The sequence below is a fragment of the Streptomyces sp. NPDC014891 genome, from assembly GCF_043081085.1.
Classification (GTDB): domain Bacteria; phylum Actinomycetota; class Actinomycetes; order Streptomycetales; family Streptomycetaceae; genus Streptomyces.
In genome coordinates, this window is record NZ_JBIBWF010000004.1 from 168028 (window position 1) to 392872 (window position 224845).

Annotated in this window: 208 protein-coding genes, 1 tRNA gene, 5 pseudogenes and 1 riboswitch (2 of these 215 running past the window's edge); of the genes and pseudogenes, 115 read left to right on the forward strand and 99 right to left on the reverse strand. The window is 72.8% G+C overall.

Annotation, left to right across the window (positions count from 1 at the left end; genetic code table 11):
- From ACF09E_RS12650 to ACF09E_RS12660, 3 genes are all read right to left on the reverse strand, one after another.
- A protein-coding gene (locus tag ACF09E_RS12650) for an efflux RND transporter periplasmic adaptor subunit (RefSeq protein WP_392205171.1) crosses the window boundary here: on the reverse strand, positions 1–648 show its 5' portion. It extends 456 nt beyond the left edge of the window; 648 of the gene's 1104 nt are visible here — the first part of the coding sequence; the start codon lies at positions 646–648; its stop codon lies off the left edge, out of view.
- Positions 649–926: 278 nt separating this feature from the next.
- Complete coding sequence (locus ACF09E_RS12655; RefSeq protein WP_392205172.1) at positions 927–1316, reverse strand: VOC family protein; 390 nt, start codon at positions 1314–1316, stop codon at positions 927–929.
- A gap of 206 nt (positions 1317–1522) precedes the next feature.
- The gene (locus tag ACF09E_RS12660; protein WP_392205173.1) at positions 1523–2071 is read right to left on the reverse strand and encodes a hypothetical protein; all 549 of its coding nucleotides are present in this window, start codon (positions 2069–2071) and stop codon (positions 1523–1525) included.
- 1101 nt (positions 2072–3172) lie between these two features.
- Between ACF09E_RS12660 and ACF09E_RS12665 the strand changes: the two genes are divergently transcribed.
- Positions 3173–3598, forward strand: coding sequence for a contact-dependent growth inhibition system immunity protein (locus ACF09E_RS12665; RefSeq protein ID WP_392205174.1), 426 nt, complete (start codon positions 3173–3175; stop codon positions 3596–3598).
- A gap of 234 nt (positions 3599–3832) precedes the next feature.
- On the opposite strand, the gene ACF09E_RS12670 is transcribed toward ACF09E_RS12665, so the two are convergent.
- Positions 3833–4690, reverse strand: coding sequence for a phosphotransferase family protein (locus ACF09E_RS12670; RefSeq protein ID WP_392205175.1), 858 nt, complete (start codon positions 4688–4690; stop codon positions 3833–3835).
- A gap of 675 nt (positions 4691–5365) precedes the next feature.
- On the opposite strand from ACF09E_RS12670, the gene ACF09E_RS12675 reads away from it, so the two are divergent.
- On the forward strand, positions 5366–5494 hold the full coding sequence (locus ACF09E_RS12675; RefSeq protein WP_392205176.1) for a hypothetical protein: 129 nt from the start codon (positions 5366–5368) through the stop codon (positions 5492–5494).
- A 121-nt stretch (positions 5495–5615) separates the two neighbouring features.
- On the opposite strand, the gene ACF09E_RS12680 is transcribed toward ACF09E_RS12675, so the two are convergent.
- Positions 5616–6767, reverse strand: a complete 1152-nt coding sequence (locus ACF09E_RS12680) for a hypothetical protein (protein WP_392205177.1) — start codon at positions 6765–6767, stop codon at positions 5616–5618.
- Positions 6768–7157: 390 nt separating this feature from the next.
- Entirely contained in the window at positions 7158–8048 is an 891-nt protein-coding gene (locus tag ACF09E_RS12685) for a hypothetical protein (protein ID WP_392205178.1), read from the reverse strand.
- A gap of 566 nt (positions 8049–8614) precedes the next feature.
- Here ACF09E_RS12685 and ACF09E_RS12690 point away from each other — a divergent pair.
- Both ACF09E_RS12690 and ACF09E_RS12695 read left to right on the forward strand, forming a co-directional pair.
- Positions 8615–10012, forward strand: a complete 1398-nt coding sequence (locus ACF09E_RS12690; RefSeq protein WP_392205179.1) for a sulfatase — start codon at positions 8615–8617, stop codon at positions 10010–10012.
- Between the two features lie 298 nt (positions 10013–10310).
- Complete coding sequence (locus ACF09E_RS12695) at positions 10311–11120, forward strand: formylglycine-generating enzyme family protein (protein WP_392205180.1); 810 nt, start codon at positions 10311–10313, stop codon at positions 11118–11120.
- 48 nt (positions 11121–11168) lie between these two features.
- On the opposite strand, the gene ACF09E_RS12700 is transcribed toward ACF09E_RS12695, so the two are convergent.
- Entirely contained in the window at positions 11169–11588 is a 420-nt protein-coding gene (locus ACF09E_RS12700; protein ID WP_392205181.1) for an MmcQ/YjbR family DNA-binding protein, read from the reverse strand.
- A 549-nt stretch (positions 11589–12137) separates the two neighbouring features.
- Between ACF09E_RS12700 and ACF09E_RS12705 the strand changes: the two genes are divergently transcribed.
- The 8 genes from ACF09E_RS12705 (at position 12138) to ACF09E_RS12740 (ending at position 21162) form a co-directional block, all read left to right on the forward strand.
- Positions 12138–13580 carry a Gfo/Idh/MocA family protein gene (locus ACF09E_RS12705; RefSeq protein WP_392205182.1) on the forward strand — a complete coding sequence of 481 codons (1443 nt, stop codon included), beginning with the start codon at positions 12138–12140 and terminating at the stop codon, positions 13578–13580.
- 38 nt (positions 13581–13618) lie between these two features.
- Positions 13619–14608, forward strand: a complete 990-nt coding sequence (locus tag ACF09E_RS12710; protein WP_392205183.1) for an NEW3 domain-containing protein — start codon at positions 13619–13621, stop codon at positions 14606–14608.
- Between the two features lie 374 nt (positions 14609–14982).
- On the forward strand, positions 14983–15276 hold the full coding sequence (locus ACF09E_RS12715; RefSeq protein ID WP_392205642.1) for a UBP-type zinc finger domain-containing protein: 294 nt from the start codon (positions 14983–14985) through the stop codon (positions 15274–15276).
- A 792-nt stretch (positions 15277–16068) separates the two neighbouring features.
- Positions 16069–16232: riboswitch (cobalamin riboswitch) on the forward strand.
- Between the two features lie 85 nt (positions 16233–16317).
- Complete coding sequence (locus ACF09E_RS12720; RefSeq protein ID WP_392205184.1) at positions 16318–17358, forward strand: ABC transporter substrate-binding protein; 1041 nt, start codon at positions 16318–16320, stop codon at positions 17356–17358.
- Between the two features lie 74 nt (positions 17359–17432).
- Positions 17433–18467, forward strand: coding sequence for a FecCD family ABC transporter permease (locus tag ACF09E_RS12725; RefSeq protein WP_392205643.1), 1035 nt, complete (start codon positions 17433–17435; stop codon positions 18465–18467).
- A complete protein-coding gene (locus ACF09E_RS12730; protein ID WP_392205185.1) occupies positions 18464–19273 on the forward strand; it encodes an ABC transporter ATP-binding protein in 810 nt (269 codons plus the stop codon). The genes ACF09E_RS12725 and ACF09E_RS12730 overlap by 4 nt, the downstream gene beginning before the upstream one ends.
- 160 nt (positions 19274–19433) lie before the next feature.
- Complete coding sequence (locus ACF09E_RS12735; RefSeq protein WP_392205186.1) at positions 19434–20270, forward strand: SDR family NAD(P)-dependent oxidoreductase; 837 nt, start codon at positions 19434–19436, stop codon at positions 20268–20270.
- Between the two features lie 196 nt (positions 20271–20466).
- Positions 20467–21162, forward strand: a complete 696-nt coding sequence (locus ACF09E_RS12740) for a hypothetical protein (protein ID WP_392205187.1) — start codon at positions 20467–20469, stop codon at positions 21160–21162.
- Between the two features lie 123 nt (positions 21163–21285).
- Here ACF09E_RS12740 and ACF09E_RS12745 read toward each other — a convergent pair whose 3' ends face one another.
- On the reverse strand, positions 21286–22203 hold the full coding sequence (locus ACF09E_RS12745) for a TetR/AcrR family transcriptional regulator (RefSeq protein ID WP_392205188.1): 918 nt from the start codon (positions 22201–22203) through the stop codon (positions 21286–21288).
- 181 nt (positions 22204–22384) lie between these two features.
- On the opposite strand from ACF09E_RS12745, the gene ACF09E_RS12750 reads away from it, so the two are divergent.
- Positions 22385–24121 (forward strand): amidase, encoded by a 1737-nt coding sequence (locus tag ACF09E_RS12750; protein ID WP_392205189.1) that lies wholly within the window; start codon positions 22385–22387, stop codon positions 24119–24121.
- A 106-nt stretch (positions 24122–24227) separates the two neighbouring features.
- Here ACF09E_RS12750 and ACF09E_RS12755 read toward each other — a convergent pair whose 3' ends face one another.
- Positions 24228–24815 carry a GNAT family N-acetyltransferase gene (locus ACF09E_RS12755; RefSeq protein WP_392205190.1) on the reverse strand — a complete coding sequence of 196 codons (588 nt, stop codon included), beginning with the start codon at positions 24813–24815 and terminating at the stop codon, positions 24228–24230.
- A gap of 155 nt (positions 24816–24970) precedes the next feature.
- Entirely contained in the window at positions 24971–26518 is a 1548-nt protein-coding gene (locus ACF09E_RS12760) for a flavin-containing monooxygenase (protein ID WP_392205191.1), read from the reverse strand.
- An 87-nt stretch (positions 26519–26605) separates the two neighbouring features.
- Here ACF09E_RS12760 and ACF09E_RS12765 point away from each other — a divergent pair, with 87 nt between their 5' ends.
- A complete protein-coding gene (locus ACF09E_RS12765; RefSeq protein ID WP_392205192.1) occupies positions 26606–27823 on the forward strand; it encodes a PucR family transcriptional regulator in 1218 nt (405 codons plus the stop codon).
- A 37-nt stretch (positions 27824–27860) separates the two neighbouring features.
- Here the strand turns inward: ACF09E_RS12765 and ACF09E_RS12770 are convergent, their stop codons facing one another.
- The 3 genes from ACF09E_RS12770 to ACF09E_RS12780 form a co-directional block, all read right to left on the reverse strand.
- Positions 27861–28442, reverse strand: a complete 582-nt coding sequence (locus ACF09E_RS12770) for a hypothetical protein (RefSeq protein ID WP_392205193.1) — start codon at positions 28440–28442, stop codon at positions 27861–27863.
- Between the two features lie 348 nt (positions 28443–28790).
- Entirely contained in the window at positions 28791–29339 is a 549-nt protein-coding gene (locus ACF09E_RS12775; RefSeq protein WP_392205194.1) for a GNAT family N-acetyltransferase, read from the reverse strand.
- Between the two features lie 73 nt (positions 29340–29412).
- Positions 29413–29946, reverse strand: coding sequence for a hypothetical protein (locus tag ACF09E_RS12780; RefSeq protein ID WP_392205195.1), 534 nt, complete (start codon positions 29944–29946; stop codon positions 29413–29415).
- A gap of 343 nt (positions 29947–30289) precedes the next feature.
- On the opposite strand from ACF09E_RS12780, the gene ACF09E_RS12785 reads away from it, so the two are divergent.
- The 4 genes from ACF09E_RS12785 (at position 30290) to ACF09E_RS12800 (ending at position 32221) form a co-directional block, all read left to right on the forward strand.
- On the forward strand, positions 30290–30706 hold the full coding sequence (locus ACF09E_RS12785; protein WP_392205196.1) for a phage holin family protein: 417 nt from the start codon (positions 30290–30292) through the stop codon (positions 30704–30706).
- A complete protein-coding gene (locus ACF09E_RS12790) occupies positions 30703–31170 on the forward strand; it encodes a DUF3618 domain-containing protein (RefSeq protein WP_392205197.1) in 468 nt (155 codons plus the stop codon). The genes ACF09E_RS12785 and ACF09E_RS12790 overlap by 4 nt, the downstream gene beginning before the upstream one ends.
- Entirely contained in the window at positions 31167–31433 is a 267-nt protein-coding gene (locus tag ACF09E_RS12795) for a DUF4235 domain-containing protein (RefSeq protein WP_392205198.1), read from the forward strand. Before ACF09E_RS12790 ends, ACF09E_RS12795 begins: the two co-directional genes overlap by 4 nt.
- Before the next feature lie 251 nt (positions 31434–31684).
- Complete coding sequence (locus ACF09E_RS12800) at positions 31685–32221, forward strand: hypothetical protein (protein ID WP_392205199.1); 537 nt, start codon at positions 31685–31687, stop codon at positions 32219–32221.
- A gap of 62 nt (positions 32222–32283) precedes the next feature.
- On the opposite strand, the gene ACF09E_RS12805 is transcribed toward ACF09E_RS12800, so the two are convergent.
- Positions 32284–33150 (reverse strand): CPBP family intramembrane glutamic endopeptidase, encoded by an 867-nt coding sequence (locus ACF09E_RS12805; protein WP_392205200.1) that lies wholly within the window; start codon positions 33148–33150, stop codon positions 32284–32286.
- A 527-nt stretch (positions 33151–33677) separates the two neighbouring features.
- Positions 33678–35042 (reverse strand): glutamate decarboxylase, encoded by a 1365-nt coding sequence (locus ACF09E_RS12810; protein WP_392205201.1) that lies wholly within the window; start codon positions 35040–35042, stop codon positions 33678–33680.
- 257 nt (positions 35043–35299) lie between these two features.
- On the opposite strand from ACF09E_RS12810, the gene ACF09E_RS12815 reads away from it, so the two are divergent.
- On the forward strand, positions 35300–37192 hold the full coding sequence (locus tag ACF09E_RS12815) for an N-acetylmuramoyl-L-alanine amidase (protein WP_392205202.1): 1893 nt from the start codon (positions 35300–35302) through the stop codon (positions 37190–37192).
- Positions 37193–37417: 225 nt separating this feature from the next.
- On the forward strand, positions 37418–38752 hold the full coding sequence (locus ACF09E_RS12820; RefSeq protein WP_392205203.1) for a cytochrome P450: 1335 nt from the start codon (positions 37418–37420) through the stop codon (positions 38750–38752).
- Positions 38753–38758: 6 nt separating this feature from the next.
- Here ACF09E_RS12820 and ACF09E_RS12825 read toward each other — a convergent pair whose 3' ends face one another.
- Together ACF09E_RS12825 and ACF09E_RS12830 are read right to left on the reverse strand one after the other, a co-directional pair.
- Positions 38759–39178: a hypothetical protein gene (locus tag ACF09E_RS12825; RefSeq protein ID WP_392205204.1), complete on the reverse strand. Its 420-nt coding sequence runs from the start codon at positions 39176–39178 to the stop codon at positions 38759–38761.
- A gap of 80 nt (positions 39179–39258) precedes the next feature.
- Positions 39259–40869 (reverse strand): FAD-binding oxidoreductase, encoded by a 1611-nt coding sequence (locus ACF09E_RS12830; RefSeq protein WP_392205205.1) that lies wholly within the window; start codon positions 40867–40869, stop codon positions 39259–39261.
- Between the two features lie 65 nt (positions 40870–40934).
- On the opposite strand from ACF09E_RS12830, the gene ACF09E_RS12835 reads away from it, so the two are divergent.
- Positions 40935–41564, forward strand: a complete 630-nt coding sequence (locus ACF09E_RS12835; protein ID WP_392205206.1) for a TetR/AcrR family transcriptional regulator — start codon at positions 40935–40937, stop codon at positions 41562–41564.
- A gap of 111 nt (positions 41565–41675) precedes the next feature.
- Here the strand turns inward: ACF09E_RS12835 and ACF09E_RS12840 are convergent, their stop codons facing one another.
- Both ACF09E_RS12840 and ACF09E_RS12845 read right to left on the reverse strand, forming a co-directional pair.
- Complete coding sequence (locus tag ACF09E_RS12840; RefSeq protein ID WP_392205207.1) at positions 41676–42113, reverse strand: glutaredoxin domain-containing protein; 438 nt, start codon at positions 42111–42113, stop codon at positions 41676–41678.
- Between the two features lie 219 nt (positions 42114–42332).
- Positions 42333–42935, reverse strand: a complete 603-nt coding sequence (locus ACF09E_RS12845) for a gamma carbonic anhydrase family protein (protein WP_392205208.1) — start codon at positions 42933–42935, stop codon at positions 42333–42335.
- Positions 42936–43201: 266 nt separating this feature from the next.
- On the opposite strand from ACF09E_RS12845, the gene ACF09E_RS12850 reads away from it, so the two are divergent.
- From ACF09E_RS12850 to ACF09E_RS12860, 3 genes are read left to right on the forward strand one after another with little or no spacing between them, the layout of a single operon-like run.
- Positions 43202–43597 carry a BatC protein gene (locus ACF09E_RS12850; protein WP_392205209.1) on the forward strand — a complete coding sequence of 132 codons (396 nt, stop codon included), beginning with the start codon at positions 43202–43204 and terminating at the stop codon, positions 43595–43597.
- Positions 43594–44799 (forward strand): cupin domain-containing protein, encoded by a 1206-nt coding sequence (locus ACF09E_RS12855; RefSeq protein WP_392205210.1) that lies wholly within the window; start codon positions 43594–43596, stop codon positions 44797–44799. Before ACF09E_RS12850 ends, ACF09E_RS12855 begins: the two co-directional genes overlap by 4 nt.
- Before the next feature lie 10 nt (positions 44800–44809).
- Complete coding sequence (locus tag ACF09E_RS12860; RefSeq protein WP_392205211.1) at positions 44810–45706, forward strand: sucrase ferredoxin; 897 nt, start codon at positions 44810–44812, stop codon at positions 45704–45706.
- On the opposite strand, the gene ACF09E_RS12865 is transcribed toward ACF09E_RS12860, so the two are convergent.
- Positions 45676–46764, reverse strand: coding sequence for a YihY/virulence factor BrkB family protein (locus ACF09E_RS12865; protein ID WP_392205212.1), 1089 nt, complete (start codon positions 46762–46764; stop codon positions 45676–45678). The two genes, ACF09E_RS12860 and ACF09E_RS12865, sit on opposite strands and share 31 nt — an antisense overlap.
- A 35-nt stretch (positions 46765–46799) precedes the next feature.
- On the opposite strand from ACF09E_RS12865, the pseudogene ACF09E_RS12870 reads away from it, so the two are divergent.
- Positions 46800–47138, forward strand: a pseudogene (locus ACF09E_RS12870) (SpoIIE family protein phosphatase); the annotation flags it as partial.
- 210 nt (positions 47139–47348) lie between these two features.
- Here the strand turns inward: ACF09E_RS12870 and ACF09E_RS12875 are convergent.
- Both ACF09E_RS12875 and ACF09E_RS12880 read right to left on the reverse strand, forming a co-directional pair.
- Positions 47349–47972 carry a class F sortase gene (locus tag ACF09E_RS12875; protein ID WP_392205213.1) on the reverse strand — a complete coding sequence of 208 codons (624 nt, stop codon included), beginning with the start codon at positions 47970–47972 and terminating at the stop codon, positions 47349–47351.
- Positions 47973–48027: 55 nt separating this feature from the next.
- On the reverse strand, positions 48028–48744 hold the full coding sequence (locus ACF09E_RS12880) for a hypothetical protein (protein WP_392205214.1): 717 nt from the start codon (positions 48742–48744) through the stop codon (positions 48028–48030).
- Between the two features lie 395 nt (positions 48745–49139).
- On the opposite strand from ACF09E_RS12880, the gene ACF09E_RS12885 reads away from it, so the two are divergent.
- From ACF09E_RS12885 to ACF09E_RS12910, 6 genes are all read left to right on the forward strand, one after another.
- Positions 49140–50336 carry a S8 family peptidase gene (locus ACF09E_RS12885; RefSeq protein ID WP_392205215.1) on the forward strand — a complete coding sequence of 399 codons (1197 nt, stop codon included), beginning with the start codon at positions 49140–49142 and terminating at the stop codon, positions 50334–50336.
- 179 nt (positions 50337–50515) lie between these two features.
- Positions 50516–50860, forward strand: coding sequence for a hypothetical protein (locus ACF09E_RS12890; protein ID WP_392205216.1), 345 nt, complete (start codon positions 50516–50518; stop codon positions 50858–50860).
- A 117-nt stretch (positions 50861–50977) separates the two neighbouring features.
- Positions 50978–51208 (forward strand): DUF2945 domain-containing protein, encoded by a 231-nt coding sequence (locus ACF09E_RS12895; RefSeq protein WP_392205217.1) that lies wholly within the window; start codon positions 50978–50980, stop codon positions 51206–51208.
- A 185-nt stretch (positions 51209–51393) separates the two neighbouring features.
- Complete coding sequence (locus tag ACF09E_RS12900) at positions 51394–51747, forward strand: hypothetical protein (protein WP_392205218.1); 354 nt, start codon at positions 51394–51396, stop codon at positions 51745–51747.
- A 100-nt stretch (positions 51748–51847) separates the two neighbouring features.
- The gene (locus ACF09E_RS12905) at positions 51848–52756 is read left to right on the forward strand and encodes a S41 family peptidase (RefSeq protein WP_392205219.1); all 909 of its coding nucleotides are present in this window, start codon (positions 51848–51850) and stop codon (positions 52754–52756) included.
- Between the two features lie 148 nt (positions 52757–52904).
- Positions 52905–54098, forward strand: a complete 1194-nt coding sequence (locus ACF09E_RS12910) for a hypothetical protein (protein ID WP_392205220.1) — start codon at positions 52905–52907, stop codon at positions 54096–54098.
- A gap of 192 nt (positions 54099–54290) precedes the next feature.
- Here ACF09E_RS12910 and ACF09E_RS12915 read toward each other — a convergent pair whose 3' ends face one another.
- From ACF09E_RS12915 to ACF09E_RS12935, 5 genes are all read right to left on the reverse strand, one after another.
- The gene (locus ACF09E_RS12915; protein ID WP_392205221.1) at positions 54291–54767 is read right to left on the reverse strand and encodes a hypothetical protein; all 477 of its coding nucleotides are present in this window, start codon (positions 54765–54767) and stop codon (positions 54291–54293) included.
- Positions 54768–54809: 42 nt separating this feature from the next.
- Complete coding sequence (locus ACF09E_RS12920; RefSeq protein ID WP_392205222.1) at positions 54810–55370, reverse strand: flavoprotein; 561 nt, start codon at positions 55368–55370, stop codon at positions 54810–54812.
- Between the two features lie 12 nt (positions 55371–55382).
- Positions 55383–57272, reverse strand: a complete 1890-nt coding sequence (locus tag ACF09E_RS12925; RefSeq protein ID WP_392205223.1) for an NAD-binding lipoprotein — start codon at positions 57270–57272, stop codon at positions 55383–55385.
- A 190-nt stretch (positions 57273–57462) separates the two neighbouring features.
- A complete protein-coding gene (locus ACF09E_RS12930; protein WP_392205224.1) occupies positions 57463–58671 on the reverse strand; it encodes a low temperature requirement protein A in 1209 nt (402 codons plus the stop codon).
- Between the two features lie 117 nt (positions 58672–58788).
- Positions 58789–59598, reverse strand: a complete 810-nt coding sequence (locus ACF09E_RS12935) for a class I SAM-dependent methyltransferase (protein ID WP_392205225.1) — start codon at positions 59596–59598, stop codon at positions 58789–58791.
- Positions 59599–60496: 898 nt separating this feature from the next.
- Between ACF09E_RS12935 and ACF09E_RS12940 the strand changes: the two genes are divergently transcribed.
- On the forward strand, positions 60497–60916 hold the full coding sequence (locus tag ACF09E_RS12940) for a molybdopterin-binding protein (RefSeq protein WP_388800504.1): 420 nt from the start codon (positions 60497–60499) through the stop codon (positions 60914–60916).
- 114 nt (positions 60917–61030) lie between these two features.
- Here the strand turns inward: ACF09E_RS12940 and ACF09E_RS12945 are convergent, their stop codons facing one another.
- The 4 genes from ACF09E_RS12945 to ACF09E_RS12960 form a co-directional block, all read right to left on the reverse strand.
- Complete coding sequence (locus ACF09E_RS12945) at positions 61031–61699, reverse strand: pyridoxal 5'-phosphate synthase (protein WP_392205226.1); 669 nt, start codon at positions 61697–61699, stop codon at positions 61031–61033.
- 219 nt (positions 61700–61918) lie between these two features.
- On the reverse strand, positions 61919–62728 hold the full coding sequence (modA, locus tag ACF09E_RS12950) for a molybdate ABC transporter substrate-binding protein (RefSeq protein ID WP_392205227.1): 810 nt from the start codon (positions 62726–62728) through the stop codon (positions 61919–61921).
- 93 nt (positions 62729–62821) lie between these two features.
- Entirely contained in the window at positions 62822–63055 is a 234-nt protein-coding gene (locus ACF09E_RS12955) for a hypothetical protein (RefSeq protein ID WP_392205228.1), read from the reverse strand.
- 314 nt (positions 63056–63369) lie between these two features.
- Positions 63370–63768 (reverse strand): helix-turn-helix transcriptional regulator, encoded by a 399-nt coding sequence (locus ACF09E_RS12960; RefSeq protein WP_361848862.1) that lies wholly within the window; start codon positions 63766–63768, stop codon positions 63370–63372.
- Positions 63769–64159: 391 nt separating this feature from the next.
- Here ACF09E_RS12960 and ACF09E_RS12965 point away from each other — a divergent pair, with 391 nt between their 5' ends.
- Positions 64160–64858 (forward strand): M24 family metallopeptidase, encoded by a 699-nt coding sequence (locus ACF09E_RS12965; protein WP_392205229.1) that lies wholly within the window; start codon positions 64160–64162, stop codon positions 64856–64858.
- 179 nt (positions 64859–65037) lie between these two features.
- Here the strand turns inward: ACF09E_RS12965 and ACF09E_RS12970 are convergent, their stop codons facing one another.
- Together ACF09E_RS12970 and ACF09E_RS12975 are read right to left on the reverse strand one after the other, a co-directional pair.
- A complete protein-coding gene (locus ACF09E_RS12970) occupies positions 65038–66639 on the reverse strand; it encodes a prepilin-type N-terminal cleavage/methylation domain-containing protein (RefSeq protein ID WP_392205230.1) in 1602 nt (533 codons plus the stop codon).
- Between the two features lie 68 nt (positions 66640–66707).
- Positions 66708–67352: a hypothetical protein gene (locus tag ACF09E_RS12975; RefSeq protein WP_392205231.1), complete on the reverse strand. Its 645-nt coding sequence runs from the start codon at positions 67350–67352 to the stop codon at positions 66708–66710.
- 285 nt (positions 67353–67637) lie between these two features.
- On the opposite strand from ACF09E_RS12975, the gene ACF09E_RS12980 reads away from it, so the two are divergent.
- On the forward strand, positions 67638–68864 hold the full coding sequence (locus ACF09E_RS12980; RefSeq protein WP_392205232.1) for a hypothetical protein: 1227 nt from the start codon (positions 67638–67640) through the stop codon (positions 68862–68864).
- Positions 68865–69259: 395 nt separating this feature from the next.
- On the opposite strand, the gene ACF09E_RS12985 is transcribed toward ACF09E_RS12980, so the two are convergent.
- The 3 genes from ACF09E_RS12985 to ACF09E_RS12995 form a co-directional block, all read right to left on the reverse strand.
- On the reverse strand, positions 69260–69808 hold the full coding sequence (locus ACF09E_RS12985) for a PadR family transcriptional regulator (protein ID WP_392205233.1): 549 nt from the start codon (positions 69806–69808) through the stop codon (positions 69260–69262).
- Positions 69809–69996: 188 nt separating this feature from the next.
- Positions 69997–70824, reverse strand: a complete 828-nt coding sequence (locus ACF09E_RS12990; RefSeq protein WP_392205234.1) for a prepilin peptidase — start codon at positions 70822–70824, stop codon at positions 69997–69999.
- Between the two features lie 161 nt (positions 70825–70985).
- On the reverse strand, positions 70986–71336 hold the full coding sequence (locus ACF09E_RS12995) for a competence type IV pilus major pilin ComGC (RefSeq protein WP_392205235.1): 351 nt from the start codon (positions 71334–71336) through the stop codon (positions 70986–70988).
- A gap of 528 nt (positions 71337–71864) precedes the next feature.
- Here ACF09E_RS12995 and ACF09E_RS13000 point away from each other — a divergent pair.
- The 6 genes from ACF09E_RS13000 (at position 71865) to ACF09E_RS13025 (ending at position 80817) form a co-directional block, all read left to right on the forward strand.
- Positions 71865–73511 carry a GspE/PulE family protein gene (locus ACF09E_RS13000; protein WP_392205236.1) on the forward strand — a complete coding sequence of 549 codons (1647 nt, stop codon included), beginning with the start codon at positions 71865–71867 and terminating at the stop codon, positions 73509–73511.
- Positions 73512–73666: 155 nt separating this feature from the next.
- A complete protein-coding gene (locus ACF09E_RS13005) occupies positions 73667–74878 on the forward strand; it encodes a type II secretion system F family protein (RefSeq protein ID WP_392205237.1) in 1212 nt (403 codons plus the stop codon).
- The gene (locus ACF09E_RS13010) at positions 74875–75309 is read left to right on the forward strand and encodes a type II secretion system protein (RefSeq protein WP_392205238.1); all 435 of its coding nucleotides are present in this window, start codon (positions 74875–74877) and stop codon (positions 75307–75309) included. Before ACF09E_RS13005 ends, ACF09E_RS13010 begins: the two co-directional genes overlap by 4 nt.
- Positions 75306–75830: a type II secretion system protein gene (locus ACF09E_RS13015; protein ID WP_392205239.1), complete on the forward strand. Its 525-nt coding sequence runs from the start codon at positions 75306–75308 to the stop codon at positions 75828–75830. The genes ACF09E_RS13010 and ACF09E_RS13015 overlap by 4 nt, the downstream gene beginning before the upstream one ends.
- Positions 75827–79708: a hypothetical protein gene (locus ACF09E_RS13020; RefSeq protein WP_392205240.1), complete on the forward strand. Its 3882-nt coding sequence runs from the start codon at positions 75827–75829 to the stop codon at positions 79706–79708. Before ACF09E_RS13015 ends, ACF09E_RS13020 begins: the two co-directional genes overlap by 4 nt.
- Positions 79705–80817, forward strand: coding sequence for a type IV pilus twitching motility protein PilT (locus ACF09E_RS13025; RefSeq protein ID WP_392205241.1), 1113 nt, complete (start codon positions 79705–79707; stop codon positions 80815–80817). Before ACF09E_RS13020 ends, ACF09E_RS13025 begins: the two co-directional genes overlap by 4 nt.
- A gap of 43 nt (positions 80818–80860) precedes the next feature.
- Here the strand turns inward: ACF09E_RS13025 and ACF09E_RS13030 are convergent, their stop codons facing one another.
- From ACF09E_RS13030 to ACF09E_RS13055, 6 genes and pseudogenes are all read right to left on the reverse strand, one after another.
- Positions 80861–81562, reverse strand: coding sequence for a lysoplasmalogenase (locus tag ACF09E_RS13030; protein WP_392205242.1), 702 nt, complete (start codon positions 81560–81562; stop codon positions 80861–80863).
- Position 81563: 1 nt separating this feature from the next.
- Complete coding sequence (locus tag ACF09E_RS13035; protein ID WP_392205243.1) at positions 81564–82382, reverse strand: sterol desaturase family protein; 819 nt, start codon at positions 82380–82382, stop codon at positions 81564–81566.
- An 11-nt stretch (positions 82383–82393) separates the two neighbouring features.
- The gene (locus ACF09E_RS13040) at positions 82394–83113 is read right to left on the reverse strand and encodes a FadR/GntR family transcriptional regulator (RefSeq protein WP_388800446.1); all 720 of its coding nucleotides are present in this window, start codon (positions 83111–83113) and stop codon (positions 82394–82396) included.
- 231 nt (positions 83114–83344) lie between these two features.
- A complete protein-coding gene (locus tag ACF09E_RS13045; protein ID WP_392205644.1) occupies positions 83345–83854 on the reverse strand; it encodes an AbfB domain-containing protein in 510 nt (169 codons plus the stop codon).
- Positions 83843–86176, reverse strand: a pseudogene (locus tag ACF09E_RS13050) (AbfB domain-containing protein); the annotation flags it as partial. The pseudogene ACF09E_RS13050 and the gene ACF09E_RS13045, both read right to left, overlap by 12 nt.
- A gap of 645 nt (positions 86177–86821) precedes the next feature.
- Positions 86822–87457 (reverse strand): TetR/AcrR family transcriptional regulator, encoded by a 636-nt coding sequence (locus tag ACF09E_RS13055; RefSeq protein WP_392205244.1) that lies wholly within the window; start codon positions 87455–87457, stop codon positions 86822–86824.
- Between the two features lie 61 nt (positions 87458–87518).
- Here ACF09E_RS13055 and ACF09E_RS13060 point away from each other — a divergent pair, with 61 nt between their 5' ends.
- The 3 genes from ACF09E_RS13060 to ACF09E_RS13070 all read left to right on the forward strand — a co-directional run bounded on the left by ACF09E_RS13060 (position 87519) and on the right by ACF09E_RS13070 (position 90545).
- On the forward strand, positions 87519–88352 hold the full coding sequence (locus tag ACF09E_RS13060) for a class I SAM-dependent methyltransferase (protein WP_392205245.1): 834 nt from the start codon (positions 87519–87521) through the stop codon (positions 88350–88352).
- Positions 88353–88436: 84 nt separating this feature from the next.
- Positions 88437–89018 (forward strand): hypothetical protein, encoded by a 582-nt coding sequence (locus ACF09E_RS13065; RefSeq protein ID WP_392205246.1) that lies wholly within the window; start codon positions 88437–88439, stop codon positions 89016–89018.
- Between the two features lie 453 nt (positions 89019–89471).
- Positions 89472–90545 (forward strand): sugar ABC transporter substrate-binding protein, encoded by a 1074-nt coding sequence (locus ACF09E_RS13070; protein ID WP_392205247.1) that lies wholly within the window; start codon positions 89472–89474, stop codon positions 90543–90545.
- Positions 90546–90930: 385 nt separating this feature from the next.
- Here ACF09E_RS13070 and ACF09E_RS13075 read toward each other — a convergent pair whose 3' ends face one another.
- A complete protein-coding gene (locus tag ACF09E_RS13075; RefSeq protein WP_392205248.1) occupies positions 90931–93465 on the reverse strand; it encodes a glycoside hydrolase family 9 protein in 2535 nt (844 codons plus the stop codon).
- A 709-nt stretch (positions 93466–94174) separates the two neighbouring features.
- On the opposite strand from ACF09E_RS13075, the gene ACF09E_RS13080 reads away from it, so the two are divergent.
- Both ACF09E_RS13080 and ACF09E_RS13085 read left to right on the forward strand, forming a co-directional pair.
- The gene (locus tag ACF09E_RS13080) at positions 94175–96223 is read left to right on the forward strand and encodes an RICIN domain-containing protein (protein ID WP_392205249.1); all 2049 of its coding nucleotides are present in this window, start codon (positions 94175–94177) and stop codon (positions 96221–96223) included.
- 128 nt (positions 96224–96351) lie between these two features.
- Entirely contained in the window at positions 96352–97029 is a 678-nt protein-coding gene (locus ACF09E_RS13085) for a hypothetical protein (RefSeq protein ID WP_392205250.1), read from the forward strand.
- Between the two features lie 24 nt (positions 97030–97053).
- Here the strand turns inward: ACF09E_RS13085 and ACF09E_RS13090 are convergent, their stop codons facing one another.
- Positions 97054–97659: a hypothetical protein gene (locus ACF09E_RS13090; protein WP_392205251.1), complete on the reverse strand. Its 606-nt coding sequence runs from the start codon at positions 97657–97659 to the stop codon at positions 97054–97056.
- Positions 97660–98052: 393 nt separating this feature from the next.
- On the opposite strand from ACF09E_RS13090, the gene ACF09E_RS13095 reads away from it, so the two are divergent.
- Both ACF09E_RS13095 and ACF09E_RS13100 read left to right on the forward strand, forming a co-directional pair.
- A complete protein-coding gene (locus ACF09E_RS13095; RefSeq protein WP_392205252.1) occupies positions 98053–99654 on the forward strand; it encodes an FAD-dependent oxidoreductase in 1602 nt (533 codons plus the stop codon).
- A 272-nt stretch (positions 99655–99926) separates the two neighbouring features.
- Complete coding sequence (locus tag ACF09E_RS13100) at positions 99927–100850, forward strand: serine hydrolase (protein ID WP_392205253.1); 924 nt, start codon at positions 99927–99929, stop codon at positions 100848–100850.
- Between the two features lie 102 nt (positions 100851–100952).
- Here the strand turns inward: ACF09E_RS13100 and ACF09E_RS13105 are convergent.
- The 4 genes and pseudogenes from ACF09E_RS13105 to ACF09E_RS13120 all read right to left on the reverse strand — a co-directional run.
- Positions 100953–102053 (reverse strand): annotated as a pseudogene (locus tag ACF09E_RS13105) (SpoIIE family protein phosphatase); the annotation flags it as partial.
- 222 nt (positions 102054–102275) lie between these two features.
- Positions 102276–102986: pseudogene (locus tag ACF09E_RS13110) on the reverse strand (ATP-binding cassette domain-containing protein); the annotation flags it as partial.
- 36 nt (positions 102987–103022) lie between these two features.
- A complete protein-coding gene (locus ACF09E_RS13115; protein WP_392205254.1) occupies positions 103023–103577 on the reverse strand; it encodes a hypothetical protein in 555 nt (184 codons plus the stop codon).
- A gap of 236 nt (positions 103578–103813) precedes the next feature.
- Complete coding sequence (locus ACF09E_RS13120) at positions 103814–105739, reverse strand: serine hydrolase domain-containing protein (protein WP_392205255.1); 1926 nt, start codon at positions 105737–105739, stop codon at positions 103814–103816.
- A gap of 250 nt (positions 105740–105989) precedes the next feature.
- Between ACF09E_RS13120 and ACF09E_RS13125 the strand changes: the two genes are divergently transcribed.
- Positions 105990–107759 carry a sensor histidine kinase gene (locus ACF09E_RS13125; protein WP_392205256.1) on the forward strand — a complete coding sequence of 590 codons (1770 nt, stop codon included), beginning with the start codon at positions 105990–105992 and terminating at the stop codon, positions 107757–107759.
- Positions 107760–107768: 9 nt separating this feature from the next.
- On the opposite strand, the gene ACF09E_RS13130 is transcribed toward ACF09E_RS13125, so the two are convergent.
- The 4 genes from ACF09E_RS13130 to ACF09E_RS13145 all read right to left on the reverse strand — a co-directional run bounded on the left by ACF09E_RS13130 (position 107769) and on the right by ACF09E_RS13145 (position 110041).
- Entirely contained in the window at positions 107769–108377 is a 609-nt protein-coding gene (locus tag ACF09E_RS13130; protein WP_392205257.1) for a DNA-binding response regulator, read from the reverse strand.
- Between the two features lie 58 nt (positions 108378–108435).
- Complete coding sequence (locus tag ACF09E_RS13135; RefSeq protein WP_392205645.1) at positions 108436–108699, reverse strand: YdeI/OmpD-associated family protein; 264 nt, start codon at positions 108697–108699, stop codon at positions 108436–108438.
- Entirely contained in the window at positions 108660–109319 is a 660-nt protein-coding gene (locus tag ACF09E_RS13140; protein ID WP_392205258.1) for a glyoxalase, read from the reverse strand. Before ACF09E_RS13140 ends, ACF09E_RS13135 begins: the two co-directional genes overlap by 40 nt.
- Positions 109320–109504: 185 nt before the next feature.
- Positions 109505–110041: a DM13 domain-containing protein gene (locus ACF09E_RS13145; protein ID WP_392205259.1), complete on the reverse strand. Its 537-nt coding sequence runs from the start codon at positions 110039–110041 to the stop codon at positions 109505–109507.
- Positions 110042–110435: 394 nt separating this feature from the next.
- Between ACF09E_RS13145 and ACF09E_RS13150 the strand changes: the two genes are divergently transcribed.
- Both ACF09E_RS13150 and ACF09E_RS13155 read left to right on the forward strand, forming a co-directional pair.
- Positions 110436–111692: an extracellular solute-binding protein gene (locus ACF09E_RS13150; protein ID WP_392205260.1), complete on the forward strand. Its 1257-nt coding sequence runs from the start codon at positions 110436–110438 to the stop codon at positions 111690–111692.
- Between the two features lie 185 nt (positions 111693–111877).
- Positions 111878–112429: a DinB family protein gene (locus tag ACF09E_RS13155; protein WP_392205261.1), complete on the forward strand. Its 552-nt coding sequence runs from the start codon at positions 111878–111880 to the stop codon at positions 112427–112429.
- A gap of 59 nt (positions 112430–112488) precedes the next feature.
- On the opposite strand, the gene ACF09E_RS13160 is transcribed toward ACF09E_RS13155, so the two are convergent.
- Together ACF09E_RS13160 and ACF09E_RS13165 are read right to left on the reverse strand one after the other, a co-directional pair.
- On the reverse strand, positions 112489–113508 hold the full coding sequence (locus ACF09E_RS13160; protein WP_392205262.1) for a hemolysin family protein: 1020 nt from the start codon (positions 113506–113508) through the stop codon (positions 112489–112491).
- A complete protein-coding gene (locus ACF09E_RS13165) occupies positions 113505–114821 on the reverse strand; it encodes a hemolysin family protein (RefSeq protein ID WP_392205263.1) in 1317 nt (438 codons plus the stop codon). Before ACF09E_RS13165 ends, ACF09E_RS13160 begins: the two co-directional genes overlap by 4 nt.
- 903 nt (positions 114822–115724) lie before the next feature.
- On the opposite strand from ACF09E_RS13165, the gene ACF09E_RS13170 reads away from it, so the two are divergent.
- From ACF09E_RS13170 to ACF09E_RS13180, 3 genes are all read left to right on the forward strand, one after another.
- A complete protein-coding gene (locus tag ACF09E_RS13170; RefSeq protein ID WP_392205264.1) occupies positions 115725–116732 on the forward strand; it encodes a sporulation protein in 1008 nt (335 codons plus the stop codon).
- A 141-nt stretch (positions 116733–116873) separates the two neighbouring features.
- On the forward strand, positions 116874–117449 hold the full coding sequence (locus ACF09E_RS13175; protein ID WP_392205265.1) for a TerD family protein: 576 nt from the start codon (positions 116874–116876) through the stop codon (positions 117447–117449).
- Positions 117450–117519: 70 nt separating this feature from the next.
- Complete coding sequence (locus ACF09E_RS13180) at positions 117520–117771, forward strand: twin-arginine translocase TatA/TatE family subunit (protein ID WP_392205266.1); 252 nt, start codon at positions 117520–117522, stop codon at positions 117769–117771.
- A 111-nt stretch (positions 117772–117882) separates the two neighbouring features.
- Here the strand turns inward: ACF09E_RS13180 and ACF09E_RS13185 are convergent, their stop codons facing one another.
- A complete protein-coding gene (locus ACF09E_RS13185) occupies positions 117883–119007 on the reverse strand; it encodes a phosphatidylserine/phosphatidylglycerophosphate/cardiolipin synthase family protein (protein ID WP_392205267.1) in 1125 nt (374 codons plus the stop codon).
- Between the two features lie 695 nt (positions 119008–119702).
- Positions 119703–120311 carry a DUF2867 domain-containing protein gene (locus ACF09E_RS13190; RefSeq protein WP_392205268.1) on the reverse strand — a complete coding sequence of 203 codons (609 nt, stop codon included), beginning with the start codon at positions 120309–120311 and terminating at the stop codon, positions 119703–119705.
- A 98-nt stretch (positions 120312–120409) separates the two neighbouring features.
- On the opposite strand from ACF09E_RS13190, the gene ACF09E_RS13195 reads away from it, so the two are divergent.
- A complete protein-coding gene (locus ACF09E_RS13195; RefSeq protein WP_392205269.1) occupies positions 120410–120967 on the forward strand; it encodes a TetR/AcrR family transcriptional regulator in 558 nt (185 codons plus the stop codon).
- Between the two features lie 114 nt (positions 120968–121081).
- Here ACF09E_RS13195 and ACF09E_RS13200 read toward each other — a convergent pair whose 3' ends face one another.
- Positions 121082–122194 (reverse strand): hypothetical protein, encoded by a 1113-nt coding sequence (locus ACF09E_RS13200; protein WP_392205270.1) that lies wholly within the window; start codon positions 122192–122194, stop codon positions 121082–121084.
- An 873-nt stretch (positions 122195–123067) separates the two neighbouring features.
- Here ACF09E_RS13200 and ACF09E_RS13205 point away from each other — a divergent pair.
- Positions 123068–123718 carry a fasciclin domain-containing protein gene (locus ACF09E_RS13205; RefSeq protein ID WP_392205646.1) on the forward strand — a complete coding sequence of 217 codons (651 nt, stop codon included), beginning with the start codon at positions 123068–123070 and terminating at the stop codon, positions 123716–123718.
- A gap of 395 nt (positions 123719–124113) precedes the next feature.
- Here the strand turns inward: ACF09E_RS13205 and ACF09E_RS13210 are convergent, their stop codons facing one another.
- On the reverse strand, positions 124114–124434 hold the full coding sequence (locus ACF09E_RS13210; RefSeq protein ID WP_392205271.1) for a hypothetical protein: 321 nt from the start codon (positions 124432–124434) through the stop codon (positions 124114–124116).
- A 192-nt stretch (positions 124435–124626) separates the two neighbouring features.
- Between ACF09E_RS13210 and ACF09E_RS13215 the strand changes: the two genes are divergently transcribed.
- The 5 genes from ACF09E_RS13215 (at position 124627) to ACF09E_RS13235 (ending at position 128387) form a co-directional block, all read left to right on the forward strand.
- On the forward strand, positions 124627–124995 hold the full coding sequence (locus tag ACF09E_RS13215; protein WP_392205272.1) for a hypothetical protein: 369 nt from the start codon (positions 124627–124629) through the stop codon (positions 124993–124995).
- Between the two features lie 238 nt (positions 124996–125233).
- Positions 125234–125803, forward strand: a complete 570-nt coding sequence (locus ACF09E_RS13220; RefSeq protein ID WP_392205647.1) for a GNAT family N-acetyltransferase — start codon at positions 125234–125236, stop codon at positions 125801–125803.
- A 224-nt stretch (positions 125804–126027) separates the two neighbouring features.
- Entirely contained in the window at positions 126028–126759 is a 732-nt protein-coding gene (locus tag ACF09E_RS13225; RefSeq protein ID WP_392205648.1) for an ATP-grasp domain-containing protein, read from the forward strand.
- Positions 126760–126934: 175 nt separating this feature from the next.
- Positions 126935–127717, forward strand: coding sequence for an SAM-dependent methyltransferase (locus ACF09E_RS13230; protein ID WP_392205273.1), 783 nt, complete (start codon positions 126935–126937; stop codon positions 127715–127717).
- A 130-nt stretch (positions 127718–127847) separates the two neighbouring features.
- Positions 127848–128387, forward strand: coding sequence for an RICIN domain-containing protein (locus tag ACF09E_RS13235; protein ID WP_392205274.1), 540 nt, complete (start codon positions 127848–127850; stop codon positions 128385–128387).
- A gap of 186 nt (positions 128388–128573) precedes the next feature.
- Here the strand turns inward: ACF09E_RS13235 and ACF09E_RS13240 are convergent, their stop codons facing one another.
- Entirely contained in the window at positions 128574–129248 is a 675-nt protein-coding gene (locus ACF09E_RS13240) for an SDR family NAD(P)-dependent oxidoreductase (RefSeq protein ID WP_392205275.1), read from the reverse strand.
- A gap of 185 nt (positions 129249–129433) precedes the next feature.
- On the opposite strand from ACF09E_RS13240, the gene ACF09E_RS13245 reads away from it, so the two are divergent.
- Positions 129434–129510: transfer RNA gene (locus ACF09E_RS13245), tRNA-Trp, on the forward strand.
- A 73-nt stretch (positions 129511–129583) separates the two neighbouring features.
- Here the strand turns inward: ACF09E_RS13245 and ACF09E_RS13250 are convergent.
- Positions 129584–131011, reverse strand: coding sequence for a tetratricopeptide repeat protein (locus ACF09E_RS13250; protein WP_392205276.1), 1428 nt, complete (start codon positions 131009–131011; stop codon positions 129584–129586).
- Between the two features lie 305 nt (positions 131012–131316).
- Between ACF09E_RS13250 and ACF09E_RS13255 the strand changes: the two genes are divergently transcribed.
- On the forward strand, positions 131317–132381 hold the full coding sequence (locus tag ACF09E_RS13255; protein ID WP_392205277.1) for a hypothetical protein: 1065 nt from the start codon (positions 131317–131319) through the stop codon (positions 132379–132381).
- 151 nt (positions 132382–132532) lie between these two features.
- On the forward strand, positions 132533–133147 hold the full coding sequence (locus ACF09E_RS13260) for a histidine phosphatase family protein (protein ID WP_392205278.1): 615 nt from the start codon (positions 132533–132535) through the stop codon (positions 133145–133147).
- 121 nt (positions 133148–133268) lie between these two features.
- Here ACF09E_RS13260 and zwf read toward each other — a convergent pair whose 3' ends face one another.
- From zwf to ACF09E_RS13275, 3 genes are all read right to left on the reverse strand, one after another.
- Positions 133269–134720 (reverse strand): glucose-6-phosphate dehydrogenase, encoded by a 1452-nt coding sequence (gene zwf / locus ACF09E_RS13265; protein ID WP_392205279.1) that lies wholly within the window; start codon positions 134718–134720, stop codon positions 133269–133271.
- A 1-nt stretch (position 134721) separates the two neighbouring features.
- Positions 134722–134847, reverse strand: coding sequence for a hypothetical protein (locus ACF09E_RS13270; protein WP_392205280.1), 126 nt, complete (start codon positions 134845–134847; stop codon positions 134722–134724).
- 122 nt (positions 134848–134969) lie between these two features.
- Positions 134970–135407, reverse strand: coding sequence for a MarR family winged helix-turn-helix transcriptional regulator (locus ACF09E_RS13275; RefSeq protein ID WP_392205281.1), 438 nt, complete (start codon positions 135405–135407; stop codon positions 134970–134972).
- A gap of 119 nt (positions 135408–135526) precedes the next feature.
- On the opposite strand from ACF09E_RS13275, the gene ACF09E_RS13280 reads away from it, so the two are divergent.
- Positions 135527–136654: an NADH:flavin oxidoreductase gene (locus tag ACF09E_RS13280; RefSeq protein WP_392205282.1), complete on the forward strand. Its 1128-nt coding sequence runs from the start codon at positions 135527–135529 to the stop codon at positions 136652–136654.
- Positions 136655–136937: 283 nt separating this feature from the next.
- Here the strand turns inward: ACF09E_RS13280 and ACF09E_RS13285 are convergent, their stop codons facing one another.
- The 3 genes from ACF09E_RS13285 to ACF09E_RS13295 form a co-directional block, all read right to left on the reverse strand.
- The gene (locus ACF09E_RS13285; RefSeq protein WP_392205283.1) at positions 136938–140144 is read right to left on the reverse strand and encodes a tetratricopeptide repeat protein; all 3207 of its coding nucleotides are present in this window, start codon (positions 140142–140144) and stop codon (positions 136938–136940) included.
- Positions 140145–142007, reverse strand: coding sequence for an HSP90 family protein (locus ACF09E_RS13290; protein ID WP_392205284.1), 1863 nt, complete (start codon positions 142005–142007; stop codon positions 140145–140147).
- Positions 142008–142288: 281 nt separating this feature from the next.
- Positions 142289–143266: a hypothetical protein gene (locus tag ACF09E_RS13295; protein ID WP_392205285.1), complete on the reverse strand. Its 978-nt coding sequence runs from the start codon at positions 143264–143266 to the stop codon at positions 142289–142291.
- Positions 143267–143567: 301 nt separating this feature from the next.
- Between ACF09E_RS13295 and ACF09E_RS13300 the strand changes: the two genes are divergently transcribed.
- The 3 genes from ACF09E_RS13300 (at position 143568) to ACF09E_RS13310 (ending at position 144834) form a co-directional block, all read left to right on the forward strand.
- Complete coding sequence (locus tag ACF09E_RS13300; RefSeq protein ID WP_392205286.1) at positions 143568–144119, forward strand: hypothetical protein; 552 nt, start codon at positions 143568–143570, stop codon at positions 144117–144119.
- 102 nt (positions 144120–144221) lie between these two features.
- Positions 144222–144449, forward strand: coding sequence for a hypothetical protein (locus ACF09E_RS13305; RefSeq protein ID WP_388800317.1), 228 nt, complete (start codon positions 144222–144224; stop codon positions 144447–144449).
- Positions 144450–144462: 13 nt separating this feature from the next.
- Complete coding sequence (locus ACF09E_RS13310; protein ID WP_361855070.1) at positions 144463–144834, forward strand: fic family toxin-antitoxin system, toxin component; 372 nt, start codon at positions 144463–144465, stop codon at positions 144832–144834.
- Positions 144835–144846: 12 nt separating this feature from the next.
- Here ACF09E_RS13310 and ACF09E_RS13315 read toward each other — a convergent pair whose 3' ends face one another.
- The 6 genes from ACF09E_RS13315 to ACF09E_RS13340 form a co-directional block, all read right to left on the reverse strand.
- Positions 144847–147015, reverse strand: coding sequence for a tetratricopeptide repeat protein (locus ACF09E_RS13315; RefSeq protein WP_392205287.1), 2169 nt, complete (start codon positions 147013–147015; stop codon positions 144847–144849).
- A complete protein-coding gene (locus ACF09E_RS13320; RefSeq protein ID WP_392205288.1) occupies positions 147012–147329 on the reverse strand; it encodes a hypothetical protein in 318 nt (105 codons plus the stop codon). Before ACF09E_RS13320 ends, ACF09E_RS13315 begins: the two co-directional genes overlap by 4 nt.
- A 419-nt stretch (positions 147330–147748) precedes the next feature.
- Positions 147749–147922, reverse strand: a complete 174-nt coding sequence (locus ACF09E_RS13325) for a hypothetical protein (RefSeq protein ID WP_392205289.1) — start codon at positions 147920–147922, stop codon at positions 147749–147751.
- A gap of 79 nt (positions 147923–148001) precedes the next feature.
- The gene (locus ACF09E_RS13330) at positions 148002–148430 is read right to left on the reverse strand and encodes a protein-tyrosine phosphatase family protein (protein WP_392205290.1); all 429 of its coding nucleotides are present in this window, start codon (positions 148428–148430) and stop codon (positions 148002–148004) included.
- A 63-nt stretch (positions 148431–148493) separates the two neighbouring features.
- A complete protein-coding gene (locus tag ACF09E_RS13335; protein ID WP_392205291.1) occupies positions 148494–148760 on the reverse strand; it encodes a helix-turn-helix domain-containing protein in 267 nt (88 codons plus the stop codon).
- Positions 148760–149251, reverse strand: coding sequence for a DUF2975 domain-containing protein (locus tag ACF09E_RS13340; RefSeq protein ID WP_392205292.1), 492 nt, complete (start codon positions 149249–149251; stop codon positions 148760–148762). The genes ACF09E_RS13335 and ACF09E_RS13340 overlap by 1 nt, the downstream gene beginning before the upstream one ends.
- A gap of 455 nt (positions 149252–149706) precedes the next feature.
- On the opposite strand from ACF09E_RS13340, the gene ACF09E_RS13345 reads away from it, so the two are divergent.
- From ACF09E_RS13345 to ACF09E_RS13375, 7 genes are all read left to right on the forward strand, one after another.
- Positions 149707–150117, forward strand: coding sequence for an ATP-binding protein (locus ACF09E_RS13345; RefSeq protein ID WP_392205293.1), 411 nt, complete (start codon positions 149707–149709; stop codon positions 150115–150117).
- A 240-nt stretch (positions 150118–150357) separates the two neighbouring features.
- Positions 150358–151617, forward strand: a complete 1260-nt coding sequence (locus ACF09E_RS13350; RefSeq protein ID WP_392205294.1) for an NAD(P)/FAD-dependent oxidoreductase — start codon at positions 150358–150360, stop codon at positions 151615–151617.
- Positions 151614–152393 carry a DUF1365 domain-containing protein gene (locus tag ACF09E_RS13355; protein ID WP_392205295.1) on the forward strand — a complete coding sequence of 260 codons (780 nt, stop codon included), beginning with the start codon at positions 151614–151616 and terminating at the stop codon, positions 152391–152393. The genes ACF09E_RS13350 and ACF09E_RS13355 overlap by 4 nt, the downstream gene beginning before the upstream one ends.
- Positions 152390–153781, forward strand: a complete 1392-nt coding sequence (locus tag ACF09E_RS13360) for a class I SAM-dependent methyltransferase (RefSeq protein ID WP_392205296.1) — start codon at positions 152390–152392, stop codon at positions 153779–153781. Before ACF09E_RS13355 ends, ACF09E_RS13360 begins: the two co-directional genes overlap by 4 nt.
- A complete protein-coding gene (locus tag ACF09E_RS13365) occupies positions 153778–155064 on the forward strand; it encodes a class I SAM-dependent methyltransferase (RefSeq protein WP_392205297.1) in 1287 nt (428 codons plus the stop codon). Before ACF09E_RS13360 ends, ACF09E_RS13365 begins: the two co-directional genes overlap by 4 nt.
- Positions 155061–155876 carry a DUF1295 domain-containing protein gene (locus ACF09E_RS13370; protein ID WP_392205298.1) on the forward strand — a complete coding sequence of 272 codons (816 nt, stop codon included), beginning with the start codon at positions 155061–155063 and terminating at the stop codon, positions 155874–155876. The genes ACF09E_RS13365 and ACF09E_RS13370 overlap by 4 nt, the downstream gene beginning before the upstream one ends.
- Before the next feature lie 220 nt (positions 155877–156096).
- Positions 156097–156846 carry an alpha/beta fold hydrolase gene (locus ACF09E_RS13375; RefSeq protein ID WP_392205299.1) on the forward strand — a complete coding sequence of 250 codons (750 nt, stop codon included), beginning with the start codon at positions 156097–156099 and terminating at the stop codon, positions 156844–156846.
- A 67-nt stretch (positions 156847–156913) separates the two neighbouring features.
- Here ACF09E_RS13375 and ACF09E_RS13380 read toward each other — a convergent pair whose 3' ends face one another.
- On the reverse strand, positions 156914–157264 hold the full coding sequence (locus tag ACF09E_RS13380; protein WP_392205300.1) for a winged helix-turn-helix transcriptional regulator: 351 nt from the start codon (positions 157262–157264) through the stop codon (positions 156914–156916).
- Positions 157265–157340: 76 nt separating this feature from the next.
- Here ACF09E_RS13380 and ACF09E_RS13385 point away from each other — a divergent pair, with 76 nt between their 5' ends.
- A complete protein-coding gene (locus ACF09E_RS13385) occupies positions 157341–158000 on the forward strand; it encodes an NADPH-dependent F420 reductase (protein WP_392205301.1) in 660 nt (219 codons plus the stop codon).
- A 30-nt stretch (positions 158001–158030) separates the two neighbouring features.
- Here the strand turns inward: ACF09E_RS13385 and ACF09E_RS13390 are convergent, their stop codons facing one another.
- Positions 158031–158795, reverse strand: coding sequence for a maleylpyruvate isomerase family mycothiol-dependent enzyme (locus tag ACF09E_RS13390; RefSeq protein WP_392205302.1), 765 nt, complete (start codon positions 158793–158795; stop codon positions 158031–158033).
- Positions 158796–158881: 86 nt separating this feature from the next.
- Between ACF09E_RS13390 and ACF09E_RS13395 the strand changes: the two genes are divergently transcribed.
- The gene (locus ACF09E_RS13395; protein WP_392205303.1) at positions 158882–159430 is read left to right on the forward strand and encodes a hypothetical protein; all 549 of its coding nucleotides are present in this window, start codon (positions 158882–158884) and stop codon (positions 159428–159430) included.
- Between the two features lie 184 nt (positions 159431–159614).
- Here ACF09E_RS13395 and ACF09E_RS13400 read toward each other — a convergent pair whose 3' ends face one another.
- From ACF09E_RS13400 to ACF09E_RS13415, 4 genes are all read right to left on the reverse strand, one after another.
- Positions 159615–160097, reverse strand: coding sequence for a DedA family protein (locus ACF09E_RS13400; RefSeq protein WP_392205304.1), 483 nt, complete (start codon positions 160095–160097; stop codon positions 159615–159617).
- A gap of 295 nt (positions 160098–160392) precedes the next feature.
- A complete protein-coding gene (locus tag ACF09E_RS13405; RefSeq protein ID WP_392205305.1) occupies positions 160393–161034 on the reverse strand; it encodes an HAD-IA family hydrolase in 642 nt (213 codons plus the stop codon).
- Between the two features lie 252 nt (positions 161035–161286).
- Positions 161287–161667 carry a hypothetical protein gene (locus ACF09E_RS13410; RefSeq protein WP_392205306.1) on the reverse strand — a complete coding sequence of 127 codons (381 nt, stop codon included), beginning with the start codon at positions 161665–161667 and terminating at the stop codon, positions 161287–161289.
- A gap of 198 nt (positions 161668–161865) precedes the next feature.
- A complete protein-coding gene (locus ACF09E_RS13415) occupies positions 161866–162267 on the reverse strand; it encodes a DUF4440 domain-containing protein (RefSeq protein WP_392205307.1) in 402 nt (133 codons plus the stop codon).
- A gap of 363 nt (positions 162268–162630) precedes the next feature.
- On the opposite strand from ACF09E_RS13415, the gene ACF09E_RS13420 reads away from it, so the two are divergent.
- A complete protein-coding gene (locus tag ACF09E_RS13420; protein WP_392205308.1) occupies positions 162631–163236 on the forward strand; it encodes a hypothetical protein in 606 nt (201 codons plus the stop codon).
- A gap of 224 nt (positions 163237–163460) precedes the next feature.
- On the forward strand, positions 163461–163670 hold the full coding sequence (locus tag ACF09E_RS13425) for a hypothetical protein (protein ID WP_392205309.1): 210 nt from the start codon (positions 163461–163463) through the stop codon (positions 163668–163670).
- A 95-nt stretch (positions 163671–163765) separates the two neighbouring features.
- Here the strand turns inward: ACF09E_RS13425 and ACF09E_RS13430 are convergent, their stop codons facing one another.
- Entirely contained in the window at positions 163766–164113 is a 348-nt protein-coding gene (locus tag ACF09E_RS13430) for a hypothetical protein (protein ID WP_392205310.1), read from the reverse strand.
- A 534-nt stretch (positions 164114–164647) separates the two neighbouring features.
- Between ACF09E_RS13430 and ACF09E_RS13435 the strand changes: the two are divergent.
- Both ACF09E_RS13435 and ACF09E_RS13440 read left to right on the forward strand, forming a co-directional pair.
- A pseudogene (locus ACF09E_RS13435) lies at positions 164648–164809 on the forward strand (hypothetical protein); the annotation flags it as partial.
- Between the two features lie 237 nt (positions 164810–165046).
- On the forward strand, positions 165047–165193 hold the full coding sequence (locus ACF09E_RS13440) for a hypothetical protein (RefSeq protein WP_392205668.1): 147 nt from the start codon (positions 165047–165049) through the stop codon (positions 165191–165193).
- A gap of 78 nt (positions 165194–165271) precedes the next feature.
- On the opposite strand, the gene ACF09E_RS13445 is transcribed toward ACF09E_RS13440, so the two are convergent.
- From ACF09E_RS13445 to ACF09E_RS13455, 3 genes are read right to left on the reverse strand one after another with little or no spacing between them, the layout of a single operon-like run.
- The gene (locus tag ACF09E_RS13445; RefSeq protein ID WP_392205311.1) at positions 165272–165631 is read right to left on the reverse strand and encodes a hypothetical protein; all 360 of its coding nucleotides are present in this window, start codon (positions 165629–165631) and stop codon (positions 165272–165274) included.
- Positions 165632–165633: 2 nt separating this feature from the next.
- Entirely contained in the window at positions 165634–166233 is a 600-nt protein-coding gene (locus ACF09E_RS13450) for an Asp23/Gls24 family envelope stress response protein (RefSeq protein ID WP_392205312.1), read from the reverse strand.
- Positions 166230–166754 (reverse strand): RNA polymerase sigma factor, encoded by a 525-nt coding sequence (locus tag ACF09E_RS13455; RefSeq protein WP_392205649.1) that lies wholly within the window; start codon positions 166752–166754, stop codon positions 166230–166232. The genes ACF09E_RS13450 and ACF09E_RS13455 overlap by 4 nt, the downstream gene beginning before the upstream one ends.
- A gap of 348 nt (positions 166755–167102) precedes the next feature.
- Here ACF09E_RS13455 and ACF09E_RS13460 point away from each other — a divergent pair, with 348 nt between their 5' ends.
- From ACF09E_RS13460 to ACF09E_RS13475, 4 genes are all read left to right on the forward strand, one after another.
- Positions 167103–167615, forward strand: coding sequence for an Asp23/Gls24 family envelope stress response protein (locus ACF09E_RS13460; protein ID WP_392205313.1), 513 nt, complete (start codon positions 167103–167105; stop codon positions 167613–167615).
- Between the two features lie 56 nt (positions 167616–167671).
- Positions 167672–167857, forward strand: a complete 186-nt coding sequence (locus ACF09E_RS13465) for a hypothetical protein (protein WP_392205314.1) — start codon at positions 167672–167674, stop codon at positions 167855–167857.
- A gap of 383 nt (positions 167858–168240) precedes the next feature.
- A complete protein-coding gene (locus ACF09E_RS13470) occupies positions 168241–168966 on the forward strand; it encodes a DUF6286 domain-containing protein (protein WP_392205315.1) in 726 nt (241 codons plus the stop codon).
- On the forward strand, positions 168963–169556 hold the full coding sequence (locus ACF09E_RS13475) for a hypothetical protein (RefSeq protein WP_392205316.1): 594 nt from the start codon (positions 168963–168965) through the stop codon (positions 169554–169556). The genes ACF09E_RS13470 and ACF09E_RS13475 overlap by 4 nt, the downstream gene beginning before the upstream one ends.
- A gap of 87 nt (positions 169557–169643) precedes the next feature.
- On the opposite strand, the gene ACF09E_RS13480 is transcribed toward ACF09E_RS13475, so the two are convergent.
- The 4 genes from ACF09E_RS13480 to ACF09E_RS13495 form a co-directional block, all read right to left on the reverse strand.
- Complete coding sequence (locus tag ACF09E_RS13480; protein ID WP_392205317.1) at positions 169644–171653, reverse strand: ATP-binding protein; 2010 nt, start codon at positions 171651–171653, stop codon at positions 169644–169646.
- A gap of 134 nt (positions 171654–171787) precedes the next feature.
- Positions 171788–172432, reverse strand: coding sequence for an L-threonylcarbamoyladenylate synthase (locus ACF09E_RS13485; RefSeq protein ID WP_392205318.1), 645 nt, complete (start codon positions 172430–172432; stop codon positions 171788–171790).
- Complete coding sequence (locus ACF09E_RS13490) at positions 172429–173082, reverse strand: carbonic anhydrase (RefSeq protein WP_392205319.1); 654 nt, start codon at positions 173080–173082, stop codon at positions 172429–172431. Before ACF09E_RS13490 ends, ACF09E_RS13485 begins: the two co-directional genes overlap by 4 nt.
- A 263-nt stretch (positions 173083–173345) precedes the next feature.
- Positions 173346–174026, reverse strand: coding sequence for a class I SAM-dependent methyltransferase (locus tag ACF09E_RS13495; protein WP_392205320.1), 681 nt, complete (start codon positions 174024–174026; stop codon positions 173346–173348).
- Between the two features lie 326 nt (positions 174027–174352).
- Here ACF09E_RS13495 and ACF09E_RS13500 point away from each other — a divergent pair, with 326 nt between their 5' ends.
- The 8 genes from ACF09E_RS13500 (at position 174353) to ACF09E_RS13535 (ending at position 184557) form a co-directional block, all read left to right on the forward strand.
- Positions 174353–175798, forward strand: a complete 1446-nt coding sequence (locus tag ACF09E_RS13500) for a purine-cytosine permease family protein (RefSeq protein WP_392205321.1) — start codon at positions 174353–174355, stop codon at positions 175796–175798.
- Between the two features lie 249 nt (positions 175799–176047).
- Positions 176048–176140: a putative leader peptide gene (locus tag ACF09E_RS13505; protein WP_388800212.1), complete on the forward strand. Its 93-nt coding sequence runs from the start codon at positions 176048–176050 to the stop codon at positions 176138–176140.
- Positions 176141–176240: 100 nt separating this feature from the next.
- On the forward strand, positions 176241–177644 hold the full coding sequence (locus ACF09E_RS13510) for a sulfatase (RefSeq protein ID WP_392205322.1): 1404 nt from the start codon (positions 176241–176243) through the stop codon (positions 177642–177644).
- 223 nt (positions 177645–177867) lie between these two features.
- Positions 177868–178662 (forward strand): SDR family NAD(P)-dependent oxidoreductase, encoded by a 795-nt coding sequence (locus ACF09E_RS13515; RefSeq protein ID WP_392205323.1) that lies wholly within the window; start codon positions 177868–177870, stop codon positions 178660–178662.
- A gap of 606 nt (positions 178663–179268) precedes the next feature.
- Positions 179269–182055 carry a class IV lanthionine synthetase LanL gene (gene lanL, locus ACF09E_RS13520; RefSeq protein WP_392205324.1) on the forward strand — a complete coding sequence of 929 codons (2787 nt, stop codon included), beginning with the start codon at positions 179269–179271 and terminating at the stop codon, positions 182053–182055.
- Positions 182056–182100: 45 nt separating this feature from the next.
- The gene (locus tag ACF09E_RS13525) at positions 182101–182256 is read left to right on the forward strand and encodes a VenA family class IV lanthipeptide (RefSeq protein ID WP_266972807.1); all 156 of its coding nucleotides are present in this window, start codon (positions 182101–182103) and stop codon (positions 182254–182256) included.
- Positions 182257–182521: 265 nt separating this feature from the next.
- On the forward strand, positions 182522–183634 hold the full coding sequence (locus tag ACF09E_RS13530) for an ATP-binding cassette domain-containing protein (protein ID WP_392205325.1): 1113 nt from the start codon (positions 182522–182524) through the stop codon (positions 183632–183634).
- Positions 183631–184557: an ABC transporter permease gene (locus ACF09E_RS13535; protein WP_392205326.1), complete on the forward strand. Its 927-nt coding sequence runs from the start codon at positions 183631–183633 to the stop codon at positions 184555–184557. The genes ACF09E_RS13530 and ACF09E_RS13535 overlap by 4 nt, the downstream gene beginning before the upstream one ends.
- A 48-nt stretch (positions 184558–184605) precedes the next feature.
- Here the strand turns inward: ACF09E_RS13535 and ACF09E_RS13540 are convergent, their stop codons facing one another.
- Both ACF09E_RS13540 and ACF09E_RS13545 read right to left on the reverse strand, forming a co-directional pair.
- Positions 184606–185460, reverse strand: coding sequence for a DMT family transporter (locus ACF09E_RS13540; RefSeq protein ID WP_392205327.1), 855 nt, complete (start codon positions 185458–185460; stop codon positions 184606–184608).
- Between the two features lie 176 nt (positions 185461–185636).
- The gene (locus ACF09E_RS13545) at positions 185637–186389 is read right to left on the reverse strand and encodes a hypothetical protein (RefSeq protein WP_392205328.1); all 753 of its coding nucleotides are present in this window, start codon (positions 186387–186389) and stop codon (positions 185637–185639) included.
- A gap of 93 nt (positions 186390–186482) precedes the next feature.
- Between ACF09E_RS13545 and ACF09E_RS13550 the strand changes: the two genes are divergently transcribed.
- Together ACF09E_RS13550 and ACF09E_RS13555 are read left to right on the forward strand one after the other, a co-directional pair.
- Positions 186483–188174: a serine/threonine-protein kinase gene (locus ACF09E_RS13550; protein WP_392205329.1), complete on the forward strand. Its 1692-nt coding sequence runs from the start codon at positions 186483–186485 to the stop codon at positions 188172–188174.
- On the forward strand, positions 188171–188776 hold the full coding sequence (locus ACF09E_RS13555; protein WP_392205330.1) for a hypothetical protein: 606 nt from the start codon (positions 188171–188173) through the stop codon (positions 188774–188776). The genes ACF09E_RS13550 and ACF09E_RS13555 overlap by 4 nt, the downstream gene beginning before the upstream one ends.
- Before the next feature lie 16 nt (positions 188777–188792).
- Here ACF09E_RS13555 and ACF09E_RS13560 read toward each other — a convergent pair whose 3' ends face one another.
- Both ACF09E_RS13560 and ACF09E_RS13565 read right to left on the reverse strand, forming a co-directional pair.
- Entirely contained in the window at positions 188793–190025 is a 1233-nt protein-coding gene (locus ACF09E_RS13560; RefSeq protein ID WP_392205331.1) for a hypothetical protein, read from the reverse strand.
- Positions 190026–190173: 148 nt separating this feature from the next.
- On the reverse strand, positions 190174–190899 hold the full coding sequence (locus tag ACF09E_RS13565; protein WP_392205332.1) for a dienelactone hydrolase family protein: 726 nt from the start codon (positions 190897–190899) through the stop codon (positions 190174–190176).
- Between the two features lie 269 nt (positions 190900–191168).
- Here ACF09E_RS13565 and ACF09E_RS13570 point away from each other — a divergent pair, with 269 nt between their 5' ends.
- A complete protein-coding gene (locus ACF09E_RS13570; RefSeq protein WP_392205333.1) occupies positions 191169–191612 on the forward strand; it encodes a DUF6325 family protein in 444 nt (147 codons plus the stop codon).
- Positions 191613–191652: 40 nt separating this feature from the next.
- Complete coding sequence (locus ACF09E_RS13575; RefSeq protein WP_392205334.1) at positions 191653–191940, forward strand: SHOCT domain-containing protein; 288 nt, start codon at positions 191653–191655, stop codon at positions 191938–191940.
- Between the two features lie 222 nt (positions 191941–192162).
- Here the strand turns inward: ACF09E_RS13575 and ACF09E_RS13580 are convergent, their stop codons facing one another.
- Together ACF09E_RS13580 and ACF09E_RS13585 are read right to left on the reverse strand one after the other, a co-directional pair.
- Positions 192163–192879, reverse strand: coding sequence for an esterase/lipase family protein (locus tag ACF09E_RS13580; RefSeq protein WP_392205335.1), 717 nt, complete (start codon positions 192877–192879; stop codon positions 192163–192165).
- Between the two features lie 210 nt (positions 192880–193089).
- Positions 193090–193626 (reverse strand): CGNR zinc finger domain-containing protein, encoded by a 537-nt coding sequence (locus tag ACF09E_RS13585; RefSeq protein ID WP_392205336.1) that lies wholly within the window; start codon positions 193624–193626, stop codon positions 193090–193092.
- Between the two features lie 133 nt (positions 193627–193759).
- Between ACF09E_RS13585 and ACF09E_RS13590 the strand changes: the two genes are divergently transcribed.
- Entirely contained in the window at positions 193760–195079 is a 1320-nt protein-coding gene (locus tag ACF09E_RS13590; protein WP_392205337.1) for an MFS transporter, read from the forward strand.
- Here ACF09E_RS13590 and ACF09E_RS13595 read toward each other — a convergent pair.
- Both ACF09E_RS13595 and ligA read right to left on the reverse strand, forming a co-directional pair.
- On the reverse strand, positions 195062–195664 hold the full coding sequence (locus ACF09E_RS13595; protein ID WP_392205338.1) for a TIGR03086 family metal-binding protein: 603 nt from the start codon (positions 195662–195664) through the stop codon (positions 195062–195064). The genes ACF09E_RS13590 and ACF09E_RS13595 overlap by 18 nt on opposite strands.
- Positions 195665–195861: 197 nt before the next feature.
- The gene (ligA, locus tag ACF09E_RS13600) at positions 195862–197937 is read right to left on the reverse strand and encodes an NAD-dependent DNA ligase LigA (RefSeq protein WP_392205339.1); all 2076 of its coding nucleotides are present in this window, start codon (positions 197935–197937) and stop codon (positions 195862–195864) included.
- A gap of 405 nt (positions 197938–198342) precedes the next feature.
- Here ligA and ACF09E_RS13605 point away from each other — a divergent pair, with 405 nt between their 5' ends.
- The 6 genes from ACF09E_RS13605 to ACF09E_RS13630 all read left to right on the forward strand — a co-directional run bounded on the left by ACF09E_RS13605 (position 198343) and on the right by ACF09E_RS13630 (position 206374).
- Positions 198343–199500 (forward strand): CapA family protein, encoded by a 1158-nt coding sequence (locus ACF09E_RS13605; protein WP_392205340.1) that lies wholly within the window; start codon positions 198343–198345, stop codon positions 199498–199500.
- A 213-nt stretch (positions 199501–199713) separates the two neighbouring features.
- On the forward strand, positions 199714–201993 hold the full coding sequence (locus tag ACF09E_RS13610; RefSeq protein WP_392205650.1) for a HAMP domain-containing protein: 2280 nt from the start codon (positions 199714–199716) through the stop codon (positions 201991–201993).
- 7 nt (positions 201994–202000) lie between these two features.
- Entirely contained in the window at positions 202001–203659 is a 1659-nt protein-coding gene (pgsB, locus tag ACF09E_RS13615; RefSeq protein ID WP_392205341.1) for a poly-gamma-glutamate synthase PgsB, read from the forward strand.
- A gap of 86 nt (positions 203660–203745) precedes the next feature.
- Positions 203746–204228, forward strand: coding sequence for a poly-gamma-glutamate biosynthesis protein PgsC/CapC (locus tag ACF09E_RS13620; protein WP_341622305.1), 483 nt, complete (start codon positions 203746–203748; stop codon positions 204226–204228).
- A gap of 16 nt (positions 204229–204244) precedes the next feature.
- A complete protein-coding gene (locus ACF09E_RS13625) occupies positions 204245–205324 on the forward strand; it encodes a C40 family peptidase (RefSeq protein ID WP_392205342.1) in 1080 nt (359 codons plus the stop codon).
- A gap of 297 nt (positions 205325–205621) precedes the next feature.
- Complete coding sequence (locus ACF09E_RS13630; protein ID WP_392205343.1) at positions 205622–206374, forward strand: D-Ala-D-Ala carboxypeptidase family metallohydrolase; 753 nt, start codon at positions 205622–205624, stop codon at positions 206372–206374.
- Between the two features lie 184 nt (positions 206375–206558).
- Here the strand turns inward: ACF09E_RS13630 and ACF09E_RS13635 are convergent, their stop codons facing one another.
- Together ACF09E_RS13635 and ACF09E_RS13640 are read right to left on the reverse strand one after the other, a co-directional pair.
- Positions 206559–207782: an ATP-binding protein gene (locus ACF09E_RS13635; protein WP_392205344.1), complete on the reverse strand. Its 1224-nt coding sequence runs from the start codon at positions 207780–207782 to the stop codon at positions 206559–206561.
- The gene (locus ACF09E_RS13640) at positions 207779–208438 is read right to left on the reverse strand and encodes a response regulator transcription factor (RefSeq protein ID WP_392205345.1); all 660 of its coding nucleotides are present in this window, start codon (positions 208436–208438) and stop codon (positions 207779–207781) included. The genes ACF09E_RS13635 and ACF09E_RS13640 overlap by 4 nt, the downstream gene beginning before the upstream one ends.
- An 89-nt stretch (positions 208439–208527) precedes the next feature.
- Between ACF09E_RS13640 and ACF09E_RS13645 the strand changes: the two genes are divergently transcribed.
- From ACF09E_RS13645 to ACF09E_RS13670, 6 genes are all read left to right on the forward strand, one after another.
- Positions 208528–209043 carry a hypothetical protein gene (locus ACF09E_RS13645; protein WP_392205346.1) on the forward strand — a complete coding sequence of 172 codons (516 nt, stop codon included), beginning with the start codon at positions 208528–208530 and terminating at the stop codon, positions 209041–209043.
- 17 nt (positions 209044–209060) lie between these two features.
- On the forward strand, positions 209061–210131 hold the full coding sequence (locus tag ACF09E_RS13650) for a peptidoglycan-binding protein (protein WP_392205651.1): 1071 nt from the start codon (positions 209061–209063) through the stop codon (positions 210129–210131).
- On the forward strand, positions 210128–210976 hold the full coding sequence (locus ACF09E_RS13655; RefSeq protein WP_392205347.1) for an ABC transporter ATP-binding protein: 849 nt from the start codon (positions 210128–210130) through the stop codon (positions 210974–210976). Before ACF09E_RS13650 ends, ACF09E_RS13655 begins: the two co-directional genes overlap by 4 nt.
- The gene (locus ACF09E_RS13660) at positions 210976–212178 is read left to right on the forward strand and encodes an ABC transporter permease (protein WP_392205348.1); all 1203 of its coding nucleotides are present in this window, start codon (positions 210976–210978) and stop codon (positions 212176–212178) included. The genes ACF09E_RS13655 and ACF09E_RS13660 overlap by 1 nt, the downstream gene beginning before the upstream one ends.
- Positions 212179–212321: 143 nt before the next feature.
- The gene (locus ACF09E_RS13665) at positions 212322–213245 is read left to right on the forward strand and encodes an ADP-ribosylglycohydrolase family protein (protein ID WP_392205349.1); all 924 of its coding nucleotides are present in this window, start codon (positions 212322–212324) and stop codon (positions 213243–213245) included.
- Between the two features lie 195 nt (positions 213246–213440).
- Positions 213441–213638 carry a hypothetical protein gene (locus tag ACF09E_RS13670; protein ID WP_361849830.1) on the forward strand — a complete coding sequence of 66 codons (198 nt, stop codon included), beginning with the start codon at positions 213441–213443 and terminating at the stop codon, positions 213636–213638.
- 7 nt (positions 213639–213645) lie between these two features.
- On the opposite strand, the gene ACF09E_RS13675 is transcribed toward ACF09E_RS13670, so the two are convergent.
- Positions 213646–214410 (reverse strand): GntR family transcriptional regulator, encoded by a 765-nt coding sequence (locus ACF09E_RS13675; RefSeq protein WP_392205350.1) that lies wholly within the window; start codon positions 214408–214410, stop codon positions 213646–213648.
- Positions 214411–214445: 35 nt separating this feature from the next.
- Positions 214446–215213: a GntR family transcriptional regulator gene (locus ACF09E_RS13680; protein WP_361849834.1), complete on the reverse strand. Its 768-nt coding sequence runs from the start codon at positions 215211–215213 to the stop codon at positions 214446–214448.
- 179 nt (positions 215214–215392) lie between these two features.
- Here ACF09E_RS13680 and ACF09E_RS13685 point away from each other — a divergent pair, with 179 nt between their 5' ends.
- The 6 genes from ACF09E_RS13685 to ACF09E_RS13710 all read left to right on the forward strand — a co-directional run bounded on the left by ACF09E_RS13685 (position 215393) and on the right by ACF09E_RS13710 (position 223935).
- Complete coding sequence (locus tag ACF09E_RS13685) at positions 215393–216652, forward strand: extracellular solute-binding protein (RefSeq protein ID WP_392205351.1); 1260 nt, start codon at positions 215393–215395, stop codon at positions 216650–216652.
- Between the two features lie 206 nt (positions 216653–216858).
- Positions 216859–217719 (forward strand): carbohydrate ABC transporter permease, encoded by an 861-nt coding sequence (locus ACF09E_RS13690; protein WP_392205652.1) that lies wholly within the window; start codon positions 216859–216861, stop codon positions 217717–217719.
- Positions 217716–218549 carry a carbohydrate ABC transporter permease gene (locus ACF09E_RS13695; protein ID WP_392205352.1) on the forward strand — a complete coding sequence of 278 codons (834 nt, stop codon included), beginning with the start codon at positions 217716–217718 and terminating at the stop codon, positions 218547–218549. Before ACF09E_RS13690 ends, ACF09E_RS13695 begins: the two co-directional genes overlap by 4 nt.
- A gap of 9 nt (positions 218550–218558) precedes the next feature.
- Complete coding sequence (locus tag ACF09E_RS13700) at positions 218559–220067, forward strand: beta-N-acetylhexosaminidase (RefSeq protein WP_392205353.1); 1509 nt, start codon at positions 218559–218561, stop codon at positions 220065–220067.
- A 155-nt stretch (positions 220068–220222) separates the two neighbouring features.
- Positions 220223–221659, forward strand: a complete 1437-nt coding sequence (locus tag ACF09E_RS13705; protein ID WP_392205354.1) for a cellulose binding domain-containing protein — start codon at positions 220223–220225, stop codon at positions 221657–221659.
- A gap of 119 nt (positions 221660–221778) precedes the next feature.
- Entirely contained in the window at positions 221779–223935 is a 2157-nt protein-coding gene (locus ACF09E_RS13710; protein ID WP_392205355.1) for an FUSC family protein, read from the forward strand.
- A gap of 106 nt (positions 223936–224041) precedes the next feature.
- On the opposite strand, the gene ACF09E_RS13715 is transcribed toward ACF09E_RS13710, so the two are convergent.
- Positions 224042–224845, reverse strand: the 3' portion of a protein-coding gene (locus ACF09E_RS13715) for an oxidoreductase (protein ID WP_392205356.1). It continues 171 nt past the right edge of the window; 804 of the gene's 975 nt are visible here — the last part of the coding sequence; the start codon falls outside the window, past its right edge — the gene reads right to left on this strand; the stop codon is at positions 224042–224044.

A 224845-nucleotide genomic window follows, 5' to 3' on the forward strand; every position in this document is an offset into this window, starting at 1 on the left:
CTTGAGGCGAGTGGCGTCCGCCTCGGTGAAGTCACCCGTGACCTGCACCTTCCCGGGGTCGGCCAGCTCGATGAAGCCGCTCGACGAAGACGAGGAGGAGTCCGTCGAACCGGAGGAACCCCAGGCTCCGGACGACCCGGATGCGGAGTCTCCGACGGCGCCGTTCACCGCGGTGACGGTCCCGGCGAACGGCGCGTAGAGCACCGTCCCGTCGAGCGTCCGCTGCGCGGTGCTCACGGCGTTCTTCGCCTGTACGTAGCTCGCGTAGCCCTGCGAGGTGCTGGTGTCGGCCTCGGCGGCGACGGCCAACTCCGCCTTCGCCGAGTCGAGTTCCTCCTGCGCCTCGGTCCGGTCCAGCTCGGCCAGCTTCTGCCCCTTCTTCACCGTGGCACCGACCGTGACGTGGACCTTGGTCACGGTTCCCGAGCCGGCGAAGGCGAGCGCCCGCTTCGTGGCGGTCTCCACCGCACCGGACGCCGACACCGAGGCGGTCAGGTCGCCGCGCATCACCGTCGTGGTCCTGGTGGTGGCTGAGGCGGTCGCCTCTTCGTCGCCGAGCGACACATACGCGAGGCCGACGCCTCCGGCCAGCAGCACGGCCAGCGTGCCGTTGACCAGGACGGCCCGGCCTCTGATCACAGATCCCATGGGCCGATACGCTGCGCTGCCCGACTGTGATCACCTTAGCGTTTACATATGAGTTGCATATGAAGTCGCGGGCGCGACGGGCGGACCGCGACGAAGGGGCTTCGAGCGGCTCAGCGCAGCTCAGGACGGTTCAGGTCGGCTCAGGTCGGCTCAGACGGCTCAGGTCGGGGGTGCCGTGACTGTCGGCGATCGCCGTGCTCTTGGTTCTCTCAGCGCTGTTGCTGGTCTTGGCACTGCCGGTGAGGCGCAGACCGCCGAAGACCGAGGTCGGGGGGCCGTCAGGCGAGATAGTCCGCGCGCCCCTCGTCGTCGAGCTCGAAGGGGCCTTCGGGGATGACGCAGAACTCGTTGCCCTCGGGGTCGGCCATCACCAGGAACCCGCCGGCGTCGTACTCCTCCAGTCGGCGACCGCCGAGCGCCTCGACACGCCTCTGCTCGGCGGCCGGGTCGGGTGAGGTGACGTCGAAGTGCATCCGGTTCTTGCCCTGCTTGGACTCGTTCGTCCGCTGAAAGCCCAGGCCCAAGCCGTTCTCTCGTTGCAGCCACACGTAGGGTCCCATCCGGCCCACAACGGGCCTGCCGAGCAGTTCGGACCTGAAGGCGGCCAGCCGCTCGGGATCGCGGGCGTCGATGATGAGGGCGTTGATCTGCATGGTTGCGTGGGCCATACGCCGATCCTCTCAGAGCACCCGGTACGTTGAAGGGCTTCCTGCCCCGATGGCCGCAGGGCCACGTGAGGTCGCGCACACCGTCGCTCCCCGGTCATGGCTCTGCTGTTACAGACCGCGGCGCAGGACGCACTACCCCGGTCACATGCCGAGCGGTGACCCCTGCCTCGCGCGGCAGGGCCGGGGTCCTCGACGCGCCCGGCGGCTCAGGCTTCGATCCGTGTCCAGGTGTCGCCACCGCGGATCCAGAGGACACCCTCGCGGCCCTGAACACACCGGCTGGTCACCGGTTCGCTCAGCCGTAGATGTTCGTGCGAGGTGACCGCCCAGGCGTCGCCGGCGAGTTCGAGGCGCGCCAGTTCGACGCCGGGGCGGTCATGGAAGGCATGGCTGAGGAGCATGCGGGTGCCACGGACGGCGATGCCGTCGATGTCTTTCTGAGGGAGGCGATAGCTGGTGGTCTCGCCGAGGGCAGGGTCGACCCTGGAGACGAAGGCGCCCTCGGGGCTGGACCAGCCGAGCCAGGCTACGCCGCCCTCGGTGGCGCCGCCGATGGCACCGAGGGGCGACGCCGGGAGTCGTTGCTCTCCCAGGGGGCCCCAGGTCTGTGCGCCGTCGGTGTCCCAGCGGGCCAGGCCCTCGGATGAGGCAGGGTGGAGTCCGTAGACGCCCTCATCGCCGTACGAGGTCCAGATGCCGCCCTCACGGTCGGTGAGTACGTCCTCGATGTCGTCGCCGATGCAGAGGTGGCTCATGGGGTATCCCCCGGGGGAGTACACGATCGCGTTCCGAGTCCAGGTCCCCTTGTCGTCTCGCCTGGTACGGGACGAGACCAGCAGGAACCGTGACCAGGAGAGAAGGGCCAGGTGGCTCGTGCCGGCGTCTATGCCGGTCACCGGGATGCGCTGTTCCCGCCCGTCCGAGACCACCACCAACACTCCGTCGCACGGGGCCACCACACGCCATCCGACCCATCCCCGGGTGTGGGGAGCGCGGTGGAGGTTGCGTTCGTGGACCAGCATCACTCCGAGTGCGTTGCTCGGCCCGACCGTCCACCACAGGGCTCGCCAACCGGCTCGAGCGTCCTCGGTCGGGAGACTCCACACGACGGGCAGCTCGCCAGGCGTCATCGACACACCTTCAGAACTCCAGGCCCAGACGGCGCCCGAAGGGATCTAGCTTACAGACGGCCGGAAGGGCGGCGCCCCGTCACGTGCCACGCGCTCAGCCGTCCGCCGCGCCATCGACCGGCGGATCCGGCGCGAAGCCCTTCTGTTCACGCGCGGACCGCCACGCATGAGGGCAGCAAGGAGGAGACCGGCTTGGAGGCCGCCGCACAACGGCGGGGCAGTTCCCCGTCTCCTCAGCGCTGTCAGTCGGCAGAGGTGAATCCGACCCGATCAGCAGACCGGGCGGTCCGTTCGATGGCCCCCGCGCGCCCCTCGCCCACGGGGCGCCGCCACTCCACCCCCGCGCTCTACTTCGCCGCCATGCAACACAGTTCGAGATGGCCGAGACTCAGGAAACAGCGGTCGGCCTTGGACACCTTCCCCGGCCGGACTTGCCGGGCGCTCGTCCGCTCCACCAACATGCCGGCCGAGTTCCGGGGCCATCCACGGGCGAGTCAAGGCGCACAATTCGGCAGCACCCTCCCTTCATGATGGCGCCTGACGTGCACTCAGCCCTTCGGAACAAAGACGCCAGGGCGCGGAAAGGGTTTAGATTCGCAGGCCCGCACCACGTCAAGGGCGTGAGCTCCCCGGGTCTCACCTCTTCCGGTGCTCCGCGGCCGAGGTGGGGGTGGGCGCGTCCCGGACGCGAACCGCCGCCGCCCGGCGCTCGGCGACAATGACCGCATGGACCGTCTCCTGCACCTCGACCGCACCCTCGACGCGCTCGATCCGCCCGCCTGGGCCCCTCCCGGCGCGGACGCGACTCCGTTGGTGCGCACGGTGCACGGCCTGCGGCAGGTTCCCCTCCGCGCGCTCAGGCCGGCGGATCTCCGCACGCTCGTCTCCCAGCAGGTGGCTCTCCCGTACGTACTGCCGCTCGCCGTCGGCCTGCTGCTCGACGAGCCGATGCTCGATGCGTACTTCTACGAGGGTGACCTGCTGCTCTCCGCGGTGGACGCCCCGACTTCGGCCTGGGCCCTGTTCCCTGACCTCAGGGAACAGCTGTGCAAGGTGATCACGAGCTTGCCGGACTCAGCGGTGTCCGGCCTCCCCCGAGGTTCCGCCGACAACCTCGCCCGCTTCGTCACCCACCCCGAACCCCTTCCCTGACGCATCGCGGTCCCGCGGGGACGACCCCGGCTCCCGCCGCCAGGAGGCCCTTCCGCAAAAAGGCCCTCGGCGTGTGGCTGAGCATGCTGTATCGACCTTTCACGATCTTCATCTGGAGATCGTGAAGGCAGAGGATCACGCGAGGGCCGGAGGGTTGAACAGCGGGTATTCGCCCACCGTGGCGATCGGATTCAGCCGCCGGCCGCCGTTCTCGCGTCGAGCGGTTCCGCTCGCTCACATCCGAGATCGCAGTACGTCGACCTCGCAGCCGGGCGCGAAGGGGTCGAAGCCGTGCTCGCTCAGCCAGCGCACTGCCATCAGGCTGCGCAACGACCACCATCCGCGGATCACGTCGAGGTCAGGGTCGGGGGCGAGGCCCATCCCGGTGCCGGTGCCGGTGCCGGTGCGCGCGTCGTGGCCGGTTTCGGTGGCGCAGCCGGCCTCGGTGCCATGGCTGATACCGGTGCCGTGGCCGGCGCCGTAGTAGCCGGAGAGGACGTCGTCCAGGCGGTCCTCGTGTCCGAGGGTGAAGGTCGCCAGGTCGTACAAGGCATCACCCTGGCCGGCTTCGGACCAGTCGATGATGCCCGTCACCTCGTCCTCGGCGACGAAGACGTGCGCGATCTGGAGATCTCCGTGCGTGAACACCGGAGTCCACGGCCTGAGTGCGGCCTGGGCGACCTGTCGGTTGCGATGCACCAGGTCGGTGGGAAGGAGGCCGTCCGCCACGAGCCGCTCGCACTCTTCGTCGAGTTCCGCCGTGAGGGCGACGACGCTCCGGCCGGCCCCGCCCCGGCGGTCCGGAAGCGGCGCGTCGTGGAGCTTCCGGATGGCGGCGCCGGCCGCGGCCCACGCCGCCGACGATCCGGTCGGCGGCCCGCCGAGGCGCCCGAGGGTCGCCCCGGAAACCGCGGCGATCGCGAGCACAGGCGGTCGTCGCCACAGAATCTCCGGGGTCGGGACCGGCGCGACGGACATCGCCTCGACCTCGGCGTCGATACGCGCCTGATCGGAGTCCACCTTGAGAAACACGTCGCCGACGCGCAAGGTGGCGCGCTCGGAATGGGCTACGACGACCTTGACCTCATCCATGGGAACCCACTATCCCGGAGCTGAAGTCGGTCCTGATGACGACAGCGTCGAACATGTCGCGTCCGACGACTTCACGCAGCACTCGCTCAAGACCCTCCGGCATCGTCATGCCCAGGACCCTCCCGCGCCGCACCGACAACCAGCTCCCTCGGGGGTGATCCAGAGGAAACGGCCTAATGCCAGCCGGTGTACCCGTCCGGTAGACCTCCTCCGCCGTCTCCGCGCTTGAGTCCAATCAGGAACAGAACCGCCACGATCAACACGAGCAACCACAGCCAGAAGCGGTCCTCCATTCCTGGACTACTGCCTCGCGGGCGATCGTCGCTCCGGTTCTCCGTGTCGTCTTCCTCGCTACTCACCTCACACCACCTCCACTCCCCTCCATGACGCCGAAGGCATCGGGCTGACGTCAAGTGCTGTGCTTTGCACGCCCCTTGATGAGCCCCTCCGAGATGCTCGGCCACCGCCTCCGTCGAGGTCGCACTCGGAGACGCCCCAAGCCGGGACGACGGTTCCCGGGTGCATCCGGTGAGGGTGGGAGGACTTTATGATCATGTTGATCACGAAGAGTTCCTGCCAGAGATCGGATACGCCTTGCCCGAGTCGCCCCCCTCAGGATTCCTGCGTGCCGTCCTGAAAGCCGACTCCTTCGCCACGTCCTCGACGGGGACGGTCGTGGTGCTCTCAGTGCTCCTCGCACTCGTCTTCACCGATACCGTCGCCGGTTTCGTCGCGGCGATCGCCCTCTTCGGCGCTTGGGTGGCCGTCGGCTGGACGGGCCGCAGGCATCAGCGGCTCGGCTAGGACCTGTCCGGCCGATCTTCACCACGTCGCACGGCTGTGTGCGGTCCCGTGGACTCTGATGGCTCCTCGCGAGACGACCGCGCACCTTCTGTGCCGGCGGCCCCGACGGTGACGGTGGCGCTCAGAGGGCGATGAGCTCTCGCAGGAACTCACGGCCCTGGTCGAGGGGAACGGTTGGGCTGTAACCGCTCGCGAGCACCTGATGGAACGGGCCCGAGAGCTGGGTGACCCCACGTGACCCCCGGCCCGACCAGTGGTGCTGGATCCTCGTCGCCGCGAGAAGGGACCTTTCGAGGACCGGAATCAGGACGGCGCGGACATCGTGGCCGACCACGTCGATGCCGATCACGAGGACTGCGGCGACGGTGTCGGGCTTCGCGAGGAATCGCAGCATCTTGTTGACGTTGTACGCCTTCGGCGCGGAAGCGCGGTCCAGCAGCTTGGTCTTGATGTCGATGGAGAGCAGAACGTCGGCATACCGACGCTCGAGATCGTCGAGTCGGTGCGCGGAGCCGTCTCCGGTGACGAGTCGCTCGATCTCGTTGCCGCGAAGGTTGACGTTGTCGAGCGCGGCGAGCCTGAGGATGGCCTGGCGATGGTGCTTCACCGTGGTGACGAGCTCTTGCCCGATGGCAGCGAAGTCCTCAGAGGCCAAAGCCGCTGCGGCACGGTCCGGGGCCGCCAGAATCACTGCCTGGTCGCCGGTACTGGGATGGAAGCGGACGTCCCGCGGGACGATGGCGTTGGTTGCCTCGACGAGGCGCTCGACGTTGTCATCCCAGGAGAACGCGGCGTGGAGTGCGAACAGTGCGCCGAAGTTGGCCGGGGTGTTGGCCAGTTCGTCGTACTCCCGGACGATGTCGCTGCCGTTGAAGCTCCCGCGAACGCGGCCGATCCTAAGCTCCCGCGAGCTGTGGCTCACCTTCTTCAGCATCGTCGAGTTGGCAAGCAGGAAGTCCAGTCGATCTCCACGAACGACGACGACGACGAACGGAGCCTGGTCGTGCTGCTGCAACGCCGAAAGGGACAAGACCGTGTTCGAGAAGGAACCCGCCTGCGCTTCCGCAAACCGGAGTGCATAGCCGTCACCGACGAACACGCTCCGAACGCGCCTCGGTTCGAAGGCGCCCATGAACGCTGCTTGCAGTTCCTGCTTGCGGGCACTCGGGTTGGCCCTCTTGAACGTGACGAGGAAGTCCAGCGCCTCGTACACATGGCCGTCACGCCCGTGCGGGTCGTGATCGCTGTCCGGCCCTTCTCCGCCTGTCACCACGTCTGGGAGTAGTCGCGGATCGTCGCAGCCGTGCGCTTTCCGTTCGACCGGGAGATTTCGACCGGGAGATTCTGTCCGCGGTGCGGGGGCATGGCTGCGGCGTCGCTCACCGCCACATTGTCACTGGACACACCGACACGGCGCCAGCACCACACCAGTCGGCACGATCTGGTGCCACCCATATCCCCTCTTCCGCAGGCGAAGGCACCCTTCGATACGACGTCTGCGACAAGTCGCCGTAGGGGCCGTGCCGTGGTCGACTGCGGTGTCCGAGGCCGCATTCGACCGGCGACGGCCACGCCCTCAGGTGCCAGGCCGCAGCAGAGCCTGTGGCGTGTGGGTGCGAGTCGCCGGCCGGTGCGGATGTTCAGCCGCGCGGAGGGAAGGACTTCACGGGGTGAAGACCTTCACCGAGTCGGCCGCCCCATCGTTTCGGTTGACGCTGATGAAGAAGTCGCTGCCCACGTGGGTGATGTCTTCGATCTCGTCGATCAGGTCGTTCCCAGGAATACCGATGTCGCTCTCCACCTCACCTCCGGACCAGTTGTACTGGTAGACCCAGTTCCACCCGGTCACGGGCGTCGAGGTGTTGATGGACTTGGTGTTCCAGATGTAGTTCTCAGAGCAGTCGATGCCCTGGTCGGAACGATTGTCGTGGCTTGTCAGGTTGCTCTTCACCAGCGTCCATCCGCTGGTGAGCGAACCGGAACCAGGATGGGTCCACAGGTTGCCCGCGCGGCGGGCGGCGTATTTGCCGGCCCCTCCGGCCGCCGTCGCGCTGTAACAGAGGCCGCTGATGTTGCCGATGGGCAGATGTACGACCTCGCTCGCGCCTATCGCTCCCGAGGAATCCAGATGGACGATCGCCACATCGTCGCTCGGAAAGGCCGACTGACTTCCCTGCGTCGCGATCAAGGCAGGGCCCTGCCCCTGGTAGTTCGGGTGGTAGGCGAGGTCGTTGCCGTGGCCGAGTGCGGGAATGGAGGTCGGCGCCCCGGCGCAGGTCCAACTGCTCCCGTCCCAGGTCGAGCCGTCGCGCAACCACCTGGAGAGGACCGGCTCCTCCCCACCCGCCTTGGTGAACACGATGTAGAGCTGGCCGCCCGACCCCGCGACCATGCCCTGCATGACGGTGCGGCCCGCCCTGCACGCGCTGCTGGTCGGGATGCTGAGCCGTTCCTCGCCGCTCCTGTCCGTAGCGGCGTGGGCCGTCGACGTCGAAGTAATCGCGATTCCGGTCATGACGGCCAGCGCGGACGCGAAACTCAGTAGCCTCTTCACGTGATACCCCCCTGGTAGGTGGGATGAGGCTAGCACTATGGGTGTACCTTGCATCCGCAGGGACGGCGACCACTCATCTCCTCTGCGTTGTCCCTCAACTCGGCACAGGGGAGCAGCACATCACCGGCATTCATTCGCCTTGTCCGGTTCTGCACTGACTTGCGGTCACAACGGACGGCTATTCAAGTCGGCCGCAGATTGCTCACTTTGATGCAATTCCTCTTATGGATGCGATGTTGCGGGCTCTGCCGACCCGCGTAGAGACATTCACGGGAGTCCGGATCGACCGGTTCGCGAGGCTGGGGGCGATCCGCTGAGCGACTCCGGCCCCACCTGTTCCCTCCCCCCGGCGAGTATCCGTCACCCCTCCCCGGCCTCCTCCACAGAGCCCCGGACAGCCGCTGACCACCCACCTCCCCACCGAACGCCCGGCCCCTCGGCCGCCCCGCAACACCCCGGCAACGAACCCTTAGTACCGCATGCATGGAATGCGCTCCGGCACCCCCATAGCCTCCATTCCCGAGCCCTCCGCCCACCTCACCCCCGCAGACGAGAGGTTCTTTGTCATGAGCGCATCCGGATCGTCCGGCCCCAGTCGTCGTGGAGTCCTGGGCACCGCCGCCGCCGTGGCCGCCGGTGCCGCCCTGCCCGCGGTGGCCGCCGCCCCCGCCCGCGCCGCCGAGGCCGCGCGGCCCAACGTGCTGCTGATCGTCACCGACGACCAGCCCAAGCACACCGAGTGGGCCACGCCCAAGACCGTCGCCTGGCTGGCCGGGCAGGGTGTGCGCTTCACCAACGGGCACGTCACCACCCCGCTGTGCGCCCCCTCGCGCTCCTCCGTCTTCTCCGGGCGCTTCGCCCACAACCACGGCGTCCGCAACAACAGCGCCTCCCACTCACTGGATCAGCGCACCACGCTCCAGCGGTACCTGAAGCAGGCCGGCTACCGCACGGGGCTCTTCGGCAAGTACCTCAACGCCTGGGACATCGCCGACAACCCGCCGCACTTCGAGGACTTCGCGCTCCTGCGGCCCTCGTACACGGACGGCACGTTCAACGTCAACGGAACCGTGCAGACCATCTCGGGCTACACGACCAACGTGATCAAGAACCGTGCCCTCGCCTTCATCGACAAGTCCCGGACCGACACCCGCCCCTGGTTCGCCTACGTCACTCCGTACGCCTCCCACGGTCCGTTCACCCCGGAGCCCAAGTACGCCGGCACCGACGTGCCCGCCTGGAACGGACGCCCCTCCGTCCCCGAGGGGGACCGCAGCGACAAGCCCGCGTACGTCCGGAACGGCACGCAGACGCTCGAGGACGGCCGCACGGTACGCGCGAAGCAGCTGCGGACCCTCCGCTCGGTCGACGACGCCGTCCAGGCCCTGCGGGACAAGCTGGCGGCCCTGGGGCAGCTCGACAACACCCTGGTGATCTACATCGGCGACAACGGCTTCAACTGGGCGGACCACGGCCTGACCGGCAAGGCCGTCCCCTACCGTCCGGCCCACGAGGTGCCGTTCTACCTGTCCTGGCCCGGCGGCGGCCTCGGCGGCGGCACGACCGACGACCGCATCGTCGCGAACATCGACATCGCCCCCACCGTCCTGGACGCCGCCGGAATCACCCCGGACACCCCGCACGACGGCCGCTCGCTCCTCGGCTCCCACTCCCGCGACCACCTGCTGATCGAATGGTGGAAGCAGGGCACCGGGGCGGATCCCAAGGACACGTGGTCCTCGTACGTGACCAAGGACCGCCAGTACACGGAGTACTACGACCTCCACACCGACGCCGCCGGCACCGTGAGCGGCACCGGGCAGGTGAGGTTCCGCGAGTACTACGACCTCCAGGCGGACCCGTACCAGCTGCGGAACAGCCTCCACCAGGCCACTCCCGCAGAAGAGCAGGCTCTCGGAATCCCGGGGCTCGCGGCCGCGCTCGCCGCCGACCGCACCGCCTGACCACCGCTCCGAAGAGCGCCGCAGAGACCCGAGGAGAGAGACACCGATGAGCCGCGAATGCTGCGCCCCCGGCCGACCCACCGGACGCGACCGGAACGTCCTCCCCCTGCTCGACGAGGGGGCCGCGGCGCGGTGCGGCGGCGAAGTCTCCGCGTCGGGCGGGGCGCGGTGCGGCAGCGATCTCCCTTCGTTGGCCGGGGCGCGGTGCGGCAGCGATGTCCCCGCGTCGGCCGGGGCGCAGGGCGGCGATGTCGTCCTCGGGACGTCCCGGACGCAGGGTGGCGGCGATGCCCCTGAGGTGGGACAGGTCTCCGCCTTCGCTCCTCTGCTGTCCCTGTCCGGTGGTGGGTTCCGGATGGGGACGGCGGACGAGGACGTGTACCCCGAAGACGGCGAGGGTCCCGTCCGGACGGTGGTGGTGGCGCCGTTCCGGATCGCCGCCACGGCCGTCAGCCACCACGAGTTCCGCACCTTCGTCCGGGCCACCGGCTACCGTACGGACGCCGAACGCTTCGGCTACTCGTTCGTCTTCCGCGGCTCCGTCGGCGCGGAGGCGCGGGAGCGCGCCGAGCCGGTGCCCGGCGCGGACTGGTGGCTGGCGGTGCCGGGCGCCTGGCACGGGGAGCCGGAGGGGCCCGGCTCCCGTTCCGACGACCGGCTCGACCACCCCGTCACCCACGTCTCCTGGAACGACGCCCAGGCCTACTGCGCCTGGTCCGGCAGCCGTCTGCCTTCCGAGGCGGAGTGGGAGTACGCCGCCCGCGGCGGCCTCGACCAGGCGCGCCACCCCTGGGGCGACGAGCCGCCGACTCCGGACCGTGCCGTGATCTTCCGCGGGGAGTTCCCGGACCGCCCCGAGGCGAAGGTCGGCACGGCACCCGTACGGTCGCTCGCGCCCAACGGCCACGGCCTGCACCACGCCGTCGGCAACGTCTGGGAGTGGACGGCCGAACCCTTCGCGGCCGGCTCCCCCTCCAGGGCCCTCCGGGGCGGTTCGCACCTGTGCCACGCCTCCTACTGCAACCGCTACCGCTGCTCGGCCAGGACCGCCAACACTCCGGAATCGTCGACGGGCCACATCGGCTTCCGGGTGGCGGCGGACGCGTAGGCCGGTGTCGGCCCGCGACGGGAACCCGCCCGAGTCCGCGACGCGGGGTCAGTCGAGCGGGGGCGGGTTCGGGACGCGGGCGGCGAGGAACTTCGGGGCCATGCCGCAATAGCTGTCGGTGACGAGTTCGGCGATCTCGGTCCAGTCGGTGTGGTCGCCGAGGACGGCGACGACGACGTTCGGACCCCAGTCGGCGCGGAAGTACGGGAATCCCGGTGCGGTCAGGCCGAGGAGGTCGTCGTCGGGCACCCGAAAGGTCATCACGACCGGCTCCCGCCCGTCGGTGGCGTACGGCGCGTAGACCGGGGAACGCTCCACGTCCGGCGCGTAGACGTGCGCGAACGTCCTGGCCCGGATCCGCCAGCGCACCCCGATCCACGCCGGCTCCTCGTGGGACTCGGGCAGCTGCCGGCAGATGGACCGGAGCCTGTTCAGGATCTCCGGCGGCACGTCTCCAGGACTCGACATACGGCGACCCTAGCGGCCCCTCGCCCGCCCCGTGCCGGGCGGTGGTGGAGCAACGAGGGCTCGCATCAGCGGCCTCGGGGCGCAGGTGGACGCATCGGCGGATCTCGGTGCCCGGCCCTCGCGTCCCGGTGGCCGAGCAGGCGCGGGGCGCGAAGCTTGACCCCCCGCCCTCGCGTCCCGGCGGCCGAGCGGGCGCGGGGCGCGAAGGTCTGTGCAGGACCCGGGGTCCGCTCGACCCCGCCGTCGCTCTCTCCTTCTTCCTCCCCGCGGCCACCCCTCCCACCCCTTCCTCGTCGGTTCCCGGCGCCCTGCCGCAAGCTCTTCGCCGCCGCGCCCGCCGCCCGCGCCACCTGCTCGTTCGTCCCCGCCGACGTGCCCGGGCGGACGGGTTCCTTGCGGACGGCTGCACCCGCGCGCGGCCTTGATGCTCGTTCTTGTTCGTAATGAGGCCCTAACGAGCATCTATTGACATGCCCGCGTTACCCCCGCCAGAGTCTTGGGCGTCAGTGATGCCGATCACTCACCGATACGGACGAGGAGCGTCTCCGCATGCCTCACATCCCCGCAGTCTCACGCCGCTTGGTCCTGGGAGGAGCTCTGGCGACCGGGGCGGTCGCAGCCGGTGTCGGGGGCGCCCAGGCCTCCCCGGTGACGCAGGCGGCCGGCGCCGTGCCGGCCGCCGTGCCCAAGCGCAGGCCCGGGCAGAAGTCCATGATCGATGTGCCGTACGAGGCGCACCGGACCGTCCGCGTCGGCGTCATCGGCCTCGGCAACCGGGGGTCGGGCATGGCCGAGGGCTGGTCCGTCGTCCCCGGTTGTACGGTCACCGCCGTCTGCGACATCAGGGCCGATCGCGCCAAGCGCACCGCGGACCGGCTCGTCGCGACCGGCAAGCCGCGCCCCGCGGAGTACGGGGGTTCGGACGAGTCCTTCGCCCAGATGCTGAAGCGCGACGACATCGACCTCGTCTACATCGCCACCCCGTGGGAGTTCCACTACCGGCAGGGCAAGGCCGCGATGTCGGCGGGCAAGCACGTCATCGTGGAACTGCCCATCGCCACCGAGCTCGACGAGTTGTGGGACCTGGTCGACACCTCGGAGCGCACGCGCCGCCATCTCATGCTGGCCGAGAACTGCAGCTACGGCCGCAACGAGCTCGCGATGCTCAAGATGGCGCACGAGGGCCTGTTCGGCGACATCACGAACGGCCACGGCGGCTATCTCCACGACCTGCGTGAGCTGCTCTTCTCGGACACGTACTACACCGACTCCTGGCGCCGCCTCTGGCACACCCGCAGCACCGCGTCCTTCTACGCCATGCACGGGCTGGCTCCGATCGCCGCCGCCATGGACATCAACCGCGGCGACCGGATGACGGTGCTGCGGGCCACCGCCACCGAGCCGAGGGGCCTCGCCGACTACCGCGAGCGCTTCGTCCCCCGTTCCCACCCGTCGTGGCGGGAGACGTACGTCAACGGCGACCTCGTCACCTGCCTGATCGACACCGCCAAGGGCCGGGTCATCCGCGCCGAGCACGACGTCAGCTCGCCGCGCCCCTACAGCCGCATCAACACCCTCGCGGGCAGCCGCGGCATCTTCGAGGACTACGCGGGCGTCATGGCGACGAGCGGCGGGCGCATCTACGTCGAACCCGACCACGGCGGTCACTCCTGGCGTGCCGCCGACGCCTACCGCAAGGAGTTCGACCACTGGCTGTGGAAGAAGATCGGTGACGACGCGGCCAACAACGGCGGTCACGGCGGCATGGACTACGTGCTGCAGTGGCGCACCGTGCAGCTGATGCGGGCCGGGCTCGTCCCGGACATCGACGTCTACGACTCGGCCGCCTGGTGCTCCCCCGTGCCGCTGAGCGTCAAGTCCCTGGCCGCGGGCGGCCGTCCGGTCGAGATCCCCGACTTCACCCGGGGCTCCTGGGTCAACCTGCGGATGGGCCTGGACTCGCGCGCCTCCGACATGCCCCCGGTCGGCTGACCATCCCGCTTCCCGCACTCTCGCGAAGGAGACAGACCGTGCGACCAGTCCGAGTGATCAGCCTGCTCAGAGCCGGGGCCGCCGCGGCGGCGATACTTCTCGTCCCCACGCCGGTCCTCGCGGCCGCACCGGCGCCCGCCGCCGCGAGGACGGAGGTGGCCATCTCCCCGGTCGACCTCCAGGGGCCCGCGATCTCGGTGGTGAAGGTGACCGTCAAGAACGCGGGGCCCGACCGCATGCGCTCCCTGAAGGTGTCCTTCGCCGGGCCGGTGGGCTGGGCGGTGCAGCCGGCCGAACGCACCGTGAGCGGCGCCCTGTCCGCCGGCCAGTCCGTCGTCACCGAGTTCAGGATCCAGGTTCCGGAGCAGCGACCGGGGTTCGCGATCCGTACGTTCACCGCTGCCGCGACGTACAAGGGCGGTGACGGTGCCGGCTCCGCCACCGGCACGCTGTCCCAGCGCACGGGCGAGCCGCTGGCCGATCTCAAGGCCGCCTACAACGGGGTCGCCGTCACCGACGAGTCCGACACCGCGCCCGGCGACTACGACGGCGAGGGCAACAGCTTCTCCGCCCAGAAGCTCGCGGCCGTCGGCCTGACCCGCGGCGCGTCCGTGAGCGCGCTGGGCGCGAAGCTGACCTGGCCGGACGTGCCGAGCGGCACGAAGGACAACGTGGCGAGTGCCGGACAGGCGGTCACGCTGAGCGGGCAGGGCAGCCGGCTCGTCTTCCTCGGGTCGGGCGTCGGAAGCGGTGCGGCGGGAACGGCCACCGTCTACTACCGGGACGGGACCTCCGCCAAGGGTTCCTTCGGCTTCCCCAACTGGTCCTTCTCCCCCGCCGATGCGCACGGCGCGACGCTGGTCGCGTCGTCCGACGGCCGGAACCGCCCGAGCGGGTACGGGAACGCCGGTATCGCCTACCGCGTGTTCGCCCACTCCATCCCCCTCGACGCGGCGAAGCAGGTCGACTTCGTCGTCCTGCCGGACAACAGCGGCATCCATGTCTTCGACATGGCCATCGCCCCCTGATGTCCCTCGCGTGACCACGCTCCGCTCGGCCGCCCCCGTGCCTTTCGGTCCGGGGGCGGCCGACGTCCGGCGGACGGCCCTCCGGCACCACCGATGTCGGTGCGCGTCTCCAGGGGCCTCACTGCGACGTAGATGCAGGCGGTTGCGCCGTACGGGCCGTCGTCGTGAAGCGAACGAACCCCGGATCCCCTTCCAGCGCCCGCCGACCGTCTCACCGCCTTCCGAACGACCGTGTACCGCGGTGGGCGGACCCTGGGGCCGGGGGGCTCGGCAGGGCTTCTTTCTCTCGGGTGCGGGAGAATCGGGCGATGGACCGATCCGACGATGACGCACGGCCCGACCGGCCTCTCGACGCGCCTCGGCCTTCGTGGGCCGTGGCGTACGACGGGGGCCGACCGGAGGGCGGGCGCGCCTGCGACCATGTCGCGGCTCTCCCTCTAGCGCCGGATGCGCCGGCCGAGGCATGCGCCGATTGCCTGTCCTCGGGTGGGAGTTGGCGGCGGCTGCTCTGGTGCGCGACGTGCGGACACGTCGGTTGCTGTGACAGCTCGCCTGGGCGGCACGCGTACCGGCATCACGAAAGGACCGGGCATCCGGTCGCGCTGACGCTGTCCGCGGACGAGGACTGGGCCTGGTGTTACGAGGACGAGGTCTACCTCGTGCGTTGAACCGCCCGCGGACGGGCGACCCGGCGGGCGTACGCGGCGCCCTCGCACGGTCGTACCGCCCCGCGTACGCCCGGGCGTGCCCGGGGCCGCCCCGGCGCGATGCCGTTCGCCGAGGCGGCGTGAGCCGTCAGAAAGCCGGGCCCGGTGCCGGTACGGGCCCGGGCAGGGGCCCGGGGTGCGGGCCGGGCTCCGGGCGCGGATCGCCCGGCTGGGGGTCCGGACCGGGCTGCGGCGGAGTCGGGGGTACCGGGTCGGGCCCGCCGGGCGTGGGCACCGGGCCGGGGACCGGCCCCGGCTGCGGGCCGGGACCAGGGCCGGGGACCGGGGTGGGGCTCGGAGGCACCGGATCGGGCGGCGGTGTGCCCAGTTCCGTCGTCCCCGCGTGCCAGGGCTCGCGACCGGGCTCCGGCGGTGGCCCCGTCGGGCCGGGAGGGACAGGACGCGTGGGGGGCGCCAGTTCCGGATCCGACGGGTCCGGCAGATTCGGACGGCCGGTCCGTACGTCGCTTCCCATGATCACACCGCCTTACCGGGTAGGGAGGGATGCTGTTCTCCTCCCCCACTCGGCTGCCCGGAGAGATCCTTCTCATGCGCCCACGAGGGCAGGTGCACCCGGGCGGCGGCACGGGCGTGCGGAGGTACGCGCTTCCGTTCTGCGGCTGCCGGGTCGCGATCCACCGGCCGGCCGTTCGCAGGCGAGAGCGGCGACCAGACGGCCCTCACCTGGGATTCCTTCCGGCGGGCGGCCCTCCGGGCCCAAGATCGCCCTGTGGTAGTTTGCCCGGGCCAGTCGTACCCCTGTACGTATCGACACGATATGTGCGCGGGTCAGGGAATCCGGTGGGAATCCGGAGCTGACGCGCAGCGGTGAGGGTGACGGGCGGAGCAGCGGCCACTGGGTCCCGACGGGCCCGGGAAGGCGTTCCGTCCGGACGACCCCGAGTCCGAAGACCTGCTGGCGCCCCGGACGGCGTGCCGTCGTCCGGGAAGCACCGTACGACAGGCTCCGCGCATGAGCCCTGACGCAGAAGGACTCCTCCTGTGCCCCTCGCCCCCCGTTTCCGTGCCGCCGTGCTGCTCGTGGCCGCCGCCGCCCTCGTCTCCGGCTGCGGCGGCACCACCAGGGCGGACGCGCCCGAGGCGAAGCAGGCGGGCCCCGGCCATCCCGTCCGTCTGGACAACTGCGGACAGCGGGTCGAGATCGACCACGTCCCCCGCCGGGCTGTCGCCCTGGACCAGGGATCGGCCGAGATCCTGCTCTCCCTCGGCCTCGCCGACCGCATGGTGGGCACCGCCACCTGGACCGATCCGGTCCTCGGCGGGCTGGAGAAGGCGAACGCGACCGTGCCCCGGCTCGCCGACCGCTACCCGTCCTTCGAGAAGGTCCTCGACGTCGAACCGGACTTCGTCAGCGCGTCCTTCCTGTACACCCTCGGCAAGGGCGGCGTGGCCCCGCGGGAGCGGTTCACGAAGCTCGGCGTGCCCACCTACCTCTCCCCCGGCGACTGCGTCGGCAAGGACAACGGCGGCGGTGGCGACGGTGTGCGGACGAGTCCACTGACCATGGACACCGTGTACGGGGAGATCAGGGACCTCGCCCGCGTCTTCGGTGTGCCGGAGCGCGGGGAGAAGCTCGTGGGCGAGCTCCGGGCCCGGGTCGGGAAGGCCACGGCCGGCGCGGACTTCGGCGACGCGTCCGTCCTCTACTGGTTCTCCGACTCGCAGGGACCGTACATGGCCGGCTGCTGCGGCGCTCCCGGCATCGTCAGCGGGGCGCTCGGTGTGAAGAACGTCTTCGACGACACGAAGGAGGAGTGGCCGCAGATCAACTGGGAGACCGTCGCCGACCGCGATCCCGACGTGCTGGTGATCGCCGATCTGACCCGCCGGGCGCAGTCGGCGGAGAGCGCCGCGAAGAAGATCGAGTTCCTGGAGTCGCACGCGGTCACCCGGAACATGACGGCGGTGCGGAACAGGCGGTACGTGATCCTCAGCGGTCAGGCCATGAACCCCACCATCCGCACGGTCGAGGGCATCGAGAAGGTCTCCGCCGCGCTCAAGACGTACGGTCTCGCGAAGTGACCCGGCCGGGGCTGGAGACGGCGGACCCGCCGGACCGGGATCAGGCAGACCGGCCCGTCGCGGTGGGCCGGCCGGTGCGTGCCTCCGCCCGCTCGTCCCGGGCCCTCGCGCCGGTGGCCGCGGTCGGCGGGGTCGTCCTGCTGTGCGCATCGGTCGCCGTCGCCCTCACGATCGGTCCGGCCGACATCCGCGTCTCGGACTCCTGGTCCGTCGTGGCCGCCCGCCTCGGCGGGAGCCCGTCCGGGCTGAGCGCGATCCGCGACGGCATCGTCTGGGAGCTGAGGCTGCCGCGTACCCTCCTCGCGGCCGTGTGCGGCGCCGGACTCGCGGTCTGCGGCGCGGTCCTCCAGTCGCTGCTGCGCAACCCGCTCGCCGACCCGTTCGTCCTCGGCGTCTCCTCCGGGGCCTCGACCGGTGCGGTGGCCGTCATCGTCCTCGGCGCCGGCGGGGGCCTGCTCTCCGTGACCGGGGGCGCGTTCCTCGGCGCGCTCTGCTCCTTCGCCCTGGTGCTTGTCCTCAGCCACACGCTGGGCGGGTCGACCGACCGCGTCGTGCTGGCCGGGGTGGCGGCGATGCAGCTCTTCTCCGCCCTCACCTCGTTCGTCGTGATGACCGCAGCCGACGCCGAAACCACCCGCGGGGTCCTGTTCTGGCTGCTCGGCTCCCTCGCCGGGGCGGACTGGACGGACGTCGGTGTGTGTGCCGCCGTCCTCGCCGTCGGACTCGTCGTCTGCGGCGGACACGCCCGTACGCTGGACGCCTTCGCGTTCGGCGAGGACGCGGCGGCGACGCTCGGCGTCGGGGTCGCGCGGACCCGTCTCGTCCTGCTCTCGGTCACCGCCCTGCTGACGGCGGTCCTGGTCTCGTCCGCCGGCGCGATCGGCTTCGTCGGTCTGGTCCTGCCACATGCGATCCGTGCCCTGGTGGGCCCCGGTCACGCCCGGCTGCTGCCCCTGACCGCACTGGCCGGGTCGGTCTTCCTGGTGTGGGCCGACACCCTCGCGCGTACGGTGCTCGACCCGCAGGAGGTGCCGGTGGGCGTGGTGACCTCCCTGGTCGGCGTCCCCGCGTTCGTCCTCGTCCTGTACCGCACCAGGAGCACCCCATGACCGACTCGGCGACGCACGTCGGCTCCTCGGGGCTGTACGCCGCACGCGTCTCCCGTACCGCCGGCGGCGCTCTCGTCCTGGACGGCGTGACCGTCGCGCCGCGCCCCGGCACGCTCACCGGGCTTCTGGGGCCGAACGGTTCGGGGAAGTCGACCCTCCTGAGGGTGCTGGCCGGGGTGCTCGCCCCGGACAGCGGGCTCGTGACCCTGGACGGCGATCCGCTGAGCACGGTTCCGCGCCGGGTGCTCGCACGGCGACTCGCGGTCGTCGAGCAGCACGCCGACACACAGGTCGACCTCACCGTGGCCGACGTCGTACGCCTCGGTCGCATTCCGCACCGCCGCGCCTGGTCGCCGACGACGGCCGCCGACGAGGAGGCGGTGCGGACCGCGCTCGCCCGCACGGGGCTGACCGACCGGGCGCACCGCACCTGGCGCACCCTCTCCGGCGGCGAGCGCCAGCGGGTGCAGATCGCCCGTGCGCTCGCCCAGGATCCGCGCGATCTCCTCCTCGACGAACCGACGAACCACCTCGACATCCAGCATCAACTGGACCTCCTGGGCCTGGTGTCGAGTCTGCGCCTGACCTGCGTCATGGCGCTGCACGACCTCAACCTGGCGGCGATGTACTGCGATCACGTGGTGGTGCTGCACGAGGGCCGGGTGGTGGCGGCCGGGCCGGTCGCGGACGTCCTCACGGAGCGACTCGTTCAGGAGGTCTACGGGGTCCGGGCGGTCGTGTCCTTCCCGGGCCCCGGCGACCGCCCCCACGTCCGCTTCCTCGGCACGGCGTCCTCGGGTTCGTGAACGGGTGACGGCAGCCCGGCGAGGCCCCGGCCGGTGAGGGCCTCGGGGCTGTCGGAACGGCGGTTCGGTGGAGAGACCCGTCAGCGTCCGGGCCCGGCGGCGCTTCCCTGAGATGATCTTCACGGGGCAAGGGCTGACGAGGCGTGGAGAGGCGACGTTCATGGCGGACGAGCGGGTGTACGTGGTGACCGGGGGCGGCACGGGGATCGGGGCCGCGACCGCGCGGGCCCTGACCCGGGCGGGACACAAGGTGGTCGTGTCGGGACGGCGGCCCGAGCCGCTGCGGCTGGTCGCCGAGGACACCGGAGCGCTGGCCGTCCCGTCGGACATCGGCGACCCCTCCGCGGTCGCCTCGCTCGTCGAGACCGCCGTCGACACGTACGGGCGGCTCGACGGTCTGGTCCTCAACGCCGGCATCGGACGGGGCGGCGGGGTGGGCGAGGTGGCCCTGGACGACTGGGACGAGGTGATGCGGACCAACCTCACCGGCCCGTTCCTGCTGCTGCGCGCCGCACTCCCCCACCTGCTCGAAGCCCGCGGCGCGGTCGTCGCGGTGGCCTCGGTCTCCGCCCTGCTCAGCGGGGCGGGGAGCGCGGCCTACGCCACCTCCAAGGCGGCGCTGCTCCAGCTGTGCCGCTCCCTCACCGTCGACTACGCGGGCGCCGGGCTGCGCGCCAACACCGTGTGCCCCAGCTGGATCCGCAGCGAGATGGCCGACCGTCGCATGACGCGGTTCGCCCACGAAGCAGACCTGGGAGACCCGGGCACGGACGGTGCGGACGGCGTGGAAGCGGCGTACGAGGAGGTCACCCGGGCTCTGCCCGCCGGCCGGCCCGGCAGACCCGAAGAGGTCGCGGAGGCGGTCTGCTGGCTCCTCTCGCCCGCCGCCTCCTTCGTCAACGGCGCCGTGCTCACCGTCGACGGCGGCGCCACCACACTCGACCCCGGGACACTCGGCTTCGGATTCCAGTTGCAGCCGCGGACTTCGCGGGGCTGAGCCGCCGTCATCGTCGAGGGATTCGCGGACCGCGATCTCGGCTCCGAGGAGCGGCCCCGAGGGGCCGTTCCCGGACTCGGCGGGCATCCGACGGCGATATTCCGTCGCAGGTCAGAGCGGATCTCTGTTAATTTCCCCGTCGTATCGGATCCGGCGAACGGGCAGCCGATCTCAGCCGTCGCGTCTCGGGGAAGCAATGAAACTGGCCCTCACCGTCCACCGGGCACGCCTCGGATCCACCGAGTTCAAAGTCATCAGACCTGCCCGCCCGCTCGCGCATGCGGTGCTCATCGACCGTGACCGATGGCTCGACGCCTACCTCGACCAGGATGCCGCTCAGCGCATCGGCGCACTGTGGGCAGTGGCGGCCTCGTCCCCGCGCTCGCTGGTCCACCTCTCGATGCGGCGGAACCACGCCCCGGTCGGCCGGGAGGGCGGCGACAGCCGGCGGCAGCTCGACCTCGTGATGATGCACCACTCGCTCCAGTTCTCGCCTTCACGCTGGAAGGAGCTCCGCAACCGGCTCGACCGCGGACGGCCGCGGACCGTGACCCTGCCGTGGGCCGAGGTCCCCGATGGTGACGGGATCGACTACCAGGCACGGCACCACCGGGAGAACCGGGACCTGTTCCACCAGCACCTCCACGCGGAGACCCTGTTCATGACCGGCAGCGCCCCGGTGTTCAGGGACACCGTCCGGCACTTCCTCGATGTCGCTCAGAACGGCCCCGGGCACGCGCTCTCTCATCCGGGCGATTCCCACTACTGCTCCAGGTTCCACGGCAACGACGGCACCCTCGGGAACGCACGCGAGCTGCACATCCAGTACTGCGACGACTGGGACTCCGCATCCGACGGGCCGCCCCGCGCCACCGACGTCGCAGCCGACTGACGGGCGCGCTCGCCCACACCGTCTAGGACTACGGGCCGTCGCCGCCCCGGACCAGCAAGCGGGTCGTAGGCACCAAGGCGGCCGAGGCCGCGGGGGGCAGGATGTGCGTCGGGCCCGTCGCGTTCAGTCCTTCTCGGCGGGGCGGAGCTCGCGCAGCAGGGCGGTGAGGGCGAAGGCGTGGGCGGAGGTGTGCTCCCAGCGGGAGCGGCCGAACATGACGTCCTCCGCGAGGCCGCTCAGCATGGCCACGGCCCTGATCGTGAACTCGGGGAGGTCCACGGCGACGAAATCTCCCCGTTCCCGGCCCTCGCGGAGGATCACGTCGAGGCGCTCGTCCCAGCCGTCCAGGAGCTCGGTGAGGATCTTCCGCCCCGCCTCGTCGTGGCGCTGGGCCAGCACCTGGGTCCACAGGGCGTACCGGTCGTCGCCCGAGTGGCGGGGCAGGTAGAAGCGGATGAACAGGTCGAGCTTGTCGGCCGGCGTTTCTGCCTGGTCGGCCGCCTCCTGGTAGCCGGCCCAGAGGTCTGCCTGGCTCCACGCGAGGACTTCGAGGAGGAGCCGGTCCTTCTTGCCGAAGTGGTAGAGGATGTGGCCGGTGCTCATGCCGGCTCGTGCGGCGATGTCCGACATCCGCAGGGCCGCGGTGCCCTTCTCGGCGATGACGCTGACGGCGGCGCGCATGGCCCGCTCGCGTGCCTCGTCACCGCTCGGCTGCCGCTTGCGGGCGAACGGGGCCCGACCGGCGGATCGCGGGGAGCCGCCGGCGGCGCGGTCCGCCGGGCCGGTCGCCGGTTCCCGGTGGGGCGTGGTCGTGCGGTCCGTCGCCTCCGCCGCGCCCTCCGTCCGCCCGGTCTCGCCGTGCGTCGCCTCCGCCGCACCCTCCGTCCGCCCGGTCACGCCGTCCCTCGCTTCCGTCGCGCCTTCGACCGGCCCGGTCGCGCCCCCTGCCGGTTCATGCGTCTCGGTGCCGGAGAGCCCGGGCGCGTTCTGCGGCGAGGGGAGGTCGTCGGGCCGTGCAGGCCCGGTCTGGGGCGTCGGCATGGGCTCACTTTCGGTTCCGGCTGTTCGGGTCCCCAGTGTAGGTTCCGGAATTCTAGACCCCTAGTCTAGACTGAAAATCTAGTTAACATGAGAGTGCTGCGGCGGCCGCCAGTCCCGGGCCGCCCCGGCGCCTCCGCGGCCGACGGCCCGCGCGCCCTGCTCACCACCGGGAGACACCCACATGCCACGCGGATTCGATGTCGTGGAGACCAGCATCGCCGACCTGCGCGCAGCGCTGCAGAAGGGCGAGACGACCGCGGTCGAGCTGCTCGACGCCTACCTGGCGCGGATCGACGCCTACGACCGGCCGGGCACGGCCACCGCCCTGAACGCGATGGTCGTCATGAACCCGGACGCCCGGGCGGAGGCGGAGGCCTCCGACGCGCGCCGCGCCGCCGGCCGGACCCTGGGGCCGCTGGACGGCATCCCGTACACGGCCAAGGACAGCTACCTCGCCAAGGGGCTCACCGCCGCGTCGGGCTCCCCCGCGTTCGAGCACCTCGTCGCCCAGAAGGACGCCTTCGCCATCGAGCGGCTACGTGCCGGCGGCGCGGTCCTCATCGGCCTGACCAACATGCCGCCCATGGCGAACGGCGGCATGCAGCGCGGTGTGTACGGCCGCGCCGAGAGCCCCTACAACGCCGACTGGCTCACCAGCGCCTACGGCTCCGGCTCCTCCAACGGCTCCGGCACCGCGACGGCAGCGTCCTTCGGAGCCTTCGGCCTCGGCGAGGAGACCTGGTCCTCGGGCCGCGCGCCCGCCTCCAACAACGCGCTCTGCGCCTACACCCCCAGCCGCGGCGTGATCTCCGTCCGCGGCAACTGGCCCCTCGTACCGACCATGGACGTCGTCGTCCCCCACACCCGCACGATGGCGGACCTGCTCGAACTGCTCGACGTCCTCGTCGCGGACGACGCCGAGACCCGCGGAGACCTCTGGCGCGCCCAGCCCTGGGTCGAGCTGCCCTCGCCCTCGCAGGTGCGCCCCGCCTCCTACCCTGCCCTCGCGCCCGCCGACGCCCAGGCGGCCGCCGGCGCCCTCGCCGGCAAGCGCGTCGGCGTCCCCCGGATGTACATCAACGCCGACCCCGAGGCCGGCACCAACCCCGACGGCGGCATCGGCGGCCAGACCGGGCAGCGCGTCGACACCCGTCCGTCGGTGATCGACCTGTGGGAGGCAGCGCGTCGCGACCTGGAGGCCGCCGGAGCGGAGGTCGTCGCCGTCGACTTCCCCGTCGTCTCGAACTACGAGTCGGACCGCCCCGGGGCACCCTCGCTGTTCACCCGCGGCCTCGTCAGCCGCCCGTACCTCACCTTCGAGATCGAGGACCTGTCCGCCTGGTCCTGGGACGACTTCCTCCGCGCCAACGGCGACCCCGCGCTCCCCACCCTGGCCGACGTCGACAGCGACCTCATCTGGCCCAAGCAGGAGGGCGAACTCCCCGACCGCTACGACGGCTTCGACGACACCATCGGCGACTACCCCCGCCTCGTCCGCGAACGCCCCTACGCCTCCCTGGCCGACATGCCCCTCCTGGAGCAGGGCCTGCGCGGCCTGGAGGAGACCCGCCGCGTCGACCTGGAGCAGTGGATGGACGAACTCGGCCTGGACGCGGTGGTCTTCCCCGCGGTCGCCGACGTGGGCCCCGCGGACATGGACACCGACACCGCGTCCGCGGACCTCGGCTGGCGCAACGGCGTCTGGGTCGCCAACGGCAACCTCGTCCCGCGCCACCTGGGCATCCCCACCGTCACCGTGCCCATGGGCACCATGGCCGACACCCGCATGCCCGTGGGCCTCACCTTCGCGGGTCGCGCGTACGACGACAACGAACTGCTCGCCCTCGCGGCGGCCTTCGAGGCGACCGGCGACCGGCGCACGGTGCCGCCGCGCACCCCTCGCCTGGCGGCGGAGTAGGACGACCCGGTGGACGACAGGTGTCGACCTGTCGTCCACCGGTGTCTCCCGGCATCAGGGACTCGGGGCGGTCACCGTCGCACGTGCGCGACGGGTCCCCGCCTCGTCACGCCCGGCGCACGGCGTCGCCCCGGGTCCCACCGGCCGTCCCCTGCCACTCGCGACGGAGGAGACCGAACACCCAGGAGTCGGAGACGTCGCCGTTGACGACGCAGTCCTCCCGGAGGGTCCCCTCCCGGACGAACCCGAGCTTCTCCAGCACGCGGGCGGACGCCAGGTTGCGGGTGTCGGTCTCGGACTGGACGCGGTTCAGGTCCAGGGAGTCGAAGGCCCAGTCCAGCACGGCCCGCGCGGTCTCCGTCGCGTAGCCGTGGCCCCACGCGGCGGCCTCGAAGGCGTAGCCGAGGGACGCACTGCGGAAGTCGGGGTTCCAGCCGGTCAGGCCGCACCAGCCGATGAACGTGCCGTCGGAGGCCCGCTCGACGGCTACCCGCGCGCCTCCGCCCTCCCTCTCGATCGCCCGGCAGGTCGCCAGGAAGCGCTCGGCGTCGGCCCGTTCGGTCCACGGCGGCGAGTCCCAGTAGCGCAGCACGTGGGCGTCGCTCTGCAGCGCGTACAGCGGGGCGGCATCGGCGTCGGTGAAAGGCCGCAGGCGCAGGCGGTCGGTGCGCAGTTCGGGGGTGGGTAGCGTCATGCGGAGCATCCTGCCGCGCACGCTCCGCCCCCGACCATCGGTTTTCCGCGGCGCACCGGGACGGGCGACCGGTCGTGGCCCGGCGTGCGATCCGCCTCGGCCTCTGCGGCCGTCCCGTTCGCGCGGCAGCGGGCGGACCGGGTGGTCCGCCTGGCTCAGGCCGTCGCCTTCGTACGGGCTCCGGCCCTGGCTCGGGAGAAGCGGAGCTCCGGGTCGGCGATGGAGCCGGAGCGCAGCAGCTTGACGTCGTCGCGGTAGTCCATGGAGGTCAGCCACGGCATCCGGTCCCCCTGGCGGGGCAGCGCGTCGACGGCCCGTCGGATGTAGCCGGCGCCGAAGTCCAGGAGCGGGCGGGTGGGCATTCCCGGGTCCGAGGGCTCGGGCCGGCAGCTGTCGTGGCCGTGGGCGTCCATGTGGGCCAGGAGCCGGCAGAAGTGCTCGCAGAGCAGGCCGATCTTCAGGGTCCAGGAGGAGTTGGTGTAGCCGATGGCGAAGGCGAAGTTCGGGACGCCGGAGAGCATCATGCCCTTGTAGGCGAGGGTGTCCGGCAGCCGCACCTCGTGGCCGTCGACGGTGAGCCGCATGCCGCCGAAGGCCTGTACGTTCAGGCCCGTGGCGGTGACGACCAGGTCGGCCTCCAGCTCGCGGCCGGACTCCAGCAGGACTCCCCGCTCGGTGAAGCGGGCGATCCGGTCGGTGACCACCGAGGCCCGGCCCTCCCGGATCGAACGGAAGAGGTCGCCGTCGGGGACGGCGCACAGCCTCTGGTCCCAGGGGTCGTACGGTGGGTTGAAGTGCTCGTCGACGGGATAACCGGGCGGCAGCAGACGGGCGTTGATCCATCGGATCATTCGCCGCGCCGTCTTCGGGAACCGCTGGCAGAAGCGCCAGACCAGGCGCTGCTGCGCGATGTTCTTGCGTCGGGACAGCGCGTAGCCGCGCCGCTCGCCGAGCCACTTCCTGAACGTGTTGGCGAGCAGGTCCGCGCGCGGGACGGGGACGACGTAGGTCGGCGTGCGCTGGAGCATGGTCACGTGGGCGGCGGACGCCGCCATCGCCGGCACGAGGGTGACGGCCGTGGCGCCGCTGCCGATCACCACGACGCGTCGGCCCGCGTGGTCCAGGTCCGCCGGCCAGTGCTGCGGGTGGACGACGGGTCCGGGAAAGCGGTCCAGGCCCTCGAAGTGGGGGGTGAAGCCCTCGTCGTAGCGGTAGTAGCCGCCGGCGCAGAAGAGCCAGCCGCAGGTCAGCGTGGTGCGCTCGCCGGTGTCGGTGCGCTCGACCTCGACGGTCCAGCGCGCCTCGTCGGACGACCAGGACGCGCCGAGCACCTTGCGGTGGTAGCGGATGTGGGCGTCGATGCCGTTCTCTGCGGCGGCCTGCCGCAGGTAGGCGAGGATGCGCGGGGCGTCGGCGATGGACTGCTCGTCGCGCCAGGGCTTGAACTCGTAGCCGAAGGTGTGCAGATCGGAGTCGGACCGGATGCCCGGGTAGCGGAACAGGTCCCAGGTCCCGCCGGACGCCTGGCGGGCTTCGAGGATCGCGAAGCTCTTCGCGGGCAGGTCGGTCTTCAGGTAGCGCGCGGCGCCGATGCCCGAGATCCCGGCTCCGACGATGAGGACGTCGAGGTGCTCGGCGGCGGGCCTGGCAGAGGACGGGGACACGGGCGGCTCCGGGCGGTGTCGAGGGACGGCTGCGTCCATGCTGCTGACGTCGCGGATCCGGGACAACGTGCAAAGTGCACCACGAGAGGGGGGCGGAGTGACGATCTGCACCGTTACGATGACCGGATGCCGTGGCCGTCGCCCTCCCCGCGCATCCGGGAACTGATCCGTCGGGGTGCCGAGATCGCACTCACCCCTTCCCCCGACTGGCTCGCCGAGCTCGACGCGGCGACCCTGTCCGGCGCGGCCAGGGGGCAGATCGCGGCCGATCCCGTCCTGGCGGCGGGGACCCGTCTCACCAACCGCTCCAACCTGCTGTTCTGGGCCGCGTCCAACGTCCGCGCGCCGGGCGAGCCGGTCCCGGCCAACGACACGGACGAGCCGCTGGCCGTCGCCCGGGACATGATCCGCCGCGGGCTGGACGAGTCGGCCCTGGACGCCTACCGGGTCGGCGAGAGCGTCGCCGTGCGGATGTGGACGCAGATCGCCTGCACGCTCACCAGTGATCCGGAGGAACTGCGCGAACTGCTCGACGTGTCGCTGCGCTCCATCGCGGCCTTCGTCGACGACACCGTGCGCACGGTCTCGGCGCGGATGAGCGCCGAGCGGGACGAGCTCACCCGGGGCACCCACGCCGAACGGCGCGAGACCGTCACGCTCCTGCTGGAGGGGGCGCCGATCACGCGGCAGCGGGCGGAGAGCCGGCTGGGCTACCGGCTGCAGCCGACGCACACCGCCGCGATCGTCTGGACGGACGTGCCCGACGCCGATCTGGGCCAACTCGACCGCGCGGCCGACGCCCTGGCCGAGGCGGCCGGTCAGCTGCGGCCCCTCAGCGTCATCGCCGGTGCCGCCACGCGCTGGCTGTGGGTCCACGGCCGGCCCGACGGAGACGCGGCGCGCGCCGCACTGGACCACCTGCCGGACGTACGCGTCGCGCTCGGCTCCACCTCCGCGGGGGTGGACGGCTTCCGCCGCAGCCATCTTGACGCCCTGACCACCCAGCAGATGCTGGCGCGTCTGACCTCGCCCACCCGGCTGGCCTTCCACCACGAGGTGGAGCTCGTCGCCCTGCTCACCAGCGACCCCGAGCGCGCCGACCGCTTCGTGGCGCGGACGCTCGGCGGGTTGGAGTCCGCGGCCCCGGAACTCGTCGACACGCTCCGCGTCTTCATCGAGGAGCAGTGCAACGCCACCCGCGCCGCCGCCCGCCTCTTCACGCACCGCAACACGCTCCTCCGGCGTCTCGCCCGCGCGGACCGGCTTCTGCCGCGGCCCCTCGCCGAGCACACGATCGAGGTGGGCGCCGCGCTCAAGGTCCTTCAGTGGCGCGGCCGCCCCTGAGGACGGCGGGCCGGACGCCGTCGGAGCGGGGTCGCACTCACCTGCAGATCATGGGGCAGCCACGCCGGATGGAGTGCTGGGCCGCGCGCAGGAAGAGCGCGACGTAGAAGGCCGCGTCCAGGTCCTCGCTCCACGGGCCCGGCCGCGTGCCGGCCAGGGTGGCCGCGTGCCGATCGAACCATGTGCTGAGGTCGAGGTTGTCGCAGGTCGCCGGGACTTCGGGAGGCAGAGCGACGGCCTCCGCCAGTTTCTCGGCGATCGCCCTTACCTGAGGGGCGCCGGCGATCATGGAGTCGAAGTCGGTGGATTCGACGGGCATCCGGATCTCCTCGTCGAGCGAGACGGGCACGAGGACGGACCAGCCGCAGAGGGTCTCCCACTCCTCCGGCGTCAACCGCCCCTCGCCCAGGGCGGTGAACCCGTGCATGGGCCGGGCGAGCTTCTCCTCGAAGGTCAGCCCGGATCCGCGCACGAAGCGCGTCGCCGGGGGCACGTCCTCGTACGGCGGCAGGCCTCGCCGTACGAGCTCGGCGTCGAGAGCCGAGGCGACCTCGGCCCACCCGTCCTCCCCGGTGCCGAACCAGTCCTCGGCACCGAGACTCACCATGTACACACCCATGAGGGAACGCTATCGCGCCTGACGGGGAGGGCGGTCATCGTGGTGCCGGCGGTCCCGGCGGTCGCCCGAGCGTCACCTTTCGCAGCCCGCCCGAGGCCGCTCGCCGAGGTGGGCAAGACGGACCCGGGCGTGACGACCCCCCGGGGGCACGAAGGGTCTGGCATCGCCAGCCATACGAATTTCGCCACTCATCTATCCCATGGCTGGATTCAGGTGCATGCTGTCCGCACGGCCTCCCCGCCACCCCCGTCGGGGGATCCGCTACGGCCCCGCCTGCTGCTGCGCTGCAGGCGGGGCCGCGTCCTGCTGCGGGGAGCGTGTCGGGCGTCCAGCCCCGGGGGGACGCCTCTACGCGGCCGGTGCGGTGGGGGCGCGGACGCCGAACCACTGGTCGGCTCCGTACTCCTCGAACCGCTCGACCTCGGTGAAGCCCAGGCGCGCTGCGAGCCGCATCGCCGGGACGTTGGCGCTCTGGGTGGACAGCACCACGGGCTCGCCGGGACGCGCGCGGGTGAACCAGTCGAGGACCGCCGTGCACGCCTCGAAGGCGAAACCGCGATTCCACGCCTCCGGCAGGAACAGATAACCGAGTTCGGCCTCGCCCGCCTCGGGGCGCACGTGCCCACGACGCTCGGCACCGCGCGGGTCGAGCGTGATCATGCCGACCATCGCTCCGGCGTGTTCGACCACGAAACAGCCGGTGCGCCGACCGGGAACCTCGGGCATGGAGCGCTCGAGACGGTGGCGTGGCTGGGCGCCCCCGAGGTAGGCGCCCACCTCCGGCGACGCGAACAACTCGACGAAGGCCGGACGGTCCCGGTCCTCGCTCTCGCGGAGCACGAGCCGCTCGGTGGACATCGGGGCGGGCGGCCAGGCGGAGCTTCCGGGTGCGGTCATGGCCCGGAACCTACCGCGGGCCGCGCCGGACCACCGGGGCGGGAGCCCGGCTCCGCCGCGCAGCACGCTCGCTTCAGGAGGAGAAGGAGAAGTAGAGCGCCTCGCTGTAGAAGGAGCCGAAGTGCCGCTCCCAGTCGGCCCGGAGCGACACCAGCCACGCGTCGTTCTCGCCGGAGACGGCCGCCTCCGCCTGGGCGACGGCGTGCGGGATGTCGACGGAGACCAGCTCGCGCACCTCGGCCACCGGGTCGTCCCCGGTCATCGAGACGATCTCCCCGGTCTCCAGGACGAAGTACCGCGCCTGCTGCTTCTCCAGGTGGGCCGTGGTCCGGGCGACGCACGCGGCGAACTCCGCGTCGTCCTCCAGGCCCTTGCCCACGGCGTGCAGGAGATCGCGGAGCAGGGCAGCGCCCTCGGCGTAGTCCCCGGCGATGCCGATCGGAGGGTTCCAGATCATGGACGGAACCACGGTCGTGCCGCGTCCCACCATCAGCTTGTGCGCGAGGGGGACGTCCCCGTTGTGCTCGGATATGCAGCGGATCTGCCGGGGGACCTCGGTCCCGGTCGGCAGCGTGTCTGCGGAGTAGAGGTACGAACGGTCAGCCATGGTCGCGACGCTAACACCGAGCACCGACAACGGCCGATCCGCGGGACCTTCGACAGCCGGCATCAGGCGGAACTCCGCGTCGTGTGCCGACGCGGTCCGCGACGGTCCGCAGCCGGGTGGGTGGTCCGCCTCTCATGGGGTAGGCGCGCCTTGACGGCAGCTGCGAACTCGCCGAAGGGGCCGCCATGGCCGCTCGACTCGTGGTGCGGACCACCCTCGTCCGTCCACCGCGTCGCGGTCCACCGGCCCCCGCCCACCCGGCGCGGCACGGCAACGGCGGACGGGACGGCGGTACGCGCAGCCGGCGCGCACGTCGCAGGAGCGGGAAGCAAGGAGAGCAAGCATGAGCACTGTGGGACATTCCCCGGGCCGCGCCACCGATGAACCGGTCGGCGACCTCGTGGCCCGGGCCTCGGAGCAGATGTCCACCCTGGTCCGCGAGGAGATGGAGCTGGCCCGGGCGGAGATGGTCCAGAAGGGCAAACGGATCGGCATGGGCGGCGGGCTGTTCGGCGGGGCGGGGCTGGTCGGCATCCTCGCCGCCCAGGCCGCGGTCGCCGCCGTCATCGCCGCCCTCGCCCTGCTCCTGCCGCTCTGGGCGTCCGCCCTGATCACCGCCGCCCTGCTCGCGGCCGTCGCGGCCGCGATGGCCGCGGCCGGCCGGAGCCAGATCGCCAAGGCGGGCAAGCCCGCGCCGGAGCAGACGATCGACAGCGTCAAGGCCGACGTGGCCGAGATCAAGGAGGCAGCACACCGATGAACACCCCCTCACACGGCGACCAGCACCCCTCGCCCACTCCCGAGAACCTCCGCAGGCAGGTCGAGCACACCCGCGAGGAACTGGGTCGGACGGTCGAGGCCCTGGCCGCCAAGGCGGACGTGAAGGCCCAGGCGAAGGAGAAGGCGGCCGCCCTCCAGGAGCAGGCCGCCGAGAAGGCGGCGGTCGTGACCGACCGGCTGCGGGAGAAGGCCTCGCAGGCCGGCCGGCTGGTCAAGGACAGCACGCCCGATCCGGTCCTCGACAAGGCCGCACACGCCGCTGCGCAGGTACGGCACTCCGCCGCCCGGGCCGGGCAGCTCGCGGCCGACAAGACACCGGACCAGGTCCGCGAGAAGGCCGATCAGGCCGTCGTCGTGGCGCGCGCCAACCGCACCCCGCTGGTCGCCGCGGCAGCCGCGCTCGTCGTCTTCCTGCTCCTGCGTCGCACCCGGCGGCGCCGATGAAGGCGTCGAAGATCGCCTACAAGCCCGTCGGCCTGGCGCTCGGCGCCGGGAGCGGCCTGATCGCGGGTGCGGCCTTCAAGCAGGCGTGGAAGCTGATCGGTCACCAGGACGACGCGCCCAACGCGACCGACGAGCACCGCACCTGGAAGGAGGTCCTGATAGCGGCGGCTCTCCAGGGAGCGATCTTCGCCGTGGTCAAGGCCGCCGTCGACCGGGCGGGAGCGGCGACGACCCGGCGTCTCACCGGCACCTGGCCCGGCTGAGCCGCCGGAACCGACGCCGGCGCTCGGCGCGGCATCGCGTGAAGAGCACCGCCCACGTCCGCACCGGCGCCACCGTTCGTGACCGTGCCGGCCCCACGTCCCCCGGGGTCGGCACGGTCGCGTCCGCAGGCCCGCATCCCGTACCCGCCGTCAGGGCCCGCGCGGCCGCTCCCAGGGCAGGCTGAGGGGTGGGCACCCTTCCGCGGCATCCCGGCGCGGGTATCCGTCCGCGGCCGGGGCACACGGGAGTCATGCACGGACAACACGCGCGTCCCGCCGGCAGCGGCCTGTTCGGTTCCGCCTCCCCCGTGACGACCCAGCCGTCCGGTGGCACCGGAGCCAAGCACTCGCGCCGCGGGCGCCTCACCGGCCGCCTCCACCGTCGGATCCTCGCCTACCGCGCCATCGACTTCCTGTCCACGCACGTCCCGCACGATCCCGATCCCGCCCCCGGCCCCGACCTCGGCGAGGAGCGCCTGCTCCTCGTCCACATCCGCCAGGTCGTCGGCGAGGTCCAGTACCGGATCTGCGTCCCCTGCGCCCAGGGGGTCATCACCGACCTCGTCATCCACGACCGCTTCCGCAGCACCGGTCTCGGCACACGTGCGCTGTCGCACCTGCGTTCCCGCCACCCCGGGCTGGCGTGGCACAGCACGCTCCACCAGCGCGGCACCCGGGACCTCCTGCGACGGATGCGGATTCCCGCGCTGACGCAGGCCGCCCGCTGCCCCCATGTCGGACCGGCACTCGACCGGTCGAGTGCCGGCGTCGCCCCAACGGCGGGATGAACGCGGCGGCCGCCGCATCGGGCCCGGCGTCCGCGTCCACTCGCCGGGGACGGCGCACCGCGTCAGCCCTGGTGCTTCCCGTCGACCGCGGGCGCGCTCTCTCCGGCGGGGAGGCCCGGTGTCCGTGCGGGGATGCCGCGCCGCGCGGCGAGTCGGGCGGCCAGCAGACAGAACACCGGAGCGAACACCAGCTCGCTGACCAGGGCCTCCCAGGGCGCGTCGGCCGCGGTGCTGTCGTCGGACAGCTCCCCGAAGACGGCGGAGAGCGAGAAGGCGATCAGGTTGTTTACCGTGTGCACCGCGATGACCGCCTCCAGTCCCCCGGTACGCACCGTCAGCCAGGCCCACCAGGCAGCCGAGTAGCACAGGAGCAGGAACCCCGAGAGCTGTCCGTACCCGTGGGCGAGGGCGAACAGCACGGAGGAGACGGCGATGCCCGGCCAGGGGGTGCGGAGGATTCCGCCGGCGAACTGGACCAGCCAGCCGCGGAAGACGAACTCCTCGGCGGCGGCCTGGAACGGCACGAGCGCCCACAGCACGAGCAGGCTCAGAGCGAGTTCGGCCCAACCGGGGGTCTTGCCCGTCACCGCCTCCGAACCGTCCGCGTACAGACTCCAGGCGACCAGCAGGAGGTTCTGGACGACGAGGACCACCGCGGCCAGGCCCAGGCACCGTCCCAGCCATCCCCACCGGAGGCGTCCGGCGACGGACGCGAGCGTTCCGGCGGGCCGCTTCCCGCACACGCGCACGCCGACCAGCACGGCGGGAATCCAGAGGGCCAGGCTCACCAGCAGGACCGCGTTGTCGAGCAGCGGATCGGCGAAGATCTCGTCGCTGTCGGCGGGCGCCCATCGGAGCCCCGCCACGGCGCCGACGACGGCCGCCACGACGAACACGCCGATCATCGCGGCCACCATCAGCGCGAGCACCAGGCAGAACTCCCCGACCCGCGCCCAGGCGCGCTGTCGTCCGTTGCGTGCCTGCTCGTGGTACGCGCTCCCCGGCGGCGCCGCGACCGGCCCGGGCGCTCGCGGCGGCGGAGCCGGAGGGCCCCAGCCGGGCGGCGGACCGGGCCAGGGGTGCGGGACCTGCGCGGGGGGCGGCCACGGCCGATGGGCGTGGTGGGGAGGTCCTGGTATCGGGTCGGACATCGTCTGCTTTCCGGGGTCTTGCCGTGCGGTGGTGCGGTCGTCCCCGCCACGGCGGGGCGGTGCGCCGAGCTCGTCGGCGGCCGGCCCGAGCGGGGCGTCCGGGCCTCCCGCGCGGGAGCGGACCCGTCGCACCGTGGACCGTTCACGCTGCCGAGCCCGGTGGGTGCACGGGGTGCAAGCCTTTCACAGGCGGACCCCGGGGAGACGCCCGGTCCCGTCGGACCGTGCCGGCGCGGGCGCGGCATCCCGCCCTCGGCGCCCGGTCGTTCCCGGCTCGACCCGCGCGGAGGGCGGCCGAGGGCCTGTCAGTATCCGGTGCCGCGCTTGACCTGGGCTCGCTCCGCCTCGTGGGCCGCGCCCTTCTCGTCCAGGGTGCGGCAGGCGTCGGCGATGTCCTGGCTCAGCCGGTCGACCTGCTCGCGGCTGAGGGTCTCCTTGACCAGGGCCCGCAGGATCTTCACGCGCTCGGCGTCAGGAGGGAGCGTGTACGCCGGGACCATCCAGCCGCGTTCGGCGGAGAGCTGCCAGGCGATGTCGGACTCGTCGTACGCGTGCCGGCCGGAGAGCCGGAAGGCCACGAGGGGCAACTGTTCGAGATCGGCTCCGATGACCTCGAAGCGTCCGCCGGCTCGCAGGTTGTCCGCCAGGACGCGCGCGTTCTCCTGCATCACCTTCATGACGTAGGTGTAGCCCTGGCGGCCGAGCCGTACGAAGTTGTAGTACTGCGCGAGCACCATCGACGCCCCCGTGGAGAAGTTCAGGGTGAACGTCGAGTCGGTCTTTCCCAGGTAGTTCTCGTAGAACACGAGGTCCTTGGAGAGGTCCGTCTCCTCACGGAAGATCAGCCAGCCGATGCCGGGGTAGACCAGGCCGTACTTATGGCCCGAGACGTTGATCGAGCGGACCTGTTCGAGGCGGAAGTCCCACGGGGAATCCGGGTAGAGGAACGGCCACACGAAGGCACCGCTGGCGCCGTCCACGTGGATGGGAATGTCGAGGTCCCGCTTCTCCCGGACGCCCCGGAGGAGTTCGTCGATCCCGACGACATCGTCCTTGTGGCCCGTGAAGGTGGTGCCGAGCACGGCGACGACGCCGATCGTGTTCTCGTCGAGACGGGGTTCGACGTCCTCGGGACCGATCGTGTACTTGCCCTCGGCGAGCGGCACGATCCGCGGTTCGACGTCGAAGTAGCGGCAGAACTTCTCCCAGACGACGTGGACGTCACCGCCGAAGACCAGATTGGGCCGGTCGGTCGGCCGGTTCGCCGCCTGGCGGCGCTCACGCCACTTCCACTTGAGCGACAGCCCTCCGAGCATGATCGCCTCGGACGAGCCCTGGGTACGGCAGCCGGTGGTGGCGCCCGGCGCGTGGAAGAGATCGGCGAGCATGCGCACGCAGCGCTGCTCGATCTCGGCGGAGATGGGGTACTCGGCATGGTCGATGAAGTTGCGGTGGAGGTTCTCGGCGATGAGCCGCTGCGCTTCCGGCTCCATCCACGTCGTGACGAAGGTGGCGAGATTGCGTTGCGGATCGCCCTCCATGGCGAGGTCGACGTCCACGAGCCGCATCGCGTCCGTCGCGGACATTCCCTCGGCGGGGAAGGTCTCCGAGGGGGCGGGCACGGTCAGGAACCGGTTACCGAACAGAGCCTCGTCGTCACGCTTGGTCATGCCGGGATTCAAACAGTCCTCGGACAGGCCGACCCGAGGGACACGCCGAGGCCGAGTCGCCGGGCGCCGCCCGCCGCGTCCGCGCCGCCCGCGGACGCCTCCCGAGCCCCCTGCACGGGATCGCTGCGCCGGTGCGGTGACGGGGCGGGGCGGGACGGGCGTGTCGGGGGGAGCTGGGGGCCGTCGTCACGAAGGGTCGTCATGGCCGCTCGCCGGCCGTACCCGTACCCGTACCCCCACGGCGGATTGGACATGGTGTGACCAGGAGACTCAGGCCGCGCCGGAGCGCCGGCGCCGCGAGCGTCGCGGCGGCCCTCGTGTGGGGGTGTGCCACCGCCGGGACCGCCCAGCCCTCCGGCACGACGACGGGGCGTTTCGAGCGGGCGGCGGAGCAGGCCGCGGCGGAGTTCGGGGTACCGGAGGCGGTACTGCTCGGCGTCAGCCACGAGTCCTCGTGGTGGGAGCACCACGACGGCCGGCCGAGCACCAAGGGGGGCTACGGTCCGATGCATCTGACCGACACGACGTCGGGGCACGGGTACGCGCATCGTCCGGGCGAAGGGCCGGTGGATTCCACGGGCACCGACGACCCCTCGGAGCACACGGTGCAGGCCGCCGCGGCGCTGATCGGCGTCGCGCCCGCCACCCTCAAGCGGGACGAGCGGCAGAACCTCCGCGGAGGCGCCGCTCTGCTCGCCTCGTACCAGCGGCGGGTCACCGCTACCGCGTCGGCCGACCCCGGCGACTGGTACGGGGCCGTGGCGCACTACAGCCAGGCGGCCGACACGGCCACGGCCGAACGGTTCGCCGACGGAGTGTTCGCGGTGATCCGCGAGGGGAAGGAGCGGGTGCGCGCGGACGGCCAGAAGGTGTCTCTCGCGAAGTCCCCGTCGGTGCGTCCGGCCAGGTCGCAGCTCGCGTCGCTCGGCCTGCGGACGTCGGACGCGGCGGTGTCGGAGTGCCCTCGCACGCTGAACTGCCGTTTCGTACCCGCCGCCGCCTCGAACTACCAGGTGTCGAGGCGGAACTCGAACGGTCTGGACGTCGACTTCATCGTCATCCACGACCTCGAAGGGTCCTACGACGGCGGAGTCAGCTGGTTCCAGGATCCCGCCAGCGGGGCGTCCGCCCACTATGTGCTGAAGGCGGACGGCAGCGCGGCCACACAGATGGTCGCCACCAAGGACATCGCCTTCCACGCCGGCAACTACTGGACCAACCTGCACGGGATCGGCATCGAGCTGGAGGGGTACGCCGCCCAGGGGCCCACCTGGTTCACCCCGGCCCAGTACGAGGCGACGGCCGAGCTGGTCGTCTACCTGGCGCAGCGGTTCGGGGTTCCGCTCGACCGGCAGCACGTCATCGGGCACGACAACGTCATGCCGCCGAGGCCGTCCCGCGCGCCGGACGCGCACTGGGACCCGGGCCCCTACTGGGACTGGGAGAGGTTCATGTCCCTCCTCCACGCCGGTACCCCTCGGGAGCGCGCGGCCGAGCGTACGGGTACGGCCGGTCCCCTCGTCGTGGGCCAGGCGGTCGCCATCGCCCCGGCCTACGCCGAGAACGCGCAGACGGTGACGGTGTGTGCCCCGACCTGCCGGACCCGTACGCAGCCGTCGAACTTCGTCTACGTGCGCACCGAGCCGCGCGTCGGCGCTCCGCTCGTCCCCGACCTCGCTCTGCGCCCGGACGGGTCGGCGGGAAGCGACCGGATCGACGACTGGGGTTCCACCGCGATGTGGGGGCAGGAGTTCGTGGTCGCCGAGGTGCGCGGGGACTGGACGGCGATCTGGTTCGGCGGGCGGAAGGGCTGGATCCACAACCCGGGGGGAGTGAACACCCGTCCGGCTCCGCAGGCCCGGATCGTCCGTCCCGGGGGCGCGGCGACGTCGGTCTCCGTGTACACCACGGCCTACCCGCGTGCCGCGGAGTACCCGCGGGGTCTGCCCGCGTCGGAGCAGACGCCGTTCTCCATGTACGCGTTCCCCCGGGGGCAGGCGTACGTGGCCGCCGCCGCGCCGGTGAGGGCGGACGACTTCTTCCCGGCCACGCCCTCACGGCCCGAAGCCGTGGTCACCGGCGCCCAGACGTATGAAGTGATCCAGTACAACCGCCGCCTGGCGACCGTGAGCACGGCGCAGACGGACTGAGGGAGCGGGCGGATCGGGCATCGGGGCGGCGGGGCGGCGGGCCGCGCGGTGCGACGCCGTCGAGGCGGACGGCGACGCGCGAGCGCCTCGGCGGCTACGGCTACGGCTACGGCTACGGCTACGGCTACCCGACATCGGGTCCGCGTCCCGCACGACGCCGGTGTCGGGTGACGCGGAGCACAGGCCGACCGGTACGTACCCGTTCGCGTGCTAGCGTCCGCCACCGTGACCACCGCCTCCCGCGCCGCCACGGCCCCTCGGGGCACGGTCGGCACCTGCCCCTCCGCTCACGCGGCGCCGCCGTCCGGCCCGGAGGATCCGCTGGAGCTGCTCGACCTGTTCGGCGAGGGCTTCGTCCAGGACCCGTACCCCTGGCTGGACCGCCTGCGGTCCGAAGCCCCGGTGTACCGGGACGCCGCCACCGGGCTCTGGCTCGTGAGCCGGTACGAGGACATCCGGCGGGTCCTGCTCGAGCCGGCGGCGTTCCTCCCCGACAACGCCCAGCACGCGGTCACGCCGCTCGGCGTGCCGGCGTTGCGCCGCCTCGCGCGAGCGGGCTTCCGGCTGGGTCCCGCCCTCGCCAACAACGCGACCGACACTCATCCCGGGCTTCGCCGCGCCGTCACGCGGTTCTTCAACGCCCGCCGGGTGGAGGCCGCGGTCCCGGTGATCGAGCGGATCGCCGACGAGCTGCTCGGCACGGTCCGGGCGGAGCTCGACGCCACCGGGACGAGCGACCTCTTCCGGGCGTTCGCGCACACCCTGCCCTGTCGGGTGATGATGGAGCTTCTCGGCGTCGAAGGGCTTGACGCGGACACTCTGGTCCGGTGGAGCGACGCCTCGCTCGAACTCTTCTGGGGGCGCCCCTCGGCGGATCGTCAGCTCGAACTGGCCGATCTCGTGGCGGAGTTCCACACCTGGCTCACGGAACTCGTCGGCGACGGGTCCACATCCGCGGATGGTTTCGTCGGGGCGCTGGCCCGCCACCGCCTGCCCGACGGCGGTCTGCTCGACCCGCGGACGGCGGTCAGCGCGTGCTTCTTCGTCTTCGTCGCCGGGCAGTCCACCACCGGCCAGCTCATCTCCACCGTCCTGCGCCGCGCCCTTGCCGAACCGGGACTGTGGCCGCGGGCGGCCGGGCAGGCGGGCCTGGCCGAGGAGTGGGTCGAGGAGGTCCTGCGGAGGGAGCCGCCGGTCACCTCGTGGCGCCGGGTCACCGCCCGCCCCGTGGAGCTCGGCGGGGTCGCGCTCCCCGCCGGTGCCGGTCTCCTGCTGATGCTCATGGGCAGCGGATCCGATCCCGACGTCTTCACCGACCCCGGTCGGATGATCCCCGGCCGGGCCGACGTCCGCCACCACCTCGCCTTCGGTGTGGGGCGCCACCGCTGCCCGGGGGCCTCCCTGGCGCGCACGGAGGCGGCCGTGGCCCTCCGGGCGGCCGCCCGCCACCTCCCGTCCGTCCGGCTCGCGCACGACGCGGCCCACGCGCCGCCCCTGGGGCTGCTCTCGTTCCGCGCGCCGCTGCGCGTCCCGGTCGTGGCGCCGCGGCGGCCGTCCTGAAGCGGTTCAGAGTCCCGTCGGGTCGGTGTCGCAGCTCGCGCGGCGGCGGCCGATGGTGACCAGCGCGTCCCAGAGGGCGTCGGTCTCCCCGCGGCGGATCTCGTGGATCGCTCCGTCGACGGGCTCGGCTCCCGGTCCCAGCGGGCGGTCGGGTTCGCCGGCGTCCCGGCGCAGGACGATCCCGGTGGGCGGGTCGAAGGCGCGCAGGTCCCGCAGGAGGCGGTAGCGGGCGAGGTCGGCCTCGGGACGGGGCAGGTGCCGGGTGATCACCGCGATGTCGGGCAGCAGCACACGGGCCTGTGCCAACGCGACGTGGGGTTCGAAGGCGTGCGCGACGATGCGGAAGTGCGGGCTGGAGTGGACCCGGGCACGCACCGTCTCCAGCTCGTCGCCCTCGGGCAGGCCTGCGATCAGCACAGTCATCATCAGGGCCATTGTCCCCCGGACCGGCCGCCGGCGCCTCGTGGGGGCGGGGCGGTGCCGGTACGCGGGGCGAGGGCCGCGCCTCAGTCCACCAGCACCCCCGGGTTCAGGATGCCGTGCGGGTCGAGCGCCCCCTTCGCGGCGCGCAGGGCCAGGGCGAACGGTTCCGGGCGCTGGCGGTCGTAGCCGGGCCGGTGGTCGCGGCCGACGGCGTGGTGGTGGGTGATGGTGGCCCGGTGCCGCCGGAGCACCTCGCCCGCCACGGTCTTCAGCTCGTCCCAGAACGCGACCTCGTCCCCGGGGCGCCCCGCGGCGAGCACGGTGAAGTAGGGCGCCGCCCCGTCGGGGTACACGTGCGTGAGGCGGCAGTTGACGGTGGCCGGGTGTCCCGAGATCTTGAGCGCCGCCTCGCCGACCGTCCTGCGGACGTCCTCGACGAGGGCGGGGACGCGGTCCCAGGTGGCGGCCGTCTCGAAGGTTTCGGCGACGGCTCCCATCCGTGCGAGGCCGTCCCGCAGGTAGGGCATGCGCAGGAACGCCGACCGCCAGGCGCTCACCGCCTCGTCTCCGCGGGCGCCTTCTCCTCGGGCCGCGGGCGGCTCGTGCCGCCCGCCGTGGGAGCGGGCCAGGTCGACGGCCTGGGCGAGCCGGGAGTCGACCGGGGCGTCGGCGGACTCGAAGCCCAGGACGAGGACGGACGAGCCGTCCTTCGCGGCGCCCGCGAGCGCGGCCTCGCCGGAGTCGAGGAGCCGGCAGTTGGCGGGGGCGAGATCGGACTGCGCCAGGGCGCGTACGGCCTCCAGCGCGGCGCCGAAGTCGGTGAAGGCGAGCGAGGCGGACGCCTTGTGGACCGGGCGGGCCTGGAGTCGTACCCAGGCCTCGGTGATGATGCCGAGCGTGCCCTCGGAGCCGAGGAACAGGCGGTCCGGCGAGGGGCCCGCGCCCGAGGCGGGCAGCCGCCAGGACTCCGAGGTGCCGGCGGGGGTGACGACCCGCATCGACTGGACGAAGTCGTCGATGTGCGTACGGCCGGTGGCGTAGTGGCCTCCGGCCCGGGTCGCGAGCCAGCCGCCGAGGGTGGAGAACTCGAAGCTCTGCGGGAAGTGCCGGAGCGTCAGGCCGTGCGGCCGCAGCTGGTCCTCCAGGCCGGGTCCGAGCGTGCCCGCCTGGATGCGGGCGGCCCTGCCTTCGGAGTCGACCTCCAGCACCCGGTTCATCCTCGTCAGGTCGAGGGAGAGCACCGCGCGGTGGCGGTCGCCGCGGTACTCGACGCCGCCGACCACGGAGGATCCCCCGCCGAAGGGCACGACGGCCACTCCGTGCTCGCCGGCCCAGTGCAGGAGGTCGGTCACCTCCCGGTCCCGGGTGGGGAACGCGACGAGGTCGGGGATGCGGCCGGGGCGGCCGCGCAGGGCGCGCGCGACGTCCCGGTAGGCCTTGCCCATGGCGTGAGCCGCGCGCCGGGCCGGGTCGGTGCCGATCAGCCGCTCCAGGCTCGCGGGGGGTCGGACGGCGGGGGCCCCGATGCCCAGATCGGCGACGCGGGGAACGGGCAGCGGACGGGCGAGGGTCCCGGGCAGCAGGGCGCCCATCGCCGTGCACTCGGCGTCGTCCGGGTGGGCACCCTCCCATCCCCAGCCCCACCAGGAGCGGACGGGGGCGGAGGGGGTCGACTGCGTCGTCGTGCCGGGCATGGGGCGCTCCAGGGGCCGCGAGTGAATTTACCAACGGGTAAATTACTTACTGATAATATCCGCGCATGGCAACCCCTCGATCGAAGGCGGGCACCAAGGGCGTCCCCCGGCACCTGCGTCGGCAGCAGATGCTGGAGGCCGCCACGCAGGAGTTCGCGCACCGCGGTTTCGCCGCGGCCTCCCTGGCCGTCGTCGCGGAACGCGTCGGCGTCACCAAGACGCTGCTGCACCAGTACTTCGGCACCAAGGAGGACCTGTACGTCGCCTGCCTGACGCCGATCGGCGACGAGCTCCTCGACACGATGCGTACGGCGATCGGCGAGGCGGCCGCGACCCCCGGCACACCCCTGCGGGTGCTCCGCGCGCTCTTCACCGCGCTGGAAGGATGCCGGGAGGCCTGGTTCGTGCTCTACGACCGCACCCTGCCGCCCGGCGGGGAGGCCGCCCGGGCGGCGGGCGCCTACTGGGCCGCCGTCGACGCCCTCGCGGCCGACGGCACCGCCGAGCTGCTGCGCGCCTCCGGCTCCACCGACCCCCTGGACGCGGACGCGCTCCGGCACGTCTGGACGGATCTCGTGGGCACCCTCGTCCGCTGGTGGGTCAAGCACCCCGAGGAGACGCCGGAGGCCATGACCCGGCGCTGCACGCGCCTCTTCGCCGTGGCCGCGGCCCTCTCGGCCGAGCCCACGACCTGACCCGGACATCGACGGCACCGGATCGCGGGGAGTACGTCCAAGGCCGGTGTCACGCCGACGTCCACCTCACGCATGTCCTCCACGGTCGCGGCGGCACGGTGGCGCGGCCGGTCAGCGGGAACGACCGAGCTGGTCCCGTACCCAGGCGGGGTCGGGATTGGTGTAGGGCCGACCGCCGATGACGACGGTCGGCACCGTCTCGTTGCCGTCGTTGGCCGCCCGCACCTCCGCCGCGCCCGCCGCGTCACGCCAGATGTTCACCCAGTGCATCTTCCGGGCGCTGCGCCCCAACCGCATGCGCAGCCGCATGCAGAACGCGCAGCCCGGCCTCCAGTAGACGATCGGCCGGCCGTCCTCCGCGCTGCGGCGCCGCGCCTCCGGGGCGGTGAGCGACCTCGGGAAGAACACGGGAGAGTTCGTCGCGGCCAGCAGCAGGAACACCACGAGCAGCGCGACCGCCTCGCCCGGACGCTCCTTGCGCAGGAGCCCGGTCGCCACGGCCGAACCACAGAGCACGAGCAGTACCGGCACAGCCCACACACGCATCATGCGACGCAGGCTATCGGCCCGCCGGGGTCCACCGGCCCGCGGTGTCGTCGTCCGCCGGTCGATCGCCGTCCCAGACAGCCAGGTTGCAGCTCACGTACGGAGGCTCTCACACGGCTCCCACAAGGGGACGGCCCCGGATTCGAGGGGCCTGGCACGAGGCCGCGCCGGGCGAAGTGTCCGACGTCCAGTGCAGGTTGCAGCTGCGCGTGCCGGTCGTGATCAGACCGGTTCGTCGTCACGGTGGCGGGCCAGGCCGCGGCCGAAGCGGTCGGCGATGCCCGGCATGAGGCTCTCGCCGGCGGGCGGGCGCTCCAGGCCGAAGACGTAGCCGGGGAAGTCCAGTTCCTTCTGCACCGACCAGATCTCGTCGTGCTCCCCCGGCGGGAGGATGCGCGCCGGATCGCCGACGGCGACCCAGCCGATCGGGACCAGGGAGTCGGCGGGCAGGACGGTGCGCAGATGCACGATGCCGTTGATCCGCACCTCGGAGCGGACACCGATCCGGGCCCCGTTGAAGACACGGCTTCCGGTGGCCAGGAACACCTCGTCCTCGACCCGGCAGCCGCTCAGGTAGGACGTGGGGCCCACCAGGACCTGGCGTCCCACGGTCAGCGGATCGCGCCGGGTCCCGCGCAGGACCGCGTTCTCCATGACGATGCTGCACCCCCCCAGCTCCACCGGTCCCCCCTCGGCGGTCAGCACCGCGCCGAACAGCACCCGGCAGCCCGCCCCCACGCGCACGTCTCCGCACAGCGTGGCGGTCGGAGCGACGTAGGCCGTGGGGTGGACGGACGGGGAGCGACCCTCATGAGCGATCAGCATGCCCGCGATCATGCCGCAACCCGAGGGCCGGCGTCTGCCTGTCGTGGGCAGGAGCGGCCACCGCTCGGCGCGCGCACGGCGGCTCGCCGCGGCTTCGGTGGCCCTGCGCACGCCGTCGGCGGCCCTCACCACGTCTCCGCCGCCCGCCGCCCGGGTCGCCCGGACGGCCGCTCCGGTTGCCGCTCCCACCTGGGTGGGTGAGCGTGGACAGAGGGTCCGGATCCGGACCCGCCCCTCACCGATCGTCCCCTTCCTCAGGAGGAACCATGGCGCACGCCGAGCAGGACCCGAACCAGCAGGAAGGTCCGGCGGACGGCGGCGCCGTCGGTACGCCCGGCGTCCACGACGGGGGCGCCGACGGAGGTGCCGACGGCGGCGCGGACAGCGGCGCCGAAGGTCCGGCGGACGGCGGCGCGGCCGGCAAGCCCGGCGTGCACGACGGCGGAGCCGACGGAGGCGCGGACAGCGGGGCCGACGGCGGCGCTGACGGAGGAGCCGACGGAGGAGCCGACAGCGGCGCCGAAGGGCCGGCGGACGGCGGCGCGGCCGGCAAGCCCGGTGTCCACGACGGCGGGGCCGACGGTGGAGCCGACGGAGGTGGCGACGGCGGCGCCGACGGAGGAGCCGACGGCGGTGCCGGCAGGACCGGCGGCGGCGTTTGAGCACCGTCCCCACGACGCTTCGGGACACGACCGCGGATTCCGGCGGGCGTGTCCTGGAGTCGCGTCTGATCGGCATCGGGCGCGAGGAGTTCGCCCGGGACGTCTGGGGGCGCACTCCCCTGCTGACCCGAAGAGCCGGTGACTTCTCGGATCTGTTCTCGGCCGCCGCCGTGGACGAGCTGGTGTCCCGGCGCGGGCTGCGCACCCCGTTCCTCCGTGTCGCCAAGGGCGGCACGACGGCCCCCGAGTCGTCGTACACGTCCCCGGGAGGCGTCGGCGCGTCCGTTGCGGACCAGCTGGACGACACGGCCCTCTGGCGGAGCTTCGCCGACGGCAGCACGCTGGTCCTCCAGGCACTGCAGCGGACCTGGCAGCCGGTCACGGAGTTCGCCTCCCGGCTCGGTACGGAGCTGGGCCACCCCGTGCAGGCCAACGCCTACGTCACGCCTCCGCAGAACCGCGGCTTCGACGACCACTACGACGTCCACGACGTGTTCGTCCTCCAGGTGACCGGCGGCAAGCGGTGGATCGTCCACGAACCGGTGCACCCCGATCCGCTGCGGGACCAGCCGTGGACCGCCCATCGCGCCGCGGTCGCCGAGGCCGCGCTCGGAGAGGCGTATCTCGACACGGTGCTCGAACCCGGTGACGTCCTCTACCTGCCGCGCGGCTGGCTGCACGCCGCCGAAGCGCTGGGTGAGGTGTCCATCCATCTGACGCTCGGCGTCCACACGTGGACGCGGCACGCGCTGGCGGAGCAACTCGCTCAGGCCGCACTGGCGTTGTTGCGGGAGGACCCGGAGATGCGCGGCTCCCTTCCGCTGGGCGTGGAAGGCCCGGGCGAGGCGCTGTCCTTCGTACGGCGACGTCTCGCCGCGGCGCTCGACGAGGCCGACCCCACTCCCCTGTTCCACGCGACCCGTCGCGGCCAGGCGCGCCCGGCCCCCCTGGGACCGCTGGCGCAGCTCGGTGCTCTCCAGGGTCTCGCGCCCGACACCCCGGTGCGGCTGCGTGCGGCGCTGGACGCCAGGCTGCTGGGTCGGCGTCTCGCCACCCGGGTCGGGTGGCTCGACTTCCCGGAGCGGGACCTCGCATCGGTGCTCCGGATACTCGACGGCGGCACCCACCGTGCCGGCGCCCTCGGTCTCCCCTTCGCCGAGCGGCTGCTCCGCGCGGGCGTGCTGGTGCCCGCCGCCTCATGAGACGGGCCCGATGACGACGCCGGCCCGGTTCTTCTGCGCCGACGCCGCCCGCCTGCGGGGCGACCCGATGGCGGGCACGGCGCCGTACGGTTCGGCCTGGGTCCTCATCGAGTACCGGGCGGGCTGGCCGCCGAACGGTTTCGACGGCCTCGGCATCGAGCCCGAGGTGAAGGCGCGGGTGTTCGCGGCGGCGCGGGCGGAGCGCGCCCGTGTGCTGCTGATCAGGCGTCACGGGCGCAGCCGGCCGGACGTGCCCCCGCGGTGGGCGGTCCTCCGGTACGACGGTGCGGGCGCGCACCGGCAGGCGTGGGGCACCTGGCACCACGACCGGGACCTGGGGGACGTGGTCACCGCGCTGGGAGGGCCGGGCGATCCGGGCCATCCTCCCGTCGTCCTCGTCTGCACCCACGGCCCCCACGATCCGTGCTGCGCCGTCCGTGGCCGTCCGGTGGCGGGTGCGTTGAGCGAGGTCTGGCCGCAGTCGGTGTGGGAGTGCACGCACGTGGGGGGCGACCGGTTCGCCGCGAACGTCCTCGTCGCGCCCGACGGCGTCTACTACGGCGGTCTCGACGCCCGTTCGGCGGTCACGGTGGTCGAGGAACACCTGATGGACCGCATCCGCCCCGACCATCTGCGCGGATACACCGACCTGGTCCCGCCCCAGCAGGCCGCCCTGTCCGCGGTGCTCCACCACACGGGTCCGTCGGGACGGCACGACTACGTGATCGAGGAGACGGTCCGCGACGAGAACCGCTGGCGCATCCACGTCGCGGGCCGGCTCGCCGGGCTGTCCGCCTTCGAGGTCGAGATCCGGGCGCATCGCGCACCGCCGCACCGGCTGACCTGCCGCGGCGTCTCCCCCGGCTCGGCGGTCTTCTACGAGGTCACGTCGCTCCGCCCCGGCTGACCCGTCCCGTCCCCAGCCGTCCGCTCCGGGTCGGGGCAGTCCTCGTCCGTCCACGCCCGGGTGTCCCTGGGTGCGACGTAGGGCTCCTCGTCACGGGGGTGGCCGCCCGCGATGGCGCGCTGGCGACTCATCTCGGCGTCGAACTCCAGGCCCAGGAGAACGGCCAGGTTGGTGATCCACAGCCAGACGAGGAAGACGATCACGCCGGCCACGGCGCCGTACGTCTTGTTGTACGAGCCGAAGTTCGCGACGTAGAAGGCGAAGCCCGCGGAGGCGATCATCCAGAGGACGAGCGCGAGGAGGCTACCGGGGCTGATCCACTGGAAGCCGCGGCCCTTCGTGTTCGGTGCGGCCCAGTACAGCAGGGCGATCATCGCGGTGACGAGGAGCACCAGCACCGGCCACTTCGCGATCGACCACACCGTCATCGTGGTGGCGCCGATCCCGAGGGAGTCGCCCGCCTGCTGCGCCAGACCGCCGGTGAAGACGACGATGAGCGCGCTGGCGACGAGCAGGAGCATGAGCGCCACCGTCAGGCCGAGGCGCAGCGGGAGGACCTTCCACACCGGTCGGCCCTCCGGCATGTCGTAGACGGCGTTCGACGCCCGGATGAACGCGCCGATGTACCCCGAGGCGGACCAGACGGCGAGGACCAGTCCGACGAGCGCCGTGACCGAGCCCAGGCCGCTGTTCCCCTGAAGCTGCTCCACCGCGTCCGTGATCACATCGCGCGCGGGGCCGGGTGCGAGCCTCCGGAGGTTGTCGAGCACCTCCCGGGTGGCCGACTCCCCGGCGATGCCCAGGAGGCTCACGAGGGCGAGGAGGGCGGGGAAGATCGCCAGGATGCCGTAGTAGGTGAGCGCCGCCGCGCGGTCGGTCAGCTCGTCCTTCCCGAACTCCCTGACGACGCCCCGCAGTACGGCCTTCCAGGAGTCCCCCGCCAGCTGGGAGGGCCTGTCGGGCGCCCGCTCCGCGACCTGGTCGGACGGCCCCGCGGTGGCGCAGTCTCCGTCGGCGGGCCGCGGGTGCCCCGGCTCGGGCTTCGTCGTTGCCTTCATGGACTGCGACTTACCGCCGGAGGTCGTTCCATGCCGCCCGGACGGGCGCGGGTACGCGCGCTCCGTGTGGACGGCACGGCACCGTCGAGTTCCTCGACCGGGCCACCGACCCTCCGCTCGGCGCCCGCCCCGAGCACGTCCCCCGGCCCGAGTCCTCCGCCGCGTTCGCCGAGGGCGACACGCTCGTCCTCTACACCGACGGTCTGATCGAGCGCCGCCGCGAGGACATCGACGTCGGTCTCGGCCGTCTGGCCGACGCCCTCACCCGGCACCGGGCGGCGGATCCCGAACGTCTCGCCGACGCCCTGCTGCTGGAACTGCTCCCGGCGGGCGGCGCCACCGACGACACCGCGCTGGTCATCCTGCGCCTCTGACCCGCCGCGGCGGAGCCGGGGGACGCGTGACCGGGCCGCGGGTGATCCGAGGAGTACGAGACCGGGAGCACGGCCCGGAGGTCGCAGGCACCCACCAGCCGCCCGAACGCGGTTCAGCCCCACCCGGTGGTGTCCCCACCGACACACGTCGGGGACGGAATCCGGGAGGGGCTGCTCCGCGCTCCGCCGGGAGCGCGGGACACATCTTGCTCAGGTGGCCCGACTCTGCACCGCGGTCAGGTGGGCGAAGACGATGACGTTGGCGGCGTAGCCGTGGCGCTTGTCGAAGCGGCCGCCGCACGTGATGAGCCGGAGTTCCGGACGGCCGGTGGATCCGTACACCTTGCGGTCGGGGAAGGCCTCTTTGGCATACGTGTTCACCTCGTCCACGGTGAACTCGGCGGCCCGGTGGTCGGCGCGGGTGATCCTCACCGTGTCGCCCCGACGCAGCGCCTTGAGGTTGAGGAAGAGCGCGGGTCCGGTGAGGGTGTCACGATGTCCGACGAGGACGGCCGTTCCGGCTTCGCCGGGAGACGGTCCCGTCTGGTGCCAGCCCGCCGTCATCGGCTTGCTCAGCGGTGGTGCGCCCAGCCGGCCCTGCCCGTCGAGGCGGAGGCCCGTGACGGGTGCCTCGATGAACAGGGCGGGAACGGCGACCTTGACCGGCTTCGAGCGCGGCAGCGGCTCGTGCACGGCCGGCCGGGCCGGCGGTTTGCCGCCGCCCGCGGCATCGTCCGCGCGGACGGCGACGGCCGGGGGGCCGAGTTCCTCGGTCGGGTCCGAGCAGGCCGACACGAGGCCCGCCAGCGACGCGAACGTCACCGAGAGGGTCATCGTGAGCCGGCACGCTCGACTCGGCCCCCGCCGCCGTGTGCGTCGGCGGTACTGACTAGGCCTTGTCGCGGGCACGGCGGACCGCGGACCGGCGGGCCACGACCAGCGCCGCGACACCCACGGCGCCGGCGGTCAGCGCGGCGGCCGTGCCGAAGGACGAGTCCTCCTCGGCGCTGAGCGTCTCCAGGTCCGGGACACCGCCGCCGCCGGCCGGGACGGCGCCCGACGGCTGCTGGTAGCCGGAACCGGAGTTGCTGCCGGATCCGTTGTCGCTGCCGGATCCGGCGTTGATCTCCGCGGCGGGGCTGCCGCTCGGGCGGGCCGGGCGGTTCGGACCGCCCTGACCCGCGGCGCGGCCGTCACAGTCGATCTTGAAGGTCCTGTTCTTGGGGCCGGACGGGACCGTCCAGACGAGCTGGTACGTGCCCTCCGGAAGGAGGTAACGCTCGCTGCGGGCGGCGCCGTTCACGAGGGGCAGCGTGCTGACGAGCGTGTCGCCGGGCGGCACGGTCGGCGGCTGCTCGGTGATCGTCCAGGGCACCGCCGGGAAGGACTCGAAGTTGCTCGCGACGAGGGTGAAGGCACAGACCTCGACACCGTCCTGGCCGCGCGAATGCCAGCCCGCGGAACGAACGTTGAGGTCGCCGCTGTCGCCGGGGGCGGCGTAGGCGGCCGGGGCGCCGACGAGGGCGACGCCGGCGATGGCGGTCGCCGCGGCCGCGGTGGCACCGGCGCGGATGCCGGTCTGACGGAGGGTGCTGGACAGAGTCACGAGGAACTCCTTCTAGGCGAGATGATTGTCATACTGGTGAGACGCCGCTCATCAGATGGCACCGAACGGCGAATTCACGGGAGGCCGCCGCGCGAATCGCGGGGGAACCACCTGACTGGCTCACAAGAGGTCGCAACCGGCCCCCGCTCCGAGGATTCGGGCGGCCTGTTCGGGGGGGGCGAGCAGGTGGCCGTGGCGAGATCCGAGCAGGTGACGCGCCTGCGCCGCGATCCGACTGCCCGTCAGGTCGGGCGGTCGGATCCCGCCGCCCCGGCCCCGTTCGGGTCCCCCGCCACCGCTTCGGCGGACGGCATTGCGGTGACGCTTCCGGCATCCGCCTGAATCGCGGCGAAAGTCCTAGCCACTGATCGTTCGCGCGTGATGCGCTCGACGACGTGAACACACGTACCAGACTCGCTTTCGCGAGCGCCTTCGTGACCGCCCTGGCCCTCGCCGCCCCGACGGCGACGGCGGCCCCGTCCCCCGCGGCCCCCGACCCGACCCCCGCGCCGCTGACCACCGCCGCGAACGCGGTGCCCGGCCAGTACATCGTGACGCTCGACACGACCGTGGACGCGGCGGACGCCGCGAAGAAGCTGGGCCTGGCGCCCACGTTCGTCTACGACAAGGCCATCAACGGGTTCGCGGCGCCGCTCACCGCGGTGCAGCTCGACACGGTCAGGAAGACGCCGGGTGTGGCGTCGGTCGAAGAGGACGCCGTCGTCCTCACGCCGCCCCGTCCGACCGCGTCGACCGCCCCCCGCAGCCCGGCCGCCAGCTGGGGCCTGGACCGCATCGACCAGTGGAACCTGCCCCTCGACAACGACTTCACCACACGGGGCAACGGTGCCGGTGTGACCGCCTACATCCTCGACACCGGCATCGACTACGCCCACGACGAGTTCGGCGGCCGGGCCGCCTTCGGCTTCGACGCGATGGGCGACGGCCGCGCCGGCCAGGACTGCAACGGCCACGGCACCCATGTCGCGGGAACCGTCGCCGGAAACACCTACGGGGTCGCCCGCAAGGCCGGTCTGGTCAGCGTCCGCGTGCTCGGCTGCGACGGCCGCGGCGCCTACTCGGGCATGATCGCCGGACTCGACTGGGTCGCCAAGAACGCCCGCCACCCGGCCGTCCTGAACGGCTCGCTGGGCGGGGACAGGTCCACGGCCCTCAACAACGCCGCCACCGCCCTCGCCGCGGCCGGGGTCCTGCCCGTCATCGCCGCGGGCAACGACGCCAAGGACGCCTGCAACGTCTCGCCCGCCTCGGCGACGGGCGTGGTCACCGTCGCGGCCTCCAACCGGTGGGACGAGGAGACGTCCTTCTCCAACCACGGCCGGTGCGTCGAGATCTTCGCACCCGGCCAGGACATCGTGTCGGCGAGGCTGGGCGGCGGGTCCGTCGCTCTGAACGGCACCTCCATGGCGGCCCCGCACGTCGCCGGTGTCGTCGCCCTCTACAAGGCGGAGCACCCGACGGCCGGCCCCGCAGAGGTCGCGCAGTGGCTCGACAGCAACTCCACCAAGGGCCTTCTGAACAACCTCAGCACCAACACGCCCAACAAGCTCCTCTACACCGGCGGCCTGTAGCCCCGGCCCCCGCAGGGATCGGCACATCCACCGCGACGGCGCCCGGACCCCGGTCACCACCAGGGGTACGGGCGCCGTCGCCGCAGCACGAGGACGGACGCGCCACTCCCCCGCCGCGCCACTCCCCCGCCGCGGCGCCGCCGCCTCGCGCGGCGGCGTCCGTCTGCCAGGCTGGAACGGTGACCGCCGACAAGCCGCCCCCCGCCCTGACCCCTGACGGACGGTGGGTCGTCGTCAAGGGCCGACGCTGGCGGGCCACGGACCCCGCGATCCCGGAAGACGTCGCCGCCCGGCTCCGCTCCCACCTCATGACCGCGCGTCGCGGCGTGGGCGCGGCCTTGCGCGCCCAGGACTCCGAGGCCGAACGCGCCGCCCGGGACCGGGTGCACACGGCGAAGGTCGCTCTCGGCGAACGTGGCACGCCCTGGTGGGACCAGTCCGCCGAGGCCCGCCGCACCCGCTGGACCCGAGGCCTGGAGACCCTCGACGGGGCTTCGGACCAGGACGACACGAGCGAGGAATGAGCGCGCAGCACCCTCGCCCCTCACTGCCGTGACGCCGACGTGCGGGCCCGATCCGGGGAGGGGACAGTGGCGAGGCGGGCACCGAAAGCCGGAGCCGACGCGACGGAAGCAGCGGTGATGACGAAGAAGAAGCTGTCCCCCGGAGACGATGTCACCTGGTCGAGCCACGGCCAGAGGGTCGAAGGCACGGTGAAGAAGAAGATCGACGAACGCACGAAGGCCGCCGGCCGCACGGTGGACGCCTCCACCGAGGATCCGCAGTACGAGGTGGAGAGCGACAAGACCGGCAAGACCGCGGTCCACAAGCCGGAATCCCTCCGCAGGAAGGGGCGCGGCGGCAGTCGCTGAGCGTCTCGCCCGTTCCGGCCGGGCACGGCCGGAACGGGCCCACTGGCCGCACCTCCACCGACCCGGGCCCGTCACCTCGGAAGACGCCGAAATCCCGTGGCTGCCCCGCCCGCGCTGCCGGTATCGTCCGGTCTCTCCCACCGGACCGCCGACCCGCGGTCCACGTCCCGAAAGTGATGCAGACGATGACCGGCCTGAAAGCGACGACGACCCTGTGGCGCCCGACCGGGCCCGAGGAGCTGGAGCTGGTTCGCGGGCTGAACTGGCGTGCCTGGCCGCCCCGTCTGCCCGAGCAGCCGATCTTCTACCCCGTCCTGAACGAGGACTACGCGATCAGGATCGCGCGGGACTGGAACGTGAAGCACAGCGGCGCCGGCTTCGTCACCCGTTTCGAGGTCGAGTCGGACTTTCTGAGCAGGTACCCCGTCCAGCAGGCCGGCGGGCGGACGATCCTGGAGCTGTGGGTTCCGGCCGAGGAGCTGGACGACTTCAACGCCCACCTCGTCGGCGAGATCCAGGTGACCCACGAGTTCCACTGAGGCATGACGGCCGGTCACGGAGGACGACGGACGATCATGCGCGCCGGGTGTCTCGAAAGTCGTTGACCAGCCCGGGAGGGCGGTGCTCTACTCCCTTCCCGTGACTACCTCGACAGCACTCTCACCGGCGCCGGTCATCGACGAGACGGCCAGGCTGGTGGCCGAGCACTACGTCTTCCCCGAGACAGCCGATCAGGTCGCCGACCTCCTGCGCCGGCGCCTCGCGGCAGGCGCCTACGACGCCGAGGGGGCCGAGGAACTCGCCCGTCTGGTGACCGCGGACCTGCAGTCCGTCAACGGCGACCGGCACCTGCGGCTCAAGCACCACGCGGAGCCGGTGTCCCCGGAGCAGGGCGCGGCCACGCTGGCCGCCATGCGCCGGGACTTCGACGCGTCGCTGGGCGGCGCGCCCCGGGTGCAGCTGCTCGACGGAGGGGTGGCCGTACTGGAACTGGGGCCGATGCTGTTCCCCCTGGACTGGGCGGCCGAGCCGCTGGCCGCGGCGCTCACCCTGGTGTCCCGCGCCCCGTCGCTGGTCATCGACCTCCGCGGCAACCGCGGCGGGGACCCCGACTCGGTCGCCTTCGTCTGCAGCTACCTCCTGGACCGCCGCACCCACCTCAACACCATGCGCTGGCGGCACAGGGAGGGCGGTGAGCAGTCCTGGAGCCTGCCGCACGTCCCCGGCGCGCGCTTCGGCGGAAGCAAGCCGCTGTACGTACTGACGAGCGGCAGCACCTTCTCCGCCGCCGAGGAACTCGCGTACGACCTCCAGCAGCTCGGCCGCGCCACGATCGTCGGCGAGCCCACCCTCGGCGGTGCACACCCGTGCAAGGGCTGGACGGTGCACCCGCACCTGGAGGCCACCATCCCGACGGGTCGCGCCGTCAACCCCGTCTCGCAGGCGAACTGGGAGGGCACCGGCGTACAGCCGGACGTCCCGTGCGCCGCCACCGACGCCCTCGAAACGGCGCACGCGCTGGCGCGCGCCGCGACGACGCAGGCGTAGCCCCACGCCGACCGGCCTTCGGCGGCGGGCCGGGGACCGGGCCCCGTCGGTCCCGTGGGTGATCGGCGTCGGATCGACGGGGCACCCCTTCCCTCGCTCGGGTCACGGACCATACTGGTCGGGCCCTGATCGCCCACCGAACGGTTCCATGGACAAGAACAGCACTTCATCGACCACCGTCCCCGACACCGCCTGGCTCGGGCGTGGGCGTCACCTCGGGCCGGAGCCCGAGCGGGACGTCCGGCGCAACCTGCTCGCCCTCAAGGCGGCCCGGGTGATCGACGACTTCCTGGACCTCGATCCCGTCGAGGCGGCACGGTCCACCGACCTGTACCCCCGGGACGAGACCGCCGATCCCGGTCCGTCGGCGCGTCGGGTCTTCGAGGCCCGATGGCGTGTCGCCGACGACGTCACCGTGCGCGCACAGCTGACCACGTTCGATCCGGAGTCGCGCCGCGCGAAGGGCGAGGGCGTCGGCTGGGTTCTCGCCGCCGAGGCCGAGCGGCCGTGGGAGCCGGGCTGGCCCTCGCCGGCCACCGTGTTCTGGCCCGACAGCGACCAGGTCCCCTGGGACCACGAGACACTGCCGGACGTGCGCCTGCGGACGGCGAACCACCTGCCGAAGGACGACGACGACCTGCGTCGTCTGCTGCGGGCCTGCACCCGGCAGAGCTGGGCCGTCCACGTGGTGATCCACGAGGCGATGACGCCGGACGCCCTGGGGCGCCGGCCGATCACGGCGTTCCTGCCGCCCAGCCTGCGGCACCGGGTGGTCGAGCACCGGGCCACGCCGGACCAGGCGCTCATCGCCGACTTCGTGATGAAGCGTGAGCTGGGTGTGGGGATTCCGCGCGGCGGCGCCGTCGTCCTGCCGCCGACACCGCGGCTGTTCGACTACGACGGGGAGCACTTCACGGTCCCCAACGTCTTCCTGGACGGCACGGAGCCCACCGCGCTCCTGGCCAGGATCCAGGAGTTCGCGGCGCTCCCCCGGCCTCTGCCGGCCGAGGCCGAGCAGGCTCTGACGCGGTTGCGCCAGGGCTGGCACCTCCTCACGCCCGACGAGGAGCTCGCCCACGCCCGGGCCATGGTCACCCAGTACGCCAAGGCCCTCGAAGCCATGACGGCCTCCTGCGACCTGTACCGCGAAGCCGCCGAGTCGGCGCTGGAAGCCCTCGCCGACGCGTCCCGCGGTGGCGGCGCCCCCCGGCCCGCGTCGCCGGCGACGTCCAAGGACGACCCGTCGCCGTGGAAGGCCCTCACGAAGTCGCTCTCCCGCTTCCGCGGCCCGGCCCCCGCGGAGCCGGAACCGGAGGCCCCGCAGCGTCCGCACGGAGAGTGAGAGCGAGGGGTCTCCCTCCCTGCCTCAGGTGCGGGGCGCTTCCTCGGCCGTGACACCGGGGCTGCCCGCGACGCCCGGCGTGCGCCTTCCCCCCGTGGGGGGCGCCGCCGGGCCGCGTTCCCGGGCGCCCGTCCGGGCGGCCCACCGCGAGGGGGCCGGGTCACTGGGCGGGCCGGGTCACGACCGGCCGGGTCAGGAGGGCCACGCGACAGCCCCGTCACGCGCGACCAGCGGTTCCGCCCGGCTCGACTCGTGGAACCGGATCCATCCCAGCTCGACACCGCCGTCGGGGCCCCGGTGGCCGTCGGCGGCCCTCTCCGCGAGCCAGCCGAGCAGCTCGCCGGTGAGGTCGAACTCGTCCGGGTGGATCTCCTGTCGGCTCGTCAGAGCCCACGTCCCCGCTCCCGTCCGTTCCCGGCGGAGGAGGCCGGAGACGAGCGGGCCCCGCACCTTGTACCCCGCGCCGTGATATCCGAGCAGGGGCTGGGGGTCGTCCTCGACGACCGGAACGCCGTCGTCGCCTGCGTGGACGTACGGAAACGCGGTCACGATGCCGAGGGTCTCCGGCCGGGGGCCGAGCCCGAGGTGCCATCGGAGCTCGGCGAGCTCGTCCTCGGACAACTCGTCGCGCAGATCCAGCGTGATCATGAGTTCGAAGATGTCAGCCATGGTCGTACACGCTAGCGCCGACGGTGCCTGTCGGGTCGGCCGTCACCTGGCCCGGTCGCCGCGGTCCGGGTCGTACGCCTCCGCCGTGACGACGCGGAGCGCCGTCTCCCAGGGGAAGACCACGGGGGAACCCGGCTGGTTCGGCAGGAACCCGCCCTCGCCGTAGAGGACGGTCACTCCGGCCTCGCGGAGGGTCTCCACCGATCGCTCGAAGGCCGGGTGCTGTACGTAGTCGGAGTTCGCGCACGGCATGGTCACGAGGGGGATCCGCCGCCCCAGGCTCTCGGACAGGACGCCGACGACGAACTTCTCGGTGAGGCCCAGCGCCCACTGGTTGATCGTGTTGAAGGTGGCCGGCGCGAGGAGGACGGCGTCCGCCTGGGGCCATACGTCGGGCCGGCCGGGCAACTCGTAGTCCCAGCGGACGGGATGGCCGGTCAGCACGGCGAGGCCGTCGAGGGAGGCGCCGAGCCAGCGGGCGGCGGTGGGGGTGAGACCGAGGCAGACGTCCCAGCCGTCGGCCTGCGCGTCCTCGATGGCGTGCGCGATGTCGAAGACGGGCGGGGCGGCGGAGCTGAACAGGTACAAGGTCCGATTACGCATGCTCACATCCGATCACATGCGATCACCTCTTGTGGGCTGGAGGGTTGCTGCCGCGGTGACGACGATGAGGACGTCCTCGGGCGTCCAGCACCGCACGGCCGTCTTCGGCGGGTTCAGGAGCGGGATCCGGGAGTCGCCGGGGAGGTACCCGAGGGCCGTGGCGCCCTGGAGTCCGGCCGCCTCGACGAGTGCCGCGAACGACGTCTCGGTCCCGGCCGGGACGTAGTCGGTGGCGGGCCGGAGCCGGACCGCGTTGCCCGCCGGGGAGAAGAGTTCGTCGAACGCCGCCGCGAGTTCCGCCGTCTGCGAGACCTGGGACATCAGCAGACCGACGAGCCTCCCCCCGACCACGAGGTCCGTGTGCGGGCCGGCCGGGGCGAGGGGCTGGTGCCGGGCGTCGGTGAGTTCGGCGACCGTCGGGCTCCGGTAACCCGACTCCCGTTCCGCGGCGCGGAGCCGGAGGAGGGTGACCAGGGTGTACTCGTCGGGGTCGAGGTGACCGTCGGGACCGCCGAGGACGAGCAGGCGACGGGACGGGTCGGGGGCGGGGAACGCCGTCTGGCGCACCGCCTCCCAGCCGTTGCGCGCGAGACCGTCGACGACGTCGGGGCCCAGCCGGTTCCAGCCGAGGACGAGGACACGGCGGACAGGGGTGCGGTCGTCGGGTGAGGGCGCGGGCGGTGCGCACGAGGGTCGTGGGAGGGGGGTCGCCGTGGGTGTGGTCCAGGTCGGTGGTGTGTCGTCCTGGGCGAGGACGACGACGGCGTCTCCGGGGCCGAGCGCCGTGCGCGGCGGCGGGTTGAGGAGCGGCGAGCCGTCCGGACGCACCACGCCCACGACGCAGGCGTCCGCGCAGGCCGCCCTCAGCTCGGCGAAGGTCCGGCCGACGAGCCCGGGAACCCGGTGGACGTGCAGCTCGGCGCCGGCGAAGTCGAGCAGGTCCTCCAGGACCCGGGACAGTCCGGGCTCGACGAGGCACTGGACGAGGATCCGGGCCGTGATGCCGTCGACGTCGAGGACGACGGCGCCGGGTCCCGCGGCGAGCCGGGCCGTGGCGACGTGCCGGGTCTGCCGGACGGCGGCCACGACCCGTACGGCGCGGGCGTCGCCGACCACGGCCCGCAGCGCGAGCAGGGTCTTGACGACCTGGGTGTCGGCCTCGGGGGTGTCCGGCGGCAGCACCACGACCGCCGCGGCGGCCGCCGGGCTGACCCGGGCGAGGGCCGCCGGGTCGGCGGGGCGGCCACGTCGGCAGAGCAGCCGGACGCGTCGGCCTCCGGCGGCGGCGAGCAGGGGTCTCAACTCCCTTTCCATGTCGAGCTTGTCGCGGTCGGCGAGGACGACGACCGCGCTGCTGCGCCGCTGTGCGTGGGCGGCGAGCAGCTCGGCGACGAGCGTCGGGGTCTGTTCCGACCAGCCGAGGACCAGCGAGTGACCGCGCTCGACGACCGTCGACTGCCCGCGCTGGAGCTCGGTCAGCCGGTCGGTGATCGCCGTGGTGACGAGGCCGACGAGGGTGGAGACGTAGAGGAGGGAGACGAGGGCCAGCAGGACGGAGAGGACGATCCGCAGCGGCGGGCCGACCTCGCCGCCGAGTCGGAGGGTCTGGCCGACCGTCCGCCAGACCGTCTCCACTTTCCCCTGGAGGGTGTCGGGCGAGCGGCTGTCGGTCCAGACGAGGAGGGCGCTCGCGGGTGCGACCACGGCCAGGCAGGCCAGCGCGAGCCAGCCCGCGACGGCGGTCATGCCCTTCACGACGGTCCGGTCGACCCAGTACCGGGTGCGGTCCCGCAGCAGGGGCGCGGCCCGGTGACCGGTCAGGACCGGGGCGGGTGGGACGGGGGCCTCCGCTCCGGGGGACGGCCGCTGGGACGGGACCCTGTGGTCGAGCTCTTTGCGCACGTCAGCAGGGTGACGGCGGCGGCGGGGAGAAACGCCGTCAACGGGTGCTGTTCATCCTTTCGGGCAGGCGGCCGGGAGTCAGGCGTTCGACGCGCGGGCTCCGTCGCGTTCCCCGCACGCCCGGTGCCCGGCGGGCGTACGGGTGCGCCCCTCGTCCCGGCGGCAGCGCTGCCTTCGACGCGGATTCCGCTCAGATGTCCGGGTCCGAGACCGGAGCGTGTGCGATGCGTTTGTCGTAGAACCAGGGCCAGCGGGCCACCACCACCAGGATCCACACGAGCGCACCCGGATGTCCGTCGCTCGTGGCGGCGGCCAGGACGACCGGTGCGAGGACGATGGGGACGCCGACCGCCAGGACCCACCGAAGGCCGCGCCCCGACAGAGCCCCGGCGAGGAGGCCGACCGCCAGGAACACGGCGATGCTGCCGCACATCAGCCAGCGCACCTTCGCCGGCAGCGGTCCCTCGGAGTGTTCCATGGCTCCGCCGAGGGACGCGGCCAGCGCGGCGAGCGCGCCGGTGGCCACGCAGTGGAGCGGGAGCGCGAAGCGCGGGGCGAGCACCCCGAATCCGAGCAGGGGCACACCGCACGAGCGGCGGACCGCGAGCGCCCAGAGGGCGAGGAGAAGGACGAAGGAGCCCACGGCCAGGGTGCCCAGCCGGCCGTCCCATTCGGCCTCCGAGGCGGCCTCGACCGCCAGGGCGACGCTCTCGCCGATGACGATGAGGGTGAACAGCCCGAGCCGCTCGTCGAGGTGCCTCGGGTCGAAGCGGGCGGCCACGGGGCGCGTCCGCGGCGGGCGCTCGCGGCTCCCGTGCCGGTCCTGCCACTCCTCCGTGGCCCGGTTCAGGAGCCGGTTGCGCGACAGGACGAAGGTGAGTCCCAGGTCGATGGCGAGTCCGGCCGCCCACAACCAGTAGCGGGTCGGGGTCTCCGCCCACAGGGAGACGAGCCAGGGCAGGACGCCCACCGTGAGTTGCGCGGTCGGCCAGTCGACGACGACCTCGCCGCGGGCCTGCCAGACCCGTGAGGCGAGGAAGCGCACCAGGACGTAGGCGAGCGCGAAGGCCCGTCCGTGGTCGGACTCGATCCCGGGCACGGCCGCGGCCATGACGGCCAGCCCGAACATGCCGAGGAGGATGGTCCGGGTGTGCGCCTTGCTCGCGGCGACGTTCCCGTAGGTGGTGAAGCACATCCAGGCGGTCCAGAACGCCAGGAACAGCAGGCAGTAGAGCCCCAGGTCGCCCCGGTCCGGATCGTCGTGCAGGAGGTGGGCCAGCTGGGCGATGCCGGCGACGGCGACCAGGTCGAAGAACAGCTCGAGCCAGGAGGCGTGGCGCTCCGACTCGGCGGTGGTCTCGGCGGGCGTCGCGGCGGAGCCCTCGGGATCGGAAGACATACTCGTGTGATCGGCCGGAGAGGGGACTTCCTCCAGGCCGGATCGCGACCGCGTGCCACGGGGCCGTCCGCGGCCGTGGCGGTCTCCTCGGACGCCCGGAGGGGAGTGGACCCGCGGTTACCCTTCCGGAGTCGACCCGATGACGACGAGGGAGCCCTGGTACGTCGGGCGGTCGCGCAGATGGCCGTGGCGTTCGTCCCAGGCGCCCGAGGCCAGGTCGCGGCGGAGGGTGCGGTCGAAGTGCTCGCGGGCCGTGTCGTCGACGAAGCTCCAGGCGGAGCACGCCTGCCGGGCGACGGGGTCGAGGAGCATCTCGGGGCGACCGTAGTACGCCTCGTCGAAGTCGTCGGTGCAGTCGAGCGGGATCGGGACGGCCTCGACGGTGACGGTTCCGCCGAGGGCGGCCGCGATGCGGTCGACGGCCGGGTACCTGCGGGCCTCGGTGTCGAGGACGGCGGGTGCGTACGCGTACAGCCAGAAGTCGCGGACGAGGGCGGGATCGCAGGTGAGGACGACGACGGGGCCGCTGGTCACGCGGCGCATCTCCCGCAGGCCGGCCGTGACGTCGCTCCACTGGTGGACGCTGAAGAGCGTCATGGCGGCGTCGAAGGTGCCGTCCGCGAAGGGGAGCTCCTCGGCGACGGCGTTCACGGCCGGTGCCCGCCCGTCCGGGCGCCGGGCCCGCATGGCGGCCGACGGCTCGACGGCGGTGACGATGCCGCCGATGTTCTCGTAGGAGCCGGTACCGGCGCCGACGTTGAGGACGGTTCGGGCGTCGCCCAGGGTTCGGGCGACGAACCGGGCGATGCGCCCGTCCGGGCGGCGGCGGGCGCCGGACCGACCGAGAACCCCGGAGTGGTCCAAGTGGCCGGAGTCGGGGGCGCCATGGCCGGGGCCGACGGCGCCGTGGTCGGTGTCGACGGCCATACTGTCGTCGGTACGTGTCGTCATCTGTCCGGCCTCGCCTCGTGAGCAGGAGTAACGGATACGGCGGGAGGCACGGCAAGCCGCCCCGAGCGGTGCGTTCGGGGTCGCCCGGGACACCGCCCCCGCTGCTCCATCTTGCAGCTGCGAGGTTATTCGCACAACGCATTCACAGATGCCTGGATGATCACCCGTACAGGACCGCATCTGTGGGTCGGAGGTGTCGACGTCTCACGCATAGGACCCGGGTCGTACGAGGAGCTCGACGGGGCCGGAGACACGGAGGGGACACTCGCGGGCGTCGCGGGCCGCCCGGCCCGGTCGCATGGCGCCGATGCGGGACGGGCCCGCCGGTCAAAGGGCCCCTGCGTGCAGAACACCGCGAACAACACGCAGGGCCCTTCCGGTCGATCAGCGAGCGCGGCGAGAGCCACTCCTCCGCCTCGGCGGCGACGCGACACAGTCAAGCAGCCACCGCGCGGTGAGGGCGATTGGATCCGGCCACAGAATTCAGCCCTCCCGGCCGGGATCCTCACGGTCGATCATCCAACCGGTCCCTGCGGCACGTTCGACCCCGAATCCTTGCAGCTGCGGCGGAATTCGGAGGCGTGGCCGCGCAGCTGATCCAACAGATAGGGCGAGCAGGGGAGATCGACTCACGAGCAATCGTCGGAGAATCCGGAATGCGCGCCGAGTCGACGACGTATCCGCAGGTCAGTCAATCCTCCCGGGCCGCTTTCACAGCTCTTGCAGATCTGCCGAATCAGCAAGCCGAATACGCCCGTTCGACTGGTGGATGAGACGTGGCAAACCGCGCTCCATTCCCCTTCCGGTAGCGTCGGCGACGAAGCAGGTCACAGAAGTGACTTCTGCGATTCTCCAGTTCTGTGAGGCGTGTTCCATGACCCTGTCCATCCGTAACCAGCTCCCCGGCACCGTCACCTCCGTCACCACCGGGGAGGCCATGGCCTCGGTGAAGGTGCGTCTGGCCGGTGGTCAGGACATCACCGCCGCGATCACCGCGGACGCCGTCAAGGACCTGGGGCTGGCCGAGGGCACCGCCGTGAAGGCCCTGGTGAAGTCGACCGAGGTCGCCCTGGCGACGGGGCCGGTCGAGGGCCTGTCGATCCGCAACCAGCTCGCGGGCTCCGTCACCGAGGTGGCCACCGGTGCCGCCATGGGCTCGGTGAAGGTCTCCGTCGAGGGCGGCGAGCTGACCGCCGCGATCACCAAGGACGCCGTCGAGGACCTCGGCCTGGCGGCCGGCACCTCCGTCGTGGCGCTGATCAAGTCCACGGAGATCTCGCTCTCCGCCGCCTGATCGGCGCCCCACGTACGCCTCACCGACGCGCATCGGCTCGCACCGGCGCGCCGATGACGCATCACCGGTGAGGACGCGGCAGCCGGCGCCCTGCGGGTGGGACCGCGGGACGGTTCACGACCAGAGGCGTCGCCGCTGCCAGCCGGTGGACTCCCGCTCGTACCGGAGGCGGACGTGGACGCGACTGGCGGCCGCCTGCCAGAACTCCACCGTGTCCGGCACGACGGTGTACAGGGTCCAGGCGGGGTCGACGAGTTCCGGCTCGGCTTCGACCCGGGCCAGGCTCCTCTCCAGGGCACGCTCGCGCGCTTCGGGGTCTACGAGGTAGCGGCTCTGGCCGGCCAGGAGCGCTTCGGCCCGCGCGATCGGCCCGCGGGCGAGGAAGTCGGCGGCCGAGCGCTCCGGTGTGTCGGGGACGACCCTGCCGCGGACCCGGACCTGACGCCCGAACTCCGCCCAGTAGAAGGTGAGTGCGGCCCGCGGAACGGCCGCGAGCTGCACGCCCTTGGGGCTGGCGGCGTGCGCGGCGAACTGGAAGCCCGAAGAGTCCGCGTTCTTGAGGATCAGGACGCGGGCGTCGGGGTCCCCGGCCTCGTCGACCGTGGCCAGGGTCATGGCGTGCGGGTCGGGGACGCCGGCGTCCACCGCCTCGGTGAGCCAGGTCAGGAACAGCCCGGAGGGCTCGGCCGGCGCCTTCTCCGGCTCGAACACGGGCAGCGGGCGGGCGAAGACCTCGATGCCGCGCAGCCAGTCGCGCACGGTCGAGGGGCTGGTCTCCGGCATGGGCGGTTCTCCCTCAGGGGCGGAGCGGACGTTCGTGGTCCCGGTGACAGAGGCAGGCGGGGGGGGACAGTATGCGACACGGTGGCGCGGATCGCCGCCGGCCTTGCGCCCACCCTGGGCAGGGAGCGGCCGCGGGTGTCGCACCGTCCCATGACGACGTGGAGGGGCTGCCCGGTCCCCCGGGCCGGGCAGCCCCTCCACGTGCGCGCACCCCGAGGGTTACGGCTTCTGGAAGCCGGCGTCCTGCAGGATCCTCTGCCCCTCGGGCGAGGACAGCCAGGCCACGAACGCCTCCGCGGCCTCGGCGTTCTTCGAGTCCTTCAAGGTGGCGGCCGGGTACTTCGCGACGGCGTTCTGGTCGTCGGGGATCTCGACGGCGTCGACCTTGTCGGCGGCGCTGGCGGCGTCCGTCTTGTAGACGAGGCCCGCGTCGGCCTCGCCGAGCTCGACCTTGCTCAGGACGGCGCGCACGTTGGGCTCCTGGGAGACCGGCTTCACCGTGATGCTCTGCTTGTCGAGGATCTGCTTGCTGTACTTGCCGGCCGGCACCTCGGGGGCGGCGAGGACGACCTTCAGCTTGGTGTCGGCGAGGTCCTTGAGGTCGTCGACCTTGAAGGGGTTGCCCTCGCCGGTGGCGATCACGAGCCGGTTCGTGGCGATGATCGCCGGGGTGCTCGTGTCGGCCTTCACCTTGTCCAAGCTCTTGGTGTCGGCGGTGACCAGGACGTCGGCGGGAGAGCCCTGCGAGACCTGGGCGACCAGCTCCTGCGAGCCGGCGAAGGAGAACGTCAGCTTGGTGCCGGGGTGGGCCTTCTCGTACGCGGCGCCCGCGGTCTTGAAGACGTCGGTGAGGGACGCGGCGGCGAGGACCGTCAGGTTCGCGGCGGGCGCGGCGCCGGCGGAGCCGGAGGCGGTCGAGCCGTTGGCGTCCTTCTTCGTGTCGCCGTTGCCGCAGGCGGCGAGCGGGACGAGGAGGGCGGCGGTCAGTACGGCGGCAGCGGTCCGGCGTCTGGTCGGGGTGAGGGTCATGAGGGTCGGGACTCCTTGGAGTGGAAGGGGGAACGGGTGAACAGACCGGCCGCGCCGACGGCCGAGGTGTGGTGCGTACTGCGTGAGGGGTGGTCAGGTGCGTTCGTGGTGCACGCTGGTCGACTTCACGCGGGCGGTGGCCTGCATGCCGACTTCCAGTCCCAGCTCCTCCCTGGCCGGGATCGCCGTGAACGACGTCCCGTCGCTCACGCGCCGACCGCTCTCGCCGCGGTGGTTCGCGACGCGGCCGACGCCGACCGGGCGTCGCGCCGTGTCCGGCCCGATGCCGGGAAGGAGGGCGGCCCGCCCGATCGTGTGGGACTGCATATGCGACACCGTAGGCGGCTTTGGATCTCACTTGCAACAACGTCGTGGGACCCTCCATCGCGGATGCGAGATCACTCAGAGGAACCGACAAGAGGGGCGGACGGCGCGTTCGTCGCCCGGGCGGGTCGGAGGCATGACGGACGTCGGCGTCGGCCCGGGGTCACCGCACGTGCGCGCGTGGTGATCGTCTCTGCGCACGGCGGGCACGTTCACGGGGGCTGCGGGCTGCCGCTCCCGGACGGCCGGGAAGGCCCGCGTACGTCACGCCTCGGCGGTGGGGAACCGCTCGGGCCGCGTGTCCGGGTCGGGTCGGGTCAGGGCAGGTCGATGTGCACGCTGGTCGACTTCACCCGGGCCGTCACCGTGACCCCGACGTCGAGCGCGAGATCCTCGACCGCCTCGCGGGTCACCAGCGAGACCAGCCGGTGCGGCCCCGCCTGCACCTCGACCTGGGCCGCCACGTCGTCGACCCGCACGCCGGTCACGATGCCCACGAAGGAGTTCCGCACCGACGTGGGGACGTCGCCCTCCGGCACGGCGTGCAGCCCAGCGCCGCGCTCCTGCGCGAAGCGGGCGAGGGCCACGCCTTCGATCACCCGCCGGCCGGCACCGTCCCGCTCCATGCCGAGCTTGCCGCCGTCCGCCCATCGGCGGACGGTCTCCGAACTCACTCCGAGCAACCGCGCGGCCTGCCCGATGCTGTACGACGCCACACCCGCACTCTAGGCCACACCCGTGCTCTCACGTCACGGCGTACGCCCCCCAGGCCTCGCCGCCGGAGGGCGACTCGTGGCACCCGCGGAGAGCACGGGGCGCCTCACCTCCCGCGCCCCGCTCCGGACAACGCCCTACCGTGCGTCCTCGTACGACCACCCAGCGCAGCGCCCCGCCCCGGGCCGAGTACTGGATGATCCACCGGTGATGCCGCGCCGGGGCCCGCTGTTAGGTTCGGCCGCGTGCTCAGGGCTCCCCCTTCGCGCCGGTCTCACTCTCCTCGCGCCTCGGGCCCGCCCCGCCGCGCCGTGACCGGTGCGGACGGCCCCCGGGCGTCGACGGGCCCGGCGACAGAGCGGCACGGGCATGGGCTGACTGCGAGGACGCACGATGACGACGTTGGACCGCATGGACATGGGGCTGCGGGCCCTGCACCTGCTGGAAGGCCAGCGCATGGCGCAGCACCTGTACCGCGAGGTGATCGCCACCCAGGTGATCAGGCCCGGACGCAGCGAGGAGGAGGTCGACAACCGGATCGCCCTGATCGCCCGGGAGCTCTTCGGCGTGCGGGCGGGCCTCGTCGGCCGCAGGTTCGTCCGCTCGGGCCCGAACACCGTGGTCGGCGGGGGATGGCCGGGGTGGGTCATCGGCCCGCAGGACCTGGTCGTGCTGGACTTCGAGCCGCTGCTGGCGCCGTACGAGACGGGTTTCGCCCGGACCGTGGCCCTCGGCGACGGCCTCGCGGGCCGGCGCCTCCTGGACGATCTGGCTGTCGTGGCCGCCGGCGCCCGTGCCGCGTTCCGGGCCGACGGCTCCCTCACCGGTCGCGAGCTCCACGCGCGGGTACGCGACCTGGCGGCCCGGGCCGGACGGCGGACGGGCTCGTGGCACTGCGGTCGGCTGACCGGTACGGCGCCGGCCGGGTACGCGGAGGCGATGCGGGAGTCCTTCATCGGCCCCGACAACGGCCTGCCCCTGCGCCGCACGCTGGAGGAGGGGTGGCGGGCCCACTGGATCCTCCAGGTCTCCCTGGTCGACGAGTGCGGCGGCCAGGCGGCCGTCCACGCGGAACTCCTCGACCTCGCCTGAACCGACCGAACACGGCCGGCCCGAGGAACCTCGGGCCGGCCGTGGTGTTTCCGCCGTCGCCACATCGCCACGACTTCACGCCGTCACGTCGCCTTCGGCGTGTCGGCGTACGCGTCGTTGCTCCCAGCCGGTCGGTCACCCGCCCCTGCGGGAGGGTGACCGACCGGTCCGGTACGGCCCTAGTCGGAACTCGTCCGGAACACGGCGACCGACCCGTTGGCCTGATCGACCGCGTACACCTTCGCCTTCGCGTTGTTCACGGCCAGCATGCCGAACTGACGTGATCCGAGCGGCGGTTGGGTCAGCAGCGTGGTGCCGTCGGCCACGCCGAGCCCGCCCGGAGAGCTCACGCCGCCCGGTGTGTCGGTCTTGAGCTGGGCGACGAAGATCCTGTTGAGGTTCCTCGCGACGGCCATCTTGCGCGCCGCGTTCCCGCCGCCCGACACCTGACAGACCGGCGCCAGCCGGGTGGCCTCCGTACCGACGACGCGACTGATGCGCCCTGCGGAGGTACCGCACTGGGGGTTCCCGCCTCCCACGCTGGAGAAGACGTAGACGGCCCCTGCCGCGGCGTTGTAGACGGCGGAGACGGGAGAGCTCGCGACGCCTCCCGGGTCGTCGATCGGGGTGGAGCTGCCGTCGCGGGGGTCGATGACGATGGTCGTGGCCACGGACTTCCACGATCCCGTGGGGTTCTGCGGGTCCGGGACGCACCGCCTGGCGAGGAGGTAGACGAGGTTCCTGTTCGGATCGACGACGGCACTCCCGCGGACGGAGGTGTTCACGAGGACGTCGCCGGCGTTGGTGCCGCAGCCCGACTTCGTCGGGAAACGCGACACGAGCCGGGCCTGGTGGGTCTGCGACGAGATGGCGAAGAGTCCGATGCTCGCGTCGAGGCCCTCCCCCGTACCCAGGTTGCTCTTGGCGAGGTACACCGCGTGGCGCGCGGGGTCGAAGGAGAAGTCCATGCCGTTGCCCGCGCTCACGAGCCCCGCCGCGGGCAGGGGTATCGCCGTCGCCGTGGTGCCGCCCGCCGGGATGTAGGCGACGACCGGACTGACCAGCGAGCCGCCGCCGACGTAGACGTCGCCGTTCTCCGGGGAGACCGCCAGACCGTTGACGCCCGCGTCGAATCCGCCGACCTCGGTGACGAGGTTGCCCTTGGCGGTGTCGATGACCGCGACGCCGCCGGTCCCTCCGACGTAGACCTTCCCGGTGGCCGGGGAGACCGCGATCCGGGTCGGGCTCGTCACCGCGCTGGAGACGTCGATCGGGGAGCCGACGGGTTCGTCGGTCCTGCCGTCGATCACGGTCACGGTCCCGGTGGTGCTGCCGCCGGAGGCCACGTACACGCGGTCGGCCTTCTCGTCGACCGCGAGGTCGGTCGGGTTCGCGGCCACCGGGATCGCGTCCTTGCCGGTCTTCGTCGGCGCCGTGTCGTACAGGGTGAACGACGACTTCGCGCCGCGACCGCACTTGTTCTCCTCGCCGACGGCGATCGCGTTGTAGACCGGATCGCCGGAGATCAGTCCGTCGCCCTTGAGGTCGTCGACGGTCCCGTAGTGCCCGTGGCGGGCGCAGTAGGACTCCTGCGCCGTGCGCAGGGTGGCCGCGTCGGCGGCGACCGCGCTGCTCCGGCCCTTGTCCCCGATGCCCCTGACGGAGAACACCACGATGGCGGCGAGGATGCCCAGGATCACGATGACCACGAGCAACTCGACGAGAGTGAATCCGTCCTCGCGTCTCACGCGCGAGGAGAGCGGGCGATGGTCCGATGTCATGGGAGTCGGGGCTTCTTCCGTTCGATGGGTCAGGTTCCGCCCGTGCACACGCGCGAGCCCTCGCCGCCTCACGGCGCCGCCCGCCGCACGGGCTTGACGTCCTTGGGTCCCGGCAGGTCCGGGCAGGCGACGCCGTTGCCGTCGGAGTCGAGGCGGTTCGGGTCGGCCGGCGCGAAGCGGAGGACGGCCTGCGCGTCCGCCTGTCGGGCGAAGTCGGCGCAGTCGTACGCGTCGTTGGCGTACCGCAGGAAGTACCGGGCGTCGAACTCCCGCCGCGGTTGCGGGCAGAGCGCGCTGCGGCTGTCGTCCGGGCCGCAGGTGAACCGCTGGGCGATGCGGGCGACCGGTTCGGTGTCGCGCGGCTCCGGCAGTCCGCGGCACGCGACGCCGCCTCCGTCGTCGAGGTGGTTCGGGTCGCGCGGGTCGGTCCGCAGCACCGCCTGGGCGTCCGCCTGGCTGGCGAAGACGGCGCACTCGAAGGCGTCGCCGTGGGCGGCGTACTCCTTCGCGTCGAACACCTCGTTGTCCGGGCAGAGCACGGTACGCGGGGTGCCCGGCGTGCACCATTCCCTTCCGGGGCCCCGGGCCTGGGCGCCCGGGTCCGAGCCGCCCCGGGCGAACACCGCGACGGCGACCGCCACCGCGACCACCACGAGGGCCGCCGCGGCCCACCTGACCGCGCGCGGGCGCGACGGTCCCTTCACCTCTGCCATGACACGCCTCTACTCATCGTGCTGCCAGCCCCTTCCGTGCGTGCTGCCGCGGACCGACGGCACACGCCCGCCGGCCCTCGGCAGGCTGGATGCGTGCATTACATCCGCGCCCCTTTCGGTTGTCAACCGTTGACTACCGGGCCGTCAGGTGAGCATCATCAGCGCAAGTGCGGCACCGCCATGCCGGAAACCTGGCAGATGCCCGGCTGTTGTCCGGCTTTGCCTCACCCCGCCGGCAGCACGTGCGGCAGCCGCCGACCCTTCAGATCCACGAGGAGCAGCAGAATGCACAGATGGTTCAGGAGCGCTCACAGCGCTCCGCAGTCCGGCCGCACCGCGACGCGTCGCCTGCGGAACGCCTTCACGGTGGCCGCCCTCGCGACGGCGCTCGTCGCCGCCGCGCCGACGGCCTTCGCCACCACCGACTCCGAGGTCGGCATCGCGAACAACATGTATCCGGCCGTGAAGGACATGAAGGGCCAGATCGCGTCGCTCCAGTCGTTCACCCCGTTCAGCGCGAACAACGCGTCGCAGGTCGGCGGGTTCTGGAACAAGCCGGCGATCGACACGTCGACGATGCGCGGGATCACGTCGGGGAGCCTGCGCCAGCAGCTGAAGAGCGCCGGGCCCTACACCACGTGCAACCCGTCCACCTCGAACAACTGCGTCGACGGGCCGCTGCACATCGACGCGTTCCTGTCGGCGGACGAGACGAACGTGGACGCCGTCATCCCGACCTCGGACGGCGGGACGTGCACGGCGAGCGGAACCGTCGAGTGCAACGGCGACTACACGAGCAAGCACCTCGTGGCCATCGGACGGCTAGCGATCTACAGCTGCAGCGGCAGCTGGGCGGGCTCGACCAAGGGTGACGACCCGTCCAACGCCGCGAGCCCGCCGCTGGCCCTCGGCGCGGACGCCAACGGCAGCGGCAACGGCAAGGCCCAGTCGCCCCGGTGCGACGCGTCGCCCGTGTCCGGCGGCGCGCCCACGACCATCCCGGACGTGGTGACCTGGCTCGGGACGAGCGGGAACCGGATCGCGGTCGCCGACCCGGCCTCCGCGCCGTTCGGCGCGGCGTCCAAGCAGGCGCTCACCCAGAACGGCTTCTCCTGGGTCGACAGCGGAGCCGGCCAGAACGTCTTCCGCGGCAGCGCGTGCGACAGCGCGGGTACCGCGTGCAAGGTGCGCCTGGAGTCGGGCATCAGCCAGGTGCGGGGCGCGGTGACGGCCAACGCCGGCGGCAACACCCAGCTGGGTCTCGTCGCGAAGTCGAACGTCGTGAACGTGAGCTGGACGTCGAGCTCGCTCAACGGCACCACGGCGAACGACCCCAACACGTGGACCGAGGTCGACCCGAGCACGTACTCCGGCTACGGGGACATCGAGCAGTACGGCGTCGCCCTGACCGGCGGCAACCCCGGAGCGGCGACCGCCTGGGGCGACCTGTTCAACAACACGTGGGACACGGACACCACCATCCAGTCGACGCTGGCCGCCTACGGCTACTGAGCACCCTTCGGGGCGAGGGCAGGGAGCAGGGGACCGTCGGTCGGGCACGGGTGTCGCCCGCCGGCGGTCCCGGCACGCCGACTCGCGTCGGCGTCCCCCTCGGCACTCCCCTGACGGCATGACGGCCGCCCGACGGAATGTCGGGGGCCCTCCGGGGACGCGCGTCCCGGGAGGGCCCCCGACTCTCATACGGGGGCCGTCTGTCGTCGCTCCCCGTGACTCACCGGGGCGGCGGTCGCGACCGTGACGATCGGCGTGCCCCAGAGGCGTCACCCACGGACCTCCGCTGAAGTGCGGCGCGGGCCCGGCGATCACTCCCACGTGATCGCCGGGCCCGTCCCGCTGCCGGACCCGCGAGGTCCCGCGAGGTCGGGACGGAGGGGACGCGCGGCCCGTCAGCCCTTGACGGCCGGCCGCGGGCTCTCGACGTCCACGGCGTCGAGGAACCCGCGCGCGGCGCGGACGTGCTCCTGGCGCAGCGCGTAACTCGCGCGGGCGATGTGGTCGCCCGCGGCGTCCTCCTTGGCGCGCAGCGACTCCTCGATCTCGTCGAGGACGAGCCGCTGGCGCTCGACCAGTCGCGCCGGGCTGGCGTCGCGGCGCTGGATCAGCAGCAGCTTGCACGTGAGCTCGGCTCGGACGTCGAACAGTTCGCTGACGGGTTCGTCGAGCCACGTGCCGACCGTCGCCTCCGCCGAGGGCGTGGCGGCGTAGATCATGCGCTGCGGCCCCCGGTTGCCCTCCTCGGCGCCGACCGCCGTGATCAGTCCGCGTTCGACGAGCCGCGTGAGGGACCGGTAGACCATGGGCCGCGAGACGTACCAGAACTCACCGATGTCCGCCCCCTCCGCCGTCAGGGTCGAGATGGCGAAGCCGTGGCTGGGTCGCTCGGCCACGAGTGCGAGCACGATCCACTCGGCCAGGGGCAGGTCAGGTGCGTTCATGGTGACCAGGGTAAGGATCGGCGGTGGTGATGGCGATCCCCTGCGCCCGGCCCGTGGGACCGGGGGGTACGCGCGGGGCGCGAATCGCCGGAAGCCGGACCGATCGCCCAGATGGGCCTGCCGGACCGGTCGGTCCGGCAGGCCCATCCGGGGACGACCAGGGGCGGAGCGGCGGCGACCGGTGGCGGTCACGGCCAGGGGTGGACGGGGACGTGCGGCGGCGCACCCGTCGCGGAGGGGTCGATCACGCCCTCGTACCAGTGGACGACGGGCTCTCCCACGAGGAGGGCGGCGACGGCGCCGGCGGCGAGGTACAGGCCGAAGGGGAGGCGGGTCCGGCGGGTGGCGCGCCCCGTCGCCATGAGCCCGACGCCCACCAGCAACCCGGCGGCGCTGCCGGAGAGCACCGCGAAGAGGAGGTGCAGGGGACCGAACCAGCCGAGGCCTGCGCCGAGCAGACCCGCCAGACGGACGTCGCCGAAGCCGAGCCAGCCCGCCCGCGCCCGGTGGAGGGCGAAGAACACGGCGAACGCGCCGACTCCGCACGCGGCGGCCGACCCGAGCCGCTGCCACTGGACGGTGGCGGCCGCGGCGCCGAGCAGGCAGGCGGCGGTGAGCGCGAGGGTCGGGTAGAGCAGCCGCCTCGGGAGCAGGAGGTGTTCGGCGTCGCACGCGGCGAGGGCCACGAGCCCGGCGGTGAGGACCAGTGCGGCGGGCAGTGCCTCGGACGGCCCGAAGCGCAGGGCCTCGGCGGCGAACAGGACGGCGGTGAGCGCCTCGACGAGGGGGTAGCGCACGGGGATCGGGACCCGGCACGCGCGGCAGCGGCGGCCCAGCAGGATCCAGGACACGAGGGGGATGTTGTCCCGGGCCGCGATCGGGGCGGCGCACCGCGGGCAGGCGGAGCGGGGCCGCAGGACCGAGCGGCCGGCGGGGACCCGGGAGACGGCGACGTTGAGGAACGACCCGACCGCGAGTCCCAGCAGCCCTGTGAGGATGACGAATACGGAAGGCATCTCGGCAATCGTGTGGTGCGTGTCGGGTGGGCGGCGGGCTGTTCGAGGTGTCGGGGTGGGGCGGTGCACCGCGGGCCGCGTGCCACGACCCGCGGTCCGCGGGCGGCCGGGGAACGCGGCGGCGCCCGACGGCCGGCGGCGTCGGGCGCGGGCTGCGCGCGTCAGGCCTTGCAGGGGTTCGGGCGACCGTCCTCGAGCTTGTCGAGGGGGGTGATGACGTACGTGTCGCCGCTCGGCTCGGCGTCGTACCAGCGGGAGACCTCGGACAGGAACCCCTCATCCGCCAGCTGCTTCATGGTCCCGTACGCGTTCCGGCCGTCGCTGGCGAAGTACGCCTCCTCAGCGGTCCGGATCGTGGACTTGTCGGTGTCGCACGCCGTGCCCTGGCCCTTGTCGTTGAGGCCGCGGACGGAGAAGACGACGATGGCGGACAGGATGCCCAGGATCACGATGACGACGAGAAGCTCGATCAGGGTGAAGCCGGCTTCCGAGGTCTCGTTCAGCGCGCGCACACGCCGACGCGCCTTGCCTTGCAGGTACGTGAACATCTCTCTCCATCCACGGCGGGCCGCGAGCGCGTCCCGCATTGGTCACTGATTGAGTAATCAGCCGTAGACTATGTATCTCGCGACGACACGCACAAGGGGCGACCCTCGCGGGCACCTCGCCACCGGCGACCGCGGGGCGCTCGCGACATGAAGTAGTATCCCGCTGACTAATCAACGGCTGACAAGTCGCCGTTCCTGGTGCGTTCATTCGATCGGGGCGCGAGCGGCCGTTGTTCCGGCTGCACGATAGGGGTGGGTTCCTTGGCGAATCGCCGGCTTCTCCGTCGCCGCGCGGCGACGACAGACCCTGCGGGCGAGGGCGGCACCACCCCGCCCGAGGAAACACGGACCTGCACGGCTTCCGCCGTCCCCGCGGCGTCCTCCCCGACGGGAGGACCGAACACGCCAGGCACCGCTCCCGCGGACACGGCCTCCGCCGGCGGGCCGTCGTCGCCCGCGGACCACGACCGACCGCGCATCGGCGCACTCCTCGTGACACGCGGGCTGCTCACCCCGGCGCAGGTCGACGAGGCCCTCCTCCAGCAGTCGGCCTCCGGCAAGCGGCTCGGCGCCCTGCTCGTCGAGCTCGGCATGGTCGACGAGCGGTCGCTCGTCGAGGCGCTCGCCGTCCAGCTCGACGTCCCCGTGGCGGACCTGGGCCAGAGCGAACCCGACCCCGAGGCCGCGGCCCGGGTACCGGAGGCGATGGCCCGTTCGCTGGGCGTCGTCGCGGTGGAGCGGACCGACGGCACCCTGCTCGTCGCGGCCGGAGACCCGGGCGACCCGCGCCTGCTCGGCGAACTCGGCCGTGCCGTGGCGCCCGACCGGGTGCGGCTCGCGATCGCGGCCCCCTCGGACATCCGGCGCTCGATCGACAGCGCCTACCGGGCGCTGGCCGGGGTCGGCAGCCTGGTCGAGGCCTTCGAGGCGACCGAGTCCGGCCGTGACGCGGCCTCCGGCAGGAGGGTCGTGAGCGAGGACGCGCCGGTCGTCCACCTGGTCAACCTGATGCTCACGCAGGGCCTGCGCGACCGGGCCTCGGACATCCACGTCGAGCCCCACGGCGACCGCGTCCGGGTGCGGTACCGCATCGACGGTGCGCTGCACGACGTGCTGAGCCTGCCGGAGACCATGGGCCCGTCCGTGGTCAGCCGGATCAAGATCATGGCGAACATGAACATCGTCGACCGGCGGCGCCCGCAGGACGGCCAGATCGCCACCGAGATCGACGGCCGGTCGGTCGACATCCGGGTCGCGACGACCCCCACCATCTGGGGGGAGAAGGCGGTCCTCCGACTCCTCGACAGCAACCGCACCCTGCTGCGGCTCGGCCAGCTCGGCATGCCCGCCGCGACCTACGAGCGGTTCGCGTCGCTGCTCCGCTCCCCGTACGGAATGGTCGCCTGCGGGGGGCCGACCGGAAGCGGGAAGACGACCACGCTCTACGCCACGCTCGGCGAGCTGAACCAGAGCGAGCGCAACATCACCACCATCGAGGACCCGGTGGAGTACGTCGTCCCCTCGGTGAACCAGATCCAGATCAACGACCAGGCGGGCATCACGTTCGCGACCGGGCTTCGCTCGATCCTCCGGCAGGACCCCGACGTGATCCTGGTCGGCGAGATCCGGGACGCCGAGACGGCACGGATCGCGGTCGAGTCCGCGCTCACCGGGCACTTCGTCCTGTCGTCCATCCACGCGGCGGACGCCTGCTCGGCGCTGCACCGGTTCACCGACATGGGCATCGAACCGTTCCTGATCACCTCCACCGTCGCCGGGGTGGTCAGTCAGCGACTCGTCCGGCGGATCTGCGACCAGTGCCGTGAGCCCTACCGGCCCGGCGTGGACGAACTGGCCTTCTTCACCGGGGCCGGCGGATCCGCCGACACGGAGTTCTGGCAGGGCCGCGGCTGCAACTTCTGCTCCCGGACCGGATACCAGGAACGGATCGGCGTCTTCGAACTGCTCGTCATGAGCGACGCGGTCACACGCCTCCTCGTCGAGAAGGCTCCGATCGACGCCCTGCGCAGGGCAGCCCGGGAGCAGCGCATGGAGAGCCTCCTCGACGGCGGCGTCCGCCTGGTCGAGGAGGGCACCACGACCGTCGCCGAGATCATGTCGAGCGTGTACGTCGTCTAGGACCGGCCCCGCGTCCGGCTGCGCGCAAACCCGGGCCGCCGGTCCGCGGCCGGGCGCGGCTCCTCCCCTGCCGTGCCTCGTCCCCGTACCGCCGGTCTCCCACCCCCGTATCGACACCACCCACCACCGACCCCGGAAAGCAGGAGAGCATCGGCATGGCCGCGTTCACGTACGTCGCGATCGGCCCGGACGGAAAGCGCGCCACCGGCGCAGTCAAGGGCTCCAGTGTCGACGGCGTGACCGACAGCCTGGTCCGGCAGGGGTACACCGTCCAGTCGGTGAAGGCGGCGGGCCGCGGCCTGCTCCAGTTCGAGATCACCGCCAAGAAGGTCGATCCCGTCGAACTGAGCAACTTCTCCCGCCAGACGGCCACTTTCGTGAAGGCCGGTGTGCCCCTTCTCGACGCGCTGGAGATCATCCGCGCCGAGACGAAGGACCGGAAGCTGCGCGAGGTGATCGGCGACGTCATGGACTCGCTCCGCTTCGGCGAGAGCTTCGCCGGGGCGATGGCCGCGCACGGCAGGGCGCTCCCGCCGTTCTACGTCTCCGTCCTGCGCTCCGCGGAGGCGACGGGTGAACTCGACGTGGTGATGGCCCAGTTGTCCCGCTACATCGACCGTGACGTCGAGGGCCGACGCACCGTCCGCTCCGCGCTGACCTATCCGAGTCTGGTGATGGGCCTGGCGCTGACCGTGGTCCTGGTCCTCGTCGTCTTCGTACTGCCCCGGTTCAAGGCGTTCTTCGAGTCCTTCGACGCGGAACTGCCCCTGCCGACGCGGATCCTGCTCGGCTTCACCGACTTCGTCACGGCCTGGTACCCGGTCCTGCTGGGGGTGCTCGCCGCGGTCGTCGTGGGACTGACCGCCGGTCTGCGGACCGAACGCGGACGGCTCCTGCGGGACCGGTTCCTGCTGGCGACGCCGGTGATCGGCGACGTCGTCCGCTTCATGGTGATCGAACGGTTCTGCCGCATCCTCACCTCGATGATCAAGACCGGTGTTCCCGTCCCGGAGGCCCTGACCCTGTCGGGCGCGGGGGCGAACAACCTGGTGTACGAGCGGTCCATCGACCGGGCCCGTACGGAGATGCTCGAAGGCGGCGGCATCTCCCGGCCCATCGCCCGCACCGGGCTCTTCCCCGGCGCGGTCACCCAGATGATGCGCGTGGGCGAGGAGACCGGAACCCTCGACGACCAGCTGGAGAACGTGTCGGAGTTCTACGAGAAGGAACTCCAGCACAAACTCAAGCGGCTGACCAGCCTGTTCGAACCGACCGTGGTCATCCTGGTCGGAGTCGTCGTCGGATTCGTGGCCGTCGCCCTCCTCTCGGCGATCTACGGCGTCTACAGCCAGGTGGACGTTCCGTGACCGGCCGTACGCGCCGCCTGCCGCGCCGCCGCGGCGAGGAGGGCGAGACGCTGGTCGAGGCTCTCGTCACCGTGGTGCTCCTGGGCACCGCCTTCGTGGCGGTGCTCGGCGGACTCGGCACGGCGATCATGAGCTCGGTGCGGCAGCAGAAGCTCACCACCGCCGACTCGCTCGTCCGCAGCGCCGCCGAGAACGTCCTCGGCGCCCCGTACGTCTCCTGCGCCGGCGGCTACGCGACCCCGAAGCCGCCGCCCGGGTACACCGTGACCGTCGAGGTCGCGTACTGGGACGGGGTGGGCGCGTTCGGGCCCTCGTGCCCGACGCCCGACACCGGGGTGCAGAAGGTCACCGTCACCGTACGGACGACCGGCCCGCGCCCGGTGAGGGACGCGGCGCTCGACGTGGTCAAGCGGGAGTCGATGCCGTCATGACGACACCACATCCCACCGGACGGCCGGAATCGGGGTTCACCCTGACGGAGCTGCTGGTCACGATCGTCATCGTCGGCCTCGTCGGCACGCTCCTGTCCAAGGCGATGATCCTCGGGCTCCGGTTCACCGCGGGCACCCAGACGCGGGTGGCCTCCACCAGTGCGGCGGCCACCCTCAACCGCTACTTCTACGGCGACGTCCACAGCGCCGAGGGCGTCACGACCGGCCCCGCGTGCGGCCTCACCGACGTGATCGTCCGCCTGAGCCGCGCCGGCACCGACGTCGTCTACGCCTACGACCGCCCGACCGGCGCCCTCGACCGGGTGACGTGCACCGGCGGGGACGTCGTCACCACTCCCCTCGGCCGGTTCGACCCCGCCGCGTCGCCCCGCCCGGTGACGCTGCACTGCGGTGCCGAGACCTCGTGCCCCTCACCCATGGAGGTAACGCTGACCGTGCAGAGCGACCCCGCCACTCCCCCGACGGCCCTCACCGCCGTCCGACGATCGAGCCCGTCATGACCGGCCGGCACCCGAAGCGGCCTCTTCCGCGCGGCGACGAACAGGGCGCGACTCTGATCCTGGCACTCGCCTTCCTGGTGGTCTTCGGCCTGGTCACCGTGACCGTCCTGTCCTTCGCCGCCACCGCGCTGAAGGCGACGGGCACCTTCGCCGGCCAGGGCGAGCGGGCCTACAGCGCGGACGGCGCCACGCAGCTGGCGATCGAGGACTTCTCGCGGGGCAATCCGTGCGCCACCTACACCGCCCCGCCGCTCAACGGCCACCGGATGAGCGTCCATTGCGACCCGCTCCACGCGACTCCCGCGAACGCCCGCGCGACCCAGCCCCAGGACGCGCTCCGCACCCTGGGGGAGGCGGCGGGGGACGGCATCCACGTGACCGCCCCGGGCCTGCGGGTGCAGGGCGCCGTCTTCTCCCGCTCGGACATCACCACCGGTGCCGGCGGCTCCATGGTCGTGTCGGGCGACGTGTCCGCCGTCGGCGACTGCTCGCCCGCCGTGTCACAGCCCCGACTGCCACAGGGCCAGCCGCCGTACGCGAGGAGCTGCGCCGACGACACGCCGCCGGCACCCGCCGACGAGACCGTGGGCGCGGACCCGGACCACGCGCCGCCCGCCACGGCCGTCCCGGTGCTGCGCACGGTGCCCGCGTGCCCCGCCCCCGGACGCTGGCTGGTGCGGCTGCAGCCCGGGTACTACGACGACGCCCGCGCCCTGAGCGGCCTCACCGGCGGCGGCTGTCCGAACGTCGTCGTCTGGCTGCAACCGGGCCTCTTCTCCTTCGACTTCACCTTCACCGGAGGCACCGCCGTCTGGACCGTCGACGATCCCACGGTCAGCGTGGTGGGCGGCACGCCGACGGGCTGGGACCCCGAGGCGGCCGCGCGGCCCACCGTCCCCGCTCCGGGTGGTTGCGACACGACACAGCCCGCAGGCGTCGAGCTCATGATGGGCGGCGGCAGCAGGTTCCAGGTCGACCGCGGACACGCCGAACTGTGCGCCCCGGTGACCCCGGGCGCCCAGCGCGTGGCGGTGTACGGGGTCCAGCCGCCGAAACCGTCGCACACGCTGCGGCCGACGGAGGTGCGGACGAACAACGGCTTCGCCGACCCCGTCCACGCCCTGACCGGTGGCGAACGACCGGCCCTCCCCGGCTGTCCACGGCCGACGGGCACCGCGGGCTGCACGGCCGACGCCGCCCTCGACCGGGCGAAGGGCAGGACCGCCTCCCTCCAACTGGCGGGCTTCGCCCCGCGGGTGCCGGCCGGCTCGGTCGTCACCGCCGCGACGTTGCACGTGCGGCACCAGGAGGAGGGGGACCTGGCGGCACCCGGCGCGCTCGAGGTCACCACCGCCGTCGGCGGGGACACCTGCCGCACCGAGGCGCTGCCGCGCCGCACGCGCCTGGCCACGGCGGCGCCGATCGACCTGCTGGGCCCGTGCGGACTCGCCGACCCGTCCCGGTTCACCGGCCTGGCGGTGACCTACACCGCCGCCCTCGACACCGACGGCGCCGCCGCCGTGGCCCGTCTGGACGGCATCTGGATCGAGGTCGCCTACCGCACCCCGACCACGTACAAGCCGACCGCCGTGACCGCGTCGACCGGCTTCATCGCCGCCGGCACCGACCCCCGCGACGCCCTGGAGATCGGCGAGCAGCCGACCCCGTCCGTGGCCGGCGCCGAGCTGACCCGGGCCGCCCCGACGGCGTCGATCACCCTGGCCGGCTTCGGCCGACCGCCCCTGCCCGGTGACGCGAGGATCCGCTCCGCCGTGCTGCGGGTCGTCCACCGGGAGAACGGAGACGCGGCGGCACCCGCCCTCGACGTCACCCCCGCCGGTGGTGGCGGCGGCTGCAACGGGCTGCCGCTCACCGCACGGGCCGAGACGGGCGAGGACCGCGTCGACCTCATGGCCTGCGGCGTCACCGACCCCGCCCGGTTGGCCGGCCTGACCGCGACCTACGCGGTCGGGCTGGCAGCAGGCGGCGCCACGGGCGCCGGCTCCCTGGACGGCATCTGGCTCGAAGTCGTCCACGACCCGCCGCCGCCCCGGCCGGCGACGACCGCCGAGTCGACGACGTTCGACCCGGCGGCGGACGCCCGGGAGATCGACGGCGCCCGGGCGGCACGCGCGGTACTCGACCCGGACACCACGCCGACCGCCGCCATCTCCCTCGGCGGCTTCGACTCCCCCGCGGTGGCGCCCGGCTCGGTCCTGGACGGCGCCGTACTGCGTATCGCACACCGCGAGGAGCCCGGGGCGGCGGGAGGACCACCGCCGACGGCGACGGTCACCCTGACGGGACCCGGACTCCCCCGCTCCTGCACCGTCCCGCGGAGACTGGCCCCGCGTCAGGACGCACCGGTCACCGACACCCTTGACCTGGTGGCCGGCTGCGGGCTGACCGACCCCGCTCAACTGACGGGGCTGGTCGTGACCCACACCGCCACGCTCGGCGACGGCAGCGCCGGCGCCACCGCACACCTCGACGGCATCACCCTGGAACTGGCCCACCGCCCGCCGCTCCCCGTACCGCCCACCGAGGCGACCAGCACCGCGGCACCCGACTCGGCGCACTTCCCCGCCCCGCAGCACGCCCGAGCGATCGACGGCACCACGGCCGACGCGAGCCTCACCGAGGCCGCGCGCTCGGCATCGATCCGGCTGGACGCGTTCGAGCGGCTGCCGCTGCCGGCGGGAGCCGTGATCGACAGGGCCGTCCTGCGCGTCTCGCACCAGGGCGACGACACCAGCCCGGCACCGCCCCCGCCGACGGAGCCCCCCGCCCCACCGGAGCCCCCGACGCCGACGGACCCGCCCACCCCGGCTGAGCCGCCCACGGCGGCGCTGGCCGTCCGCGGCACCGGAACCGCCTGCGACACCGACCACGAGCTGACCGAGCGTCCGCGGACGCTCGGCGTCGACATCGTCGACCTCGGCGCCTGCGGGGTCACGAAGGAGGCCCAGCTGTCCGCCCTCGCGGTCGACTTCGCGGCCCGGCTCGGCACAGGGAGCACCGGCGCCGCCGTCCGCCTCGACGGCGTCGTCCTCGACCTCGTCTTCCGGGCCCCATCCGTGCGAGCCCTGTCCGGCTGCCTCACCACGGGCGGCGACTGCCCCGTCCTGAAGTCCACCGACGACGCCGACACGACCACGCGGCACAGCCGCCTCGTGGTCAACGGCACCGTCTACGCACCGACCGGCGCCGTCGACCTCTCGATGAGCCGGGTCGCCTCCCAGGTCGTCACCCGGGGCATCGTCGCCCGGACCATCGCCCTCGGCATCCGCCCCGCTCCCGGACACCTCCGCCCGGTGGTCGGCATCCCACCGGAACCCGTGCTGTTCACGACGTACCCGGCAGCGAGCGCGAAACCGGCCTCGGTCACCGACCTCAGCGGATTCACCCCGCCGGCCCCCGGCGCCCCGGTCGACGTCACGGACGCCGCCGTCCCCGGCGACGGACGGGCCTCCCTCACCCTCGGCGGCTACGCACAGCGGGCACCGGCCACGACCGCCCCGCTCGACCATGCCGTCCTCCAGGTGGCGCACCACGAGGACGGTGACGTCGAGTCGGTCCGGCTGTCGGTGGACTTCCCCGGCAGCACCTGCACCGGCACCGGTTCTCCGGACCTGCCCGTCCGCCTCGGCACCGGCGGGCCGGTGACCGACCAGGTCGACCTGACGCGATGCGGCCTGACCCGGACCTCGCAGCTGACCGGGCTGACCGTGACCCACACCGTCACCGCCGGGGGCGGCGGAGCGGGCGCGCACCTCGGCGGTGCGCGGATCGATCTGCTGTCCGGCCCCCTCGTCCGGGCCTCGGTGTCCTTCGACGGCCACACGGGCACCGTCACGCGGTGGACGGTCCTGCCATGAGTACGCACACCCCTGGGGAGACCAGCATGTCCGGCCCGAGCTCCACGATGATCGACCATCTCCTCGGCGAGCTCTGGGAGCGGGGTGGCAGCGACCTGCTGCTCACCGCGGGCTCGGCGCCGTTCCTCCGTGTCGACGGCGCCCTGCGCCCGGTCGAGGGGGCCGCGCTGACGGAGCCGGAGGCCGACCGCCTGGTGACGGGGGTACTGGGCCGCGACCTCACAGAGCGGTTCCGCCGGGAGAGGCAGGTCGACTTCGCGTTCAGCTGGGGTGAGCGGGCCCGGCTCCGCGGTAACGCGTACGTGCAGCGCGGTGCCTCCGCCCTGGCGCTGCGGATCATCCCGTTCGACGTGCCGTCGTCCGAACAGCTCGGCCTCCCGCCGGTCGTCGTCGGGTGGGCGCGCGTACCGCGCGGGTTCGTGCTGGTCACCGGACCGACCGGGTCGGGCAAGTCGACGAGCCTCGCGGCGCTCGTCGACCACGTCAACACGCACAGGTCGGTGCACATCCTGACCATCGAGGACCCGATCGAGTACCTGCACCGGCACAAGCGCTCCGCGGTCAGCCAGCGGGAGGTCGGCACCGACACCGACTCGTTCCCCGCCGCGCTCCGCTCGGCGCTGCGGGAGGACCCCGATGTCGTGCTCCTCGGCGAGATGCGCGACCCGGAGAGCATCTCCGCGGCGCTGACGATCGCGGAGACCGGGCACCTGGTGTTCGCGACGCTGCACACCAACGACACCGCGCAGACGCTGGACCGCATCGTCGACGTGTTCCCGGCCGAGCAGCAGCCGCAGGTGCGGCTGCAGTTGGCGCACACGCTGGTCGGCATCCTCAACCAGACGCTCGTCCCCCGGATCGGCGGCGGCCGCGCGGCCGCGTTCGAGGTGCTGGTGGGCACGCCGGCGATCCGGAACCTGATCCGCGAGGGGAAGACCCGTCAGATCCGGAACATGATCGCGACCGGCCACCGGGACGGCATGCAGACGCTGGAGGCCGGCATCGACGCCCTCGTGACGGCGGGAGCGGTCGCGTACGAGGAGGCCGTGCTGTGCACGGCCCACCCCGAGGACATCCGGCGGCCCCCCGTCCCGGCCGGGCGCACCTGACCGCCCGCGCCGGGCGGCCGGGTGCGGCGGCGCGGACGGGTGGTCAGGGCTCGGCCCCGACCCGTGCCCCGGGTTCGGGGCTCGGGCTGCCGGACGCCCGCTCCCGGTGGTCGGTCTCGGCCGCCGTGCGGGCGTCGGCGGTGAACGCGGTCACGAGGAGCACCAGGGCGACCGTGTAGGTGGGCATCACCAGCATGGTGCGGCCGGCGAAGTCGATCCCGGCCGCGCCGAGTCCGATGAGCATGTCGGAGACGAGGAACACGGCGCCGCCCCATGCCGCCCTCGGGCCCTTCACGTGTGCCGTGCCCGCCATGACCACCAGGGCCAGGCTGTACAGCGACAGGGCGACGGCCATCGCCGCGTCGAGGGAGGGGGTGAGCAGGACGACGGCGGCGGTCCACACGGCGAGATAGCCGACGCAGAGCGCCCGCCTCGGGCGCAGGTGCGCCACCGCGCCCGCCCGCACGAAGGCGGTCGTCCAGCAGATCTGGGCACCGAGGAAGCAGGCGAGGCCGATCCCGAACGCGGTGGCTCCGGGGACGAGCAGCGCCACGTCCCCGGCCGTCGCGAAGCCGAGTCCGGCGAGTACGGGGCGGTGGCGCCGGCCGGTGACGCGCCACAGGTGCAGGGCGAGTACGGGGGCGAGCAGGGGTTTGGCGATCCATTCCAGGACCGGCAGGCCGATCACCACGCCGGTGATGTCGACGGCGGCGAGGGCGGCGAAGACCGCGATCAGCAGGGGCACGTCACACCTCGGCCTTAGGGGACCAGCCGGGCGGTCCGAAGAGGTGGCCGGCCCGGTCCCGCCAGCGGCGCGCGGTGCGGACGTCGCGCCAGGTCGCCGCGTACTCGTGGAAGGCGACCCGCACCGGGTTGTACGTGGTGATGTTCTTGGTGAGGCCGTAGACGACCCGTTCGCCCTCCGGCTCGAACGTGCCGAACAGCCGGTCCCAGACGATGAGGATGCCGCCGTAGTTGCGGTCCAGGTACACGTTGTTGGAGCCGTGGTGGACGCGGTGGTGGGACGGTGTGTTGAAGACGTACTCGACGGGTCGCCACAGCTTGTCGACCCGCTCGGTGTGCAGGAAGAACTGGTAGACGAGGCTGAACGACTGCTGGAGCAGGATCATCCACGGCGGGATGCCCAGCAGGGCGAGCGGCAGCCAGAACGGGAGGGTCGTCATCGGCGTCCAGCTCTGCCGCAGGGCGGTGGAGAGGTTGAAGCGGACGCTGGAGTGGTGGACCACGTGGCTCGCCCAGAGGACGCGCACCCGGTGGTGGGCGCGGTGGAACACGTAGTAGGCGAGGTCGTCGGCGAAGAAGAGCAGGACCCACGTCCAGACCGACGACGGCGACCACTCCCAGGGCGAGACGGAGTACAGGGCCGCGTAGGCGAGGACGGCGACGGCCTTCCACGGGAGTCCGACGACCTGGCTTCCGGCGCCCATGGACATGCTGGTCACCGTGTCGCGGACCTCGTAGCCCCGCTCGTCGTCGTCGGGGAGGAACCGGTAGGACAGAGCCTCGACGGCCACCAGCAGGACGAACGCCGGTATCGCGTACATCACGGCGGGTATCACGTCGGCTCACCCGCCCTCTCGACGGCGGCCGGGACGCTGCGGGACAGCAGGTCGCGGGCCAGGCGTTCGGCCTGTTCGGGTTCGCGGGCCGCGATGTGCGCGGCCAGCCGGAGGTGCGCGTCGATGTCGAGGAGTTCGGCGGCCCTCAGGTCGATGGGCCCGTCGGCGACTTCGAGGGTGCCGCCGACCAGGCTGTTGAAGGCCAGGAGGTAGGCGAGGTTTCCCGACCCCTCGACGATCAGCCGCCACCAGGCGATGTCCGCCGCTCCCAGGACGGCCAGGTCGGGTCCGGTCGAGGCGTAGCGGCCCGCTGCCTCCACCACGGCTTCGGCCTGCCGGCGCGAGCAGCGGGCGGCGCACAGCCGGGCGGCGTCGGCGCCGATGCAGGCGCGCATCTCCAGGGCGTCGCGGGCGAGGCCGGGCAGGCCGAGTCCGTCGCCGGCCCGGGCGATGCCGACGGCGAGGTCGAGCCCGGCGGTGTGCCGCCAGTCCAGGACGACGGTCCTGCCGCCGTGGCTGACCTCGATGAGGCGGGCCTGCTGCAGCCGCTTGACCGCCTCGCGTACGGCGTGGCGGTTCACGCCGAATTCGGCGGCCAGGTCGCGCTCGGCGGTCAGGGGGGAGCCGGTGGGCAGGGAGCCGTCGAGGATCTGGTCGCGCAGGACGGCGTAGAGCTGATCGGATACCGACTCGCGCCGGATGGATCGCTGATGCATGGCGAACAGAATCAGTCACGGAAAGCCAGTGGTCAACTGGTTGGACCACTCTGATTCGACGGAGTTCTGGAAGGAGGTTCCGCGGTTGCGGCGGCCGCCGGGGGCGGGGCGGCGCGTTCGCCGCACGGGGGATACGGCCGAGGGGCTGCCGGTCTCCGCCGACGGATTCTGCGGCCGCCCCTCGGCCGACGCGCCGCGCGCACCCGTCGGCGCGCGCGGTGGCTCAGCCGGTCACGGCGCCCACGGGGCTGCTACGGCCCAGCTGCTGTCCGCGGACAGGGTCTGGGGCCGGTTGTACTGGTCGCCGGCACCGTTCCCCGAGGCGATGAACACCTGGGACGCGTAGTGGCGCAGGTACGAGCCCGGGATGTTGATCGATTCGAAGGTGACGCCGGTCCCGCCGAGTCCGGGCCTGGCGCAGAAGGTGGCGTCAGCCCGGAACAGCGCGGAGCCGTCGTCGGGCGCGTTGCGCACCCGGCTGTCGGCGTGGTGGAGGTACTGCCCCGGGTAGTTCACCGACTCGAAGGAGTAGCAGGAGGAGTCGGCGAGGCCGCGCCGCAGGGTGTAGGTCGCGTCCTGCCTGAGCAGACCGCTGCTGCCCGCGTCGACGATCTCCGTGAACGCCAGGCTGTCGGCGTGGCGCAGGTACCGGTCGGTGTGGCCCCACGTGGTCACGCGCAGCGACTGCCGCCGGTCGGTGGGCAGCAGCACGGAGCTGCGCCAGAGCGCCGGCTGGTCCACGGCCCAGGTCGCGTCGGCGGCGAAGGACGTGGCGGTGTCCCAGGCGTTGGGACCGCCGCTGCGGGCGAGGTACACGTGGTCGGCGTAGTGCCGGAGGTACTGGCCGGGATGGTTGAGCGACTCGAACGACGCGCCGCCGGCGGCGAGGCCGGTCCGGGCGCACCAGGTCGCGTCCGCGGCGAACGGGCCGCCGGTGTCCGCGTCGATGCGTACGCGGCTGGAGGCGTGGCGGAGGAAACGGCCCGGCTGGTCGACCGATTCGAACGAGTGGCAGCGCGGATCGGCCAGTCCCGGCACGGTGCGGAAGGAGGCGTCCTGCCGGGCGCCGTCGGCGGATGAGGGGCTCAGCACGTCGGTGCGGGCGAGGGAGTCGGCGTGCCGCAGGTAGCGGTCGGTGTGGCCGGGGGTGGTCACCTTGAACGAGCGGACGTGGCCCGGCGTGAGCGGCACGGCGGAGTTGAGGTTGCGCGAGGCGGCGATGAGGGCGGAGTGCGCCTGGCGCAGTTGTCCGGTGTCGACCTTCTGCACCTGGCGGTCGTAGCTCAGCAGGCCGTTGTACTCGCCCTCCACGTCGGTGATCTCGGTGTAGACGGAGGCGGAGAGGCCCTTGGTGGTCATCAGCTGCTGCACGTCCCGGACCATGCCGGTGTAGCGGTCGTTCAGCTGCTCGCGGCTGAAGACCTGCTCGTAGGCGAAGAACCGGCCGTCGGGGCTGTACTCGTGACCGGGTGTGCGGAGTCCGATGCCGCCGAACTCGCCGAGGACGGAGACGCGGGTGTCGGAGGGTCGTGGGGCGTCGGGGCCGGTGTAGACGTGCCAGTCGATGATGTCACCGGTGCCCGGATCGCCCTTCGAGGCACAGCAGTTGTACCCGCTGTGCGCGTTCATCAGACGGGTCGGGTCGTGGTTCTCCAGGTCGGTGGTGATCCGGCGGGTGGCCGCGAGGTCCCATTCGCCCCAGCCCTCGTTGAACGGCACGTAGGTGACGACGGCCGGTGAGAAGCGGTGCTCGTCGATGATCTCCCGCGCCTCGGTCTCCAGTTGGGCGATCTGGGCGGGGGTGCGGTCGGCGTCGAACGCCGGTGTGGACGGGATGTCCTGCCACACCAGGAGTCCGAGCCGGTCGGCGTGGTAGTACCAGCGGGCGGGTTCCACCTTGATGTGCTTGCGCACCATGTTGAAGCCCAGGTCCTTGTGCTTCTGCAGGTCGAAGGCGAGGGCCGCGTCGGTGGGCGCGGTGTAGAGGCCGTCCGGCCAGAACCCCTGGTCGAGGGTACCCACCTGGAACACGAACTCGCCGTTCAGGGTGGGGCGCATGACCCCGTTGACGAGCTTCTTGCCGATCTCGCGCATGCCGAAGTAGCTGGTGACGCTGTCGACGGCGGCGCCGGAGGCGTTGCGCAGGGTGACCCGCAGGTCGTACAGGAAGGGGTCGTCCGGGGACCATCGGCGGGCGTCGGGCACCGGGACGGAGAACTCGGTGAAGGCACCGGTGGCGCGGCCGACCACGGTGGATCCGGAGACCGCCTCGGCGAGCACGGTGTGGCCGGAGACGTCGCCGCGGGTGAAGACGCGGACCCGTGCGGCGCCGGCCGCCAGGTCGGGCTTGATGTCGACGGAGTAGACGGAGGACGTGGGGGTGGGCTCCATCCAGACGGTCTGCCAGATTCCCGAGGTGGGGGTGTAGAAGATTCCGCTGGGGTTGTTGACCTGCTTGCCGACGGGCTGCTTCTCACCGCGTCCGTCGGTGGGGTCGTAGACGCGGACGATCAGTTCGTTCGTACCGCCGTTGAGCTGTGGCGTGATGTCGACCTCGAACCGGTCGTAGCCGCCCTTGTGGCTGGTGACCCGGGTGCCGTTGACCCAGACGGTGGCCTCGTAATCGACGGCTCCGAAGTGCAGTTGCACCCGCTTGCCGTTCCAGTTCTGCGGCACGGTGAAGGTGCGCTTGTAGAACATGAGGTCGCGGTTGTCGTTGCGCATGATGCCCGACAGCGCGGACTCCACCGGGTAGGGCACGAGGATGCGTTCCGGCAGGGTCTGTCCGACGGGCGGCGCGGCGTTGCGGTCGACGTTGCCCGAGGCGTCGGTCGGCGGGTTGAGGAACTGCCACTCCCCGTTGAGGGACTGCCAGTCCGGCCGGGTCATCTGCGGGCGGGGGTACTCGGGAAGGGGGGCGGTCGTGGACACCTGGCTGGTCCAGGGTGTGGTCAGGGGCGGTGTCTTGGGGGTGACGGCGGCGGCCGTGCCGGTGAGACCGGCGAGGAGAAGCCCTCCGGCCAGCAGGCACAGCACCGCGAGGAGGGAGGTGATGCGTCGCATGGAACTCCTTCGTGCAGGACGACGCGCGGAGTCCGGTGCACCGCGCGGCCGTTCGGGCAGGGCGGTGGTGGGAGTCCGAGCGGTGGGCGAGCGAAGGGGACGCGGGCTGTGGACCCCGCTCGACGACGCCGGCACAGGGCCCCGGAGCCGAAGTGCGGGGAACGTAGCACGAAACAGATACCAACGGAAACACTCAAGAACACTCAACTGCCCTGACAAGCAGTCGACTTGAGGTGACGCCGGAGACCACTCGGCCGGTGGCGGCACATGCCGGGCACGGCGCACGGAGAGCGCGCGGACGGAGTGCGGGTGGGATGCGGGTCGCGTTCGCGGACCGGACCACCCGCCCTGACGTGGGCAGTCACGGTCGCACGACCACGCCCCACGCAGGGCTCGACCCGAACACGGGGGCCTGCGTCCCGAGCACGGAGCCCCGCCCCCTGTGCGCGGAGTCTGGACAGGCGGCGGAGGCCGTGCTGTCATTCGCTGACGGAGGCTTTCCAACGTTGAAAGGAGCGTCAGACACCGGGCTTCGGACCGCGGCGGACGACACGACCGCCACCTGTGGACGGTCCGACGCCCCACTCATCCCTACGAGCAAGGGGCAGCGTCACGACAGGACCGGACAGCCCCGACGACCACTGATCAGAGCGCGTCGTCGACCACGAGCTGCGCACGAAGGGTGCCGTACGCCCACTGCTCCCACTTCGCCGGCGGCCACGCGCGGTCACGGGTGAAGACGAGGAAGAGCTCGGGGCTGAGGACCGCGTAGAGGATGTCCGCCGCTTCGCTGACAGGCAGGCCACGGCGGGCTCCGGGCTTCTCCATCAGGGAGCGGGCCGCCGTCGAGATCACCGTGTACCGCGGGTCGGCCCGGTCGGGCCACAGTGCGCGGATCTCCGGGTTGGTCGCCGTCGCCGCCCGGACCATCTCGTTGACGGCCGCGACGCGTTCGAGCGTCCTGCGGGTCTCCGCGGTCAGCGCGACGAGGGCCGCATCCGCGGTGGACGCGGCCATGACCTCCGCGAACCAGGGCCGGTCCATCGTCGGCACGGGCTCGTCGTCGCCCGCGATCGCCACGTCGACGAGCGCCTTGAGCAGCGAGGGCTTGTTACGGAAGACGAAGTAGATCGTCTGCACGGCCACGCCCGCCCGGTCGGCGATCTCCTGCAGCTTGGTGGCACCGTACCCCTGCTCGACGAAGAGCTCCCCGGCCGCCTCGATGATCCGCCGCCGCGTCTCCTGAGCCCTGCCGCCCCGCTTCCCCTTGCCTTCACCCATGACGGGAGCCTATATCTAGAGGTGAACTCTAGAGACCGACTCTAGTTACGGGAGGCGATCCGTGCAGACGTACGCGAACCGTCAGCAGGCCGCGGCATGGAACGACTGGGAGGGCGCCCTCTGGGCCGAGCACCCCGCGCGCTACGACGGGATGATGGGCGGCTTCAACGCACCTCTGTTCGCCGCCGCCGGCATCGCGGCTACGGACCGGGTCCTCGACGTGGGCTGCGGCACCGGGCAGACCACCCGCCTGGCCGCGCGCCGGGCACGGGACGGCCACGCCGTGGGGATCGACCTGTCCGCGCCGATGCTGGCACGGGCCCGGCGGGACGCCGAGACGGAAGGGCTGGCGAACGTCACCTTCGAGCAGGGCGACGCACAGGTGCACCCGCTCCCCGACGGAGGCTTCGACGTCCTCATCAGCCGCGGCGGCGTCATGTTCTTCGGCGACCACGTCGCCGCCTTCACCCATCTCCGGCGCGCGCTCGCGCCCGCCGGGCGCCTCGCCTTCCTCTGCCCGCACCCCGCGGACCCGGACGGCGCCTACGCCCGCGCGACGGCCGCGCTCTCGCCGTACCTTCGCGAGGCGTCCCCGGCCTCCACGGGCATGGGATCGCTCCTCGATCCCGAGCGCATCCGCCACGTGCTCGCCGACAGCGGATTCGGCGACGTGGAGGTGGCACCCCACGAAGCGCCCATGGCCTTCGGCGCCGACGCGGAGGACGCCGCCGACTTCCTCTTCTCCATGGGACCGACCCGCCACAACCTCCGCGACGTCGCCCCGGAGACCGTCACCCGCATCCGCGCCGAAGTACAGGATGCGCTGCGGGAGTTCGAGTCGCCGGACGGCGTTCGCATCGGCGGAGCCGTCTGGATGGTCACGGCGACGGCTTGAACCCTCCCGCACGCTCCTTACCGAGGGCACATCCCGTCCCGTGCACCATGACCAGAGAGTGGTCACCTGTCATCAAGGAGCAACGTGCGCAGCCCTGTTCGCCTCGGAAGCCGGCACTCGAACGTCCCCCCGGATGCGGTGGGGCCGTCGGAGACGTCGGAGAAGGGCCCGGTCGGCCGTTCCTCCGAACGCCGGGACACTCCCCCGCGGCGGTCCCGGCTTCCGGTCCGGCTCCGCCTCACCATGCTGTACGGCGGGACGTTGTTCCTCGTCGGCGGTCTCCTGCTGGCGATCGTCTCCACGCTCAGCGCGCAGACGATCCGAGAGGGCGGCGACCCGCCGTTCTCGCTCGGCCCGGGCAGCACCGTGCAGCTGACCGGCCCCCCGTGTCCCGGTCAGGACGCGGCACGGTCCGGACCGCCGGCCGCCGACCCGGTGGACACGTGCGCGTCCCGGAGCCGGGAGCCGGTCCTGGACGGCCTCCGCCGCACGTCCGCCGTCGCCCTGCTCGGCCTGGCCGTCCTCGCCTCGGCCTTCGGGTACGTCATGGCGGGCCGGGTGCTCGCTCCGGTCGGCCGGATCACCGGGGCCGCGCGCCGACGGGCCCACCTCCACGACCCCCACCCGGTCTCCTCCGCCCCGGAGACTCCCGCACGCCGACCGTGACGGCCGAGACCGACGGCAGATGACGGTGACCGGGGCCTCGTGCGACGGGCAGGACCGCAAGGTCGCACTCGGGGCGGGCCTCGTCGCCACCGCGGGCCCCGCCGCCCGGCTCTCCGCCCGGTAGCGACCGAGCGGGCTTCCTGGGCCGGTGGGCCTGCCGTGATCCGAGCCGGTATCTCAGGATGGCGGAAAAGGTTCGGGGGAGCTCCGGTCCAGCCACCCGCCGACCCCGTCCTCCCGGGTGGCACGGCCCCCGCGGACCGCGCCCCGCAGTGTCCTCGTCCGGCGGTGGGCGCCCTAGCATACGCACCCCCCTTGCATTCACCCACATAATGGTGAACACCGTTGCCATCTCGTTAAACGTTTACTTCTTGACGCCAATATGTCGGCCGAGCTTGACTTCGTGCCACCTCGGCCGCAATGTCGCGGCCTCGTCAGGGAGGCAACCCTCAGATGAACGCAATGACGCGTCACGCCGTCGTCGCCGCGGCCGCGGCCTCGATGGCGCTCTCGCTCGCCGCCTGCGGCGGCGACGCAGGCAGTGACGAGAGCGCCGACAAGGGCAGCTCGACCAAGATCGGTCTGCTCCTTCCGGAGAACAAGACCTCGCGGTACGAGGCGCTGGACAGACCGAAGTTCGAGGAGGCCGTCAGAGGCACGTGCCTCGACTGCGAGATCGTCTACAACAACGCGGTCTCCGACGTCGTCAAGCAGAAGCAGCAGTTCGACCAGCTGATCGCAGGCGGCGTGCGGGTCATCGCGCTCGACCCGGTCGACGCGACCAAGGCCGCCGGCTGGGTCAAGGAAGCCAAGGGCAAGAACAAGAGCCTCAAGATCGTCGCGTACGACCGCGCGATCGCGGGCGCCGACGCCTACGTCAGCCACGACAACACCAAGGTGGGCGAGCTCCAGGGCGAGGCGCTCCTCGCCGCCCTCGGCGACAAGGCGTCCGAGGCCGACGTCGTGATGATCAACGGCGACGAGAAGGACCCGAACGCCGGACAGTTCAAGGAGGGCGCGCACAACGCCCTCGACGGCAAGGTCGGCAAGATCGCCTTCGAGGCGTCCGGCGAGTGGGACCCGAAGGTCGCCGGCGAGAAGATGTCCGCCGCGATCTCGAACCTCGGCAAGGACAGGATCGACGCGGTCTACTCGGCCAACGACGGCATGGCCGGCGGCATCATCACGTCCCTCGACAACGCCGGGATCAAGCGGATCCCCGTCGGCGGCCAGGACGCCGAGAAGGCCGCCATCCAGCGCATCATCGCCGGTACCCAGACCTTCACCGTGTACAAGAGCCCCCTGGAGCTCGCGCCCAAGGCCGCCGAGGTCGCGGTGGACCTCCTGATGGACCTGCCGCTCCGCGCCAAGAGCGAGGTGAACGGCATCCCCTCGCACCTCCTCGACCCCGTCATCGTCGACAAGACCAACATCCAGAGCACGGTCGTCTCCGAAGGCATCTACACCGCCGAGGACCTCTGCACCGACGATCTCGCCGAGAAGTGCGCCAAGCTCGGCATCAAGTGACACGGGACGCACGCGGCCGTGGCGACGGGGCCTTCCGCCCCCGTGCACGGGACTGATACCCGAGGGGGAGGGCGGGCAGGTACGAGGAGCCGAGAATGTGCGGGGCTGCTCGTACAAGACCTGAAGACGGGGAACGTCGGGCCGGGGATGGCCCAAGTGCGGTTTCCCCTCCGGCCTTTCGGACTCCTCCCCGCCGCCTCCCCCACCGGGCACCCCTCCGTCCAGAGGTGGCGCGCGTGGCGCGATGTGAGCGGTCCTCGCAGAAGGCGGCGGATTCGTCAGTCCGTGGCCTCCTACGCCCCGACACCCCCTGAACAGCGTCCCCGCCGACCCGCGGGGACGCTGCCGTCGGCCGGGGCCGACATGGGGAGGCGGAGTACGGGCCTCAGATGCAGGTCGCGCCGTTCACGGTGAAGCGTGTGGGTGCCGGGTTCGTGCCCGAGTGCGTCGCCTGGAAGCCGAAGGACGTGCTCGCCCCCACTGCCAGCACGCCGTTCCACCCGGCGTCCCGGGCGGTCGCGTTGCCGCCCGACTGGCTCACCGTCGCGTTCCAGGCTCCGGTGACCTTCTGGTCCCCGGCGAAGCTCCACCCGAGGGTCCAGCCGGAGATCGCCGTGGTGCCCGTGTTCCTCACGTTCACCGTTGCCGTGAAGCCGTTGCTCCACTCGCTCTCCACCCGGTACGTCACCGCGCAGGACGCCCCCGGCGACGGCGCGTCGTCGTCCACCTCCGTCGCGGTGAAGGTCGCCGTCGAGACGCCGGGGCCGCCCGCGGTGAACGTCGCGCTGCCGGGGACCGTGTCACCGTCCTGTGCGGCGGAGACGGCGACCCGCTGCGCGGTGGCCCAGTCGGCCGGCGTGAAGACCAGCGTGGTGCCCGCCGTCGCCGTCAGGTCCTGGTCTCCGGAGGTGCGTGCCACCGTCACCGTGACGTCCTGCGCGGGTGCGACCGACAGGCGTACGCTCGCGGCCGCGGTGCCCCCTTCGGGCACGGCCAGTGCGGCGGGCGTCACCTGCACCGCGGTCGTCTCCGGAGCTCCGCGCCGCTCCGCGGCGAAGGCCGCCAGCCACGCGAGCGCGGAGTTCCAGTTGATGGCCACCTCGTTGGTGGAGTACGAGCCGATGTCGTCGATGTAGCACGCGGCCGGGGCGCAGCCGTTGAGCCGCTCCTTCGCCACCGGGTCCTCGAGCCCCGCGTTCGGCCCGCCCGCGAACGAGCCCGCCGGCGGGTGCGGCAAAGAGGCGTCGTTCTGACGGGCCCAGAAGCGGTGGTGCTGGTTCTCCGAGGCCCGTTCGCCGTAGCCGGTGACGTAGGAGTGGTCCAGGGCGTTGCGCCCGAGCAGATAGTCCAGGGACTCCAGGGCTCCCGCGCGGTAGCGCTGCGCTCCGGTGATCTCGTGCGCGACGGCGAGGAGGATCGCGTTGTTGGCGACCGCGCTGTTGGATCCCCACCCGTAGCCGGTGGCGGGGATCGGCACGGCGTAGCCTCCGGCGGCCATCGTGGAGAGGTGCCCGTCGGCGGCCGCGGTCAGCAGGCCCCGTACCCGGGCCACGTCGTCGGCGGGCAGCGGCACACCGGGGACGGTGGCGAGGGTGATCCGTCCGAGGGTGGCCGTACCGCCCCACCAGAACGAGTCCGCGGGCTTCGCGTGGTGGGCGGAGGAGGTCACCGCGTCGCGGTACCGGCTCTCCCCGGTCGTCGCGAGCAGTTCGGCCGCGGCCCAGTAGAACTCGTCCGAGACGTCCGTGTCGTCGTACGCCCCGCCGCCGGCGTTGTCCGAAGCGGGGGCGAGCGCGTCGGGTCGGGCCACCGCCGCCGCCCAGCCCCGGCGGGCGCTGTCCAGGCAGCGGTCGGCGAACGCTCGGTCGTAGGGCGCGTACACCCGGGCGCACTGGGCGCCCACGGCCGCCAGGTTCAGCGTGGCCGCGGTCGAGGGGCGGTGCAACTCTCGTGTCTTGTCGTCGAGTTCGGGACGGGTCGGCAGACCGGTCCACTCGGTGTCGTGCATCTTGTGGAAGGCCATGCCCGCCGACGGCTTCCCGGCCGGGACCTGCATCCGCATCAGGAACTCCAGCTCCCAGCGGGCCTCGTCCAGGACATCCGGCACGCCGTTGCCGCGTTCGGGCAGACGCAGCGTCGAGTCGCCGAGGGCCTGGTCACCGCCCGAGCGGCGGGCCCGTTCGTAGGAGTTGACCACCTGCCAGGTCGCGATCCCACCGTTGACCACGTACTTGCCCTGGTCGCCCGCGTCGTACCAGCCGCCGCGGACGTCCAGCCGGTAGTCGCACACCCCGGGCACGCAGGGGACGCTCGTGTCGCCCTTGTTCGGGGCCACGCCCAGGTGTCCGGCGGGACGGGCGTACGCGCTGCCCGCGAGTCCGGCGTCGATCGCGATGCCGCTGCGCTGCTGGTAGAAGAACGACATGGCGTCGGCGCGCAGGCCGTCGTAGAGCGCGGCGGAGATGTCGAAGGCGTGACTGGCCTGACCGCCGACCGCCAGGGTGAAGCCCGTTCCGGTGCCGGCGTAGCCGCCGAAGTCCACCAGGTGCGTCGACTGGCCGGACGCCTGGTCGGCGCCTCGCACCGCCGTCGTCCCCGATGCGACCTGCGCGCCGGAGGCGTCGCGGAGCTGCCAGGCGAGCGGAGCCGTGGCCGAGCTGACCAGGGTGGCCCGCTTCGGGCCGTCCGGAAGATATCCGAGCTGGTTGACGCGGACCGGGAAGTCGGAGGGGGCCGCGAGGGCGGCTCTGCCGGCCGCGCCGGCGGGGTCCGACCCGAGGGCGTGACCGGTCAGGGAGCCGGCGGCGAGGGCGAGACCGGTGAGCACGAGGGCAGCGCGGCGTAACGCGCTGAGGCTGAGAGCAGGCAAGTGTGGGGGCCTTCCGTGAGGGGGGTTACGGAGCGATGGGAGCGCTCCCATCCGCCATGAAGCCAGTGGCCGACGCACCCCGTCAAGAGACCTGCGGGGAAAGGCCGTTGACCCGGCGGCGGTCGACGCAGGCGATCACGGCGCGCGCGACAGGTGACCGCAGGGGCGACCGGGTCGACGGGATCTGCCCCGAAGGCCGCCCAGGAGGGCGGACCGCCCGCCGTGCGGCCCTCATCGCCGGGAACCGCCCCGACCCGCCGAAAGCCCCGCGCGCCCACACCTGTTCGGGGTCGCCCCGGACGGCGCCGACGACCCGAACGGGGCCGCCGAAGCCGTTCCGCCCAGAGGGCCGCACGACAGTACAGCGGGCGGCGCTCACGGGTGGTGATCGGAGGGATTCGCGAGGTGAGGAATTAGATGAATCCTTCACTGAATTCACGTCAATAACTGTGGACCATTATTTCAATCACATAACGACGCCACCGAAAAGGCCTGGACCAAGTCGTCGCGACATCCCCAACTAGCCCTGTTTGCATAGACATTGATTGTTCATCAGATACGGCACCGTAGGTAACGGAATGGATTCTTTGAACGCTCTCCCCTTTGTCCGAATTCTTCACCGGCGGGTTCTGACAGGCTTCCGCGCACCCAGTCTTCCGACCAGAGAGTTGAGGTGTGCATGCCTAGACATAGGAAGCCTAAGGAGCGTGGGACCCGCGAGGCGAGGCCCCGCAGACCCTTCCTGGGCCTCACTGCCGCGATGGCCCTCGCAGCGGTGATGGCCGGAGGGATCGTCTACGAGACGGGTCGCGCGGAACCGGACGGAACTCCCCTCGCCCGCCTGGACGCCCCCGTCGTCACCGACATCGCCGTCCCCGCCGCCGCGCCGGCCAGGAGCACGGAGCCCGAGCCGATGCCGAAGAAGCCGGCCAACCAGCCGGCGCGGGGCATGGTGTACGACGGCCTCAAGGCGGCCCCCAAGGGCGACCGCTGCGCCGGCGTGTACGCGACCGCCACCGGTCTGTGCACCCACGGCCCCGACGCGCCGCCCAAGGGCGTCGACATCAAGAAGGACACCCCGCCCGCGGTCAAGTCGGTGGCACCCGCGGCCGATCCGGCGAAGCCGGCCTCGCCGCAGCCCGCGCCCCGCAAGAGCCAGGGCCCCTCTCAGGACGCACCCGCCGTCGACGCCCGGGCCCCGCAGGGTTCGGCCGCTTCCCCGAGCCCGTCCACGGCCGCCGCTCCGGCCGCCACCGGGGGCACCACGACCCCCGCCGCGGGCCCCGCCGGACAGACCGTCCAGTGCGACGGCGACGGCAGCACCGGCAACCGGGTCCAGGTCGTGTACGTCCACGGCCCGGGACGCGACCGGTACTCCGAGTACCTCGCCTCCTTCCGCAAGTGGGCCGCCGACGCCGACCTCATCTACTCGGCCAGCGCCGAGGAGACCGGCGGCGTCCGCCACATCCGGTACGTGACGGCCGCCGACTGCACGCCGACCGTCCTCAACATCGAACTGCCCGACTCGGCCATGGCGGAGTTCAGCGCCACCAACCGCGCGCTCGCCGCCAAGGGGCTCGACCGCCGCGACCGCAAGTACATGATCTTCGCCGAGGCGCAGGTCTACTGCGGCATCGGCACCTTCGCCGGCGACGAGCGGCCCGGACAGTCCAACCTGAGCAACTTCGGCCCCTCGTACGGGCGTACGGACAGCGGCTGCTGGGGCGGGCACACCGCCGCCCACGAACTCGGGCACAACCTGGGCGCGGTCAACAACAGCGCGCCCAACACCAGCAAGGGCGCCCACTGCACGGACGAGTGGGACGTGATGTGCTACTCGGACAGCCCGTACTACCCGAAGATGCGCGACGTCTGCACCAACCGGGCGTCCGAGAACATCCTCGACTGCAACCACGACGACTACTTCCACACCAGCCCCCGGCCCGGCAGCTACCTCGCCACGCACTGGAACATCGCCGACAACCAGTTCCTCATGCGGGCCAGGGGCGGCGGCACCGGCCCGGACCCCACCCCGAGCCCCACGCCCAGCCCCACCCGCACCACCACACCCACGGCCACGCCGACGCCCACACCCACGCCGACCGGGCCCAGGCCGGGCACCGGGCCGGACGTGACCGCCGGTCAGATCCAGGCTGACTCCGTCGTGGTGAGCTGGCAGCGGGTCACCGGCGCCTCCTGGTACCAGGTCCTCCTCGACGGCCGGCACCTGACCTGGGTCCAGGGCACCGCGTTGCGGATCTACAACCTGCGTCCGGGCACGTCCCACACCGTCGCCGTCTCCGTCCGCGACGGCCAGGGCCGTGACAGCGGGCCGGGCCGGGCGACGACCTTCCGCACGGCCGGGGCCGGCGGCACCACCACGCCCGGCACCCGCTATCTGCTCTCCAACGGCAGCACCGGGCTCAGCGCCCAGCTGTGGGGCGGCCGCAGCGCCGACGGCACCGTCCTGGTCGCGGCCCAGAGCAACGGGTACGAACCGCAGCAGTGGTATTTCGACGACGCGGGTAGCGGACTCGTACGCGTCCGGTCGGCCGCCTCGGCCAAGTGCCTGCAGCCCGGCGGAACACCCGCCCCCGGCATGTGGGTGGCCCAGCAGCCCTGCGCCGCGGGCTCCTCGGCCCAGCAGTGGCGGATGACGGTCGCGAACGGCGCGGTCACCCTCACCGACCGCAGCGGCTCCTACGCCCTCACCGTCAGCAACCGCCCGTACTACGGGGCCTGGCTGCTCGACCTCCAGCGCGTGGACGGACGGGCGGCGCAGACCTGGACGGCCCGCCGAGCGGGCTGACCCCGCCCACCGGCCGCCTCCGCGCCGCACCTCGGGCGGGCCGCCGCACGGCGGCCCGCCCTCGCCGGCCCGGCGCCTCGTCGGCCCCTTCCTCGCCCCCTCTCTCCCTCTCGGACCGGAGCACCGCCATGCACACCGCCACCCGACCCGCGCTCGTCCTCACCGCAGCACTCGCCCTGGGCCTCGGCCTGCCCCAGCCCGCCGCCGCGCACGGCGACAACCTGGAAGTGGTCATCACCGGTCACCGCGACGGCCATGTCCTGACCGAGGTGACCTGGGAGAACGACGGCGACCCCGTGGACGAGCGGGTCGCCGCGCTGGTCAGCGCCGTCAGTGCGGACGGCAGCCGTACGGTCGGCCCCTGGAAGCTCGTCCGCGGTGCCCGGCCGGTCGACTGGACCACCACCGAGGCGCTGCCGGCCGGCACCTGGACGGTCACGGTCGCAGCCGGCCACCCCGGACTCGGTCACGCCGAGCGGCGGCTGACGGTGACCGCCGCACACGCCACGCCCGCCCCCTCGACGTCTCCCCCGTCGGCGTCTCCCACGTCGGCGCCCGCCCCTTCCACGAGCCGCGGCCCTCGCGGCGCCGGGGCGGCCGCACCCGCACGGTCGGCTGCCGGTCCGCAGCGGTCCTCGCCGACTCCGGAGGCCTCCCGCTCCCCGTCGGAGTCGCACACCGCCGCCGATGCCCAGGACGAGGGGACCTGGGGTCCCTGGCTGACCACCATCGGGCTCGCGGTCGCCTCACTCGCCGGAGCCGCCGCCGGGATCTGGATCCGCCGCAGGCGGGGCGGACGCCGCTGAGGACGCCCGGCGGTCATCGCACGGTCAGCGGTAGTCGTCGGGGTGGCCCTGCATCCAGGTGTTGATCTTGTCCCGGGTGCCGAGGAGGAGGGGCTGGTGCTTCTTCAGGTTCTCGAAGGAACGGTCGCCCCCGAGCTCCTCGTCGAGCTTCGCGATGTGCTGGATGGGCTCGGGGAAGTGGCCGGGACCCTTCGGGTCCGCCTTCATGGCCCGGTTCAGCCGGTGCAGTTCGTCGTAGACGCGCCCGAGGAAGTACGCGCAGTTGCTCGGGGTGCACGAGTCGTTCAGGGTCGCCTGGAGGCCCGCGAAGGCGTCGCGCACCAGCGAGACGGGCTCGGACTCCGTCGGCGAGGGAGTGGCCTCCCCGGTCTCGGGCACGTCCGTGCCTCCGCCCTCGCTCGGCGCCGGGGTGGGAGTCGCCCCCTGGGTGGCGGCGGCACTCGGGGTCGCGGAGACACCGGAACCCGCTGCCGCTCCGTCGTCCTTCGGGTCGGAGGCGCCGCAGGACACGCTCAGCGCGCCGAGCAGGAGGACCGCCACGGCCAGCCCTCGCGCTCTCCGCATCCGCACGGAAGCGGGCGCGGACGGGACCGCCGGTGCGGCGCTGGACGCGGACCTGCTCGTGAACATGGAACTCCCCCGTGATCGTCGAATCAGCCGACCATACACACCCCGACGTCCCGACGTGCGAGGGATGAGCCCCCGGCCCCGACCCTCAACCCCCGGCCCGGGGCCCCCGGCCCCTGACCCCTGACGACGAGAGCCGGGTGGGGGGCGAGCGGATCGCCCGGGCCGACGTGCCGGGGTACAGCCACAGCCTCCCCGTCGCCTTCTCCCGGGCCACGAGGTCGGCCCGCCGGTCGCCGTTCGTGTCGCCGAACCCGGCCGCCCGCCCGCCTTCCGCCCCGGACGGACGCCCCCGCCCCCCCTCCTCATGGGACCACCCCCTTGACATCGTCACCCGCGTTGTGGCTGTTCAGGGCGCTGTGGGAGGCTTTTTGACACTCCGTCATAGTGGGTTGCATGGACTATGACGTAGTGGTGGCCGGCGGCGGGCCGGTGGGGTTGATGGTGGCGTGCGAGCTTCGGCTCGGAGGGGCTAGGGTGGTCGTTCTGGAGCGCCGGACCGAGGTGGATCCGACGATCAAGGGCGGGGCGATCACCACGCCCGGCGCCGAGGTGCTGTACCGGCGGGGCATGCTCCCTGAGCTGGCGGCGATACAGCAGCAGTCGATGGACCGCTTCCACGCGTTCATGCGGGAGCGGAACGGTGGGGACGGCGACGGGTCCGCGGCCGGTCGAGGACTCGGGTTCGTCGGGCACTTCGCCGGGATCATGCTGCGCGCCGACCTGGTCGACCGCACCGAGCCGGGACTCGGTGACGCCGGGCCCGCCGCCGACGTCGCTCTCGTGGCGCAGCAGGACATCGAGCGGCTCCTCGCCGCTCGTGCGGACGAACTCGGCGTCGACGTGCGCCGGGGAGTGGAGGTGACCGGCTTCGACGCGGACGACGAGGGCGTCACCGTGCGGACGGGGCACGGGCCCGTCCGCGCCGGCTGGCTCGTGGGCTGCGACGGGGGCCGGAGCACGGTCCGCAAGGTGGCGGGGTTCGCGTTCCCCGGAACGGACCCGGAGATCACCTGCCACCAGGCGATCGTGGAGATGAGCGGCGCCGAGGACCTGACCGTCGGCTGGGCGGCGACCGACACCGGCGTGTACGCGTACGGGCCGATGCCGGGGCGCGTCGTCACCGTGGAGTTCGACGGCCCTCCGTCCGACCGGAACGCGCCGGTCACCGCCGCGGACCTCCAGGCACGGCTGCGCCGCGTCTCCGGGGTGGACGTCACGATCTCCGAGGTGCGGACGGCGACCCGGTTCACCGACCACGCCCGCCAGGCCGCCGAGTACCGCAGGGGCCGGGTGCTGCTGGCGGGCGACGCGGCGCACGTGCACTCCGCGTTCGGCAGCCAGGGGCTGAGCCTGGGGCTCGGGGACGCGATGAACCTCGGCTGGAAGCTCGCCGCGGTGGTCGCCGGCCGGGCACCGGAGGGGTTGCTGGACTCGTACGCCTCCGAGCGGCATCCGGTCGGCGCGCGGATCCTGGACTGGACGCGGTCCCAGGTCGCGGCGATGCGGCCGGACCCCCAGTCCCGGGCCCTGCGCGCGATCGTCGCCGATCTGGCGGACACGGTCGCGGGCACGACGTACCTCACCGCGCAGCTCAACAGCGCCGGCGTCCGGTACGAACTGCCGGGCGAGCACCCGCTGACCGGCCGCAGCACTCCGGACCTGGAACTCGCCGACGGCACCCGCCTCGCGGACCACCTCCACGGCGGCCGGGCGGTCCTGCTCGACCTCGCGGAGGACGCGGAGGTCCGGGCCCTCGCCACCGGGTACGCCGACCGCGTCGACACCCTGACGGTCGGCTGCACGTTGCGCCCCGAGCTGGCCGCGGTCCTCGTCCGTCCGGACGGCTTCACCGCCTGGGCGGCCGACACCGGAGCCCGGGAGACGCAGTGGAGGGCGGGCCTGGCGGAAGCGCTGGAGCAGTGGTTCGGGGCGCCCGGCGAGCGGCCGAGGGAGCTCGCGGGCCGGGGGCAGGACGGACACCGCGCGGCCGGGTAGTGCTCGCGGACGAGGCCGTCCGTCGCAGGCGGCACGGGCGGGGAAGCACGGTTCCCGGTCTCGTCCACGGAGGTTGCGGATGCGCGGTTCGGCGCTTTCGGGCACGAGGGGGGAGGATGCCCGGTTCCGGGTCTCGTGCAGGAAGCCGGCCGCGGCGGCGGGCCTCGGTGAGGACGCCGGGTCCCCCGGGCTCGTACAACCATCCGGGCGCTCGCGAGTCAAAGACGGTGAGTGCGCCGTAAGCGCGTTCGTCTCGTCTCCAGGGGGACCCCATGAATCACCACATATCCCTGCGTGCCCGGGTGCTTCCGGCGGTGGCCGCCGCCGGAGTGCTCGTGCCCGTGGTCGCGGGCGCGGCACCCGCCGCGGCCGCCACCGCGCCGCAGGTCAGCTGTACGTCGGGCAAGGCGGGGCTCGCGGCCAAGCTGCAGAGGGACATCACCGCCGCGCTCGCCTCCCGCGGCGGCACGGTCGCCGTCGGACTGCGCGACCGCTCCACCAACACCACCTGCACCCTGCGCGCCACGACCTCCTACGACTCGGCCAGCGTCGTGAAGGTGACCGTCCTCGCCGCCTTGCTCTGGGACGCGAAGAAGACCGATCGGCGCCTGACCACGCGCGAGTCCGACCTCGCCACGGCGATGATCACCACGTCCGACAACGCGGCCACGAGCTCCCTGTGGAACCAGCTCGGCGTCTCCAAGGTGAAGGGCTTCCTGGCCGCTGCCGGCATGACGCGGACGGTGCCGGGGTCGGGCGGCTACTGGGGGCTCACGCAGATCAACGTGACGGACGAGCAGAAGCTGCTGTCGCTGATCACCGCCAGGAACAGCGTCCTGAGCGACGCCTCCCGTGACTACATCCTCAAGCTGATGGGGCGCGTGGTCAGCTCGCAGAAGTGGGGCACTCCCGCGGGTGCGCCCTCCACCGTGTCCGTACACGTCAAGAACGGCTGGCTGCAGCGCTCCACGCGCGGCTGGCGCGTCCACAGCGTCGGTGCGTTCAAGGGCGGCGGCCACGACTACACCATCACCGTGCTGACCGACGGCAACGGCACGATGAGCCAGGGCGTGAACACGATCCAGGCGGTGTCGAAGGTGATCCACCGGGACCTGATCCCGACGTCGGAGGCCTCGGCCCGCTACAGCCCGCCCATCCAGGTCAAGGAGGCGTACGTCCCGGTGCCCAGGGGCTGACGCCGGACCGGTCCTGAGCCCCGCCCCGGGGCAGACCAGACAGCCCGGTCCCGGGCGGAGGAGCCGTGACCGACACGGCGACGACTCCAGGAGACGCGCCGGTCAGGGCAGTTGCTGCTCCGCCCAGATGATCTTCCCGTTCCCGGTGTACCGCGTGCCCCACCGCTGGGCGATCTGTCCCACGAGGAAGAGGCCCCGGCCGCCCTCGTCGGTGTCCGCGGCCAGTCGCAGCCGCGGCGAGGTGCTGCTCGCGTCGGCGACCTCGCAGATCAGCGTCCCCGCGTACACCAGTCGCACCCCGATCGGGGTGCCGCCGTACCGGATGGCGTTCGTGACCAGTTCGCTGAGGATCAGCTCCGTGCCCAGGACCAGGTCCTCCAGGCCCCAGCGGCGCAGCTGGGCGGTGGCCGCCGCCCGGCTGACGGCCACCGCCGAGGGGTCCGGCGGAACGTTCCACTCGGCGATCCGGTCACCAGGCAGGGCGCGGGTCCGCGCGACGAGCAGGGCGATGTCGTCGGCCGAGTCCGCCGGCAGCATCGCCCGGAGTACGGCCTGGCAGGTCTGTTCGGGATTGTGCCCGGAGCGCGACAGCGCGGTACGCAGCCGGTCCAGGCCCTCGTCGATGTCCCGGGTCCGCGACTCCACCAGCCCGTCGGTGTAGAGCACGAGCCGGCTGCCTTCGGGAACGTCGAACTCGATGGTGTCGAAGGGCAGTCCGCGCAGCCCGAGGGGCGGTCCGACAGGCGTGTCGGGGATGTCGGGGGTGCCGTCGGGGCTCACCACGATGGCGGGCATGTGTCCGGCCCGGGCCAGCTGGCAGCGGCAGGTGACGGGGTCGTAGATCGCGTAGAGGCAGGTCGCGCCGACGACGGCGTCCTCGCGGCCGCCGGCAGTCTGCTCGTCGTCGATGCGGGCGACGACCTCGTCGAGGTGGGTGAGGAGTTCGTCGGGCGGCAGGTCGAGCATGGCGAGGTTGTGCACCGCGGTCCGCAGTCGCCCCATGGTCGCGGCGGCGTGCAGCCCGTGCCCGACGACGTCACCGACCACGAGCGCGACCCGGGCGCCGGACAGCGGGATCACGTCGAACCAGTCCCCGCCCACACCCTCGTGCGCCGGGAGGTAGCGGTGGGCCGCCTCGACCGCGTCCTGCGCCGGCAGCCCGCGCGGCAGCAGGCTCTGCTGGAGGGTCACGGCGAGGGGGTGGCCGCCGCTGATGGCGGCCGCGAGCTGCTCCTGACTGGTGTACCGGGCCTCGAACTCGCCGCCGTTGCGGCCCAGTCGGAGAACGGCGATGCGATCGGCGACGGCCTGGACGTCGTCGAGGTTGTGGCTGACCATGATCACGGCGTGTCCCTGGTCCCGGAGCCGACGGATCAGGTCGAGCATGCGCGAGGTCTGCTCCACGGTGAGCGTGGCGGTCGGCTCGTCCAGGACGACCAGTTCGGGCCGGCCCAGCAGCGCCCGGGCGATGGCGACCGTCTGCCGCTGCCCCAGGCTGAGCGCCTTCACGGGGGTCCGGATGCCGGGGAGGCTGATGGCGAGCCGTTCGAAGAGCGCGAGGGACCGTTTCTCCATCTCGATCTGCCGCAGCACCCCGAACCGGCGCAGTTCGCGCCCCAGGTACAGATTGGCGACCACGTCCAGGCGGTCGACGAGCGTCGGGTCCTGGTAGACCGTGGCGATGCCGAGCCGTCGGGCGTCGGCGGGACGGCGCAGCTCGACGGGGGCACCCCGCCACTCGATGGTCCCGCCGTCCGGCGGGACGACTCCGGAGACGGCCTTGACCAGGGTGCTCTTGCCGGCTCCGCTGTCTCCGACCAGGCCGAGCACCTGGCCCCGGTCCACGTCGAGGTCGACGGAGTCGAGGGCGACGACCCCGCCGAAGTGCTTGGTGATCCCGCGCAGGGACAGCAGCGGCCCCCTGGGCACTGGCCCACCTCCACCCTGTCGGCGTCTCGTCGGATCAGGCGGCTCCCGCGCCGGTCGCCGTCGGCGACTGCTGCCGCGCTCGGACGGCACCCGGTCGCCGGTCGCGGCTGCCCGCTCCGGGAACCTTCGCCAGGGTTGTCCAACCCGGTCCCGGCTCCGTGAACCGCACGGACGGGACACGCGGGAACGCCCCGTTCGGCGGCACACCCCCGGCCGGCGGGAGCGTCCCGGTCGGGCCGGCCGTCAGTGCGACGGGCGCGGCTGCGGGCGGGTCGTCCCCGGGAGGCAGCGGACCGCCGGGTTGTACGTCGTGAACTGGCCCTGGGGGTTCTTCTTCCACAGCCAGAGGTGCAGGGCGTAGTGGACGGGCTGCCCGGGGAAGTTGCCCCGGTTGGGGCCCTTGAAGGGCATCCCGAACATGCTCGGCCGGTCGTCGTCCGTCTTCGGGTCCTGGTCGCGGTCGTACACCATCCACTGCACGGCGACGAGTCGCTTGCCGCCCTTGCCGTCGTCCTCGTAGAAGAGGGCGGTGGGCTTCGCGGGGTCGGTCGAGTTGTCGTAGGCGTGGTTGAAGTGGGGGTATCCCAGCGCGCCCGTGCCGTTGGCCCGGTCGAGGACGCAGTACTGGTCGGGTCTGTATCCGGCCCGTACCCCGTTCTCGTGCTGCTGGTAGGGGGCGGTGGCCCGGTACGTGACCGCCTTGGCCGCGGCCGCGCCGCCGGGTTCGGGGGCGGCGACGGCGGGCGTCACGGCGAGCGCGGTGGCGCCGGCCAGGATCAGGGCGAGCGTGCGGGCCATGTGCGGACTCCTCGACGGCGACGGGGCTCGGATGCCCCTCAGCCCTTCCCCTCCGGGCCCCGCCCGTCCCAGGGACGGTCCGGACGGAGGACACCCGGCCGGGCGAGCGGGACCGGCCCGGTCGCGGGACGGGCGTCACGGGGGGTCGTGTGCGTCACCGCCGGGTCCGCGGTGTGTCCGCGCGGGCGAGGGCGTCCGCTCGGGGTGCGCGCACCGACGTCCACGGAACGGCGGCCTTACCCGGAGATCCAGGTCAGCGGGGGCGTCACCAGGTGGTACAGCAGGACCATGCTCGCCAGGGTGAGGCATCCCAGTGCGGTGAGCGTGAAGAGGGCGCGGGCCGTCCGGCTCCACCAGCCGCGCTGCCAGGCCGTCACCGCCCCGGCCGCGACCCCGAGGGGGGTCACCACCAGGGCCGTGCCGAGGCCCGTGACCGCGGTCAGCATCGGGGACCCCAGAGGCACCGCCTCCATCATGGCGTTGGCGTCCGCGACGACCGCCGCGAGCGAGGCGGCGAAGGCCACGGCGAGCAGCCCGGTCACCGCCGCCGCGGCGCGCGCGGCCCGTGCCCCTGCCGGATGCGGACTCCGTGGGCGGAGTCGCCGTACGGCGGCGGTGGCCGGATACGCGATCGCGCCGAGGGCGGCGACGGCCAGGCCGGAGCCGAGCAGGGCCGTGTGCAGGGCCGGGGACTGGCGCCAGGTCAGTTTCTCGTACGCCGTCGCCGGTGTCGCGGAGGAGACGAGGAGACCGTCGCCGGTGAAGGCGAGGGTGGCGCCGGTGTCGCCGCGCTCCCGGAAGAGTCCCTCGCCCAGGGCGATCCAGCGCTGTTCGCCCTGAGCGGGGTCGACGGACAGACCGGTGGTGCGCAGCCCCGTGTCCCCGTCCTTGTCGACGGTGACCGCTCCGACCAGACCCTCCACGGCCATGAGGCTGCTCCGGCTGACGCGGGCGGCGCGGTAGCTGCCGGTGTACGTGGCGAGGGCGGGGTCGGCCGACGGGCGGGGCCCCTCGGGCGTCGCGGGGCGGGGCGGGACCAGGTGGTCGACGATCCGGTCGATCAGGTGCCTGCCGTCCAGGGCGGCGCGTCCGTCGGTGCCGTCGCCGTTGAACACGACGAAGACCCCCAGGTCGTGTGCGGGCAGGAGCAGCAGGGTGGAGTGGAAGCCGGGGATGTCGCCGTCCTTGAACCAGCCGGTCCGCCCGCCGCTCCGCCATTCCTCGTAGCCGTAGCCGAGTCCGGGGAGGCGGGGGTCCTGCCGGTAGTGGACCTGCTGCATCAGGCGGTTGGCCGGCGAGTCGGCGATGAGCTGGTCGGTGAGCCAGCGGCCCATGTCGCCGGCGGTGCTGACGGCCCCCGGACCGGCCGGGCTCCAGGCGCCGTACTGGCCCTTCGCCTCGGTCCAGCCGGAGGCCCCGTCGGGCCGGTAGCCGCGTGCCAGGTCCCGGGCGATCCGCGGGGGCTGTGGCTGGGCGAAGGTCGAGTGGGTCATGCCGAGCGGACGGAGGATCCGCGTCTCGACGTAGGCCGGGAAGTCCTGACCGGCGACGTCGGCGACGAGTTGTCCGGCGAGGGCGTAGCCGTAGTTGTCGTACGCGGCGATCTGTCCGGGGGCGCGGACTCTCGGCGGTCGGCGGCTGGTCAGGCCCTCGGCGAGCGGCTCCACGTCCTCGGCGGAGGCCTTGTTGCGGCCCACGAGGTCGCTGTCGAAGCCCGCGGTGTGGGTGAGCAGGTGGTCGAGGGTGACGGGGCTCCCGGGGTGGGTGTCGGGGACGGCGGCCTCGCGGAGGTGGTCGCCGATGTCTGCCGTGGGGTCGATCGCGCCCGCGGCGACGAGCCGGGAGGCGGACTGGGCGGTGAAGAGCTTGGCGAGGGAGCCGAGGAAGAAGCCGGTGCGCTCGGCGTCGACGGGTGCGCGGGTGCGGACGTCGGCGACTCCGTATCCCTTGGTGAGGACCGGCTTGCCGCCGGAGACGACGGTCACGGCCGCGCCGGGGATGCGGTCGTCCTTCAGGTATCCGGTGACGGCGGTGTCGACCAGGGATTCCAGGGCGGGGGGTGCGGCGGCGTGGGTGTCGGCGGCGCCGCTGAGGAGGGCGGTGGTGCTGATCGTGAGCGTGGCGGCGAGGGTGGCGAGGGCTCGTATCGGCTGGGTGCGCATGGGTCGACGATCTCGCCGCGGTGCGGGTCCGCGGCAGTGCGAGGCACACCGGACGATGTGTGTTTCACATGGGTGGGGGTGGGGCGGGCCGGGGGCGGTCGGCTGCTACTAGCGTGGTGGCGTGATCAGGCGGGGGAACACGGCGGCATCGGGGCGGAGAGCCGGGGCAGGGCGGGGAGCCGGGGATCGGGGGTTGCGGGGTCGGGGCGAGGACGGGTCTGGCGAGTCCTCCCGGGGGCCGGTGGCCGTGGTGTCGGTGATCCTCGTGGTCGTGCTGTTCGGCTTCTCCGTGGAGCCCGGCCGCCTTCTGCCGGGTCCGGCCGCCGTGCTGATGCTGCTGGTCCAGTTGATCACCTGTCTGCCCTGGGCGCGCCGGCTGCGCGGCGCGTGGACGCTGTCCGCTCAGCTCGTGCTGGCTCCGTGGGCGGGGCTGCCCGGATTCCTGGCGGCGTCCGTGCTCCTCGCCGTCGAACGCCCGGTCCGATGGCCTCTGTTCGCCGTGGTCGTGCTGGCGGCCGGACCGCTCGCGCCCGGAGACGGCGGTGTCTTCTCGGTGCTCAACGGCATCGGCAACGCCTTCGCCCATGGTCTGGTCGTCTACGCGCTGAGCCGCCTCACTGACCTGTACGCCGAACTGCACGCCACGCGCGGAAGCCTGGCCGCCACCCGGGTGGCCGACGAGCGCAGCCGGAACGAGCGGCAGTGGGAGGAGGCGGTCGGCTCGGCCCTGGTCGCGGTCGTCGACCTCGCGGGGCGGGGACGGGAGGCCGCGCGAGAGCTGGCGGCGGTGGCGCGGGCGGCGGCGGAGCGCGTACGGGCGGCTCCACCGGCGCAGGCGGCGGACGTCGCGGACACCTCGCGGGTGATGACGCCCCGGCTCGCGTGGCCGATCGTGATCGCCACCCATGTCGAGTACCTGGTCGTGGGTGCGGCGTTCCTCCTCGGCGAGGGCATGCCGGGGATGCGCGGCGCGCTGTACGCGACGGCGCTCACCGCGGTGGTCGCCCTCCAGGCGTACCACTCGCTGCCCCGCCCGCCCGGTGTCCGGCCCCGGTACGCGCCGTGGACGCTCGGCACGCAGGTCCTTCTGGCGCTGGGCGTTCTGGCCCTGCCGGACGGCCCCTATCCTCAGCTGACGGCCTTCGCCGTGGCGTCCACGCTGATCGTCCTGCCGGCGCGGACCGGACTGCCGGCCGCGGCGGCGCTCACCGCGGCGACGGCGGGCGCCGTGCTCGCGCGGACGGACGGGCCGGGAGTCCACGGGACCGCCGTCCTCCTCCTGGACGTCGTGGTGATCGCCCTGGTCTTCTACGGCCTGGCCTTGCTCACCGGCCTGGTCCACCAGGTCCGGGAGGCCCGCGAGGCACTGGCCTCGCTGGCCGTGGCCCGGGAGCGACGACGGATCGCGCGGGACGTCCACGACCTGCTCGGACACGGGCTGTCCGCGATCGCGCTGAAGGGCGAGCTCGCCGCCCGCGACCCCGACGCGCTGCGGGCGGCGGGCCATCTCGCCGACGCGGCGCGGCTGGCCCGCAGGGCGCTGGCCGACCTGCGGGCGATCCCCGGACAAGCGGTGGCGCTGAGCCTGGACGGCGAGTTGGCCTCCGTCCGGGGCGTCCTGTCCGCCGCCGGTGCGACGGTGCGGGTGCGGGGCGACGCGAGGGGCCTCGACCCCGCCATGGAGGGCCTGTTCGCCACGGCGCTCCGGGAGGCCGCGGCCAACGTCCTTCGGCACGGTGCCGCGGGCTGCTCGTGCACGATCGAGGTCGGGCCGGGGCTGCTGCGGGTGACCGACCGGGCCGACCAGGTGTCCGCCCCCGTGTCCGCTCCGGCGGCCGTACCGGCTCCGGGCGGCGCCCCGGGCGCTTCGGAGGTCCTCGGCGGCAACGGCATCGCGAACCTGCGTGACCGGGCGGCCCTGCTCGGCGTGGAGGTGGAGTCCGGCCCGACCTCGGACGGCCGCGGGTACGCGCTGACCCTGCGCGCACGGGTCTCGCCGGTCCCCACCGCGGGAGGATGAGTACGGCGCCTACGTCAGCCAGCCCTGCTCCCGCGCGATCCTCACCGCGTCGAGCCGGGTCCGGGCGTCGAGTTTGGTGACGGCGGCACCGAGATAGTTCCGCACCGTGCCCTGCGACAGATGCAGTTCTCGGGCGATCCTCGGGAGTTCGGCGCCGTCGGCGGCCAGTCGGAGGACATCGGTCTCCCGGGCGGTCAGCGGGCTCTGCCGGGCGAGGAGCGCCGCCGCGGCCAGCTGGGGGTCGATGACGTGCTCCCCCGCAGCCACCCGGCGGACCGCGTCGGCAAGCCGGTCCGGCGGGGCGTCCTTCAGCATGAACCCGTTCACCCGGGCCGCGAGGGCCGACCGCAGTACCTCCGGACGACCGAGCACGGTGAGGATCAGGATCCGGCACTCCGGAAGTGTGTCGCCCAGCGCCCGGGCCGCCGCGAGACCGTCCATGCCGGGCATCTCGATGTCGAGGACCGCCACCGTCGGCCGGTGGGCGAGCGCGGCGGGGACCACGGCGTCGCCCCTGCCGACTTCGGCCACGACGTCCATGTCGGGCTCCAGCCCCAGCAGGGCCACCAACGCACCGCGGATCAGATGCATGTCCTCGGCCAGCAGAATCCGGATCACGAGCGCCCCCCGCACCTCGATCGACTCGATGATCCGGATGATAGCGAGCCGCCCGGGGTCAGCCCCGGAGAGCGGCGACCGCCTGCTCGATGCGGCGACGGCGCGTCTCGGGCCTCATCGCGCTCTCGACGGCCCGCACGTGCTCGCGCCGGCGACCGGGTGTGAGGCCCTCGTACGCGGCGCGGGCCACGGAGTCGTCGTCCAGCGCCCGTGCGAGGTCCGGGGGGACGACGACGACGCGCGGCTCGGTGTCGAGCGCCAGCGGCCGGCGGGACGGGGCGGTCAGTCCTGCGCGGGCGCGGGCGGCCCGACGGGCTCCCAGGCGAAGCCGTCCAGGTCGGTGAAGGCGTCGGCGGAGCCCCCGAGGACGACGCGGTGCGAGCCGGTGCCGTCGACGGGGACGCCGAGGTCCTTGGCGAGGGCGCGGCGCTTGTAGAGCGCCAGCTTCACGGGGCAGGAGCGGCCGGCGGCGAACTCGGCGTACTTGCCGCCGAAGCTCCTGGCCACGGTCAGGCCCCGACCGACGTAGAACTCCCTGGTGGCCTTGACGTCCTCGACGCCGATCAGCAGGACGACCTCGTCGATCTCGCGGGTGGCGGGGCCGGTGTCCTTCTTCGCCGAGGTCGCGATCTTCCAGATCGCACCGTCCGGCGCCTGGACGACCCCGCCGTAGCCCCACAGGGACTTCGCGGCGGGCTTCAGCACGGTGGCGCCGGCCTGCACGGCGGCCTCGACGAAGCCGTCGACGGTGGCCGGGCCGGAGACGGTGAGCGCCATGGTGAAGCCGCGGAATCCGGTGCTGTGCGCCTCGGACGCCCGAAGGGCGATGCAGGCGTCCACGCCGAAGGCGCGGTAGAAGCGGCGGGCGGCCTCGGGGTCCGCCACCTCAAGGGTGACGGAGACGAGGGACGTGGTGACTGCGGTGTCCGTGGTGGTTGCCATGCAGACAACGCTAGGGACCGTCCGGCGGCCGGGCTTCTTGATTCCTGACCACCTGACGGGGCGGGCCGGGTCGCGTACGCACGGCGGGGTGCCGGGCACCTCCACATGGCGCGGGGGCCGGGCCGCGTACGCACGGCGGGGTGCCGGGCCGCGTACGCCGGACTCCCCCGCCCGTACGCCTCCGCCTACGCCGTCGCCTCGGCGAGCTCCGCCGCGCCGAAGGACACGTCGAAGCGATCGCACCAGATCGCGACGCTGGAGTAGTCGCCGAGGCTCAGGCCGGCCGGGATCGCGTAGTTCTGATCGCCCTTGTTGCCTTTGAGCTTGCCCAGGCTGATGTGCTTCCCGTCGTCGAACACGCGCCAGCCCGCCGTGCCCTCCTTGACCGGGGCGTCCGTGAGCCAGACGCGCAGGTCGGGCCCGTTGCTCGTGTCGAGCCCCTCCAGCCTGAGCAGATGGGAGCCGTCCGCCAGGCGGACGACCCTGGCCGTGCCCCTGGTGGCGTGCTCATGGCTGATGAAGGAGCCCTCCGTCAGGGTCACCGGCCCGGCCGGCGGCGCCGGGGTCGTGGGCCCGGCGCCCGAGGGGGCGGCGGTCGGCTTCCCGGGGGCGGCGGGCAGGGCTTCGCTGACCGTCCGGTCCTGCCAGAGCCTCCACGGCTGGAACCAGTACAGCCCCACGGCCAGGGCTGCCGTCAGTGCCGTGACGAGAGCGATCGTCATCGGCCCGCGCCTGCCACGTACCCGCTTCATCCCACGTCTCCCCGCTCCGCGTGGCACCCGACAGCCGGGTGCGTCCCGGTCGCATTGAACCGAACGCCGGCCGCCCGGGCCAATGCGCCCCGAGGGCGGCGACGTGGCCCGGCTGTCGCCCGGCCTGAGGCACTCCCCTTCGTCCATGCTCCACTCCGTAGCCCCTGGTGGACATGACGGAGGGTCTACGCGCATCATTCCGGGCCTTGTTCCTAGCGGAAGACACCACCGGGAATGGCCGCACTTGGAGCTAAGGCCACACATGTTCGACAAAGTGCGAAAGAGGGACGTGTGCGGGAGAGAATTCCGGACGCACTGTCCAAAAGATCCAGAGGAAACACCCGTGCGAAGAAGACTCTTCGGTATGACCGCCTCGGCGGCCGCGTTCGGAATCCTGGGCTCCCTCGTGACGGCCTGCGGCTCGCCCGAGAGCGACGGAACGACGCTGCGGCTCGTGGTCCCCGAATACGGCAACAGCCCGGCGACCAGCTCCAAGGGGTACTGGGACCAGCTGTCCGTGGCCTTCAGCGCGGCCCACCCCGGCAAGAAGATCGAGGTGACGCTCTACCCGTGGGCGGACGTGGACCGCGAGGTCACGCGCATGGTCGCGGAGAACAACGCCCCCGACGTGGCCCTCATGGGCGCGTACTCCGATTTCGTCGCGCAGGACCGCCTTTACGCGGCCAGCGAGGTGATGTCGATCAGAACGGAGTCGAACTTCCTGCAGCCCCTGGCGGAGGCGGGCTCGATCCGGCGCAATCTCTACGGTCTGCCTTTCGTGGCGAGCAGCCGGCTGCTCTTCTACAACAAGGAACTCTTCGAGAAGGCGGGCGCAAAGCCCCCGAAGACCTGGTCGGACCTGAAGGAGGCGGCCGAGGCGCTCAAGGAGCAGAACGTCCTCTACCCGTACGCGCTCCCGCTCGGCCCCGAGGAGGCGCACGCGGAGGCGCTGATCTGGGAACTGAGCAACGGCGGCGGGTACACCGACGGCAGCGGCGCCTACAGCATCGCCTCCGAGCAGAACACGGCGACGTTCCGCTGGATCAAGGACAACCTGGTCACGCCCGCCCTCACCGGCCCGGTCCCCCCGGCGCAGCTCAACCGGCAGGACGCCTTCGCGGCCTTCCTGCGCGGTGACGTCGGCATGGTCAACGGCTACCCCTCGCTGCTCCACGAGGCCAAGGCGAAGGGCATCGAGGTCGGGACGCTGCGCATGCCGGTGTCGGACACCCTCGAGGACGGGAAGGTCCCGCCGGCCGCGGGCGTCGCCGACTGGATGATGGCCTTCAAGCGCGAGGGCAACCGCGAACTGGTCGGTTCGTTCCTGAACTTCGTCTACGAGGACAAGAACCTCAAGGAGTTCGCCGGACGCTACAAGCTCCTTCCGTCGACGGTGACCGCCAACCAGGATTCGGAGAACGCGGCCGACGACCCCAGCGCCGAGCAGTTCCTGAGCGCCCTGCGCACGGCCGAGCTCTACCCGGTCGACGACCCTTCCTGGCTCCAGGTCAGCAACACCATCAAGCGCAACATCGGCAAGGCCGTCGCCCCGGACGCCGAGCCGAAGGCCGTGCTGGAGGACATAGCGCGGCAGGCCGAGGAGGCGTCGAAGGACAAGTAGGCGCAGCACGAGCAGCGGTCTGGGCCCTGTCGTCAGGGTGCCAGGGAACCGGCGGCGACGGCCGCACCCCTCCCCCGGTTCCGCCTCCCGCGCCGGCCGCCCGATCGGCGGCGCCTCCTACGGATCCGCCGCGTGGCAGGTCGCCCTCGGCGCGCCCCCGGATCCGTTCGCTAGGGTCATCGATCATGACCCAGCACACGGCCGACGCATGGCCGGAACCTCCCCTCGCCGGCACCGAAGCGGAAGCCGTCGTCGGCGCACTCGAACGCCAGCGGGCCACGCTCGCCTGGAAGTGCTCCGGCCTGGACTCGTACGGACTGCACACGGCACTCGGCCCGTCCACGATCACGCTCGGCGGGCTGCTCAAGCACCTGGCGCACGTGGAGGACAGCCACTTCGCACGGCTGTGGCTCGGCACGCCCGTCGGCGCCCCGTGGGACGAGGTCGACTGGGAGAGCACCCCCGACTGGGACTACCGCTCCGCCGCCGGCGACACCCCGGAGCGGCTGCTCGCCCTCTGGCAGGAGTCGGTCGCCCGCTCCCGCGCCGTCGTCGACGAGGCCCTCTCCACGGGCGGGCTCGACCAGCTGGGCGCCTTCACCACGAGCGACGGCGAGCGCCCCAACCTCCGGCGCATCCTCCTCGACCTCGTCGAGGAGTACGCCCGCCACGCCGGTCACGCCGACCTCATCCGTGAGTCCGTCGACGGGCTCACGGGCGAGGACCCTCCCCGGTAGGGCACCGGCGGGGCGGAGCGGCCCTCGTCGGGCGAGGAGGCCGGGGCGCCCCGCCGCCGTCAGACCGTCTGGGGCCCCATCAGGCGGACCAGGAGGTCGTCGAGGCTGACCAGACCGGTGAGCGTCCCCTGGTCGTCGCGTACGACGGCGAGCGAGGAGCGGCGGCGGCGCAGCTGCTCGACGGCCTCGGACACCGTGGTGGCCGTGGTCAGTTCGGGTACGGGGCGGGCGAGGTCGCGGGCCGTGCGCGCGCGTCCTCGGGTACGGGCGACCAGGGCGTCCCGGGCGTGCACGGAGCCGAGGAGGTGGTCGCCGTCGCGGACCAGCAGACGGGAGCGGTCGGCCTCGGAGGCCCGGGCGAGGAGCATGTCGAGGTCGGCGTCGGCCGGCACGGTGACGATGTCCGCGGCCGGGGTCTGGAACTCCGCCAGGGGGGTCTGCGGTTCGATCAGCGAGCGGGTGATGAGCTGGGAGTCGGTCTTGTTGATGAGGCCGAGGCGCTCGGACTCCTCCACGAGGTGCGTGAGCTGTTCGCGGTTGTGGACGGCCGTCAGCTCGTCACGGGGCTGGACCCGGCACAGCCGGACGAGGCCGTTGCTCACCTTGTTGAGGATCCAGAGCAGCGGTCGCACCACCTTGACGACGGCGCGGAAGGCCGGCGTGAGGAGCATCGCGGACCGCTCGGGGTGCGCGATGGCCCAGGACTTGGGTGCCATCTCGCCGAGGACCATGTGGAGGAAGACGACGACGATCATGGCGACGGCGAACGCGATGCCGTAGCTGAGGGTCGTCGGGAGTCCCAGCCCGACCAGCAGGGGGTCCAGCTCGTGCGAGATCGCCGGCTTGGAGATGGAGCCGAGTCCCAGGGTGCAGATGGTGATGCCGAGCTGGGCGCCCGCGAGCATCAGCGACAGCTCGCGCATGCCGGCGAGCGCGGCCTTCGCTCCGCGTCGGCCCTCGGCGACGGCCTTCTCGATGCGGTGCCGCCTGGCGGCGACCAGCGCGAACTCGGCCGCGACGAAGAAGCCGCTGCCGACCAGCAGCAGGACGGTGATGAAGACGGCCATGGGGAAGCTCATGCCTGGACCTCCTCGGCGGCGGACGGGACGCGTGCGAGACGGACACGGTCGGGGACGTGGCGGTCGAGGCTGAGGACCTCGATGCGGACGTCGTCGACGGTGAGGCGGTCCCCGATGGTGGGGAAGCGGCCGAGGCGGTCGATGACGAGTCCGGCGACGGTGTCGTAGTCGTCGTCCTCGGGCAGCGTGATGCCGGTGGCGTCCTCGATCTCGTCGAGGCGCCGTCCGGCGTCGACGCGCCATCCGTCGCCGTCCGGGGCGGCCAGAGTCACCACCGTGTCGCTCTCGTCGGCGATGTCCCCGACCAGTTCCTCGGCGATGTCCTCGTACGTGACGACGCCGGCGACGCCGCCGTGCTCGTCCAGGACGACGGCGAACTCGTCGTCGCGCTCCCGCATCTGCGCGACGGCCTGCGGCAGCGGCAGCGTGTCGGGGAGCAGCAGCGGGCGCCTGGCGGCCTCGCCCGCCGTCGTGGTGGCGAAGACCGCGGCGGGCAGGCGCATGAGCTCGTTCACGCCCAGGACTCCGGCGATGTCGTCGGGGTGGTCGCCGAGGACGGGGTAGTTCGAGTGGCCGTGCCGGGCGATCAGCTCCACGGCTTCGTCGAGTGTGGCGTCCTTCCGTACGAAGACGGCGTCCGCGCGGGGCACCATGACCTCGCTCATGGTCCGCTCGGAGAACTCCAGGGCGTGGTCGAGCAGCTCGGCGGTGTCGAGCGGCAGCTCGCCCTGCTGGTGGGACTCGCCGATGAGGTGGCTGAGCTCTTCGAGGGTGGCGCCGTGGTGCAGTTCCTCGACCGGCTCGATGCCGACCTTGCGCAGCACCTTGTTGGCGGCGCTGTCGAAGACGTGCACGACGGGGCCGACGACCTTCAGGTAGAGGAGGGTGGAGGGGGCGAGGGACTTGGCGAGCCGTTCGGGGACGGCGAGGGCCAGGTTCTTGGGCGCGAGTTCCCCGAGGACCATCTGCAGGACCGTCGCCACGACGAAGGCGAGGACGACGGAGATCACCGAGACGGCGCCGTCGGAGAGGCCGGTGCCGTCCAGCGCGGGCTTGAGCAGCGCGGAGACGGACGGTTCGGCCAGGAAGCCGACGACCAGGCCGGTGACGGTGATGCCGAGCTGGGCGCCGGACAGCATGAACGAGAGCCGTTCGAGGACCTTCAGCGCGCGGGCCGCCCGCTTGTCCCCCGTCTCGGCCTCGCGGGCGAGCGCGAGCCGGTCGGCGGCGACGTAAGCGAACTCCTGGGCGACGAAGTAGCCGGTTCCGGCGGTCAGGACGAGGACGGCCAGGAGGCCGAGAGCGGCGTTCATCGGGCGCACCCCTCCGGGGTGGCGGTGGACGTCGGTCTGGCGGACAAGAAGCGGCTCCTTGCAGAAGGGACGGGGTCTTGGAAGGGAGTATCGGGGGTGCGGAGGACGACGCACCGGAGGCGGGAGGCCGCGTCACACGGCGGTGTGAGGGCGGTGGGTTCGTCGCGGTGGTCCTCGGGGGTCACACGGCCGAAGGGGGCTCGGAGGCGGCAGGTGCCGGGAGCGGGACCCGGGCCGGCGCATGCGGCCGGGTGGCGGTCGCGCGGAGGGCGGCCGCAGGGGCGGGTCCGGGCGCAGGCACGGATCCGGACGCACGTACGGCGGGTCCGGGCGCAGGCAGGGATCCGGGCGCCGGTGAGGCGGCGCGGGCCGGGGCGGTCCCGGGGGCAGGGAGCAGCTGGAGGACGTCGTTCACCGCGCCACGCCCGCTCGCTCGCCGGACGGCGGGGCAGGGTTCGGCGCGGCCGGTACTCGGAGGCTCCATCGTGGGCCCGTGGCTCCTTCGCGGGAACGAGGTGGTGTGCGGACGGAGGTGGGAACCTCCGGTTTCTACACCCACTGTAAAGGACACGGGCCGCGTGTCCACTGTTCGATCACTCACACGCCACGGGTCGGGGCTCCGCTCGCCGCGGCACGGACGCCGTTGAGGACGCGCAGGCCCCACCACCCACACCCCTCCCCCGATCGCCGAGAAGCGCCTCGGCAGCAGCTTGAAGGCTGTTTTCGGACTTTCCTCGTGAACCTGTCGGGACGTCACTTCGCATCGCCGCACCGCCTTTATGCTCTACACCGTTGTAGAGCTCAGCGGGATGGGTGCACGCCCTCCCCCGACCCGCGGAGGACCGCTCCGCGGGTGGCCCGGCCCCCCGGATCACAGGTACGAACGAAGGAGTGGACGCCACGATGGTGTTCAAGAGACTGCTCGGCTCGCTCGGTGTCGGCGGCCCCGCCGTGGACACGGTGCTCGACCCGGGTGCGGCGATCCCCGGAGGAACGCTCAGCGGGCAGGTGCACCTCACGGGCGGCGGCGCCGACTTCACCATCGAGCACATCGCCCTGGAACTCGTCGCCCGCGTCGAGGCCGAGCACGACGGCGGCGAGTCCGAGGGCACGGTCGCCTTCGAACGCTTCATCGTCGGCGGGAACTTCCGCCTCGCCGAGGGCGAGCGGCGCAGCATCCCCTTCAGCGTGACGCTCCCCTGGGAGACGCCGATCACGGAGCTGTACGGCCAGGGCCTCGGCATCGCGCTCGGCGTGCGGACCGAGCTCGGCGTCGCGGGCGCCAAGGACAAGGGCGACCTGGACCCCGTCGCCGTGCGCCCGCTCCCCGCCCAGGAGGCGATTCTGGAGGCCCTGGGGCAGCTCGGCTTCGGTTTCAGGTCCGCCGACCTCGAACTCGGCCACATCCGGGGAACCGGTCAGCAGCTGCCGTTCTACCAGGAGATCGAGCTCACCCCCGCCCCGCGGTACGCGCACCAGGTCGCCGAGATCGAGGTGACGTTCCTGGCCGGACCGACGGGACTCGACGTCGTCCTGGAGGCAGACAAGCGCGGCGGGATGTTCTCCGAGGGCCACGACGCCCTCACATGTTTCACCGTCGGCCACCAGGGGGTCGAGCACGTCGACTGGAACGCGGAGGTGGACGGCTGGGTCCGCCGGCTGGTCGAGAGCCGCACTCCTCACGCCGCCCATGCGCCGCACGCTCACGGCGGGTACGACGGGCACCACGGGGAGGACCACGGTCACGGTCACGACCGGCGCTCCGGCCCCGGCATGGGCACCGCCGTCGCCGCGGGCGCCGCCGGGCTCGCGGTGGGCGTCGTCGGCGGCATGGTGGCCGCCGAAGTCGTGGACGAGGTGGGCGACTTCTTCGAGGGGGGCGACGAAGGCGACGCGGACGACGAGGGCTGACCTCCGCCCCGAACGCATGAGAAGCGGGGAGGGGGACACCGGGCCCCCTTCTCATACGTTTCTACATCACTGTAGATTCGACTGTTCCATCACACTGCGGTTCGACGCGAGCGTCCGACGCACGGCACGGAAGGAAACGACATGGGTGTGAGCCTCGCCAAGGGCGGCAACGTCTCGCTGAGCAAGGAGGCGCCGGGGCTGACCGCCGTACTCGTCGGCCTGGGCTGGGACGTGCGCACGACGACGGGCAGCGACTACGACCTCGACGCGAGCGCCCTGCTGCTGAACGAGGCCGGCAAGGTCGGCTCCGACCAGGACTTCGTCTTCTACAACAACCTGACCAGCCCGGACGGTTCGGTCGAGCACACCGGTGACAACCTCACGGGCGAGGGCGACGGTGACGACGAGGCCATCAAGGTGAACCTCGCGGCGGTGCCCGCCCAGGTGGCGAGGATCGTCTTCCCCGTCTCCATCCACGACGCGGACAACCGCGGCCAGAGCTTCGGCCAGGTGCGCAACGCCTTCATCCGCGTCGTGAACCAGGCCGGTGGCGCGGAGCTCGCCCGGTACGACCTGTCGGAGGACGCCGCGACCGAGACCGCCATGGTCTTCGGCGAGCTCTACCGGCACGGCGGCGAGTGGAAGTTCCGCGCGGTCGGGCAGGGGTACGCCTCCGGTCTCGCCGGCATCGCGTCCGACTTCGGCGTCAGCGTCTGACGCCGGCTCCGCCGTTCTTGAGCAGCCCGCTCCACACCTCTGAAGCAGTCCGGCGAGAAAGCGGAGAGCAGTGTTCGGAATCAGCGAGATCGCGATCATCCTGATCGTCGTCATCGTCCTGCTGGGCGCCAAGAGGCTCCCCGAGCTGGCCCGCAACGCGGGCAAGGCGGCCCGCATCCTCAAGAGCGAGGGCAGGGCGATGAAGGCGGACGGTGCCGCCGTCGAGCCCCAGGCCACCTACCAGGTGAAGCAGCCCCACCCGGGCGATCGCCCGGCCGCGGACGACCCGCGCGACGCCGACTCGGGCCGGCCCCGCGCCTGACCGGACAGTCGTGCCCGTCCCGGCCTGGACCGGGACGGGCACGGCCTCGCCCCGCGGGGCGAGGGGGCACGCCCGGTGTCGCCGGATGCCCCGGTCACACCGGGCGTCCGGTCACTGCAGGACGGCCTGGGCCCGCATGGCGAGGAAGTTCGCCTTGTAGGCGTCGTGCGTGGCGGCGCCCTCCAGACGGATCAGGGCCTCGTCGTTCTCCCGCAGGGAGGAGACGTCCAGGTTGTGCGAGCCGGTGAAGGTCCACTTCGTGTCCGGGTGCCCGGCGTAGTTGCCCTCGACGAGCAGGTACTTCGAGTGGACGAAGTAACCGCCGGCATCGAGGTGGTAGGGCTTGATCCGGGCGTGGCCCTGCAAGACCGGAAGGTCGTTGGAGTCCTTGTAGACGATCTCGATCCAGCAGTCCTGGTCGGCGAGCGAGCGCAGCTTCGTCGCGATCTCGTCCCGGTGCAGGGCCCACGCGGAGATCCGCACGATCGTCTTGTGGGACGTCGTGCCGGTGGTCGTGTTCCCGGTGCAGGAGACGTTGTTCAGGAACCCGAGCACGACGTCGCCGCTCTGCTGCGGGAAGAAGTAGTACTTCGCGTCGCCGGCCTCTCCCGTCCGGTAGTAGTCGCTGTTCTTGCTCATGGCCGCGAGGTCGTTGAAGTACGCGGTGTACGCCGTGTAGAGGGCGGTGTTGCCCACGACCGTGGAGGCGTTGTTCCACTGGCGGGTGGTGGACGACACCGTCTGGTTGGCGGAGCTCTGGATCACCACGTCCTCCGCGACGCCCGCGTCGCCGACGCGGGAGAACGTGAAGAACTTGTTGTGGTTGATCGGATTGGTCCCGCCCGCCGCGATGCAGGCACCGCCCGCGCTGCACACCTGCACCCAGGAGTTCTGGGACTTGTCGGTGCCGAGGGCGGCGATCAGGTTCTGGGCGGGCGCCGGAGCGGGGGCCTCGACGGACTTGTGGTCGAGGACCACGCGGACGTTGACGCCGCGCTGGTCGGCGGCGACCAGGGCGTCGGTGAAGTCCTGGTCCTGCATGACGTACAGGGCCGCCCGCAGGGTGCGTCCCGCCTGGGTCTTGTCGATCGCCCCGATGATGTGGTTCTTCACGGCGTCCTGCTCGGCCGCCGTCCCCTTCGGGTTGTTGAAGACGGCGCCCGTGACGACGGGCGGCGCGTCCTCGGCGGCGGCGGGGGCGACAAGCGAGAGAACGAGGGCGAGGGCGACCGACACGGCCGCCCAGAAACGCTGGCGTATGACTCCTCCTCGGCTGGATGGTGGCATGAGCCTGCCATGCCGTACGACGGGGGGAATCGGAGGGTCCCCGAATCCACCCGGCGAACCGCCGCGCACCTGGGCGGCTGCGTGGCTCGGCCGCAGGCTCTCGGGGCGCGAGGCGTGGTGGTGGGTTCCCGTCACGGCGGCCGCGGCGGCGCTCCCGGCCGTGCCGCCCCTGGTTCCGCTCACGGAAGCGGGCATCGCGGTGGGCATCGCGGGATGGGTGACCGCCCGGAAGCGGGCGGACGGAGCACGCGTGAGGTCCCGAACGCCGAGGTCACAGGGGTGGGCGGCCCGCTGGTGGCAGCGGGTGGGAAGTTTTCCGGAAGAGGGGGGTGTGAAGTGTGTGAGGCAGGGCAGGCGGGGGCTGAGCGCGTGGGACCGCTCATGGCGTCGACTGGCTTGCCGGTTCCCCCTTCCTGGCAAGCCGGGGCGCACTCGGACGGCCCGCACCCGGCAGGTGTGCGGGCCGTCCGACAAGACTCCGAAGGTGTACACATCGGCCCCTCCGCCGGAGCCCGCGGCGGAACCGCGCGGCGTCGTCACGGCCTGCGGGCCGCCCCCCGGCGACCGGACCGGCCCCGGGGCGCTCCGCAGGGCGATCGAAGCGACCGAGTCCGCGAGCTCCGTGACCGTTCACACGGACGCCCTCAGGAGGTCGTGCGCCGCGTCGTGTTCTCCCGCCACTGCCGTCCGATCGACCGCATCAGGGCCGGGTAGACCCCCAGGTAGCGGAAGGGCTTGATGCCGAGCATGTACAGCGAACCGAAACGGCCGTTGGGCTTCACAAGCACGGCCATCTGGCCGCGGTAGCCGCCGTTCCCGTCCGGGACCCAGCCGATGTGCATCACTCCGTGCATCGTCTTGTTCGCGCACTCCGCGGCCCACTCGTCGTGTGTCTGGAAGACCGAGGTGAAGGGCGCCGTGCCGAGGTCCGGTCCCCGCGGCCCCTTCCGGAGGTCGTCCGGCAGCCGGTCGCGCAGCGTCGCCACCCGGCCGCCGACGCCCGAGTCCGGTGTGTCCCATCCGAGCAGCGCGCCGAGCTTCCAGCGGACCGCGAACAGGAACCGTCCCACCGGGTTGCCGCCGTCCGGGCCCTTCCTGCCGTCCGCCATCTGCCGGACCAGGAGGTGCAGGTCGTCCGGGCCGCCGGGCGTCGGCAGCACCCACACGTCCTCGACCCCGAAGTCGGGGGCGATCTCGTGGATCCGCCAGGGACGGGACGTGTGGGCGGTGGTGGGGAGGCGCAGATCGCTCATGACAGACCCCTGTCTATACGGTGGCGTATAGACCGAGCATAGACCCCTCTATACGGCTCCGTATACTTGCCCGGGCGACAGGAAGAGGAGACACACCGATGGGCACGATCCGAACGCCGCGGGACAAGTGGATCGAGGAGGGCCTGCGCGCGCTGGCCTCGGGCGGCCCCGAGGCCGTGCGGGTCGAGGTGCTCGCCCAGGCGCTCGGTGTCAGCAAGGGCGGGTTCTACGGCTACTTCCGCAACCGCGCCGCCCTGCTGGAGGAGATGCTCGACAGCTGGGAACGCGGGGTCACCGAGGACGTCATCGAGCGGATCGAGCGCGACGGCGGCGACGCCCGCGAACGACTGGGCCGGCTCTTCGACTTCGTCGGTTCGAGCGAGACGCCGGTGACCGACCCCGGGGTGGAGCTCGCGATCCGCGACTGGGCCCGGCGCGACACGGACGTCGCGCGACGCCTCCGCGGCGCCGACAACCGGCGGATGGACTACCTGCGCGGGCTCTACGGCGACTTCTGCCCCGACGAGGGCGAGGTCGAGGCCCGCTGCCTCATCACCTTCTCCCTCCGCATCGGCGACCACCTCATCGCCGCCGACAACGGCCCGCGCAGCCGCGGGGAGGTCCTCGGAACCATCAGGAAACGCCTGCTCGGATGAGCGCCGGCCGGCGCGGGGCCCGAGGCCGGCCGTCGACTCCCCGCGCGGCAGCCGCCGGACCGCCGGGCCCCTCACCGAGGAACCCGGCACGCGCCGCTCAGCGACCAGGGGCTTTCAGCGACCCATCCCGTACACCTTCGACGTCGAGCCGGGACGGACCCGGGAACGCTTCACCGCGGCGCCACGCGCCGCCTCGAAGGCCCTGACCGCCTGCCCGTCCTTGCGCCAGGGGTCGGCTCCGCACCACGCCCCGATGAGCCGGAACTGCTCCAGCGCGGGCGCGTAGAGCATCGACCGGAGCATGTAGTACGCGAGCAGGTGCCGCAGGGCCGGCAGGCGCTCGTCGTCGGGCGCGACCAGTTCGAACGAGGCCGCGACCTGCTTGAGCGTCTTCCTCGCCATGGGCGTGACCGGCACCGTGTCGGTGGTGGACCGTGCGGTGAGCTCACCGAGGGCGTGCAGGTAGATACCGGCGAGCGGGCTGCCGGGCGGTGCCGTGCGGACCGCCCGGCGGGCGAAACGCATCATCCGCCGGTCGCTGCCGAACCACTTCGCGCACCAGTACTGGAGGGCCTGCCAGTGCCCTTCGTAGTGGTGGGGGGCCCGGGCGACGAGCCCCTCCCAGAGGGGCTTGAAGCGGGCCCGCTTGTACTGGGCTCCGCGCGCCGCCGTGATCATGACCACCCAGGGACCGGGGTTGGCCGGGTCGAGCAGCGCGGCCCGCTCCGCCGCCTCGATCGCCGCGGGGAGCATCGCGCGGAAGCGGTCCATGTCCGAGGACATGACCTCGTGGGCGTAGCCGCCGCCACGGATCTCCCAGGCGCGGTGGACCATGATGCTCGCGCGGAGCGTGGCCGCGTCGCAGTCGCCGGGCTCGGCGGCGACCCAGGCGTCGAGCCAGGCGTCGTCCTCGCGGGCGACCTGCTGGAGGAGTTCCAGCCGTGCCCAGCGCTCGTCCCAGTCGTCCCCGGCCTCGGAGACGTACCGCCGGGCGGCCTTCCAGTCGCCGCCCCATGCGGCGTCGGCCACCGACTGACGCTCCTGCGCGCGGTGTTCGGGCGGGGGCGGACCCGCTCGTCGCGAGTCGAGCACCTCGCGGGGCGGTAGCCCGTAGTCGGTCGCCACGAACTCGGTTTCGACCCAGCGGCCCACGGGACGCGAGGTTCCGGCGATGCGGTAGAGCACAACGAGGAGCACGCCGAGTATGACGGCGTTGGAGATGGTCACGACGGGGAATCATCCACGAAGCGATCACGCTCCGCAATGGTTCAGGCCAACGATAAGGCGAGGTCAGAGGGTTGAGGCCGAGCCGTGATCCTTCTGCGGCGGCTCGACCGATGGCACCCGTGTCACCGCTGTTCCGCCGGAGGCGCCGGACGGCCGGGCCCGCGCGTCAGGCTCCGGGACCCAGGGATCCGGACGGGAACGGTCCTGGAGGTACACCGATGTGGTGCCGACGGCGTGAGGACCGGCCGGGACCGGCAGGGTGGGGAGGGTCATGCGGTGCATGGTCGCCGCCCGGGCCCCGGTTGCGCCATCAGGGAGATCCCCGATGCGTGGAACGTCCGTCGCGCGCAGCGGGCCGCCGACGGGTCCTGTCCACTCCGGCTTCCAGGAGCACCTGGGGAGGCCGGAGAGGAAGTCCCCGCGCGAGCGCGGCCGGACGGCAACACGCGAGGCGTCGTTCACTCATTGGGGTGACAGACCCATCCGCCGGGCGCGGGCCGCCGAATGTCCCATGTGAGCAGCTTCCGCAGCACCCTCATCCGCACCGCGGCGGGCGCGACGCCGACCGGTCTCCCGGTCGCCTTCGCGTCGTCGGGCGAAGGCGCGCCGGCCACCCGGCCGGCTCGCCGCGTGAGCGGATTCCGCGCTGTGGGGTCCGGTGTGGCCCGCGTGGCCGCCGCGGCGGCCGGTGTGACCGCCCTGGCGGCCGCCGCGGCCGGGGCGTTCGGCCACCGGTGGTGCGCGATGCGGCAGAGCCCAGGCTCGGCCGCTCGCCTCACCTCACGCCGGCCGTTCCACCTGCTCGTCTCCGACCACTCGATCCACCCCACCGACAAGACCCGCCTCGGGCCCTTCTTCAAGGAGTCGAAGAACATGAACAGCAAGAAGATCCGCCGTACCGCGATCGCCGTCGCCGCGGCTGCTCTGCTGCCCTTCTCCCTGGCCGCGTGCAGCGATTCGGGCAGCGACACCAAGGCCGGTCCCTCCGCGAGCGCGGACGACGCGGCCAAGACCACGGCGAGCACGCCCGCGGACGACGGCATGACGGACGGGGAGCCCTTCGGCCCGGCGTGTGCCGGGGTGCCCAAGGAGGGCGCCGGCTCCTTCGACGGGATGGCAAAGGACCCGGTGGCCACCGCGGCCTCCAACAACCCTGCCCTGTCGACCCTGGTGACCGCGGTCAAGAAGGCCGGTCTGGTGGACACGCTCAACAACGCGAAGGACATCACGGTCTTCGCCCCGACCAACGACGCCTTCGCGAAGATCCCGAAGGCGGACCTCGACAAGGTCCTGGCCGACAAGGCCACGCTCACCAAGATCCTCACGTACCACGTCGTGGGTCAGCCGCTCACCCCGAAGCAGCTGGAGAACGGCAGCTTCGAGACCCTGCAGAAGGGCATGATCACCACGACCGGCTCGGGCGAGTCCTACAAGGTCAACGGCACCGCGAACGTGGTCTGCGGCAACGTGAAGACGGCCAACGCCGACGTCTACATCATCGACACCGTACTGATGCCGAAGTAACGACCGCGCACGCGAAGCCAGCCTCGGCCGGCCCCGGCTCGTGGCTCCGCCCTCGTCTCCGGGGGCAGGCGGAGCCACGAGCCGGGCATCGCGCGAAGCTTCACCTTCGACGCGACCGCACGACAGGCCGACCGCGCGGCCCGCGGACCCGAACCGGCCGGCGGGATGCGGGGCGAGAGCCCGCTACCGACGGGTGGCGGCGCCCCCGAGGCGTACGGTTCGGGGATCCGGCGGTGTCATCCACCGGCCCCGCCGCGCGCGTTGCGACACGGAAGCGCATGATGGGCGTACCGCCCGCCCGGGAAGCCACTTCGCACGTTGTCACCGGGCGGGCCTCTCAGAGGCAGCCCGAGATCGGCACCGCGCCGACCACCTGTCGGCCGGGCTTCGAGACGTCACAGGCCCGTCGCGTCCCTGGCCTTCTTCAGCACGGAGTCGAGCGCGGCCAGTCGTCCGTCGCGTCGCCTCTCCCGGTCCGCCCTGTCCTGCGGCACCAGACGTGCGGCGACCTCCACGGCGTACGCGTCCGGGTCGCCGAACGCGGCCCGCGGGTGGTCTCCCGTCTCCGCGCAGTGCGTCGTGACCTCCTTGACCGCCTGGAGCACGACCGGCCGGTCCACGCCCGGTTGCATCGCCAGCCGCACCTGGAAGCGCGCCATCCACTTCTCGCGGTCCTTCTCCCGCGCCGCGTCCGACGTCTCGTCCTTCGTCGCCACGTGCTCTCCCGGTCGGTCGGAAACGGTCCTCGCGAGAAGGGACGTCGAGGAGCGGGCACGGGTTGCCTGCGTGAGCCGCCTTCCTCCCGCCGACCGTGGGCAGCACCCGGACCGCGGACCTGCGACGGCGAGGGCGCGCCCGTCCTTGCCGGGTCCCCGAGCGACCGGGCGCGGCCGGGGAGCATGGTTCGCATGACCACTGAACACCCCGCCGAACGGGACGGCACCGGGCACGACCGGTTCGCCGCCTTCTCGGAACGGGCATCCAACCTCACCAGCTCCCCGCTGTTCTACGCCCTGTGCGTCCTCCTGGTCGTCGGCACGGTCGTCCTGCACTTCCTGCACCCGCCGCTGTCCTGGCTGATCTTCGCCGGCGACGTCATGGCGGCCGTCAACCTCCTCCTTCTCGCCCTCCTGAAGAACACCGAACAGCGTGACACCCACGCCCTCCAGCGGAAGCTGGACGCCATCGCCGCCGCACTGCTGGAGCAGCGCGAGGGCGAGAGCCACGAAGCGGCCGACGCGTTGCGCGACGCCATCCGCATGGAGAAGGACCAGTGAGCACGCGGGCGGCGGATGCGACGGGGTCCCGTGACGAGGGCCGGGGGCGCTGAGGGGACTTCGGCGTGTTCGCCCCGCCGTCTCCCGCCGGAGCAGCCGTCCGGTGGTGGCGGGGGTGCCGAGCCCTGGCCTGGCGGGACGACGGTGCGGCCGCTGCCGGAAAACACGTGGCCGCCGGGGATGCGGAGTGCGAGGATCGGCCCGCACTTTGATCCACATCCGCGTCCCGGAGGTCCGCATGGACGTCGCCCCGCTGCTGCCGCTGACCACGGCACGGTTGTCCCTGCGCCTCTTCGTCCCCGGCGACGCGGACGGCCTGTACGCCTACCAGAGCCTGCCGGGCGTGGCGCGGTACCTGTACCGGCCGGCGCACACCCGCGAGCGCAGCGAGCAGGTCGCGGCCGAGCGGGCCACGCAGACGGTCTGGCTCGCCGGCGGGGACAAGCTGGCGCTCGCCGTCTGCCGACGTGACGAGCCCGGCCTCCTCGGCGAGGTGAGCCTCACCCTGGCCGATGCCCGCGCGGCCCAGGCCGAGATCGGCTGGACGCTCGACCCGGGGCACCAGGGCCACGGCTACGCGACCGAGGCGGCCACGGCGCTGGCCGCGTTCGCCTTCGAGACGCTGGGCGTGCACCGCCTCTACGCGCGGCTGGACGTGGAGAACACCGGCTCGGTGCGCGTCTGCGAACGCCTCGGGATGCGCCGGGAGGCGCACCTGGTGGAGAACGACCTCGACGGGGACCGCTGGGGCAGCGAGTACATCTACGCGGCGCTGGCGGCGGACCTCGGTGGTCGAGCGTCCGGCTGAGCCGCGGCAAGCGGGCAGGGGCGGCCGGACAGGGGCACCTCTCCGCCGTCCTGCCGATCGGGGGTGGGTCCGCGCAGGTCAGGGGACTCGTCGCCGGTCTCCTCGCGCCGTGGTCGCCGCCGGAAATCCGCGGGCGGACCGCGCGCGATCTGTCTAGCCTGGCGGCCTGCACATCACGAGGGAGAACTGCGGTGCTGGTCATGCCCGGACGGCGGACGTCCACGATGGAACTGCTGGCCGTCGAGGCGGCGGGGCGCGGGATGGAGGTCCGGGCCGCGGAGGACGTCGGCGCCGCCGCGGGGCCGGCGTACTGGTACGGCGGGCCGGCCGCCGGCGCGCGCATGGCCGCCCGGCTGGGCTTCGCGCTGCTCGAACCGTCGGACGACTGGCTCTCCGAGCTGCCGGAGGTGTTCACCGGGCGCGAGGTCCGCACGGCCACCGTCCTGGACGCCTGGGCCGTCGACCGGCCGACGTTCGTCAAACCGCCGCGGGAGAAGTCCTTCCCGGCGGACGTGTACGCGGACGGTTCGCGGCTGCCCGCCGACCTGGACCCCGCGACGCCCGTGCTCCTCTCCGAGGTGGTGACCTTCGCCGCCGAGTACCGGCTCTTCCTGCTCGACGGGCAGATCGCCGCAGGCAGTCGGTACGCGGTATTCGGCCGGCTCGATCCCCTGCCGCTCGACCGGAACGGCCCCCTCGCCGGGGAGATCGCCGAGTTCGTCGACCGTCTGGTCGCCGCAGCCGGCCCCTCCCTGCCGAGCGCCGTCGTCGTGGATGTCGGGCAGCTGCTCGACCCGTACAGCCCGGGTCACCGATGGGCCGTGGTGGAGGCCAACATGGCCTGGTTCTCCCACGCGTACGCCGCCGAACCGGCCCCCGTGCTGGACGTCGTGCTGCGGTCGGCCGGGCCGCGGGAGCTGGTGGGAGCGGCGGATCTGGCGTTCGTGCGGGACTGAGGCCGTGGTCCTCGCACGCCTCGCAAGCCGTCGGCCGGCCGGTGGACGCGACGTCGGGACCGACGTCGACACGTCCGTCCGCCTGTCCGTCCGGTCGACGAGCGCCGTGTGAACAACGGGTGTAACGCGCCACAACTGTACGAGAGTTGCGACCGCGCTGAGATACGTTGCACAGGTGACCGACATCGAAAGCCGCATCGACACGTCCCGGCCGCACACCGCCCGGATCTGGAACTACTGGACCGGCGGCAAGGACAACTACCCGGTCGACCGGGAGGCCGGTGACCAGATCCGCGCGCTGCATCCCGGAATCGGGGACTACGCCAAGGCGGACCGGCTGTTCCTGGGGCGTGCGGTGCGGTACCTGGCCGAGCAGGAGGGCATCCGGCAGTTCCTGGACATCGGTACGGGGCTCCCGAGCGCCGACAACACCCACGAGGTCGCCCAGCGCGTCGCACCCGAGGCGCGGGTCGTGTACGTCGACAACGACCCGCTCGTCCTCGCGCACGCCCGCGCCCTGCTGGTCGGGACGCCCGAGGGGCGGACCGACTACCTGGACGCCGACCTCAGGGACGTCGACACGATCCTGGCGGCCGCGGCGAAGACCCTCGACCTGTCGCGGCCGGTCGCGCTGATGCTCCTCGGGGTGGTCATCTTCGTCGAGGACGACGAGGAGTCGTACGCCGTCGTGAAGCGTCTGATGAACGCGCTCGCACCCGGCAGCCACCTCGTCCTCTCCCACACGGTCCGGCACCCCGACATGCCGGACGTGGACGCGGCGGTCGCGTTCTGGAACGAGCACGGGACCCCGAAGCTCACCCAGCGGACCCCCGCCGCCGTCACCCGCTACTTCGACGGCCTCGAACTCCTCGACCCCGGCGTGGTGTCCTGCTCCGCCTGGCGCGCGGACTCGGACACACCGGACGTCGCGATGTACGCGGGCGTGGGCCGCAAGTAGCGCTCAGAGGTGTGGCGGTTCGGCGGAGGCATGCTCCGGCAGCGCGACCGAGCATGCCTCCGCACCTGTGCGATCATGATCGTCGTTTTCCGGCCAACCGTCGGATCATCCCGCTTGATTGCAGAGGACCATGAAGCTCACCGTTTTCGCCCGTGCTCGACACGGCCTGCTCGCTCTCGCCGCCTCCCTCGGACTGGTCCTCGGCCTCTCGGTCGCTCCGGCCCAGGCGGCTGAGCCGACCTTCATCTACCTGGGAACCGTCGTGATCCAGAACGAGAACTCCGGGAAGTGTCTCGAGGTCGCGGACTGGAGCAAGGCGAACGGCGCGCCCGTCCGGCAGTGGACGTGCCACTACGGCGACAACCAGAAGTGGTACCGCTGGGGCGTTTCGAACGACGCCACGGCCTACTACTACATCAACGTCAACAGCGGAAAGTGCCTGGAGATCGCCAACTGGGCGACCGGGAACGGTGCGGCCGCAGACCAGTGGGGCTGCCACTACGGGCTCAACCAGCGTTTCTACGGCGGTTCCGGCCTCTCGATGGACTTCAGCTACTCCCCTCAGAAGTGCGTTGAGATAGCCGACTGGAGTGTGAACGACGGTGCCCCCGCACGGCTGTGGACGTGCACGTACAAGCCCAACCAGCTCTTCTCCATCAGGGCGGTGTGAGCCGGCGGCGGATCCCGGGGCTGAGCCCCGGGATCCGCCCGGCCTTGGCCGCCGACCCCGCCACCCCCGTCCGGTGGTTCTCGAGGCTCCCCGCTGCTCCGCCTGCCTCGCCCGGCCGCGGCGGGGGCGCCGTGCAGGACGGCCCGGTCCTCCTCGCCGCACAGAGCCGGAACCCTGGAGCCCCGCCTACCCTCCGTCCCCCAGCCGGGCCGCCAGTGGCGCGATGACGTGTTCCTCGACCGCGCGGGCCGTCTCCTCCCCCTCCGGGAGGGACGGGGGACTGCCGATCGCCGGGCGTTGCGCGAAGCCGTTGTCGAGGTGGGGCATGCGGACGTCCAGGACGGAGATCCCGGCGCGGCGCGCCTCACGGCCGACGACGGACAGCCAGGCGGCCAGCGCCGTCTTGCTCGCCGCGTAGTCCGCGGTCCCGAGGAGCGGCCGGTCCACGATGACGCCGGTGACGACGGACACCGCACCGCCCGGCGGCAGGACGCGCAGCGCACCGCGGGCCACGGCCATCGGCGCCTGCGCGTTCACCGTCATCAGATGCTCCGCGACGGTCTCCGGCACCTCCGCCGCCGGGGAGAAGCCCGCCACCCCCACGGCGACGACCACCGCGTCGAGCCCGCCCAGGGCCTCGTGCGCCCAGGGGGCGAGTTCCTCGCAGGCGGCCAGGTCGTACGCCTCGAATCCACGGTGCGGGCAGCCTCCCAGCTGTTCCGCTCGCGAGGCCAGGCGCTCCCGGTCGCGTCCCGCGAGCGCCACGGTGGCGCCGAGCCGTGTCAGAGCCTCGGCAGCGAGTCCCCCGACGCTTCCCGTGGCACCCACCACGAGCGCGCGCGTTCCGCCGTCGACGACCATGGCGGTCTCCTCCCTGGGTGCCGGTCCGGTTCCGTCCCTCATTCCCGTTTCGCCGGATCGGCCGTGACCGGATGCGCGCCCCGCGCCGCGGCCGGAAGTCGCCCTAGGCAGGGGTCGCGGACACCATCGCTGCGGAAAATCAGTGGTCTCTGATCCTTTTCGGTGTCACGCTGTCTGCACACCGAAGGGGTGTAGCTCAGATGGCCAGAGCGCCGGTCTCCAAAACCGGATGTCGCAGGTTCGACTCCTGTCACCCCTGCCATTCCCTCGGGACCCGTACGGGTCCCGTCGGCGGGCCGCGGAACATGTCCCACGTACCCCGCCGCCGGCCTGCACTACGGCACTGTCGGCAGTGATTCGGCCGCCGTCTCGGCCGCATGCCTGGCGCGGTCGCGGGCCGTGGAGGCCTGGACCGTGTCCCCCAGGGCGTCGGCGAGGCGGGCCCGGGCCGACCAGTTGTACGAGCTGTCGGGCCGCAGTCCGATCCGCTCGCTGATGAGCGCACGGGCGAGATCGTGCCGTCCGGCGGCGAGCGCGGAGTCCAGCAGCGTCTTCTGGAGCGCGTCGCGCTGTGCGTGGCTGCCGCCGAACTCGTGGAACCTCCGGCGCAGCGGCCACAGGAGTTCGACGACGGCGGTGTGGTTCGCCCGGCCGTGCGCCAGGAGCGCCTCGCACGCGGGCAGTCCGATGTCCGCGGTCATCCGCCTGTTGGTGACCGTGTCCGCCCCGCCCCGGGCCAGCCACCTCCGTCGGTCGGCGATGAGCCGTTCCGCCTCGCGGAGGCGCCCGGCACCCACGTAGGACATGACGGCGTGCACGTCGTTGAACGCGTAGAAGGGCGGATCGGCGCGCGCCTCCCAGGCGTCCGCCAGCGCTCCGCAGCGGGCGCCCGAGTCCCCTCCCGCGAGCCGGATCCGCCACAGCAGGGCCGCGGCGTCCAGGAGTTCCATGGCGAGGCCGGCCGACTCGTCGTTGTGCAGGGCGGCGTCGTAGATGCCGAGGGCGGTGTCGGTGTCGCCCGCCTCCAGGGCGTAGAGCGCGTAGTGCCACCAGTTGTGGACGTTGAGGTAGTTCCCCCGCGCCCAGTCCTCGCGGCGTGCGTCGAGGTAACCGATCCCCTCGGCCACCCGTCCCTGCATCTCGTAGGTGTGCACCACGGCGTGGATGGCCCAGACGTCGCGCGGGTTCTGCTCGACGGCGGCGAGTCCCGCCTCCTCGGCCAGCCGGTAGTGGCCCGACTCCTCCAGCCCGAAGGCGTACATGCCGAGCACGAGGCCCCGGTGGGGCTCGGCCGCGTCCCAGGCCGAGAGGGCCCCTCCGACGCGGTCGCGGAGGCGTACCGAGTCACCGGTGAAGAAGTCCAGTTGGTGTCCCACCGCCAGGGCGAGCGCGTCCCTCGGGCACTCCACGGTCAACTCCTCGAGGAGCCCGCTCGCGCGGGTCAGATCCCCCGCCAGCCACGCCCCGGCGGCCTCCACGTGCAGGCGCTCCCGCAGGGGCAGGGCCGAGACGTCCAGGCCTGCCGTGAACCGGTCGAAGGTCCGCCGGGCGGCGACGGTGTCGCCGGGCTCGGTTCCCAGCGCCCCGAGGTAGGCGGCGAAGGACTGGGCGACGGGCGAGGTCGGTGCGCTCGCCAGGGCGCCGGCGACCGCCTGCTCCACCTCCGGGCTGAAGTGGAGCAGGGACTCGACAGCGCGGTCGAGGTGCGCGGCCGTCTCCTGCGTGCACGCGTGCAGCGGGTTGCCGTATCGGTCTGTCACCATGCGAGATCACCTCGGCGTGTCGGCTACGGGATCGCGGGACGAGGGCACGTACTGCCCCGGGGGTCGGACGAGCTCGACGGCGGCGCGCGAGCCCGCCGCACTCCCTCATGAAGCCATCACCGGCACGGCCCGCGCCACCCGGACATGCGTGCCCCGGTCAAGTCCGATGATCTGCCTCGCCGTTCCCCGGGGAGGATGAGGTTCACGGCCTTGCGACGACCGGGCCCGAGGCCCTGGAGGCCCGGCACTGGTCGGCCCCCTAGGATGCCTGGGTTCGAACGAGCGGGACGTCGGGGGTACGGGGCATGAGCGGTTACGGAGGCAGCGGGTACGGGGACGCGGCGGGCGGCAGCGCCGCGAACCTGCCGCAGCGGGACCCCTACGCGCCGCCGGCGCCCCCACCGGCGGTCCCGAGCGGCCCGTCCGGCCGGCCGCAGGGCCGTCCGCACGCTCAGTCCGGCCCTCCGCTCGCGTCCCCGTACCCCCGGTACGGCCCTCCCCAGGGGTTCCCGTACCCGCGATCGGGGCCTCCCTCGGGACAGCCGCACGGCCGGCCCGGGCCCCTGCCCGGGTACCCGTATCCGCCGGTCCCCGGACCGTTCCCGCCGCCCCGGCCGGAGCCCTCGCGGGCCCGCACCGTCGTCCGGTGCCTCTACAACCCCCTGTACGCCGCTCAGCGGACCTTCCGTCCCTCCCGTCCCGGGCTCGTCGACGACCGCGAGGTCCGCCGGCTCCAGTACTGGCGTACCGGGCTGGGACTGCTGGCCTGGGTGGCACTGATGCTGAGCTACCAGGCCGTGGTGACCGCCGACGACGTCCAGGGCGTGGCGGGCGACCGCCTCGACCAGAGCTGGACCAGCGTGCTGGTGCTCGTGTGCACCCTCCCCGTGGCGGTCGGCGCCTTCGTGGCTGCCGCCCGCGACGGCCTGCGCCGGGTGTATCTGCGACGGGTGCTGCGCCCCCTCGGCGCGGTCCTGGCGATCATGGCGTCCATGGGCACCTCCGCCCTCGCGATGGCGCCGGAGCCGGCGGGGTTCCGGGAGGCCGTGGGGCTCCCGGGGCGGGTCGTGATCGTCGCCCTCATGGTGTGGTCCATCGGCTTCGCCCTCTACGGCATCGGACTGTCGTTGGTGCACGTGTTCCGCACCGCCGACGTCCACGAGGTGCTGCCCCCGCTCCTCGCCGGCGTCCTCGTGTGGGAGACGGCCCTCCTGGATCTGCTCACCGGCGCCTACGACCAGGCGCCGCCCGGGATCCGGTGGCTCTTCGTCCTCGGCGCGCCCGTGACCGTGACGGCCCTGTCGTGGTGGGAGCTGCACCGGCTCCGGCGCCGTCACGGGCTGACGCTCCGCACCGCGCTCGGCCGCTGACCCGTTCCGTCTCCGGCGGCGCACGAGCGGCGCTGTCACGTGCGTGACCGGTGGTCGGGGCCCCATGCTGGAGCTTCGGGACCCCGCTTCCGGCCGCCCGCCGGCGGGAGGCGGCCCGCGCCGTCCCGCCGACGAACGGAGCACCGCCGCGATGAGCGACCTCGTCCTGATCCGCCACGGCGAGACGGAGTGGAGCGCCACGGGACGCCACACCGCCCGCACCGATCTCCCTCTGACGCCGGAGGGCGAGGCGGAGGCGCGCACGCTCGCCCCGTACTTCGAGGGGCACACCCCTTCCTTCGTACTCACCAGTCCCCTGCGGCGCGCCCGGCACACGGCGGACCTCGCGGGGCTGCGGGACGCCGTGGTGGACGAGGACCTGCAGGAGTGGGACTACGGCGGGTACGAGGGGCTGACCACGGCCCACATCCACGGGACACGGCCCGGCTGGTCCCTGTGGGAGGACGGCGTGGCCCCGTACGCGGACGGGCGGCCGGGCGAGACCGCGGAGGACGTGGGGCGTCGCGCCGACCGGGTGCTGGCGCGCGTCGCGCCCCTGCTCGCCGCCTCGGAGGAGGACGGTGTGCTGGTGGCGCACGCGCATCTGCTGCGTGTCCTGACCGCCCGCTACCTAGGGCTGCCTCCCTCGGAGGGGCGGCTCTTCCTCCTCGCGACGGCGCGGATCGGCCGGCTGTCCACGGAACACGGACTGCCCGTGGTGTCGGGCTGGAACCAGCGGCCGCTCCCCCGCACCGCCCGCGGGTGACACCGGAGCCCCGCGTCGGCGGGGCTCCCGGCCGGGGCCGGAGGGCGTCGGTTCCGGCCGCGGTCCCGTCCGGGCGCCGGGGGCGTGCCGGGTGATCCGGCCCGGCCCGGTGCGGCCCGGGTCAGCCGCTCCGGGGAAGGTGCCAGCGGTAGGGCCGGATGAGCTCCGTCAGGCTCTCCGGTCCCCAGGAGCCCTTGGCGTACGGTTCGACCGGCGGCGGGGACTCCAGGAGGGGCCCGGCCACCTCCCAGAGGCGCTCGATGCCCGTCGCGTCGGTGAAGAGGGACTGGTCGCCCAGCATGGCGTCCAGGATGAGGCGCTCGTAGCCCTCCAGCGCGTGGTCCTGGCTGAAGGAGTCCGCGTAGTCGAAGACCATCTGCGCCGGGGTCAGGCGCATGTCGGGGCCGGGCTTCTTGGCGAGGAAGCGCGCGGTGATGGTCCCCGGGTCGGAGAAGTCGATGACCAGCTCGTTGTGACGGCCTTCGGCGGACTCCTGCGCGGCCAGCGGGAACATCCGGAGGGGCGGTTCGCGGAACCCCAGGGTGATGACGTGGCCGCTCTCGGCCAGGGCCTTGCCCGAGCGGAGGTAGAAGGGGACGCCGGCCCAGCGCCAGTTGTCGATCTCCAGGCACAGGGCCGCGAGCGTCTCGGTGTCGGAGGCCGGGTCGACGCCCGGCTCGTCGCGGTAGCCGTCGTACTGCCCGCGGACCACCCGGGCCGGGTCGACGGGGCGCAGGCTCCGGAAGACCTTGTCCTTCTCTACGCGCAGGGAGTTCGCGTCCAGGGTGGCCGGCGGTTCCATGGCGACGAACCCGAGGAGCTGGAACAGGTGCGTGACGATCATGTCGCGGAAGGTGCCGGTGCCCTCGAAGAAGTGGGCGCGGCCCTGGATGTCGATGTGCTCGGGGACGTCGATCTGCACGTGACTGATGTGGTCGCGGTTCCAGATCGGTTCGAGCAGTCCGTTGGCGAAGCGGAGGGCGAGGATGTTGTCGACGGACTCCTTGCCCAGGAAGTGGTCGATGCGGAAGACGTGGGCCTCGTCGAAGACGGTGTGGATGGCCTCGTTGAGGGCCCGGGCGGAGGCGAGGTCCGTGCCGAACGGCTTCTCCACGATCACGCGGGCGTTCCGCGCCAGCCCGGAGGCGCCGAGCAGTTGCACGACCGAGGCGCAGGCCTGCGGGGGTACGGCGAGGTGGTGGAGGAGCCGCGGGGTGCCGCCGATCTCCCGTTCGGCCGCGCGCACGGCCGCGACGAGGGGACCGGGGTCCTCGGGGTCGGCGGCGCCGAAGGTCAGCCGGCGCTCGAAATCCGCCCATTCCGGGCCCTCGGGCCGGGACAGGCCGAACTCGGCGACCGCCTCGCGCGCGTGGGCGCGGAACGCCTCGCTGCTGAGGGCGACCGCCGCGGGGGCCGAGCCGACGATCCGGTAGCCGTCGGGGAGCAGTCCCGCTCGGGCCAGGTGGTACAGGCCGGGCAGGAGCTTGCGGCGGGCGAGGTCGCCGGTGGCGCCGGAGATGACGACGACGTGGTCCTCGGGGACGGCTGGACCGGGGCTGGGGGATGCGGCCACGTCAGTTCGTCCTCTCGCCACGCTCGCCGAACCGGTCGTACGTCGCGGAGTGGCCCCGGAGGGCCGGCCGGTTCGCCGGGACGGCGAACCGGTCGTCTCGGGACGGGGCGGCCGGGATCTGCTCCATGGGGCCACTGTGGCGGCCCCATGGGAGTCCGGCACCCTCCGGCGGGCCGACCGGGCGACCGGGCGGCGACGCGGGGGCGTACGGCGGTCACGGGTCAGGCGGGAGCGTGCGGCGTCCGGAGGTCAGGCGGTGGCCGGGGTGGTGAGGAAGACCCGTTCCAGCAGGGTGTACAGGGTGTCCCGGCCCTCGGCATCCAGCCCGGCCAGCCCCTCCTGGGTGAGGTGCATCTTCGCCCGGATCGCGTCGGTGACGCGCTCGCCCTCGGCCGTGAGGATCACGTTCTTCACGCGCCGGTCGGCGGGATCGGCCTCGCGTCGCACCAGGCCGCGCTTCTCGAGCCGGTCGATGATGCCGGTCATGTTGGAGGCGTCGCACGTCATGGTCTCGGCCAGGGCGCGCATCGCCGCGGGCCCCCGGCGCAGCACGGTCAGGGCCCGCCCCTGGCTGGCCGTGAGGTTCTCGCTCGCCGCCGCGACGGTGAAATCGCCGTAGTACACGCCGAGGGACACGGAGAGCAGCTCCAGGAGCTGGGCCGTGTCGACGCGGGGAGCTTCTGTCATGGAGGCCACTCTAGCCCGAGATACTTGACTATCTCAAACATCGACGTCTACGGTCGCCCTCGTTGCATGAAGTTCTCAAGCATCAAGATTGTCAAGTAATTGCCACGAGGAGCGTCCCTGTGACCGTCACCGCGTCCACCGGCTCACGCGCGGCCGAGATCCTGTCCCGGCCTGTCACGCTGAACGGCCTGACCGTCCCGAACCGCATCGCGATGGCCCCGATGACCCGCATGTTCTCCCCCGGCGGAGTGCCCGGCGAGGACGTGCGGTCGTACTACGCCCGGCGCGCCGCCGCCGGCGTCGGCCTGATCGTCACCGAGGGGACCTACGTCGGCCACGCCTCGGCCGGGCAGAGCGACCGCGTGCCGCGCTTCCACGGCGAGGAGCAGCTCGCGGGCTGGGCGAAGGTCGCCGAGGACGTGCACGCGGCCGGCGGCACGATCGTGCCGCAGCTGTGGCACATCGGCATGGTGCGCGAGCAGGGCCAGGCCCCCTACCCGGACGCCCCGGCGATGGGTCCCTCCGGGATCCGCACGGACGGCACCGAGGGCGCGGGCAAGGCCATGACCCAGAGCGATCTGGACGACGTCATCGGCGCCTTCGCCGAGGCCGCCGCGGCCGCCGAGCGCATCGGCTTCGACGGTGTGGAGCTGCACGGCGCCCACGGCTACCTCCTGGACCAGTTCCTGTGGGCGGGGACGAACCGCCGCACCGACGCCTACGGCGGCGACCCGGTGGCCCGGACGAGGTTCGCGGCCGAGATCGTGGCCGCGGTACGCGCGTCCGTCTCGCCCGAGTTCCCCGTGATCTTCCGCTACTCGCAGTGGAAGCAGGACGCGTACGACGCGCGGCTGGCCGAGACGCCGCAGGAGCTGGAGGCGATCCTCGCCCCGCTCGCCGCGGCCGGCGTCGACGTCTTCCACGCCTCCACCCGCCGCCACTGGATCGCCGAGTTCGACGACTCCGACCTCAACCTGGCCGGCTGGACCAAGAAGCTCACCGGCAGGCCGACCATCACCGTCGGCTCGGTCGGCCTCGACGGCGACTTCCTCCACGCCTTCGCCGGCCAGGGCGCCCCGCTCCAGGGCATCGACGAGCTCCTCGACCGGCTGGAACGGGACGAGTTCGACATGGTCGCCGTCGGCCGCGCGCTGCTCCAGGACCCGGAGTGGGCGGCGAAGGTCCTCGCCGGGCGCACCGACGAGCTGCGGCCGTACGACGCGTCCGCCGTCAAGACGCTCAGCTGACCCGGCGCGCACCACGACCCGGCGGCCGGACCGCCTGACGGGTGAGGCCCGGCCGAGACAGCCGGGCCTCACCCGTGTCGCAGGAGCTGTCCCCGGGGCCTGACCGCAGCACGGCCGACCACGGGGCATGCCCGCGACCGGGAGCCGGATTCGCCTCCCTGTGAAGCGGCTCCCACGGGGCGCCGGCCCCGTCGGCCCCCGCCTCGCGCCCCTGGTCCGGGCATCGGCGTGGGTCGGAGGGCTCCCCGCGTCGCGAGCGCGCGGAGCCCCGTACCGCTTCTGGCTACCGCCGCGTCAGGAAGTCCTGGCGCATGGCGTCGAGGATGTCGGCGGCGTCCGTGAGGTCCGCCTCGCGGCAGCGGGCGGACGCCGTCGTCAGACGGGCGACGGCCTCGGTGAAGCGGCCCAGGCCGTTGCCCTCGACGAGGGCCGCGAAGCGGACCGACTCCGCGCGGGGGATCTCTCCCTGCGGCCCGCCGCGCTCGTGGGTGGCGATGGCCGCCTCCGCCTCGTCCAGCGCCTCCGGGAAGCGCTCCGCCTCCGCCAGGACGCGGGCACGGCGGTAGTGGATCTCGCCCTGCTCGTACCAGGCGTGGAAGTGCTCCGCGTCGCCGGGAACGGCGGCCAGGAGCTCCTCGGCCTCCGTGAGGTGCCGGAGCGCCGCGTCGAGGCCCTCCGCCTCCCGGGCCAGCATCGTGAGGCGGGCGAACTCGCGCATCATGTGGAGGATCAGGCCAGGGTTCGGCGCCTCGGCGTGCGCCGCGACGGCGCGGCCGTACGCGGCCTCGGCCGCCTCCCAGCGGTCGGCCATCGCGAGCGTCGTCGCCGCCTCCGCCGCCACCAGGGTCCGGACCGGACCGTCGTCGCCCTCCCAGCCGGACACGGCCTCGGCGAGACGCAGGAACTCCTCGGCGGCGGGCAGGTACTCCGCGAGCTCCCGCAGGCCGCGCGCCAGCATGAGGCGGGCCTGGGCGACCAGTCGCTCGTCGAGCGACGCGGCGGCCTCGTCCGAGAGGACGGACTCCAGCACGGCGACCGCGTCGGCCTGCTGACCCGATCCCGCCAGGACGTCGACGAGCTGGAGGCGCGCCTGCGCGGCGTCGTCGAACGCCCCGTCCTGGTCGAAGCGGGCGGCCGCCTCGGAGAGGTGGCGCACCGCGCCGCCGGAGTCCCCGCGGTGCGTGGCCGCGTGGCCGAGCAGCGCGTAGGTCGGCGCCATCGGGAAGTCCTTCTCGTCGTACCGGACCGCGTCGGAGATCGCCCGGTGCAGCAGCTCGGCCGCCTCCTCCGGCTCGCTCTTGGCGAGGAGGATCTGGGCGAGCAGCGCGCGCAGGCGCGAGCCCCGCCAGGGCCGGCCGGAGACCTCGACGTCCCGCAGCGCGGCCCGCAGTTCGGCCTCGGCGAGGGTCGTGTCGCCGCACTGGCCGGCGACGTCGGCGACGAACTGCCGGGCGTTGGCCACGTGGTGCGGGGCGGACAGGCGCTCCGCCTCGGAGCGCAGCACGCCGACGGCCGTGTCGAACCGTTCGCGGTCGGCTTCGGAGGCCTCCGGGAGCAGGCGCTGGAGGTCCTGGTAGGCGACGAAGGCGGCGGAGTACAGGACGGTGAGGTAGTCGAGCGCGCGTTCCGTCGCGAGCTCGGCTCCGGCGGAGGCCGCCGCCTCCGCTTCGCCGAGCGGCTCTCCCGTGAACGGGACCTCGGTCTTGAGGCGTTCGGCCTCGCGCAGGGTCGCGTCGAGGGCGGAGCGGACCGCGTCCCGGTCCAGCCGCGCGGTGCGGAGTTCCGTCGCAGCCGGAGGGGCCGCGGCCGTGAGCTCGTCGGCGTCGGCAGCGCCGTCACCGTTCGCGCCGTCGGCCGCACGCTCCTCCGCCGGGTCCTCGCCGGGCGGCGCGGTGGCGGCGGTTCCGTCGGTTTCGTCGCGCGGGCCCGTGGAGCCGGGCTCCCCCTCCGTGCGGGAGGCGGGGGCGTCGGGCGCGGTCGCCCAGGCGAGTGCGCGCGTCCGGGTGGAGAGGGCCTGCCACGGCATCGCGAGCCGTTCGTACAGGGCAGTGGCCCGGTCGAGGGCGTCCATGCTCTCCGCGCGCCGGTCCTCGCCCGAGAGCCGGTACGCGTCCTGCTCGGCCAGCTCGGCGCGCAGGAGGTCCGCGGGCCCGAGCCGGTCGTCGTGCGGGGTGTCGCCGTCGGCCACGCGCTCGGCGATGCGGGCCCAGAGCCGCGCGCCGCCGGGGTGCCCGATGCGCGCCAGGCTCCGTGCCTCGGTCACGAGCGTCACGAAGTCCTCGGGAACGTCCACGGCGGCGGGCGCGGGCCCGGACGTCGCGCCGCTCGCGGGACCGGTGGCCGCCGTGCCGCCCACCGGGGTGGAGGCGTCGGAGGAAGGGGTGACCGAGGTCCGCAGCCCGAGCGGCAGGGGGGCGTCGAGCAGCGGCTTCTGCGCGAGGCGCGCGCGGCGGAGGTCGCCGACGGCCGGGGTGCCGTTGCGCGCGTCGAAGGCGGCGCTCAGCCGGTCCGCCTCCGCGCGGACGTGCGCGGCCAGTGCGCCCGCCGTCCAGGTGCGTCCCGCCGGCCCCGCGACGGGGGTGTCCGCGTGGCCGTCCTCGACGAGCCGGGCCAGCAGCACCTCGACGCCGGTGAGGAACCCCAGGTGGGCCAGGGGCGCGCCGGTCGCCTCGAACAGCGGACGGTTCTCCGCGAGGATCTCGAGGCCGCGGCCCTCGTTGCGCGACAGGGCGCAGAACTCCAGGTGCAGGCCGACCTCCTCCTGGGTGCCGTTGTTGCCGCGGACCCGTCGGTAACCGGTGAGGTGGGACGAGCGTGCCTCGTCCACGCGGCCGAGTCGCAGCAGCGGCAGCAGGGCGCGGGCCTGGCTGACCTGGGGCTCCTCGGTGCACTCCTGTTCGCCGCTGAGGACGGGGCGCCAGGTGTCGAGCGCTCCGGCGTCGTCTCCCGCCGCGACCTGGTGCCGGGCGAGGTGACGGGTCTCGCAGGCCTCGCAGTCGCTCAGCTCGGTGCGGGAGCGGGTGGCCCACAGGTCGTAGGCGTCGGCGACGCCGACACCGGTGTGCGTCGCCAGGTGGTAGCGCATGGCGGCCACCGGCTGCATGCCGTGGTCGGCGGCCTCGTACCGCGTCCGCATCTGCTCGATCCAGCTGCCGATCGAGGTCAGCGGCATCTCGGGCACCTGGAGCAGGGACGTCGTCACCCACTTGAAGCGCCAGAAGACCTGGTGGGCCTCCCACTGGCTGAACGACTCGGGCGCGGTGTCCCACAGCTTGAGCAGCCGGGCGAAGGCCACGGGCGACTTGCGGTGCTCGCCGGTGAACTCGTACGCCGACATGAGTTCCAGCAGGGCCGTGACGAGGACGTCCGGCTTCTCGAAGGGCTCGGCGGCCTCGACGAGCTCCTCGGCGGTCACGGTGCGGGGCAGGCCGTGGGGGCGGTCGTTGTTCTCGCGCAGCGCCTCGACGACGGCCTCGGGGGTGTCCAGCATCTACAGTTCCTTCCGGGGCCCGGAGCCGGGTGCGTCCGTGCCGGGCTGGTGCATGGCGTGGGTGAGCAGGCCGATGAAGGCCCGGTTGAGAAGGGCGCTCTCACTGGCCCGGAGCGGGCGGCGGCTGAGCAGCAGGGCCTGGCCGTAGAGGGCCTCGGACGCCGTGACGGCCAAGCCCCGTTCGGTGATGGTGATCGCCTGGCGGACCAGTGGGTTGAGGTGGTTCAGGACCAGCTGGGCGCGCGGGGTCTCGTGGCGCAGGGAACCGAGGATGTCGGCCCACAGGCCGTCGCTCTCGGCGGCGAGGCTCGACCTGGTCCGCTCGTGACGCGCGTCCCGGTTGTCGAGGAGGAGCGCCGGCGCGGTGACGGGCTGGAAGTCCCGCAGGACGACGTCGCAGTCGTGGACGCCGATGGTCTCCCGGGCGACGGCGAGGAAGCCGGCGGCCCGCAGTTCGGCACCGGGGTCGACGGCGTCGAGGTGGGCGGTGACGGTGGTCGGGTCGAGATCGGTGACGGACGTGCCCGGCCGGATCTCCGGAAGGCGGTGCACGAGGTCGCGGTCGTAGGTGTAGCCGCCGTTGACGACGCCCAGGCCGGCCGCGGCCGCGATGGGGGCGACCTGGCGGAACTCCTCCACGCTGCGGGTGACGAGCAGGGTGCGGTGGGTCCGGGCGAACTCCTCCAGCGTGACATTGCCGTCGGTGGTCTCGAACGGCAGCCACGGCAGGACGATCCGCAGGAGCTCGTCGTCGTGCCGGGCCAGGGCCTTGACGGCGAGGTGGTGGGTGTCGATGAACCGGTGCAGCAGCGAGGGTTCGCTGGCGGCGAGCCCGGTGAGCCAGTCGCGGATCCGGTCGCCCAGGGCGTCCCGTACGGCGGACAGCGTGCCGTCCTCGTAGAGCGACTCGCGGGACGCGGTGGGGCGGAGGCTGGTGGTGTCGACGACGGAGCGGACGAAGAAGGCCCACTCCGGCAGGAGTTCGGGTGCCTGGTCGGTGAGCAGCATCCCCTTGAGGTGGACGCGGTGTCCCGCGCGCTGCGCCGGGCTCACGGCCGTGGGCAGGACGTACGCGACGCCGCGCAGTCCGGCCGCCGGAAGGTCGAGGTCGATCGTGTCGAGCGGGGTGAAGTCGAAGAGGTCGCGGCAGTACGCGGTGAGCGCCTCGCGGCGGGCGAGCGGGGAACGGTGGCTCCGCTCCCACGGCGGTGCCTCGTTGACCTGGTGGGTCTCGCCGCGCGGACCGACGACCGTGACCTCGTGGCGCAGGAGCCCGCCGTAGTGCCTGGCCAGGGAGACGACCCGGTCCGGGGCGGTCCACTCGGCGTTGTCGGCGCGGGGCGTGAGCCGCACGGTCGTGCCGGGCTCGGGGACCGCCGAGGCGGGCAGGGTCCGGATCGTGTAGCGGCCGTCGGAGTGGCCGCGCCATTCGACGGCGGGTGCCGAGGGGTCCGCGGCGGACCGGCTCAGGACCGTGATCTCGTCGGCCACGACGAAGCAGGCGAGCAGTCCGATGCCGAACTGGCCGATGAACTCCCCGCGGGCCGCGTCGAGGCCGGCTCCGTCGAGGGCGCCGTCGACGGTCCGCTTGGAGCTGCGGCCGATGGTGGCGAGGAAGCGGTGGACGTCGGCCTCGCTCAGGCCGATGCCGGTGTCCGTGACGGTGAGGGTCTCGCCGGTCCGCACCGTGATGGATCCGGCGGCGTCGGGGTCGACGGCCTGCCGGGCGGTGATGGCGTCCACGGCGTTCTGCAGGAGCTCGCGCAGGTACACGCGGGGGCTGGAGTAGAGGTGGTGGGAGAGGAGGTCGACCAGGCCGCGGAGGTCGACCTGGAAGGTGTGGGCGGATTCGGAAGGGGGCACCTGGCGGAGTCTTTCGGTGGGCGCCCGCGCCGGGCGGGTGCGGACGACGTTGGGGAGAGGGGCGGTTCGGGGTGTGGGACGGAGGCTCGGACGGCGACGGCGCCGTCACCCGCGGACACGAGGGCTCGCGTGCGGGGGCGCGGAGGGCTGAGGCGTCGGCCCGCCGTGGCCGGTGCGCGGAAGCGGGCCGGGGGGCCGCGGTGTCCGGGGCGGGGTCCGGGGCGGGGTCCGGTGTCTTCCATCGGGGTCGGGCTCGGCGTCCCGGTCGGGCGACCGGGCGGTCAGCGTCCGGCCGACGAGCGCTGCTTGCGGTAGGCCGCGGCGGGGTCGTTGCCGTCCAGGTAGTACCAGGGGAACTCGGTGACGCGGCCGTCCGTGGCCCGGAAGCACTCCTGTGCGGCCGTACGGTCGCCGGCGAGCGAGAAGGCCATGGCGAAGGTGTTGAGGACCTGGTTCCAGCCGCCCCTGCGGACGAAGTCGGGATGCCGGTAGGAGTGGTCGGCGGCTTCGTGCAGGGACGTCCTGACCTCGGGACGGCTCATGTACGCGGCGTCCGGCCCCGAGTCGAGGGACAGCCACTCCTCGATGTGCGCGACCGCGACGAGCTGGCCGAGCAGGGTGCCGGCGGGGGCCTTGAAGGCGGACTCGCGCGCGAACGCGTGCATCTCCTCGTGGGAACCGCCCCACTTGTCGCAGACCTGCTGCAACTGCTGCTGATGGGCCTCCAGGTGGTGCGGGTCGCGCCGCACGGTCGCCTCGAACCGGCGACGGGCGGTCTCCTGGCCCACCTGGAGACCGCGGCCGGTGACCTGGAGGCCGTACCAGGGGGACGTCCAGCGCGGCTCGCGCTCGGCGGCCTCGTACAACCACTCCTCGGCCTTGCGCAGCCGGGTGTGGAACACCTCGAACTGCTCGCGCGAGACCTGGGACGCGCGGGCCCCGGTACGTGCCTCCCAGCCCCAGCTGATGTGGCGGATCCCCGCCACGAGCTTGGGGAGCGGCGCTTCCGGCTGGTCGTCGATCACGCGGGTGATCCACTGCTCCACCCCGGCGGCGTCGCCGACGGCCCAGAGCAGTTCGACGCGGTTCTCGCTCTCGGGGCGCGCTTCGAGCACCTCCCGCACGGTGGCCCAGTCGGCCGCGACGGCCGCCTCGCGCACGCGTGCCACGGCGGGATCGCCGGAGTCCTTCTCGACGCGCACACCGGGCCGACCCGCCCATCTCCCCAGCGTGAGCCCCAAGTCACCGAGCAACGCCATGTCCCCACCCCTTGCATGATCGAACGGGGGGAGGCCAGTGATCACTCCCCCCGTGGAGGTAGTGACTATCACGCGCGACCGACAATCGCACATCTGTTTACCCGGTCGACGGTGCACGGGGGCGGCCACCCGGTTTCCCGTGGTGAGCGGCGGTGGGTCCGTTCCGAAACGGGACGGCCTACGGGGCGCCGCACTCGACGCCGAACGGGACGGCGGTACGCGACGAGGTCCAGGGCTCCGTCGGTGGCCTCCGCTCCAGCGGCCACGCCTTCCGGCCGTCGACTGGGGCAGAATCTCGGCCATGGGACACTCCACCGCCTACCCGCTGCTGACGACGGCCGACCTCGACGCCCACTTCGCGCTGGCCGGGAAGCTGCTGTCCGTCACGGAGGGATCGGGCCCCAGGGCCGAGCTGTGGGTGCGGGTGCCCGGGCGTGAACAGCTCCGGCAGCTCCTCGCCTCCGTCCCGGACGTCTCGACCACCGCGCACGTACGCGCCGACGCCGCCGAGCCCGGGGACCGTCCCCTGGCGGAGGACGACTACCGCCTCGCCCTGGAGGTGCCCGCTCGGGACGCGGTCGGGATCGCCCGTACGGTGCTGGAGTTCTGCCCGCACTTCCAGCTCACCTGGGACGCCTTCGGATGGCCGGCGATCCCGGAGCTGCGCCACCGCGAGGAGTGGAAGTACGCCGCCGTGCAGATCAGCTTCCACCACCGCCATGTCGAGCTCGCCCAGGATCCCTCCTCCGACCACACGCTCTACATCCACTCCGAGGACCACGAGGACCGGGCGGAGTGGATCGCCGACCGGGTCGGCGCCCGCGTGATCGGACCGCCGCTCGACGGCGGGTAGGAGCACGTCCCGCGCCGGAGCGAGGGGAACCCCGGCCGCGCTCGTCGTCTCCGTCGCTCCCTTCCCCTGCCGCGGGCGACGGCGAGCCGCTACCGTGGACGCATGGCACGGGAAATCCGCATCGAGATCAGCGACGAGGCCTACGAGGCACTCGAGCGCGCCGCAGCCGAGAAGCACGTACCCGCCGAGGACTACGTGGGCCGCGTGCTGGACGCCGACCTCACCCGCACCCGCTTCATCGAGGGCGCCCGCTCCTTCGTCGGCCAGCACGGCCAGGCGTTCGCCAAGCGCTACGGCCGCCCCGCCGGCCGCGGCAGCGACGCCGCCTGATCCCGGGCCTCGCGTGATTCTGCAGATCGATCTCTCCTGGCTGCTCGACATAGCCCAGCAGGAGATCCCCGGCGACCCGGAGATCTCCGACTGGGGAGCCCTCGAAGCGGCCCGCGCGCGCCACGCCTTCCGCGTGATGGACATCCCCGTCTACGACCAGCCCCACCACCGCGCGGCCGCGCTCCTGGAGCAGTTCGTCCGCGTCCCGGCGCTGGAACACTCCAACGAGCTGTACGGCGTGGTCGTCGCCGCGGCCTATCTGCACGCCTGCGGACAACCGGTCAGCGCCACCTCGGACGAGATCATCGACCTCGTCGAGCAGGTGGCCGAGAGCCTCATCGACGTCCGGCAGGTCGCCGCGGTCCTCAAGGAGTGGAGCGACTGACCGGCGACGCACTCAGCCCTGGCCCTCATCACCATGTCCGTCTCCGGCCGGTCTCCCGCCCGCCCGACACTGGTCGAGCAGCTCTCGGGCGGCCCGGGTCCAGAGGTGCTCGGCGCCCAGTACGCGCTGTCTCCCCGCCACGACCTTCTCCGCGTGCACAACAGCCTCCGCCTGTTCGCCGACGGCGCTGAGGACGTTCACCAGCAGGTGCCGTGCGGCCAGGGTGATCGGGTACTCCTCGCCGTAGACCTCCTCGTGATGCCTGAGTGCTTTACGGGCAAGGGGCAGCGCGTCGATGGACCTGCCGGTGAAGTGCAGGGCGTAGGGACAATTGAGCTCGACCGCCATCGTGATCTGATGCCGCGGGCCGAGTTCCCTGCGACATTCGGCGAGCAATGCCATAGCCGTCGGGGCGGCGGCGTCCAATTCGGGTCCGGGGTCCACTTCCAGCGGGTGGGAGCGAGCAAGGAGCGTCAAAGGGTGGAACGGCCCGAGGGCCGAGGACCTGCCCTCCACGACACGACTCATCAGGGCAACCGCGTCGGCCGTCCGTCCGAGCTGCCGCAGGGGGCGGAAGAGGGCGACGCACGTGTCCAGTGTCACCGGGGCAGCAGGGCCGAGGGCGCGCTCGCAGTCGTCCAGGGCCTCGCGGCAGAACTCCTCGGCCTCCTCGAAGTGTCCGAGCCGATAGAGGGAGCGTCCGACGCGCTGACGAAGACTGAGAACCAACGGGTGGTCCCCACCCAACCGCTTCTCCCCCAGCGCCCCTGCGGTCGTCCCCAGAGCGTGCGAGGAAGCGTAGTCACCCACCCGGTGCTGGGCCGTCACGAGGCGGAGCGCGCACTCCAGCGCAGCCTCCGCCGTCTGCGGCAGCACTTCCGGCCAGTCACGTATCCGTCGCAGAAGCGCCAGGACGTGCGGCCCCATGCGGCTGCGGCCGGCGTCGGCGGCACCGCGTTCCGGCACCTCGGGGAGCGCGGCAGCGAGCAGCCCGGCGGCGGCTGCGGCCAGCGGTTCGCGCTCGTCCCCGGGCGTGCCGCGCGCGACGCTGTCGAGCAGCACTCCGTGAGTCCGCAGGCTCCGCACGCGGCCGTCCACAAGCTCGGTCAGGGAGTGGTCCAGCAGGCCTTTCAGCGCGGGCTCGACGCGGAACGCGGGGAGGCTCGGACCGAGCGACGCCCCTGCGAGCAAGGACAGCGGGAGCGGGTCGCTCGACCAGCAGGCCAGCAGCCGCAGGAGGGCCACGGCCTCGGGCACTCCGCCCGCGACGAGGTGGTCCATCGAGAGTTGCCACGTCCCGCTGACCAGGTGACGCGAGTCGTTGCCCGCCGCACCCTGGTCGATCAACGTGATCGGGTCGATACCCTGGTCGCCGCGGAGATGCCGCCCGTACTCGCTCATGCTCCAGGGTTGTATGAACTGGTGGGCGAGGAAGCCGCCGGCGAGGGTCAGAGCGAGCGGAAGGCGGCCGAGCCGGTCGGCGATCTCCGCCGCCTCTTCGGCGGATCCCCTCTCCGGCGCGAGGTCGCAGAGGACCTGGGCCGCCTCGACCCGAGGCAGGACACCCACGTGAACGAGTTCCGCCGTCTGCCACCAGTGGACGGATGCCTGGCGGGTGGTCACGAGAACCGTTCCGCGAGGGCTGGTACGCAGCCAGCCGCCGTCGCGGAGCACCGCTGGTTCGTCGGCGTTGTCTAGGACCAGCAGCCAGGGTCGGTCGGAACGGTCCAGGTACTCCCAGACCAGGTCCGCCGCCGCGCGCAGCCCGCTGCGGGCTGCGACCAGCTCGCCCTGGCCCGCTCCGCGGTCCGCGGCGACCGCGAGCATGCCGGCGCGTAACGTCCCCTGATCAGAGGCGTTCACCCAGAGGCCGAGGCGCTGCCCATCGGCGTTCGACTCCTGGAAGAGGGCATACGCCACGGCGGTCTTGCCACAGCCGCCGAGACCGTGGAGCACCAGCACCTCGTTCCCGGCACCGACGACGACGGCAGCCCGGAGACGGGCCATGATGTCCGCGCGGTCGCGGAGCACGACAGGAGGCCGCCCGACCGCCGGCAGGCGGACGGAGTCGGGTCCGGACCAGGAGGGGCCGTGGTGGTGGTGCTCGGAGATGTGCATGTCTCCGGACGCCTGGTAGACCCGGCCCTGCCCTTCGGCCCGCCCGTCGTTGCGGCCGGTCATCCCTGCCCCAGGTGCATGTCTCTGCCTGCCTGGTAGACCCGTCCCTGTCCGGAGGCCGTGGCGTGCTGGGCAACGGCTGGACCGGGGGCGTCGACCGCGGTGAACTCGGTGAGCAAGGTCCGCAGGTCTTCGGCGAGTTCGGGGTGGGTGGCGAGCAGCCGTCGGACCCGTCCCTGCCACTCGGCCCGCAGCTCGGCCGGAGTCACCTCGTCGTTCGCGTCTTCGGCCCTGAGCAGGTCCTCCCGCGCTGTGGCGAGCTCGGTCGTGATGACCGGCACCCGGTCGGGCTGGGCCCGCTGCCACAGTGCAACCACACCGTCTCTGACGCTCTGCCACGCCTCGGTAGCCAGTAGGGTGACGAGTGTCGCCCCTGCGGTACCGGCCAGCGCTGCGATCTCCGGATCCATTGTTCTCCCTTCAGGTTCGTAGTCATGGGCACCCTAGGCTGAAGTCATGTAGCTACAAAAGCTGTTGATCGGGCGCTCCGGCGCAGCACCCGGATCGGCGTTCCTCGGAACAGCAAGGATCGACAGGCCGGCCGGGGAGCGACGGAGGCACGCGTCGTGTTTTGTTCGCCTCCCCCGCCGCCACCGCTTCCGGCGAAGCCGCCGCCCTCCGTGTCGTGGCCTCGGTCGTCGTCGAGGGCATTACCCATGCGGACGAGGGCCCGCCCCAGGCCGTTGTCGGCGCCCGGACCGGCACCGGTGTTCCCACGTCGAGCGGTGGCCCCGGGTCACGTGCAGGACGTACGGCGGTACGTGTCCGCGGCGGTCGCCTCCGCGAGCCTGCGCCGTCCGGGCCGGTTGGCCTTCCGCCGCCTTCGGTCCGCCAGGCCCAAGAGGGCGAGACCGCGGGCGAGTTCGTCCCCAGTACCGGCGTGGGCGACCCGCTCGATCACCTCGCCCACCGGCTTGCCCCGTGAACAGGCGCCGGCACCGCCGCCCCGTGACGCCGCGTGTCTCGCCTGGCCGGGCGGTCCGGCGCCGTCACGGGAAGCGTGTGACGTAACGGCGCTGCCAGGGCGTCTCCACGGCGCGCGGGGCGTAGTGCTCCCGGACGTAGGCGACGGCCTCGCCGCGGGGCACCCCGTCGAGGACGGCCAGGCATGCGAGTGCGGTGCCCGTGCGGCCCTGGCCGCCCGCGCAGGCGATCTCGACGCGCTCGCCCTCGGCGCGCTCCCACGCCTCGCGGAGGGCTTCGACGGTCGCCGCCCGGTCGGAGGGCAGCCGGAAGTCGGGCCAGCGGAGCCAGCGGCTCTCCCAGGCGACGTCCGGAGGCCTGTGCCCGAGCAGATAGAGCGCGAAGGCGGGCTGCGGACCCGGCGGGAGCGGTCGGCGCAGCCCCCGGCCGCGGACGAGTCGGCCGGAGGGGAGTCGCAGGACGCCCGCCGCCGTGGGTTCCCAGAGGTCGGTCACGGTGCGAGCGTAGCCCCGTCCGCCCGGCCGCAGGAGGGAGATGGCGGCATCGCCGTCGGCCCGTCAGCCGTCGGCAGCCGCCGAGGCCCCTTCGGCCTCCAGGGGCTCGTCCCCCTCCTGAGTCTCCTCCGCCTCCCAGCGCAGCAGGTCTCCCGGCTGGCACTCCAGGACCTCGCAGAGCGACGCGAGGGTCGCGAAGCGCACGGCCTTGGCGCGGCCGTTCTTGAGGACCGCCAGGTTGGCGGGGGTGATCCCGACCCGCCCTGCGAGCTCGCCCACGGACATCTTCCGCCTGGCCAGCATCACGTCGATGTCGACGACGATCGGCATCAGATGACCTCGTCCAGCTCGGCCTGCATCCGGGCGGCCTCGCCGTCGCGCTCGACGGCCTGGGCGAGCAGCATCCTCAGCACGAGCACGATGAGGGCGACGCCGAGGATCGCCACGCCGATCCCGGCCATGATCACGGTGACGCCGGGGTCTTCGCGCTGGCCCGGGGCGTTGACGGCCGTGACCGCGAACCACAGGAGGGCCGCCGCCACGATCGCGCCGATGACCCCGTCCACGTACCGGAAGGCCGCGTGGGAGAACACCGTCCCGCGTCGCACCATCGCCACCAGTCGCCACACGCACACGAGGGCGACCTGCGCGGCGACCATTCCCAGGAGCACGATGATCCTCATCGGGGTCAGGGGCAGCGACCCGTCCTCCGGATCGTTCCCGCTGATCATCATCCACACCATCAACACCTGCACGAGCCCCGTGCCGACGAGCACGACCGCGAGCACGGCGCGCAACGCGCGCACTGCGAGATTTCCCATGACCCACCCTTACATCGACTTACGATGGGAACCTATCGAATATCGATAGGTCGGGCAAGGCGGGCGGACACAGAAGCGGCCGCGCCCGCCGTCGACCGCGCCTCGCCACCGGGCGAAGCGGGCTGCCTGAAGCGGGGAGGGCGACCGCGGGGCGGCGCGGGGCCGCGAAACGTGCGGCCGATCCGCCGAGATTCCGCGACATTCCCCTCCCTGAACGCAACCCGCCCGGCCCCCCGCGCCGAATACCTCATGTGAGACCTACGCGCCGGACGAGGGGACGCGGGCGCGGGTCCGACCCGAGCCGCCTCCCCTCCCTCGGCCACCGGCCGCTCGGCCACCGGAACCAGCCGACACCCACGACCCCCAGCCGGCCTCGGAGCGTTCGGGAACGCCCGACCCGCGGAGTCCCCGCGCCCGGCCGTCGGCCGCGGGGGTCGCCCACACGAGGAACGACCATGAAATCCGCCATCGCGTCCAGCGAGCGCCGGGCCACCGCGCACGTCCCGCTCTCCGCCGATGCGCAGGCAGCCCGCCAGGCCCGCCGGACGGCGGCACGGCTCCTGGCCCTGGAGACGGGCCTCTGCCCTCGCGAGGTCGCCGAGGACCTCGAACTGATCGTCTCGGAACTGGTCACCAACGCGGTCCTGCACGCCGCCGGCCCCTACGCGCTCACCTTCAGCCTGGAGCGGGGACGGGCAGGGGTGGCCGTCAGCGACGGGTCGACGGATCTGTCCGGACGCCAGGGCGGCATGCGGCGGATCGGGCCGGGTGGGCGCGGCCTGAAGATGGTCCGCGGACTGGGGGCGGACCTCTTCATCAGCCCCTCGGAACGCGGGAAGCAGGTCATCGCGGTCCTGACCTGGTAGCGCCCGGCTCCTGACGACGCTCGGTCGGCCTGCGTCACGATCACCCGGCTTCGACCGTCATGCGAAGAATGCCCGCCCGACATGTGCCGATCTCCGCCCGCTCGTCGGAGCGGCCCCTGCCCCGGCCTCCGACGGCTTTCGTCAACTTCCGTACTCCGACGCATCCAAACGCCGACCTGCTGCGAATGACAGGTGAGTCGCAGCAGTCGGGCGGCATGTCGAGTGGTGGGAGCGCTTGTGATGGAAGACCGCGAAGTGGCGGTGATCGGTGCGGGGGTTGCGGGCCTGACCGCCGCCTACGTGCTGACGGCCTCGTGCCGGGTGACCCTGTACGAGGCGGACGGCCGGCTGGGCGGGCACGCGCACACCCACGAGCTGACGGGCCCCGGGGGACGGGCGGTCTCCGTGGACTCGGGGTTCATCGTCCACAACGAGCGCACCTACCCCCACCTGCTCCGCCTCTTCCGGGAGCTGGGAATCCGCACCCAGGACTCCGAGATGAGCATGTCGGTGCGGTGCGACGGCTGCGGCCTGGAGTACGCGGGTGCCCGCGGACCGGCAGGGCTGTTCGCCTCCCGGGCCGCGCTGCGGGGCCGCTATCTGCGCCTCCTGGCGGAGGTCCCGGTGTTCCACCGGGCCGCCCGCGCGCTGCTGGCCCGCAGGCCTCACGCGGGCGTCACCTTCGGGGAGTTCCTCCGCGAGGGCCGGTTCTCCCCGTACTTCGTCAGCCACTTCGCCCTGCCTCTGGTCGCTGCCGTGTGGTCCTGTCCGGCGCGCACCGCCCTCGCGTATCCCGCGGCCTACCTCTTCAGGTTCCTGGAGCACCACGGCCTGCTGTCCGTCACCGGCTCCCCACAGTGGAAGACCGTCACCGGCGGCTCGTCGGCGTACGTGGCGGCCGTCTCGAAGCACATCCAGCGCGTCCGGACCGACAGCCCGGTCGAGAGCGTCCGCCGCACCGGGCGCGGGGCGCTGGTCACCACCCGCGACGGCGCGTCCGAGGCCTACGACGCCGTGGTCGTCGCCACCCACCCCGACCAGGCGCTGCGCCTGCTCGCGGACCCCACCCCGGACGAGCGGCGTCTCCTGGGGTCCTTCGCGTACTCGCGCAACAGCACCGTCCTGCACCGCGACACCTCGCTCCTGCCGCGCTCGCCGCGCGCGCGCGCCAGCTGGAACTACCGCATGAGCGACTGCTCGCCGTCGGCCGAGGCCGTCCGCGTCAGCTACGACATGGAACGGCTCCAGCGCCTGCCCACCGGTTCCGGCTACGTCGTCACCCTGGGCGGCGACGAGGGAATCGCCGCGGACCGCGTGGTCGAGCGGATGGTGTACGAGCACCCGGTGTACACCACCGCGTCGGTCGCGGCGCAGCGGGAACTGCCCCTGCTCAACACGGGCGTGACGGCGTACGCGGGTGCCTGGCACGGCTGGGGGTTCCACGAGGACGGCTGCCGATCCGGCGTGGCGGCCGCACGGTCGCTGGGGGTGAGCTGGTGACCCGTACGGAGGCGAGCGCCAGGCCCGCGGTCCCGCGCGGCGGGGAACACCCCGCGGCCCTGTACGACTGCGTGATCACGCACGTCCGCCGCACACCGCTGCAGCACGCGTTCCGGCACCGCACGTACCTGTGGTGCGTGGATCTCGACCGGCTGCCGGTCCTTCCGCCGCCGCTGCGCCCGCTCGCCCGCTTCGACGCACGCGACCACTTCTCCGGCGCCTCCCCCGACATCCGTGCCGGCCTCGACGCGTACCTCGCCTCCCACGGCGTCGACCTGGACGGCGGGCGCGTGGTCATGCTGGCGCACGCCCGGGTGTTCGGGTTCGTGTTCAACCCGCTCAGCGTCTTCTGGTGCCACGACTCCTCCGGCGCCCTGGTGTGCGTCGTCGCGGAGGTCCACAACACCTACGGACAGCGTCACTGCTACCTGCTGCGGACCGACGCGTCCGACGAGGCGGAGGTGGACAAGGCGTTCTACGTCTCGCCCTTCTTCGCGGTGGAGGGCCGCTACCGGATGCGGCTCCCGCTGCCCGGCGAGGAGCTGAGCCTGAGCGTCCACCTGGAGCACGAGGGCGGCCGGGCGTTCACCGCGGTCGTCCGCGGCCGCCGCAGGCCCGCCGGCACCCGCGCCCTGCTGTCCGCGGCCGCCCGCAGGCCCTGGTCCACCGCCGCCGTCTGGGCCGGGATCCGCCGGCACGGCATCCACCTGCTGCTGCGCGGTCTGCCCGTACAGCCACGTCCCCGGCCCACCCCTCAGAAAGGCATGACCCCGTGACCCGTCCCGCCCTCACGTCCACGGACCGATCCCGGCCGGCCGGCCGCCCGGTCGGGATTCCCCCGCAGCCGCCGTCGGGCCCCGGCGCCGCGGCCCCCTCCCCCGCGGTCTCCCGAGCGGACGTCGACGCCGACCGCTGGCCGGACGTGGCCCGCGTGCCCTCGTCGGGGCCGCTGCGCACGGCCGTGGCCAGGTACCTGGTCGACGGCGCCCTGAACCGGCTCGACCTGACACGGCCCGCGGGCGGCTCCGCCCGCGGCGGGACCCACGGGGCCGGCCGCGTCCCCGGGGTCCCCACTCGCCTGCCGGTGTCCCCCCGGCCGGTCATGACCGTGCACGACCCCGAGGCGTTCCACCGCCGCATCGCCCGGCACGGGCTCATCGGCTTCGGCGAGTCCTACATGGCGGGCGAGTGGGACAGCGACGATCTGCCCGGCGCGCTGAGCCTCCTCGCGGAGCACGTCGACGAGCTGGTGCCCGCCCCGCTGCGCAGGCTCCGCGGCCTGTGGGTGTCGGCCCGCCCCTCCGCCGACCGCAACACCCGGGCCGGAGCCCGCGACAACATCCAGCGCCACTACGACCTGTCCAACGACCTGTTCACGGCGTTCCTCGACCCCACCCTCACCTACTCCGCCGCCCTGTTCACGGCCTTCCCCGCCCGGTTCGAGTCCCTCGAAGCCGCACAACACCGCAAGATCGACCGACTGCTCGACCTCGCCCGTGTCGGCGAGGGCACCCGACTGCTGGAGATCGGCACCGGCTGGGGGGAGCTGGCCCTGCGGGCCGCGGCACGGGGCGCCCGGGTCACCACCCTCACCCTGTCGACCGAACAGGCCGCCCTCGCCCGCGAGCGCGTCGATGCCGCCGGCCTCTCCGACCGGGTCGACGTCCAGCTGCGCGACTACCGGGACGTCGAAGGCCGTCACGACGCGGTCGTCAGCGTCGAGATGATCGAAGCGGTCGGCTCGGAGTACTGGCCCTCCTACTTCACGGCCCTCCGCCGCGCACTCGCCCCCGGCGGCCGGATCGCCCTGCAGGCCATCACGATGGGCCACCAGCAGATGCTCCACACCGCGGCCACCCACACCTGGATCAGCAAGTACGTCTTCCCCGGCGGACTCATCCCCTCCCGCACGGCGATCGCCGAGCACTCCGCCGCCGCCGGTCTGCGGACGGTCGCCGATGACGGGTACGGCCCGCACTACGCGGAGACCCTCCGGCTGTGGCGGGAACGATTCACCGCCCAGCGCGCCACCGTCGGCGCGCTCGGCATGGACACCGTCTTCCAGCGCATGTGGGAGTTCTACCTCGCCTACTCGGAGGCGGGATTCCGCTCCCGCTACCTCGACGTGCGCCAGCTGCTCCTCACCGAAGGGACCCGTCCATGAGGCCCGCCGCCGACCGTCTCGCCGAACTCCTCGGCCACTTCCTCCCCGGGCCGCTCCAGGTGCGCCTGCGCGCCTGGGACGGCAGCCAGGCGGGCCCGCCGGACGCACCCACCGTCGTACTCCGCTCGCCCGAGGCCCTGCGACGGGTGCTGTGGCAGCCGGGCGAGCTCGGCCTCGCCGAGGCGTACGTCAGCGGGGACCTCGACGTCGAGGGCGACCTCGCCGCCGCCCTGTCCGCGGCGGGCCGGACCGTCCGCGACCGCGGGGCCGCGCGCCCCGGGCCGGCCGCCCTCGCCTCGTCCGCGGCGCTCGCGCTGCGGCTGGGCGCGGCCGGGCCGCGCCCGCAGCGCCCCGACGGCCGGGCACGGCTGACCGGCAGCCTGCACAGCGCCTCGCGGGACCGCGCCGCGATCAGCCATCACTACGACCTCTCCAACGACTTCTACGCGCTGCTCCTCGACGAGTCCATGGCGTACTCCTGCGCCTACTGGACCCGCCCCGACGACCCCGCGTACACGCTGGCCGATGCCCAGCGCGACAAGGTCGAGCTGATCTGCCGCAAGCTCGGCCTGGGCCCCGGGGACCGGCTGCTCGACGTCGGCTGCGGCTGGGGGTCGCTCACCCTGCACGCCGCCAAGGAGCACAAGGCCCGGGTCACGGCGGTCACCCTCTCCCGCGCCCAGCACGCCTTCGTCACCGACCGCGCCGCCCGCGAGGGCGTGGCCGACCTCGTCGACGTGCAGCTGCGGCACTGGCGCCACATCGAGGGCGGCGGCTACGACGCCGCCTCCGCCGTCGAGATGGGCGAGCACGTCGGGGACGCCGAGTACCCCGCCTTCGCCGCGAAGCTGCACGACGCGCTGCGCCCGGAGGGACGGGTCCTGATCCAGCAGATGTCCCGGGGCGCCCAGGCACCCGGCGGAGGCGCGTTCATCGAGACGTACATCGCCCCCGACATGCACATGCGTCCCGTGGGACGCACGGTGGACCTGCTGGAGGCGGCCAGACTGGAGGCCCGCTCCGTCGAATCGATCCGCGAGCACTACGCGACCACCATCGACGCCTGGCGCGCCAACCTGGAGCGCCGCTGGAACGAGGTGGAGGAACTGGTCGGCCCGACCACCGGCCGGGTGTGGCGCCTGTACCTGGCCGGCGCCTCGATCGCCTTCTCCGAACGGCGCATGGGGGTCGACCAGATCCTCGCCGTACGGCCCACCCGCGAGGGCACGTCGGCCATGCCGCACACCCCCGCCGACTGGTACGCCCCGGTGACGCCCTCATGATCACCGACTGGGGAGCCCTCGGCATCAACCTGGGCGCCACCGCGGCCGCCGCGGCGGCGGTGCTGCTCGTGACCTTCGCCGTCGCCGTGCGCCGCGGGCTGCACCGCATCGTCGACATCGCCTGGGGCATCGCGTTCAGCGCCGTCGCCGTGGTCACCTGGCTGCTCTCCGACGGCCACGGCGACGACGGCCGGCGGCTCCTCGTCGCCGCCGCGACCACGGTCTGGGGACTGCGGCTCGCGGCGCACATCGCCCGGCGGTCCCGGGGACACGGCGAGGACCCCCGGTACACGGCCCTCCTCGACAAGGCCTCCGGAAGCCGGACCCTGTACGCGCTGCGGAACGTCTACCTCGGGCAGGGCGCCCTCGTCTGGCTGATCTCCCTGCCCGTGCAGAGCGCCTCCTACAGTGCCGGCCCCCTGGGCGTACTCGACTACTGCGGGATCGCGGTGTGGGCACTCGGGCTCGGCTTCGAGGCCCTCGGGGACTTCCAGCTCGCCCGGTTCAAGAGGGATCCGGCGAACCGGGGCAAGATCATGGACCGCGGCCTGTGGGGCTGGACCCGGCATCCCAACTACTTCGGCGACTCCCTCGTCTGGTGGGGGCTGTACCTGCTCGCCTGCACCGCGTGGCAGCCGGCCCTCGCGGTCCTGGTGTCACCGGTGCTCATGACCCTGCTCCTCACCGTCGGCAGCGGCAAGCGCCTCCTGGAGAAGCACATGGCCGACCGCCCCGGGTTCGCCGAGTACGCGGCGCGGACCAGCGGGTTCTTCCCGCTCCCGCCACGGGGCTCGCGACCGGGGATGGGCTAGGGCCAGGAGAGGAGGTGGGGCGGGCGGGGCGCTGGAGGCGAAACCCGTGGCCGGCACGGCAGCCCGGTCCGGGGTCGCGGCCCTCGTCCCTCCCGACAGACCGACGGCCCGACGGCCCGACGGCCCGGCAGACCGGCAGACCGTCGGCCCTCGTCCCTCCCGACAGACTCACGGACCGACGGGCCGACGGGCCGACAGACAGACCGACGGAAGGCACCGGATGAGCGATCGTCGACGCGGCGCCCGCCACCGCGCGCTCAACCTGCCCGAGCCACGGGTCGATTCGGCCGCGAGAGCGGAGGGCGGGGCGGCGGGAGTGGTCCTGCTCCTGCACGGGGGGCGGGCCGACTCCTTCGCTCCCCCGCCCACGCTGAACCTCGCCGGGCTCCGGATGAGGCCGTTCGCCCGGGCGCTGCGTGGGAGCACCCGGACGGCGGGCCTCCTGGTCGGGTCCGTCCGCTTCCGGATGCGCGGCTGGAACGGCGAACGGGCCGACCCCGTCGACGATGCCCGCCAGGCGCTCGCGGACGTCGAGGAGGCCGTCGGCCCGCTCCCCGTCGTCCTGCTCGGTCATTCCATGGGGGCACGGGCCGCGCTGCGGGCGGCGGACGCCGGGCACGTGCGGGGTGTCGTGGCGCTCGCGCCCTGGTGCCCGCCGGGTGAGCCGGTGTCACACCTGGCCGGGCGCACGGTCATCGCGCTGCACGACGAGGCGGACGCGATGACCTCGGCCGCCGGCACCTGGGCGTACCTCCGCCGGGCCGAGGAGGCGGGAGCCCGGGTCCGCGGAGTCCGCATGCCCACCGGCCGCCACACGATGCTCCGCGGCGCCGGTCTCTGGCACCGGCTCGCGGCACGGTTCGCCGCGGAGATCCTCCACCTGCCCGTACCTCCGGGAGCACCGACGCCGCGGGCGGGGTGGGGAGCCGGTCCCACGGACGCGGCGGCCTTCCGCACGGGTACGGGGTGAGACGTGCGCCCGTCCCGCCACCGCGCGTCGACCCGGTCCGGATCGCGCCGCGTCACGCGCAGGCCGCTCACCCGCCCATGCGCTCCTGCGCGGCCATGACCTCGTCGCCGTGCTCGAAGGCCCACGCGCCGAAGGCCTCGACCGGTCCGAGCAACGTGCGCCCCAGGGCGGTGAGTTCGTACTCGACCCGGGGCGGCGCTTCGGCGTAGGCGTTCCGTGTCACCAGCCCGTTGAACTCCAGTCGCCGCAGCGTCTCGGTCAGGACCTTGGGGCTGATGCCGCCGATGCGCTCGCGTAACTCGCCGGGGCGTCGGGGGCCGTCCCGCAGGCTCCAGATCAGCACGGCGTTCCAGGTGTGGGAGAGGAGGTCGAAGGCGAGGCGGGCGCGGCAGTCGGCGAGGAAGGCGTCGGTCGTCACGTACCGAATGGTGCCTGACGGGTTCCCTAGTGTCGTCCCGAATGCGGTGGAAGCACGTACGGAGAGGGGCGTATCGATGAGGATCGGTGTGCTGGGCACGGGGAACATGGCGGACGCACTGGCCACGCAGTGGGTGCGGGCCGGGCACGAGGTGTTCGTCGGAGGCCGCGACGAACAGAAGGCCCAGAGGCTCGCGGCGCGCATCGGGGGCGGTGCGGGGCACGGGAGTCTGGAGGCGGCGGCCGGCTTCGGCGAGGCGGTGCTGGCCGCTCTGCCGTACGGCACGGGGACGGACGTCGTAGGGGACCTTCGGGCGACGCTGCGGGGGAAGGTCCTGATCGACTGCGCCAACCCGGTCGGGCCCGGCTTCCGGCTGCTGACGGAAAACGGGCCGTCGGCCGCACGCCGGCTGGCCGCGGCGGCGCCGGGCGTGCGCGTCGTCAAGGCGTTCAACCTGTGCCACGAGGACGTGTGGCGGATGGCTCCGCCGGTCTTCGACGGTCAGCCCCTGGCCGTTCCGATCTGCGGGGACGACGAGGCGGCGCTCGCGCTGGCACGCACGCTGGTACGGGACCTGGGCTGCGAGCCGGTGGCCGGCGGCGGGCTGGACCGCGCCGGCCTGCTGGAGGCGACAGCGGCGCTGTTCATCGGGCTGTGGGTGGCGGAGCAGGCCGACGTACGGGCGATCGCACCGCCGCTGGCCTACGCGACGGGTCCACGGCCCGGGAACGAGTGAGGCCGCCAGGGCCTCGCCCCGGGAGAGTTCTCAGCCCCCGTCCTGCAGCCGCTTGAGCAGGCCCGCGTCGCCCTCCATCCGAAGCAAACCGGCCGGGATGCGCATGTACATGAGCAGGGCCATCTCGCTCGCCGTGCCGTGGACGGCGGCGGTGGGCTTGTTCTCTGCGGCCTCCGCCGCCGTGAGGCGGGTGAAGCGGGAACCGGCGGCGTCCACCGTCTGACGCCAGCAGCCGGCCTCGGCCGCGTGGTAGTCCATGGTGGCGGGCTCGCCCGGCCACGGGACCGTGCCGGTGCAGACGGTGGCGAGGAACTCGTCGATGGCGTCGACCGCCTCGGTCTTGGGCAGTTCCCTCGGAACGCCGGAGGCCAACTGGGCGTCGTACGTGTGGATCAGCGACTCCGGGACGCGGCGACGGGCCACGGCAGCCGCCGTGTGCGGCGAGGCCAGCGGCTCCCACCAGGCCCAGCAGCCCCGGTCCGGGCCGACCTCGCGCAGAGCCGCGAGCAGCTGCTCCGTCGAGTCGGCCAGCCAGGCTATGAGGGCGTCGCGGTCCCTGGGCGCCACCTGCCCGTCCTTGCTCGGCCGTTCGTCGCCCGGCGAGGTGTTCCGGACGATGAAGGCCCAGAAGCGGTCTCCCTCGCTGAGGTGGTTCGCCAGGTCGTACAGCGTCCAGCCCGGGCAGGACGGTACGTCGGCGTCGAGGGTGGGCGCCGCGGCGACGGCGGCGCGGAATGCCGCGGACCGTTCGTCGATCATCCGCAGCAGGGTCGGGAAGGAGAGAGGCTCGGGCACGGAGACCTTGTATCACCCGGACCGGGACTCCCGCACTCGTTTAAGATCGCCGGGCCCTCCCGCCGCCGGCGATCCATGCGAACGCGGTGCAAGCTCAACCCCACCGGGCTGCTGCGGACGAGGCGTCCTTCCAGGCCGTCGACGGCTGGCACTCCTCGCAGGAGGATCTCGCCCCCACAGGCCTCGCGCTCGCCGACGGCTCACCGCGCTGGGAGCAGGAGGGCGGGATCGCCGTGGAGGTCACGCAGGTGGGAGGCGGCTTCTTCGTCGCGGGCTCGCTGCGCGACAGCCGTACGGGCGCTCTCGTCCCCAGCGCGCCGGACGGCAGCTTCCTCGAGTGCTTCGACGACCGGCGGTCCGTGATCGTATGCGACACCGCGGAGACCGCGCGCGACATCGACGCGCGGAGCCGCGAGGTCCTGTGGACCATCTCCTCGGACGCCCCCGCGGGGAAGAAGCCCGACGTCCAGAACGTGTTCCACGGGGCCGTCTACGCCGCTGCCGATGCCGACGGCGTCATCCTTGACGCCCGCACGGGCAAGGACCGGACCCCCTGGGAGGGCGCGAGCGCGTACGTGGGCAACGAGTACGCCACGGTGGACATCGGCAAGGAGGTGTCGCCCGCGACCGGGTGATCCGGGACTGCCGTCGCTCTGCGGCCGGTACGCCGTCGCGGTCGGCCGCAACCGCCCGGCCGCGTCAGGAATCCCCGGCCCGCTGCTTGGGGGGTGGGTCGCCAGGCGGGTCCAGATAACCCGCCGTCCGGACGAATCACCGCCGTCCGGACGGTCCTACGCCCCGCCGGCCGTCCGGATGGTCCTACTCCTCGTCGGCCGGCGTCTCGTCGGTGGCCGGGACCGACCGCTTGCGGCGGTACACCACCGCACCGCACACGGCGAGGAGCAGGGCGGCGACGACAGAGACCCCGAGAGCCGTCTGCTCGGCGAAGAGCCTGCCCAGCATCTCCACGATGCCGATGCCCACGGTCGCGTAGACCAGCGCCCAGGCGGCTCCGCCCACGAAGAGGGCGGGGAGGTAGCGCGGCAGCGGCATGCGCAGGGTGCCCGCGATGAAATTGGCGGCTGTCTGAAAGCCGACCGTGAGGAAGGAGACGGCCACCACCGGCGCACCCCAGCGCTGGATCGCGCGCTCGGCGCGCTTGAACTTCGGCGAGGAGAGCCGGTCGGCGAACCTGCTGCGCCGGGCCCCGGCACCGGCGAGCCAGCCAACGGCGAAGGTGCCTCCGGCGCGCAGCAGCACGATGACGTAGAGGGCTCCGGCCGTGAGCGCGATCTTATCCACGACGCCTCGCCCCGGACGCGGACCCACAGCCGGCGTCCGCCGTCACCCACGAGGGGCGTGCCGCTTCACCGGGCGCACGACGAGCACAAGCCCGGTCACCGTCTCTCACCTGCACCCTGCCTCTACCCGATCCGTCCGCTGGGTTCCACCCGCCGCGCCGAGTCCCGGAGACCTCCGAGCCCGCACGTCAGGCAAGGTCACCCTAACCTAAGGGGTGTGAGGCGGGTACAGGGCACCCGCGTGAGCCGGCCGTCTTGGAGTCGTCCGACGGGAGGAGCGGTCGAGTCCCCCGGTGTCACGTGAGGGGCAGGGAGCGGGACGGCGGCGCGGACCGGGCCTCCAGGTGGGCTTCGATGCGTGCGATGGTCCGTGCGTTGTCCTCGAAGAGGTGCGCCTGCATGCCCGCCGCCCGGGCGGCGGCGATGTTGGCCGCGGCGTCGTCGACGAACAGGCAGTCCTCCGGCCGCACGCTCAAGGCGGCGCAGACTGCTTCGAAGGCGCGCGGGTCGGGTTTCTCGATGCCGATCTCGTGGGAGTAGACGATCTGCTCCACCACGTCGTCGAAGCGGTAGCGCTCCGCCTCCCTCTCCCTGGCACCGACGAAGCTGTTGCTCAGGATGCCCAGCCGGCAGCGGCCGCGCAGCCCCTTGACGTAGTCGATGAGGACGTCGTTCGGTGTGCCCAGGTACTCCGCCCAGAGGTCGGCCATGAAGGCCTCGCGCTGGAGGGCGTCGAGCCCGAGACGGGTCGCCACCTGCTCGTTCACATCCCCCTCGCTGATGGTGCCGATGCTCCCGGCCTGCCACACGTCACGCATCCGCTCGTGCACCGCGCCGGGTGCCAGTCCCAGCCGCTCTTCCCACGTCGAGACCCAGCCGGTGTCCGGCGTGATCTCCAGGACGCCCCCGATGTCGAGAACGACACAGCTCACGGCCATGCGGACTCCCCCTTTCCGATGACTCTTCCCCGGCCGGCGAGCCGCGGGCGGCCCGCTCGGGTGATCGACAGACCACTGTCTCCCTCTGTGCCGGGCTCCGGTCAAGTGATCTTGAGACCCTGTGACGGTCCTGTCGCATCCCGGCCCGATCTCGCCCGACCGCCCGGTCGGCACGACCACGCACCGCCGTGCCGAGCGGACGAGGGTCGACGCTCAGGAGGAGGGCCGCTCCCCTGTGCGTGCGCGACGCGTTCACCGCACGATGGAGGCGTCCGGCGGCTGTGCGTCCGTCTCGCCCTCCACGGCCAGGACGTCTCGCGCGAGGTGCCGGGCGCGTTCCCACCCCGCGTCGGTGGACAGGGCGTCGATGGTCCACCGGTCGACCGGGGTGGCGTCCTCGGTCATCTCGCGGAAGACCTCGTCGATCATCCGCAGCAGCGGCAGCGCCTCCGGACTGAGCTCCTCGTCCTCGAGGAGCCCTACGACGAGGTGGAACCCGTCGTCGAAGCCCAGAGCCACCTCGTCGGGAGGCACGGCGTACCTCTCCAGCCAGGCGACCTGAATCGCGGGCGCAGCCGCGACGAGGGCGACCGCCCCGATCAGGGTCCGGCGACGAGGGGAAGTGACGGGCATTCCCACCTCCGCAAGGTGACGGGGACTGTGTCCGGGGAAGAACCGAGCGTGCTCACCTCCGCAAGGTGACGGGGACTGTGTCCGGGGAGGAACCGGGCGTGCCCACCTCCCCCAGGTGACGGGGACTGTGTCTTGGGAGCCGCGCTCTGCCCCTGTCATCCGGCGGCGACTCTGTCGACCCGCGGCGGCCCCGACCGCTCACGCGTCCGGTACGGGCGTGGCCTGGTGGTAGTACATGCGCCACCCGGCGTCCTCGTCCCGCTTCCGCCAGATGGAGCTTCTGCGGGCCCGCCTGCCGTCGATCACGGTCTCGAACGTCAGGTGCACGAGTCCCGGCCCCAGCACCGTTCCCGTCATCTCCGTGGGCACGTACTGCGGGCCGTCGTCGGTGGCCCCCTGCATCTCGGGCAGCGCCGCGAGCATCGACGGGCGATCCCATCTGCGCCCGGACGCACCGACTTCCACGAACTCCGGATCGAGCAGTTGCTCGGCCAGCTCCCGGGACGACCGCCCGGCCGGGCTCAGCAACTGCAACTCCCGCTTCATGGCCTCGGCCACGCTGCTTTCCATGCTGCTTTCCATGCCGTTCTCCGTGCTCATCGACGCATCCTCCCTCACCCGACCCGGGCGTCCGCAACGGGAATAGAGGAGACCACCGTGGACGACGGCCGGCCTGCCTGCCTCCGTCGGCAGCCCGCCCAACCGACGTGACGTGGCATCAGACGACACGGCGGGCCCGACGAGTGCTCCCGCCCTCCACGGCTCTCACCGCACCGAGCCGGCCCGAACCCCCGCAGGCGTTTCCTCACGGCGTCCGCGCCGCCCCCGCGCACCGCGTGACTCATGCGGCGCAGGTTTGCGCGTGAGGCGCCGTGGAAGAGTTGAATCCGACGACCGGTCGGCCGCGTCGCGGCCCGGGCGGCCGGGCCTCCTCGACGCCACGCATCGAACGGGAGTCATCCGTTGCGCCTCTACGCCCAGACACCCGCACGTCGGAACCTCCAGGTGCTCGTCGACCTGATCGCCGTGGCCCTCATCGCCGCCGCGATCTGGGCGGCCCTCGCCGTCCGCGACACGATCATGCTGTTGGCCGAGCCGGGGCGGAAGGTGGAGAGCTCCGGCGACAGTCTCGCGGAGAACCTCGGCAACGCGGGTGACGCGGCGTCGGACGTGCCCCTCATCGGCGGGGTACTGAAGAAGCCGCTCCAGGCCGCCGCCGACGCCGGTTCCGGCATCGCCGACGCGGGCGTCTCGCTCCAGGAGACCGTCACCCAGGTCGCCGATGTGATCACGGCGGCTCTCATCGTCCTTCCCGTCCTGTTCGTGCTCTTGCTCTGGCTCCCGCCCCGCCTGCTGTGGATCCGGCGCAGCAGCACCTTGCGGCGCCTCGCCAAGGGAGCCGGCGGCGCCGATCTGCTCGCCCTGCGCGCTCTCACGGGTCCTCCGCGCGCGTTGTCCAAGCTGCCGGTTCCGCCGGGCGGATGGGCGGACGCCTGGCGCCAGGGGGATCCGGACGCCATCGCCGACCTCAGTGCAGTCGCCCTCAAGCACATCGGGCTCCGCCCTTGACCGGCCGGGTCGGCCTGTGAACCGCCGGTGGAACGCCCTGTCCCGGGGCGAGGGAGCGGCATCGTACGCATCGTCAAGAGGCCCGCGAGTCCGCCCCCGAGTCCGTCCGCCACGCCTGCACGAACGGGGCCGGGCACGTACAAGCTCCTCCACCCCCGGTCGTCTGCGCGCGGCGGCACGTCGACCGCCGTCGTCGTCGTAATCCGCCGGGAGAGTTGCTCCGGTTGCCACCAAGATCGGCCGGGTCCTACGGTCTGAACCGCCGCAACACCCTGGTGCACGTCTGCGTGCCGGTCGACCTCATCCTCGTGCGCGGCCCGGAACAGAAGGACGTCCTCGTGGCTGCGGACCGCTCTGACCACGTGGAACCGTCCGTGGCGCTGGGCAGGGCGCTGCGAGACCTCGGCTCCCACCTGTGGGTGTCCGCCTGCTGAGGTGACGGCCGACCGGCGCCGGTTCGGCGGGATTCCCCCCGCCGGACCGGCGCACGGCGTTCCCACAGCCGCCACGCAGCGGTTTCCGCAGGTGCTCAGACGTGCTTCGCCTCCTCGGCGGCCGCGCGACGTCCGCCGATCGAGACGACCAGGGCATCGGCCACGGTCGCCGCGTCCGCGTCCGCGACGTCGGACGGGTATTCGGGAAGCAGGTCGTCCCAGACCGGCATCCACGATCCGTACAGCTGGGTCTGGCCCTCGGGCCGGGCGAAGAACCAGATGTGGAGATGCGCGCCCCCGTCCCCGATGCGGTAGACGTGCGCGCGGGAGATGTGGGGCAGGGCCTGCACATGGCGGACGATGTGGGCGGAGAGAACCCCGAGCTCGGCCGCCAGTTCGTCCGGCAGGTCGGCCATGTCGTAGTGGTCGAGCGGATGCAGCATGAGGACGAGAGGGACGCCGACTCCCTTGATCCGAGTGAGCCGCCAACGGTCGTTGAACCAGAGGCCGTCCTCCCGGTCTCGGCACGAGTCGCAGTCTGATGGATCCTCTCCGTGTCGTGGGGGCTCGGGCACCACAGGTGGGCGCAGGGGCGAGACGCGCAGTCCCTCCGCCTCGAACGGGCTGATGCTCCACCCCGTCATACGGGCCAGGGGGAGGCGGTGTTCCGCATCGGCGGCGGAGAGGGCGTGGTCAAAGAACTCATCAGGTCGCAGAGCCATGACGGGAAGACTAATCGCCGCACCGGACAAGCGTTCGGAACCGCGGACCGCCGATGACCCTCCGCGTACGCCGAAGTCGAACCCGGTCGAGCCAACTACCGGTCGTCGCCGGTAAAGGCCCTGATGATGCCTCAGCGACTGAGAATGATGCCGTTGCTCCAGTTCCATCTCCAAGAAGAACTCCCATGACTACGACATACGGGGCAATCTCTCTGATTCTTCATCACATCGTCAGATCGGTTCTGTCGTACGGGCATGACAACTCACACACACGTCAAGGAACGCCCGCCGAGGCCTCGGATCCGGTCCGCGAAGCCCGCTCTGCCCTCGCCCGCCGACCGGGCTGCCCTACGTCTGGCATGGCAGCTGTCCGAGCGTCAGGTCGCCGATGCCTTCGGTGTGACCGCCGCGACCGTGCGGTCCTGGGAATCGGGACGAACGTCTCCCACCGGAAAGCGCCGCGCCGCCTACGCCGCCTTCCTGAGCGGGCTCGCCTCGGGCCTTTCATCCGGGGAGAGCGGCCCCTTCGCGCCACCTCCCCGGTCCGCCGTAGGCGCCCCCTCGCGGCTGGCCCGTGCCGCCACACCCCGCAGACCCGCACAGCCAGGGGTGCGCAGCGCCCCGGTGCCGGCGCAACGCATCACACGACGCGCTGTGGACCTGGAGGCCCTGCCCGTGGGCGGCGGGTTCGATCCCGTCTCACCCGAGCGCAAGCGCAGGCTGCGTCTGACCGCTGCGGCCGTCGGCGTGTGGACCGTCGCCCTTCACCTCGTCCTGACGATGCCCGCACCACACTTCTGACGTCGGTACGGCCTGCCACAGGGAGCGCGAGGTCCGGTGGCAGGCCACGAACCGTGGCCGGGAGTGCACCCGGGCAGGTCACACGAGTCCCGTGACGGTGACGCTCACCCGCGTGGCTTCGAGCGACTGTTCCGGCAGCAGCGCGGCGAGCCGTGCCTCGACCGCCGAGCGGGTCGCCCGCGCGACCTCCACCGTGCGCCTCGACCGCATGGCCACCAGCCGGACCTCCACCTCCAAGGGAGAGGTACCGGCTCCGCCGCGGAGTCGGACTCCTGCCGAGGACGAGGTGACGGCCGCCGCCCCCGAGGTGGCGGGGCGCCCGGCACGCAGGAGACCCGCGAGGCCCGGTCTGAGGAACGCCACCCCTGGCACGTCTCTGGCCGTGCGGGCGATGTCCTCCGCGAGCGCGTTGCGCGTGAGGGGCTGGGGAGCGGTCACGGCTACCGGCCTTCCTGGTCGTCGGTGGGACGGACAAGATCGCTGATCAGGACGTCCACCGGCGAGACCGACATGCCGAGCTCGGCCGTCGCCGCCGTCCGGACCGCAGATCGGATCCGTTCGGCGATCTCGGGAAGGATCCCGTCCGCAGGTGCGTGCACCTCGATCCGGACCGCGACCTCGGGAGCGTGCGGGGTGAGTTCGAGCCGACAGGAGCCGGCGTGGACTCCGGGAACGGTCTCGGCAGCATTCCTCAGGGTGCGGGCGACCACCGCCTCCATGATCGAGAGGTTCTCCTCCGGCTCGCCGAGAGGCAGCGGCCGCCCCGGGCGCAGCTCGAGACGTACGACGTCCATCACCCGGCGCGTCAGCGCGGTCACGTCCGCGCCCGTGGGTTCCGTGTCCTCCCGGAGCCCTTGGACCGCCGACTCCAGTCGTCGCAGGTCTTCCACCTCGTGGCGGCAGTGCTCGCAGGCCGCCTGGTGGGCATCGTGCTCCTGCCGCTCCCATCGGTCCCAGACCTCCGAGATCAGCTGCCCGCAGGGCAGTCGGGTGTCCTCGTCTCCGAGGTCGTCGGCGGGCGGAGTGACGTGTGCGTTCATCGCCAGGCCCCCATTGCTTGTGTCAGACATCGTCGTGCGCGGAATACACGGGCTCGTACGGCTTCCTGGCTGATGCCGACCGTCTCCGCGATGAATTCATAGGACTGTCCGTCCACTTCTCGCAAGACCCAGCAGGCCCGCTGCTCGGGGGAGAGGAGGTCCAGTGCCCCGCGCAGTTCACGGACCGCGTCCCGTCCCTCGGCGATTCTCGCGGGTGACACGGCATGCTCGGCCGCCGGTACGTCGCCCGCCGTCTCCAGCGGCACGGCGACGGTCCTGCCCCGCAGCACGTTGAAGCACCGGTTGGTGACGATGCGGTAGAGCCAGGTCCCGAAGGCGGAGCGGCCCTGGAAGTCGGGCAGTCTGCGCCATGCGCTGATGAGTGCCTCCTGCATGGCGTCCTCCGCTTCGGTACGGCTGCCGAGCAAGCGGGTCGCGAGACCCAGCAGCATGGGTGTGTGGCGCTCGACGAGCACGGCGAACGCCTCCTCGTCTCCCTCCACCGCTCTGGTCACGAGCAGGACTTCTCCCTCGGTGGGGCCGATGTCCGCTGGCGTGATGCGTGTGCCGACGCCCGTCACTGGGCGGCTCCTCTCATTCGCCTTCACCAGTGAGACACCGATGGGCTCCACTCGTTACGGAGTAGTTCGTGGCAGGCGCGAACCCGGATGCACGGCCTCGCGCTGCGAACGCCGACGGACCACGGACGTCACCCCGAACAGCGGAGCGGCGCACCCTTCCGGCGCGGCGCGCCGGACGCACCGCGGGGGAAGGGGGGCAACTCGTCACGATTTCCGCGTCACAGCTCTCCACCGCTCGGGTCGATACGGATGAGAACGGTTCAGCGACGCTCGACGAAAGGGAAGACCATGACCACGAGCACGGCCACCGCACCGAGGACCCCGTCCGCCCTGCAGAAGAGCTCGGACGGGGCCGTGTCCCCGACCGCGGTCGGGGAGCAGCGGCAGTCCCCCCGCCCCGCCGATGTGCCGGTCGGGGAGCGGGGCAGGACGGCCATCGGGGACGTCGTCGTCGTGAAGGTCGCCGGCATGGCGGCCCGCGAGATCCCGGGTGTGCACGACATGGGCGGCGGTCTGTCCCGCACTCTGGGCGTGGTCCGCGAGCGGGTGCCGGGTGGGCGGCCGAACGTCGGGCGGGGTGTGAAGGTCGAGGTCGGCGAGCGGCAGGCGGCGATCGACCTGGAGCTGGTCGTGGAGTACGGCGTCCCGATCACCGAGGTGGCGCAGGACGTCCGGGAGAACGTCATCGTGGCGGTCGAGCGCATCACCGGGCTGGAGGTCGTCGAGGTGAACATCTCGATCAACGACGTCCACCTGCCGGAGGACGACAACGAGATCGCCACCGACTCACGAGTGGAGTGAGTGCGCACGGGGTTGTCCTTCGACATGTCTCTCGACGAGTGGAACGAGGATCGGCAATGAGTCAGGCGTTCACGGGGATGGCCGCCGGTGTCGCCCTGGGCTTCGCGGCCTTCTTCGGAGGGGTGGGAGCGTTCCTCCTCGTGGCCGTGTTCGGCGGCTTGGGTTGGGCGATCGGTGCCTGGTTCGACGGCGGCGGGCGCGTTCAGGACCTTCGGGAGACCATCGAGAGGGGCCGACGGTGACGGGGGCCCGGATGCGCGGGATCACCCGTGTCTCGGAGAGGGCGCTTCGTGCGGTCGCCGTCGGCGCGGCCTCGGAGGCCCTGTCCGCCGGGAGTTCGGCGCAGAGATCGACGGCCAGGCTGCGGGGGCAGTCGGCGCACCTCAGTCTTGATGTGCGGCTGCACCGGCCCGACTCCCTGGCCGAGACGGTGGCAGGGCTACAGGACCATGTTGCCCGACGCACCGGCGAACTCACCGGGCTCCCGTGCGAGCGGCCGAGTGTCCGGGTCACCCGGCTGACTTTGCCGGTCCCCCGGCCGCCGGCTCTGTCCGCATCGGTCACGGAGGGGGCACCACCCGTAGCACGGCGTCCGCGCAGGTGCTGGTCGCAGCGACGAGGCCCCATGGCGTTCTTGTCACTCGCCGGTTCCCTGCTCCTGGGCGCGGTGGCGCTGGACATCGCTGGATTCCCTCTCCATGGGCGCCCGTTGACGGCGTGGTGGCGCGCCGGTGTCGCCTGGGCGGCCGACCACGGCTTCGGAACTCTCCTGTTCGCCTTCGCGGCAGGGGCAGCGGTCGGCCTCGCCGTCCTCCTGATCCTGCTGGCGCTCTTCCCGGGCCATCGGCGGCGTTGGACGGTCTCCTCCGGAACGGCTCTCACCTCGTCCGTCGACCGGAAGGTCATCGAGGGCTTCCTCCGTGATGCCGTGGGCGCTGTGGAGGGCTGCGGGCACCTGACGGTGCGGATGAGCAGACGGACCTGCACGGTACGAGCGACGCTGATGTTCGGGGACCGCGAAGCGGCCCTTGCCGAGGCGCAGGGCGCCGCCCAGCAGGCCATGACCGCCTGCCGACTGGTACGCCCGCCTCGACTGCGGGTCGTTGTCGACACCGTCGCGCCCCTGGTGGTTCAGGCGAAGCCTGAACCACACGCGAGCCCAGTTCCGGCCCTGGCCCCAGACCCGGCGGAGCATGGCGGGGCCGACCCAGGCCACGGCATCGGCCCCGGCCACACCCCGGGGCCCGACCTCGCCCGCCCGCAGGACTCCGATGGCGTGCGTTTCGGCGCCCCGAGACGCCCGAAGGACGACTCTCCGACGCCCACGATCAGACAGGGAGCCGATTCATGACAGCACGGCAGCTCATGCTGACCAATCGTGTGGTCCTCGGCCTCTCTGGCCTGGGAGTGCTCGGCTGTGTGGCGGTGTTCGTGCTCCCCCACGTCCACGCGTTCGGATCGTGGTGGCCCGGCCGAGGCGTGCTCGGCGAGGGGCGCGTCGCGGAGACTCTGAGCGGGCTCAGGTCCCGGGAGTGGTGGCCGGCAGTCGCCACCACCATCGCGACGACGGGCTGCCTGTTCCTTTCGATCTGGTGCGTACGTCAGTTGACGCGCGGCACCAGCGGAAAGCTCACCCTGAGAACACGCGACGCGGTCACGCTGCGGAGAGCGTTGGAGAGAGCCGTCACGGAGGAGGCATTGAAGATCAGTGGGGTGGCCGGGTGCCGGACCAGAATCGGCCGCGACCCCCGTCGGCTGCGCCTGCGCATGACAGTCGCCCTTGGACGAGGCGCCTCCCCCGACTCCGTTCTCCCCTCCCTCGAACAGCTGTTGGTGCAGGTCAACAGCACGCTTGCCCCGCAGATGGTGCTGGCGGACGTGCACTTCGTGACCGGGACCCGAAGAGTCACGACGTTGCGCACCAGAGAGGCCTCGACGTGAGAGGGCGCTTGGGGCCGACCCTCTTCGGAGTTCGCCTGGCCGGCTTCCGGTCGTGCCGGCGGCCAGGCGGACCACGTGGAACGCCGTTCAGTCGGCGTCGAGTACGTCGGTCAGGGTCGCGAACGGGTCGGTGAGTGCCGCCAGGGTGAACGTCCTGTCGTAGGCGGAGTTGCCGATCTGCGCTCGTGCAGCGCACTCGGCGCCTTCACGCAGGGGTCCTAGCTCCGGAGTGCCCCGCTGGGGATGGCCGACCATCTCCCAGAACACCTGCCCGGCCCCGGAGGCGACGGCCGACTGGTCGCCCTGCTTCAGGGCCGCCATCGCGGCCGCGAGCAAGTCGAGGCCGAGACCCAGGCCGAAGGCGTCACCGATGAGCCGCTTGTCCCGCAGCATGGCCCTGGCGTGCGCGGCGGCTTCCGCGGACCTCTCCTCGTGCAGCGCTATCAAGGCCAGCTGGTACTCGGTGTAGGAACGGGTCCAGTGCTCTCCCACGGAGACCGACTCCGCGCGCAGGGCCTCGGCTTCGACGCGGGCGCTCTGGACGGCGCCTGACGCGGTGAGGGCGAAGACGCGGACCAGGCGGCAGCGGGCGGCGGCGGCAGGCGTGGCATGCGGTCGCTCCAATGCCCGGTCCGCGGTCCGCATGGCCTCCTCGGGCTCGCCGCGCAGGAGCATCAGCAACCCCTGCAGATAGGCGGCGTCCGCCAGCAGCGTCTCGTCGGCGGCGCGCAAGGCCTGGTTGCGCGTCCGCTCGGCCAGGTCTGCCGCCGCCTGGTACTCGCCGCGGAGGCAGCGGACCACGCCGAGAGACCAGGACAGTTTCGCCAGGACACTCGCGGGCGCCTCGGCGACCCGCATGCACTCCTCCAGATAGTGCCCGGCCTCGTGGAGGTAGCCACAACATGCCCAGAAGAAACCGAGATTGCCCGCCATCGTCGCCGCCCTCGGCGGATCGGTGGCAAGGAAGTGCTCCAGCGCTACGCAGAGGTCCGCGTGGCTGTCCGAGAGCCGCGTGTACGCGGCCGCCTGATCCGGTCCCCACCACTCCCGGTCGGCGGCCGCGGCCACCTCGGCGAAGTGCTTCGCATGCCGGTCGGCCAGGGTGCCGGCCTCACCGAGTTCCGACAGCCACATCGCCCCGTACTCGCGGACGGTGTCCAGCATCCGCAGACGGCCCCCGTCGACGGAGACCAGATTCTTGCGCCGTAGCCCGTCGATGGCCTCGGCGACCAGCCCGTCGGTCAACGGGCCGCCCCGACACACCCGTACGACCTCGTCCGGGGTGGCGTGCGAGCGGAACACCGACAGACGGGCCCAGAGGAGTCGCTCGGTGGGTTCGCAGAGTTCATGGCTCCAGCCGATCGTCGTCCGCAGTACGCGATGCCGTGTCGGTTGGACGGTGCTGTCCGGCTGCTCGGCGAGCGCGAGTCTGTCGCAGAGCAGGCGGGCCATCCCGCGCACCGACCGTTCCGGCAGCTGCGCGGCGGCCAACTCCACGGCCAGTGGGAGACCTTCGAGCCAGTGGCACACCTCGGCGGCGGCGACTCGGTCCTCGGCGCTCTCCCACCGGACTCCGGCGGCGGCGGCACGCTCGGTGAAGAGTTCGAGTGCGTCGCTGTCCGGCGCCAGGGGGTCGACTCGGACGACACGTTCGTCGGCTACGGCGAGTTGCTCCCGGCTGGTCGCCAGCACCGCCAGGGAGGGACTGGCGGCGAGCAGCGCCTCCAGCAACTCGGCGCATTCGGCGATCAGATGCTCGCAGGAGTCCAGGATGAGCAGGATGCGACGGCTGCCGATCCAGGCGGTCAGGGCGTCGACGGGATCTCGTGACGAGTGGTCCGAGAGCCCACAGGCATCGGCGACGAGTGCGGTCAGCAGGGACCTGCTGCCCAGGGACCAGAGTGGGGCCCAGTGCACGCTCTCGAACGCGTCGGGCGGGAGGAGACCGGCGGCTCGCTCGGCCAGGCGGGACTTGCCGACGCCGCCCGTACCGACCAGCGTCACCAGCCGTTCTGTCTGTAATCTCGCGATCAGCGTCGCGACGTCCTGTTGCCGGCCCACGAACGATCCGCGCTCCGGCGGCATCCAACTCTGCACACCCGTATTCTGCGCACAGAAGAGGGGACTGGCGGGGCCGGTCCGGAACATGGGGTGGCCCCGGGGTGCACGGCGGGGGGGGCGAGACCGTGGGGTGGCCTCCCCGGGGAGGCCACCCGTGTACGGATGCCCGATCAGCGCACCGTGAGGTGGGGCACCACCGTGCGGAGCTGCGCGGAGGACAGGGTCCCTTCCCTGACGAGGACGGGAGCGTCGCCGCTGACGTCGACGATCGACGAGGAGAGCGCTCCAGGGGTCCGGCCCCCGTCCAGGTAGACGGCGACGGAGTCGCCCAGCATGCCCTGCGCCGCGTCGCAGTCCTGCGGAGAGGGACGGTCGGTCAGGTTGGCGCTGGAGACAGCGAGGGGCCCGGACCGGGACAGCAGGTCGAGGGTGAGGGCGTGGTCGGGCATGCGCACGGCGACGGTGCCCCCGGTCTCACCGAGGTCCCAGGCAAGGCTCGACCGGTGCCGCACGATCAGGGTCAGGCCGCCCGGCCAGAAGGCGTCGATCAGCTTCCGGGCGTCCTCCGGCAGCTCGTCCGTCAGCTGTCGCAGCGCCGAGACGGAGGGGACGAGGACGGGCGACGGCTTGTGACGCCCTCGCCCCTTGGCCCTGAGCAGCGCGCTCACGGCCTCCGGGGCGAAGGCGTCGGCCGCGAGGCCGTAGACGGTGTCCGTCGGCACGACGACGAGGCGGCCCTCGCGCAGGGCCTCCGCGGCCTCCCGGAGCCCGGCCTCGCGGGTCTCCGGGGCGGAGCAGTCGAAGCGTGCGGTCACGAGACCGAGGAGCTCGCGTCGACCGCGGCCGCGTCGGTGCGCACGTCGCCGCGGGTGGTGACGACCCGGGCGTTGCCGTCGGACAGGGCGTAGCCGAGTCCGACCACGGCGACCTCGCCCGACTCGACCTGCTCGGAGAGGAGGCGGGAGCGGTCGAGCATCAGGCCCACGGTGTGCCGGATGTGCTCGTCGATGATGTCCCCGTCCGCGGTCAGTCCCGCGGTCCGGGCGGCGAGGATGCTCGGCGTCACGCGCTCCACCACGTCGCGGATGAAGCCGCCGGCCGCGAAGCCGTCCTCCACGGCGGCGCGAGCCGCCGCGACCGCGCCGCAGGAGTCGTGGCCGAGTACGACGACGAGCCTGGCGCCGAGGACGCTCGTCGCGTACTCGACACTGCCCAGTACCTCCGTCCCAAGGACGTGGCCGGCGGTACGGACGACGAAGAGGTCGCCGAGCCCCTGGTCGAAGATGATCTCGGCGGCGAGCCGCGAGTCGGAGCACCCGAGGATCACGGCGAAGGGGTCCTGGCCGGGAGCCAGCTCGGTGCGGCGGGCGGCGTCCTGGTTGGGGTGGTCGGGCGTGCCGGACACGAAGCGGGCGTTACCGGCGAGGAGGGCGTCAAGCGCTACGGCAGGAGAGGTACGAGGCATGGGGCCACCCTATGATCCGCCCGTCCCACCTGCCTCGGGGGATCCCCGGTTACGCGCGTAACTCACTCCTCGGCCGCAGCGGCCAGGGCCGCCGGGCCGGTGGGTCGGAGGGAATCGTCGAGGTGGCGTCGTCGCGACCGCCGCCGACGACGCCGTACCGGCCCGACGCCGGCAGGCGGACGTCACGCCGGGGTGCACGTGCGTACGAGGGGGGAAGGCGGCACTGAGGGCGGTGCCGCCCGTCGGGCGCCCAGCCCTGGAGGTCAGCGCAGGCGGCGGGCGCGGAGCACCAGGTCGTCGGTGTGGTGCGCACCGGCGCCGCCGTCGGGTGCCACGCGCGGTCGCTGCTCGTCGACCTCCACCACCCAGTCGTCGTCGAAGAGTGCCGTGACGGTCGCGGGCCAGACGTAGTCGGCCGGGTCGAAGCCGCTCTCGTCCGGCTGCCGGTCCTCCATTCCCGCGTGGTGCACGAGCAGCAGCACACCGCCGACGGCGACGGCGGCGAGCAGGGCCCGCTCCGCCGCGGCGTCGGGCGTGCGCAGCAGGGCCGGATACTGCGCGGAGACCAGGTCGAACGAGGCCGGCGGGAGCGGCGCGTCCGTCAGCGTGGCGTGCACCCACCGGACGGTGACGCCCGCGTCCCGTGCGTGTCCGGCAGCTCGCTCCAGGGCGACGCCGGAGACCTCCAGAGCGGTCACGTCCCAGCCGCGGCGCGCGAGCCAGACGGCGTCCGCGCCCTCGCCGCAGCCGACGTCGAGCACCCGCCCGGGGGTGAGACCGGCGACCTCGGCCACGAGGGCTCCGTTGGGCCGGCCGCTCCAGAGTCGCTCCCGGTCGGTGTACCGGTTGTCCCATTCCGCCCGCACCGCGGGGTCTCCCACGTAGGCGTCGATGGGCTGGTGGGCGTCGGTCGCGGGCGGTCCCGCTGAGATGTTCTCGGTCACGGAGCCACCATGGCCTGTCCGGTCACTCTCATGACGTGATTCTTGCCGGTCCGGCAAAAAGATCCGGCCACGTGTCCGACGCGGGTGGCCGGGCATCGCGGGGCCCTTCGTCGCGTGGCCGTTCGTGGCGCAGGCACGCGGCACACGACGGTGGCCGCGGCGAGCGCATGGCGTCGGCCGGAGCCGGCGACGGACCAGATGCTGAAATTATCCATTCAGAATCTTGATACCTGTTCACCGCTATGCCAGATTCGGCGCACGCAGCATACGATCGACGGCTGCGGCTCGTCCGGAAACACCCGAATCGCTGCGGGAGAGGTCTCACCATGCCGGTCCAGCACACCCCCGGGGAGCGTCTCTCGATGGAGACGCGCACCATCGAGGTCATCCCCGACGCCGAGCGGCACGGAACGCCGCGCAGTCAGTTCACCCTCTGGTTCGGCGCCACCATGCAGATCACCGCGATCGTCGACGGAGCCCTTGCCGTCGTGTTCGGCGCCGACGCGCTGTGGGCGATACCGGCGCTGCTGCTCGGCAATCTGCTGGGCGGCATCGTGATGGCGCTGCACTCCGCCCAGGGACCGCGGCTGGGCGTCCCGCAGATGATCTCCAGCCGCGCCCAGTTCGGCGTCCACGGCGCGGTCCTGCCGCTGCTGCTCGTCATCCTGATGTACCTCGGCTTCGCAGCCACCGGAAGCGTCCTGGCGGGCCAGGCGCTGTCCGAGATGCTCCACATCGACAACACGAACGCGGGCATCCTCCTCTTCGGCGCCCTGACCGCGGTGGTCGCCGTCACCGGCTACCGGCTCATCCACATCGCGGGCCGGGTCGCGACCGTCGTCGGTGTGCTCGGCCTCGGCTACCTGCTGGTGCGACTGTTCACGCAGTACGACGTGGGCGCGCACGTCGGGCTCAAGGGCTTCGAGCCGGCCTCGTTCCTCCTCGCCGTGGGCCTGGGGGCCGGGTGGCAGCTGACCTTCGGCCCGTACGTCGCCGACTACTCGCGCTACCTCCCGCGGGACACGAGCACCCGCGCGACGTTCTGGTCCACGTTCGCCGGCTCGGTCATCGGGTCCCAGTGGGCCATGACGCTGGGTGCGCTCACGGCCGCGGTCGCCGGGCAGAGCTTCCTCGGCGACCAGGTGGGATTCCTCGGCGAGCTCGCCGGACCCGCGGTCCTCGCCGTCCTGATCTACCTGGTGATCGTCGTCGGCAAGCTCACCGTCAACTGTCTCAACGCGTACGGCGGCTTCATGTCGATCCTGACCACGGTCACGGCCTTCGACGGCCGCTCGCGCATCTCGGCCGCCGCGCGCGCCGCCTACATCGTGGGGTTCACGGCGGTGTCGATGGTCATCGCGCTGGCCGCCAGTGCCGACTTCCTGAACAACTTCAAGAACTTCGTCCTGCTGATCCTGATGGTGTTCACGCCGTGGAGCGCGATCAACCTGGTCGACTACTACCTGGTCTCCCGCGAACGCGTCGACATCCCCGCCCTGTACGACCCGGACGGCCGCTATGGCCGCTGGAACCTCACCGCGCTGACCTGCTACGTCGTGGGCGTCGCCGTCCAGATCCCGTTCCTGGCCACCAAGCTCTACACCGGCGCGATCACCAGGAGGCTCGACGGCGCCGACATCTCGTGGATCGTCGGACTCCTCGTCACCGCCGCCCTGTACTGGGTGTGGGTGTGGCGCACCGCCGACCCGCCCGCCGAGACCGTTCACCCCGCGGTGCACGAGCCCGAGGGCGCGACCGCGCCGGTCGTCTGACCCGTTCCCGGCCCACGTCCGCGGCACCCCGTCCGCCTCACCCCACCCCGCCGACACCGCATCCGCCCCGAGGGCGGCGACGTCGGGCGGGAGCGTCGGCAGCGCTCTCGCCCGGCGTCTCGTCGTTCGTCCGCCGTTCCATCCGGCGCCCGCCCTCCCGTTCGCGGTGTGTCGATCATGCGAACTACGCGCGTCAACCAGGCCGAACGCCGTTGACGCCCTCCTGCGGCTCGACCAGACTCCTGCCCCATGCAGCCCCTGCGTGATCTCTCGGTCACCACCTTCCAGCGCCGGCACGTGGACCTCGTCCGTGTCGCGAGCGCTGTCTGTCGCTGCCACTGATCGACCCTTCTTCCCACCCACCCCGCCTGCGCGCCCCTCCCGCCCGCCCCGTCCGCCGGGCTCCGGAGGTCTGCCCGCGCGCCGCTCCCTGGAGACCCGTATGTCCACGCCCCTGTCCCGCCGTGCCCTCGGCGGGGTCGCCGCCGGTGCCGCAGCTGCCGCCGCCCTCGGCACCGCCGCCTCCGCCGCGCACGCGGCCCCCGCCGCCGATACGCGCGAACGGCCCTTCCGGGCGGCGCAGCCGCGTCGCCACTCCCGCAGGCCCAACATCCTCTTCATCCTGGGCGACGACCTCGGCTGGGCCGACCTCTCCTCGTACGGCTCCCCGCACATCCGCACCCCGCACCTGGACCGCCTCGCGCGCGACGGGGTCCGCTTCACCGACGCCTACTCCGGGTCCGCGACCTGCTCCCCCACCCGCTTCAGCCTCTACACCGGCCGCTACCCGGGCCGCACCAAGGGCGGGCTGGCCGAGCCGATCGCCGACAAGTCCGTCGGACTGGAACCCACCCACCCGACGCTCGCCTCGCTGCTCCGCGACTCCGGCTACGCCACCGCTCTCATAGGCAAGTGGCACTGCGGCTACCTGCCCGACTACTCCCCCACCCGGTCCGGCTGGGACGAGTTCTTCGGCAACTTCGGCGGGGCCCTGGAGTACTACTCCAAGCTCGGTCTCGGCGGCGAGTACGACCTCTACGAGGGCGACGCCGAGTACAAGGACCTGCGCTACTACACCCGGATCCTCACCGAGCGGGCCGCCGAGTACGTCGGCCGCGACCACGACAAGCCCTGGCTGCTCAACCTGAACTTCACCACCCCGCACTGGCCTTGGATCGCCGACGGCGACAAGGAGGCGAGCGACGAGATCGTCCGCCGCATCAAGGCGGGCGACCGATCCGCCCTCTGGCACCAGGACGGCGGGTCGGTCGAGAAGTACAAGGAGATGGTCGAGGACCTCGACCGTTCGATCGGGCAGGTCCTCAAGGCGCTCAAGCGCTCCGGCCAGGAGCAGGACACGCTCGTCTTCTTCGCCAGCGACAACGGCGGCGAGCGCTTCTCGTACAACTGGCCGCTCGCCGGGAACAAGGGGTCGCTCCAGGAGGGCGGCATCCGCGTTCCCTCGATCCTGCGCTGGCCGGCCCGGATCGACGGCGGCCAGGTCAGCGATCTGCCGGTGTTCTCGCCCGACTGGACGGCGACGCTGCTCGACCTGGCCGGCGCCCGTCCCCACTCCGCGTACCCCCTCGACGGCACGAGCCTCGCAGGTCACCTGCTGCGCGGCGCGGACGTTCCCGAACGCGACCTCTTCTGGCGGGTGCGGGGCGAGCGGGCGCTGCGCCGCGGCGACTGGAAGTACTACCGGGGCAAGTCCGGCCGCGACCAGCTCTTCGACCTGTCCGAGGACTCCCGCGAGCAGGCGGACCGGGCTCCCTTCGAGGCGGCGCGGCTGGCCGAGCTCCGCAGTGCCTGGGAGCAGATCGACGCGGGGCTGCTCCGCTACTGAGACCTCGTGCTTCCGCGCGACTGCCGGGTGGCCGGGGTGACGAGCCACCCGGCCACCCGGCGTCCGACGAGACGCGCCCGCCGTGGGGCGGGTGCAGGGCCGGGACTGGGCCGTACGAAGGGTGGTGCGGGGGTTTCCGGTGGCCGTCGGCGCCGGCGGGGTAGAGGGGACGCGTAGCGGTCACCGAAGCACTCGTCGAGTTCTGCAAGGAGCACGTCCGGCCATGCTCATCGATCTGACGGGACGTACCGCGCTGGTCACCGGGTCCACCCAGGGGATCGGCGCGGCCATCGCCGCCGGTCTGGCCCGGGCCGGGGCCCGTGTCGGGGTCAACGGGCGGACGGAGGAGCGCGTCGAGCGCGCCATCGCGGCCCTGCGAGCGGAGAACCCCGACGCGGACCTGGTCCCCGTCGTGGCCGACGTCGCCACCGAGCAGGGCGCGCTGCTCGCCGCCGGGGCGCTGCCGCGGGTCGACATCCTCGTGAACAACCTCGGCGTCTTCGGCGAGGCCCACCCGCTGGAGATCAGCGACGACGAGTGGCGCCGCTACTTCGAGGTGAACGTTCTCGCCGCGGTGCGCCTCGTCCGCCGGTACCTTCCCGGCATGGCCGAGCGGGGCTGGGGACGCGTCCAGAACATCGCGAGCGACTCGGCGGTCGTCGTCCCCGCCGAGATGATCCACTACGGCATGTCCAAGACGGCCCTCCTCGCGGTCACACGCGGGTTCGCCAAGCACGCCGCCGGCACGGGTGTCACGGTGAACTCCGTCATCGCCGGCCCGACGCACACGGGGGGCGTGGAGGACTTCGTGTACGAGCTGGTGGACCGGTCCCTGCCATGGGACGAGGCCCAGCGCGTCTTCATGCGCGAGTACCGGCCGCAGTCCCTCCTGCAACGGCTCATCGAGCCCGAGGAGATCGCCCACATGGTGGTGTACCTCGCCTCCGAGCAGGCGTCCGCCACGACCGGCGGCGCGCTGCGCGTGGACGGCGGGTACGTGGACTCCATCCTTCCGTAGCCGTTCGCAGCGCAGCGCGGCGCATCGAGACCCGGCTCGAAGCCGCAGGCCCTCCTCTCGCGGGCGAAGGGGCTCTGCTCCTCGCCCGGATCGTCGTGTTCACGGGCCGATGCGCCGTGTCCGCGGGTCGGGGAGAGCGCCCGCGGCGGGATGCGCGGCCGCAATGGCCGATGAACAGGTGTCCATCGCCCGGCCATTCGATATGTGTCAGCTCGACGCACGCCAGCTCGACACATTCCGACTGACGATCGAGCGAGGGTGCGGGGGGGCCGAAGTACGCCAGTCCCCCGCCCTTCTCCGCCCATGTCCTCCGTCGCTCTCCGTGCCCGCGGGCGGGTTCTGAACTGCGGGTGCGCCGGCTCTCACGTGAGCGGGAGCCGGGATCCGCGCCCCGCGTCCGGGCCGAACGCCGCTCGGACCACGGGGGATGCGTGCGTTCCGTTCCGGAGGTTTCGTGAGCCCCCTTCTGCGCTGGGCGCATTCATGATCCGAAGCCGTCACGCCGTGCGCTCGCCGGATCCGGTGAATAGGACCGGCGATGTGTTGGTCGGGATATGCCACTGGGCATTTTCCGGTCAGCGGACCACACCGTTGAAAAGGACGCGAATGACGAGCCAGGTTACCGAAGTTGAACTGGAAGGCCTTCTCCGCAAAGCCCTGAGCGCCACGGGTACGAGCGAGTTCTGGGCGGTCCGGACGGACGAGATGTGGTGCCGTCTCACGCCCGGCGCCAGGACGCCGCGTGAGCAGGGGTGGAAGCTGCACGTGTCGGCCACGGCCGCCTCCGCGCCGGCCGTCCTCGGCAAGGCCCTGGAGGTGCTGCTGCGGGGAGAGTCCGCCTTCAAGTTCGCCCGGTCGCTCGACCAGGTGAGCGCGCTCAACTCCCGTGCCACGCCCCGCGGCAGCTCGGGCAAGTTCATCACCGTCTACCCGTCCTCCGACGCCGAGGCGGCCCGGCTCGCCAAGGAGCTGCACGCGGCCACCTCCGGTCTGGCCGGCCCCCGGATCCTGTCCGACCAGCCGTACGCCGTGCACTCGCTGGTGCACTACCGGTACGGCTCGTTCGTGGGCCGGAGGCGGCTCTCGGAGGACGGTCTGCTCGTCTGGATCATCGAGGACCCCGACGGCAATCCCGTCGAGGACAAGCGCACCGGTCAGTACGCTCCCCCGTCGTGGGCGGTCAGCCCCTTCCCCGCCACGGTTCCCGTGGTCCCCCGCGCCGCGGCCGGCGGGGACGGGGCGGACGGATCGAGGAAGCCGGCCGGGGCGGAGGAGTCGGCCGGGAAGGCCGGCGCGAAGGCTCCGGTGCTGCTCGGCGGCCGCTTCTCGGTGCGGGAGGCGATCCGGCACACGAACAAGGGCGGGGTCTACCGGGGAAGCGACGTCCGGACGGGGGCCTCCGTGGTGATCAAGGAGGCCAGGCCGCACGTGGAGGCCGACGCCTCCGGCTACGACGTCCGCGACTGGCTGCGTGCCGAGGCCCGGACACTGGAGAAGCTCAAGGGCACGGGACTCGCCCCGGAGCCGCTGGCGGTCTTCGAGCACGGTCGGCACCTCTTCCTCGCCCAGGAGGAAGTGCCGGGCGTCACCCTGCAGACGTGGGTCGCCGAGCACTTCCGCGACGCCGGGGCGGAGACGTACCGCGCCGACGCGCTCGCGCAGGTCGAGCGGCTGGTGGAGCTGGTCGCGGCCGCGCACGCCCGGGGCTGTGTCCTGCGGGACTTCACACCGGGCAACGTCATGGTGCGTCCCGACGGCGAACTGCGCCTGATCGACCTCGAACTCGCGGTACTGGAGGACGAGACCGCCCTGCCGACCCGGGTGGGAACCCCCGGCTTCAGCGCCCCCGAGCGCCTCGCCGACGCCCCCGTCAGCCCGACGGCCGACTACTACAGTCTCGGCGCCACCGTGTGCTTCGTGCTGGCCGGAAAGGTTCCCCACCTGCTCCCGGAGGAGCCCACCACACAGGCCACGGAGGAACGGCTCGCCGCTTGGCTCGCCGCCTGCGCGGGACCGCTGCGGCTGACCGACTCCCTCGTCGAGATCATCCTCGGGCTGATGAAGGACGACGCCGCCGAGCGATGGGACCCGGCCCGGGCCCGCGAGGCCCTCCGGACCGCGGACACGACCCAGCCACGGAACGACCGGGCCACCCCGCCGGCACGGAGCGACGCCCGCGTCGAGCCACGGGACGACAGCGGCCGGAAGGACCGGCAGGACGACCGGACGGCCGAACTGGACACGACGGTGGCCGGGATCGTGGACCACCTCATCACGTCCATGACCCCCGCGGACGAGAGCCGGCTGTGGCCCGTGTCGACCCTCGCGGGAGAGGCGGACCCCTGCACGGTGCAGCAGGGCGCGGCCGGTGTCCTCGCGGTGCTGACGCGGTACTGGGAACTCACCGGCGACGACCGGCTGCCCGAGGTGCTCTCCACCGCGGGCCACTGGATCGCGGCCCGCACCGACCTCCGCTCGACCCGGCCCGGGCTGCACTTCGGCGGACTCGGCACCGCCTGGGCGCTGTACGACGCCGGGCAGGCCGTGGACGACCGGGGCCTCAGGGACCACGCGCTCGCGCTGACACGGGCCCCGCAGCAGGTGACACCCCACCACGACATCACCCACGGCAGCGCGGGCAGCGGACTGGCCGCGGTCCATCTGTGGCAGCGCACCGGCGACGCCCGCTTCGCCGAACTGGCCGTCGCGGCCGCCGACCGTCTGACCGCGTCGGCGGAACGGGACCGGTCCGGAGTGAGCTGGCCGATTCCCGCGGAGGCCGTCTCCGCGGAGTACGGCAAGCGCTACCTCGGCTTCGCCCACGGAGCCGCCGGCATCGCCTGCTTCCTCCTGGCCGCCGCGACCGTCTCCCAGCGCGCGGAGCACATGGACCTCGCGGTGGAGGTCGGCGAACAGCTCCTGATCGACGCCGTACGCGTCGGCGAGACGGCCCAGTGGCCCGCCCAGGCCGGAGACCTGCCCACGGCGCCGTACTGGTGCCACGGCGCGGCGGGCATCGGCAGCTTCCTCGTCCGCCTGTGGCAGGCCACCGGGGACGAGCGGTTCGCTGGCCTCGCCCGCCGCAGCACCCACGCCGTCACCGAACGCGCCTCCCGCGCCGCACTCGGCCAGTGCCACGGCCTGGCCGGCAACGGCGACTTCCTCCTCGACATGGCTGAACTGACGGGTGACCCCGTCCACCGCGCCGAAGCCGAGGACCTGGCCCGCCTCATCGTCAGCGAGAGGGCCCGACGACACGCCCAGGTGGTCTTCCCCAACGAGTACGGGGACGTCACGACCAGCTGGAGCGACGGCTCCGCAGGAATTCTTGCCTTCCTCCTGCGGACCCGACACACAGACCACCGGCACTGGATGGTCCAGCGGCCGGTCTGAGCGGCAGGAAGTCTGTCGCCAGCTCACAGAACGAAGGAGAGACCCATGGAGAACAACGACATCGAACTGCTGGCTCACCTCCACGCCCTCCCGGAGACCGACCCCGTCGGCGTCGACGGAGCGCCGTTCGCCGCGACGTGCGAGTGCGTCGGCCTGCTGACCCTGCTCAACACGGTCTGTATCGGCATCAGCTGCGCGTAGCACCGACAGGCTCCACCATCCGGCCGGCGGCCCACCCCGGGAAGCCGCCGGCCGGATGTTCCGCGAGCCGAACACTCCCGGCACACCGGCCTCACGGCCTCACCGGTCCCTGAGCCCCGCGGTCGAGCGACCGGTCGAGCGAGGCCGGTGTGCCGGGAGTGCGGACCCCGCCCCCTCCGCGGACCCGTGCACCGCAGGAGGCATCAGACCCCGGACGAGGACCCGACCGCATGCAGCGACCCGACGTCGACCAGGAGCGGACCCCATGCAACGACCCGCAGGAGTCGACGGCCCCGCACCGGACGCCCTCGTGACGACCGGCCTCGGCAGGACACCCGTCGCGCACCCGGACCCCGAGCCCGCGTGCGCCATCAGCATGCGCGGCCTGGTCAAGAGCTACCCCGGCCCGCAGGGCACCACGACGGAGGCGGTCCGCGGGGTGGACCTCGACGTGCGGCAGGGCGAGAGCTTCGCCTTCCTCGGGCCCAACGGGGCCGGGAAGTCGACCACCATCGCCATGCTCTGCGCCCTGGCCCGGCCCACCGCCGGTCACGCGGTCGTCGCGGGGGCCGACGTGGTCAGCCGGCCCCACGAGGTGCGTCGGCGCGTCGGCATGCTCTTCCAGCACGGCGCCCTGGACGCGGACCTGACGGTCGACCAGAACCTGCACATCCACGCACGGCTCTACGGCCTCTCCCGCCGCCACGCCCGGATCCGCGCCACGGAGGTGCTGGAGACCGCCGGACTGAGCGACCGCCGGCGCTCGCCGGTACGCACGCTGTCCGGAGGCATGCGGCGCCGTCTGGAGATCGCCCGCGCCCTGCTCCACTCCCCCCGTCTGCTGTTCCTCGACGAGCCCACCACCGGGCTCGACCCGCACGCCCGCGCCCAGGTCTGGGAGCACCTCGGGGCGCTGCGCGACCGGCACGGCAGCACGCTCTTCGTCACGACCCACTATCTGGAGGAGGCGGAGAACTGCGATCGGATCGCGATCATCGACCACGGCCGAGTGGTGGCGCAGGGCACGCCCCTCGCCCTGAAGGCCGCGATCGGGGACGACCTGGTCGTGCTGCGCACCAGTGACGACACGGCGGCCCGCCAGGTCGTGGCCGGGATCGTGCCGTCGGACCGGACCGTCACGGCGGCCGCCGGGGGTGTGTCCCTGCGGGTGTCGGACGGCAGCACCTGGATCCCGCGTCTCTGCGCGGAACTGCAGGGTCACGGCATCGCCGTGCACGCCGCGTCCGCGGCCCCGCCGACCCTCGACGACGTCTTCTTCCACCACACCGGCCGCAGCCTCGACCCGGCCGGGTCCGGCCGGGCGCCCGCCGGACCCGCCCTCCGCCCCTCCACGTCAGAGACCGGTGGCAGCCGATGACCGAACTCACGACGCAGTCCCCCGGCGCCCCCGGGACACCGCAGTCCGCAGCAGCCGCCCCGGCCCCGGACGGCGCCGGGCTCCTCGGCGACCAGGCCGGTCTCGACGGCGGGCGGGCCGGTCGGCTCCGGCACGAACTGCGGGCGATCCACGCCCTGGTCCACCGGGACATGCTGCGCCTGGCGGGACAGCGGGCGCACACCGCGCTGATGCTGCTCCACCCGATGCTCTACCTGCTCATCCTGGGAGGCGGGCTGGCCGCCCTCATCCCCCGCTCCTCCCTGGGTGTCGGATACCAGACGTATCTGTTCCCCGGCATGCTGATGATGACGGTGCAGACACCCGCCATCATGGTCGGCATCCGCCTGATCACGGACCGGCAGAGCGGTTACGTGCGGGAGCTGCTGATGGCCCCCGTGAGCCGGACGACCCTCCTGCTGGGGCTCTGTGCCGGAGGCACCCTCACGGCGGCGGTGCAGGGAGCCGTCCTGCTCAGCCTCGCCGGCACGGTCGGTCTGCCCTACGACCCCCTGCTGCTGCTCCTGCTGCTCGCCGGGATGGTCCTGGCCTCGTTCACCATCACGGCTCTGGCGCTTGCCCTGGCGGTGTCGCTCAGCAGGGCGGAGACGTTCCACACCTTCCTTGGGCTGATCATGATGCCGCTGCTCTTCCTCTCCGGCGGCTTCTTCCCCCTGAGCACCCTGCCGGGCTGGGCCCAGGCGGTCGCCGCCGCCAACCCGCTCGCCTACGCGGTGGACCTGCTCCGGCGCTGCATCGGGTACCGGGTGCCCGACCAGCAGGCCGCCACCGGCATCGACTGGGCCGGCTGGCAGCCGCCGGTGGTCCTGGAGGCCGGTCTCCTCCTCGGCGCCGGTCTGCTCGCCGTGCTCTGGGCCGCGCGCCGCTTCAGCAGACCGGAATGACGCGCGGCGGGCGGAGTCAGGGTGGGCGGACCGCGTCGCGGTGCCCGGTCAGGACGTGCCGACGCCGCTGCGCGCCAGGGCGAACACCCCGAGGACGATCAGCGCGACGCCGGCGAGTTGGGGCAGGAGCCACCAGCCAGCCCGTACGTGCTCCTCGTAGAGCAGGACGCCGAGGCTGAGGCTCACGGTGGCGTCGCCGAGGGTGAGGGCGGGCTGCGAGGCGACGAGCGGTCCGCCCTGCATGGCGTGTTCGAGCAGGAGGAGGGCAGCGATCCCGGCCAGGCAGAAGGCATAGGTCTGCCAGGCCGTCAGGAAGGCGCCGACGCCCCCGTCGCCGAGGATGTGCATCGAGGTCTTCATGAGGGCCGCGGTGAGCGCGTAGCAGATCGCCGTCGCGGCGCCGAGGCAGCCGGCCCTCGCGCGCCCGGCGGGCCGGCGGAGTCCTACGGCGGCGAGGGCCACGACGGCGAGGGAGCAGGCGACGAGGACCGGCACCCAGCGGTCCAGTGCGACATGGGTGCGGTTCCCGGTGGGCGATGCCGCCGCGAGTGCCACCCCCAGTCCGACTACGACACCCGCGACGGCGGCCCAGAGACGGGCGGGCAGCCGCTCGCGCGTGAGGAGGGTCGCGATCAGCAGGGCGAGGGGCAGTTCGAGGACGAACAGGGGCTGTACGAGGGCGAGCGGGCCGGTCGCGAGGGCGGCGGCCTGGCCGACGCCCGCGGCGATGACGGCGAGGATCCCGGCCAGCCAGAGCGGCCGGTGCAACAGGTCGAGGACGAGTCCGGGCCGGAAGGAGTCGGTCTGCGGGACGGTGAGCGCAGCACGGCGCTGGAGCACCGTGGCGAGCGCGTTGCTGAAGGCGGCGAACACGGAGAAGAGGACCGGCAGTACGACACCCATGCGTCGATCCTCACCGAGGGCCGCGGCGGTCCGATGCCGACACCGGCGGCCGTCCGTACGGAGGACCCGGTCGGGTCAACGCCCCCGGCCCGGGCCCGGCCGACGGGGCCTTCGGAGCAGCCCCGTACCGCGCAAGCCGGCTTGCGGGTCTTCTCCGGTCGACGTCCGCCGGGCGCTCACGTGCAGGCGCGAACGGCCTCGTCCCAGGCGCCGGGGCTGCGATGGTGGTTCCGGTGCCCCGCGACGAGGACCCGGCGCAGCGCGGCGAGGTGCCGTGTGTCCGCGGGGAGATCCAGGTCGCCGAGGAGAGCCGCTGCCGCCGCCGGTTGCAGGTCTCCATAGAGGTCGTGGAATCCCGCCCGGAGGGCGTGGAACAGGGCAGGGTGCAGATCGGGAAGCCTCAGGGCGGTGCGGAAGGCGGGCTCCTTCACCGGCCACGGCACGGGGCCCGAGCACTCCAGGACCCGGCGGGCCCGGCGGAGCATGCCGTCGGAGCCTTCCGCGACCACCCGGTCGATGTCGTCGCCGAGGACACCGGCGAAGGCGGTCGCCGACGTGGCGCGGTCCTCGAACCAGTCCACCCACAGGGAGTACGTGACGGCCTCGGCGTCCCGGTCCGCCTCCAGCCGCCGCCGGTAGCCCTCCCAGAGGACGTCCGCCGGCAGGGGGCCCTCCGCGCCCTCGTGCGCGAAGCGGATCTCGCAGGTCACCCAGTACTCGTCGAGGAGATCGAGCAGTCCGAAGGCCAACCGCAGCCGGTCGGCCGCGTCCAGGTCCTCGGCGAACACGTCGCCGGCCCGGGCGTGCGCGATCTGGTCGGTGGTGAGCGGCACGTCCGGCTCGTCGTCGGACGCCCACCCGTCGTGGGTCCTGCGGATGCCCTGATCCGCCAGCCATCGCGTCGCCGCCTCCACGGCTCCCCTGTCCATTCCGGGAGTATGACAAGTCCCCTTCCGCGGGGAACCGGCCTTGGCCAGAATCTGTCCATGTGAGGGGGAACGTCGGCCGTCGGGGGGATGGGGATGAGCGGCGCATGGGTGGTTCCGGGATATGTCGAGTCCCGGGAGCTGGGCGCGGGCGCCAGTGGGCGTGTGGTGCTGGCCCGGCACGAGCGGACTGGGTTGCCGGTCGCGGTGAAGTACCTGAGTGAGCGCTTCCGTGAGGACGAGTCGTTCGTACGGGGGTTCAGGTCGGAGGCGCAGGTGCTGGGCGCCCTGGACAGTCCGTACGTCGTCGGGTTCTACGAGTACGTCGAGGCGCCGCGCGGTGCGGCCATCGTCATGGAGCTCGTCGACGGGGTCGCCCTGCGGGCCCTGATCGCACGCGAGGGATCCACGGGTCCCGAGGCCGCCCTCGTGGTGCTCAAGGGCTCGCTCCTGGGCCTCGCCGCCGCGCACCGGGCGGGGGTCGTGCACCGGGACTACAAGCCGGAGAACGTCCTGGTGGCGGCCGACGGGGCGTCCAAGCTCGTCGACTTCGGGATCGCGGCGGGCCGGGGCGCGACGCCGGGCGTCGCCGGAACGCCCGCCTACATGGCGCCCGAGCAGTGGAACGGCGCTCCCGCCTCGCCGGCGGCCGACGTGTACGCGGCGACCGCGACCTTCTTCGAGTGCCTGACCGGCCGGAAGCCGTTCACCGGTGACAACTTCGCGGAGCTCGCCCTGCACCACCTGGGCACGCCCGTTCCCGACGGGGACGCTCCGGAGCCGCTGCGCCCGCTGATCCGGCGGGGCCTCGCCAAGTCGCCGGACGAACGGCCGGAGAACGCGGCCGCGTTCGTGGCCGAGCTGGAGGCGATCGCCACGGCCGCCTACGGGCCCGACTGGGAGGAGCGGGGCCGGGGACGGCTCGCGGCGCTGGCCGCGCTACTGCCGCTGCTCCTCCCCTCCTCGGGCGGAGGCGTGTCGGAGGGCACGACCTCGCTGGCCACCACGACGCTGCCGGATCCGCCGCGGCGCCCCCGGTGGCGTGTTCCCCGCGGGGTGCCGGCAGGAGCGGCCGCGCTCGTCCTGGCCCTGCTGCTCGCCCTCGCCGCGCGGGCCGGAGTCGAGGCGGCGAGCGGCGACGAGACCGCTCAGGCCTTCGCGACGACCAGCACCGTGCCGGACACGGCCACGCCCGAACCGTCCCCGACGGCACCGTCGTCCTCGCCGTCGGTCTCCGGGGCGCCGTCGACGGGGCCCACCCCGGATTCCTCCCCGTCGGGGAGCACCGGACCGGCCGTCACGCCCGGCGCGTCGCCCACCGGCGACCCGACGACGACGGAGCCGACGGCGCCGACCACGACCCCTCCTCCGCCGACCCCCACGGATCCGACCGCCCCGACGCCCCCGTCCAGTCCGCCCACGCCCACCGACACCCCGCCGACCACGACGCCCGCCCCGCCCCCCGTCGCGGTGACCGACGTCTCCGTCACGAGTCTGCGCCAGACGGGGGTGACCACGGCCGCGGGCACCGTCGAGGTCACCACCGACGGCACCGGTCCCGTGACCATCCACATCGAGTGGTTCACGGGGGACGAGAAGGGGACCGCGGGCGCGCCCGACGGCTCCGAGACCTACCAGCGCGAGGGAGCCACCCGGTACACGCTCTCCCTCGCCCACGACGTCCGGGGCGCGGGCTGCTACTGGGGGCTGCGCGCGTCCACCTCGCCCGCCGCGTCCAACGGCGGTTCCCTCCAGCAGGTCTTCATCCGGCGGTGCACGATCTCATGAACGACGACGACTACAGCGCCACCGAGCTCGGCAGCCACTGGTTCGAGCGTCCCGTGCCGGAGGCGGCACCGGACCGGGTGGAAGGCGAGGTACTGCGCTTCGGGCCGGGGGTGACCGCGGCGGCGGTCAGGCGGGCCGAGAACACACCGACGGCGGTCGAGATCTGGCACGGCACGCTCCCGGGCGTCCCCGCGCCGCGGCCGGCCCGCTCGCGAGGGCCGCGGCGGTACGCCCTCGCCGCCGTCGTGCTCGTCGCCGTGCTGCTCTTCCTCGCGTGGCGGGAGTACGGCCCGGGCGTCGCGGTGCGGGGCGTCAGCGTCGGCGTCGCCGAGCGGCGGCTCGGCTGCGACGGCACGGCGGACGTGGTGGCCCTGGTCCGCACGGACGGGAGGCCGGGCACCGTCACGTACCGCTGGGAGCGCAGCGACGGAACCCGGTCCGGTGTCCTGACGGAGAAGCTGGCCCGCGGGCAGGAGGAGGCGCGGCTCCACCTCCTGTGGACCTTCCACGGGTCGGGCACGCACCAGGCCGTCGCGCGACTCGTGGTCACGTCGCCCGGCCACCTGTCCTCGGCGGCGACGTTCACGTACGCCTGCGGCTGATCCGGCCGACGCGGGGTCAGTGGGCGGGGTGGTCCTCCGGTGCCGGGTAGGTGACCCGGATGCAGCCCCGCCGGGCCGTGATGTCGTCGACGTACGCGCGGAACACCGCGGACAGCTCCTGGGGGCTCAGCACGTTGTCGTAGGTGTAGCCGGCGCTGAGCGTGTGCAGGGCGGGCCTGCCGTCGCAGACGGAGGAGGCCCACCACGCGCCGCGGGCGTGGCCGGCCGTTCCCACGGCGATGACCTTGTCCGGGCGGCCGAGGTCCTCGTATCCGACCGTGCGCGCGTCGGCGCCGAAGTAGGAGGCGGTGCGCAGCCACCACGGCGAGTGGGTGCGGGCCGCGCGGGCGTAGTCGTGCGCGTCGTCAGGCCGGTCGGCGGCGATCCGGCCGACCTGGTCGGGACTGACCGCCAGGAGGCAGCTCTCGACGGGGGAGGCCGCCGGGGCGGGCGTCGCGAGGGCCCGGTCGGGCAGTGCGCCCTGTCCCGCCCGGCGGACGTACCGTGCGAACCAGCCGCACGAGCCGTCCGTCGCTCCCGTCGCGGGCCGCAGGCCGGCCGGTACGGCGGGCAGCGGACGGGCGGGCAGGGCGGGCAGGGTGCTTCGGCAGCCGATCCGGTCGACGAGCACCGCGGTGGCGGAGCGGGCGAGCCGGGCGAGGCGGTCCCGGTCCTCCGCGGAGACGTCGTCGTAGTCGGCGCGCGCCGTGACCTGGAGCAGCTCCGGCGCCTGCGCGCGGCTGCCGGGGCCGCACTCGGCGCGGACGGTGGTGTAGTCGGCTCCGTACCGGCCCAGGGTTCCGTCGCCGACCGGGTGCGGTTCGGGGCGCCGGTCGGCGGTCGCGGTGACGTCCGGCTCCTCTCCGGCGGAGCCGTCGCGGAAGGGTTCGAGACTGCTGTCGTCGCCTATCCGGTGCAACGGCGTGTCGGGGTCGACGACCCGCACCATCAGGGTGAACAGGCCAGTGGTTCTGCCGGGGCCGGGGACCTTGTAGACGGCGCAGGAGCCGGGGAGTTCGTCCGCGTCGAGCCTGCTCCGCTCGTCGTCGGCGGCCTTCGCCCGGATCGTTCCGCCCTGGAGGTCCATGACCTCGGCCCCGGAGACGAGTCCGTCGCAGGCCGCGGCGATGTCGCGTTCGCCGGCGGCGTGGTCGCGTATCTCGTCGAACGTCAACCAGCCCGCGTACAGGCTCAGTCCGATGCCGCCGACCGCGGTCCACCGCCACAGCCCGGCCCATCCCCCGTGCATCGTGCTCTCCCCTCGGAACCTGTCCGGCGCGTTCGGCGGCGCCGGGCCACCGAGCGTAGTCGCCGGACGGGAGCGGGCCGGTGCGGGGGCGGCGGGCCCCCGCACCGGCTCTTGGTCCCCGGTCAGGCGTCGAACGACGGAATGGGCGTCACTTCAGGTGGCGGTCCAGGAAGCGGCAGCCGTCCTCCAGCTCGAACGCCGGTGTGCCGGTGTGCCCGCCCAGGTTGGCGTGCAGGGTCTTCTCCTTGCTCCCGAAGGCGTCGAACAGGTCGAGGGCCCGCTGCCGGGGGTTTCCCTCGTCGTCCCACTGCAGCAGGAAGAGCAGCGGGACGGTGAGCAGGCGGGCCTCCTCGCGCTGGGCACGGGGCACGTATCCCCCGGCGAAGAAGCCGGCGGCCGCGATGCGCGGCTCGGTCACGGCCAGTCGGATGCCGAGGGCGGTCCAGCCTCCGGAGTAGCCGACGGGTCCGTCGATCCCGGGAAGCTCCAGGAGCGCGTCCAGCGTGGTCCGCCACTCGGGGACGGCGTTCTCGACAAGCGGGCCGATGAGTGACTCGAACAGTTCGTCGGCCGGTTCTCCGGCGCGGATCGCCTGCCGGAGGTCGGCCCGGGCCTGCTCGTCGGCGGCGGAGCGGGGTCGGTCGCCGCATCCGGCGGCGTCGATGGTGGCCACCGCGTAGCCGCGTCCCGCGGTGTACCGGGCGCGGGCCACGAGCCGGGGGTCCGACTTGGGCAGGCCGTTGTTGTGGGACATCAGGATCAGCGGAGTGCGTCCGGGTCCGCCGGGCGTCCACAGGGTGCCGGGAATCTCGCCGAGGGCGAACTCGCGTTCGAGGACGCCGTCGTCGAGGCGTCGTTCAGCGGTGAAGTGCACGGTCGTGCCTTTCGGGAGGGCTCTTGGGCGGCACTCCCGGACGACCTATCGCCCGACCGTGACCCCGGAGGGGAGCACCCTTGTCGACATCTGGATCACGGGTACCACCTCCTGGTTCTCTGCACGGCCTCGGGAAGGCTAGCAACGGCCGACGGCGCCCGCCAGCGCTTTTCCGCGGCAAGGCGGGGCCCGTGCGACCGACATGCGGGGGAACCGGCCCGGTGATGCAATGGAGCCACGGAGAGAGCCACGACACCAGGGGTTGCGCCGTGAACGACGATGCCGAAGAACTGGGACCGATCGACTATCTGATCGTGGAGTTCCCGGGGAGCCGAATGACCGGCGAGGGACTGCCCCTCCTGGTCGATCTCGTGGACCGTGGCCTGATTCGCATCCTCGACCTGACCTTCGTCAGGAAGGAGGAGGACGGCTCCGTGAGCGGTCTGGAGATCGCCGACCTGACCGGTGACGGCGAACTCGACCTGGCCGTCTTCGAGGGCGCGTCCTCGGGACTCCTCGGTCAGGACGACCTCGAGGAGGCCGCGGCGGCCCTGCAGCCGGGCAGTTCCGCCGGAATCCTGGTCTACGAGAACCGGTGGGCCGCGCCGTTCGCCGCGGCCCTGAACCGCGGCGGCGCCCAGGTGGTCGCCTCCGGGCGGATCCCGGTGCCCGCCCTCCTGGCCGCGCTCGACAGCACGGACAGCGCCCGCTGAGCGTCGGCTGACGCCAGGCGCGGAACAGAAGGGAAACCCCATGCCAGGCCTCCTTCGCGGGGTCGCGCGTACGGCCGTCGTCGCCGGAACCGCCACCGCCGTGTCGAACCGTGTGAGCCGTCGGCAGCAGGGCCGGTGGGCCGCCCAGCAGGAGCAGCAGTACGCGGCTCCGCCCCCGCCGCCGCCTCCGGCGGCCGCCCCCGCCGCGGCGGGCTCGGACATGTCCGGCAAGATCGACCAGCTCAAGCAGCTGGGCGAGCTCAAGGACCAGGGCGTCCTCACCGAGGCCGAGTTCGAGGAGCAGAAGCGCAGGATCCTGGAGTCCTAGAACCGGTCGTACGGATCGGCGTGCCGCGGGCCCGGTGCTCCCCATGGGCCGGAGCACCGGGCCCGGTTGCGTCCGGGGCCGGGCCCGGTGGCGTACGGGCCGGGCGCGCGTGCGTGCGGGCCGGGGCGCCTGCGGGGCGAGGCGGGCCGCCTGCGCCTGCGGGCCGTGGGGGCCAGGGGGAACGCTGGGCGTTCGTCGGACACACCGACCGACGCAGGTGGTTCAGGACCGGAGGAACGCGCGGACGCCCCGGGAGACGGCGTCGTCGCCGAGGAAGTCGTTGTGGGCGAGGCAGCCGGCGGCGTTGTTGGCAGCGCCGGCCAGCGGCACGCTGTTGTCGGGGTTGACGACCTCGTCGCACTCGGACCACCAGGTGGCGTAGCGCACGTCACCGGGGGTCTCGTCGCCCGAGGCCAGGCCCTTCTGGACGTACGAGCCGGGGGTCATGTCGCGGCACGCCTGGTCCCACAGGGCGCAGGCCCAGGCGGTGGTGGTGCCGTGGTTCGGACCGGCGAGGGAGACCCAGTGGGCGACCGAGCTCGGGCCGGCCGGATCGTGTTTCGCGTACCAGCGGGTGACGAGGCTCCCGAAGGAGTGGGAGACGAGGTCGACGCGGGCGGCGCCGGTGCGGCGCTTCACGTCCTCCACGTAGGCGGCGAGCCGGCCGGAGAGGACCTCGTTCACGGACCGGTGCGTGTCGTAACCGAAGGAGAACAGCTCGGCATCCGTGTATCCGTCGGCCTTGAAGTCCTCGCGCAGTCCGCCCCATACGCCGGGGTCGGCGTTGTAGCCGTGGACGAACACGACCGGCGTGCGTACGGCCGTGCTCCCGGCGGCGGTCTGGGCGCGGACCGCGGCGGACGGCACGAGCAGGGACACGGCGGTGGCCAGCAGCGGAACGGCGATACGGGCGGCGATCCGGGAACCGGGTGTGAACACACTTCCCCCTACGACGTGTTACGCACGAGTAGTCAGGAGCATGGTGGGGCCTCGGGGCGTGGATGAACAGCCCTCGTACGCCACGGTCCTCGTCCGCCACGGTCCTCGAATGTCACGGAGTTCGCGCGCGCGCCCTCGGGCGGCGGTGGGTGAGGGCGCGGACGGGCCGCCCTCGGGTGTCGGCCCGGCGCGCGACGACCGGCGGACCGTTCAGTCCCGCTGCCGGGCGGCGTACCTGCGGGACTTGGTGCGGTTGCCGCAGACCCGCATCGAGCACCAGCGGCGGCTGTGGTTCTTGGAGGCGTCCCAGAACACCCAGCCGCAGGTGTGCTCCGCGCAGCGCTTGAGCCGGTGGATCTGACCGGTGAGGACGATCTCCGCCCAGGCCACGGCCAGCCGGGCCAGGGCGGTCCGCGCGGGCGGTCCGCCGGGCGCCGGGACCAGCGGCGCGCCGGGGGTGCCGAGGGCGACGAGGACCGGCACCTCGGCCAGGACCGCGTCGGCGAGGGCCAACCGCTCCGGAGCGACCGGGTCGTCGGTGTCCAGCGCCTCTCTGATGCCGGCGCGCAGCGCGAGGAAGGCCGCGTGCGCGTCGGCGTCGAGCCGCAGGGTGGGCTCCGCGAGGCCTCGACCCGCCAGCCACTCCGCCAGCGCGGCGGGGGTGGCGATGTCGTCGTCTCCGCTCTCCAGGTCGACGGTGTTGGTGAAGGCCTCGATCAGTTCGGCGGCCGGGGACGGGTCGAGCACGAACGCGCCGCCTTCCTTGGGGAGTTGCCGGCCGCTCCGTCGTGGGGTTCCCGAGAACGGATGGCCGGATCACTGGTGCGCTCTCACGATACCCCTGCCATACTGACCACCAAACGGCTTTAGGGGGTTATCCATGCAGGATGCGATGACGGGTCGGTCGGTGTCGGCAGCAGGGGAGGCGGTATCGGCCCGCACGCGGAAGGCGGCCGATCCGCCGGACCGGAGCAACCGCAACACCGCGGTCCTGGTGGGGTTCACGGCCGTCACGAACCTCGCCGACGGCGTGACCAAGGTCGTCCTGCCCCTCATGGCGACCCGGCTGACCGACTCCCCCGCCCAGGTGGCCGGGGTGGCGCTGACGCTCACGCTCCCCTGGCTGCTGGTCGCCCTGCACGTCGGCGTCCTCGTCGACCGCTTCGACCGGCGCCTGCTGCTCTGGCTCGCCGACGGTGCCCGCATGCTCGTCGTCGCCACGCTGCTCGCCCTCGCGCTACGCGATGCCGTGACCGTCCCCACGCTGTACGCCGCCGGGCTGCTGCTCGGTGTCGCCGAGGTGGTGGCCCTGACCGCGGCCGCCACCCTCGTGCCCTCCCTGGTGGCCCCCGCGGGCCGCGAGCGGGCCAACGCGTGGGGGGCCGGCGCCGAGAACGCCTGCAACGAGTTCTGCGGTCCCTTCGTCGGCGGTCTGCTGGTGGCCGCGGGCGCCGGCGTCGCCCTGGGGTGGACCGGCGCCGCGTACCTGAGCGGGACGCTCGTCCTGCTGCTCCTCGTGGGCCGCTTCACGCCGGCTTCGGGCGACGCACGCCCGACCGGGACCGTCAACCAGCGCATCGCCGAGGGCGTCCGGTTCCTCTGGCAGCAGCGCCTGCTGCGGCTGATGGCCCTCGCGCTGACCGTGCTCTCGGCCTGCTGGGGGGCCTGGCTCGCCCTGATGCCCCTGGTCGCCACCTCGCTCATGGACCTCGACAGCCGCGAGTACGGCCTGCTGCTGAGCGCCCTCGGCGCCGGCGGGCTGGTCGGCGCGCTCACCGTGACGAGCGTCAACCGGCTGCTCGGACGGCGCTGGTCCATGTTCGCCGACCTCGTCGGCACCGCCGCCATGGTCGCCGCCCCGGTGTTCTCCACGAGTCTCTGGGTCGTGGCCGGCGGCGCCTTCCTCGGTGGCATGGGCGGGATCCTGTGGACGGTGAACTCGCGGACCCTCAGTCAGCGGCTCGTCCCCGACGCCATGCTCGGCCGCTACAACGCGGCCGCCCGGCTCTTCAGCTGGGGCGCGATGCCGCTCGGGGCCGGACTGGTCGGCGTGCTGGCCGAGTGGTTCGGGATCCGCACCGCCTTCGCCGTGTTCGCCCTCGCCACCCTCGCGATCATCGTGCCGTTCCTGCGGACCGTGACCCCGCGGGCGCTCGCGGACGCCGCGGGGCCGGTCACCGGGTCACCGGGCGGCGGGTGACCGCCAGCCCGGGTCCCGACCGCTCAGACCCACCGCCCGGTCGAGGAGCGGAGCTCCGTCCGGGACCGGCACCACGGCGCCGAAGATGCCGCCGCCGCGGTCGTCCTCCTCGGCGGCCGCCAGCAGGAACGCGTGCGAGGCCCGCAGCGCCGTCTCGTCGGGGGCGTAGTCCTGGCCGGTGGCCCTGGCCAGGTCCCAGCCGTGGATCACGAGCTCGTCCACGGCGACCGCGGCCGCGATCCCGCCGGGCAGGTCGATGCCTCCCGCCCGGGTCATGCCCGTCCAGGCGGCCGGGTCCCGCCAGGCGGCGGCCAGCTCGTCGAGGACCCGCGGCAGCACCTCGCGCCAGTCGGCCGGAAGGGCGGGGACGGCGCCGTCGGGGGGCGTGGCCGTCGTCGCCCCGAGATCCTTCACGGCCGCGTCGCGGAAGGCCACCGCGAGCCCCGCCAGGTGGCCCAGGACGTTCTGCACGGAGTAGTCGGGACACGGCGTCGGGGCGGCCAGCATCGCGTCGGGGGTGCCCGCCGCGAGCCGGGCCACGATCCGGGCCTGGGGCCCGAGGTCGAAAGTCGTCGTCTCGGTCATCTGCCGCTCCTTGGACGTACGGGTCGTGCAGGGTAGACCGCTTCCCCGGCACGGACTCATCGGTCGCCGGCCGCCCCCTTCGGGGACCGCGGCGCGGGGGCGGGGCAGGGGCGCGGGACACGGCGCGGAGGTGCGGGAAACGGGGCGGGGCGCGGCGCCGCCCGCCGGAGCGCCGCCCCCGCGTCCGCGGCACCGTGTCAGGCCAGCAGGTCGGCGACCCGCTCGGCGAAGGCCTCCGGGGTGAGGACCTCCACCCCCAGTTCGGCGGCCTTGACGGCCTTGGAGCTCGGCTTGCCGTTCGCGGACGGGGCGGCCACGAGGATGGAGGTCTTCGCGCCGACGCTGCTGCCCGCGCGGCCGCCGGCCTTCTCGATCAGGGCGTTCATCTCGGAGCGGCCGAAGCCGTCCAGCGGGCCCGTCATCCTGCCGGTGACCACGACGACCTTGCCCTCCAGCGGGCCACCGCTCTGCGCCGCCGCCTCCGGCTCGCTCATGTTGACCCCGGCCGCCACCAGCTTGTCGATGACGGGAGCCAGCGCCGCCACCTGCTCGACGACGACGGGGGCCTTCTCCGGGCCGATCCCCTCCACGTCCTGCATCTCCGTGGCGTCGGCCTGCCGGATCGCGTCCATCGTGCCGAAGTGGCGGGCGATCCGCCGGGACATGCTGCGCCCGGTGCCGAGCACGCCCAGGGCGCAGAAGACGCGGTTGAGGGGGCGGTCCTTCGCGGCCGCGATCTGCTCGGCGAGCTTGGCCCCGCGCTTGGCGCTGCCGGACGCGGCCGTCAGCTGCTCCGCGGTCAGCGTGAAGAGGTCCGCCACGTCGCGGACGTCGCCCGACTCGACCAGGGCGGCCACGTACGTCCTGCCGAGCCCGTCGATGTCGAGCATCTCGCGCCCGGCGGCGTACTCGATGAGGGCCGGGAGGGCGCAGGCCGTTCCCTTGGCGCAGCGCCACCGCTCCTGGGCCGTGCTGATCTCGCCCCCGCAGCGGGGGCACGCCTCGGGCAGGGGGACCGGCACCGCTCCGGCCGGGCGGAGCGGGACGACCGCCGCCTGGACGCGCGGGATGATGTCGCCCGCCTTGTACACCGTCACCGTGTCGCCGATGTGGAGGTCCCGGCGGCGGATGTCCGCCGGGTTGTGGAGGGTGGCCCGGGTGACCGTCGATCCGTCGATCTCGACGGCTCTGAGGAGGGCGGTGGGGGCCAGGACCCCGGTGCGGCCGACCTCCCACACGACGTCCTCGAGGACCGTCTGCCGCTCGATGGCGGGCAGCTTGACCGCGATGGCCCAGTAGGGGAAGCGGGTCCCGAGCCCGGCCGCCTCCTGTTCGGCCGTGTCGTTCAGCTTGACGACCAGCCCGTCGATCCCCACGGGAAGCTCCGGCCGCATCGCGGCCACCGCGTCGGCCTGGGCCTGGGCGGCGGCGAGGTCGGGAACGACGAGCAGCCCGGCCGGGGAGGCCGCGGTCGTCTGCACCCCGGCGGCGGCCGCCGCGGCCAGCGTCTCGGCGTGGGTCGCCCCCGCCGGCAGGAACGGGACGCCGTCGAGCTCGACCACTCCGTACGCCCAGAACGTCATCCGGAGCCGGTACGGGCGTCCCTTGGCCCTCAGGGTGCCCGCCGTGCCGTTGCGCGGGTTGACGAAGACAGGGGCGCCGTGGGCGGCGCGGACCTCGTTCGCCTTCTCGAACTGCTCCTGGGTGAAGGCGACCTCGCCCCTGACCTCGACGGTGACCGCCTCGGCGAGCTGCTCGGGCAGTCCGTCGATCTGGCCGATGACATGGCTGACGTCCTCGCCGTGCCTGCCGTCTCCGCGGGTGATGACCTGGACGAGCCGGCCCTCGCGGTAGCGGGCGGCGACGGCCGCGCCGTCTATCTTCGGCTCGACGGTGAAGCCGCCCGCGGGGGCGCGTCCGAGTCGGCGCTCGACGGAGGCACCCCACGCCACCAGGCCATCGGCGTCGAAGACGTTGTCCAGGCTCAGGAGCCGGGTGGTGTGCGCGATGTCGCCCGTCGGGGCGGCACCGTCCGCGACCAGTCCCGTGGGGGTGTCGGGGGCGACCTCCGCCGGGTGCGCCTCCTCCCAGGCGAGGACGGCGAGTCGGAGCCGGTCGTACGAGGTGTCGTCCATGGCGCTGTCGCCGTCGCCGTAGTAGGAGTGCGAGGCCTCGCGCAGGCTCTGGAGCGCGGCCTCGTAGGCGGCGCGGTCGTTCACTGCGGGCTGGGCGGACACGCCGGACAGCGCCTCTTCGGCGGGAATCGTCGTCATGAGGTGATCCTCTCGCGGGGGTCTGACAACGGCGTTCGGAGCGACCGTGTGCGGAGCGACCGCGTGCCGGGCGACCGCGGCGGCGCGTCCGTCCGCGGTCCGCGTCCCCGCGGCCGACTCCGGCCATGAGGCGTGCGACTGACGGGAGATCAGCCCCAAAGGGCCGCAAAGCAGTCATTTCGCATCCAGGAGCACTCTCGCCGAGACGTGGACACTCCGTACACGATCGACCGCCCTACGTCACATCCGACCGCCCCGAAGGCGTCCCATCAGGCAAAGCGGCCGGAATGCGGAGAGAAAGTGATGATCTCGTAATGCCCCGTGAAAAGTGGATCTTGAGCGGCATGTGAAAATCTGGCGGTGACATTCTGTGATTCCTTCCGTATAGGTCGTGCACTGGCAGGGGTGACGGTTCTCGCCGTTCTCACCGCCGGCTGCGCGGCGACCCCCGATGGATCGCAGATCAAGCCGGGCGGTCGCACCTTCACCGTCGCGGCGGCCGGCGATGTCCTGATCCACCCCGAACTCGTCCAGCAGGCGGCCAAGGACGCCAAGAAGACGGGCAAGGGCACCGCGGGGCTGGACTTCGGACCGCTGATGGAAGGGGTTCGGCCGGTCATCGGCAAGGCCGACCTCGCCATCTGCCACATGGAGACGCCCGTCGGCACCCCGCGCGGCCCCTTCGAGGGGTACCCGGAGTTCCTCGTGCCGCCGCAGATCCTCAGGACGCTGAAGGACGTCGGGTACGACACCTGCTCGACCGCGTCGAACCACACCTTCGACCACGGCCTCAAGGCGGTCCGCCGCACGCTCGACGCCATGGACCGGATCGGACTCGGCCACGCGGGCTCGGCCCGTACGCCCGCCGAGGCCGAGAAGATCAACATCCGTGACGTCAAGGGCGTCCGGGTGGCCCACCTCTCCTACTCGTGGGAGTCGTTCCTCAACCCCACACCCGGGAAGCAGAGCTGGGCCTTCAACCGGATCAGCACCGAGCAGATCAAGCAGGCCGAGACCCGGGCGCGGAACCAGGGCGCCGACGTCGTGATCCTGTCGGTCCACTGGGGCCTGGAGCACTACAACGAGCCGAGCGTCCCCCAGCTGGAGCTCGCGCAGCGGCTCACCGAGGAGACCGGCATCGACCTCGTGATCGGCCACCACGCGCACGTGGTGCAGCCGATCCAGAAGGTGAACGGCACCTGGGTGGCCTACAGCCTGGGCAACCAGGTCGCCCGGCACTCCTCCCCCACCGGACTGACCGAGGAGGGCGCCATCGGCTGGTTCGAGTTCCGCGAGACGACGACCGGATGGGACGTGGCCGCCCGGTACCGCACGACGCTGGTGGACATCCCGCCCGAGGCCGAGGACGACGAGAAGCTCCCCGAGGACGCCGTCGAGGACAACCGGCTGGTCGACGTCCGGCAGATGCTCGACGAACCGGGCGAGCTCTCCGCCGACCGGCTCGCCCGCTACCGCCTGGCCGCCGACCGCACGCGCGGCTTCCTGTTCAACCGGGGCGCGCCGGGCGGCGACGGACTGGCCGAGCTCTCCCTGCGGGACTGAGCGCCGCCCCCGACCGCCCGCCCCCGGCCCCCGATCCCGGGCCGTCCCCCGAACCCTCCCGGCACCGTCGTCGCCCCTCGGCGCCCACGTGCCCCTGCGCCGCCGGCACCCACGCGTGCCGCCGCAGGACGTCAGGAAAGAGCAGCAGTGACAACCAGCAGTGCCGCCTACTCGGTGCGCGGAGGCCGGCGGCGGAGCCGCAGGCGCGCGGACATGCCGCTCCTCGGCGGCATCCGTCCGCCCATCGCGCTCCTGTGCGTCCTGGTCCTCGCCCTGGCCGGGCTGACGGCCCGGGTGCTCGGGCCGGACAAGGACGCGGTCGTGCCGAAGGCCGTGCTGTCCTCCCAGCAGTACTTCGCGGAGGACGGGGCCATCGCGCTGCGCGCCTCGATCGACGAGCGCGTCACCGACCTGCAGCGCACCGCCAGTGCGCTGAGTCAGGGCAAGCCGATCGCGCCCGAGCGCGTCCTGTCGGACCTGGGCAGGACGTACCAGAAGTGGACCGGCACCACGGTGGTGGACCTGAAGAGCGCGGACGTGCTCGCCACCCGGGGGGAAACGATTCCCCTCGGCTGGCTGGACAAGGACGTGCTCACCGGCGACCGGGCCCTGACGCCCCGCATGGTGCGGCTGGAGACCGGCGACGTACGGCTGATGACCATGGCCGTACTCGACTGGACCGACCGGCCGCAGCAGCTGCTGATCGCGTCCAGCAGTCTGTCCGTCCCCGCGATCAACCTGGGCCCGTTCCGGACCATGGCGGTCGTCGCGCGGGACGGCGAGATCCTCGGCACGGCCGGCTTCGAGCGCGCCGAAGCGCTCAACTCCGACCAGGAGCGCAAGGAGCTCACCTTCCTGCACCGGCAGATGAAGCAGCTGTCCGACCAGGCGGCCGAGCACACCGAGCAGCACCCCGTCCGTGCCAAGGAACCCGGCTCCCGCGGCTACCCCGGGGTGAGCGGCACCCTCCTCGGCGGGGAGTACAACGGCCGCGTCGCCACCGCGGGCTACGCCTCGCTCGCGTCCTCGGACCCCGACGAGAAGCGGAGCGTGGCCGCCGGCCTGGGCCTCACCGTCGTGGCGCTGCTGCCCGTCGTGCAGCAGCAGACCGGCGAGCAGGGCCGCGAGCTGTTCGGCCTCGCGGCCGCCGGTGTCCTCGTCCTGCTCGGACTCCTCGCGGCCGGCGTGCTGTGGGCGACCGTGCAGCGGCCCCTGCTGCGGCTGTTCCTGGAGTCCCGGCGGCTGGCCCGTGGCGATCTGACCCGGCCCGTCACGGTTCCCCGCTGGGGCGAGGCCGCCCGCATCGGTGCGGCCCTGGAACAGCTCCGCCGGCGGCTGGAGGCCGGCGTCGACGGCTCCGACGGCGACCCCGTGGCCGGTCCGCGCAGGCGGCACCGGATCGGCGGACGCGGTCCACTGGCCCTGACGGCCGTCCTCCTGCTCGTGTGGTGCGTGCCCGTGGGCCTGCTGCTCAACCGCACGGACGGGTCGGTCAGCGTGCCCACGACCATGGTCAACGACCAGCGCGACCGTACGGACCTGATCGCCGACCGGCTCCGCAGGGCGCTCAACGAGGCGCAGGCGGACCTCGTGTCCGCCTCCCGCCTGATCGCGGCGGACGGAGTCGGCTCCGAGGCGGCCACGCGTGTCCTCGACGACACCCTCGGCAAGCACTCCCGCTACCAGGCCCTGTACGTGGTGGACGGCGACGGTTCGGTCCGCGCCCGGGCCGGATCGGACCCGCACGCGTGGAGCCGGGGCAAGAGGCTTCCGCTCGTCCGGGTGTCCGGCAAGGGCGACAAGGAACCGGTCGTACAGGCCGGGGCTCCCGTACCGGGCCGGGACGGCGGCACGCTCGTCGGCGAGATCCGCGTGGAGTTCCTCAACTCGCTGCTGGCCAGGCCCGGCCTGGGCGAGGTCCGGGTGGTCGACTCCGACGGTCTGACCATCGCCGCGAGCGAGGGTTTCCTGGCCTTCGAGGAGGTGCCGTCGGAGCTGAGCGACCTGGTGCGCGCGGCCGGTGTCCGGGTCGGCGCCGGGCCCGTCGAGAACGCGCTGCTCATCCGGGAGGGGAACAGCGTCACGGTCGCCGCGGCGGCCCCGTTCTCCGGCGGCGGCGTCACGGCCGACATCGGCTGGACCGTCGTCAGCCGACAGGACGCCCACCGCTTCGAAATCGCCCCGTACGAGCGGGAGGACCGCAGCGTCCTCGCCGGAATGCTCGGACTGGCCGCGATCATCCTCTGCCTCGGCTGGATCCACCTCGTGATCGTCCGGCCGCTGAGGGCCCTCGCGGCCGGTGCCGAGCGGCTCGCCGACGGCGACCTCAAGACCGTGCTCTACCCGCGGTACCAGGACGAGGTGGGAGCCGTCGTCCGCAGCCTCGAACTGCTGCGGCAGCAGGCGCAGGCGCTCCGGCACAACCAGCAGGCCCTCAGGCACAACCAGACGCGCCGGACCACGGCGCCCCGGTCCGGCGACGGCGGAAGGTGACAAGGCAGTGCTCTACCTCTACTTCGTCCTGCTGACCGGCGGGGTGTTCCTGCTGATCGCGGGCATCGTGGAACAGCGCAGGCACTACGCCGCGCTGCACACCATCCCGACCCGGGTGCTCGTCAACGGCATCCGGGGCAAGTCCTCCATCACCCGGCTCTGTGCGGGCGCGCTGCGCGGCGGCGACCTGGTCACCGTCGCGAAGACGACCGGGACGGCCGCGCGGTTCATCCACCCGGACGCGACCGAGGAGCCGGTCTACCGCAAGTTCGGCATCGCGAACGTCGTGGAGCAGATCGGGATCGTGCGGCGGGCCGCCTCGTACCGTCCCCACGCCCTGGTCATCGAGTGCATGGCCGTGATGCCGGCTCTGCAGGAGGTCAACCAGAGCAAGCTGATCCGCTCGACCATCGGTGTCCTGTGCAACGTGCGCGAGGACCACCTCGCCGAGATGGGACCCACCCTCGACGACGTGGCCCGCTCGCTGTGCCGCTCGATGCCCGAGCACGGCATCTGCGTCACGGCGGAGAAGGAGCGCTTCCACATCCTGCAGGAGGAGGCGGACGCCCGGGACTGCCGCCTGATCTACGCCGACCCCGACACGGTCAGCGACGAGGAGCTGCGCGGCTTCAGCTGGTTCACCTTCAAGGAGAACGTGGCGATCGCCCTGGCCGTCGCCGAGCTCCTCGGGATCGACCGGCAGGTGGCCCTGCAGGGCATGTACGACGCTCCCCCGGACCCGGGCGTGCTCTCCGTCGAGCGGTACGTGACGCCCGAGGGCAAGCGCCTCGCCTTCGCCAACGTCTTCGCGGCGAACGACCCCGAGTCGACGCTGATGAACGTCAACCAGCTGCTCGACCTCGGTGCCGTGAACCGTCCGCTGAACGTCGTCATCAACTGCCGGCCCGACCGCGTCGAACGCAACGGTCAGATGGGCGAGATCATCCCGGACCTGCGCCCGGACAACGTCTTCGTGATCGGTCATCCCTCGAAGAGCGCCATCGACGCCATCCCCGCCGCGTGGCGGGACCGGGCCGTCGACCTCGGCGGCGAGCGGCGGCCGGCCGAGGAGTTCATGCCCGAGATGCTCGGGCGGATGTCCGACGGCGCGTCGCTCGTCGCCATCGGCAACATCCACGGCCAGGGCGAGGAACTGCTGGAGTTCCTCGCCGAGCTGCCGGCGGACGAGAGCGGCTCCGCCGACACCGGCGCCGCAGCCGGTGCCGGTGCTCCCGCGGCCTCCGGCGGTCCCGTGCCGGTCGACCACCCCTACGAGGAGTTCGCGGCGCCCCCCGGGGCCGGCTTCGCCGGGCACACCGGCCCGGACACCGGCTACGGCGGTCCGTGGGCGGGCGAGGGGCACGCCTCGGCCGGCGACCCCGTCCCGGTCACCGGAACGGTGGTCACGGACGGTTCGACGGGCGGTTGGGCGGCCGGTCCGCACCTGGTGCCCGTCATGCCGGTGGTGCCCGTCCAGCCGGCCCGGATCGACCCCTACGCGTCCTACCCCCGGGCCTTCGAGGAGGCCTACCAGTCCGCCCGGACACAGGAGGTGCCCATGGTGCGGATCGTGGACGGGCGGAGCGGGATGGCCGCCGAGGAGTCCTTCGGCTGGTTCCACCAGCAGCCCTCCGACGAGGACGGGCGACCGCCCGCTCGGTCCTGATCCGAGGGCGTGCCGCCGATCCCGGCCGTTCCCGCCCGACTCCCCCACTCCCGCCCGACCACCCGTACCCGCGTCCGGAGCCCCCGTTGACCACCGCCGCCCTGACCCCCGAGATGGCCGCCCTCGGCATCGCCATCGGTCTGTTCTTCTCCCTGCTGTGCTACCTCACGACCAACCTCTCCCCCGGCGGCATGATCACGCCGGGCTGGCTCGCGCTCACCCTCATCGAGGACCTGCAGCGGGCCGCCATGGTCGTGGGTGTCACCGCCCTGACCTACGCGGGGACGAAGATCATGCAGCGGCTGGTGATCCTCTACGGCAAGAGGCTGTTCGCGGCGGTGGTGCTGCTGGGCGTGCTGCTGCAGGCCACGGTGATGATCGTGCTCTCGCTGGAGTTCCCGCTCCTGTACGGCAACCAGACCCTCGGGTTCATCGTCCCCGGCCTCATCGCGTACCAGCTCGTCCGCCAGCCCAAGGGGCCCACCCTCCTGGCGACGGCCTCCGTCTCCATGATGGCCTACATCGTCGTCGCCGCCGGGCTGCTGCTCGGTGTCATGCCCGCCGCCTGAGAATCGAGGAACCACCATGGCTGGGAAGAAGAAGACCCGCCCGCTCGTCTCGGGCCTCGTCGTCCTCGGGCTCGTCGCGACCTCCGGGTACCTCACGCTCGAACTGCGCAAACAGGACGAGCAGGGCGTCACCGAGGTGCGTGACATCGGCGTGCTGGACGGGGCGGGCGCGCAGGCCGCCCCGTCCGCGACCAAGGGCGCGGAGCGGTGGACGCGGCACGAGAACCCGGCGCGGAGCGTGCTGCGGGGCGCGGACGGCCGGGTCGAGGCGGTGCTGACGGACGGTGCGCGCACGGCCAGACTGACGGGCCCGGCGCGGACGTTCGCCGAGCCGGCGTCCACGGCGTCCAAGGTGTCGACGACGGACTGGGTCCGGCTGATGCCCGAGCCGTGGGTCAAGGGCGCGGAGAAGCAGAAGTGGTTCAAGGAGTGGTACGCGGAGTTCGCCGGCAGCACGGAGGACGACCTCTTCGCGTTCGCGTACCAGTACGTGGCGGGGGCGCGGCAGCAGAAGGACGAGCAGGGTGTCGCCTTCGCGGGTGACGCGAACTTCGGACCGCTGAACACCTCGGGCGCCGAGGGCGGCGACCTGCGGCTCGAACAGTCGGACTTCTACGACTACCTCGGCGTCCCGTACCCGTTCCGGAACGGCGCGGTCGGCAAGCCCGACGCCCTCCGGGCCCGGTCCCTGGACTGCTCGGGCTACATGCGCATGGTCCTCGGCTACCGTGCGCGCTACCCGCTGATGGCGACGGACACGTCCGGGGACGGACTGCCGCGCACCGCGAACGGCATGGCCCGGTCCGACGAGGGCGTGGACGTGCTGCCGCTGGCCGGTGTCCGGGAGGAGGACCGACCGACGGCGATCGACCAGCTGCAGGCGGGCGACCTCGTCTTCTTCAAGCTGGACAAGCGGACCGCGCAGCGCCTGGACCACGTCGGCATGGTGCTCGGACACGACACCGAGGGGCACCTGATCTTCATCTCCAGCCGCGAGGAGGTCAACGGCCCGACGATCGGCGACGTCGGCGGAGTCTCGCGGCTCGACGGCAACGGCTACTACGCGAAGACGCTGCGGAGCGCGAAGCGTCTCTGAGGGGGGTGGGGGCTCCGCGCGCTCGCGCCGTGGGGAGCCCCCACCACCGGTCGGTGGCGGCAGGCGGCCGTGGCGGCCGCCTCGGCCGTCCGCGGGCGGTCCTCATGCGCTCCTTCGAGACGCTCCTTCGAGGCGCTCCTTTCGGGCGCCGGGTGCCGCTCCCCGTTCATCCGCGCGTCATTGGTCCGACAAATGACGCCTGCTCCGGCGTGGTTGACGCGCGTCGACCGGGGCGTCAGTCTCGGGGGGACTTTCAACCCCTGGGTCGCCTCGGACCCATGAGGCCATGGAGGATCGATGTCCCGACGCTCCCCACGTTCCCTGCCGCTGCGCCTGCTCCTCTCCTTTGTCATGATCATGGCCGCCTCGACGGCCGGGGTGGTCGCCACCGCCGGCACCGCCCAGGCCGATGGCTGCTACACCTGGTCGCGCACCCTCTCCCAGGGCGCCTCCGGCGCCGACGTCACCGCGCTGCAGATCCGGGTTGCCGGCTATCCCGGCTACGGCGGCGTGCTCGCGATCGACGGGGCGTACGGCCCCGGGACGGCGGCCGCGGTCAAGCGCTTCCAGGCCGCCTACGGCCTGGCCGCCGACGGGGTCGCCGGCCCCGCGACGTTCAGCAAGATCTACGCCCTCCAGGACGACGACTGCACCCCGGTCCACTTCTCGTACGCCGAGCTCAACGACTGCAACACCACCTGGGCCGGCGGGGCCGTGAGCGCGGCCACCGCCAAGTCGAACGCCCTGCGCACGATGTGGAAGCTGGAGGCCCTGCGGCACGCCCTCGGCGACCAGAGCATCCGTGTCACCAGCGGCTTCCGCAGCCACGCCTGCAACGACGCCGTCGGCGGAGCCTCGTCGAGCCGGCACCTCTACGGGGACGCCGCCGACCTCGGAGCCGGGCCGCACTCGCTGTGCCGACTGGCCCAGCAGGCCCGCAACCACGGCTTCAACGGGATCCTCGGCCCGGGCTACCCGGGGCACAGCGACCACACCCATGTCGACCACCGCTCCGCCCGCTTCTGGTCCGCTTCGGGCTGCGGCATCTGACGACGCGGAGGAGTTCCTCGTACGCGGGCCGCGGCGCGCGTACGAGGACACACGGCGGGGCGCTCGCCGGCGGCGGCTCCCGGGACGTACCGCGCCGACCGGGACGACCGGCAGCGGGCGACCGGCACGGGCGGGCCCGTGAAGGTCCGCGTGCGGAACCCAAGTCGAGTGCCCGGCCGCCCGGTCAGCCGCTCCCTCCGCCGAACCGCACCCGCACGGTCAGCCCGCCGCCCACCGGGTTCGGGTACGCCTCCGTCCGCGCGCCGTGCGCGCGGGCGATCGATTCGACGATCGACAGGCCGAGCCCGGCCCCCTCGCCCGGGGCGTGGGTACGGGCGGTCAGCCGGCGGAACGGCTCGAACAGCAGCGGGACCGTCTCGGCCGGGACCTCGGGTCCGGTGTTCGTCACCTCGACGCCCCCGGGGCCGGTACGGACGTCGACCCGGCCGCCGGGGACGTTGTGGCGCACGCCGTTGGCCACCAGGTTGTGCACCAGCCGGTCGAGGAGCACCGCGTCGCCGTCGACCGTCAGCGGACGGGCCCGCACCGACACCGCCACCCGGCGCTCCGCCGCCTCCGCGCCCATCGCCTCCGCCGCCCGGCGGGCCACCTCGTGCACGGCGACCGGGCGGCGCTCCCGCAGGCCCTGGTCGGACGCGGCCAGCAGCAGGAGTCCCTCGATGATCCGTTCGCTGTCGTCCGCGACCTCGATCAGCTTCGTCCGGATGCGGGCGACCCGCTCCGGCGACGGGTCGCCCGCGAGCCCGATCTCGGCGGCGGCGCGCTGCACCGCCACCGGGGTGCGCAGTTCGTGCGCGGCGTTCGCCGCGAACCGCTGCTGGGCGGAGACCAGCCCCTCCATCCGTCCGAGCATCCCGTCGAAGGTGTCGGCGAGCCGCTTCAGCTCTCCCGGCGGACCGTCGAGCGCGATCCGCTCGTGCAGGTTCTCGCCGGACAGCCGGCGCGCCGTCTCGGTGATCACGGCGACCGGCCGGAGCACCCGGCCCGCCATCCACCAGGCGAGCAGGACGGAGAGCACGGCGTACACGACGAGCACGATCAGCGACACCGTCAGGAGTCGTTCCAGCGCCGCCGACTCCGCGGCGCCGCTCACCGACCGCGTGATCGCCAGCACCTCGCTGGGGAGCGCGGTCCCGGCGGTCGGGGCCGGGCTCGCCGGCAGGGGGCTGGCCGGCACGGCGCTGGTGAGCGCGTTCGGGTCCGGGCTCGGCAGCTCACCGAGCCGCCGGGCCGGTACGGTCCCGGTGACCGCCAGGCTGATCGACGAGTACAGGCCCTCCTTCACCAGGAAGTACACGACCCCGGTCAGCAGGGCGCCCGCGAGCAGGAGGAGCCCGCCGTACAGGGCGGTCAGCCGGGCCCGCTCCCCCGTCACGACCCGCTTCACGACGCGATCCGGTAGCCCGAGCCCGGGACCGTCTCCACCACGGGCGGCTCGCCCAGCTTCGCGCGGAGCTTGCTCAGCGTGACCCGTACGGCGTTGGTGCGGTAGCTGGTGTTCTCCTCCCAGACCTGCTCGATCAGGTCCTCGCCGCTGACCACCGCGCCCTCGGCCCGCAGGAGGGACTCCAGGACGGCGAACTCCTTGCGGGAGAGCTGCAGATGCCGCCCGTCTCGGCTGGCCTGCCGGCGGGCGGTGTCGAGGACGATCCCCGCCCGTTCCAGCACGGGCGGCAGCGCGGGCCGGGCACGCCGCCCGAGCGCGAGCACCCGGGCCAGCAGCTCGTCGTAGGCGAAGGGCTTGGCCAGGTAGTCGTCGGCGCCGAGGCCGAGGCCCTCGACCCGGTCCCGCACCGTGCCCGCCGCGGTCAGCATCAGCACCCGGGTCATCAGCCGCTGTTCGACGACGCGGCGGCAGACGTCGTCGCCGTGCATCCCGGGCAGGTCCCGGTCCAGGACGAGCACGTCGTACTCCCCCAGCTGCAGTTTCCGCAGGGCTTCGAGGCCGTCGGCCGCGACGTCCACGGCGAGCGCGTCGCGGCGCAGCCCCTCGGCGATCATCTCGGCGAGAAACGCCTCGTCCTCCACCACCAGTACGCGCATGCCTCCTGTGTATCCGAAGGCGACCTTTCGCCGATGTAAACGAAACCGCTGAGAGAAACGAAACACCCCTTCGCGGCACGCTCCTCGCCATGACGATTCGACGGATCACCCGGGCCGCCGCCGCCACCTCCCTGGCCGCCGCCCTCACCCTGCTCGCCACCGCCTGTTCCGGAGCCGGCGCCGACGCGGCCGGCTCGGGGAGCGGGACGAAGGACGGGAGCGTGAGCGACGAGGGCAAGAAGGCCGACCAGGCCTTCGAGCACCGCAAGTGCCTCCGCGAGCAGGGGCTCGACGTGCCCGAGCCCAAGCCCGGCGAGCAGGGCGTCGGCCTCACCATCGGCGGTGACGGCATGTCCAAGGAGAAGATGGAGAAGGCGTTCAAGGCCTGCCAGGACAAGGCCGGCGGCGCCGGATTCGGCAAGGAGCCGACGCAGGCCGACAAGGACAAGGCGCTCGCATACGCGAAGTGCATGCGGAAGAACGGCTTCAACATGCCCGACCCTAAGTTCGACGGCGGTGCGCAGGCGGCCCTGCCGATACCGCAGGGCGCCGAGAAGCAGAAGTTCGACAAGGCCGCCAAGGCCTGCGAGAGCGTGGCCCGGTGAGCGGCGGCGAGCGGCCGATGGCGCGGCGCCGGCTGGTGCTCGCCCTCGCGGCGATCGTGGCCGTCGCGGGCGGCGGGGCGGCGGTCACCGCCGTGTCCGCACCCGACCGCGCACCGCGGGATGCCGGGGGCGCCGACTCCCAGGGCCTGCCCGCCGAGACCGCACCCGTCACCCGGGGCGACCTCAGCAACACCTCGCAGCAGGACGGCACCCTCGGCCACCTCGGCGAGCGGAAGATCAACGCCGGCACCGCCGGGGTCCTGACCTGGGTCGCCGGGAGCGGCACGGTGGTCGGGCGGGACGGACGGCTCTACGAGGTGGAGGGCGGCCCGGTCCGGCTGATGTACGGGGCCGAGCCGATGTACCGGACGCTGAAGACCGGGGACGAGGGCAAGGACGTCCGGCAGCTGGAGGAGAACCTCGCGGCCCTCGGGTACGTCGGGTTCGACGTCGACGAGGAGTACACGGCGAAGACGGCCGCCGCCGTGAAGCGCTGGCAGAAGTCCCACGACCTGAAGCAGACCGGCACGGTCGGCCCGGACCAGATCGCCTTCGCGGGCAGTGCCGTACGGGTCAAGGAGGCGGGTGCCGCACCCGGCGACCGGATCGCCCCCGGCGGGCCGGTGCTCACCGTGACCGGATCCGAGCGGGTGGTCCGGTTCAGGATCCCCGTCTCGGAGGCCGCGTCGGCGAAGGCCGGCACCCGGGTCACGGTGCGGCTGCCGGACGGCACGGAGCTGCCGGGGAAGGTGTCGGCCGTGGGCAGGACCGCCTCGGCGGGCGACGACCCGCAGGACAGGACCCCGAAGATCTCCGTCACGGTCTCCTTCGACCGGCCGGAGAAGGTGGAGGGCATCGACCAGTCGCCGGTCACCGTCGACCTCACCGGCGAGACCCGCCGGGACGTCCTGACCGTGCCCGTGAACGCACTGCTCGCCCTGCCCGGCGGCGGTTTCGGCGTCCAGGTCGTCGAGAACGGCACGGCACGCGACGTGGAGGTCGAGCTCGGCATGTTCGGGCAGGGCCGGGTCGAGGTCACCGGTGACGGACTGCGCGAGGGCATGAAGGTCGGGGTGCCGTCCGCATGACGACGACCGCGACGACATCGACGACCCCCACGGCCCCTAGCGTCCCCACTGCCCCCGGAACGCCGCCCCCGGTCGTGCGGCTCCGCGGGGTCACCAAGGAGTACGCGGGCGGAGTACGGGCCCTCGACGGCGTCGACCTCACCGTGACGGAGGGCGAGTTGCTCGGCATCGTCGGTCCGTCCGGCTCGGGGAAGTCGACCCTGCTGCACATCGTCGGCACCCTGGACCGGCCCAGCGCCGGCACGGTGGAGATCGCCGGGTACGACATCGCGTCCCTGTCGGACCGCAGGCTGTCGGCGCTGCGCGCCCGCCGGATCGGGTTCGTCTTCCAGGCCTTCCACCTGGTGCCCGGCGTGGGCGCGCTGGAGAACGTGGCCGAGGGGCTGCTGTACTCCGGGCTGCCGCGCGCCCGGCGGCGCAAGATGGCCGCCGAGGCGCTGGCGCGGGTGGGCCTCGCCGACCGCATGAGGCACCGGCCGCACGAACTGTCCGGCGGTCAGAAGCAGCGCGTCGCCATCGCGCGCGCCGTGGTGGGCGAACCGGCCCTGCTGCTCGCCGACGAACCGACGGGCGCGCTGGACTCGGCGTCCGGGGAGGCGGTGATGACGCTCCTGCACGAACTCAACGCGGAGGGCGCGACGATCGCCGTCATCACGCACGACACGGAGATCGCGGGGAGACTGCCGCGGCAGGTGCGGATCCGGGACGGACGGGTGGTGGACGACACGTCCCCGGCGCCCGGCGCCCCGGGCACGACGGGCCCCGCCGGAGGAGGCCGTACCCCCGGCGCGGCGGACGCCCCCGGCGACGCCGGCGCGTCCGGTGACGGGGAGGTCGCGGCCTGATGCCCCGTACGAGGAGACTCACAGCAGCCCGACTCGGCCCGCGGGACGTCCTTCACGTGGGATCCGCGGGTCTGCGGAGCCGTCCCGTGCGGGTGGTGCTCTCGGCCCTGGGCATCGCCATCGGGATCGCCACGATGATCGCGGTCGTGGGCATCTCCGCCTCCAGCCAGGCCCAGTTGCTGCGCCAACTCGACGCGCTCGGCACGAACATGCTGGTCGCCGAGCCTGGCGAGGGCATGTTCAGCGGGCAGGAGGTCAAGCTCCCGAAGGACTCGGTGGGCATGGTCGGCCGGATCCCCGGAGTGGAGAAGGCCGCCGGAACCGGGGACCTCAGGAGCTCGGTGCGCCGTTCCGAGAAGATCCCGGAGGCCGAGACCGGCGGGATCGCGGTCAAGGCGGCGACGGAGGACCTGCTCGGCGTCCTCAGGGGCGGACTCGCGTCCGGCACCTGGCTGAACGCCGCCACGGGCCGCTACCCGTCCGTGGTCCTCGGCCACGTCGCCGCCGAGCGGCTCGGCATCACCGCGCCCGGCCGGCAGGTCTGGATCGACGACCGGTACTTCACGGTCATCGGCATCCTCGACCCGCTGCCGCTCGCCCCGGAGATCGAGCGGTCGGCCCTGGTCGGCTGGCAGGGCGCGGAGCGGCTGCTGGGCTTCGACGGGCACCCGACGAGGGTGTACGAGCGGTCCTCCGACGCGTCCGTCGAGGAGGTGCAGCGGCTCCTCGCCCCGACGATCGACCCGCAGAACCCGCAGAACGTGTCGGTGGCCGACCCGTCCTCGGCGCTCAAGGCCAAGGCGGCGACGGAAGGCGCGTTCTCCACGCTGCTCCTGGGCCTCGGCGGGATCGCGCTCCTGGTGGGCGGGGTCGGCGTCGCCAACACGATGATCATCTCGGTCCTCGAACGCCGCCACGAGATCGGCCTCCGCCGGTCCCTCGGAGCGACGCGGGGCCAGATCAGGATCCAGTTCGTGACGGAGTCCCTGATGCTGTCCGGCCTGGGCGGCCTGGCGGGCGTGGCGCTCGGCGGGGCGGCGACGGGGGTGTACGCCTCCACGGGCGGCCTGCCGTGGGTCGTGCCGCTGTGGGCGGTGGGCGGCGGCTTCGCCGCGACCCTCGCGATCGGCACCGTCGCCGGGCTCTACCCGGCCGTCAGGGCCTCGCGGTTGTCACCGACGCTGGCGCTGGCGACGGCCTAGGGGGTCACCCGGGCATCGGGTCATCCCCGCGCGACGCTCCCGGCCACCCGGCACACCGCCGGGTGGCCGGGGGCGTCAGGGGGGGCGGGCTACGACGCCGGAAACGCGGTGCCCGGTGGGCGGTCCACTGTGATACTCGTCCGATGATCACCCTGCCGACCGCCGTCCTCGACTCCCTGCACGGGCTCGCCTTCGGCGACGCCTTCGGCGACCGCTGGTTCGGCATCCTGCGCCGCGAGGGACCGGCCGCCCTGGAGGACCGGACGCCTCCCCCGGGGCCGCTGTGGGAGTGGAGCGACGACACGGCCCAGGCCGTCGTCCTCGTCCGCGAACTCGCCGACGGCGGCGGCGCCGTCGATCCGGACCGCCTCGCCCTGGGCCTCGCGGCGGCGTACGCCGAGGACTCCCACCGCGGGTACGGCGCCTCGATGCACGACGTGCTCCGCAGGATCGGCTCGGGCGAGCCCTGGCGGGAGGTGGTCGCCGGGCAGTTCGGGGGCCAGGGCTCCTGGGGCAACGGGGCGGCCATGCGGGTCGCCCCGCTCGGCGCCTGGCACGCGGCCGACCTCGACGCCGTGGCCGAGCAGGCGACCCGGCAGAGCACCGTCTCCCACCACCATCCGGAGGCGGTCGCCGGGGCGGTGGCGGTCGCCCTGGCGGCCGCGCTGGCCACGCGCAGCCGCGGCGGACCCGCACCGCGGTCGCCCGGGTTCCTCCGGGAGGTCGCCGCCCGCCTGCCCGAGAGCGACGTCCGGTCGGGCCTGCGGATCGCGGCCCGGCTGCCGGAGCGCACCTCGGTGCGGCACGCCGCGGAGGTGCTGGGCTCCGGCTACCGCATGTCGGGGCCCGACACCGTCCCCTACGCCCTGTGGTGTGCGGCGAGACACCTCGACGACCTGGAGGAGGGCCTGTGGCACACGGCCGGGGGGCGCGGTGACATCGACACGACCTGCGCGATCGCGGGCGGGGTGATCGCCGCGCGGACGGGGGTCGCCGCCCTCCCGGCGTCCTGGCACGCGGCCCGCGAACCGCTGCCACCCCTGCCGCCGGCCGAGCCCGCGCGCTGACCGGAAGCCGGCCGGTCCCCCGCGGGACGGGCCGTCGCAGCGGCTTCACCGCTCGCCCGGAAGGCGTGTACGGGGGCGCGCTCCCGGCCGGCGTCCGAGGCGGGAGCCGCATGAGCGGCCCCCGCACCCGCGAGGATGATCCACTGTGCCCGTTTCGGGTGATTCCGCCGACGACATCGCCTCGTTGATCAGCGCATGAAGCAGCTCGGACGACGTCGCTGGATCTGGTCCCCCATCACCTCCTGGCAGGCCAGGAGGCTCTCCCGGGTGTCCGGGGTGAGCATCGACGAGGCCTGGGTCAGGATCCGGCTGACCACCCATCCCGAGGAGTCCCACCTCGCCCTGACCCGCGACGTGCTCACCCGGGTCCTGCTCACCCGGCGCACCGGATGAGCCGGCGTCACTCCACCGTCCCCCACCACGCACCGGCCCGTGCCGCGTCCGCCGCCGGGTCGCCGACCGGCCCGTCGCCGAGGGCGAGCCGGGAGACGATGCGGTAGCGGTCGCCCCGGTAGAGGGAGCGGACGTACTCGACCGGCCTGCCGTCGGTGTCGGACGTGACCCGGTCGAAGAGCAGCGCAGGCGAGAGGACCGGAACGTCGAGCAGGCCCGCCTCCTCCTCGCTCAGCACGGTCGGTTCGATCGACTGGACCGCGTGCGCGGGCCGGATGCCGTGCCGCTCGCGCAGGTGGGCGTAGAAGCCGCCCTCCATGTCGGCCGCGGTGAGACCGGGGACCAGGTCGGCGGGGACGTGGAGGTGCTCCAGGGCGATCGGGGCGCCGTCCACGCTGCGCAGCCGCGTCACGTGGTACAGCTCCGCGGCCGGGGAGATCGCCAGCCGTCGGCCCACGCGGGCGCCGGCCCGGACGGTGCGGAGTCCGAGCACCGTACTGGTCCAGTCGCCGCCGCTCCGGGGCGCGCCGGCCGCCCGGTGCTCGGCGGCCAGCTCCTGGGTGATCTTGTCCGGGGCGACGAACATGCCGCGGCCGTGCTCCCGTACCAGCAGGCCCGTGGCGACGAGTTCGTCGACGGCCGCGCGCAGGGTCGGTCTGGACACGCCGAGGGTGGCGCAGAGGGTGCGCTCGGACGGGATCGCGTCGCCGGGGCGGCGGCCCTCGATCACGGTCAGGAGGTGCTCGCGCACCCGCTCCCGCTTCAGCTCCATGCCGTCCACTCCCCCGTGCGCCGTTCCGCTGCGGGTCAGTATGCATCCCCCTCCGTGGAGGAGGTCACGAGGCCGTCGCGGGTGAAGTCGAGGCGGGAGACGATGCGGTACCGGTCGCCCCGGTAGACCGAGTGCACGTACTCGACGGGACGGCCCGCGGTGTCGAGGGTGAGGCGCTCGATCAGCAGGGCGGGCGAGAGCACGGGGACGTCCAGGAGCGCCGCCTCGTCCTCGCTGACGACGGTCGGTTCGATCGACTGGGTGGCCTCCTGGACGTGGACCCGGTGGTGCTCCCGGAGATGGTCGTAGAGGTCGCCCGCTTCGAGTTCCTCGGGGGTGAGCGAGGCGCCCACCAGGTCCGCCGGGATGTGCAGGTGCTCGATGGCCATGGGCGCGCCGTCCACCAGGCGCAGGCGGGCGACGTAGAGCAGTTCGGCGGCCGGCGAGAGCCGCAGCCTGCGGCCGATGCGGGCGCCGGCCCGGATCGTGGCGGATTCGAGCACGGTGCTGGACCAACTGCCCGACGCGCGGGGGACGGTGAAGGCCGCGTCGTCCGGGGCGAGTCGCTGGGTGATCTTGGCGGGGGCGACGAACATCCCCCGGCCGTGCTCCCTCACCAGGGCGCCGGTGGCGACGAGTTCGTCGACGGCCGCCCGCAGGGTCGGCCGGGAGACGCCGAGAGCGGCGCAGAGGGTGCGCTCGGAGGGGATCGGGTCGCCGGGTCCGCCCGCCTCGATCAGGCCGAGCAGGTGCTCCCGGACCCGCTCCCGCTTGAGCACCCCGCTGGACGAGCCGTCCTTCATGCCACCCACCCTCATCGCACTGGTCAACTGGTAAATCCGATACTAGCCGCACCGGTTGACCAGAGACCCGGTGAACGACCCATGTTTTTCAAGGGATTGACGGCTCCCTCCGAGCATGCCACCTTCTGCTCACACACCTGACCACTTGACCAATTGGTCAACCACGCATCGAGGTGCCCGTGAAGACTCGTCCCCTCGCCGGCTCCGTCGCCCTCGCGGCGGCCGTCGCCCTCACCGCCACGGCCTGTGGCGGGTCGGGCGACCCGGCAGCCTCCGGCGGCCCGGAGAAGGTCACCGTATGGATCATGAAGGACAGCGTCACCGACGCCTTCCTCGACCGCTTCCGCACCGGCTTCGAGGCGGAGCACAAGGACATCGACCTGGACATCCAGATCCAGGAGTGGGACGGCATCGGCGAGAAGGTCACGGCCGCCCTCGCCAGCAAGGACGCCCCGGACGTCATCGAGGTGGGCAACACCCAGGTCGCGCAGTACGCGGCGAGCGGCGGCGTCCGCGACCTCACCGACAGGACCGCCGAGCTGAACGGCGCGGACTGGCTGCCGGGACTCGCCGAACCGGGCAGGGTCGACGGCAAGCAGTACGGCATCCCCTGGTACGCCGCCAACCGGGTCGTGATCTACCACAAGGACCTGTTCGCCCGCGCCGGCGTGACCACACCCCCGAAGACGCAGGCCGAGTGGCTCGCGGTCACGGCGAAGCTGAACCGGGGCCGGACCCAGGGCATCTACCTGCCCGGCCAGAACTGGTACACCCTCTCCGGTTTCGTCTGGGAGGAGGGCGGCGACCTCGCCGTCAAGGACGGGTCCGGGTGGAAGGGAGCCCTCGACTCCCCGCAGGCGCGCGCCGGCATGGACTTCTACCGACGGCTCCAGGCCCTGGGCAAGGGCCCCAAGGACTCCGACGAGGCCAAGCCCCCGCAGGCCGAGGTCTTCGCCAAGGGCGAGGTCGCCCAGATCATCGCGGTACCGGGCGGCGCCAAGATCGTCGAGGAGATCAACCCCGCCCTCAAGGGCAAGCTCGGATTCTTCCCGGTCCCCGGCAAGACCGCGGGCAGACCCGGCGCGGTCTTCACCGGCGGCTCCGACCTGATCGTGCCGGAGGCGTCGACCCACCCCGAGGCCGCGTACGAGGTGGTCAAGGCGCTGGCCGGCGAGAAGTGGCAGACCGACATGGCCCGGACGATGAGCTACGTCCCCAACCGCACCTCGCTGGCCCGGGTGATCCAGGACGACGAGGGGACGGCCGCCATGGCCGCGGGCGCGGCGCAGGGCCGGGCGACGCCGAACTCCCCGCAGTGGGCCGCCGTCGAGGCCACCAACCCTATCAAGCAGTACATGACGGCGGTGCTCACCGGCACCGACCCCGCGCGGGCGGCCGCGACCGCCTCGCAGAGCATCACCAAGACCCTCGGCTCGTGAGCGGACCCGTGAGCGGACCCGTGAGCCCGCCCGTGGAACGGCTCGGCGGCACACACGACCCGGCCCCCGACGGTCCGTCCGGCGGACGGACCGGCCGGAGGACCGGAAGGCGGGCCGGAGGACGGCCCGGGGGGCGGCCGGACGGGCCCGGCCGTTCCACGGGCGGCCGCGGTCCGTCGGGACGGGGCGCCTTCTGGCCCTACCTTCTGGTCGCCCCCACGGTCCTCGGCGGTCTGCTCCTGCTCGGCTACCCCTTCGCCCGGAACCTGGTGATCTCCTTCCAGCGGTACGGCCTGGGCGAACTCATCCGCGGCGAGGCCTCGTTCGTCGGGCTCGACAACTACCGGGCCGTGCTGGCGGACCCCGAGTTCTGGGAGGTCGTCCGGCGTACCTTCTGGTGGACCCTGGTCAACGTCGTCCTCATCATGGTGATCGGCACCCTGGTCGCGCTGATGATGCAGCGGCTCGGCAAGCGGATGCGGATCCTCGTGACGACGGGTCTCGTCCTCGCGTGGGCCAGCCCCGTCATCGCCACCACGACCGTGTTCCAGTGGCTCTTCGCCTCACGCCTCGGAGTGGTCAACTGGGTCCTCGTCCGGCTCGGGTTCGAGTCCTTCGAGGGCTACTCCTGGCTGGCGAACGGCCCCGCCGCCTTCACCGTCCTGGTCCTCCTGGTGGTCTGGCAGTCCGTGCCCTTCGCCGCGATCACCCTGCACTCGGCGCTGCTGACCGTCCCCGCAGAGCTCTACGAGTCGGCCCGGCTCGACGGCGCCGGCGGCCGGCGGATCTTCCTCTCCGTCACGCTCCCCCTGCTGCGCCCGATCTTCGGGCTCGTCCTTTGCCTGGAGGTCATCTGGGTCTTCCGCTGCTTCGCGCAGATCTGGGCCGTGACCAAGGGCGGCCCGGGCGAGGCGACGACCACCCTGCCCGTGTACGCCTACCGCGTGGCCCAGTCGCTGCACCGCTACGACCTCGGAGCCGCGGTCTCCACGCTCACCGTGCTCCTCCTCGTGGCCGTCCTGATCGCCTACTTCCGCCAGATGCTCCGACAGGAGGCCGACCGGTGACCCCGCGCACCCTGCGCCGACTCCCCCTCAACACCGCGGCGGCGCTGGTCTTCGTCCTGGCCGTGTTCCCGGTGTACTGGATGGTCCTCACGGCCTTCCGGCCGACCCGCGACATCCAGTCCGAAACTCCGCGGTTCCTGCCCGTCTCCGTCACCCTGGAGCACTTCCGGCACGCCGTCGCCGCCGACGGGTTCTGGATGTTCTGGCGCAACAGCCTTCTCGTGACCGCCGGTTGCGTCGTACTCGCCCTCGTGGTGGCGCTCGCCGCCGCGTTCGCCGTCGCCCGGATGAACTGGCGCGGCCGGCGGGGCTTCATCCTGATGGTGTTCATCGCCCAGGTCGCGCCCTGGGAGGCCCTGCTGATCCCGATGTACGTGATCGCCCGGGACGCCGACCTGCTCGACCGGCTCGCGACCCTCAGCCTCGTCTACTTCATGGTCACCCTGCCCTTCACCATCGTGACCCTCCGCTCCTTCCTCGCCGCCGTCCCGCCCGAACTGGAGGAGGCGGCCCAGGTCGACGGCTGCACCCGCACCGCCGCCTTCCGCCGGGTGACCCTCCCCCTGCTCGCCCCCGGACTGCTCGCGACCTCGCTCTTCGGCTTCATCACCGCCTGGAACGAGTTCGCCTTCGCCAACATGCTCATCATCAAGAACCAGGACGACCGGACCCTGCCCGTCTGGCTGTCGTCCTTCTCGAACGTCTTCGGCACCGACTGGGGCGCCACCATGGCCGCCTCCACCCTCTTCGCCCTGCCCGTCCTCGTCCTCTTCCTGGTCCTGCAGGGCCGGGTCGCCGCCGGAATGACCGGCGGAGCCGTGAAGGGATAACGCACCCCGATGCCCCAGCCCCGACTCGTTCCCGAACCCACCCACCTCCAGCCGCTCCCCGGCACGTTCACCTTCGACGCGGCGACCGCCCTCAAGGTCTCGCCGGGCGCCGAGGGCGCCGCCGGACTGCTGCGCACCCTGCTCGGCCCGGCCACCGGCCTGCCGCTGCCCTCCCGCGCGGACGGCTCCGTCGTCCTGGCGCTCGACCGCGCCCTCACCGGCCTCGGCGAGGAGGGATACGGCCTGACCGTCGGCGCCGAGGGCGTCCTGCTGCGGGCCGCCCGGCCCCAGGGACTCCTCGCCGGCGTGCAGACCCTCCGCCAGCTCCTCCCGGTCGAGGCCCTGCGCGCCGAACCCGTCGCCGGCGTCGCCTGGTCCGTCCCCTGCGTGCAGATCACCGACACACCGCGCTTCCCCTGGCGGGGCTCCATGCTCGACGTCGCGCGACGCTTCCGCCCCGTCTCCTACCTGCGGCGGTACGTCGACCTCCTCGCCCTCCACAAGCTCAACGTCCTCCACCTCCACCTCACCGACGACCAGGGCTGGCGCATGCCGGTCGCGGCGCTCCCGCGGCTCACCGAGGTCGGCGGGCTGCCGCACGGCGGCGCCTACACCCGGGCGGAACTCACCGGACTGGTGGCGTACGCGGCCGAGCGGGGCGTCACCGTCGTGCCCGAGATCGAGATGCCGGGGCACGTCCGGGCCGCGCTCGCCGCCTACCCCGAGCTCGGCAACCAGCCCGGCCGCACCTACGAGGTCTGGGACCGGTGGGGCGTGTGCGACACGATCCTCGGCGTCCACGACGGCGCCCTCGACTTCTGCCGCACGGTCCTGGACGAGGTCATGGAGGTCTTCCCCTCCTCCTACGTGCACATCGGCGGCGAGGAGTGCCCCACCACCGAGTGGCACCACGCACCCGCCGCGCTGCGCAGGGCAGCCGAGGAGAGCCTGCCGGGACCGGCCGCCCTGCACGGCTGGTTCATGGAACGGATCGGACGCCACCTGCTCGACGCGGGCCGGCTGCCCCTGAGCTGGACCGAGAACGGCGCGGACCTCCCCCGGTACTTCACCGTCATGCCCTGGCGCGACGCCGACCACGGCCGGACGGCCGTCCGGCGCGGACACCGGGTCGTCATGGCGCCCCATCGGACCACCTACCTCGACTACCCCCAGTCGGCCAGCCCCGCCGAGCCGCCGGGCCAGGCCGGCGAGGTCGTCGACCTGCGGACCGTGCACGGCAACGAACCGGCTCCGGCCGACTGGACCCCCGAGGAGGCCGCCCAGGTCCTCGGCTCCCAGGTGCAGCTGTGGACCGAGTACGTGCCCACCACCGCGCACGCCGAGTACCTGACCTTCCCCCGGCTCTGCGCGCTCGCCGAGGTCGTCTGGACCGGGCGCCACGACTGGCCGGGCTTCCAGGAGCGCCTGCGGCACCACAGGACACGGCTCGACGCCCTCGGGGTGCCGCGCCGGCTGCCTCCCGCGCCCGCGGCGGCGGTCCTCACGCCCGCGCCGTGAGCGCGCGTGCCCGCCCCGAGCCCGGACCCGCCCGGGCACGGCCCCACCCCGTGCACCCCTCCCCGCCTGCTCGTACGCCGGTCCCGTCCGCGCGTACGTCAGCCGCACCACCCGTCCGCACCTCCGCCCCACCCCGTCCCAGGAGAGGAATCACCATGAACGACCCCACCCGGACCAGGAACCTGCGGATCCGAGCCGCGCTCGCCGTCGCCGCGGTGACCGGGCTCGGCGCCACCGCTCTCACCGCCCTCCCGGCCGCCGCCGCCGGTGAGGCCCTCACCGTCCAGTACCGGCAGAGTTCGACCGGCGGCGACCAGGTCGAGCCCTGGCTCAAGGTGGTCAACACGGGCGCGTCGAGCGTGCCGCTGAGCCAGGTCAAGGTCCGCTACTACTTCAAGGCCGACGCGGGAGCCTCGTACACCTACGCCTGCTCCTGGGCCGTGAAGGGCTGCGCGAACCTCACCGGCACCTTCGGCACCCTCGCCCATCCCACCGCGACCGCCGACCGCTACCTGGAGATCGGCTTCACCGCCGGCGCCGGCTCCCTGGCGCCCGGCGCGGACACCGGCGACATGCAGCTGCGCTTCCACCGGTCCAACTGGCAGTCGCTGAACCAGAGCGACGACTACTCGTTCGGTCCCGCCCAGACGGCGTACGCCAACTGGTCCAAGGTCACGGCGACCGTGGGCGGCGTGCAGGTCTGGGGCACCGCGCCGGCCGGCAACGAGCCCACCCCGACGCCCACCGACCCGACGACGCCCCCGACCACCCCGCCGCCCAACGGGGCCGCGCTCTTCGACGACTTCGACTACACCGGCCACACCGACCCGGCGATCGGCGCCCACGGCTGGAGCGTCCGCTCCAACTCCGGCGGCCCCGGCGTGCCGGGCGCCACCTGGGCCCCCGAGAACGTCACCTTCGCCAAGGAGGGCACGAACTCGATCATGAACCTGCGGAGCTCGACCGCCGGGACGGGCGAGTCCACCCGGCACACCGAGATCCTCACCCAGGCCTCGAAGTTCAAGAACGGCACCTACGCGGCGCGCGTGCGCTTCTCGGACGCCCCGGTGTCGGGACCGGACGGCGACCGCGTCGTCCAGACCTTCTTCACCATCAACGACCTCAAGGCCCCGATGGCCGACGACTACGCCGAGTACGACTTCGAGTACCTCCCCAACGGCGGCTGGGGCGAGCCCGCCAACATCCTCTACACCACGTCCTGGGAGACCTACCGCCCCGACCCCTGGGAGGCCGTCAACCAGCACTCCGAGTCCCGCACGAGCTACGCCGGCTGGCACGACCTCGTCCTGACCATCGACGACAGCACGATCGTCTACTACGTCGACGGCCAGGAGTTCGGCCGGCACGACGCCCGGTACCTCCCCGAGCGCCCGATGTCGATCAACTTCAACCAGTGGCTGATCGACCTGGCCGGCCAGACCTCGACGACACCGCGCGCCTACGACCAGAAGGTCGACTACGTCCTGCACGTCAAGGACCAGGTCCTGACCCCCGCCCAGGTGGCCGCGAAGGTCGGCGCCTACCGCACGGCGGGCACCACCTTCCAGGACACGGTGCCGGCCGCGCCGTAACCCGGCGGGACCGCTCCGGCCCCCGGTGCCCCCCCGCGGGCGGACCGGGGGCCGGCCCGGCGGCCCCGGGCGGCCGTCCGCCGCATGCCGGACGCGCCGTCCCGGTGGATCCTGGGGGTATGGGTGGAGATCCCGGGACACGGCGGTCGAAGGCCGGGCTCCCGCCGGCCTACGCGGCCGCCGTGCGGCGGTCGGTCCGCGTCACGGTCTCCGCCGCCGCCGGTTTCTACCTCTTCCTGTACGGATTCGACTCGCCCGTCGCCGCGACGTACGCGCTCTTCGCCGCGGTCGCGATGGCCGGCCTCTCCCGCATCCCCGGCAACGGGCGGCAGCGCGCCGCGACGCTGCTGCCGGTGGTCCCCGCGTGCTGGGTGCTCATCACGATCGGCACCTACCTTTCCGTGCGGACCTGGAGCGCGGTCCTCGGGATGCTCGTCGTCGGCTTCGTCCTGGCGTTCCTGGCGGTGGGAGGCCCCCGGCCGGCCGGGGCCGCGCCGGGGCTGCAGCTGATGTACATCCTGCCGTCCTTCCCGCCGTACGTCCCCGGGTCCCTGGGCGAACGGCTGGCGGGCGCGACCGTCGGCCTCCTCGTGCTGATCCTCGCCGAGGCCTTCCTGCTGCCCGACCGCGCACCGCGCGTCCCCTACCGCGAGCTGGCGGCCCGGGCCGCGGAGAGCGCGGGGCGCTGCGCCGGCGAACTGGTCTCCGCCCCGTACGCGCTCGGTGACGCGGCACGCCGGACCGCCCGTGAGGTAGGGGGCGGTCTGCGGTCCTCGCGGGTGCCCGAGGCCGAGCGGCCCGCGGGCCCCGGGGTCAGGGCGCGGGCCCTCACCCACACCGGTCTGGCCGCCCGGACCCTGCTGGGGCGGCTGGCCGCGCTGCCCCCGCGCGCCGGCGACCCGGCGGAGGGCGGGGCGGGGCCGGAGGTGCTGCGTGCGGTGCGGGACGCGTCCCTGGAGACCGCGGCACAGCTGCGCGGGCGCGACGGCACCCGCTCCCGCCCGGCGGAGCCCGCGCCGGCCCGCGGCCGGCTCCAGGAGGCCCGCCACTCCCTGGCCGCGGGCGCCGCGCCGGGTGCCACGCCCGCCGCGCTGCGCCGCCACGCCGCGGTCCTGGAGGTGGCGGACGCGGCGCTGGCGATGTCGACGGCGGCCGAGATCGCCGTCCTCGGCAGGGCGGCCCCGCCGGCGGCCCCCGGCCGGTTCTGGTACGCGCGGATGCGGGCGCCCCGGCTGTGGTGGCACCGGCTCTCCGGGCACGCCGGACAACGGTCGGTGTTCTTCCAGAACGCGGTGCGGATCGCGCTGGCGCTGGCGGCGGCGCGGACGATCGCCGGCCTCGACACGCTGCCGCACGGGTTCTGGATGCTCCTCGCCACCCTCACCCTGACCCGTACGACGGCACGGGAGACGCGGAGCACCGTGCGGGTGGCGCTCACCGGGACCCTGGTGGGGGCGCTCGTCGTGGCCGTGCTCCTCTCCGTCGTGGGTACGGACACCACCGTGTACGCGGTCGCGTTGCCTCCTCTGATGCTGGTCGCCTTCACGCTGGGGCCGGTGAAGGGCGTGGGCTGGGCGCAGGCGATGTTCACGATGGTCGTCGCCCTGGTCTTCGCCCAGCTGGCCCCCGCGACCTGGCAGCTCGCCGAGTTCCGGCTCCTGGACGTGGTCGCGGGCAGCGCGGTGGGCGCCGTGTTCGGGCTGCTCGCCTGGCCGCGGGGCGCCCACGACGAGCTCCGGCGGGCCGTGGCGACGATGCTCCGCAGCGCCGCGGAGACCGTCGTGTCCACGACGTCCCGACTCGCCGCGGGCGGGGCGCGCGAACCCGTGGCCCTCTCGCCGGGCCACCGGTCGCTGCAGCACGCCCTGATCATGGCGGAGTCGGCGTACGCCCAGTACCACAGCGAGCCCAAGGAGCTGAACGCGCCGGACGACCCGCAGGACTGGCAGGCCGCTCTCATGTCCGGCCACCACACCCTGTGGGGCGCGGACCGGCTGCTGGTGCCGTTCGAACCGACCGTCGTCCCGCCGCTGCCCCGGGACTCCGCCGCGTCGGCGACCCGGATCGGCGACCGGGTGGCGGCGGGCATGCTGCTGGTCTCCGCGCGTCTGGACCCCAGCGGCGACACACCCGGCAGGCCGGCCGCCGTCGACCCGCGCGCCTTCGTGGACTTCACCGTCGAACCGCCCGGCGCTCCCCGGCCGTACTACGCGACCGTGGAGTGGCTGGAAGCCCTGATGACGGATGTGGAGCGGATCACCGAGCGCCCGAGGTGAGCGGTCCCACGGCGGGCTCGGTCGATCGAGCTCCTGTGCCGGGGCCGTGTCCTCGGCACGGGCCGGCGGACCGGCGGGCCGGCGGGTCGGAAGGGGCGGGCCGGAGTCAGCGGGTGACCGGGCCGCAGCCGGTCGCCGCGAGGGAGAGCTCCCAGAGCCGTGCGGCGGCTTCGGGGTCGACGGCGTGGTCGTGGACACCGCCGTCGTCCATGGGCTGGCCGGGGGCGGCGCGCACCGCCACGTCGCAGTCCTCCAGGTAGAGGCCTCCGCGTCCGTCGAGAAGGGCGGAGGTCGCGGCCCAGAGACCGGTGGCGGCGCCCTGGGAGGCGGTCTTGAAGCCGGGCCCGATCACGCGGCCGTGCTCGTCCACCCATCCGCGGTCCCTCTGCTCCCGGAGGCTCATCTCGCGCTGGAGACCGGTGATGATCCTGCCGGGGTGCAGGGCGAACGCGCGGACGCCGTCGGCGCGTCCGAGCGCGTCGAGGTGCACGGCGAACAGCGAGTTGGCGGTCTTGGCCTGGCCGTAGGCCAGCCACTTGTCGTAGCCGGTGCGGAAGTGCGGGTCGTGCCAGCGGATGTCGGTGAGGGCGTGTCCGGCGGAGCTGTTGACCACGACGCGCGCCCCGTCCGCGGCGGCGAGCAGCGGGTAGAGCTCGCAGGCGAGGACGAAGTGGCCGAAGTGGTTGGCGGCGAGCTGGCCCTCCCAACCGGGCCCGACCCTCCGCTCGGGGGTGGCCATGACGCCAGCCACGGCCATCAGGAGGTCGATCCGGTCGACGCGCCCGGCGATCAGCGCGGCGGCGGCGCGCACGCCGGGGACGTCGGCGAGGTCGAGGGCGACGACCTCGCACCCCGGCACGTCCCGGAGGACCGCGCGGGCGGTGTCGGGGCGGCGCGCCGGGACGATGAC

Excerpts from the sequence above, each read along its gene's own strand:
- ligA (WP_392205339.1), bottom strand. The coding sequence starts at position 197,937 with ATGACGACGATTCCCGCCGAAGAGGCGCTGTCCGGCGTGTCCGCCCAG.
- ACF09E_RS13375 (WP_392205299.1), top strand. The coding sequence starts at position 156,097 with ATGAGCGATCGTCGACGCGGCGCCCGCCACCGCGCGCTCAACCTGCCC.
- ACF09E_RS12750 (WP_392205189.1), top strand. The coding sequence starts at position 22,385 with ATGCCACGCGGATTCGATGTCGTGGAGACCAGCATCGCCGACCTGCGC.
- ACF09E_RS12935 (WP_392205225.1), bottom strand. The coding sequence starts at position 59,598 with ATGGCCGTCGACACCGACCACGGCGCCGTCGGCCCCGGCCATGGCGCC.
- ACF09E_RS13100 (WP_392205253.1), top strand. The coding sequence starts at position 99,927 with ATGAATCACCACATATCCCTGCGTGCCCGGGTGCTTCCGGCGGTGGCC.
- ACF09E_RS13645 (WP_392205346.1), top strand. The coding sequence starts at position 208,528 with ATGACGATTCGACGGATCACCCGGGCCGCCGCCGCCACCTCCCTGGCC.
- ACF09E_RS12770 (WP_392205193.1), bottom strand. The coding sequence starts at position 28,442 with ATGGGTGTGTACATGGTGAGTCTCGGTGCCGAGGACTGGTTCGGCACC.
- ACF09E_RS12835 (WP_392205206.1), top strand. The coding sequence starts at position 40,935 with ATGGCAACCCCTCGATCGAAGGCGGGCACCAAGGGCGTCCCCCGGCAC.
- ACF09E_RS13510 (WP_392205322.1), top strand. The coding sequence starts at position 176,241 with ATGTCCACGCCCCTGTCCCGCCGTGCCCTCGGCGGGGTCGCCGCCGGT.
- ACF09E_RS12840 (WP_392205207.1), bottom strand. The coding sequence starts at position 42,113 with ATGATGCGTGTGTGGGCTGTGCCGGTACTGCTCGTGCTCTGTGGTTCG.
- ACF09E_RS12955 (WP_392205228.1), bottom strand. The coding sequence starts at position 63,055 with ATGCAGTCCCACACGATCGGGCGGGCCGCCCTCCTTCCCGGCATCGGG.
- ACF09E_RS13305 (WP_388800317.1), top strand. The coding sequence starts at position 144,222 with ATGGCACGGGAAATCCGCATCGAGATCAGCGACGAGGCCTACGAGGCA.
- ACF09E_RS13460 (WP_392205313.1), top strand. The coding sequence starts at position 167,103 with ATGACCACGAGCACGGCCACCGCACCGAGGACCCCGTCCGCCCTGCAG.
- ACF09E_RS13285 (WP_392205283.1), bottom strand. The coding sequence starts at position 140,144 with ATGCTGGACACCCCCGAGGCCGTCGTCGAGGCGCTGCGCGAGAACAAC.
- ACF09E_RS13145 (WP_392205259.1), bottom strand. The coding sequence starts at position 110,041 with ATGACGATCGCTCTCGTCACGGCACTGACGGCAGCCCTGGCCGTGGGG.
- ACF09E_RS13385 (WP_392205301.1), top strand. The coding sequence starts at position 157,341 with ATGAGGATCGGTGTGCTGGGCACGGGGAACATGGCGGACGCACTGGCC.
- ACF09E_RS13670 (WP_361849830.1), top strand. The coding sequence starts at position 213,441 with ATGAAGCAGCTCGGACGACGTCGCTGGATCTGGTCCCCCATCACCTCC.
- ACF09E_RS13430 (WP_392205310.1), bottom strand. The coding sequence starts at position 164,113 with ATGCTGCATCCGCTCGACCACTACGACATGGCCGACCTGCCGGACGAA.
- ACF09E_RS13160 (WP_392205262.1), bottom strand. The coding sequence starts at position 113,508 with ATGAGCTTCCCCATGGCCGTCTTCATCACCGTCCTGCTGCTGGTCGGC.
- ACF09E_RS13560 (WP_392205331.1), bottom strand. The coding sequence starts at position 190,025 with ATGCACGGGGGATGGGCCGGGCTGTGGCGGTGGACCGCGGTCGGCGGC.
- ACF09E_RS13015 (WP_392205239.1), top strand. The coding sequence starts at position 75,306 with ATGACGACACCACATCCCACCGGACGGCCGGAATCGGGGTTCACCCTG.
- ACF09E_RS12965 (WP_392205229.1), top strand. The coding sequence starts at position 64,160 with ATGACGACGTTGGACCGCATGGACATGGGGCTGCGGGCCCTGCACCTG.
- ACF09E_RS12760 (WP_392205191.1), bottom strand. The coding sequence starts at position 26,518 with ATGGACGCAGCCGTCCCTCGACACCGCCCGGAGCCGCCCGTGTCCCCG.
- ACF09E_RS12915 (WP_392205221.1), bottom strand. The coding sequence starts at position 54,767 with ATGGCTGACATCTTCGAACTCATGATCACGCTGGATCTGCGCGACGAG.
- ACF09E_RS13530 (WP_392205325.1), top strand. The coding sequence starts at position 182,522 with ATGCAACGACCCGCAGGAGTCGACGGCCCCGCACCGGACGCCCTCGTG.
- ACF09E_RS12900 (WP_392205218.1), top strand. The coding sequence starts at position 51,394 with ATGACCGGCCTGAAAGCGACGACGACCCTGTGGCGCCCGACCGGGCCC.
- ACF09E_RS13515 (WP_392205323.1), top strand. The coding sequence starts at position 177,868 with ATGCTCATCGATCTGACGGGACGTACCGCGCTGGTCACCGGGTCCACC.
- ACF09E_RS12810 (WP_392205201.1), bottom strand. The coding sequence starts at position 35,042 with ATGACCAAGCGTGACGACGAGGCTCTGTTCGGTAACCGGTTCCTGACC.
- ACF09E_RS12945 (WP_392205226.1), bottom strand. The coding sequence starts at position 61,699 with ATGCCGGAGACCAGCCCCTCGACCGTGCGCGACTGGCTGCGCGGCATC.
- ACF09E_RS13545 (WP_392205328.1), bottom strand. The coding sequence starts at position 186,389 with ATGGACAGGGGAGCCGTGGAGGCGGCGACGCGATGGCTGGCGGATCAG.
- ACF09E_RS13215 (WP_392205272.1), top strand. The coding sequence starts at position 124,627 with ATGACCACTGAACACCCCGCCGAACGGGACGGCACCGGGCACGACCGG.
- ACF09E_RS12800 (WP_392205199.1), top strand. The coding sequence starts at position 31,685 with ATGCACGGACAACACGCGCGTCCCGCCGGCAGCGGCCTGTTCGGTTCC.
- ACF09E_RS12850 (WP_392205209.1), top strand. The coding sequence starts at position 43,202 with ATGGCGCACGCCGAGCAGGACCCGAACCAGCAGGAAGGTCCGGCGGAC.
- ACF09E_RS13640 (WP_392205345.1), bottom strand. The coding sequence starts at position 208,438 with ATGCGCGTACTGGTGGTGGAGGACGAGGCGTTTCTCGCCGAGATGATC.
- ACF09E_RS13025 (WP_392205241.1), top strand. The coding sequence starts at position 79,705 with ATGAGTACGCACACCCCTGGGGAGACCAGCATGTCCGGCCCGAGCTCC.
- ACF09E_RS13225 (WP_392205648.1), top strand. The coding sequence starts at position 126,028 with ATGGAACTGCTGGCCGTCGAGGCGGCGGGGCGCGGGATGGAGGTCCGG.
- ACF09E_RS12930 (WP_392205224.1), bottom strand. The coding sequence starts at position 58,671 with ATGTCTTCCGATCCCGAGGGCTCCGCCGCGACGCCCGCCGAGACCACC.
- ACF09E_RS13465 (WP_392205314.1), top strand. The coding sequence starts at position 167,672 with ATGAGTCAGGCGTTCACGGGGATGGCCGCCGGTGTCGCCCTGGGCTTC.
- ACF09E_RS12775 (WP_392205194.1), bottom strand. The coding sequence starts at position 29,339 with ATGACCGCACCCGGAAGCTCCGCCTGGCCGCCCGCCCCGATGTCCACC.
- ACF09E_RS13710 (WP_392205355.1), top strand. The coding sequence starts at position 221,779 with ATGGGTGGAGATCCCGGGACACGGCGGTCGAAGGCCGGGCTCCCGCCG.
- ACF09E_RS13365 (WP_392205297.1), top strand. The coding sequence starts at position 153,778 with ATGAGGCCCGCCGCCGACCGTCTCGCCGAACTCCTCGGCCACTTCCTC.
- ACF09E_RS13650 (WP_392205651.1), top strand. The coding sequence starts at position 209,061 with ATGGCGCGGCGCCGGCTGGTGCTCGCCCTCGCGGCGATCGTGGCCGTC.
- ACF09E_RS12910 (WP_392205220.1), top strand. The coding sequence starts at position 52,905 with ATGGACAAGAACAGCACTTCATCGACCACCGTCCCCGACACCGCCTGG.
- ACF09E_RS12985 (WP_392205233.1), bottom strand. The coding sequence starts at position 69,808 with ATGAACGCACCTGACCTGCCCCTGGCCGAGTGGATCGTGCTCGCACTC.
- ACF09E_RS12730 (WP_392205185.1), top strand. The coding sequence starts at position 18,464 with ATGACCGACTCGGCGACGCACGTCGGCTCCTCGGGGCTGTACGCCGCA.
- ACF09E_RS13170 (WP_392205264.1), top strand. The coding sequence starts at position 115,725 with ATGGTGTTCAAGAGACTGCTCGGCTCGCTCGGTGTCGGCGGCCCCGCC.
- ACF09E_RS13175 (WP_392205265.1), top strand. The coding sequence starts at position 116,874 with ATGGGTGTGAGCCTCGCCAAGGGCGGCAACGTCTCGCTGAGCAAGGAG.
- ACF09E_RS12825 (WP_392205204.1), bottom strand. The coding sequence starts at position 39,178 with ATGATGACTGTGCTGATCGCAGGCCTGCCCGAGGGCGACGAGCTGGAG.
- ACF09E_RS13120 (WP_392205255.1), bottom strand. The coding sequence starts at position 105,739 with ATGCGCACCCAGCCGATACGAGCCCTCGCCACCCTCGCCGCCACGCTC.
- ACF09E_RS13660 (WP_392205348.1), top strand. The coding sequence starts at position 210,976 with ATGCCCCGTACGAGGAGACTCACAGCAGCCCGACTCGGCCCGCGGGAC.
- ACF09E_RS12655 (WP_392205172.1), bottom strand. The coding sequence starts at position 1,316 with ATGGCCCACGCAACCATGCAGATCAACGCCCTCATCATCGACGCCCGC.
- ACF09E_RS13345 (WP_392205293.1), top strand. The coding sequence starts at position 149,707 with ATGAAATCCGCCATCGCGTCCAGCGAGCGCCGGGCCACCGCGCACGTC.
- ACF09E_RS13260 (WP_392205278.1), top strand. The coding sequence starts at position 132,533 with ATGAGCGACCTCGTCCTGATCCGCCACGGCGAGACGGAGTGGAGCGCC.
- ACF09E_RS13335 (WP_392205291.1), bottom strand. The coding sequence starts at position 148,760 with ATGCCGATCGTCGTCGACATCGACGTGATGCTGGCCAGGCGGAAGATG.
- ACF09E_RS12895 (WP_392205217.1), top strand. The coding sequence starts at position 50,978 with ATGACGAAGAAGAAGCTGTCCCCCGGAGACGATGTCACCTGGTCGAGC.
- ACF09E_RS12860 (WP_392205211.1), top strand. The coding sequence starts at position 44,810 with ATGACGACGCCGGCCCGGTTCTTCTGCGCCGACGCCGCCCGCCTGCGG.
- ACF09E_RS13080 (WP_392205249.1), top strand. The coding sequence starts at position 94,175 with ATGGCCCTCGCAGCGGTGATGGCCGGAGGGATCGTCTACGAGACGGGT.
- ACF09E_RS13055 (WP_392205244.1), bottom strand. The coding sequence starts at position 87,457 with ATGGGTGAAGGCAAGGGGAAGCGGGGCGGCAGGGCTCAGGAGACGCGG.
- ACF09E_RS13550 (WP_392205329.1), top strand. The coding sequence starts at position 186,483 with ATGAGCGGCGCATGGGTGGTTCCGGGATATGTCGAGTCCCGGGAGCTG.
- ACF09E_RS13350 (WP_392205294.1), top strand. The coding sequence starts at position 150,358 with ATGGAAGACCGCGAAGTGGCGGTGATCGGTGCGGGGGTTGCGGGCCTG.
- ACF09E_RS12940 (WP_388800504.1), top strand. The coding sequence starts at position 60,497 with ATGACCCTGTCCATCCGTAACCAGCTCCCCGGCACCGTCACCTCCGTC.
- ACF09E_RS12755 (WP_392205190.1), bottom strand. The coding sequence starts at position 24,815 with ATGACGCTACCCACCCCCGAACTGCGCACCGACCGCCTGCGCCTGCGG.
- ACF09E_RS13020 (WP_392205240.1), top strand. The coding sequence starts at position 75,827 with ATGACCGGCCGGCACCCGAAGCGGCCTCTTCCGCGCGGCGACGAACAG.
- ACF09E_RS12790 (WP_392205197.1), top strand. The coding sequence starts at position 30,703 with ATGAACACCCCCTCACACGGCGACCAGCACCCCTCGCCCACTCCCGAG.
- ACF09E_RS13155 (WP_392205261.1), top strand. The coding sequence starts at position 111,878 with ATGACCCAGCACACGGCCGACGCATGGCCGGAACCTCCCCTCGCCGGC.
- ACF09E_RS13190 (WP_392205268.1), bottom strand. The coding sequence starts at position 120,311 with ATGAGCGATCTGCGCCTCCCCACCACCGCCCACACGTCCCGTCCCTGG.
- ACF09E_RS12980 (WP_392205232.1), top strand. The coding sequence starts at position 67,638 with ATGCACAGATGGTTCAGGAGCGCTCACAGCGCTCCGCAGTCCGGCCGC.
- ACF09E_RS13405 (WP_392205305.1), bottom strand. The coding sequence starts at position 161,034 with ATGGCCGTGAGCTGTGTCGTTCTCGACATCGGGGGCGTCCTGGAGATC.
- ACF09E_RS12740 (WP_392205187.1), top strand. The coding sequence starts at position 20,467 with ATGAAACTGGCCCTCACCGTCCACCGGGCACGCCTCGGATCCACCGAG.
- ACF09E_RS12975 (WP_392205231.1), bottom strand. The coding sequence starts at position 67,352 with ATGGCAGAGGTGAAGGGACCGTCGCGCCCGCGCGCGGTCAGGTGGGCC.
- ACF09E_RS12780 (WP_392205195.1), bottom strand. The coding sequence starts at position 29,946 with ATGGCTGACCGTTCGTACCTCTACTCCGCAGACACGCTGCCGACCGGG.
- ACF09E_RS12705 (WP_392205182.1), top strand. The coding sequence starts at position 12,138 with ATGCCTCACATCCCCGCAGTCTCACGCCGCTTGGTCCTGGGAGGAGCT.
- ACF09E_RS13490 (WP_392205319.1), bottom strand. The coding sequence starts at position 173,082 with ATGCCTCGTACCTCTCCTGCCGTAGCGCTTGACGCCCTCCTCGCCGGT.
- ACF09E_RS13590 (WP_392205337.1), top strand. The coding sequence starts at position 193,760 with ATGCAGGATGCGATGACGGGTCGGTCGGTGTCGGCAGCAGGGGAGGCG.
- lanL (WP_392205324.1), top strand. The coding sequence starts at position 179,269 with ATGACGAGCCAGGTTACCGAAGTTGAACTGGAAGGCCTTCTCCGCAAA.
- ACF09E_RS13680 (WP_361849834.1), bottom strand. The coding sequence starts at position 215,213 with ATGAAGGACGGCTCGTCCAGCGGGGTGCTCAAGCGGGAGCGGGTCCGG.
- ACF09E_RS13340 (WP_392205292.1), bottom strand. The coding sequence starts at position 149,251 with ATGGGAAATCTCGCAGTGCGCGCGTTGCGCGCCGTGCTCGCGGTCGTG.
- ACF09E_RS13085 (WP_392205250.1), top strand. The coding sequence starts at position 96,352 with ATGCACACCGCCACCCGACCCGCGCTCGTCCTCACCGCAGCACTCGCC.
- ACF09E_RS13095 (WP_392205252.1), top strand. The coding sequence starts at position 98,053 with ATGGACTATGACGTAGTGGTGGCCGGCGGCGGGCCGGTGGGGTTGATG.
- ACF09E_RS13040 (WP_388800446.1), bottom strand. The coding sequence starts at position 83,113 with ATGCATCAGCGATCCATCCGGCGCGAGTCGGTATCCGATCAGCTCTAC.
- ACF09E_RS13150 (WP_392205260.1), top strand. The coding sequence starts at position 110,436 with ATGACCGCCTCGGCGGCCGCGTTCGGAATCCTGGGCTCCCTCGTGACG.
- ACF09E_RS12765 (WP_392205192.1), top strand. The coding sequence starts at position 26,606 with ATGCCGTGGCCGTCGCCCTCCCCGCGCATCCGGGAACTGATCCGTCGG.
- modA (WP_392205227.1), bottom strand. The coding sequence starts at position 62,728 with ATGACCCTCACCCCGACCAGACGCCGGACCGCTGCCGCCGTACTGACC.
- ACF09E_RS13505 (WP_388800212.1), top strand. The coding sequence starts at position 176,048 with ATGCAGCCCCTGCGTGATCTCTCGGTCACCACCTTCCAGCGCCGGCAC.
- ACF09E_RS13475 (WP_392205316.1), top strand. The coding sequence starts at position 168,963 with ATGACAGCACGGCAGCTCATGCTGACCAATCGTGTGGTCCTCGGCCTC.
- ACF09E_RS12875 (WP_392205213.1), bottom strand. The coding sequence starts at position 47,972 with ATGACCCTCTCGGTGACGTTCGCGTCGCTGGCGGGCCTCGTGTCGGCC.
- ACF09E_RS13300 (WP_392205286.1), top strand. The coding sequence starts at position 143,568 with ATGGGACACTCCACCGCCTACCCGCTGCTGACGACGGCCGACCTCGAC.
- ACF09E_RS13595 (WP_392205338.1), bottom strand. The coding sequence starts at position 195,664 with ATGACCGAGACGACGACTTTCGACCTCGGGCCCCAGGCCCGGATCGTG.
- ACF09E_RS12690 (WP_392205179.1), top strand. The coding sequence starts at position 8,615 with ATGAGCGCATCCGGATCGTCCGGCCCCAGTCGTCGTGGAGTCCTGGGC.
- ACF09E_RS13115 (WP_392205254.1), bottom strand. The coding sequence starts at position 103,577 with ATGGCCCGCACGCTCGCCCTGATCCTGGCCGGCGCCACCGCGCTCGCC.
- ACF09E_RS13675 (WP_392205350.1), bottom strand. The coding sequence starts at position 214,410 with ATGGAGCTGAAGCGGGAGCGGGTGCGCGAGCACCTCCTGACCGTGATC.
- ACF09E_RS12795 (WP_392205198.1), top strand. The coding sequence starts at position 31,167 with ATGAAGGCGTCGAAGATCGCCTACAAGCCCGTCGGCCTGGCGCTCGGC.
- ACF09E_RS13450 (WP_392205312.1), bottom strand. The coding sequence starts at position 166,233 with ATGAACGCACACGTCACTCCGCCCGCCGACGACCTCGGAGACGAGGAC.
- ACF09E_RS12745 (WP_392205188.1), bottom strand. The coding sequence starts at position 22,203 with ATGCCGACGCCCCAGACCGGGCCTGCACGGCCCGACGACCTCCCCTCG.
- ACF09E_RS13540 (WP_392205327.1), bottom strand. The coding sequence starts at position 185,460 with ATGGGTGTCGTACTGCCGGTCCTCTTCTCCGTGTTCGCCGCCTTCAGC.
- ACF09E_RS12670 (WP_392205175.1), bottom strand. The coding sequence starts at position 4,690 with ATGGATGAGGTCAAGGTCGTCGTAGCCCATTCCGAGCGCGCCACCTTG.
- ACF09E_RS13240 (WP_392205275.1), bottom strand. The coding sequence starts at position 129,248 with ATGGTCGTCGACGGCGGAACGCGCGCGCTCGTGGTGGGTGCCACGGGA.
- ACF09E_RS13555 (WP_392205330.1), top strand. The coding sequence starts at position 188,171 with ATGAACGACGACGACTACAGCGCCACCGAGCTCGGCAGCCACTGGTTC.
- ACF09E_RS12845 (WP_392205208.1), bottom strand. The coding sequence starts at position 42,935 with ATGCTGATCGCTCATGAGGGTCGCTCCCCGTCCGTCCACCCCACGGCC.
- ACF09E_RS12830 (WP_392205205.1), bottom strand. The coding sequence starts at position 40,869 with ATGCCCGGCACGACGACGCAGTCGACCCCCTCCGCCCCCGTCCGCTCC.
- ACF09E_RS13090 (WP_392205251.1), bottom strand. The coding sequence starts at position 97,659 with ATGTTCACGAGCAGGTCCGCGTCCAGCGCCGCACCGGCGGTCCCGTCC.
- ACF09E_RS13535 (WP_392205326.1), top strand. The coding sequence starts at position 183,631 with ATGACCGAACTCACGACGCAGTCCCCCGGCGCCCCCGGGACACCGCAG.
- ACF09E_RS13705 (WP_392205354.1), top strand. The coding sequence starts at position 220,223 with ATGAACGACCCCACCCGGACCAGGAACCTGCGGATCCGAGCCGCGCTC.
- ACF09E_RS12785 (WP_392205196.1), top strand. The coding sequence starts at position 30,290 with ATGAGCACTGTGGGACATTCCCCGGGCCGCGCCACCGATGAACCGGTC.
- ACF09E_RS13005 (WP_392205237.1), top strand. The coding sequence starts at position 73,667 with ATGGCCGCGTTCACGTACGTCGCGATCGGCCCGGACGGAAAGCGCGCC.
- ACF09E_RS13075 (WP_392205248.1), bottom strand. The coding sequence starts at position 93,465 with ATGGGAGCGCTCCCATCGCTCCGTAACCCCCCTCACGGAAGGCCCCCA.
- ACF09E_RS13500 (WP_392205321.1), top strand. The coding sequence starts at position 174,353 with ATGCCGGTCCAGCACACCCCCGGGGAGCGTCTCTCGATGGAGACGCGC.
- ACF09E_RS13525 (WP_266972807.1), top strand. The coding sequence starts at position 182,101 with ATGGAGAACAACGACATCGAACTGCTGGCTCACCTCCACGCCCTCCCG.
- ACF09E_RS13295 (WP_392205285.1), bottom strand. The coding sequence starts at position 143,266 with ATGGCGTTGCTCGGTGACTTGGGGCTCACGCTGGGGAGATGGGCGGGT.
- ACF09E_RS13275 (WP_392205281.1), bottom strand. The coding sequence starts at position 135,407 with ATGACAGAAGCTCCCCGCGTCGACACGGCCCAGCTCCTGGAGCTGCTC.
- ACF09E_RS13665 (WP_392205349.1), top strand. The coding sequence starts at position 212,322 with ATGATCACCCTGCCGACCGCCGTCCTCGACTCCCTGCACGGGCTCGCC.
- ACF09E_RS13235 (WP_392205274.1), top strand. The coding sequence starts at position 127,848 with ATGAAGCTCACCGTTTTCGCCCGTGCTCGACACGGCCTGCTCGCTCTC.
- ACF09E_RS12700 (WP_392205181.1), bottom strand. The coding sequence starts at position 11,588 with ATGTCGAGTCCTGGAGACGTGCCGCCGGAGATCCTGAACAGGCTCCGG.
- ACF09E_RS13220 (WP_392205647.1), top strand. The coding sequence starts at position 125,234 with ATGGACGTCGCCCCGCTGCTGCCGCTGACCACGGCACGGTTGTCCCTG.
- ACF09E_RS13035 (WP_392205243.1), bottom strand. The coding sequence starts at position 82,382 with ATGTACGCGATACCGGCGTTCGTCCTGCTGGTGGCCGTCGAGGCTCTG.
- ACF09E_RS13610 (WP_392205650.1), top strand. The coding sequence starts at position 199,714 with ATGCCGCTCCTCGGCGGCATCCGTCCGCCCATCGCGCTCCTGTGCGTC.
- ACF09E_RS13070 (WP_392205247.1), top strand. The coding sequence starts at position 89,472 with ATGAACGCAATGACGCGTCACGCCGTCGTCGCCGCGGCCGCGGCCTCG.
- ACF09E_RS12665 (WP_392205174.1), top strand. The coding sequence starts at position 3,173 with ATGGACCGTCTCCTGCACCTCGACCGCACCCTCGACGCGCTCGATCCG.
- ACF09E_RS13655 (WP_392205347.1), top strand. The coding sequence starts at position 210,128 with ATGACGACGACCGCGACGACATCGACGACCCCCACGGCCCCTAGCGTC.
- ACF09E_RS13270 (WP_392205280.1), bottom strand. The coding sequence starts at position 134,847 with ATGGAGCAGATCCCGGCCGCCCCGTCCCGAGACGACCGGTTCGCCGTC.
- ACF09E_RS13205 (WP_392205646.1), top strand. The coding sequence starts at position 123,068 with ATGAACAGCAAGAAGATCCGCCGTACCGCGATCGCCGTCGCCGCGGCT.
- ACF09E_RS13630 (WP_392205343.1), top strand. The coding sequence starts at position 205,622 with ATGTCCCGACGCTCCCCACGTTCCCTGCCGCTGCGCCTGCTCCTCTCC.
- ACF09E_RS12970 (WP_392205230.1), bottom strand. The coding sequence starts at position 66,639 with ATGACATCGGACCATCGCCCGCTCTCCTCGCGCGTGAGACGCGAGGAC.
- ACF09E_RS13255 (WP_392205277.1), top strand. The coding sequence starts at position 131,317 with ATGAGCGGTTACGGAGGCAGCGGGTACGGGGACGCGGCGGGCGGCAGC.
- ACF09E_RS12735 (WP_392205186.1), top strand. The coding sequence starts at position 19,434 with ATGGCGGACGAGCGGGTGTACGTGGTGACCGGGGGCGGCACGGGGATC.
- ACF09E_RS13415 (WP_392205307.1), bottom strand. The coding sequence starts at position 162,267 with ATGAGCACGGAGAACGGCATGGAAAGCAGCATGGAAAGCAGCGTGGCC.
- ACF09E_RS12990 (WP_392205234.1), bottom strand. The coding sequence starts at position 70,824 with ATGCCTTCCGTATTCGTCATCCTCACAGGGCTGCTGGGACTCGCGGTC.
- ACF09E_RS13140 (WP_392205258.1), bottom strand. The coding sequence starts at position 109,319 with ATGGCAACCACCACGGACACCGCAGTCACCACGTCCCTCGTCTCCGTC.
- ACF09E_RS13370 (WP_392205298.1), top strand. The coding sequence starts at position 155,061 with ATGATCACCGACTGGGGAGCCCTCGGCATCAACCTGGGCGCCACCGCG.
- ACF09E_RS13625 (WP_392205342.1), top strand. The coding sequence starts at position 204,245 with ATGGCTGGGAAGAAGAAGACCCGCCCGCTCGTCTCGGGCCTCGTCGTC.
- ACF09E_RS13470 (WP_392205315.1), top strand. The coding sequence starts at position 168,241 with ATGGCGTTCTTGTCACTCGCCGGTTCCCTGCTCCTGGGCGCGGTGGCG.
- ACF09E_RS13700 (WP_392205353.1), top strand. The coding sequence starts at position 218,559 with ATGCCCCAGCCCCGACTCGTTCCCGAACCCACCCACCTCCAGCCGCTC.
- ACF09E_RS13250 (WP_392205276.1), bottom strand. The coding sequence starts at position 131,011 with ATGGTGACAGACCGATACGGCAACCCGCTGCACGCGTGCACGCAGGAG.
- ACF09E_RS12920 (WP_392205222.1), bottom strand. The coding sequence starts at position 55,370 with ATGCGTAATCGGACCTTGTACCTGTTCAGCTCCGCCGCCCCGCCCGTC.
- ACF09E_RS13575 (WP_392205334.1), top strand. The coding sequence starts at position 191,653 with ATGCCAGGCCTCCTTCGCGGGGTCGCGCGTACGGCCGTCGTCGCCGGA.
- ACF09E_RS12660 (WP_392205173.1), bottom strand. The coding sequence starts at position 2,071 with ATGAGCCACCTCTGCATCGGCGACGACATCGAGGACGTACTCACCGAC.
- ACF09E_RS13315 (WP_392205287.1), bottom strand. The coding sequence starts at position 147,015 with ATGACCGGCCGCAACGACGGGCGGGCCGAAGGGCAGGGCCGGGTCTAC.
- ACF09E_RS12865 (WP_392205212.1), bottom strand. The coding sequence starts at position 46,764 with ATGAAGGCAACGACGAAGCCCGAGCCGGGGCACCCGCGGCCCGCCGAC.
- ACF09E_RS13165 (WP_392205263.1), bottom strand. The coding sequence starts at position 114,821 with ATGAACGCCGCTCTCGGCCTCCTGGCCGTCCTCGTCCTGACCGCCGGA.
- ACF09E_RS13195 (WP_392205269.1), top strand. The coding sequence starts at position 120,410 with ATGGGCACGATCCGAACGCCGCGGGACAAGTGGATCGAGGAGGGCCTG.
- ACF09E_RS13410 (WP_392205306.1), bottom strand. The coding sequence starts at position 161,667 with ATGCCCGTCACTTCCCCTCGTCGCCGGACCCTGATCGGGGCGGTCGCC.